The following is a 228,537-nucleotide window of genomic DNA, read 5'->3' as shown; positions in this document are numbered from 1 at the left end:
AGCGTCGAAAAGCGGCGCTGGATTTTCCTTGAACGCAGTGATCCCGTCGGCATCAAGCACCAGCGCCCGGTTGCAGAGCATCAGGGCGTATTGCCGCGCCCTCTCCAGATCGCCAAATCCCGGACCGAGCACGAAGGCGCTGATGCGCTTGTCGGCAAGCCAATGCGACAGAGCGGCGGCATCGTCGATCTCCTTCAGCATCACGGCTGTCAAATGCGCGGCATTGGCCGCGAGCGCCGCAGAGATCGATGCAATTGTCACCAGTCCGGCGCCCGCCGTCAGTGCGGCCGCAGCCGACAGCCGCGCCGCGCCGGTTGACAGCGGTCCGCCCGAGAAGACGGCGAGATGGCCGCGCGTGAATTTGTGGGCCGACGGATCAAGCGCATGCGTATGGCCGGCCCAGAGATGCGGGCCGTTTTCGCAAAGCCTGCTAGTATGGCTTTTAAGCAAACGTTCGGGGATACCGATGTCGAACACGTCCAGGCTGCCGCAAAGCGAGCGCCCCGGCAAAAGCAGATGCCCCGGCTTTCGCGCCATGAAGGTAACGGTATGGCTGGCTCGAAAACTCTCGCCCAGCACCTGTCCGGTGCGGCCGTCAAGACCGGACGGCAGGTCAATGGCGATAACGGGAATCTGCGCTTGCGTGACAGCCTGCATCACCAAGGCGGCATCTCCTGGGACAGCACGGGACAGGCCCGCGCCGAACACGGCGTCGATGACGACATCTCCGGTTTTTGGCCGGTAGGACTGCAGAGCTTCCACACGATACACCCACTGCGCATGGGCACGGGCTGCATCGCCCTTGAGAGACACGGTATCCCCCAAAGCGTGAACGGCGACCTTTGCGCCGCTTCGCTGCAACGCCGCAGCCGCGATATAACCATCGCCGCCATTGTTGCCAGGCCCGCACAAAACGACAAACCGAAGCGCCTGCGGATAAAGCCGCAATGCTGCAGCGGAAACGGCCAGACCCGCCGATGTCATCAGCCTGAAACTGTCGATCCCCGAATGTGCGGCCTCGCTGTCGATCGCGGACATTTCCGCAGGGGTGATGATGGATACGGTAGGGTTAGGGAGCATGCCTCAAAATGCCCGTAAGTCGGGGAACCGACAAGCGTAAAACGTAGCCTTATTTTGTATGTTTTTTAGGCATTTGCATAGAATTCGCACTGACCGATGGCGTCTATCGCAGCACCGCCCGACACGTGTTGAGGACAAAGCCCCTTAACGCAGAAAAATTCATAAAAAATAGGCAAATGGCGCTGTTTATTCCGGAGAAAGGGATATGATCATCGAAGCTGCGGGTGTTTCACCCAAAACAGCATCGCATTTGCCACATCTGGCATGTAAAATGCATACTGAGGGTGAGCGGGCATAAGCCTGCCATAACGGGAGAAGCGGAGAGACATTTTCTCATGAAAAAGATCGAAGCGATCATAAAGCCTTTCAAGCTGGACGAAGTGAAGGAAGCCCTTCAGGAAGTTGGCCTGCAGGGGATCACCGTCACCGAAGCCAAGGGCTTTGGACGCCAGAAGGGTCACACGGAACTGTATCGTGGGGCGGAATACGTTGTTGATTTTCTCCCGAAGGTGAAAGTTGAAGTCGTACTGGCTGACGAAAACGCGGAGGCCGTGATCGAGGCCATACGGAATGCCGCCCAGACCGGACGGATTGGCGACGGAAAGATCTTCGTCTCCAATATCGAGGAGGTCATCCGCATCCGTACCGGTGAGACCGGCATCGACGCCATCTAATCCGCCTGACCGTTCGGTTCAGGCCCTACCTCGTCATCTCAAAAGAGGGACTTCAAAAAATGACGACTGCAAATGATATCCTCAAGCAAATCAAGGATAACGACGTCAAGTTCGTTGACTTGCGCTTTACCGACCCGAAGGGCAAGCTGCATCACCTGACGATGGACGTCGGCTGTGTCGATGAAGACATGTTCGCTGACGGCGTCATGTTCGACGGCTCGTCGATCGGCGGCTGGAAGGCCATCAACGAGTCCGACATGGTGCTGATGCCGGATACGGCGACCGTGCACATGGATCCTTTCTTTGCGCAGTCCACCATGGTTATCGTCTGCGACATTCTCGATCCGGTCTCCGGCGAAGCCTATAACCGCGACCCGCGCGGCATCGCCAAGAAGGCCGAGGCCTATCTCAAGGCGTCCGGCATCGGCGATACCGTCTTTGTTGGTCCGGAACCGGAATTCTTCGTGTTCGACGACGTCAAGTACAAGGCGGATCCCTACAATACCGGCTTCAAGCTCGATTCGTCGGAACTGCCGTCGAACGACGACACCGATTACGAGACCGGCAACCTCGGTCATCGTCCACGCGTCAAGGGCGGCTATTTTCCAGTTCCCCCGATCGACAGCTGCCAGGACATGCGTTCCGAAATGCTGACGGTCCTGACCGAAATGGGCGTCACCGTCGAAAAGCAGCACCACGAAGTGGCCGCCGCCCAGCACGAGCTCGGTGTCCGGTTCGATACCCTGGTCCGCAATGCCGACAAGGTGCAGATCTACAAATATGTCGTCCACCAGGTCGCAAACGCCTACGGCAAGACGGCAACCTTCATGCCGAAGCCGATTTTCGGCGATAACGGTTCGGGCATGCACGTCCATATGTCGATCTGGAAGGACAGCAAGCCGACCTTCGCAGGCGACGAATATGCCGGCCTGTCGGAAAGCTGCCTTTACTTCATCGGCGGCATCATCAAGCACGCAAAATCAATCAACGCCTTTTCCAACCCGACGACGAATTCCTACAAGCGCCTCGTCCCGGGTTATGAGGCACCGGTTCTGCTGGCTTACTCGGCTCGCAACCGTTCGGCTTCGTGCCGCATTCCGTTCGGCACGGGTCCGAAATCGAAGCGCGTCGAAGTCCGCTTCCCTGATCCGCTGGCAAACCCCTATCTCGCTTTCGGCGCCATGCTGATGGCTGGCCTCGACGGCATCAAGAACAAGATCCATCCCGGCAAGGCCATGGACAAGGATCTCTACGACCTGCCGCCGAAGGAACTGAAGAAGATACCGACCGTCTGCGGTTCGTTGCGCGAAGCGCTGGAAAGCCTCGACAGGGACCGAAAGTACCTGACCGCCGGCGGCGTGTTCGACGACGACCAGATCGATTCCTATATCGAACTGAAGATGGTCGAGGTCATGCGCTACGAAATGACCCCGCATCCGGTCGAATTCGACATGTACTACTCGGCCTAACAGCCTTCGGACCCGTCATTGGCGGGTCCGCCTCAAACAAAAGGCCGGCTTTCCCGCGAAAGCCGGCCTTTTGTTTGCAGGATAGGGTGGGGTCGCTCTACTTCTTCTTCAGCCGTTCTTTCAGCAGATTGAGATATTCCTCGTTGCCGTCCGGTTGCTCGCTTGCGGCCGCTGGCGCCGTGCATGCCGGCTTGTAGTCAAGCGCCATGCCGGCCTTGACGCAGACGCCGACCTGCCATCCGGGAGGCAGTGCTGTGAGATCGACCTCCTTCCATTTCGGATGACCGCTTGCCTGCAGCTTGTCGAGATTGTTGAGGATGAGGCTTGAAAACTCCGAGACGGCCTTGCAGCTTTCCCGCTGGTAAGCGTTGCGCTTGATGTCATAGTCATAGGTCATCATCACCGCCTTGACGGCGATCAGATCCACGGGCTCCTTCTGGAACGTATAAGTGCCGGTCTCGATCCGCGAAGGCGTGTAGGTTGCCAGGAGCGGTGCTTCGGTGATCGGCACGAGATGGAATTTCGAACCGTCGATCGGATTGTTCTTGAACAGCGCTGCAGGCGCTCCCGCGACGTAAAAGAAGGCATCGATCTCGCCCGCGAGAAGTTTTGGCAGGGCTGCATCCGGATTGAGTGGTACCCGTTCCCCGGTCTTTACCTGAAGGATGTCGAGGATCAGCGACGAAGTCAGGAAGGTGCCACTGTCCTTGACGCCGACGGCAACCTTCTTGCCTGCAAGATCTCCCATGTCCTTGATGTCGGAGCGGCCGAGAACGTGGATTTCTTCGTTATAGAGCGGAAACATGATGCGTACGCCGCGCACGGCCTGCTGCACTTCCGGATCGTCGGCCTCGAATGTTTTCAGATATTCGAGCACATCGCTCTGAACGATGCCGAACTGGGTATTCTTGCTGTTGCGGACGCCGACGAAATTCTCCAGAGAACCCGCAGATTCCTTGACGTTGAGTGTCAGGCCACACGTCTTGCCGAGGGCTGCAACATCCCGCCCGATCTGGATATAGGTGCCTTGCGGCCCCCCGGTCATGATGTTCTTTTCGAACTCGGCTGCCGATACCGGATTGAGCGCAAGCGCCGTCAGCATCGTCGCGGCCATGAAAGCCTTTCGGAACATCGTGTTTTCTCCCCATATGGCATCGGCCAGGCAGGCGGATACCGGTTGTCAGCAATCGCTCTTGAAATCGCGCATCAGGTTACGCATCAGGATCAGCGGTACCTTGTCAAAGACGCTTTCAAGCGCATCGGTGACACAAGCCCCTGACGCCAGCTGGTCCTTCAGCCGCTGTTTCTTCTCATCATCCAGAAAACCGACGCCGCGCGTCTTGCCGATAATATTGTCCACCATCAGCCGGTCACGCGGCACCAGTCCTGCGCCCGGGCCAGTCTGGCCAGTTTCGGTTACCGGCTTGTCGATCACAGGTGTATCGGATTGCGTTTCCGGTGCAATTCTAGCTGCGGCTTGGGCCTGATCCTCAAGCTGCTTCTGCAGCGTCTCAACTTTGCGGCGTTCTTCGCCGAGGCTTTGTTCCAGCGTCTTGATCTGCACGTCACGGGCGAGATCGAGCGCTGATTTGAAGGTCGCAGGCTCTTTCCCGGCTTCAGTGACCTTCTGCTCCAGCGCTTTTTGCGCCGCCGCCGCGTCGGCCGTGGCCTTATCGAGAGCCACCTTCAAGCTGGTTATCTGCTTGCTCAGGGTAAGCTTTTCGCCGCCAAGATTTTGCGCCTGCGTTCGGGCATCGGCGGAATCGGTCTTGGCCGTGCTCAGCTGATCGTTGAGCCCGGCAATCGTTGCCGTCAAATCATCGGTGGCTGCTTTCGCCGCAGATTTTTCGTTCGAAAGCAGCTTTTCAAGCGCTGAAATATCGGCGTCGCGCTTGTCAAGAAGCCGGTTGAGCTTGGGAATTTCATTAAGCTTCAGTTCGGCATAGTCCTTTTCCAGTTCCTCGGCCCAGTTCCCGGAATTCTTTTTGAATTTGACGAGATCACTGGTCGCCTTGTCCTTTTCCACCGTGACCTTGGCAAGTTCTGCTGTCAGCGAAGCAGTCTTGGATGTCAAAGCGGCAATGTCCGTCTGCATCGCCTGCCGGGCAAACCAGAAATAGCCGCCGGCCCCGATCAGCGCCAGGCAGAGCACGGCCGGCAGCAACAGACCGGACGAGTTGCGGCCGCGCGTCACTTGCTGGTCCCTACCCCATTGATTGCTCATGCCATATCCGCCATCGAAGAACTCCTCATATGGGAGGTACGACGATTTTCCCGGAGAGGCAAGCAACGGCGTACAGCAACTCTGTCTCTGCCGATCCGCGCTGTTGAGCGCCCATCTCCTGCCGGAGCTTCACACTTGATGTTTGAGGAAAAACCACCACATACTACTGCGAAAGGAACCTATCATGATGAAACAAAGAGACGCAAAATTTCAGATTGGACAGGTTGTTCGCCATCGCGTGTTTCCATTCCGCGGCGTCATATTCGACGTCGATCCGGAATATGCAAACACCGAGGAATGGTGGAATTCAATTCCCGCTGAAGTCCGCCCGACCAGGGACCAGCCGTTTTACCATCTGCTCGCCGAGAATGAGGAAACGGAATATGTCGCCTATGTCTCCGAACAGAACCTCATTTCGGACGAAAGCGGCAAGCCAGTGCGCCATTCGCAGGTGAACGCCTTCTTCGATCCGGAAACTGTCGGGCAGTACAAGCCGAAAGCGGTTGTTCAACACTGAGATCCGTCAGCAATAACGGCCTTAGCCTGAAATGCAAAAAGCCGCCGCGAGATGATCGCGGCGGCTTTTTGTTGATGAAACAGGCAATCAGTTAGCCTTGGCAGCCTTCTGGGCTTCTTCAAGCTTCTTGCGCGCATCTTCGGCCTTCTTCTGCATTTCTTCCTGCAGCAGGCGCTGGCGCTCTTCGAGCTTGGACTGTTCGATCGGCTCGCCGTCGAAGACGCCGGTGAAGCCACCGAGCGAGATCTTGATCGGGTTCGGCGCCCGCTGGAAGTTAACCGAGGTGAACACCACTTCGCTGCCCTTTTTCAGGCTGGCAAGAACGGCATCGCTAAGCGGCACTTCGGCAACGCACTTGTCCGGCATGCAGATGGCGTAGTCGAGCTTGGAGCCTTTGCCACCGTCGATCTGCATCTGGATGCCTGGCGGAATGAGGCGTGCCGACGGAACCGAAACCTGCAGGACCTTGCGGTTGACCTTGCCCTGAACACTGATCAGGCCGATTGCGGTAATCAACTGACCGTTGCTGGCCGTCAACAGGTTCTGCACGATGCAGACATCGTTGTCTTCCTGCTTGGTGCAGACCTTGAACCAACCCTGGGGCGGACGGCCGGCACCAGAGGCCTGCTGTGCAAACGACGCGGCCGGCATCGCGGCAACAGCAACTGCGCCGGCGAATGCCGACAAAGCAGCCTTTTTGGTAAAGTTCGACTTGAAGATCATAATGATACCCGTCTCCTGAATTCCGGTGTCTGAGCAGTCTAAAGACGCTCGTGATCAATGGTCAGCTGCCCGCTCTCCTGTTGGGCAAATGAGGCAATTGCATGACCCTCGTCTCCGGGAACACCTGTTACAGGGAGCGGCGACGGATATCCAGCCTCCCCGCCATTTTTTTGCGTTCCGTTGTTGGGTCAGCATTTGCTTTTAAAGTATCGGTTGGTTGGAAATGCTGGTCAACGTGTTAATTTGCCGTGATTCACGAGACGACGACAGCAGGAGGCGGGCTTTGCGCGCATTGTTTTTGGGTTTGATTTCGGTGCTGGTTACGCTTGGCACGGGTGCGACTGCGCAGGCAGAGCCGGTTCACGGCATCGCCATGCATGGCCAACCCGCCCTGCCCGCCGATTTCAAATACTTCCCCTACGTCAAGCCGGACGTCAAGAAGGGCGGCCGGGTCTCCTATGGCGTGGTCGGCACTTTCGACAGTCTTAACCCGTTCATCTTGAAGAGCATGCGCACAACGGCCCGTGGCATGCTCGATCCGGAATATGGCAATCTCGTCTATGATTCGCTGATGCAGCGTTCGCGCGACGAAGCCTTTTCGCTCTATGGCCTGCTGGCCGATACGGTCGAATGGGACGACGACCGCACATTTATCCAGTTCAACCTCAATCCGAAGGCCAAATGGGCCGATGGTCAGCCGGTGACACCGGAGGATGTGATCTTCACGTTCGAACTGCTTCGCGACAAGGGCCGCGTTCCGTTCAGCACGCGGCTGGCAAAGGTCGACAAGGTAGAAAAAATCGGCGACCGCAGTGTCCGCTTTACATTCAACGATAAAGCCGACCGCGAATTCCCGCTTTTGCTCGCCATGACGCCGATCCTGCCGAAGCACGCGACCGATGTGGCGACGTTCGATCAGACATCGCTTAAATTCCCGCTCGGCTCGGGCCCCTATCGTGTTGCCGAGGTGAGACCCGGAGAACGGATCGTTTACAAGCGCAATCCCGACTACTGGGCGAAGGATCTGCCGACAAAGGTCGGTTTCGACAATTACGACGAGATTTCCGTCGAGTATTTTCTGCAGGACAATTCTTTGTTCGAAGCCTTCAAAAAGGGTGAGATCGATGTCTACCCGGAAGGCAGCCCTACGAAATGGTCGCGCAGTTACAATTTCCCGGCCGTCCAGTCCGGCAAGGTGATCAAGGAGACGTTCACGCCGAAGACGCCGTCAGGCATGCTCGGTTTCGTCTTCAACACGCGACGGCCGATGTTCGAGAACCCGAAGTTGCGTCAGGGGCTGGCGCTGGTCTTTGATTTCGAATGGGCAAACAAGAACCTCTTTGACGGTGCTTACACTCGCACGCAGAGCTTCTGGCAGAATTCGGGTCTTTCCTATCTCGGTGTTGCCGCCGATGGCCGCGAGCTTGGAATACTCGGCGACATCAGGAACCGCATCAATCCTTCGGTCCTGGACGGAAGTTACCGCCTGCCCGTCACCGATGCCTCGGGACGCGACCGCAATGTGCTGCGCGAAGCCGTGACGCTGCTGCGCGAAGCCGGTTACGGCATCAAGGACGGCAAGATGCTCAGCGCGCAGGGCATACCGCTCGCCTTCGAGATCATGACCCAGAACGAGGGCCAGGAAAAACTGGCGTTGACCTATCAGCGCTCGCTGGCAGCGCTTGGGATTGCCGCGTCAGTGCGCACTGTCGATGATTCGCAGTACCAACAGCGCACCCAGTCATTCGACTACGACATCATCATGAAATCGTTCCCGTCCTCCCTTTCACCGGGTATCGAGCAGATTACCTATTGGGGATCGCAATCGCGCGATCAGCAAGGCAGCTCAAATTTTGCCGGAGTCGCCGACAAGGATGTCGATACGCTTGTCGATCACATCCTGCGTGCCGTCAGCGTCGAAGACTTCACAGCCGCCGTTCGGGCGCATGATCGCCTGCTCGTCTCCAATTTCTATCTCGTGCCGCTGTATCACGTCGCCTCGCAATGGGTTGCGCGTGAAAAACGCATCGGCCGCCCGAGTGTCGTGCCGCTCTATGGCTATCAGCTGCCGGTATGGTTTGATGAAACTGTGCAGTAACCCGGAATTGGCGGCGGTATACTTTTGGTAACGCATTGAAAGCGCAAACCGGGACGCCTATGTCGCTGATCAACGATTTTCAGCGCAAGGAGCAAGCGCCATGAACCATGTCAATATCGATGTCGTCTCCGATGTCGTCTGCCCCTGGTGCTATCTCGGCAAGACGAGGCTCGATCAGGCGATCGCCAATGTGGCCGGCGATATCCTCGTCACCGTCAACTGGCGGCCGTATCAGCTCAACCCGGACCTGCCGCCGGAGGGTGTTGATCATAAGGCCCATCTCGCCGCGAAGCTCGGCGGCCAGGAGGCTGTCGATCGTGCACACAAGGTGCTGGCCGGCCTTGGCGAGCAGGAGGGCATCGCCTTTGATTTCGATGCCGTCACCATCAGCCCCAACACGCTCGATGCGCATCGGCTGATCCGGTGGGCCTTGACCGAAGGTGGTGACACACAGAGCGAGGTCGCCTCGCTTCTGTTCAAGGCGAATTTCGAAGAGGGTCGCAATATCGGCGATCACGCTGTGCTGCTGGACATTGCGACTGAGGCCGGTCTCGACCGCACCGTCATTGCGGCTCTGCTTGCTTCGGATGCGGACAAGGACGCGGTTTCCGAAGAAATCGACATGGCGCGCGGCATGGGCGTCACCGGCGTTCCCTGCTTCATCGTCGACAGCAAATATGCCGTCATGGGTGCCCAGTCGGTCGAGGTGCTGGAGGATGCCCTGCGCGATATCGCCAAGATGAAGGACACGTCGCAGATCAATTGACCCCGCATCATCCAGTCGTTGCAACAGGCCGCGCAAATCCTGCGCGGCTTTCGTTCGCATTCAAGTCTTTGCCAGTCCCGCCAGCTGCGTCATGACGACGGCAGCACCCGCCAGCCGCTTTTCCGGTGTCGGGAAATCGCGCTGGAAGAAGATGCTGTGATCCGGGCGGATCTTGGCCATGATGCCCTGCTTGGCGATATAACCGACCAGTGCGCCCGGATTGGGAAATTCGCGGTTGCGGAACTGCACCACGACGCCCTTCGGGCCTGCGTCGAGCTTTTCGACATTGGCGGTTCGGCAGAGCGACTTGATATAGACGATCTTCAACAGGTGCTGGACTTCGAGCGGAAGCGGACCGAAGCGGTCGATCAGCTCGGCACCAAAGGCGTCGATATCGCCCAGTTCGGTGATCTCGCCCAGACGACGGTAAAGCCCGAGGCGCAGATGCAGGTCCGGCACATAATCGTCGGGGATCATCACCGGGGTACCAACGGAAATCTGCGGCGACCAGCCGCTGTCGGCGATCTCCTCGTCGCCCTTGAGCTCGGCAACCGCCTCTTCCAACATCTGCTGGTAGAGCTCGAAGCCGACCTCCTTGATATGACCCGACTGCTCGTCGCCGAGCAGATTGCCGGCGCCACGGATATCGAGGTCGTGGCTCGCCAGCTGGAAGCCGGCGCCCAGCGTGTCGAGCGATTGCAGCACCTTGAGGCGGCGTTCGGCCATGCCGGTCAGCGTCCGGTTGACCGGCAGCGTAAACAGCGCAAAAGCGCGGACCTTGGAACGGCCGACCCGGCCCCTGAGCTGATAGAGCTGCGCCAGGCCGAACATGTCGGCGCGGTGCACGATCAGCGTGTTGGCCGTGGGCACGTCGAGGCCGGATTCGACGATCGTCGTCGACAGCAGAACATCGTAGCGGCCTTCATAGAAGGCATTCATGATGTCTTCGAGTTCTGTCGCCGGCATCTGGCCGTGGGCGACCGCAACCTTGAGTTCCGGCACATCGGATCTGAGGAAATCGTGGATTTCAGAGAGGTCGGCCAGACGCGGGCAGACATAGAAACTCTGGCCGCCGCGATAGTGCTCGCGCATCAAGGTTTCGCGGATGACAAGCGCGTCGAAGGGCGAGATGAACGTGCGCACCGCCATGCGATCGACCGGCGCCGTGGTGATCAGCGACAGTTCGCGAACACCCGTCAGCGCCAGTTGCAGCGTGCGCGGGATCGGCGTTGCCGACAGCGTCAGGACGTGCACGTCGGATTTCAGCTCTTTCAGCCGCTCCTTGTGCTTCACGCCGAAATGCTGTTCCTCGTCGATGATCAACAGGCCGAGATTGGCAAAGTTGATCGAGGTACCGAGCAGAGCATGCGTACCGACGACGATATCGGTCTTGCCTTCGGCGACTTCCTTCTTGGTCAGCGCCAGTTCCTTGGAGCCGACCAGACGCGACGCCTGGGCGATGCGCACCGGCAGCCCGCGAAACCGCTCTGTGAACGACTTGAAATGCTGTCGGGCGAGCAGCGTGGTCGGCACGACCACGGCCACCTGAACACCGTTCATCGCGGCGATGAAGGCGGCGCGCAGCGCCACTTCCGTCTTGCCGAACCCGACGTCGCCGCAGACGAGCCGGTCCATCGGACGGCCGGCGCCCAGATCGTCCCGGACGGCTTCGATCGACGTCATCTGGTCTTCGGTCTCGTCATAGGGGAAACGCGCCGCGAACTCGTCGTAGAGGCCTTCCGGCGTCGTCAGCACCGGCGCATGACGCGTCAGGCGTTCGGCGGCGATGCGGATCAGACCGCCGGCCATATCCAGCAGGCGCTTTTTAAGCTTGGCCTTGCGCGCCTGCCAGGCGACGCCGCCGAGCTTGTCGAGCACGGCATCGCTGCCCTCCGAGCCATAGCGCGACAGAAGCTCGATGTTTTCCACCGGGAGAAACAGCTTTGCCTCATCGGCATAGACCAGCTCAAGGCAGGCATGTGGCGCACCGGCGGCCTCGATGGTGCGCAGGCCGATAAACCGGCCGATACCGTGCTCGGCATGGACGACAATGCTGCCTTCGTCGAGCCCAGCGACTTCCGCGATGAAATCGGCGCCGCGCTTGCGGCGTTTGGAGCGGCGGACCATGCGATCGCCGAGAATGTCCTGTTCGCCGATGACGACGAGATTGCCGGTTTCAAAGCCGCTTTCGAGGCTCAGCACGGCAGACGCCGCCTCTCCGGGTTTCAGGCTATTGAGCTCAGACAGCGCCTTGATCGGCTTGATATTGGCAAGGCCGTGTTCGACCAGCACCTGCAGCAGACGATCAAGCGATCCTTCTGACCACGCAGAGATCAGCACCTTGGCGCCCTTGGCACGGCGGTCGGCGATATATTTGACGGCCAGATCGAAGACATTGACGCGTTCGGCGTCGCTGGTCGCTTCCGTCGCATTTTTTGCCCAGCGCACACCCAGGCGCGCATCGACGGCGATGACCTGGCGCGCCTCGCCCTCGTGTTCGCTGAACGGCGAAAGGCGGACGGCATTGCGCGACACCAGAGCGGCATTGAACGCTTCGGCGCTCAGATACAGCATCTCCGGCGGCACCGGCTTGTAGGGCGTGCCCTGCGAAATCTGCGACTTACCTGGCGAAACAGACGACTGGCGGGCCTCGTAATAGTCCTGAACCAGCTTGGAGCGTTCGGCTGCGGCTTCACGAACCACATGGTCGGTGACGATATGGAAGCCGGCAAGATAATCGAACACGGTGTCGAGCCTGCCGTAAAACAGCGGCAGCCAGTGTTCCATGCCCGCATATCGCCGGCCTTCGGAGACCGCCAGATAAAGCGCATCGTCACGGGTCGCCGCGCCGAACATCGACAGATATTGCGTGCGAAAATGGCTGATCGTTTCCGGTGTCAACGACACTTCGCTCATTGGGTTGAGATCGAGCGAGCGGGCCTGTCCGGTGGTCCGCTGGCTGGCTGGGTCGAACGACCGGATGCTTTCGAGCGTATCGCCGAAGAAATCGAGGCGGACGGGTTCCTCGCTACCGGGAACGAAAACATCGAGAATGCCGCCGCGCACCGCATATTCACCAACTTCGCGAACGGTGGCGACGCGTTCGAAGCCATTGCGGCCGAGCCGGGCTGCGATATCGTCCATCCTGATGCTGGCACCCGGGCGCGCTGAAAATGCGAGATTTTCGATGATATCCTGCGGTGCCATTTTCTGCAGCGCGGCGTTGACGGTGACGAGCACGATGGCCGGATGCGGCTTTTTCGCATGCGCAATCAGACCGCTCAGTGTTGCCAGGCGCCGTGCCGATGTGTCGGCACTGGGCGATACGCGGTCATAGGGCAGGCAATCCCAACCCGGCAGCGTCAACACCGGAATATCGGGTGCTGCAAAGCCCAGCATCTGTTCGACATCGGCGATGCGCTGACCATCCGAGAGAATATAGGCGACCGGACCGTTGGCGCGGGCAAGCTCCGCAAGAATCAGCGGCTCGACCCCGGCCGGAACCGGGCCGATGGTCAACTCGCGGGTGGCGCGCGCAACGTTCTTGGGATCAAAACCGGCAATCATCAGGCGTTTTTGTCCTTATGGTCAAACAGTACGTCAAAATCAGGCCGATAGGATACGATCCGATTGAACAAGGGCGTGCGATAACGCTCCGGTACTGGCTGCGATCCAAGCACCCACTTGAGCAGATCGGTGTCTTCTTCACCCATGATCGTTTCGAGCTCGTCAAGATCGGTCTCCGCCAGATCAGCAAGCTCGTTATCGGCGAACTGCCCAAAAACCAGATCCATCTCGCGAACACCACGGTGCCAGGCGCGGAAAAGAATCCGTTTGCGGCGCGGATCGAGATCGGCGCTTGTGCGGGTGATGCCGGTCATGAGAAGTCCTTCCTGCCGCCGCGTCGCTAAAGGCGGCGTTTCGCTATGGCTCTATAAACGCTGAAAAGAGTATTGTCAGCCTTGCCAAAGACCTAATCCTCGTTTCAGTCTGCCCCGCATGCGCCCTGCCCTTCTCGACCCTCTTTTTGCCCCGCTCAACTCGCTTCCCGGCATCGGCCCGAAAGCGGGCGAACTTTATGCACGGCTGCTTGGCCGCGACAGCATCGACGATTGCCGGGTGATCGACCTCGTCTTTCACGCGCCGCATTCGCTGATCGACCGGCGCCACCAGCCGGGCATCGCGCGCGCGCCGCAGGGCGTCATCGTCACCATCACCGGCCGGGTCGACCGGCACCAGCCGCCACCGCCGCGCACCAGCCAGCCCTACCGCGTCTTCCTGCACGATGACACCGGCGAACTGGCGCTGACCTTCTTCCGGGTCAAGGGGAACTGGCTGGAAAAGGCGCTGCCGGTGGACGAGACCGTGACGGTCAGCGGCAAGGTCGATTGGTTCAACGGCCGTCCGTCGATGGTGCATCCCGATTATATGGTGCGGGCAACGGAGGCCGAAAACCTGCCGCTGGTCGAGCCGATCTACCCGCTGACGGCCGGTCTTTCGGCGCGCATCCTGCGCAAGGCGGTCGAAGCGGCCCTGCCCCGCATTCCGGAGTTTCCCGAATGGATCGAAGAAGCTTTGATGCAGAAGCAGGGTTTTCAGTCCGCACGCGACTGTTTCCTGGCTCTGCACGACCCGCGCGACGAAACCGATCTCGATCCGCAGGCGCCTGCCCGCCGGCGGCTTGCCTATGACGAATTGCTTGCCGGGCAGCTCTCGCTGTCGCTGGTGCGCCAAAGGCTGCGCAAGGTGGCCGGGATACCGGTGCACGCGACGGGAAAGCTGAGCAGGCCGGTCCTTGCCGCCCTGCCGTTTTCGCTGACCGGCAGCCAAACGGCTGCCATCGACGAAGTGCTGAAGGATATGGCCGGTACCGAGCGGATGCTGCGGCTGCTACAGGGCGATGTCGGCTCGGGAAAGACGGCAGTGGCGCTGATGTCGATTCTGGCGGCCGTCGAGGCAGGCGGTCAGGCAGTCCTGATGGCGCCGACGGAAATTCTTGCCCGCCAGCATTTCGCGACCTTGTCGAAGATGGCAGCACCGGCCGGCGTCACTATCGATGTGCTGACCGGCCGCACCAAGGGCCGCGAGCGCGACGCCATCCTGGAACGCATCGCGTCCGGCGAAACACAGATCGTCATCGGAACCCATGCGCTGTTCCAGGATACCGTTGTCTACAATAATCTCCTGCTGGCAGTCGTCGATGAGCAGCACCGTTTCGGTGTGCATCAGCGCCTGCGTCTGACGGCCAAGGGAATTTCCCCTCATATGCTGGTCATGACCGCGACGCCGATCCCGCGCACGCTGGTTCTGGCGGCATTCGGCGATATGGACGTTTCCAAACTCACAGAGAAACCGGCCGGCCGCAAACCGATCCAGACGGTGACGGTATCGACCGAACGCACCGGGGAAATCGTCGCGCGGCTTCGTACCGCGCTTGCCGAGGGCAAGAAAGCCTATTGGATCTGCCCGCTGGTCGAGGAATCGGAAGCTTCTGACCTGATGGCAGCCGACGAACGCTTCCAGAGCCTCGACAAGCAGTTCGGACCGAATGTCGGCCTGGTGCACGGGCGCATGAGCGGCGCGGAAAAAGACGCGGTGATGCTCGCCTTCAAGAATGGCGACATCCGCCTTCTGGTCGCCACCACCGTCGTCGAGGTCGGGGTCGATGTGCCGGACGCGACGATCATGGTGATCGAGCATGCGGAGCGGTTCGGGCTGGCGCAACTGCACCAACTGCGGGGGCGCGTCGGGCGGGGCGATGAGGCCTCGACCTGCATCCTGCTCTACAAGGGACCGCTTAGTGAAAACGGCCGGGCGCGGCTGTCGATCCTGCGGGATACTGAAGACGGCTTCCTGATCGCTGAAGAGGACCTTAAACTGCGCGGTGAAGGCGAATTGCTGGGCACACGCCAGTCCGGAACGCCCGGCTTCCGCATAGCCAGCCTCGAGGCACACGGCGACCTGCTAGAGATCGCCCGCAAGGATGCGGCCTATGTGATCGAGCGCGATCCGGACCTGACGACCAAGCGGGGCGAGGCTCTACGAACCCTGCTCTATCTGCATCGCCGCGATGAAGCGATCCGGTTTCTCAGGGCCGGCTAAGCGTCTTGCCGCGTTTGGCGGGCGCTGTCTCCTGCGTGACGGCGAGAGTTTTCGGCAGATAGTCGGGCGAAACCAGACCACCGGAAAGAAGCAGCTTGGCGGCGTCCTCCGGGCTCATGTCGAGCGGCACAATTTTTTCACGCTGTACGAAAATCAGAAAGCCGGCGGTTGGCACCGGGGTCGGCGGCAGGAAGACGGCAACCATATCCAGGCCACGCTCGCTGAATTTAGCGGCGAGTTCGCCCTTGGCATCCGTGGCGATGAATACCAGGGCCCAGAGGCCGGGACTCGGATACTCGATCAACCCCGCCTTCTTGAACGAATTCGACTGATCCTGAAGCACCGTCTGAAAAATCTGTTTCAGGCCCTTGTAGATCGGGCGCACCAGCGGCGTGCGGACAAGCAGCGACTCGCCAAAGCCGACAACACTGCGGCCGATCAGGTTCGCCGTGAAAAAGCCGACCAGCGTGATCAGCATCAGCGCCGTCAACAGGCCAAAACCGGGCACCGGATAGGGCAGGAAATTGTCGGGGTTGTAGTCGAACGGCAGATAGGGTTTGACCCAGCTGTCGGCCCAGAGGATGAACGACCAGGTGATCCAGGCGGTGATGGCCAGCGGCGCACAGATGATCAGGCCGGTCAGGAAGTAATTCCTCAACCGCGTGGCAAAAAACCCACGTGCCGGTTTGTCTGTCATGCTGCTCCGTCTTGTCTGTCGCCGTCAGCGTAAAATGCCGCGTTATAGCTTACTGTGCCGGACGCCGGATTGGACGACAAGGGCTGCATCAAAAAATATTGCGGCGCACAATCTGGGTAGATCAACCGGGCATCGTTCTGAAACCCGAATTTGCGATAGAGCTCGGGATCGCCCACCACAACGCATCCGGCTGCTGCCTGCTCCCTGAGCACTTCCAGCCCTTTGCCGATCAGGGCGCTGCCGATGCCCCGCCCCTGGAATGCCGGCAGGATCGATACCGGGCCAAGCCCATACCAATCCTTCGAACCGTCTGACTGTTCGACAGGTGAAAAAGCGATATGGCCGACCACATCGCCATTCACTTCAGCAACCAGCGAAAGACTGAGCGCACCCGCCTGCCGCAAACGGTCGATGATCAGGTGTTCTGTCTGATCGCTGTGCGGATGATCCTTGAAGGCGGCGATCGTCACAGTGCGGATCGCTGCGATATCAGCGGGATTTTCCGGACGTATGATCACTCGACGGTGACCGATTTGGCCAGATTGCGGGGCTGATCGACGTCAGTGCCCATGAACACGGCCGTATGGTATGCGAGCAGCTGGATCGGCAGCGAGAAGATCATCGGCGCAATGATCTCATCGACATTCGGCAACACGATCGTGCTCATCGTCGCGAGCTTGGAGGCAGCCGCACCCTTCTCGTCGGTGATGAAGATGATGCGGCCACCGCGGGCGGCGACTTCCTGCATGTTCGACACCGTCTTTTCGAAGAAGCGATCATGCGGCGCGATGACGATGACCGGCATGTTCTCGTCGATCAAGGCGATCGGACCATGCTTCAATTCACCGGCAGCATAACCTTCCGCATGGATATAGGAGATCTCCTTCAGCTTCAGCGCGCCTTCCATGGCCAGCGGATAGCTGGTGCCGCGGCCGAGATAGAGCACGTCCTTGCATTTCGACAATTCGCGCGCCAGACTTTCGATCGTCGGCTGGATGCTGTTGAGCACCTTGCCCATGATGCGGGGCATTTCGGCGAGGCTGCGAACCAGAACCTTTTCCTCGGCCTCAGAAACGGTGCCGCGTGCACGTCCGGCGCCGATCGCAAGAGCAGCCAGCACCGACAGCTGGCAGGTGAAGGCCTTGGTCGAGGCGACGCCGATTTCAGGGCCGGCCATGATCGGGAAGATCGCGTCGGATTCGCGCGCGATGGTGGATTCCTTGACGTTGACGACGGCGCCGATTTTCAGGCCGTTTTCCTTGCAATAGCGCAACGATGCCAGCGTGTCGGCGGTCTCGCCGGATTGCGAGATGAACAGGGCTGCCGATGGCGGCGACAGCGGGATGTCCCGGTAGCGGAATTCGGATGCGACATCGATTTCGACCGGCAGGCGGGCGTAGCGTTCGAACCAGTATTTGCCGACGAGGCCGGCGAGATAGGCGGTGCCGCAGGCGGAGATGGCAAGGCTCGGTACCTTGGCGAAATCGATCGCTGCGGCAATCGGATTGACCGTATTATCGATGAAATCGACGTAATGGCCGAGCGCGTGCGAAATCACTTCCGGCTGTTCGTAGATTTCCTTTTCCATAAAATGGCGGTGATTGCCCTTGTCGACCATATAGGCGGCCGCAACCGAAATCTGGCGCGGCCTGGACACCGGTTTACCGTCGTGATCGAGGATTTCGATGCTGTTTGCGGTCAGCACCGCCCAGTCGCCGTCAATCAGATAGGTGATTTCGTTGGTGAATGGCGATAGCGCGATGGCGTCGGAGCCGAGGAACATTTCGCCCTTGCCGAAACCGACTGCAAGCGGCGGGCCGCTGCGGGCCGCCATGATCGTGTCCGGCGCATCCTGGAAGATGACGGCTAGCGCATAAGCACCGGTAACCCGGCGCAGCATCGCCTGCATCGCGTCCCGGTGGTTCATCCCGTCGCGGATCAGCTTGGCCAGCAGTTGCGCGACGACCTCTGTGTCGGTCTGGGTCTTGAACGTTGCCCCTTCAGCCGAAAGCTCGTCCTTCAGCTCGGAAAAATTCTCGATGATGCCGTTATGGACGACGGCGACGCCATCGGTGAAGTGCGGATGGGCGTTGTTTTCGGTCGGAGCGCCATGCGTCGCCCAGCGGGTATGGGCAATGCCCGTCTGGCCCGCCAGCGGCTCGCCGCGCAGCTTGGTTTCCAGATTGACCAGCTTGCCTTCAGCGCGGCGGCGTTCAAGCACGCCGTCGTGGATGGTGGCAACCCCGGCAGAATCATAACCGCGATATTCGAGCCGCTTCAGCGCATCGACAAGCCGCTCGGAGACAGGCTGGTTTCCAACGATACCGACGATGCCGCACATATTTTATTCTCCGCAATTTCTTTGCAAGGCCGGCGCTGAAACAACCTGCACCGGTCGATAGTAGGCTTTCAATGCCGCTTTGGTATCGAATTTCAAAAAATGCGCAATCGGCCGGAAATTCACTTTCGATTTCAAGCTTTAACCGCAGCGGACGGCGGTCTATTTCTTCTGTTTCACAGCCTTTTCGGCTTGATACCGTTCACGCAGGATTTTCGCCCGTCCCGGCTTGACCTCCTGACGTGCCCGGCCGAAAGCCACGGCGTCCGCTGGTACATCCTGCGTCACCACGCTGCCTGAAGCAACAAGTGCTCCATCGCCGATGGAAACCGGCGCAACGAGCGACGAGTTCGAACCGATAAAGGCGTTGGCGCCGATGCGGGTGATATGCTTGTTGACGCCATCGTAGTTGCAGGTGATCGTGCCTGCACCGATATTGGTTTTTTCGCCGACAAAGGCGTCGCCGATATAGGTGAGATGATTGACCTTGGCTCCGGCGCCGATCTCGGCCTTCTTCACTTCGCAGAAATTGCCGACCTTGGATTCTGGTCCCAGGTTGGCGCCCGGCCGCAGGCGGGCATAGGGGCCGACGGTTGCCTCTGCGCCGACATGCGCGCCCTCGAGATGCGAAAAAGCGTGGATGACCGCACCGCTTTCAATGGTGACGCCGGGGCCGAAAACCACGTTCGGCTCGATCAGGACATCCTGGGCAATCTGCGTATCGAAAGCCAGAAAAACGGTTTCCGGCGCAATCATCGACACACCGGAGACCATCAACTCGTGGCGGCGGCGCTTTTGCCAAATTGCCTCGATCATCGCCAGTTCGGCGCGGTTGTTGCAGCCGGTCAACTCCGTCTCCGGCGCCTCGACGGCGATTGCCTTGCCGCCTTCAGCGCGAACGATCTCGACAATATCCGTCAGATAATATTCGCCCTTCGCATTGGCATTGCCAATCTTGCCGAGCAGTTCCAGCGCCTTGGGGCCGTTGATCGCCATCAGGCCACCATTGCAATAGGTGATCTTCTTTTCTTCCTCAGTTGCGTCCTTCTGCTCACGGATGGCCACAAGCGCACCGTTCTCGACAAGCAATCTCCCGTACCCCGTCGGATCGGCGGTTTGAAAGCCGATGACGACGACATCGTTGCCGTCGGCCAGCCCCTGCCGCGCGGCGAGCAGCGGCACTGCGGTGATCAGCGGCGTATCGCCGAAGACGACCAAAATATCGTCATAGCCCTTGGCGATGGCATCCTTTGCCGCAAGAACGGCATGGCCGGTACCGAGGCGTTCGGTCTGTAGAAATGCCGACATGTCGATGTCGTTGCGGGCAGCGGCGGATTGAACCGCTTCGGCATCACGGCCAAGAACAAGCGCTACGGAGGAGATCGAAGCATTTACCAGCGAGTCCACTACATGCGCGATCATCGGCCGGCCAGCAACCGGGTGCAGCACCTTCGACATGGACGACTTCATCCGGGTGCTTTCTCCCGCGGCCAAGATAATCGCCAGGCATGTGCGCTTCATTCACGTTCTCCCGCTTTGGTGGCAGCCGGTTCTGAAAACCGGCGCGATTCTGCCCGCTACATAACAGGAAGATATTGCACGGAACATAATCCGCGCGCGAGCCGCCATGTTAACCCGGATAAAACCCGATCCTGCGATAAAAATGAAGGGCCGCCTTGATGGTTGTCATGCCGGGGGAGTGATATCGACGATGCATGGTTCGACCGAGACGGTGCTTTCCGGCGGGCACAACGGCCTTATGCGGGCGCTCGCACGCCACCCCATGATCATTCTGGCTTTGGCCGTCGCATGTATGCCGCTGGCACTGGTTGCGACCGTGACCATGCCGATCGGTCCGATGTATTGGGACCATTACATCTATCTCGACGCAGCAAATCGTATTTTCGACGGTCAAATACCCTCCGTCGATTTTTTCGCCCCGGTGGGTGGCCTTGGCTACTACCTCTTCGCCGGATGGCTTTATCTTTTCCCCAATGGCCACCCTCTGCTTCTCTCCAGCTGGTCGTTGATGACGCTGACGGCACCGTTGATGGCGCTGGTCATCGTCGACGTGCAGAAACGCTCGATGGCAACTGCTTATGGGCTGCTGCTGCCATTCCTGTTCTTTTCACTGCTGCCTTTCAACACCGGCGATTTCTACCCCTATCCGGGCTCCGATGGCTTCGGCGTCTACAATCGCCAAGTCTGTCAATTGCTGTATGTGCTCGCAGCCGGGCTGGTTTTTGTGCGCGGATGGAAGACGCTGGCTGCAGTGACGGCGCTTGCCATGCTTGCTCTGCTCTTCATCAAGGTCACCGGTATGGTCGGAGGTCTTGTCCTTTGCCTGATGGCTTTTCTCGCCGGACGCCTGCCCCTTCGCGCAGCTGTTGCCGGCGGAAGCGTCTTCCTCGCAGCGGCCGGGCTTCTGGAAGTCACATCCGGGGCTGTTTCGGCCTATGCGACCGACATCCTGTCGCTGGTCGTCATCAACGACAGCAGCCTGTTGCCGCGGCTTTTGCAAGCCGCTTCGATCAATTTCGGTGTGATCCTGGCGTGCTGCCTGCTCGGCCTCGTCTTGGTCGTCAGTGAGTTGCCCGTATTTCGGGCGGCACTCCGCGACTTCATCGGAAAACCCGGCTTTTCGGCATTCGGCAGGATTGCGGATCAATCTTTTCTCTGGATGGCGGGTTTCATCGCTGCCGGTCTGCTGTTTGAAAGCCAGAATACCGGTAGCCAGGCGTTCATCTTCCTGTGGCCGCTGCTGCTTGCCATCCTCATCGAAAATTATCGCCGCAAGGGATCGTCGGCAGGCTTTGCCGCCGTGGCGATCCTTGTTTGCAGCGCGGCCATTCCTCCGGTCGTTATCGTCACGCAAAAAGCAGCACGCGCGTTTATCGGCAGCGTCAACAACACGCCGCTTGAACAGGATAACCTCAAGAGCATGGGCGCCGTCGGTATTCGTTCCATTTTGAGCCAGCGGGCGCAGCGCCTGCAAACCAACTACGTGGCTTACCGTCCAGCCTACCAGGCATTGGCCGAAGCCGGCGAGTTGCCGTCATTCCTGCTCTACAGCGACTTCGAATTTCAGTCGCAGTGGCTGAAGAATGCCGATGAGGTGATTTCGGCAATCGAGACGTTCGAAACCGCCAACAAGGTGCGTTTCGAGACGATCATGACAATCGACTTCATCAATCCCTTCCCCTGGTTGATGGATCGCCATGCGCCGAAACACATCGCCATCGGTGCCGACCCCTACCGGGCCGTGCCGCTGCTCGATGCGCAGGTCAAACAGGCTGTGGACGCCGTCGATCTTGCACTTTACCCGACATGCCCGCCGACGGCCGCACGCCTGGCGCTGCTCAACCTTTATCAGCCTGTGCTTGCCGAGGGCCATCGCCGCATAACGCTGACACCATGTTTCGATGCTTTTGTGCGTACCGGGATCACCACAGTCCCTTGAGGTCAGTGCGGCATCCGCAGCCGGCTTTCCGTCAACAGGCCGCTCTCATCGAGAATCGGATGCGCGACGGATACGATATGGGCGTTGATGCGCTTCAGATCGCGCAGGATGTCGAGATGCAGCGAACTCGTCTGGAGGCTATCCGCACGCCCATCGCGCAGCCGCTCGAGGTGGCGCTCGGACGAGCGTTTCTCCATGTGGCGGACATCGACTTTCACCTCCATCAGGTGGCGCGCGAGATCGGCATCTCGGGTCACGAAAATGGTCTGGGCAATCCGCAGGTTGTCGATGGTGAGATTAAACAGCGTCGTCAGTTCCTGATAGCCGTCCTCGGAGAATTTAAGGCCATTGTCGATCTTCTTCCTGACCTCTTCCGTCAGGCCCTTCTCGATGATGTCGCCGATATGTTCGAGGTTGATGGCATAGTCGATAATGACGATCGAGCGGCGGCCGTTGTCGTCGCTCAGACCGCCGCGTCCAAGCCGTGACAGATAGATTTTGACTTCCTGCTGCAGCAGATCGACCTGCTTTTCCAGCTTTCCGATGTCCTGCAATTGAATACGATCGTTGCTGTTGAACGCATTCATCGCCGCGATCAGCATCTTCTCGATCAGGTCGCCGACCCGCAGCACTTCCCGGGTTGCGCCGGAGAGCGCGATGACCGGTGTCGTCAGCGCGCGGTCGTCGAGATAGAGCGGGCCCGTCTCGGCCTTCGGTTCATCGGGAATTAGCCGCAGCATGGCGGCTGACAGCACCGATGAGAATGGCCAAGCGAGAATGGCGAGCGCGACGTTGAAGATCAGGTGGATATCGACCGGCAGCTTTTCCGGCGACAGCGGCAGAGTCTGCAGGAAAGCGGCCGCAGGTGCTGCCACCGACAGGGCGATCAGGCAGCCGATGGTGCGAACGATAAGATTGCCTGCCGTGACCCGTTTGGCCGAAGCCGAGGCCGACAATGTCGCCATCACAGGCGGGATCGCACCACCCAGATTGGCGCCCAGCACGAGCGCGATCGTCAGACCGGATGACAGGATACCGGCACCTGCTAGCGACAGGATGAGAACAACCACGGCAAGACTGGAGGACGAGACGAAGGCAAGTGCGGCCGCGAAGATCATGGCGACAGGCCAGGCGCTGTCGAGCATGGTGAGGAAGCTGCCGAGCGCCGGCGACTGGCGCATCGGCTCCGTCGCTAGCCCGAGCAAATGCAACGACAGCAGCATCAGGCCGATACCGACCAGGGCCGTGCCTGCACCCTGCTTCGCACTGGATCGCCCTGCCCGGACCAGCATGACGCCTCCAAGAATGAGCAATGGCGACAGCCAGTCGATGCCGGTTGCGACGATCCAGGCGGTAACGGCGGTTCCGACATTCGCCCCAAGCAGCACGATTTGTGCCATGCGTGCACGAACCAGTCCCTTTTCCACAAAGGACGCAATCATCAAAGCAGTGGCGGTCGAGCTTTGAAGAGCGACGGTTGCGACGAACCCGCCCACAAACGAACGCACCGGCCCGCTGGTGCCTTGCGCCAATCCGGTCCGCAGCTTGATGCCGAAAGCGCGTGTCGCACCGTCCTTGACCTGGGACAAGCCGAACAGCAGCAACGCGACCGCCCCGAACAGATTGACCATGACGATGATGGATTCCATGTCTGCACTCCGGCTTTCCCGCCAGGATTGCTGCGCATCAAGCGAGTCGGCATAGTCTGGCGGGTCGATGCTATCATTTTCGGGGATGTTATGGCCCGCTCCGCCACTGATAGTGACAGATATTTTTAGATTGCCGGCTAATATTTCCGACATGTTTCGGTCTTCGAACGGCACGGCCCCGGATGGCGTGCGCTTCGGTCCGCAAAGCTACTGGCGCGACATCGGCAACAAATCTGCGGACAGCAGATACCCTTTGCCGACGCGCCACCGATTTCCTCGACTTTTTGCGCGGTTAAACCCTTCAATTCCGCCACGGATTGCTCTAAGGAACGACACCGGCTGCCATCCGGCGGTCCCGAAATTGCGACGAGGTATGCAGTCCCATGCTTGAATTCCTGAGAAAAGGCGCCCAGACTTGGGTTGTCAAAGGGCTCTTGGCCCTTCTTGTTCTTTCCTTCGGTGTCTGGGGTGTGTCCACGTCTCTGGTAACGGCAACGGCTGATGCGGTTGTGACCGTCGGCGACGTCAAAGTGTCGCCGAGCGATTTTCGCCTTGCCTACGAGCGCCAGCTTGCCCAGCTTTCCCGGCAGTTTGGTACGCGGCTGAGCCGCGAACAAGCCAAGGCTTTTGGTGTCGAAGCGCAGGTCTACTCGCAGCTCGTCGCCGGCGCGACACTTGACCAGTTGTCCGAGAACATGAACCTCGGCCTCTCGCAGGACCGCCTCGCCTCGCTGATCAGCGAAGACCCCGCGTTCAAGGGCGTCAACGGCCAGTTCGACCGTGGGACCTTCTCGAGCGTGCTCCGCAATGCGGGCTTGCGCGAACAGGATTACATCAACAACCGCAGCCAGGTTGCCGTACGCTCGCAGATCGTCGAAGCACTGTCGGACGGCTATACGCCGCCCAAGGTGCTCAGCGACGCGCTGCGCCAGTACCGCAACGAGACCCGCACGCTCGACTACCTGCTTTTGTCGAATGCCAATGTCGATCCGGTCAAGGCCCCCTCGGACGAGGTTCTCAAGCCCTGGTTCGAAACCCACAAGGCCGAATACCGCGCGCCGGAATTCCGCAAGATCAGCTATGTAAAGCTGGAACCAGCCGATATCGCCGACCCGGCCTCTGTCACCGAAGATGAAGTGCGGGCCGATTACGACAAGCGCAAGGACAGCTTCAGCACGCCGGAAACACGCACCGTCGAACAGCTTTCCTTCCCCTCGCGCGCGGAGGCTGACGCGGCGGCAGTCAAGCTTTCCACCGGCACGACCTTCGACGCTCTGGTCACCGCTTCCGGCAAGACCGCAAGCGACGTGCTGCTCGGTGATTTCACCCGCGACCGGATGCCTGATGCCAAGCTGGGCGACGCCGCTTTTGCGCTCGTGGCCGATGGTCAGACGACTCCGGTCATCGACGGCGCCTTCGGTGCCGTCATCCTGCGTGTCACGAACATCAAGCCGCAAACCGTTCGGGCCTATGACGAGGTCAAGGACGAGCTGCGCAAGGAATTGGCGCTGACCAATGCCGCCAACGAAATCATGGGTATCCACGACAAATTCGAGGATGCCCGCGTTTCCGGAGCCTCGATGAAGGAGGCTGCCGAACAGACCAACCTCAAGCTTTCCGTCCTGAACGCGGTCGATGCACGCGGCAACGATGCGAACGGCGATGAGATTGCCGGCATCCCGGAGGCAAAGACCCTGCTTGAAGAAGCCTTCAAGGCTGAAGTCGGCGGAGAAACGCTGCCGGTCAATCTCGGCCGCGACGGCTACGTCTGGTTCGATGTCGATGAAGTGACCCCGGCGCGTGACCGCACGCTGGACGAAGCCCGCGAAAAGGTGGTGGCCGACTGGACAGCCGAACAGCAGCGCAAAGAACTGGCCGCCAAGGCTGTCGAGCTGAAGGCCCGGGTCGAAAAAGGCGAGACACTGGCAGCCATCGCCACAGAACTCGGTATTGCCGTCGAAACCAAAACTGGACTTCGCCGCTCGGCGGAAGATGCAGCGCTTAGCCCTGCGGCAGTTGCTGCAGCATTCGGCGGTGCGAACGGCCTGGTTGCCAACGCACCCGGCATCGGCGGCGAAGGCCAGATTCTTTTGAAGGTCACCGAAGTCGATAACGACAATCCGGGCGATGCGCTCGACAACGACGACCGGCAGATCAATGCCATCGCCCAGGCCAGCGGCGACGACATTCTCGATCAGATGGTCAGCGAGTTGCAGAAGGGCTACGGTGTTACGATCAACCAGCAGCTTGCCGAGCTCGCTCTGTCGCAGCAGCGGTAACGCAAAAAGGGATCAGCATGCCGGACTTGAAGCCTTTCGTCGCCAAGGCCGCAGCGGGTGAAGCGCTGAACCGCGATGATGCCCGCGCAGCCTTCGAAATCATCATGTCCGGCGAAGCCACCCCTTCCCAGATTGGCGGCTTCCTGATGGCGCTGCGCGTCCGCGGCGAAACCGTCGATGAAATCGTCGGTGCCGTCGGCGCCATGCGGGCGCGCATGCTGACGGTCAAAGCTCCAGCCGACGCTATCGACATTGTCGGAACGGGTGGTGACGGTGCCGGAACATACAACATCTCGACGCTGGCGGCGCTGATCGTCGCCGGTGCCGGTGTTCCGGTTGCCAAGCACGGCAACCGCGCGCTCAGTTCCAAGTCGGGCACGGCCGATGCGCTCTCCTGCCTTGGCGTCAAGCTCGATATCGGACCGGACGCTATCGCACAGTGTATTTCGGAAGCCGGTCTCGGCTTCATGTTTGCCCAGCAGCACCATTCGGCGATGCGCCATGTCGGACCAACCCGCGTCGAACTGGGGACAAGGACGATCTTCAACCTGCTTGGACCGCTGTCGAACCCGGCTGGCGTGACACAGCAGCTTGTCGGTGTCTATTCGCCGCATTGGGTGGTGCCGGTCGCCGAAGTGTTGCGTGACCTCGGCTCGAAAAGCGTCTGGGTCGTGCATGGCGAGGGTTTGGACGAGATCACCACGACCGGCGTCACGCAGGTGGCGGCGCTCGACAACGGCGCTATCCGTACATTCGAACTGACGCCGTCCGATTTCGGCCTGGAAACCGTCCCGCTTGCCGACCTCAAGGGCGGCGACGGTGCCCATAATGCCGTCGCGCTCAAGGGCGTTCTACAGGGTGACGCGACACCTTATCGCGATATTTCGCTTGCCAATGCCGCCGCTTCGCTGGTGATCGCGGGACGCGCCGGTGATCTTCGCGAGGGCATGGAACTTGCCCGCAAGTCGCTGACGAGCGGCGCTGCCGATGCGACGCTTGAGCGGCTCATCCGCGTTTCGAACGCGGTTTAAGGAGACCACCGATGGCCGATATTCTGCAGAAGATCGAAATCTACAAGCGCGAGGAAATCGCCGCTGCAAAATCGCGCGTCGGCCTCGCCGATCTGAAGGCTATGGCTGCCGGGCAGGAAGCGCCGCGCGGGTTTCTGAACGCCCTGAAAGCCAAGCAGGTGGAAGGTCAGTTCGGGCTGATTGCCGAAATCAAGAAGGCCAGCCCTTCCAAGGGATTGATCCGCCCGGATTTCGATCCGCCGCTCTTGGCTAAGGCCTATGAAGCCGGGGGGGCTGCCTGCCTGTCCGTGTTGACCGACGGCCCGAGTTTTCAGGGTGCGCCGGAATTCCTGACGGCGGCGCGCAATGCCTGTTTGCTTCCGGCACTGCGCAAGGATTTCATGTTCGAGACCTATCAGGTCCACGAAGCCCGTGCCTGGGGTGCCGATTGCATTCTACTGATCATGGCCTCGCTCGATGACAGCGACGCGCAGAGGCTCGAGGACGAGGCGTTCTTGCTCGGCATGGATGTTCTGGTTGAAGTGCACGACGAGGAAGAACTGGAACGGGCGCTGAAACTGAGTTCGCCGCTGCTTGGCATCAACAACCGCAATCTGAAGACCTTCGAGGTCGATATCGCGCTTTCGGAAAAGCTGGCACCGCTGGTTCCGGTTGACCGGTTCCTCGTCGGCGAAAGCGGCATTTTCACCCACGAAGATTGTCTGCGGCTGGCAAAGAGCGGCATTTCGACATTCCTCGTCGGCGAAAGCCTGATGCGCAAGGATGACGTGATGGCTGCGACCCGCACCCTTTTGACCGGTTCCGCCACCCCCCTGGCGGCGGAATGATGAACACGCCTTCCCTCACCCATATCGGGGCCGATGGCCAGGCGCATATGGTCGATGTCGGAGACAAGGCAGAGACCGTACGGATCGCCGTTGCAGAGGGTTTTGTGCGCATGCGGCCGGAGACGCTCGAACTTATTCTCAGCGGCAATGCCAAGAAGGGCGATGTGCTTGCCACCGCGCGGCTCGCCGGCATCATGGCCGCCAAGCAGACGGCCAACCTCATCCCGCTCTGCCACCCGCTGATGCTGTCGAAAGTGTCCGTGGAAATCACCGCCGATCAGACATTGCCCGGACTGAGGATCGAGGCGACGGCCAAACTTACCGGGCGCACCGGCGTCGAGATGGAAGCCCTGACCGCTGCCAGCGTTACCTGTCTGACGATCTACGACATGGCCAAGGCGGCCGACCGGGAGATGGAAATCGGCGGTATCCGGCTTGCCCGGAAATCAGGCGGACGGTCTGGCGACTATGTCCGCACGGAAAGTCCGGACTGATGGCATTGCTCCCGGTTTCAGATGCGCTCGACCGGCTGCTGGCAATCTCGGCGCCGATAACCGGCTCGGATGTGATTGGCCTTCACGAGGCGATGGGACGGGTTCTCGCAACCGATGTCGCCGCTCTCGTCACTCATCCCGCCTTCGACAATTCGGCGATGGATGGCTATGCCGGCCGGCACGAGGATTTTGCCCAAGTTGGCACCGAACTTGTCGTCATCGGCGAATCAGCGGCTGGGCGTGGTTTTTCCGGCCATGTCGGCCCCGGCCAGGTGGTGCGCATTTTTACCGGTGCGCCAGTTCCAGCCGGCGCCGATACCGTTCTGATCCAGGAAGACGCCAATACACTGCCGGACGGCCGTATCCGCACCACCTTTGCCCCGGCGCAAGGCCGGCATATCCGTCCCAAGGGGCAGGATTTCGCGATAGGCGATATCGTTTTGCGCACGGGCGAAATGCTTGATTCCGGCCGATTGACGGTCGCGGCGGCGATGAACCATCCGCGTTTGCCGGTGTTCAAGCGCCCGAAAGTAGCCATCCTTGCCACCGGCGACGAATTGCTGCCGCCCGGTAGCGTGCCGGGTCCCGGCCAGATCATTGCCTCGAACACCTATGGCGTCGCCGCCATCGCCCGCGACAATGGAGCCGAAGTCATCGATCTCGGGATTGTGCGTGACGACAATGCGCTCATTGCTGCGGCAGTCGCAAAAGCGCAGGCCGCAGGCGCGGATGTGCTGGTAACGCTGGGTGGCGCCTCCGTCGGCGATCATGACCTCGTCCAGCCGGCACTGGTGGAAAGCGGCATGGTGCTGGATTTCTGGCAGATCGCCATGCGTCCTGGAAAACCGCTGATGGTGGGTACCCTTGACGGCATGACCGTGCTCGGCTTGCCCGGAAACCCGGTTTCCAGCCTCGTTTGCGCGCTGCTGTTTCTGGAGCCGTTGTTGCGCCATCTTGGCTCCCTGCCACCGCGTGATCGCAGCGGCCAGGCAAAAACAGTGACCGCGCTTCCCGCCAACGACAAGCGTCAGGACTATGTTCGGGCACGCTTGACCAGGGGCGCCGATGGCGTTCTGCGGGCAGAAACCTTCTTGCGGCAGGATTCTTCGATGATGCAGGTCTTTGCCCAGTCTGATTGCCTGATCATCCGGCCGCCGCATGCGTCTGCAGTGGACGCCGGTGCTGTCTGCGATGTGATGATTCTTCGCTAATTAGCCGTCTAATTGATCATTTTCCTCTTCCCAAAATACAATGCAGGACTATTTAACTGCGGGAAAAGGCAGCCCTTGTTGGAAGGAAATAAAGTTGAATCGCAATGCGCTCTATATGCTTATCGGAGGTCTCGTCGTTTTGGTGGTGGGATTGGGCGTCTATATCTACGACAAGGAATCCAAGCCTGACGGCGTGGAAGTAAAAATCGGCGAAGGCGGCATTTCGATCGAGGAAAATTGAGCGGACGCGGCTGTGAAGGCGTTAACTGTTTATTAACCAAAGCAGCTGAGTATTGGGTGCAGTTGACCTGACTACGGATGTACTAGCAGGCCAAACACAAACGAGTTGGCAAAAGGTCGGGCGTTCCCCGGCCTTTTTGTTTTTCAAACGATCGGCAAGTTTCAGTGCGCGGCGCGCGAGACAAGAATCTTGTCGATACGGCGGCCATCCATGTCGATGACTTCGAAACGATAGCCATAGGCTTCGGTTACGTCACCCTCCTCTGGGTTCTTGCGCAACTGCTGCACCAGGAAGCCGGAAATGGTTTCATAACTGCCATCGGAATCAATTTCATCGATACCGATCGTCAGGTGGATTTCGTCAATCGGGGTCCGGCCGTCGACCAGATAGGATCCGTCATCACGCTGGCGGATCAGCGCATGTTCGATATCGTCATAATTCGACGGCAGCACTCCGACGATCGCTTCCAGGATGTCGGCGACGGTGATGATGCCTTCGATACTGCCGTACTCATCGACGATCATTGCCATGTTTATATGCGAGGCTTTGAACGCCTCTAGCGCTTTCAAGCAGGACGCCGTTTCCGGCAAGGTGTGGATATCCTTGACGAAGTTGCGGATCTGAAAGCCCGATTTGGGCGGCGCATTGAGGATTTCCTTGACCTGGACGGCGCCGAGCACCTCGCCCGTCGCATCCATCACCGGATAACGGGAATGGGCCGACTGCTCGACCTTGGCGCGGATGGTTTCCAGGGTGTCGTTGACGTCGATGAAGCTCACCTCGGTGCGGTGCGTCATGATCGATTTGACGTTGCGATCGCCAAGCCGGATGATCCGGCGCAGCATTTCATGCTCCGACTTCTCGATGGCGCCGCTTTCGACGCCTTCGGCCATGATCGCCTGGACTTCTTCTTCCGTGACGTGGTCACTATCGCTGGAAACGCCGAATATCCGCATGAACAGTGATGCCGACATCTCGAACAGGTAGACGACGGGGGCAGACAGGCGCGACAGAAACGACATCGGGCCGGCGACGAACATCGCCACGCCTTCGGAGTTCTTCAGCGCAAGCTGCTTGGGAATAAGTTCGCCGATCACCACGGAGAGATAGGTGATGAGGGTGACGACCAGCGCGACGGCAACTGTGCTGCCGTAAGGGTTGATCCAGGTGATCGTGTCGAGCGTCGGGGCCAGCTTGTCGGCGATAGTGGCGCCCCCATAGGCACCGGCGAGCGTTCCAACAAGGGTGATGCCGACCTGAACGGTAGAGAGGAATTTACCCGGATCTTCGGCCAGCCGTAGCGCCAGTTCGGCGCGGCTATTGCCCTGTTTTGCCATCTGCCGCAGCAGCGGCCGGCTTGCCGACACAATTGCCATTTCCGAAAGCGCGAAAAACGCATTGATCAAAAGAAGAACGAAAATAACAATCAGTTCGGACATAACCCTCGGACACCGTTGATGGGAGATACGCGCATCGGAGGCGACGCGCGTCAGTTGCAGCCCTATCAAATAGGCGGAAGACGCAGTTGCAGCAAGGCAGCAACTGCAGAATTACGGTTCTTTTGGCTTTGGTCCCGCTTTATCGACGACCAACTGCTCCGGCCGTTCCGGTCCCACCCCGAAACAAGCGGCGGAATTACCGGGTTGGCGCGGTCACTTCCATGGGCTCGTTGAGCGCCACCCGAACGCGCTCGCGCCCGACGCGGATGACGTTCTGCATCGCTGCCCTTGCCCCCGCCTCGTCGCGCCGGCTGATCTGCTCGACGATTTTGATATGCGAACGTGACACCTCGTCAATGCCTTCGCGGCCCGATGCGGGCGAACTCAGCTTGAAGATGCCGACCAGCGCTGCCTCGATCAGGCTGCCGACGGTGCGCATGAACGGGTTTCCCGAGGCCTCGACCACCGCGAGATGAAACCGCAGGTCGGCCATGGCCAGCGTTTCGGCGGTGTGTTCGGGATCCCCCATCGCAACCGCCAGCCGCATCATGCCGCTGATCTCGGCCTCCGTCGCGTTGACGGCGGCAAGGGCTGCGGCGTGGGGTTCGAATGCCAAGCGGATCTCGCTGAGGTGATAGAGGAATTCTTCATCGACACCTCGATGGAAATGCCATGTCAGAACGTCGCTGTCGAACAGGTTCCATTGGTTCTTGGCCGTCACCCGCGTACCGATCCGGGCACGTGGCACGATCAGTCCTTTTGCCGCCAGCGTCTTCATCGCCTCGCGCAACACCGTCCGCGACACCTTGAAACGCATCGCCAGTTCGGGATCGCCGGGTAGAATGGAGCCCACGGGAAACTCGCCCGACACAATGGCCTTGCCCAGTTCATCCACCACCTGTGCGTGGCTCGTGCGCGTTCGCGCACCGGTCAGGACGGTTTCGAGCAAACCCTTACGCAAGCAACTCCCCCCTCAGGAATACCTTTTGTTTTGGCGCGATAAAAACAGGATGGCCTTTTGCATCAATATGAATGCAAACAGCAAAGCACCGATCAGAATTTTCGTCCACCAACTCGACAGCGAACCGTCGAAGGTGATGTAAGTCTGAATCAATCCCTGGATCAAAACGCCGACGAGTGTTCCTCCAACAAACCCGGCACCTCCTGTCAGAAGCGTTCCTCCAATCACCACTGCGGCAATCGCATCCAGCTCGACACCAACGGTTGCGAGCGAGTAGCCGGCTGACGTGTATAGGGAATAAACGATTCCGGAAAGCCCGGCGAGAAAGCCCGAAAGTCCATAAATCATAATCGTCGTGCGGCCGACCGGAACGCCCATCAAGGCTGACGTCTGGGCGCCGCCGCCCAGCGCATAGACATTGGTGCCGAAGCGGGTTCGCTGGGCAATGAGTATGCCGGCGGCAAAGACCAGCAGCATCAGTCCGCCGATCAGAGAGATGCGGCCTCCGCCCGGAAGCTTGTAGTAAAACGTCTTCATCGTCGCGTAGAACGGATGCTTGATCGGAATGGAATCGATCGACAGAACAAACGCCATGCCCCGCGCGAGAAACATGCCGGCCAGCGTCACGATGAAGGCGGGCATCTCAAGATAGTGAATGATCGCCCCCATGACCGCGCCGAACGCCGTGGTGATCAAAAGCACCAGCACGAAGGCTGTGAGCGGGTGGATCCCGGTATTTTGCATCAGGACAGCCAGGAAGATGCCGGTGAAGGCGATCACCGAGCCGATCGACAGGTCGATGCCGCCCGACAGGATGACGAAGGTCATGCCGACCGCAGCGATGCCCAGAAAGGCATTGTCGGTCAACAGATTGCCAATCACCCGGGTCGACAGGATGTTCGGATACTGCGCGGCACACGCCGCATAGGAAACGACGAAGATGACGATGGTTGCGATCAGCGGGAGATATTTCTGGTTCATCGGACGGACTGCTCTGCGGTCTCTCTGCGGATGGATTTTCGGCTGAGGAACGTCAGTCCGGCCTGCACCCGAGGCGACTGGATGACGAGGATGATGACGATGATCGCAGCCTTGATGATCAGGTTGAATTCCGGCGGAAAGCCCGACGACAGGATGCCGGTATTGACCGCTTGGATGATCATCGCCCCGATCAGCGAGGCAACGATGCTGAACCGGCCGCCGAGCAGCGACGTGCCGCCGACGACGACGGCGAGAATGGCGTCGAGCTCCAGCCAGAGCCCGGCATTGTTGGCATCGGCGCCCCTGATGTCGGCCGTGACGATCAGGCCGGCGATGGCCGCACAGAGCCCCGACAGCATGTAAGCCGCCATCAACAGCAACGGCGTCTGGATGCCGGACAGGGTGCTGGCGCGGCGGTTGATGCCGACAGCCTCGATCAGCATTCCGAGCGCCGTGCGCCGCACCAGCAGTGCGACGGCGATGCCGAATACAAGCCAGATGATGACCGGCATGGGCAGACCGAAGAACGAACCGCTGCCGATGAAGATCAGGCCGGGATCGTTGAAGGTCAGGATCGCGCCTTCCGTCACCAACTGGGCGATACCGCGTCCGGCCACCATCAGCACCAGCGTGGCGATGATCGGCTGAATATTGAGGACGGAAACGAGAAAACCGTTCCAGACACCGCAGATCAGGCCGGTCCCCACTGCCAATAGCAGAGTGACGACAAGCGGGTCGCCACGCACGCTGGATGCCGCGGCGACAGCGCCACAGATGGCCATGACCGCACCGACCGAGAGATCAATGCCCTTGGTGGCAATCACAACCGTCATCCCGACGGCCAGAAGAGCGACCGGCGCACCGCGATTGAGAATATCGATCAGGCTCCCATAGAGCCGCCCATTCTGGATTTCGATCGAGAAAAAATCCGGAAAGACCAGCCGGATCAGCATCAGGATCATCGCCAGTGCGATGAATTGCGGAAGCAGACGCCGGCCGAGGCGTTTTGCGTTGTCGATCATTGTGCGCCTCCTGCAGCCGTTGCCGCAGCAATGGCATTGACGATATGTTCGGTGGTGATCTCACTGCCGGTCAGCTCAGCGACATGAGCGCGGTCGCGAAGGACGATAATCCTCGAACTGTAAGCGACGAGTTCCTCAAGCTCGGAGGAAATGACAATAAGCGACATGCCCTGCGCGCAGAGTTCACCAATCAGCCGGATGATTTCCGCGTGGGCGCCGACATCGATGCCGCGTGTCGGTTCATCCAGAATGAGAAATTGCGGATTGGTCGCCAGCCAACGCGCCAGAATGGCTTTCTGCTGATTGCCACCGGAGAGCAGCCTGATCGGCTTTTCCCGGTCGCTGGTGCGAATGTCCAAAGCCTTGATGTAGCGATCGGCCAAGGCGTTCTGCTCGGATGCAGACAGCGGCCTTGCCCAGCCGCGCCGCGCCTGCAAGGCCAGAGCGATGTTTTCGCGCACGGACAGTTCGCCGATGATACCGTCCAGCTTGCGATCTTCCGGGCAGAACCCGAACCCTTCGGCAATGGCGGCGCGCGGCGACGACAGATCAGCGGTCTTGCCGCCGATATCGGCACTGCCGCTATCGGCCTTGTGCACGCCAAACATCAATTCCGCAGTTTCGGTGCGGCCGGAGCCGAGAAGACCGGCAATCCCGATGACCTCGCCTTTGCGGACGTCCAGATCGAAGGGCTTGATCTTGCCGATCTTGCCATATTTGGAAAACCGGAAATGAACGGGGCCGCTCGCGGTTTCTGCGCCACCGGCTGCCTTTTCGACGGACTGAAGCTCATGACCAAGCATCATCGTCACGAGCTCCCGGCGCGGCAGGGAAGCGGTCGCGCGCGTTCCGACCAGCTGGCCGTTGCGCAGTACGGTGATACGGTCCGATATATCGTAGACCTGTTCCAGAAAATGGGTGATGAAGACAATCCCGAGCCCCCTCGCCTTCAGGTCGCGGACGATGCGAAACAGCATCTCCACTTCCTGCGCATCGAGACTGGCGGTCGGCTCATCGAGGATCAGTACCTTGCCGGAGAGATCGACGGCGCGGGCGATCGCCACCACTTGCTGGATGGCGACGGAATAGCTTTCCAGTGCTGCGGAGACGTTGATGTCGATGCCGTATTGCGCAAGCAGCGCGCTGGCCCGTCTTTTCATCTCGCCGTTCTGAATGAGACCGAATCGGCAACGCTGGCGGCCGAGAAAGAGGTTCTCCGCAACGCTCAGATTTCCGAGCAGATTGACCTCCTGGTAGACGGTGCCGATCCCCAGCTTCTGGGCATCGAGCGTGTCGCGCGGGTTGATCTCGGAACCATCAAGGGTCAAGAGACCGGAATCGCGGCGGTAGGCACCCGTCATGCACTTGATCAATGTTGATTTTCCGGCGCCGTTTTCACCCAGTAACGCATGCACTTCGCCGCGCCGCAGCGAGAAATCGACCTTGTTGAGGGCGATGGCACCCGGAAAGGTTTTCACGACCCCGGCGGCGACAAGGATATCGTTTGTGCTGTTCTGCATGAGACCGATACTTCAAGGAAATTAGGTCACCCGTAGCTTACGGATTTCCGCCAATCATGTCAGCATCCCTCGCAAGGCACGGATATGGCCGTGGCGAAGTGTGGATGCTTGGCTGAACGATGGGGAGAACGATTTGCCGGCATCGCCTTCCGGCCGACATCTGCGGTCAATGACAACAGCTGCAGCCTGGAGACGATGCCGGCAATCAATCAGTAGCCGAGGCCCTTCTTTTCTTCGTAGACCTTCTGCGGATCATCAGCCTGAGTGTAGAGCTTCGATTCCGTTTGGATCCACTTGGCCGGCTTGGTGCCGTCCTTCAGGAACGCGTCGAGTGCGTCCAGTGCAGGACCCGCCATGTTCGGCGTCAGTTCGACCGTGGCGTTGGCTTCGCCGGCTGCCATAGCCTGGAAGATGTCCGGAACGGCATCGATCGAGACGACGAGGATATCCGTACCCGGCTTCAGGCCGGCTTCCTTGATCGCCTGAATGGCGCCGACGGCCATGTCGTCATTGTGGGCGTAGAGCGCGCAAATATTCTTGCCGCCGTCTTCCGCCTTCAAGAAGCTTTCCATGACTTCCTTGCCCTTGGTACGGGTAAAGTCGCCGGTCTGGCTGCGGATGATCTTCAGGTTGTCGTGGCCCTTCAGTGCCTCCTCAAAACCCTTCTTCCGGTCGATAGCCGGCGAAGAACCCGTGGTACCCTGCAGTTCGACGACGTTGCATTGCTTGCCGCCGACCTTGTCCACCAGGAACTTGCCGGCCACATTGCCTTCGTGAACGAGGTCGGACGTGACGGCGGTCAGGTAGAGGTCCTTGGACGAATCGACCGTACGGTCGAGAAGAATGACCGGAATTTCGGCATCCTTGGCTTCCGTCAGAACTTCATCCCAGCCGGTCGCAACAACCGGTGCGATCAAAATGGCATCAACGCCCTGGGCGATGAACGACCGCAGCGCCTTGATCTGATTTTCCTGTTTCTGCTGCGCATCGGCAAATTTCAGGTCGATGCCGCGCTTCTCCGCCTGTTGCTTGGTCAGCGTGGTTTCAGCCGCGCGCCAGCCGGATTCGGAGCCGATCTGCGAAAAGCCGATCGTCAGGTCGGCGGCAGAGGCCGAGCCGAACATGCAGGCAGCCAGAACCGTGGCACAGCTAAGTGCAGTCTTGATTTTCATGATTTCCTCCCAAAAAGCTGCTCCTCAGCAGCCCAGCTAAAAAATCATACTATATGATTTATGTAAACAGTCTTTCGCGCTCCTTGTACAAATTTCGAAGGCTGAAATCGAAAAAGGGTGGCCTTGCGGCCACCCTTCTTGATTGCACCGATGAATGCCGAGATTACTTCGGCAATTTGTCGTCGACGCCTTCGACGTAGAAGTTCATGCCGAGCAATGTGCCGTCATCCGAGGATGCACCAGCTGCAAGCCATTCTGAACCGTCCTGCTTCTTCAGCGGGCCGGTGAAAGGCTTCAGCTCGCCCGATTCGATCTTCTTCTGCGTTGCTTCCGCCAGAGCCTTCACGTCGTCCGGCATGTTGGTGTAGGGCGCCATGGTGAGGATGCCGTCCTTCAGGCCGTCCCAGCTCGACGACGTCTCCCATTTGCCATCCAGAAACAGCTGGGTGCGCTTGATGTAATAGGCGCCCCAGGTATCAACGATCGCGGTCAGCTGTGTTTCCGGGCCGGCCTTGATCATGTCGGAGGCCTGGCCGAAGGCCTTGATGCCGCGCTCCGCCGCAACCTGCATCGGCGCAGTCGTATCGGTGTGTTGCGTCAACACGTCAACGCCCTGATCGATCAACGCCTTGGCAGCGTCGGCTTCCTTGCCTGGGTCGAACCAGGTGTTTGCCCATACGACCTTGATCTTGAAGTCGGGGTTGATCGAACGCGCGCCGGTGACGAAGGCGTTGATGCCCATCACCACTTCCGGGATCGGGAAGGAGGCGATGTAGCCGGCAACACCCTTTTGCGAGATTTTTGCGGCGATCTGGCCCTGAATGTAGCGGCCTTCGTAGAAGCGGCTATTGTAAGTAGCAAGGTTCGGGCCCGACTTGTAGCCGGTCGCATGCTCGAACTTGACGTCCGGGAACTTTGCAGCAACCTTGACGGTCGCGTCCATGAAGCCGAACGATGTCGTGTAGATCAGGCCGCAGCCCGACCGCGCCAGGCGCTCGATGGCGCGCTCGGCATCCGGACCTTCGGGAACGTTTTCGAGGAACTGGGTTTCGATCTTGTCGGCCAGCGCCTTTTCAAGCTCCAAACGGCCGATGTCATGCGCCTGTGTCCAGCCACCGTCGGTCTTCGAGCCGACATAGACGAAGCAGACCTTTGCCTTACCGGCGGCGGAGGCGCCAGCGGAAAATCCGATGACCGCTGCGGTCGTTGCGAGTGCGAAAAGTAATTTTTTCATGTTGACCCCTGTAGGTTTGGTTTGCGTTGTTGTTCTTGTTACCTGTCCGGCACAAAGGACTTGCCGAGCGATGCTGGCGTATTGATCAACGTCGTGCGTCGATTGTGCGAGATGAGAATGAGTACGATAATTGTCGCCAGATAGGGAAGAGCAGAAAGAAACTGCGAGGGAATGTCGATACCGCGCGCCTGGACATAGAGCTGGCTGATCGATACGGCACCGAACAGGTAACCGCCGGCAATGATCCGCCAAGGCCGCCAGGAGGCAAACACCACCAGCGCCAGCGCAATCCACCCACGCCCGGCCGACATGTTCTCCGCCCATTGCGGCGTGTAGACCAGAGACAGCTGCGCCCCTGCCAGCCCGGCGCAGGCACCACCGAACATCACGGCCAGGTAGCGCGTGCGAATGACGTTGATGCCGAGCGCATGCGCCGACGCGTGGCTGTCACCAACGGAGCGGAGCTTCAAGCCGGCGCGGCTTTTGAACAGAAACCAGTTCACGCCGGCGACCAGCGCGATCGACAGATAGAAAATGAGATCCTGCTTGAATAGAACAGCGCCCAGAAATGGAATATCCGACAGGACCGGAAAGACGATCTGCGGCAGCTTGATGCCGGATTGTCCGAGATAGGGCTCGGCGATCATGCTGGAAACGCCAAGCCCGAGGATGGTCAAGGCCAATCCCGTCGCCACCTGATTGGCAACGAGCGTCAACGTCAGAAAGCCGAACAGCAGCGAAAACAATGCCCCCGATGCGATGCCTGCGAGAATGCCGACATAGGGAGATCCGGTTAACTGCGTGGCGATGAAGGCGCAGGCGGCCCCCATGATGATCATGCCCTCGACGCCGAGATTGAGGACGCCGGAACGCTCGGTGACGAGTTCGCCGATTGCCGCCAGAACAAGCGGTGTTGCCGCCGTAATGACCGTCAGAAGGATGGCTTCATAGATACTCATCAGCGCGCACCCTCGCCGGTCGTGTCGTTCAGATCGTACCACATCATCCGAATCTTATAGTGGATGAGCGTGTCGCAGGAGAGCACGAAGAACAGCAGCAGCCCCTGAAATACCCGGATCGGCTTGTCGGAAATCTGCAGGGACACCTGCACCGCCTCGCCGCCGAGATAGGTCAGTGCCAGCACGAGCCCGGCAACGACGATCCCGAGCGGATTGAGCCGCCCGAGAAAGGCGACGATGATGGCGGTGAAACCATAACCGGGCGAAATAACCGGGCGCAGCTGCTGGATCGCGCCGCTGACCTCGGCAATGCCGGCAAGACCCGCCAGTGCACCGGATAGCAGCATCGAAAACCAGATCATCTTGCGCGACGAGAAGCCGGCGAAACGCCCTGCCCGCTGGGATTGGCCAAGCACGGTAATCTCGAAGCCTTTCAGCGTGTAGCGCATCATGAACCAAATCAGGATCGCCGCGATGATCGCAAAACCAAACCCCCAATGCGCCCGTCCCGACGCGATCATTTCCGGCAGGATGGCCGTTGCGTCGAAGGTCCGGGTTTCCGGGAAATTCATGCCGCCCGGATTGCGCCAGGGGCCGCGCACCAGCCAGTCGAGGAACAGCTGCGCGACATAGACAAGCATCAGGCTGGTGAGGATTTCATTGGTATTCAGATGCGCCTTGAGGAAGGCCGGAATACCGGCAAACAATGCGCCGCCCAGCATGCCGAGCAGCATCATCAACGGCAGAACCAGCGGCGATTGCCATTCATAGAACACCACGGGCAGGATCGATCCGGCGATCGCCCCCATGATGAACTGGCCTTCGGCGCCGATATTCCAGTTGTTCGAGCGATAGCAGACCGACAGGCCGACAGCGATGAGGATAAGCGGAGCTGCCTTGATCGCCAGTTCGTGCAACGACCAGACTTCCGTCAACGGCTCGATGAAGAAGCTGTAGAGCGCTGCGAACGGATCCTTGCCGAGCATCATGAACATGATGCCGCCGAAGAACAGCGTCAGGCCGAGCGCGATGAACGGCGACAGGATGGAAAACAGCTTGGAGACGTCGGGACGCCGTTCCAGTTCAATGCGCATGCGCCGTCTCCGCAGTCTCGGTCTTGCCATACATGCCGCCCATCAACAGTCCGATTTTTTCACGCGAAAGGTCCGATGCCGGATAGATATCGGACAGCTTTCCTTCGCTGATCACGGCGATTTCCGTCGCCACTTCGAAAATTTCATCAAGGTCTTGGCTGATGACCAAAACGGCCGAACCGGATTTGGCAAGATCGACCAGCGCCTGGCGGATGCGGCTGGCGGCCCCGGCATCGACACCCCAGGTCGGCTGGTTGACGATCAGCACTGTCGGCTGGCGGTCGAGTTCGCGGCCGACGATGAATTTCTGCAGATTGCCGCCCGATAGCGATCCGGCCGGCGGGTTTTCGCCGCTCTTGCGCACGTCCATCGCCGCAGAAATGCGCTTTGCCGCCATTTTCACCGCCTCCTGGCGGATCAGCCCGAGCGGGCCGCCGCCGAGAAAGGCACGCCGGTCGGACTGGCTGCGGGCAAGGATGAGATTGTCGGAGAGCGACAGTGCCGAAACGGCGGCATGTCCGTGACGCTCTTCGGGCACGAAACCGGCGCCCATCAGCCGGCGGGCATTGATACCGCGGGTACCGACCGGCTTATCGGAAATCAGAATGACATCATCGGTGGCGACCGGATATTCGCCGGACAAGGCATCGAACAATTCGCCTTGCCCATTGCCCGCAACGCCGGCGATTGCCAGCACTTCACCGGCATGCACCTTGAGACAGATATTCTTCAGGGAAACCGCGAACGGCGTTCTTGCCGTCGCCGACAGATGACGGGCCTCGAGCTTCACCGGTCCTTTGGCGTTCGTGCCTTCGGCACTGACATGCGCGACATCGCTGCCGACCATCATGCGGGCCAGCGACGACGGGGTCTCCTGGCGCGGATCGCAGGCGCCTGTCACCTTGCCGTGGCGCAGAACAGTGGCGCGGTCGCAGATGCGCTGCACCTCTTCCAGCCGGTGGCTGATGTAAAGAACAGACCGCCCCTCGGCTTTCAGCTTGTTCAGCGTTTCGAACAGCCGGTCGGCTTCCTGCGGCGTCAGTACCGAGGTCGGTTCGTCGAGAATGATCAGCTTCGGATTTTGCAGCAATGCGCGGACGATTTCGATGCGCTGGCGCTCGCCCACGGACAGGTCGGCGACATGCGCATGCGGATCGAGCGGCAGGCCATAGGCATGCGACAGATCGGACGCCTCCTTGGCGATCCTTGCCAGCGACACGCCGGGGTCCATCGAAAGAGCAATGTTTTCAGCGACTGTCAGCGCCTCAAACAGCGAAAAATGCTGAAACACCATGCCGATGCCCAGCTTGCGGGCGGCACTGGGGCTGGTGATGCGCACCGGCTGTCCCTGCCACACGATCTGGCCGCTGGTGGGCGCCAGCACGCCGAACAGCATCTTCACCAGCGTCGATTTTCCGGCGCCGTTTTCGCCGAGCAGCGCATGGATTTCGCCCGGCCTGATATCGAGATTGATTCCATCACAGGCAGCGAATGTGCCGAACAGTTTTGTCAGTTGGCCAACAGCCAGCAATAGACTGTTGGCGGGTTGTCCCTCAGCCGACACGCCGCCCCTCTTTTCTCATGCTCTGCTGCCTTGGCTGCCTCTCCGGCTTGTCTCAAGGAATCAGCAATGTTGTTCCGCTCGTTTTTCTTGCTTCCAGATCCGCATGCGCCTGGCTTGCATCTGCCAGTGCATACGTCTGGTTGATATTGATACGCACTTTGTTGCTTTGCACAACATCAAACAGGGAGTTTGCACACGCCTCGAGTGCCGGCCGTGTCGAAACATAGCTGAACAGGGTCGGCCGCGTCGCAAACAGCGAGCCTTTTTGGGCGAGGATGCCGATATTGACGCCTTCAACAGGACCCGACGAATTGCCGAAGCTGACCCAGAGACCACGCGGCTTGATGCAGTCAAGCGAGGCCGGATAGGTGTCCTTGCCGACCGAATCATAGACCACATCGACGCCCTTGCCGCCTGTGATCTCCTTGACCGCGCTGACAAAATTATCGGTACGGTAGTTGATGACATGGTCGTAGCCATGCGCCAGCGCCAGATCGATCTTGTCCTGCGAACCGGCCGTGCCGATCACGGTCGCGCCGAGCGCCTTGGCCCATTGCCCAGCGATCAGGCCGACGCCGCCGGCGGCTGCGTGAAACAGCAGCGTGGTTTCCGGGCCGACCTTGAAGGTCTGGTTGAGCAGGTACTGCGCCGTCATGCCTTTCAGCATCATCGCCGCCGCCGTTTCCAGCGTAATATCGTCCGGCACCTTCACCAGCTGCGAAATCTCGATATTGCGTTCGCTGGCATAGGCGCCGTCGGACGAGGCATAGGCCACGCGGTCACCGATTGCGAAGCTGCTGACATTGTCGCCGACCGCCGTGACGATGCCGGCACCCTCTTTGCCCGGAATGAAGGGAAGCCCTTCAGCCGACTTATAGAGACCGGTGCGGAAATAGACGTCGATGAAATTCACGCCGACAGCGACCTGACGGATCTGCACTTCGCCCGGGCCTGGCGCGGAAAGCGTCACACCTTCAATTTTGAGAACTTCCGGTCCGCCAAGCGCGCGCACCATGATGGCCTGTGCCATGAACCCTCCTCAATCCCGTCCAAGCCGGGGAAATATCTGCAACACAAAACCGATGACATAGAGATAGATGCCGGTGCCGACGACGCCGGCCACGACCCATGCGGGCGTATCGAAATGCAACAGCAGCGCATAGCCGCTGAGCACCGACCAGACGGTAAAGACGGCCAGGTTGAGCGGCCGCAGACGCTTGACGCGCACCGGGTGCAGGAAGCTGATCGGCATGAAGGTCAACACGACCGAAACGAAAACGACGATCGAGGCCGCCAGTTCGCTGGCATCGATGACGAACAGCGTGAAAACCACCATGTTCCAGACGACCGGGAAACCGGAGAAGAAATACTCGTCAGTCTTCATCCCCATGTCTGCGTAGTAGATCGCACTCGACATGACGATGGCACCCGCTGCAAAGAACGACCAGGGCTCGCCGATCATGCCGCTCTGATAGAGCGCGAAGGCCGGAAGCAGCACATAGGTGACGTAGTCGATGACGTTGTCGAGCGTATCGCCGGACCAATTGGGCAGGACTTCCTTGACCCGGACCTTGCGGGCGATCGGACCATCGATCCCATCGACGGCAAGGGCCAGGCCCAACCACCAGAACATATCGACGAATCGGTGTTCGGCTGCGGCAACAACGCCCAGAAAGGCCAAAAACGAGCCGGATGCGGTGAGAATATGAACGGAAAATGCGCGAATTTCCGCGTAGGGCACGCGCTTGTAGTTAAAAAACTTCATCGGCAGACGCACCCTGTCCTTACTCTGCGCTTTCCTTGGAAGCATGCTGAACCGGCTGTTTCAACGGCCACACTCCCGTCCCCGCATTGTCCAACGGGTGTTGGCGGTAATATGCACCGTTTGAGTTTGGCTGCCAGCAAAAATCTCTTGATGCCGCAAAAGCATGGCAATCAGCTGTGGACGCCACTGGCATCTGCGCCATTTCACCCCATTTCATTCGCAGCCGCCGACGGTTAAGATTAAGACCTCAACAGATACATGCACGGGAAGCGGACGCCATGGAGCACTTTGAAATCGCAGTCGTCGGTGCAGGGCTGGCCGGATCGCTGGCTGCGCTGGCGTTCGCCGACATGGGCCGCAGCGTCGTGCTGATCGCGCCGACGGCGGGAAAAGCCGATGGACGAACCACGGCGCTGATGGATCAATCGCTTGTGCTTGTGCGCAACCTTGGCATCTGGCAGGCGATTGCCCCATTGGCAGCGCCGCTTTCCAGCATGCGAATCATCGACGGGACGAACCGTCTGCTGCGTGCGCCGACCGTGACCTTTCATGCCGCCGAAGTCGGACTGGAGGCTTTCGGATACAATATTCCCAATGCGCCCTTCCTTGCCCTCCTCGAACACGAGGCATGCAAACGGCCATCCCTCACCCGCATTGCCGCCAGCCTGACCGGGGTCGAATTCGAAACGGAACGGGCAATCCTGAAACTCGACGACGGCCGCAGCATAACCGCCAGCCTTGTCGTCGGCGCCGATGGCCGCAAATCCGGTGTACGGGCATCAGCCGGGATCGAAGTCAGGAATTGGTCCTATCCGCAAAGCGCACTTGTTCTCAACTTTTCCCATCAGGTGGCCCACCAGAACGTTTCGACGGAATTCCACACGCCACACGGGCCCTTCACCCAGGTGCCGCTGCCCGGCGGCTTGCGATCCAGCCTTGTCTGGGTTCAGAAGCCGGAGGATACCGAAGCAACTTTGGCGCTTGCGCCTGACGCTCTGGCCTTGGCGGTGGAGCAGCGCATGCAGTCGATGCTGGGCAAAGTCACCATCGAAGGCGCACCCCAGTCGTTTCCGCTGTCCGGCATGGCCGCCAAATCCTTCGGCAAGGGCCGGGCGATCCTGATCGGCGAAGCCGCCCACGCCTTCCCGCCGATCGGCGCACAGGGGCTCAACCTCAGTCTGCGCGACATTATGGCCGCCATATCCCTGCTTGGGTCCGCGCCTATCCCCGATGATTTTGGCGCGCGCTACGACCGAAAGCGGCGGGCGGATATTTTCAGCCGCACCGTCAGCGTCGATCTGCTCAATCGCTCCCTGTTGTCCGATTTCCTGCCGGTGCAGATGCTGCGTGCCGCCGGACTGCAGGCCTTGGCCAGCGTCGCGCCGCTGCGCAATCTGATGATGCGCGAGGGGATCAATCCCGGCAGCGCCCTGCAATCCCTGCGCAGTACCTTACGGGAAAAGATCGGCCGGAAGAGCGCCTGAGCTGATCAGGTAGAGCAACATCGTCACCGTCGCCACCGAGAAAACGGTGGTGATCAGGATCGTTGCCGACGCCCGCTCCTGCCAGACGCCATATTGCTGGCCGATGACAAAGACATTGGTCGCCGTCGGTAATGCGGCCAGAAGCACGGCCGTCTGCACCCAGACCGGCTCGAAATTGCCGGCGAGCCCCATCACCAGATACATCAGCACCGGGTGCAGGATCAGCTTTGCCGGCACGATATAGCCGATCTCGGCAGGAATTCGTTTCAGCGGCCGCAGCGCGAGCGTCACGCCCATGGCAAACAGGGCGCAGGGAGCGGCGGCCTGCGCCAGATAATCGATCAGCCTCTGCACCGGCACCGGCGGTTGGAATGAGAAATATGCGGCGATTACGCCGGCGATCGTCGACAGGATGAATGGGTGCAACAGGATTTTCCTGGCGATCGCGAGTGCAAGCCGTCCGGGTGAGCTCTTCTCGTCACCAGCCAGCGCCATCATGGCCGGCGCGACCATGAAATGCAGAACGTTCTCGAAGCAGAAGATCAGGGCAACCGGTACCGCTGCCGGCTCTCCGAATGCCAGGAGCGCCAGTCCCGGCCCCATGTAACCGATATTGCCATAGGCGCCTGCCAGCCCTTGCACCGTCGATTCGGCCAGCGAATTTCGGCGTATCCAGTAACCAACGCCAAAAACCAGCGCGAAGACGGTATAGGTGGCACCGATCGAGGAAAGGACGAAGTCGAAACGGGTGAGCTGCTCGATCGGCGTCTTGGAGACCAGCTTGAAGAACAAAGCCGGCAGCGCCAGGTAGATGATGAAGATATTGAGCCAGCCCATGGCATCGCCGGCGCCCTCGCCTGCCGGATTTCGGGCGAGCTTCGCCGTCAGATAGCCGACGAAGATCAGGCCGAAGAACGGCAGTACCAAACCGGCTATTTCTGCCATCGCTTTGAAACCTCTGTTTGAGGTTCGTGCTTAGCCGATTTGCATCAGGACTGGAAAGGTTTCCTGGAACCATATGGCCATCGAACTGATGAAGCCGAAAACGAAGGCAAGGCCGGCGAGAATCAGGAAAACCCCCATCAGCTTTTCCACCAGGCCAAGATGGCGGCGGAAGCGCGACAGGAGTTTCATGAAAGCGCCCGAAAACCCGGCAGCGATCCAGAACGGAATCGCCAGCCCCAGCGAATAGACAGCCAACAGCATGGCTCCGTCCGTCACCGTATCACGCGCAGCCGCAACACCGAGAATGGTGCCGAGCACCGGACCGATGCAGGGCGTCCAGCCAAAGGCAAAGGCGAGGCCCATGATATAGGCGCCCGACAGCGTCGCCGGCTTGCCATTTCCTTGGAAACGCGCCTCGCGCCCGAGGATGCCGATCCGGAACACGCCGAGGAAATGCAGGCCCATGATGATGATGACGATCCCGCCGATGCGCGACAAGATGTCGATATGCTGGCGCAGCACAAGGCCGATGCTGGATGCCCCTGCCCCAAGCGCCACGAACACGGTGGCAAAGCCGAGCGTGAACAGGAAGGCGGCACCAAACACCGCACGCCGGGTGCCGGTGGAGGCGACCTGCGTTTCGCCACCGCGAAACTGATCCACCGATATGCCCGCCATGTAACAGAGATAGGGCGGCACCAGCGGCAGAACGCAGGGCGAAAGAAAGGAGAGTGCGCCCGCCAGAACGGCGGTCCAGATGGAAATATCAGCGATGGACACCAGGTCAAAACTCCAGCCTGCAACAAGCCCGGCCGTCTTAGCGCCGAAGCCGGTGCCAAACCAATCACCTTTTGGCGATCTCCTTGGAAAACATCGTTTTTGCACTTTTGCCCGTTTTTTGGGTTGACCAAAACAAGCGCGCTGTGCATATGTCCGCCCACTTCCGCCGGTCATAACAGACCGGCTTTGGGAGAGCGTAGCTCAGTCGGTAGAGCAACTGACTTTTAATCAGTAGGTCCAGGGTTCGAATCCCTGCGCTCTCACCATAAAATATATAAAAATCAATAATTTAGCGGATATTTGGTGCAATCGTCATCCGATCGCAGATCCCAAAATTCCATTCGATTTCATCAGATTTCAGAACCACGTCGCTCCGTTGACATGAACCGTGCAGCTGCGGGGTCTACCCTTGTTTTTATTGTTCAGCCTGAGTGAGGAAGCCGGTGCCGCTGTCCGTGCATGTGCGGCGCATCCTGATGTGTTCGCCGGTGCTGATAGGGAGTTCGAGGGCATTGTTGCGCCGCAGTTACCGTAACGTACTCCCGCCGGGATCAGAATCGTGCTCTATTGCCCCCGTTCGATGCGGAGATCCCTAGATGCAGTTTTTCAATTCCCTTGCAGCCGCGTTTCTGGCAATCCTGTGCACGTCGACAACCGTGTTGGCTCAGGAACATGAGGACCTCAACGCTGCGAACAATCCGCTGACGCCGAAAATAACGATCAATTTTCAGGACTACTTTATTCCGGATTTCATCGATGTTCCGGAAGACAAGCATGCCAACCAGTTTCTCCTGCGCGGCCTCATTCCCTCGGATGCTTTCGGACTGCCGCAGCTGATACGCTTTACCTTGCCCATCGCAACCTCACCGGAGGTGCCGGACGGCTATGTGACGGGCATCGGCGATCTCACACTGATCGATCTGTTCGTGCTGCCAAAGGCAGGCGATATTACCTTTGCGGCAGGCCCGGTTCTGGTTATTCCGACCGCGAGCGAAGACGAGCTTGGCAGTGGAAAGTGGCAGGCTGGCGCTGCCGGCGTCATGGTGGCACCGCAGAGCTGGGGTCTTCTCGGCGGCCTTGTCACCTATCAGGCCTCGTTTGCCGGCAGTGATCTGCGCGACGATGTCAACCTTCTCACGCTGCAGCCGATCGTCAACGTTAACTTGGACAAGGGCTTTTACCTCCGCTCTTCGGCGACCTGGAACTTCAATATGGAAAGCGGGGCCAGCTACATCCCCGTCGGCCTGGGTGTGGGAAAGGTGTTCCAGCTCGACAAGGGCATCACGATGAACGCGTTCATCGAACCGCAATATACGGTCTGGCACGACGGCCCCGGTGCACCACGGTGGCAGATTTTCGCCGGCGTGAACTTCCAGTTTCCCGTCGGCAATCTGCGCTGACTGAACTGCGTCGAAACAGCAGTCTTAACCGGTATCCCATGCCCGCTTGCGGCGTCATTGAACGCCGTCCAAAGCCTCAAAACAAAAACAGCGTCACCCGCGAAGGCGACGCTGTTTTAGTTTGAACCATCGCGGCCAGATGCCTCATGCCGGTTCTGATTATCAAACAGTCTTGTCCGGGTCAGCCGCGGCGGTAATAGCCGGGCCGTTCCGGATTGTATTCCGGAGCTTCGCAGCGGGGATCGTTGCCGCAGCGGCGATCATCGCTCCGTCCATCCCGCTCGCGCCAGTCCGCGCGGCCCTCATCATTGCTGCGGTCGCGGCGACCGTATTCCCGGCCTTGCTGATCATCGGTGCGGTCACGCCAGCGCTCATTGCGGTTATAGCGCTCGGAGTATTCGCGCGGGCGCGAGTTGTAGCCGTTGCCTTGATAGGAAACGCTTTCGCTGACACACCCGGCAAGCAGCAGGGTCGAAACGCCGATGGCGGCCGCCAGAATCATGGTTTTCATTGTCGTTGATCTCTCCATTCAAGCGAGAGATATGGCGCCGCAAGGTTGTGGCAAGAGGCAATGGTGATGGCCGCCTGTTCTGTTTGCATACGCCTCCGATTTCGCGCCGGCTCTCAACAGATCATATAAGGCATGATGATGGTATTCCGTCACTGGCGGCCTCGGCGCAGTTTCATTGGATTGTCACCATATTGGCGTTTGAAGGCGCGCGAGAAAGACGAAAGGCTGTCGAAACCGCAGCGAAGAGCGATCTCGCGGATACTCAGTTGCGTATCGCTCACCAGCCGGTGCGCCGTCTGCAGCCGCAGCCGCAGATAGTAACGTCCGGGGCTGACCCCGAGCGACCGGGCAAACCGCATTTCGAGCTTGCGCTGCGACTGTCCGGCACGCAGCGCAAGCGCCGTGATCGACAATGGCCGCTCAAGCGTCCTTTCCATCAGGCGGATCGCCTGGGCAAGCTGCGGATCGAGCGCTTCCATTCGGCCAAGCGACACCAGCGGCTGTGCATCCGTCGCAGCATGCGTCTCGTCATAGACAAAGATGCTCGCCACATCGAGCGCGATAGATGAGCCGAACCGCTGCCGGATCAGGTGCAGCATCATGTCGAAGGTCGGCGATGCGCCCCCGGAGGTCCAGAATTTTCCATCCGTCACGAACCGGTCGGCGCGGACGGAAACATGCGGAAACGCCAGTGCGAAATCCTCCAGTTCCTCCCAATGTGCCGTTGCAGAGCGCCCATTGACGAGCCCGCAACGTGCCAGGAGCCAGCAACCGGATTCGATGCCGGCGACGGTGGAAAAATGCCGGGCGGCGGCCTGCAGGCCGGCGATGAACGGTTTTTGCGCATGTCGGTCCAGATTGAAACCGCCGATGATCAACAGGCAATCACCCTGCTCACGCGCCGAAAACATCCCATCTACTGCAATGAGGACACCGCATGTCAGAAGAACCGGTTCGCCATCCGGAGACAGGATTTTCCAGTCGAATAGAATTTTACCGGCCACCCTATTGGCAGCACGCATCGGATCCAGCACCGAGGCCAGCGACATGATCGACGATTCGGGCAGGACGATAATCACAACCTGAACGGCGCAATCAGAATTCTTGAGCAGCGACATCCGGGAAATGTCAAATTTTCTGCGCTTTATGTCAAATGGATTGGGATCACTCAGGCATGATGTGGAGGTAAGACCTCCCGTTCGCAGCCTTTGACAGGCCAGCGAATGTCTGGGCATTCCCCCTACCGATCCTTACCGGACGGGTCGAACGGCAGAGATGCCTTCGGCCCGTTTTTTTCCGAAAACATCAGTAAAGACGCGATGCTTCTCTATTCCGGCAGTTGTTTGACGGGAAACATGGCTGCAAAAACTCCTCTCTGCAGCGTCAAGGCTCGTCCTAAAACATATTTCAAGAGGTCACCCGGCCACGTTTCGATACCTTACCTTCCCGCAACTGTATCGACAGCGACAGGTGGAAGGAACGAAACTGAACAACCGCGCGTTACACCGGCTCAACAGAATCATATATGGAAGGAAAGTCACATGCTGCGCGCTGGTCTCCTATGGTTCATGGGTGTTCCCCTCATCGCCGTCATCCTGATTTGGATGCTGTGGTTATGATGACCAATCCACCTGTCCAGACCCCCATCCCGGCACCAGGCGGCCAATCGGATTACCGCAATTTCATGGTGCGGGAATTGCTGATCTGGCTCGTCGGGGTGCCCGTGCCGATTGCCGCCATCATCGGCTTCTTCGTGCTGTAGCACGCGTATTGTGGCAAGCATGCCAACCGCTTGACCTGCTACCGGCCTTTATCGATGAAGATGAGAGGTCTCGGCGTGCGGCTCAAATTCAGCCGCTCAGAAGCCCGCCGTCTCTCAATTCTTGAACACGAAGGCGGTCTGGCGCCGATGACGAGATCGCGGGGAATTAGCTCTCGATGGGATGTTCCGCTGATCCCTAATCCACAAGCGCTTAGATAGACGGGAATGCGCGCGTCAGCGCGGCTTTTCCGCCTTGTCCCGGGTCATGCCCTTGTCAGCCAGATTCTGCTCATAGGCCGCAAACAGCGTCTCGCCGGTGGCACACAGTTCGCGCAGATAATTCCAGGTGAAGATGCCGGTATCGTGGCCGTCGTCGAAGCCGATGCGCACGGCATAGTTTCCGGTCGGCGTCATCGAGATGATCGAGACATTGCGCTTGCCGGGCACGGTCAGGCCCTGCCCCGGTCCATGGCCCTGGACTTCTGCCGAAGGCGACAGGACGCGCAGCATTTCCGCCGAAAGATCGAAGGACGTGCTGTCGTTGAAGGCAACCATCAGCCGGTGGCGGTCCTTCGACACGCGCAGTTCGGTCGGCCATATATCGCTCATGCCATGCGGTCTCCATTGATGCATGGGAGCACTAGCGCAATTTCCCGCCGGATGGAATTGTTTGCGCCCGGGTGTGCACCCCCCGATCATAAGAAAGTGTTTCGCGCCGGTTTTCTCATGGTTTTGACCGCTTTCGCCTTGACGCAGCCGGTTTTGGTCACGACATTGAAGGAACAGGGAGAATAGTCTTGAATACCGTTACCATCGACAGGATCGGCGCGCACAAGTTGGTCGATGCCAAAACACCGATGATCGACCCGTTCGGGCGGGCTGTCACCTATCTCAGGGTTTCGGTGACGGATCGCTGTGACTTCCGCTGCACCTATTGCATGGCGGAGAACATGACTTTTCTGCCCAAGAAGGATCTTTTGACGCTGGAGGAGCTGAACCGGCTTTGTTCCGCCTTCATCGCCAAGGGCGTGCGGAAACTGCGGCTGACCGGCGGCGAGCCCTTGGTGCGCAAGAACGTCATGTTCCTGGTGCGCGAACTCGGCAAGCACGTCCATGCTGGCAATCTCGACGAATTGACGCTGACCACCAACGGCTCGCAGCTGTCGAAATTCGCCGCCGAGCTTGCAGATTGCGGGGTGCGCCGCATCAACGTCTCGCTTGATACGCTTGACCCCGAAAAATTCAGGCAGATCACCCGCTGGGGGGAATTATCGAAGGTCATGGAAGGCATCGATGCCGCGCAGGCAGCCGGCATTCATGTCAAGATCAATGCCGTCGCGCTCAAAGGCTTCAACGACGCCGAAATCCCCGCCATGATGCGCTGGGCGCATGGACGCGGCATGGACCTGACGCTGATCGAAACCATGCCGATGGGCGAGATCGACGAGGACCGTACCGACCACTATATGCCGCTCTCGGAGATGCGCGACACTCTGGCTGAACAGTTCACCTTTGCGGACATCCCCTACAAGACCGGCGGCCCGGCGCGTTATCTGCAGGTTGCGGAAACCGGCGGCAGGCTCGGCCTGATCACCCCGATGACCCATAACTTCTGCGAGAGCTGCAATCGTGTGCGCCTCACCTGCACCGGCACGCTCTACATGTGCCTCGGCCAGAACGACGCCGCCGACCTGCGCACCGCGCTGCGCGCCTCCGACGACGACGCCTACCTGTCCACCGTTATCGACGAGGCCATCACTCGCAAGCCCAAGGGCCACGACTTCATCATCGACCGCACCCGCAACAAGCCCGCGGTCGCTCGCCACATGAGCGTCACCGGGGGGTGATCTCCCGTAGATTGAAACACCGGGTGTCCGGCCTTTTGCTGCGGACGATCATATCGACCTACTGAAAAAAACGGACGCGGCTCATGCCGTGGCCGCCTCGCCGAGATACAAGCCGATCATCCGGACAAGCTGGTCTTTCACCTGTGGCTCAGCGAGCATCCCCCGCCGCGCAGCGTTGTGGATCACCCCGTCAATGGCATCGGAGATGATCAGCGCGACGGTGTGATTGGCGGCGTCCGTCTCGTGCGTCCGGTAGGACGCGACAGCTCTGGCGTAATAACCGAGATATTCCGTTTCGAATGCGCTGTGGGGATCCTTGGAAGCATGGAAGCTGGGTGCCTCGTCGATGAGCACCCGATGCAGCCCGGGGTGTATGCTGTGCGCCGCGATCATGTCACGAACGAGCCCCTCCACGAACAGCGCCACAGGCAGCCCCTCCTTCCAGGACTTCCGCATAACGGCGAGACAGTCATCGAGGTGACGGCGGCGGATGGCTTCGATCAAGGAAAGCTTGTCGGGAAAATACTGATACAGCGAGCCGATGCTGACCCCGGCGGCATCGGCCACCTTATTGGTGGTAAATTCGGCCCACCCCTGATCGCTCAGAATGCGAGCGCCTGCTTCAATGACCGCCTCGACGGTCGCCTTTGAGCGCGCCTGACGAGGCTCTTTGCGCATGACGGGCGGCAATTTCGCAATGCGAGTAGACAACGATATCCTCCTTGTTGAATATAAACACGTTACTCACATTCCGCGGAATTCAAAGGGATATCCGACCATGAGCGGCTGTTTTCTGACCCTGTATGGCTATCACGCATGGGCCAATGCCGATCTGTTCGGCAAGCTGGAAAAACTGGATCCGGACACACAAAAAACCGAACGTCATACGGCGATCCGGCTGATCAACCACTATTATGTGGTCGCTCAAATGTTCGCAGCGCATCTGACAGGCAAGACGCACGGCTACACCTCTGACAACACAGCCGACACCCCATCATTGAACGAGCTGCGGGCCGCCGTATCGGCGTCAGACCGGTGGTATCTGAACTATGTCCAGACAGTGCCTCCGCAACAGCTTTCAGACGCTATCCGGTTCGACTTCACCGATGGTGACAAGGGCTGCATGTCGAGGGCGGAAATGCTGACCCACGTCATCTTGCATGGCGGCTATCATCGCGGGGAAGTTGGCCGGATTCTCTCTCAGCTTTCCATCACCCCGCCGTGGGACACGTTTGCCGTCTATCTGCACCAGACCGAGCCGGCACGCAGACTTCACGAGAAGGAACCGCCGGTAACGGCATGGACATAATCGGCAAGCGCGCAAGCCTGTTTCTCACGTTTACTCGGTATCGAGCTTGCCGTCAAAGTCCGCCAACCTCAAGCCGCGTAACTTCTGCCATACCCCTGCACCCGGCCGCCCGAGACCGAGCGGCTGGTGCCGGTCTTGAAGCGTTCGATCTTCTCGTTGAGGATATCGACCTGATGGCGCAGGCCGTGGATTTCGGCGGTGTTTTCCTCGACCATGGCGGCATTCTGCTGGGTGATCAGTTCGACCTCGCGCACCGCCTGATTGACCTCGTTGAGGCCGCGATACTGGTCGGCGGCGGCCGATTCGATATTGCTCACCAGCTGGTGGATGGTCGAGATGTGGTCGTTGATGACGGTCAACGCCTTGCCGGTTTCCTGAACCAATTCGACACCGCCGCGCACCTGCACGGAGCTTTCCGAAATCAGCCCCTTGATCTCGCGAGCGGCCCCCGCACAGCGCTGAGCAAGCTCGCGCACTTCCTGTGCGACAACGGCAAAGCCGCGGCCGGCGTCGCCGGCACGAGCCGCTTCCACGCCAGCGTTCAGCGCCAGAAGATTGGTCTGGAAGGCGATCTCGTCGATGACGCCGATGATGGTCGAAATCTTGTCGGACGACTTGTTGATCGCCGCCATCGCGTCGATTGCCTTGGCAACGACTTCGCCGGAATGCTTGGCATAGCTGTGGGTCTGATCGACCGATACGGTGGTCTTGCGCGCGCTTTCGGCCGTCGAGCGGACGATCTCCGTCAATTGGCCAAGGGCACGCGAGCTTTCCTCCAGCGCTGCGGCCTGCTGTTCGGTCCGGCGGGCGAGATCATCTGCGGAGGTCGCAAGGTTACCGGTGCCGCTGGTGATTTCGTCGGTTACTGACCGGACATCGATCAGCGTCGCCCGCAGCGCCTCGACGGCGTTGTTATAGGTGCGGGCCATGACGATGTAATCTTCGGACAGATCTTCCGCCATGCCCTCCTCCAGATTGCCGTCGGCAAGCTTGGCGAGCACATCGGAGAGTGCCGTCAGCGCTTCCATCTGGTCGGCCTCGATGCGGGCGCGCTCCTGCCGGCGGCGGGCTTCGTCTTCGGCCGACAGCGTGCGGGCAGCTTCCGCTTCCTGTCCGAGACGGACGTTTTCGACGGCGTTGTCGCGAAAGACGGCAACCGAGCGCACCATGTCGCCGATCTCGTCGCCGCGGTTGCGGCCTTCGATGGCGACTTCGAGATCGCCATTGGCCAACCGGGTCATCGTCTCGGTCACCCGCTTCAACGGGCCGCGCAGCGTTTCGATCAGCATCAGGCCACCGACGATCGCCAGCAGCGTGCCGGCAACCATGGCGATGATCGAGACATCGGCGGAGCGTTGGCTGTCCTTCTTGCCGGCTTCCTGGGCACTGCTGACGAAATTCTCCAGCGTCTGGCTGGCGTCCGCCACAAGAGCTGCGGCTTCGGTCTTCGCCGCCTGCCAGCGGGCGCCGACATCGATCAGCTGGGCGGTGCCGGTATCGATCTGCTCGAGCGACGGTGCCAGCTTGCCGGCGAGATCGCGCAGTGCCGCGTTCTTTCCGCCGAGTTCCGACAGCTTCGTCACGCTCTCGCGTACGGCGGCGATATCGGTCATGACATTGTCGCGGCTCGCCGTATCGAGCTTGCGGTGCAGTTCGCTGATATGCAGGCGCGTGTCGTCGAGGCCCTTGAAGGTCTCGTTCATCAGGCCGATCAGCGTCTTCAGGGTTGAGATTTCGCTGTCCATGCCGACGAAGCGCTTGGCCGCCGTATCCGAATTGGTGACGGCTTCCTTGGCGAAATCGGACTCGTATTTCGAAAACTTGATCATTGCCGAGCTCAGCTGCGTCTTCTTGACGTCGTTCGGATCGCTGTTGGCCAGGATATCCTGGATGACCTTGGTATCGGCCTTCACTTCAGAGATTTTCTTCAAAACCTTGTCGGACGCGATCTTTTCGGCCTCGGCAATCTGCTTCAAAAGATGCGGCATCAGCGTCGTGGCCTGCTGGACCTTGGCATCCGGCGCGATCGCCATAGTGACTGGCAGGCGGAATTTCTTGATGCGTTCGGCAAGCCCTTGATAGGCGGCGGCATCGAACAACAGTGCTTTGGCGAAGGATTCCTTTTCGCCCGATTCCTTGCGCAGGATATCGATCTGCTTGAAGGCGGTATTGCCCTGGACCGTCATGTCTGCAAGCGCCGCGTCGAGCGATGCCGTGACAGTGTCGCGCTCGGTCTTGAGCGACCAGAGTTTGTCCTGCTGCCCGCGCATGGCTTGGCCAAGCGAAACGACCGATTCGATCTTTGCCTTGTCTTCGCCGGCGGTCAGCAGGTCATCCAGCGTGCGGATACCGTTTTCCTGTTCATCTATCCGGCTGGCAAGCGTCGCGCGTGTCTCTTCTGTGGGATTGTCGGAAAAATTCTGCAGCCCGCTGCGCAACGACTGGAAGTCGGAGAGATTGTTGATCGTTTCGCGCGTCACGGTCATGTGCCCATTCAACGTGCTTGCGGTGAAGTATCCGACAAGACCGATGCCGGCGATCAGCGCCACCAGGGGCACGACGAACAGCAAAACCTTGGTGACAATGCGCAGGCGCTGCAAAGAGCGATCGATCAGGGACATTCCGAACTCCAGATGTTGAGCAAATCGGACATTTCCGCCAGATTGCTCTCTGGTTGAGAACGAACGAACCGGGGCGCAGCCATGGCGCTTTCCGGAATGTCATCCGGTTGACACGAACGGAAATACTTGCCGTTACGTCAACCTTATTCGCATCATGCGAAGGGCAGCGGAATTCCGGCACGATAGGTGCCGAAACTTAATATTTCGCCAAAAATCCCGGGGTTTAATCTTGCGCTTTAAAAACCCGCAGGGCCGTAGTTCGCGGTTCTACGACACGGATAGAAATGGCTACTCTTGCTATTCTGCCGTCAATTCAGACAGATCAAGGATAGCAGTTGCATAAAAGAAATGCCGATGCTTTAGAGATAGGCAAAACCAGCAGCGCAGACTTCATCCCGCCGCATCGCTGATTCGTCAAAACCGGGGCAGTGATGAGAACGGACCTGTAAAAAGAATGCAACCTACCGCAAATTTCCGCGGCGCTATCTTCATGTGCCTGGCCATGGCGGGCTTCACCTGCAACGACGCCTTGATCAAATCCGTCACCGGCGTGATGAATGCGGGTCAGATCATGCTGGTGCGCGGCTTCTTCACATCGGTTCTGGTCCTGCTGCTCGCCCGCCATTTCGGCGCCATGCGTTCGTTCCGGCTGATTCTGTCGCCGGTCGTCGCCCTGCGAATCGCAGCCGAAGTCGGCGCCTCGATCTCCTACATCTATGCGCTCGGCCAGATCCCGCTCGCCAATGCCTCGGCGATCCTGCAGGCACTGCCGCTGGCCGTCACGCTGGGTGCGGCGCTGTTCCTCGGCGACCCCGTCGGCTGGCGACGGTGGCTGGCAATCCTCATCGGCTTTGCCGGCGTACTCATCATTTTGCGGCCCGGCCCCGACGGTTTCACCGCCGCAGCACTCAGTGTCGTTGTGTCCGTTGTCTTCGCAGCGATCCGCGATCTGTGCACCCGGCGGATCGATCCGGCCGTGCCATCGCTGTTCATCTCGGTCATTACCGCCATCGTCATCACCATGACTGGGGCGGTTCTGATCGTACCGCTCGGCGGCTGGCAACCGATGACGATAACCTCGATCGGAATTCTGGCGGGGGCCAGCCTGCTGCTGCTTGTCGGCTACCAGTGTATCGTGCTGGCCATGCGCAACGGCGAAATCGCTATTGTCGCCCCCTTCCGCTATACCAGCCTGATCTGGTCGATCAGCATCGGCATCCTGTTCTTTTCGGAAGAACCGGATGTCTGGATGGTCACCGGCGTGGCGATCATCATCGCGTCCGGGCTTTATACATTCGCCCGTGAAAACAAGCGGCGAATGGTCTTGGCGCAGCAATCCGAACCGGGTTCGCCGAAATGAGTGGGTTGAAGGCAGGATAGTTTGATGAGTGCACAGACAGGCCCCTCGGCAAATATCCCGCGAGGCGTCGTTCTCGCCGGCGGCCTGTCGTCGCGCATGGGCCAGGACAAGGCGGCGGTGATGCTTGGCGGCAAACCGCTTGTTCACCGGGTGATCGAGCGCCTCGCCCCGCAGACGGCCGGCCTCAGCGTCAACAGCAACACGAACACCAGTTTGAACCTTGCTCCCGCCATCGCCGTGTTTGGTGATACCGTTCCAGGCCAGGTCGGACCGATGGCCGGGGTGCTTTCGGGCATGCGCCATGCGGCAAGGCATTTTCCTGTCGCCAGCCACATTGCGACAGTTCCAACCGACACGCCGTTCTTTCCCTCCGACCTCGTTGCCCGTCTTCAGGCGGCGATCACAGAGCCCGGCCAGATCGCCGTCGCCTATACGGCCGGCATCATGCACCCCGTCTTCGCCCTTTGGCCGGTCGCCCTCGCCGATGAGCTCGAACAATGGCTGCGGACCGACGACAAGCGGCGGGTGCGCGGCTTCATAGAACGACATCCGGTAGCAAGGGTCGATTTTCCCATGATCGAAACGGTAGACGGACCGATCGACCCGTTCTTCAACATCAACACCCCGGCCGAGCTTGAAATGGCCGAACGCTGGCTGCCTTTTATCGAGGGAACTGAAAGATGAGACCGCCAGAAACCGCCGGCCCGAAAATCTTTGGAATCGCCGGCTGGAAGAATTCCGGCAAGACCGGTCTTGCCGTCCGTCTCGTCACCGAACTGACGCAGCGCGGCTACCGCGTCTCGACGGTCAAGCACGCCCATCATGATTTCGATATAGACAAGGTCGGCGCCGACAGTTTTCGCCATCGCGAGGCCGGCGCCCATGAAGTTACCATCGTATCAGGCACGCGCTATGCCATCATGCATGAATTGCGCGGCGCCCCTGAGCCGAGCTTTCCGGACATCCTCGCCCGCCTGGCGCCATGCGATCTGGTGTTGATCGAAGGCTACAAGCGCGAACCGATCCCGAAGATCGAGGCCCGGCGGCTGGAAGCGCAGAACCGCGAACCGCTCGCCCCGACCGATCCGTACATTGTCGCGATTGCCGCCGATCACCCGGTCGAAGACAGCGGGCTTGTTCTGTTTGATTTGAACGACACGACGGCGATCGCCGATTTCATCGAACGCATTACCGGGTTGGCAAAACAGCCGGGCTGACCTGCACAGTCAGTTGGTGGTTTCGTCGCTGCCATCTTCCGTCCCATCATTCAGCCGGACGAAAGCGTAACCCTTGGCCTTCAGGTCCAGGATACCCTTGACGACACCGGAACCGGCGGCATGGGTCGGCTGGTTGATATGGGCGATGATCACGTCACCATCCTTGGCAGACGCAAACCGCTTTGCCGCAGCCGCAGCACCCAGCAGTGAGCCGCCATCGCCGTTGACCGAATAACCGGCAATGCGAAATCCCATCTGCCGGATCTGCCCGATCGACGACAGGGTGTATTTCGCCGTTGCGCCGCGAAACCAGTGCGGCTGCAATCCCTGCCCGACGATCGCAGCCGCGCCACCCGCAACTTCCGTTTCGACCGCCTGCGGACTACCGGCAGCGGCAATGCCGTAGATCGACACCGGATGATCGACGGCTGGAACGTGCATTGCGCCGTGATTCTCGATCTCGAACAGATCCGGATGCGCCTTGAAGACGGCCATCGTTGCAGCATTGCGCTTCAGCCAGCGAGCCGTCACGAAGATGGTGGCGGGGATACGGTTGTCGATCAACGCCGCCAGAATCCGCGCGTCCGTCTTGCCGCTGCAGGCATCGAACGTCAGGGCAACGCGGGGTGCCGCCCCCTTCTCCTGGCTTTCAAGCCGCAGCTGCGGCTCCACCAGCCGCGTTGCGGCGAGTGAGGCTTGGCCGGTGGAAACGCAGATCAAAAGCGCGGCGAGGAGGGTTTTCATCAAAAACTCACAATGCGATCCGGCAGCAATACCGGAGGATAAGGAAAGACCATGCAAAACGGCCCGGCGCTTGCGCACCGGGCCGTCCTCCAGCGGCATCCCATCAGAGAGACCGGACTATGGCTATTTCTGGGCTACCGGACGGACCAGCGGTGTCACGCGACGGATTGTCACGCGGCGGTTCTGCTGTTCGGCGACCTGGGTTTTCACCTTCAGAAACCGTTCGCCATAGCCCTGCGTCACAAGGTTTTCCGGAGGAATTCCGTAGACATCGGTCAAAAGCTCGGCGACTGCTTCTGCGCGTTGATCGGAAAGAACCAGGTTGGGCTGATCCTTGCCGACGGCATCGGTATGGCCCTCGATCAGGAAGGTCTCGCCCTGGTCCTTTTGAAGCACTTCACTGATGGCGTTGGCCACCTTGCGCAGGGTCTTCGCCTGGGCAAGCGGCACTTCCGAACTGCCGGTGGCAAAGGTGATCGTATCCAGGTCGATGCGGCGAACTTTGTCGCGGAGACGGGCAGAATACTTCACCTCGTCAATCGAATAGACACGTTCAACCCGTTCGACCGGTGGCTCGGCCAGGAAGTCGTAGTAGTCGCGATCCGGCTCGCTCGATGTATCGATGATGTAATCGCGAACCGGAATGCTCAGGCGCATCGGCGGCAATTCGTAGCCGATGTCTCGGATGCGGGGCGGACGGTCCGCTTCCGGCTCCGGCGCATAGACCATCAGATACTCTTCGCCGTCGCGGTTGATGCGCGAGCGCTGGATGATGTCACCATAACGGTCATAAACCGTCACCAGCCGCGAGCCATTCGGACGGACGATCGTTTCGCGAACGCGGCCACGCGGGAGCTCCTCATAGAAGCTCTCTTCAGAGTCGCGGCGCAGACGCGGACGGTCGTCGTTGCGGATGATGATCTGATTGTCGACGCTGAGGACAGTGCGGTTGTCGATCTGCTGCTGCACAACGACATTGGTGACATTGTTCGTCACGGTATTGTTGGTAATCGTATTGTTGACGGTGTTGCTGGTCACATTGTTGTTGACCGTATTGTTCTCGACATTGGTAACACCGGGCATAACGAAGACCGGTGCCGCGTCAAGCTTCTGGCCTTCCTCGGTGATCCCAGCCTGAATGGCTTGTGATTCGACCTTAGTAATCTTCGCCTGGGCTTCGGCATCGTTGGTTGGAGCCACGACGCTTTCCTGCTCGGCGCGCTGGCTTTCACGCAGCTTCTTGCGTTCTTCGCGCGCCGTCTGGCCACCGGCATTGTCGGCATCCTTGTCGCTATCGAGGACGGCAGCGCCGCCTTCGATCGGCAGAACGATCGTATCATCCGTCTTGGCCGGATCGGCAGCGATTTCCTGCTTTTGTTCCGGGGTCGTCGTATCGACGATCTCGGGCACGACAACGGGCTGAGCCGGCGTCTCGGTGGTCTGTTGCGGCTGTTCGGCGGCAGGATCGGTCGGCGGCTGCTCTGCCGTTGCTGGCTGTTCCTGCGATACCGGCGGTTGCTCTGCCGTTACCGGCTGCTCCCGCGATACCGGCGGCTGCTGGCCCTCGACGGCCGGCTGCTCGGTAGTGGCAGGCTGTTGTGCGGTGGCCGGCTGCTCCTCAGCCGGAGCAGGCTGCTGCTCCTGCGCCTTCTGCGCGTCTTCAGCGGCCTTCTGTTCAGCGGCCTTCTGTTCATCAGCCAGGCGTTGCTGTTCTGCAGCAGCCGCGGCATCGTCAGCCGCCTTCTGATCCGTGGCCTGCTTGTCGGCGGCAGTCGCTGCGGCTGCGGCATCCTCAGCCGCTTTCTGATCGGCAGCCTGTTTGTCGGCGGCAGCTGCAGCTGCAGCGGCGGCATCGTCAACGGCCTTTTGCTCATTGGCCTGCTGTTCGGCTGCAGCCGCAGCGGCGGCATCCTCCGCGGCTTTCTGCTCCGCCGCCTGCTGTTCAGCGGCAGCGGCGGCCGTAGCATCTTCGGCAGCTTTCTGATCGGCTGCCTGTTGTGCAGCAGCCGCGGCTGCGGCATCCTCTGCAGCTTTTTGCTCGGCCGCCTGTTGTTCAGCAGCGGCAGCGGCATCTTCAGCAGCCTTCTGCTCGGCTGCCTGCTGTTCCTGCTGGCGCAACTGCTCGGCTTCCTGCGCAGCCTGTTGCTCGGCCTGTTGCTCGGCGGCAGCCCTTGCAGCTTCTTCGGCCTGCTGTTGCTGCAGCCGCAGCAGTTCCTCTTCGTTCGACTGTCCTTCGCCCTGCGGCGCTTCTTCTGCCTGTGCGACCTCGAACGAGGCAGCAAGGTTAGCCGCCAGCGCCGGATGCACAACGATCGAAGCCGCCAGCACGGGCATGGCGACAGTGGCGAAAAGTTTGGATCGGATGCTCATATAATTCCTCCTTTAGAGGTCCCGTTTTGTTGTTTTTCGACCGGAATCACGCCCGGTCCTCCACTTTCGTCTGTTTGGACAGATCGAAGCGGTGAAAAGAAGGCGCATTGGCCCAAATCAATGAGAGACGATTATAGAAACCTGCATTAACTCAGGATGAATGTTGCGTTCATCTTCGCCAGACATAGGCCTGCTTCCGCGTGGAACCAGTGTAAACGCATCAGGATGTGCAGACTTTTCATCAGGCAACCCATGCTTTCCTGTTGATTTTTTCAATTAAAGCGTAGGAATATCCCCCAGCCCGATCGCAACGACGGTCGGCGTACCGGCGGCCGTAAAGAACAAGAAACCGGCTGACCGCCAACAGAGAGGATCACAATGCGTATTTCCAGACGTCTCGCCATGGCCGCTTCGGCTGCCGTTTTCGCGCTGATGGCAGGCACTGCCATGGCCGATGGCGAAAAAATCGTCATCGGGACGGAAGGCGCCTACCCGCCCTTCAACAATCTTGAAGCCGACGGCACCCTGACGGGGTTTGATGTCGACATTGCCAAGGCGCTCTGCGTCGAGATGAAGGCAGAATGCACCTTCGTCACCCAGGATTGGGACGGCATCATTCCGGCTCTGGTTTCCAAGAAATTCGATGCCATCATTGCGTCGATGTCGATCACGCCGGAACGCTTGGAAAAGGTCGATTTCACCAACAAATATTACAATACGGGACCGGCCATCGTCGTTCCGAAGGATTCGCCGATCACCGAAGCGACGGAAGCCGGCCTTGCCGGCAAGTCGCTGGGCGCGCAGGCATCGACGACTCATTCAAATTATGGCGAGGCCTTCTTCAAGGAATCAGAACTCAAGCTCTATCCGACCCCGGACGAATACAAGCTTGACGTCGCCAACGGCCGCGTCGATGCCGTCATCGACGATGTCGTTGTCCTGACCTCCTGGCTGAAGACCGCAGACGGCGCCTGCTGCAAACTTCTGAAGGCCCTCAAGCCCGATCCGGTCATCAACGGCATCGGCGCCGGCATTGCTGTCCGCAAGGGCGATACGGCCTTGAAGGACAAGTTCAACACCGCCATCGCGGCGATCCGCGCCAACGGCAAGTACAAGGAAATCAACGACAAGTATTTTGAGTTCGACGTTTACGGCGATTAATCTTTACCTGTTGCTGAAATACGATGGCGGAAGGCTTGCCCTTCCGCCATTCTTGTCTGACACACAGAATAACAATAAGCGCACCAAGACGCCGTACCGGGGAAATTTGACGCATGCAGGCTGCTTTTGCTGCCCTCTCTTCCGCTGTCTCGTGGTTTGCCGGCATGATCGATCCGATGTGCGGCCCAATCGGCATCTTCCGGCTTTTTGCGGAAGACACGCTCTTGTCCTGCGGCGACACAGGTTGGGGCGACGAGATCGCCTACGGCTTCCTGATCACCGCCAGCTTGGCGATCTGCACCTTGCCTATCGGACTTTTCGCCGGTTTTTTTATCGCGCTAGCAAAGCAGTCCGAAGAAAAATCACTGCGGCTGGCCACCAACATCTACACCACGATCTTCCGCGGGCTGCCGGAGCTTCTAACGCTGTTCATTGTCTATTACGGCCTGCAGATCGTCGCGCAACGGGTGATGGCAGCGGTCGGTTACGAGGGGCCAGTTGAGATCAACGCCTTCATCGCCGGCATGGTCGCACTGGGCGTAGTCTTCTCGGCCTATTGTTCGGAAGTGCTGCTGTCCGCCTTCAAGGCCATTCCGCGTGGGCAATATGAAGCCGGCGACGCGCTCGGCCTTCACCGAGGCAAGACCATGCGGCTGATTATCCTGCCGCAGCTGGTGCGCATTGCCCTGCCCGGCCTTGGCAATCTCTGGATGGCGCTGTTGAAAGATACAGCGCTCGTTTCGGTCATCGGGTTGCCGGATATCCTGCGCCAGACGGGTATTGCCGCCCGAGTTACAAAAAATGCCTTCGAATTCTTCTCGATCGCCTGCCTGCTCTTCCTCATTCTGGCAATGCTCTCCTCGCTGGTGTTTTCCGCACTTGAGCGTTGGACCAAACGTTCGGAGACCGTCCGATGAGCCACGCTGAAACCATGCTCCCGGCACTGCCGGCACCGCCTGAAGCGCTGAAGCGCTACACGGTTTCCCGCCTGATCGGTCATGTCCTGCTCGGTGTGTGGCTCGCCGCATCCGTCGGCATTTTCATGTTCGCCGTCGATTCGTGGAGCCCGGAAAAATTCGCCAAATACGGCCCGAGTTTCCTGTCCGGTCTGCGCGTCACGCTGACGCTCGTCGCCATCTCAGTCGTGCTCGGCGGCATTCTCTCCCTGCCGATCGCCTATGGCCGGATGACCAAGAACAAGGTGCTCTCCTGGATCGCCTATGGCTACGTCTACTTCTTCCGTGGAACGCCGCTGATCACACAGCTCTTCCTCGTGTATTACGGCTTGGGCAGTTTCCGTCCCTACCTTGAGGCAGCCGGGCTGTGGTCGCTGTTCAAGGAGGCTTGGTTCTGTGCGCTCTTCACCTTCACGCTTAACACCGCCGCTTACCAGGCCGAGATCCTGCGCGGCGCAATCGAGAGTGTGCCACGCGGCCAGCACGAAGGGGCGGCGGCCCTTGGCCTTCCCAAGGCTGTCGCATTCTTCAAGATCATCCTGCCGCAGGCAATGATCGTCGCCCTTCGCCCTTACGGCAACGAGATCATCCTGATGATCAAGGGCTCGGCCATCGTTGCGATCGTCACCGTGTTCGACCTGATGGGTGAAACACGCCGCGCCTTTTCGCGTACCTATGATTTCCAGATGTATCTCTGGGCAGCCGTTCTCTACCTGATCATGGTCGAGATACTGCGCAATCTCTGGGCTTGGATCGAAACCCGGTTGACCCGCCACCTCAAACGCTGATCTGCGAACGAGTTTGGCAGCACTCGATGTGCCTTGCTGACAAACCTTTGTTTCTGAACGATATTTGTTTTCCTATGAGATATTGTTAATATCGCATTAAGCATTCGCGTGCTTCAATTGCAGGGACCATCATTGAACAAAATGAGGTCCGACATGACAAACGAAATGGAACTGCAGCTCAAAGGATACGGTCTGACAACGGCACAGATTCTCTACCGGATGCCCGATCATCCTGCCTTTCTGCAAACCTATATCTGGCAGCACTACGACCTGGCGCCGGAGTTTCCGGAAATGAAGAGTTTTCTAAAATTCTGGCAGGAAAAGCTGGAAGGTCCGCTGCATTCGGTACGCTACGTGCACCGCACGCTGATCTCGGCAACGGACTGGAGCGCGTTGAAGGGCGAGTTCATCATCAACTGATGCCTCGCCCCCACGCTTTGGAACTCACACCGACCGGGTGATGCCGCCATCGATGCGGATGTTCTGGCCGGTGATGTAACCGCCGCGGTCGGTCGCCAGAAGCGCCACCAGTTCGGCCACTTCCTGCGACGTGCCGTAGCGCCCCATCGGGATGCGCAGGCGCCGCTCCTCGGTCTCCGGCAGGCTGTCGATGAAGCCCGGCAGGACATTGTTCATGCGGATGTTGTCGGCAGCGTATTTGTCGGCAAACAGCTTGGTGAAGGCGGCAAGCCCCGCACGGAAGACGCCGGATGTCGGAAACAGCGGGTCGGGCTCGAAGGTGGCATAGGTCGAGATATTGACGATGCTACCGGATTTCTGCTCCAGCATGATCGGCGTCACCAGCCGGGTCGGGCGGACGACATTGAGGAAATACACGTCCATGCCCTTGTGCCAATCGTCATCGCTGAGATCAAGCACGGCCGCGCGGGGCCCGTGGCCGGCCGAATTGACCAGCGCATCCACACGGCCCCATTTGCCATAGGCCGCATCCACCAGCCGCTTCAAGTCGTCATTCGACTGGTTCGATCCGGTGACGCCGATACCGCCGAGTTCCTGCGCCAAGGCTTCACCCTTGCCGGACGAGGAGAGGATCGCGACGCGATATCCTTCCGCCGCCAGCCGCCGCGCCGAAACGGCACCCATGCCGGACCCGCCCGCAGTGATGATTGCAACCTTCTGATCCGTCATTATCGTCTCCCTCATGTCAATGAAGGCGCGATAAGACCAGCAGCGGGAAAAGATCACAATCAAGAAATCCTGTATATGCCATCAGCGCACCTGTTTTAAGGCCGCAAACCCACGGCCGCGCACCGCCAGCCTGCCCCGGCTGCCCGCGCGCCCTGATATTGCTGTGGCGGATGGAACGTGCTGCCACCATGCGGCGATGACCACGACATGAAATGGTGCTGACGCCGATGAAAGGCCGATGGCTGTCAGCCGCGGGTTCAGGCGACAGTTTCGCCACGGGGATTCTTGTTCCGCTTGCGGCCGGAAGACCATGATGTCGGGCGAAAGTTTTGTTGGCGACCCCTGCAGGGCTCGAACCTGCGACAACCTGCTTAGAAGGCAGGTGCTCTATCCAGCTGAGCTAAGGGGCCGCTTGAAGGAGGTGTCCCTCCTTGAACCGGCAATCCCGGATCAATGCGTCCAGGGCTGCGTGCGGCTAAACCGGAAATTATCGCTGTAGGACACGCTCTTGCGGGTTGGTTCCTTGGGCGCGATGACGCGGTACTCGATACCGTTGCGCTCGGCATAGGCAACAGCCTGTTCTGCCGTTTCGAATGTCAGCTTGACCTGCTGGCGCGTGTCGGCAGAGCTCGTATAGCCCATGATCGGGTCGATGGTGCGCGGCGTTTCCTGATCGAACTCAAGAACCCACAAATTCGTCTTGGCCTTGCCAGACTGCATGGCGGTTTTTGCGGGTCGATAGATTTTCGCGGACATCTTTTGGGCGGCTCCACCATGGTTCACTGCTGACGGCGGCGCAATGCGCTGCCGGTCTCTGCGCACTGCCATAGCGCAGAACGAATTAAAACGAAATGACCTTGCAGCGATATATCCGCCAATTTTGCCGCTTGTGCCATTTCGCCACGGAAAGCCGGCGCACCAAGCCGAGCACGTTGCACCGAAAAGCATGAGCTTCGTTCAATATTGATGCCGTAGAATTGGGAAAGTCGATGGTCGGAGTGGAGAGATTCGAACTCCCGACCCTCTGGTCCCAAACCAGATGCGCTACCAGGCTGCGCTACACTCCGTGACCCGTCGATGTCGGGGAAATACACGCTTCCCCCTGCCCCTGCAACACTTAAATTGAACAATTCCACAGACGCAGCGAAAGGAATCGATCCCGCAATCAAGGCTTCAAATCGGAGATGCGGGCGCTATCGACAATATCACCCGGCGCGATGCCGAGGCGGTTCACCGTTCCACCGTTCAGTTCGAGAACGAAAGCGACGGGAACGCGGGAATCGATGATCGATTCCGACAGCGGGACGGCATTCTCCCGAATCGTTTCGATCTTGCCATCCTTGGCGATGAACAGCATATCGAGCGGAAGATAGGTGTTCTTCATCCACATCATCACCTGCCGCGTCACGCCGAAATCAAACAGCATGCCGTGATCGCGGGCCATATGGCGGCGGTTCATCAGGCCTTGCGATCGTTGATCATTGTCCACCGCCAGCTCGACGGTGAATTTATGCACCTTGCCGCCGGTCGCAATGATCTGCAAAGGCGCAGTTTCGAAAGTGACGTCGGCAGCGGCGGCCGAAAAGGGTACAAGCCACAAAAAAAGCGCCACAAGGGCGCTTCCGGCGAGGCGCGGGAGATGCGCCGCGCTCATCAATGCGCCCTGCCCACCGGAGCCGGCACGTCAGGATGGATTTCCGCAGCCATCAGGCCCTTGTCCCCATCGCCGAAGCGCACCAGAACGGTCTGCCCGGGACGCAGCTCGGTAAGCCCGAAACGACGCAGCGTTTCCATATGGATGAAGATATCCTCGGTACCATCGCCCCGCGTCAGGAAGCCGAAGCCCTTGGTGCGGTTGAACCACTTGACCAGGCATCGCTCCAGCCCGCTGGTCGGCGTCACCTGAACATGGGTCTTGACCGGTGGAAGCTGGGAAGGATGGATTGCCGTCGACTGGTCCATGGAGAGGATGCGGAAAGCCTGATAACCCCGGTCGCGGCGTTGAATGAGGGCAACCACGCGAGACCCTTCCAGGACGGTCTGATAGCCGTCGCGGCGCAGGCATGTCACGTGAACGAGGACATCCTGCATGCCATTGTCCGGGATGATGAAACCAAACCCCTTGGCAACGTCGAACCATTTGATGACGCCGGTGATTTCAACCAGATCGAGTGCGTCGCTGGCAAAATCGTCATCCGGCGTGACGTCCTTCGCTGAAATTCTGTCCGCCATTGCCTGTCCAGCCCCTCGATTACGCGTCACATCATTACGGTTAACTGATTCTTGACGATCAGAATAACATCGTCCCGCCGCTTATGTGCAAGCCCCCGGATGAAATTTGCTGTCGAACCAAACTAGCCGTTGAGCCTTGCCTCAGGCTGGTTGTCGGCTAGATATAATCCATCTTCCGCAAAACAAGGATATACCAATGCGTTATCTGCACACGATGGTTCGCGTCACAGATCTGGACGCTTCGCTTCACTTCTGGTCCAAGCTGTTCGGCCTTGTCGAAATTCGCCGCTACGAGAATGAAAAAGGCCGGTTTACCCTGGTTTTCCTCGCCGCACCCGGTGATCTCGATCATGCCAAGACCGCGTTATCGCCTTGCCTGGAACTCACCTACAACTGGGACACCGAGGATTATACCGGCGGCCGCAATTTTGGCCACCTCGCCTACGAGGTTGATGACATCTATGCGACCTGCCAGCATCTGATGGACAACGGCGTCACCATCAACCGGCCGCCGCGCGATGGCCACATGGCCTTCGTTCGTTCGCCGGACGGCATTTCCATCGAAATCCTGCAGAAGGGCGAGAACCTCGCGCCGCAGGAACCCTGGGCTTCGATGGGCAACACCGGCGCCTGGTAAGCTCCGCACAATGCGATCGGGCGATATCTGGTACGGCTTTTCAGCGCCGGTGGTGGCTGAGCTCCAACAATCGCCTGCGTCAGCGCAGGTTTACAAATAACCGGACGTTCTTTAATGTTTGAACGAAACGTTATTGGGATGCAGGTGCAAAATGCGTCGCGCTGGCGAGCACCCTTTCCCGGTTGAACCGGTCAAACCGCATTGGAGGACGCGTGGCAATCCCTGAAAAGGGGCTACGCCGATTGTGCGGTTTGTCACGTCTGATGAAAGGCCATGACGGCAAATGCCGTCCGGCCCGCATAGAGTGGGGATCCAACGTTGCGTCCTATTTTGCAGAAAGCGGCGATGATTCGCGGCCTTGGCTGCTTCCTTGCGCTGAGTGTTTCGGCGATGATATTGTCGGGTTGCGTCACCGCCGCAAAGGACACGGCGGACGCAGCATCGGCTGCAGACGCGGTGGTCCCGGAAATCGCCGGCGCGGCCCAAGCGGCGCCCGGTTCCCATGAGGATCAGCAGGTCTCTGCCGTTGGCGTCAATGGGCAGGAACAGGCTGGAGCCCAGGCAACCGCGATGATGCCTGCACCCAACAACGGCCAGCCGTCATCACTGACAATGCAGAGCACCGGCCTCAACGCCACGTCGAACAGCATCTTTGCGGTTCAAAGGCCGAACCCGGTGCCGGTTCGGGGGCACGCGACGGTCTCAGGCACGGCGCCGCTGCCGGCCGGCCAGGCAACCGGCGTCAATCCGGCGACAAATAGTCTTTTCAACAGCGGCCAGCCGGCAGCCAACCAGCTGCCATTGCCGCTCGAAGGCGCGAGCAATGCCGATAGCGCGGCGGCCGCGCAACAGGTGGCAAGTGCCGAAATCGGCACGGACGGCACGCCGCTGCCCGTTGCCGTGCCGATTCCTTCAAGCGGGGACAGCTTGCGCGGCGGTGATACCCAGCAGTCTGCCGCCGTTCAAACCGCGTCCACGCAAGGTCTCAACAGCGCGACGGCAGTGGTACCCGGTTCGGGAAATGACCAGAATAAACCGGAAGAAGCGGAAAAAACCCTGACGCTTGCCGGTCTTTTTGCTGCCAAACGCAAGAACCGGAGCCAGTTCGACAAAGACCGGTTCGCCAAGACGCCGGCGAAAAAGTCACTTTCAAGCGACCTGAAACCGCAACAGATTGCTGCGCTCGGTTTCACCGCCCTGCCCGGCGTGCGCACAACGTCGATGTTTGCCACCGTCGATGATTCGCAACCGGGGCACGACGACGATAGCGCTACCGTCGAGATGGCATCGCTGCCGGGCCTTGCCCGTCTCGCACCGAACGGGCTCTGGCTGCAAACGGAGAAAGTTGAAACGGGCTGTTTCCAACCGGAACTGTTGCAGGTCCTCAAGGTCGTGGAAACCCATTACGGCCGCAAGATCATGGTGACATCAGGCCTGCGGGACCTGAAACACAATGCAAGCGCCGGCGGAAGCAAGCATTCGCTGCACACGACCTGCCAGGCCGCCGACATTCAGGTGCCAGGCGTCAGCAAATGGGAGCTTGCCGAATATCTACGCACCATTCCGGGCCGCGGCGGGGTCGGAACCTACTGTCACACGGAATCGGTTCATATCGACACCGGAGAGTCCCGTGACTGGAATTGGCGTTGCCGCCGCCGCAAGGGCTGAACGCAACCAGCTGTTTTAATTGATTAATTCATCAAAAAACTGAAAACAGCGCTTTACCGGAACTTTTTTACAGGAAAATGAACTTTGCCGCTTGCGGTATTCAAAACCCCTGACTATAAGACGCCCACACAACGGCTGCGCCCTTCGTCTATCGGTTAGGACACCAGATTTTCATTCTGGGAAGAGGGGTTCGACTCCCCTAGGGCGTACCATTGTGAACCTCCTCGACAGCAAAAATATGCCCCATTCGCCCGCGAAAACGCTTCGGCGCCGGCCGGTTTGAGCGACATAAACTCCCTTTGTTTTACTGCTGTTTTTACTGCGAAAAATCCTTGAAAAAACGTGATTTAGCGCTTGCAGCATTCGGCATGTCTGACTATAAGACGCCCACACCACTGATGCGCCCTTCGTCTATCGGTTAGGACACCAGATTTTCATTCTGGGAAGAGGGGTTCGACTCCCCTAGGGCGTACCATGGTTCCCCAATTTCCCGACATTCAACCATAGACGTGAGACGCCGTTAGCGGACGCTCAGAACGCCTTTGCTGCGTCGATGACCCGCAACTGCACGCGGCGCGTTCCCTGCCACATGTCCGCCGATATCGACGCTGCCACATGCAGCGACATGCCACGTTCAGACAGCAACAGGTCACCCAGCGGCGTCTCCAGCGCGCGGAATGCGATGCCTTCGATCCTTGAGCCATCCTGGCCTTCCAGCGTCACCTTCACATGGTTGACGCCAACCTGGCGCGAATCGCGCAAGCGATGCGCCGGCAGTGCAAAGATCGGCTGCGGATGCCCTGCCCCATACGGGCCTGCCTGCTCAAGCTGGTCGATCAGCGCCAGATTGGCACCGGCAGCACCCAAAGCGCCATCGATCTTCAGCGTTTCGGCCGAGACGAGGTCCTTGACGATATTCTGGGCCTTTTCGTCGAAGAAATGCCGCAGCTTGCCGAGATTGGCGCGCTCGACAGTCAAGCCTGCCGCCATCGCATGACCGCCGCCCTTGATCAGCAGGCCGTTATCAACAGCCGCGCGAACGATCTTGCCGATATCGAAGCCGCTGATAGAGCGCCCCGATCCCGTTCCCTTGCCGTTGGCATCGAACGAGATCGCAAAAGCTGGACGGCGAAACTTTTCCTTCAGGCGCGCAGCCAAAAGGCCGACAATGCCGGGATGCCAGTTCTCGCGAGCCGTGACGATGATCGAGGCCGATTCGCCGGTGCCGTATTCTGCCAGCGCTTCGGCTTCCGCCTCGGCCAGCATGGCGACTTCCATCACCTGGCGCTCGCGGTTGAGTTCGTCGAGTTTTGCGGCAATCTCTTCGGCAGCGCCTTCATCCTCCAGCGTAAGCAGGCGGCTACCAAGTGCGGCATCGCCGATACGTCCGCCCGCATTGATTCGCGGGCCGATCAGGAAGCCGAAATGATAGGGTGTGACCGGCCCGCCAAGGCCTGCCTTGCGAAACAGCGCCGACAGGCCCGGGTTCTGCATATGCCGCGCGGCGACCAGTCCCTTGACGACATAGGCTCTGTTCAGGCCCTTGAGCGGCACGACGTCGCAGATGGTTGCCAGCGCCACGATGTCCAACAAAGAGAGCAGATCGAACGAGGCCACGCGTTTGTCGCCGACTTCGCGCAACAGGCGCACGGCATTGACCAGAACAAGGAAGACGACACCAGCCGCGCAGAGATGCCCCTGCCCCGACAGATCATCCTCGCGGTTGGGATTGACCAGCGCTACGCATGGCGGCAGTTCCGCGCCGACCTGATGGTGGTCGATGACGACGACATCGATGCCGCGCGCTTCGGCGGCAGCCAGCGATTCGTGGCTGGTCGAGCCGCAATCGACCGTGACGATCAAGCGGGCGCCATTGTCGATCAGTTGATTGATGGCCGTGGGGTTGGGGCCGTAGCCTTCGAAAATACGGTCTGGAATATAGATTTCCGCATCGACGCCGAAATGACGCAGGAACCGGAACATCAGCGCCGAAGACGCTGCCCCATCAACATCGTAGTCGCCGAAGATGGCGACCTTTTCGCGCGTCTCGATCGCGGTGATGATGCGGGCTGCGGCCTTGTTGCAATCGGTCAGCGTATCGGGATCCGGCATCAGCGAGCGAATGGTCGGATCGAGGAATGCCACCGCATCGTCCATCGTCACGCCGCGCCCGGCCAGCACACGGGCGATGAGATCGGAAAAGCCGTGAACCTGGCTGATCGCCAGCGCGCGATTCTGCCCGGCCTGATCCAGCCGCGACACCCAGCGCTGGCCGGTGACCGAACGCTCCACATTGAGAAACGCCCGCTGGACGGGATCTGGCACATCACTCATCGTACACCCATGACTTTTGACCGTTCGTACGCGGGTTTTGCATCAGGCGCAAACCGCAACGAAAACGGCCCCACCCGGAGATAAGCCGGATGGGGCCGCAAGACATTCATCTGCGATTTCGGATCAAGCCGTCTTCGGCCGTTCGATCCGGATGACCTGCGGTTCGCCGACCAGATAGCCCTCGCCCTTGATCGAGGCGACGGCCTTGCGGACCGAATCCTCGGTCGTTGCATGGGTGACAAGAATGATCGTCTGCGGACCGTCGGTATCGACAGGCTGCTTGGAATGCTGGACGATCGATTCCAGCGAAATCCGGTTTTCCGCCATGCGCGTTGCAATGCTTGCGAACACGCCGGTCTTGTCGAGAACCTTCAGGCGAATGAAATATCCGCCCTCATGGCTCTGGATCTGCGCCTGCTTGTAAGGCAGGAGCGCGGTGACCGGACGGCCAAACGCCGGCACATGCTGTGCGCCGGGACGGCTCTTGGCAATGTCGGCGATGTCGCCAAGCACTGCGGATGCCGTCGCATTGCCGCCGGCGCCAGGACCGACCATCAGCAATTCGCCGAGAATGTCGGATTCGATTGCCACCGCATTGGTGACGCCATCGACCTGCGCAATCACCGAATCGAGCGGCACCATGGTCGGATGCACGCGCTGCTCGATACCGCTGTCGGTGCGCTGGGCAACGCCGAGCAGCTTGATGCGGTAGCCGAGATCGGCGGCCGCATGGATATCGTCGATCGAGATATTGGTGATGCCTTCGAGATAGATATCATCGGCAGCGATTGCCGTTCCGAAGGCAAGGCTGGTGAGGATCGACAGCTTATGCGCCGTATCGTTGCCCTCGATGTCGAAGGCCGGATCGGCTTCGGCATAACCCAGGCGCTGCGCCTCTTTCAGGCAGGCCTCGAACGACAGGCCTTCCTTTTCCATCTTGGTCAGGATGTAGTTGCAGGTGCCGTTCATGATGCCGTAGACACGCGAAATCGTGTTGCCCGTCAGCGATTCTCTCAGCGCCTTGATCACCGGAATGCCACCGGCGACCGCAGCTTCATAGTTCAACAGCGCGCCATGCTCTTCAGCCAGACCGGCCAGTGCAATGCCGTGGGAGGCCAGCAGCGCCTTGTTGGCAGTGATCACATGCACGCCGCGCGACAGGGCAGCCTTGACGGCGGTGAGCGCCGGTTCGCCAGCACCGCCCATCAATTCGACGAACACGTCGATATCGGCGGTCTGGGCTAGCGAAAGCGCATCCTCATGCCAGTCGATGGCGGAAATATCGACACCGCGATCGCGGTTCCGGTCACGTGCGGTGACAGCGGTAATGTCGATGGCCCGGCCGCATGTCGTCGCCAGCGCCTCGTGACGCTCCTGGAGGATGCGCACGAGCGAGGCACCAACAGTTCCCAAGCCCGCAATGCCGATTTTAAGGGCATCTGCCATACAATATTTCCTAACATATCGAGAGCGCTCCGCCTGAAACGGCGGAGCAGATTGAGGGGTACCGGAAAAATCCGGTGCCTCAGCGGTGAGCGTTCAGCGAGATGACGTTGTGCAACGTATCGTCGGCTGTCGAGAGAAACTTCTTGAGGCTACGGGCGGCCTGACGAATCCGGTGTTCGTTTTCGACCAGCGCGATGCGGATATAGTCATCGCCCTGCTCACCGAACCCGATGCCTGGGGCCACGGCGATATCGGCCTTTTCGACCAGAAGCTTGGAGAATTCCAGCGAACCGAGATGACGGAACTTTTCCGGAATCTTTGCCCAGGCAAACATCGTGGCAGCGGGCGGCGGCACGTCCCAGCCGGCCTTGCCGAAGCTTTCGACCAGCACGTCGCGGCGGCGCTTGTAGATGTTGCGGACTTCGGCAATATCCGAGCCATCGCTGTTCAGCGCATGGGTCGCCGCCACCTGGATCGGTGTGAAGGCACCGTAATCGAGGTAGGACTTGACCCGCGTCAGGGCGGCGATCAGGCGTTCGTTGCCGACGGCAAAGCCCATGCGCCAGCCGGGCATGGAGAATGTCTTCGACATCGAGGTGAATTCGACCGTGTTGTCCATCGCGCCTGGAACTTCCAGAACGGACGGCGGCATCACGCCGTCGAAATAGATTTCCGAATAGGCCAGATCCGACAGGATGACGATGTCATGCTTCTTGGCGAAGGCGACGACTTCCTTGTAGAAATCCAGCGTTGCCACATGCGCCGTCGGGTTGGACGGATAGTTGATGACCAACGCGATGGGCTTCGGGATCGAATGGCGGATCGCCCGCTCCAGCGGCGGGAAGAACGTGTCATCCGGCTCGACCGAAATCGAACGGATGACGCCGCCGGTCATCAGGAAGCCGAAGGCATGGATCGGATAGGTCGGGTTCGGGCACAGGATCACGTCGCCAGGCGCGGTGATCGCCTGCGCCATATTGGCGAAGCCTTCCTTGGAACCGAGCGTCGCCACAACCTGGGTATCGGGATTAAGCTTGACGCCGAAACGGCGGGCATAATAGGCGGCCTGCGCGCGGCGAAGGCCCGGAATGCCCTTGGAAGACGAATAGCGGTGGGTGCGCGGGTCCTGAACGACCTCGCACAGCTTGTCCACCACGGATTGCGGTGTCGGAAGGTCCGGATTGCCCATGCCGAGGTCGATGATATCAGCTCCACCCGCTCGCGCGCTGGCTTTCAAACGGTTGACCTGTTCGAAAACGTAAGGCGGCAGACGCCGGACTTTGTGAAACTCTTCCATTTCTAAACCTCGTCTTGCGCCGTCCCCGTGCAGGATTCATGCGTGCAAGGAAACGCGCGCGGTGCAATCAGGCCCACGCGGCCATGAAACGCTTTGCGTCCAAATCAGCCGAAACGCAAGCGCTATTTCTGTATCTGCTTCAGCGTATCGGCACCGTGATTGGCGGCCAGCTGCTGCAGCTCCTTCAGGCGGCGCTGATATTCCGCTTCGGAGATTTTTCCCGACGAGCGGGCAGCCCCAAGCGCCGTCAGCCGCGCCGATTGGCTTGCAGCCTCTTCATTGCTCATCTGGGGGCCGGCAGCCGGCAGTTTTCCTTCGATGACGGGATAAACATCCGTGGGAATGGGTTTGGCCATGGTGGCGGAATAGATCGACGGCTGCTCTTCGACTTTTGCCGAGCTGCACGCGGCAAGAGCAAGCACCAAACCTGCCATTCCAAAGGCCGTCACCATCCGCGTCATCACTGCTTTCCCCGACTTCGTCATCTCGCCCCTGCCCGGCACTTTGGTTGAACTCTAACCGAAACCGGCGGACAGCCAATGTGCCCCGAGTCCAACATGCGCTGGCACTTGTAATCATTTTAAGGCAGAATGTAAAAAGACAAAACAAACAAACATCTGTGGAGGAAACTGGGTGGCAGAAGACAGGAAGGCCGAGGGCCAGACCGGCGCCAGCACGGATGGTTTTCCCGGTTTCGACCCGAAATCCGTCGATCCCTACATCGTCAAGGACCCTGAAGCCTTTACGATCAATCTCGCCCGCACGGTCGAGCAGCTCGGCAAGGCGGCGTCCGCCTGGCTTGCGCCCCGCGAAAGCGGCGAGAAGATCGACATGGCCGCCGATCCGATGGTCGACATGGTCAAGACCCTCTCCAAAGTCTCCGAATATTGGATCTCCGATCCCAGGCGCACGCTTGAAGCCCAGACCTACCTGATGGGCAGCTTCTTCTCGATGTGGACCCGCACGCTGCAAAGAATGGGCGGCGAGACGGTCAGCGATCCCGACGACGTACCCCGCAATGACAAGCGGTTTTCCGATGCCGACTGGGTCGCCAATCCGTTCTTCGATTTCCTGCGCCAGGCCTATTTCATCACGTCCAATTGGGCGGACAAGATGGTGCGCGACGCCGAAGGCCTCGACGACCACACCAAACACAAGGCCGCCTTCTATGTGCGGCAGATTTCCAGCGCATTGTCGCCGGCCAATTTTGTCACCACAAACCCCCAGCTTTACCGGGAGACCGTCGCCTCCAGTGGCGCCAATCTGGTCAAGGGCATGCAGATGCTGGCCGAGGACATCGTTGCCGGCAAGGGCGACCTGAAACTGCGCCAGACCGATGTCAGCAAGTTTGCGGTCGGCGAGAACATCGCGATCACGCCCGGCAAGGTGATTGCCCAGAGCGACGTCTGCCAGGTGCTGCAATATGATGCCGCGACGGAAACGGTGCTGAAGCGGCCGCTTCTGATCTGCCCGCCATGGATCAACAAGTTCTACGTTCTCGACCTCAACCCGCAAAAATCCTTCATCAAATGGGCGGTGGATCAGGGCCACACCGTCTTCGTCATCTCCTGGGTCAATCCGGATGAACGCCACGCCGGCAAGGATTGGGAATCCTATGCCCGCGAAGGCATCGGCTTTGCGCTCGACACCATCCGTCAGGCGACCGGCGAAGAAGAGGTGAATGCGATCGGCTATTGCGTCGGCGGCACCTTGCTTGCCGCTACGCTTGCCTTGCATGCGCAGGAAGGCGACACGCGCATCCGCTCTGCCACCCTGTTTACCACCCAGGTCGATTTCACCCATGCCGGTGACCTCAAGGTGTTTGCCGACGAGGCGCAGATAGCCCAGATGGAAGAAAAGATGAAGGAGACCGGCTATCTCGATGGCTCGAAGATGGCGATGGCCTTCAACATGCTGCGGGCGTCGGATCTCATCTGGCCATATTTCGTCAACAACTACCTGAAAGGCCAGGAACCCTCGGCCTTCGACCTGCTTTACTGGAATTCCGATTCGACCCGGATGCCCGCGGCCAACCATTCCTTCTATCTGCGCAATTGTTATCTGCAGAACAACTTGACCAAGGGCACGATGGTGCTGGCGGGCAAGACGATCTCGCTCGGTGACGTCAAAATCCCGATCTACAATCTCGCCACCAAGGAAGATCATATCGCCCCGGCAAAATCGGTGTTCGTCGGCAGCCAGTTCTTTGGCGGCGATGTCACTTATGTCATGTCAGGTTCAGGCCATATCGCTGGCGTCGTCAATCCGCCGGACAAGGGAAAATACCAGTTCTGGACCGGCGGCCCGGCTACGGGCGATTTCGACGACTGGGTCAAGACGGCCAGTGAAACGCCGGGGTCCTGGTGGCCTCATTGGCAGTCCTGGATCGAAGCGCTCGACGGCGATCGCGTCCCGGCACGAAAGACGGGCGGCAAACTCAACTCTCTGGAAGAAGCGCCGGGCTCCTATGTCCGGGCACGCGCCTGATCAAACAACGGACACCGACACTTCATGCTCTTCGACAGGCCACTGGTGCCCGCCGTCCTCATTCAGCGCTACAAACGCTTTCTCTTTGATGCCGTACTTGAGGATGGGCGCGCCATCACCGGCTCCTGTCCCAATACCGGATCGATGCGCGGGCTGACGACGCCCGGCTCACGCATCTGGCTTTCCGAGCACGACAGTCCGACACGCAAATATCAGCACATGTTCGAAATGGTCGAGGTCGGCGGCACCGTCGTCGGTATCAATACCGGCTTGCCAAACAGGTTGGCGGAAGAGGCCATCAAGGCGGGACAGGTTGGCGACCTTCATCTCTATTCGACGCTCCAGCGTGAGCAGAAATATGGCCGCAATTCCCGCATAGACATGCTGCTCAGCGATCCCGAACGCGGCCGTGCCTATGTCGAGGTCAAGAACGTGCATTTCAGCCGCACACCCGGCTTGGCCGAATTTCCAGACAGCCCGACGGCACGCGGTGCAAAACATCTGGAAGAACTCGGCGACATGGTCGAGGCGGGCCATCGCGGCATCATGCTCTACCTGATCCAGCGGGACGACTGCGCCACGTTCAGCATATGCCGCGATCTCGACCCGTTTTATGCAAAGGCTTTTCGGCGGGCGATGCAGCGCGGGGTTGAGACTTTCGCCGTCAAATGCCGGGTTTCGCCGCAGCAAATTGCGCCTGGCGGGCTGATCCCGATAGACGAACCCGCCTGTGCTGATCTATGACATTGATCAAAGACAACTGAAAGTATTGTAATGGTCACCTATATCGAGGCAGCGTCAGCGCCCTACAAGAATACCGGCGTTATCCGCCTCTATACGCCCGAGGATTTTGCCGGGATCAAGCGCGCCTGCCAGATCACGGCACGCTGCCTCGACGAACTGGCAAGCCGCGTCAAACCGGGCGTAACCACCGACGAGATCGACCGTTTCGTGTTCGATTTCGGGATGGATCACGGTGCCCTGCCCGCGACACTCAACTATCGCGGCTACACCAAGTCGTCCTGCACATCGATCAACCACGTCGTCTGCCATGGCATTCCCAACGAGAAGCCGTTGCGCGAAGGTGATGTCGTTAATATCGACGTCACTTACATTATCGACGGCTGGCACGGCGATTCCAGCCGGATGTATCCGGTCGGCGAAATCAAGCGCGCCGCTCAGCGTCTGCTCGAAGTCACCCATGAATGCCTGATGCGCGGTATCGCCGCCGTCAAGCCCGGCGCGCGCACCGGTGCCATCGGCGAAGCCATCCAGACCTTTGCCGAAGCCGAACGCTGTTCGGTGGTGCGCGATTTCTGCGGCCACGGCGTCGGCCGCCTATTTCATGATGCGCCGAACATCCTGCACTATGGCCGCGCCAATGAAGGCCCGGAAATGCGCGAAGGCATGATCTTCACCATCGAGCCGATGATCAATCTGGGGCGCCCGCATGTAAAGGTTCTGGCCGATGGCTGGACCGCCGTCACCCGCGACCGGTCGCTGTCGGCGCAATACGAACACGCCGTGGGCGTTACCGCCACCGGCTGCGAGATTTTCACTCTATCGCCTGGCGGTCTCGACCGTCCGGGCCTGCCGGCATAAGGTTTGCGATGACAAAGCTCCCTTTTTCTTCCGAAGGCGATCACTAGCAACTGGCTGATGAACGGGGCTTTTTCGCCGAACAGCAACCCAAACGCTCCAGCCTTGGCATGCCCACCGTTCAACAGGACGATGCACACTATCATGGCCATCGCGACCGGTTGAGAACGCGCTACAAAGACCATGGCGACACGGCGCTGGCCGACTATGAAATCCTCGAGCTGCTGCTGTTCCGGCTGATCCCGCGCCGCGATACCAAACCGATCGCCAAGGCGTTGCTTGAACGCTTCGGAACGCTCGCCGGTGTGTTCGGCGCCTCGCCTGTCTTGCTGCAGGAGGTGAAGGGCATCGGCGAGGCCGTGGCCTTCGATCTGAAGCTGATCTCGACCGTTGCCCACCGGACACTGAAGAGCGAGCTCAAGGGCAAGCAGGTCCTGGCCTCCTGGTCATCGGTGATCGACTATTGCCATGCCGCCATGGCGCACGAGACCCGCGAGCAGTTCCGCATTCTCTTCCTCGACAAGCGCAACGCGTTGATCGCAGACGAGGTGCAGCAGACCGGAACAGTCGATCACACGCCGGTCTATCCGCGCGAAGTGGTCAAGCGGGCGCTCGAACTGTCCGCGACGGCCCTTATTCTCGTGCACAACCATCCATCCGGTGATCCGACCCCTTCCCGGGCTGATATCGAAATGACCAAGATGATCGTCGATACGGCAAAACCGCTGGGGATCACCGTCCATGATCACATCATCATCGGCAAGGATGGTCATGCCAGCCTCAAGGGGCTACGGCTGATTTGATCTTTGTGGTTTACAGCCACTTCGCCCGCCGGAACATGCGGTAGAGCATGCTGCAGACGATGACGATGAGCGCCAGAACAACAAAATATCCATACTTGAACTTCAGTTCGGGCATGTCGTCGAAATTCATCCCGTAGATACCCGCAATCGCCGTCGGTACAGCGAGGATCGCGGCCCAGGATGCGAGCTTTCGGGAAATTTCGGTCTGTTCCGACTGACCGATCATCAAGCTGGCTTCGAAGGTAAAGGCCAGCACCTCGCGCAACGTGTCGATATCCTCCTGTACCCGCCGGACATGATCGGTTACATCACGGAACAGCGCGTGCAACGTTGCGTCCATGCCGGGCAGATCGAGATGCTCATGGCGCCGGCAGACATCGACAAGCGGCACGACGGCATTGCGCAGGCGCAGCAGGCTTCGACGCAGGAAATAGAGGCGTTCGATATCCTTCTTGTTCAGCCGGTCGCGCAGAACCCGTTCTTCCAGTTCCTCCACTTCCGTATGGATGCCTTCAACGACGGGCATGTAGTTGTCGACGATGAAATCGAGAATGGAATAGAGGATGTAGTTCTCGCCATGGGCCAATGCGGCAGGCGACGCCTCGCAGCGTTGCCGGACAAGGTTGTAGGATGTTGACGGTCCGTGGCGGACTGAGACGACATAGCCGCGGCCGACAAACAGATGCGTTTCACCAAAGACGATCTCCTCGCCCATCATGTGCGCCGTGCGGGCGACGACGAAGATGGCATCGCCGTAGATTTCCAGTTTCGGGCGCTGATGGGCATGGCCGGCATCTTCTATGGCCAGTTCATGCAGACCGAACTCGGCTTGGACCTCACGCAACAGGGCCTCATCCGGCTCATGCAGGCCGATCCAGACCACCGCCTTGTCGCGGCCTTTCCATTCGTGTGCGTCCTTGATCTCGATATCGAGGATGCGCTGACCATGTTCGTAAACGGCAGCCGCAACGACACCGGGACGGCTGCGCGGTTTTGCAGGCGGCGCCCTGAGTGCGTCAAGCGACGCGGCGGTCTCGCTTTCCTGCCGACCCTCAGCATCCTGCAAAGCCATGACAAATCCTCCGCCCCAAACCGCAGTCAGTCTCACCTGTCGCTGAAAGCGCGTTCCTCGCCGCAAACAGCGGATTGCCCGATACAATATAATCGCTTTTCATAAAATAAGCATCGGTAAGCCTGGGCCTGTTCCCAAGGCTTTATTAAACTGTAAGATTGACGATATAGACGCTTGCGGGCGACATTTGCCGCAACGCACAATGATTCTCCTCCATCATCGGAAACGCGTCATGAACCAGTACGATCTCGTGGTTGTCGGCAGTGGACCTGCAGGGCGCAGAGCCGCAATCCAGGCCGCCAAGCTGAGCAAGAAGGTTCTTGTCATCGAACAGGGAAAGCGTGTCGGCGGCGTCTCGGTGCATACCGGAACCATCCCCTCCAAAACCCTTCGCGAAACCGCACTCAATCTCACCGGCTGGCGCGAGCGCGGCTTTTACGGGCGGGCCTACCGGGTCAAGGAAGAAATCAGCGCCGAGGATCTTCGCCGCCGCCTGTTGATCACCCTTGATCACGAGGTCGAGGTGCTGGAACACCAGTTCGCCCGCAACCGCGTTCAGCATATCCGCGGCAAGGCCAGCTTCATCGACCCGCAGACAATGCAGATCCTCAAGGAAGACGGCGAGATCATCCAGGTTTCCGCCACCAGCATCCTGCTTGCGGTCGGCACGAAGCCGTTTCGCCCGGACTACATACCCTTCGACGGAAAGACGGTGCTCGATAGCGACGAGCTGCTTGAAATCCAGGACCTGCCCCGCTCCATGGCCGTGATCGGTGCCGGCGTTATCGGCATCGAATATGCGACGATTTTCAGTGCACTGGATACGCAGGTCACGTTGATCGATCCGAAATCCACCATGCTCGATTTCATCGACAAGGAAATCGTCGAGGACTTCACCTATCAGCTGCGCGACCGCAACATGAAGCTGCATCTCGGCCAGAAGGCCGAAAAGGTGGAGCGGATGGCGGACGGCAAATGCTCGATCAAGCTTGATAGCGGCCGCGTCATCATCTGCGAAATGGTGCTGTTTGCCGCCGGCCGCATGGGGGCCACCGATTCGCTCAATCTGGAGGCCGCTGGTCTTCAGGCCGACAATCGTGGCCGCCTCAGCGTCAACCCGGAGACGTTCCAGACATCGGTTCCGAACATCTATGCCGCCGGCGACGTCGTCGGCTTCCCGAGCCTTGCCTCCACCTCGATGGAACAGGGCCGCATCGCAGCCCGCGTTGCGGTCGGTGCGATCGCCAAGGAACCGCCGAAATTCTTCCCCTACGGCATCTATGCTGTCCCGGAAATTTCGACCTGCGGCCTGACGGAGGAAGAGGTCAAGGAGCGCGGTATTCCCTATGAATGCGGCATCGCGCGTTTTCGCGAAACATCGCGCGGCCACATCATGGGACTGGATTCCGGGCTCTTGAAGCTGATCTTCTCGCTGAAGACCCGGCGCCTGCTCGGGGTCCACATCGTCGGCGAAGGTGCGACCGAACTCGTCCATATCGGCCAGGCGGTGCTCAACCTAAAGGGCACCGTCGAATATTTCGTCGAGAATACCTTCAACTACCCGACGCTGGCCGAAGCCTACAAGATTGCCGGCCTTGATGCCGGTAACCGGATGGGTGAGGTTTCCCCGAAAATATAGGCGGCGTGAGGGCGCTTGGCACGTTGCGGATATTGCGGCCGACGCGGCTTTCAAGAACGATGAGACAGGGAGATGGCGGCTCGTGGCCAACTCCAGCATGCTGCCGGCGCCTCAGCGGCTGAACATGCCCGCCCAACCGACACTTCGTCACAATCTGATGTTCCCGGTCCCGGCTTACGTTCCGGCAAACTCATTGCTGAAACCTGCTGTTACAGAAATTTTCAACGCGTCCTGATCCCGCCCACCGGTATTGGCTGGATGGGTTAGGTTAAGCCAGAATAATCTCCCTGCCCAGCAAATGGAAAAAGCCGCCCCTCTCGGGACGGCTTTTTCAAATCATGCAACGATGCGCGAGCTTATTCGGCGCTGTCGTCGGCAGCCTTCTTCTTGGCCGGAGCCTTCTTCTTCGGTGCAGCGGCTTCTTCGCCTTCCGCAGCGTCAGCCTTGGCAACCTTCTTCTTCGAAGCGGCCTTCTTCGTATCCGAAGTGCCTTCCTCGTCGTCAGCCATCAGTTCTTCCTTGCTGACGGTCTTGTCGGTGACCTTCACTTCGGAGAGCAGGTGATCGACGACCTTTTCTTCGAAGATTGGGGCGCGCAGCGAGGCGGCAGCACCCGGGGTCTTCTGGAAGTAATCGATGATCTGCTTTTCCTGGCCGGGGAACTGGCGAAGCTGTTCGAACAGCGAACGCTGCATTTCTTCGTCGGTTACCGTGACGCCGGCCTTTTCGCCGATTTCCGAGAGAACCAGACCGAGGCGGACGCGGCGTTCAGCCAGCTTGCGGTATTCGCCGCGCGCTTCTTCTTCCGTGGTGTCTTCGTCGGCGAAGGTCTTGCCGGCCTGTTCCAGGTCGGTGTTGATCTGGCGCCAGATATTGTCGAATTCGGCGTCAACGAGGCGCTGCGGCGTGTCGAACTGGTAGAGTTCGTCGAGCTGGTCGAGGATCTGACGCTTGACCTTCTGGCGGGTCATCGAGCCGTACTGGCTTTCGATCTGGCCGCGAACGACTTCCTTCAGCTTGTCAGCCGATTCGAGGCCGAGCTTGGTAGCGAGGTCGTCGTTGATTTCAACTTCAGCAGCGGCAGCGACGTCCTTGACGGTGATGTCGAAAGTGGCGTCCTTACCAGCAAGGTTTGCAGCCGGGTATTCGGCCGGGAACGTCACGTTGATGACCTTCTCGTCGCCAGCCTTCAGGCCAACGAGCTGTTCTTCAAAGCCCGGGATGAACCGGTTGGAACCGAGAACCAGCTCAGCGTCTTCGTCCTTGCCGCCGTCGAAGGCTTCGCCGTCAACCTTGCCGAGGTAATCGATGGTGACGCGGTCGCCGTTGGCGGCCTTGCCCTTCTTGGTTTCATACGTGCGGGCATTTTCAGCGATCTTGAGGATCTGCTCGGTCACTTCGGCTTCGTCGATATCAACGACTTCGCGGGTCACCTTGATGCCGCTGACGTCCTTGAGTTCGATCGCCGGGATAATTTCGTAAGCGACTGTGAATTCGAAATCTGCTTCGGCGCTGAGGATCTTGTCCGCTTCGGCTTCGTCCTCGGTCATCGCGATTTCCGGCTGCGTCGCAGACTTTTCGCCGCGCTCGGACAGGATTTCGGTCGGCTTTTCGCGAACGAGTTCATTGACGAGCTCAGCCATGATCGACTTGCCGTACATCTTCTTCAGATGTGCGAAAGGCACCTTGCCCGGACGGAAGCCGTTGATACGGACCTTGTCCTTGGTTTCGGCGAGACGCTCGTTCATACGAGCTTCCATGTCCTTGGCCGGGATAACGACCTTGAGTTCGCGCTTCAGCCCTTCAGCGAGCGTTTCGATAACCTGCATGTTCAAACCTTCATTTCACGTTGACAGGGCTCTGTCGGTGTTTTTGTACACGAGCACTTGAGCCGATCCATTTGCCGGGAGTGGCTTTACGCAAATCAGTCACCGTTTTGCAAGCAAAATGGCGCCGTCCTCTCGATCGACGCCAAGGCAAGCCCTGGACGTCCCATTATTCTGGTGCGGGTAGAGAGACTTGAACTCCCACGCCTTGCGGCACCAGAACCTAAATCTGGCGTGTCTACCAATTTCACCATACCCGCGTTCAGAAAACCGCAGCGCCTGCTCGCATCGGCACAGAAAAGTCTTCGGCGACAACGCCTGTGACCAGCCTGCACCGGGTTCAGGGCGTTCCCGAGCGCGGCGTCTCTATATCACCCGTTTCCAAGGGATCAAAGGAAAAATGGGGATCGACGGAAAAATGCGGCTTTTGTCGTGTTCCTGTCACCTGCCGGCCAAGAAACCGCTTCTCGCCGTCAATAAAGCGGCTCCTCATACAGCGGCTTGCCATCGACAGCGATCAGACGGATCTGCATTCGTCCGTCGTCATCGACCCGGGCGGTCACCGACAGTGCGCTGGCATTGCGCGCCTCCTCCAGAACCTTGCCCTCGCCTTCCGGCACGTAATAACGCTCTATGCCATAATCGACATTCAGCGAAGCCTGCTGGCTATCCGACGCCGGATAGAAGTAGAACGGTGCACTGCGGGCAATGACACTGCCCTCTCTTGGCGCAAGAGCACCGAAGGATGCTTCCGCAACACCCCAAAAACCGTCCGGCTGTTTTTCCAGACGCACGGAGAGCTGTGCATCGGTTGCCTCGGTGGGAAAACCGCCCGTTACCTTGTCGGCCGGAATGGTCGAGATATCGTAGGATAGAATGACATAGTCGCCGCGCAACAGGTCGCGCGGATCGACGGGGACGGTCTTCAGCACCACATCGACACCGTTGCGCAGGATCGAGGCCCGGCTTTCGATCATGTAGCCGAGGAAAGCAGTCTGCAGCACAGCGACCAGGATTGCAGCGAACAAGGGCCTCATCAACGGATTGTTGCTCATGCTGCGCTCCCTTCCACCGTGGTTTTGGACGATAGCCGTTTTTCCAGCCGGATAACGAGCCAGGCGATCAAGGCGACGACGCCCCCGGCGATCAGGAAGAAGCTGGATGTGCCGAGGATACTGCCCAATGTCTCGGAGGCCAGATACAGGGTCTCTGCCGCAAAAACCGCATAGCCGAGAAATCGGACAGCGCCGTTCAGCCGGCCGGCGATGGCAATGCCGCCCAATGCCACCGCAAGCGTCGTTGCACCGATCGCGATCTCCTGGCCAAGACCATCGACCTCCGTATGCAACGCGGCCAGCCCCATCACGGCAAGCGCGAAGCTATAGAACGCCGGTGCGGCTCCCGCATCACGAGCAAAACGATAGAGCGGCGACAGGGGAAGGCTCGCCACTAGGAACGCCACGAGGCCGGCCCCGAACAGAAGACCCGCGACCCAAACCTCCGGCAGCTCGATGTAAAGCCATCCGAGCCAGGCCAGGCCGAGAAGATATGCAAGATGCCGGGCAATGCCGGCATTGGTATAACGCACCAAGGCGATAACGATGACGATCAGCATCGGCACCAGGTAGATATAGCCGTTCCCCTCGAAGGACGTATCATTATCGATCACCAGCTCTCCGAAAACAGCCCAGGCCAGAAAACCGCAGAGCACCGCAAGCGCGGCAGAGCGAAAGGCGACCGCCGCGACGCAGGCTGCCGCGAACCAGACGAGCAGCGCATCCGTCGCATCGCCCGACAGGTGATACATCTGCCCCACCAGCGCGATCCCACCGCCAAACGTCATAGTCGCCAGCACCAGCAGCGCGGTACCCATTGCCTTGAGCCCGCGGCCAAGGCAGGCGGCACCTGTGAGATAAAAGACCCAGATGAGGGCAACGATACCGGCGACGCGCAGGAGGCGTGGGATCGCTTCCCAATTGGCCGCAACCAGCAGCAGGATAGCCGCCGACAGCAGGATGGCAGCCAGAACCAAAAGCACCCTGCCAGCACTGAAGACGGTTTCGCGGGCATCGTATTCGCCGAGCATCGCCTTTGCGGCTGCGGGGTCCAGCATCCCCTTGGAAACCCATGTGTTGAAGTCTTTTTCGATCCGCCCCCGGTACATGACCGATCTCCTTGCATGCGCTTGTTGCGCAACACATATCATAGGCATCGGCAATTCCTAGAGCAGCAGCGCTTGTGCAGGGGTAACCGTAGGCCGGTAAATTCCTTTCGAATCAAAAGCTCCGCTCGCCGCTGCGCAGGTCACCGCATCCTTTCCAGTACCGTTTAAGGGAAATTGCGAAGGGTGATCATCGTTAACGAAGCATGAAGGTTTGCATGCGATCATTCCTCATCCAAGAGACCGAAGGCGAACAGTTAACGTCATGCATAATCTGCATATCATCCATGATAATATTGCACTGCACAAATGACAGGTCCGCAGCTATATTGAACTCAAGAAGACGGAACGAGATCAGCGAAAGCGATCGGGGCCGTCAGCGGCAAGGCCAGCCGTTTCCGCTCAGAAGTGGAAAAGGCCAGCGGACCGAAAGGTTCGCTTCATAGAATTCGGACTGGCGCACTCCTCCTCCCAGCGCCATTCCGATCCGATGGGCAACACTCCTCCTCCCAGTTGCTCATCCCCTTAAATGACGCCCGCTGGATCTCCTCCCCCAGCGGGCGTTATTCGTTTCACCTCTTCAGAAAAACCTATGTTTTCTGGGCTTTGTTGAGCGCCGGGTTGGCACTTGCTGAAAATTTGATCGGGCCGCGCATTGGAATGTCGCCAGCTATGCACCTTCCACATGGGTGCCATTCGGCATTGTCGCTACACATTCTTACTAGCAGCAATTATCTTGAATGCAGCTTCAGGGCAGCGCACTCCTCCTCCCAGCGCGCCCTGATGGGATCGGCAACACTCCTCCTCCCAGTTGTCGATCAGAACAAGCAACGCCCGTCGGACCTCCTCCCCTGACGGGCGTTGTTTTTTGTTAAAACTCTCGTTTGAAAATCAGGCCGCCCTTATCCAAGTCTGTCGCGTTCGCACAGAATTTGGTCAGGCGATGTCAATCGTGACCTTGAGGCGTGCAAGAAGCGCATGGGTGCGATGCAGCATTGTCTCTGTAATTTCAGCGCCGAACGGCCTATATTCCAACCATCAGATGAGGGCCAGCACGGTGCTGGCAAACCTAGAAAGGACCAGCATTATGAACATCGCTCGCTCGTTCAACAATTGGCGCAAGTATCGTCAGACCTGCAACGAACTCGGCCGCATGACCGACCGCGAACTGAACGACCTCGGCATCGGCCGTGGCGACATCCAGTACGTTGCCCGCCAGGCAGTCAAGTAAGTCTCGCAACCGGCCGGTTCTCCGGCCAGGTGTGCAGCGACCAAACGCCCTCCGGCTCAAACCGGCGGGCGTTTTTTTTCGTCCAGATTCCGCCTGCAGGGTTTGAACGGCCTGACGGACCATCGCAGCGCCCAGTCACAGATCAACCACAGCTTTCGACGCAGTGCAGCATATCTGCGAATGCCTATTTTCGTTGCAGCGGCATGCTTACCGCGCCTAGCCGCGCAATCTGGCTCGCAGCTCGTACCGCCACATAATTTCGCCACAAAAAACACACCTAAAAAACAAATGGTTAAATGGATCCAGGTTTCGCTGGCCGCACCGTTAACCTATGGCTTCTTTTTCATCAGCCTCCCAAAATGCTCAGCGAAACAGCATCGCATTGCACAAACGCATAGCAGATGCATTTTCTTTGCACTCCATCTTTTCCGGCGAAAGGCGTACAAGGATGTCAACGAAGCAGGCAATCACTGCACTGCTCATTTGTATGTCTCAAGGAAAAGATCATGAACCCGATTCGTATCGCAAAAAGCTGGATCAACTACCGCCGCACCGTTGCTGAACTTGGCAACCTGTCCAACCACGCCCTGACGGACATCGGTATCACCCGCTTCGACATCCGCAATATCGCTTCGCGTTCCTTCCGTTAATCGGACCAGTCCGTTGACCGGGCCGGGAATGTCGAGGAACTAAAAACGGCACCATGGAGTGCCGTTTTTGATTCCGGGCTTTGCAAAATCAACAGCACGGAACCGGTTTCCTTCCTGCCCGCCTTGCTCTAATAAACGGCGCATGACAGATACATCTTCGCACTCCCCCATCCACGTTATCGGCGGTGGCCTCGCAGGCTCAGAAGCCGCTTGGCAGATCGCCGAGGCAGGCATTCCGGTTATTCTCCACGAGATGCGCGGCGTCCGTGGCACGGATGCTCACAAGACCGACGGCCTTGCCGAACTGGTCTGTTCCAACTCCTTCCGCTCCGATGACGCCACCAGCAATGCAGTCGGCGTCCTGCACGCAGAGATGCGGCTTGCCGGTTCGCTGATCATGTCCTGCGCCGACAGGAACCAGGTTCCGGCCGGTGGAGCGCTTGCGGTTGATCGCGACGGCTTTTCGGACGCGGTGACTGCGGCAATCGACGCCCATCCGCTGATCACCGTCGTGCGCGAGGAAGTCAGCGGTCTGCCGCCAAAGGAATGGGATCTGGCTGTTATCGCCACCGGCCCGTTGACGGCGCCTTCGCTTGCAACGGCGATCCAGGCGGAAACCGGCGCCGATGCGCTGGCCTTCTTCGATGCAATCGCGCCGATCATCCATACCGAGAGCATCGATATGGACATCTGCTGGTTCCAGTCCCGTTACGACAAGGTCGGACCGGGCGGCACAGGCAAGGACTATATCAATTGCCCGATGGACGAGGCTCAGTACAATGCCTTTGTCGATGCGCTGATCGCCGGCGACAAGACCGGCTTCAAGGAATGGGAAGGCACACCCTATTTCGACGGTTGCCTGCCGATCGAGGTGATGGCAGAGCGCGGCCGCGAAACCCTGCGGCATGGCCCGATGAAGCCGATGGGCCTCACCAACGCCCATAACCCGACCGTCAAGGCCTATGCCGTCGTGCAACTGCGCCAGGACAATGCGCTTGGCACGCTCTACAACATGGTCGGATTCCAGACAAAACTGAAATATGGCGCCCAGGCGGAATTGATCCGGATGATTCCCGGGCTGGAAAAAGCCGAGTTTGCCCGCCTCGGCGGCCTGCACCGCAACACTTATATCAATTCACCGGTGCTGCTCGACAGGTCGCTGACGCTGAAGTCACGGCCGGGACTGCGATTCGCCGGCCAGATCACCGGCTGCGAAGGCTATGTCGAAAGCGCCAGCATCGGCCTGCTTGCCGGCCGTTTTGCTGCTGCAGAGCGCAGGGGCCAATCCCTGCCGCTTCCTCCGGAGACCACCGCCTTCGGCTCGCTGCTCAACCACATTACCGGTGGCCATATCGTTTCGGATGACGAACCGGGCAAACGCTCGTTCCAGCCGATGAACATAAATTTCGGCCTGTTCCCGCTGCTGGAGCCGGGGGCGATCGTCAAGCCCGAAGGCGTCAAGCGCTTTCGCGGCAAGGACAAGACGGTGATGAAGAAACAACTGGTGGCGCAGCGGGCGCTCGACGATTGCGCAGCCTGGCTGAAGATGATCCAATCCGCCTAAAGAGCCGCAAGTTCCGATTGCGGCTTGAAACTGCCGAGCAGCCAGAGGGAAACCTCGGCTGCTATTTCCGGGCTTGCAAACTCATAGACGCCGTCGAGATAGGAAAAATCGGTGAAGTGCACCTTCAGGCCGCGTCCGCTGTCGGCGTTGCCGACGTTGACCTTGCCGGCTTCGATCAGATGGCAGACGAAATGCGTGCCATGTGCTGCCATGAAACCAGCCTTGCCATCATGCAGGCGGACGAAATAGGCTTTCTCATCGGCCGTCGCGTGAATGGCCCGGATCGCTTCGTCAGGAAAGGCCCGTCCAAAATCAAGGATCGCCACACCGGCATCCGGTTCACGCCGGTCACTTTCGGCACGCGCCTTCATCCGCATGTAGAAAAAACCTGCGAGCACAATGCAGATGATGACGATCGGCCAACCCATAGCGCCGGTTCCTCTTCACACCGTTCAAAACGATACCACGGATGCGACCCTAAACGGCGAACCTTGCGCCAATGTGCCCGTCATCGCGCAACAGCGTTGACGAAGATGAAAGACGCCGCCTGCGTTTCACCATCTGCCGCTGCGTGCGGCCTTCCACATCCACCACTGCCGGCGCCATTGCGGCGGCACGATCGAATGCTCGAAAAGTTTCGCCCCTGCCCGTTCGGCGCGATCAAACACCGGCTCTGCCAGCGCCAGCGCGGTGAATGCGTAGCGATTCGCAGGCGAAATGGAACCGGCCGCTGCCCGGGCCTTGGCAAGGTGCTCGCGGCCAAGACCGGCAAATGCACGGATTGCCAGGGTTACGGACTGTCCGTTCTCGCCGGACAGGAAACTGTCGCGGTCAAGCCCGGTCGCGGCCAGAAGTTCGCCCGGAAAATAGACCTGCCCGCGCCGTCGATGCAGCGGCAGGAGCAGAAGAAGACCGGCAATCGCCTGGGCGACACCGGCATGGCCGGCGGCCGACGCCGAGTTTTGCGCCTCTGCGGGATCGAGAATCAGGCTTGCCAGCTGAATAAGCGCCGACGCGGTTTCACCGGCATAGCCTTCGAGCGACGCCCGGCTTTCCATCGGATCGTCATAAAGATCGAAGATACGCGCATCGATCATGTTCTGCAGCACCGGAACCGGCAGATTGTGGCTTTTCACGCAGGCAAGCAGCGCCTCGGCCAGCGGGTTGCCCTCGCCGCTTGCACCGGTTGGGTCATCGAGCACATCGCGCCACCATTGCAGCCGGATTTCACCGGGCAGCGGCTCGCGCACGAGATCGCGCACACGGGCAATCTCCGCATGGAACGCATAGAGTGCCGAGAGCGGACCGCGCCTGTCCTGCGGCGACAGGAGGCAGGCGAGATAACGATCGCGGTCGCTGTCGCGCAACGCAGCCAGGCTGAAGTCGTAGACGGGCTGCTGAAGAATGGCAGTGTTTTCTGGCATATTTATCGGTCAGACGACAATGAAGGCGGCGGCGACGGCGCGTTCTTCGGCAAGCATGATGTTGTAGGTTCGGATGGCTGCACCCGTACTCATCGGATCGGATGAAATCCCGTGTTCCTTGAACACCGCCTTCAAGGCAGCCGGTAATGGCCTGATATCCTTGCCCGTCCCCACAAGAAGAACCTCGATATCAGCCGCCTCTTCCAAAACCCTCTGGAAATTGTCGGCTGTCAGCGGATCGCCTTCCACCATCTCCCAGCCATAGATGCCCGAAGGCAGCATCAGCAGCGAGCCGCGATGGGACATTTCGGCAAAGCGGAAGCCGCCATTGCCGTAACTGTCGATCGGCGCCCGGCCCGGAAAATGAGCTTTCCGGATTTCGATGGGTTTTCGCATGTTATTGCGCTCCCCCGGCCGGTTGCACAGCAATGCCGTCGGTTTTTTCAGCATCGCCGGGGGTTCCGTGCCGCAGCTTGAACAGGATGAGCACCGGACCCGCAACATAGATCGACGAGAACGTGCCGACAGCCACACCGAACAGCATCACGAACGCAAAGGACTGGATCGCCTCGCCGCCGAACAGGCACAAGGCTGCCAGCGCCAGCATCGTCGTGGCACCGGTGAGCACGGTGCGCGACAAGGTCTGGTTGATCGACGTGTCCAGCAGGATCGGCAAAGGCATGCGCGGATATCGCCTGAGATTTTCGCGAACGCGGTCATAGACGACAACGGTATCGTTGAGCGAATAACCGACGATGGTCAAAAGGGCTGCGATACTCGTGAGGTTGAATTCCATCCCGGTCACGACAAACAGGCCGATGGTCAAAAGCACGTCATGCAGCGTTGCGACGATGGCGCCTGCAGCAAACTGCCACTCGAACCGGACCCAGATGTAGATCAGGATCGCCAGCAGCGAAGCCAGCACGCCGATGGTGGCCGCCGTGGTCAGGTCGCCGGAAACCGACGGCCCGACGACTTCGACGCGGCGGAACTCGTATTGATCCTCAAGCTCGCCCCGGATCATGATCACCGATGTCTGCTCGGCATTCTCGCCGCCATCACGCGAATGCACCCGGACCACCACATCCTGCGGCGAACCGAACGGCTTTACCGTGACGTCACCGATGTTGAGTTCGTAGAGGCGGCCGCGAATATCCTCGATATCGGCATCGCCCTCGCGGGCTTTCAGCTCGATCACCGAGCCGCCGGAAAAATCGATGCCGAGATTGATGCCGAGCGCGCCGAACAACAGCATGCTGACGACGGACAAAAGCGCGGTTAGCGAGAAAACATAGTTGCGGATCGCCATGAACCGGAGTGCGGCACCATCAAATATGCCGGTGCGAATGCCGTCCGGCAAAGCCGTCGGCCGGCGGCGCGAGACCCAGATTTCCAGCATGACCCTGGTCAGGGTAAAGGCGGTGAACAGCGTGGTGACGATACCGATGGCAAGCGTCACGGCAAAGCCACGGACAGAACCCGTTCCGAGGAAGAGGAGGATGATCGCGGCAATCAGGGTGGTGATATTGGCATCGACGATGGCAGCAAAGGCGCGTGAGAAACCATATTGCAAGGCTTCGCGCACCGAACGGCCCTGGCGTACCTCTTCACGGATGCGTTCGTAGATCAAGACGTTCGAATCGACCGCCATGCCGATGGTCAGCACGATCCCGGCAATGCCCGGCAGCGTCAATGGGAGCCCGGTGGCGGTCAGAACGGCGATGATCATGACGGCGTTGAGAGCAACGGCAAGGCTCGCCACTGCGCCGAACAGCCCGTAAAAACCGATCATGAAGGCGATGACGAGCACGGCGCCGATTGCGCCGGCCGTCACGATCGAATGAATGGAATCGGCGCCGCGCCCCGCTCCGATCGACCGTTCCTCGACAACGGTCAGCGGCGCCGGCAGGGCTCCGGCGCGCAACAACAACGCCAGATCGTCTGCGCCTTCCGGGCTCATGTCCGCGACAAGCTGGACGGTTCCGTCGGTAATCGCCTTGCGCACCAGGGGCGTGGCAATCACCGCTCCGTCCAGAACGATGGCGAGCGTCGTGCCGGAATTATCGGTCGTCGCCTGAGCAACCCGCGTGGTGCCTTCGGCTCCAAGCCGCAGGTTGACGACGGGATTGCCGGACTGCGCGTTGATCGCCGATTGGGCATCGACGATATCGGCGTTGTCGATGATGGGCTGGCGGCGCAACAGGTAGCCGATCGGCGGGTCGTCGGCAGAATAGAGGATTTCGGAATTGAGCGGCGGCTGGCCGTTGACCGCATCCTGGACCGGCATCGACATATCGATGCTGCGAAACGACAATGTTCCGGCCTGACCGAGGATGTACTTGATCTGCTCGGGATCATAACGCCCGGGGATCTGGACAATGATCCGGTCGCCACCCTGCCTGCGGATCTTTGGCTGCAGGGAGCCGAGCTCCGTCAGGCGGCGATGCAGAACCGTGATCGCGCTGTCGAGTGTGGCAGAAATCCTGTGGTTGATGCCGTCATCCGTGACGGCGATAGACAAGCTGCCATCGGAGGAGTTCCCGACCGTAACCTCGCTGAAGTCGGTCTTCGTCAGGCCGGTGGCCTTGACGGGATCGCTCAGAGGCTTCAAGGCCGCCCGCGCAGCATCGGCCTGGGCTGGGTCGCGAAGGCGAAGCTGGATCGCCTGGCCGGTGCCGGATAGGCCGGAATAGCCGATGCCGGCAGCGCGAAGGCGCGTGCCGACATCATTGATAACAGCCTGAAGGCGGGTCTTGACGACATCTTCCCGTTCGACCTTCAGCGTGATCTGCGATCCGCCCTGAAGGTCGAGGCCGAGCATCATCTGCTTCTTCGGAAGCCAGTTCGGCAGCGTATCCAGCTTGGCGGTCGATACTGCGTTCGGCAGGGCGACCAGAATGCTGAACAGCACGACGAGCCAGACGATGATGGTTTTCCAGCGGGAAAAATACGGCATGAAGCTCTCAAAGGTAATGTCGTTACAAGGTGACCAGTGTGCCCGGCCTCCCCCGCAAGCTTATTCCTTGACAGGTTCGCCCTTCACCCGGACTTCGGATACACCACTGCGTACCACACGAATCTTCACGCCGTCAGCTATTTCGACTTCGAGTTCACTGTCATCGACGACCTTCGTCACCTTGCCGAGAATTCCACCACCGGTGACGACCTGATCGCCGCGACGGATGTTCTTCAGCAGTTCCTCGCGGCGCTTCATGTTGGCGCGCTGCGGACGGATGATCAGGAAGTACATCACGACGAAGATCAGCAGGAACGGCAGGATGGACATGAGAATATCAGCGCCGCCGGCGCTTGCGCCGGGTGCCGTCTGGGCGAATGCCTCGGTAATGAACATCAATCACTCCTTGAATGCAGTTTGGCGGACGGATGCCCGCGTTTCGGATCGCCGGAATATAGGAAAGGCTGATTTGAATGCAACAACAGACCAACCGGCTTCTGCCTTCAGCCTCATACATGAAATCGGCCCGAGGAGAAGCTCTTTCTACCGGATTTCACGCCTTTTACCGTTAGATCAGCCATGCTACCGGACAGGTTGGCCCCACAGCCAAAATCCTAGTCATCATCGGGGAAGCTCTCATGCAGGACACAAAAATAGACCTTCTGATTGCCGAAATGCGCAAGCTGTCGGCTGCCATCGAGCGGATCGCCGGTCCAGCCCCTGCCGTCAACGACTGGGATGCGGCTGAATGCTTCGTCTGGTCGCCCCAGCGCCTGCATCTCCAACCGGTGAGCAAGCCGAACCGCGTCGAACTCAAGCTGATCCAGAGCGTCGACCATGTCCGCGATATCCTGTTCGACAATACGCTTCGGTTTGCGCAAGGCTTTCCGGCCAACAACGTGCTGCTCTGGGGGGCGCGCGGAATGGGCAAATCCTCCCTGGTCAAGGCGGTTCACGCCAGCGTTTCTGCAGATGCCGGCATCCGCCTGAAACTGGTCGAGGTGCACCGCGAGGATATCGCCACGCTGCCGACCCTGATGGAAATCCTGAAAGCTGCCCCTGTTCCGGTCATCGTCTTCTGCGACGACCTCTCGTTCGATCACGACGACACGTCCTACAAATCGCTGAAAGCCGTGCTCGACGGCGGCATCGAGGGGCGGCCGGCAAATGTGCTGCTTTATGCAACATCCAACCGGCGCCACCTTTTACCGCGTCACATGATGGAAAACGAGCAATCGACGGCGATCAATCCGTCCGAAGCAGTCGAAGAAAAGGTCTCGCTGTCCGATCGCTTCGGGCTCTGGCTCGGGTTCTACAAATGCAGCCAGGACGACTATCTGGCGATGATCGACGGTTATGCCGCGCATTTCGGCTTGGAGGCCGACCCCAAGCAGCTTCACGCCGACGCACTGGAATGGAGCACGACGCGCGGCGCGCGCTCCGGCCGTGTCGCCTGGCAATTCATCCAGGACCTCGCGGGCCGCTCGCAAAAGAAAATCGATCTGGTCTGAACGCAAAAGAAAAGCCCCGAAACGGGGCTTTTCTTTTAATGATCGATGGGAGCCCCGGACTATTCCAGGAACGTCGTCGGGTTGACTGCGCTGGCGTTCTTGCGCACCTCGAAGTGTACCTGCGGCTGCGTTGCCGTGCCGCTCATGCCGGATGCTGCCAGCGTCTGGCCCCGCTGGATCTTCTGGCCGCGCTGAACCTTCAGTTCCGAAGCGTTGCCGTAGACCGTGACCGTGCCGTCGTCATGGCGAACCAGAACGGCATTGCCGAGTTCCTTGAGGCTGCTGCCGGAATAGATGACCACACCGTTTTCGGCGGCCTTGATCGGCGTGCCCTCAGGAACCGAGATGTTGATGCCGTCGTTGCGGTTGCCTTCGACATTGGCGCCGTATCCGGCAATCACTGCACCGCGAACCGGCCAGCGATACTTGCTGATGCCTGTGGCTTTCGGCGACGCCTCAGTCGTGTCTTCTTTCGATGCGACTTCCGTCACCGACTGCTTGGCGACCGGCGCCGTATATTCGGCCGGCTTCGTGCCGTCTGCCTTGGCAATCTTCGCGTCGGCCTTCTTCGGAACAGAAGCCGTGACGACCTGATCTGCACCCGAAGCATTGCCGCCCGGAATTTTCAACGTCTGGCCGATGCGGATTGCAGCACTGGTCAGGCCGTTTTCCTTGCGTAGTGCATCGACCGACACGCCGTTTGCCTTGGCAATCCGGTTGATGGAATCACCTGCCTTGACTGTGTAGGCCCCGCCCTGACCGTTACCATCGCCGGAAACCGGCTGCTTACCGGCAGCCATATCGGTGCGGTTGACGCCCTTTTCACGGGACTGGGACTGGCCGGGCAGGATTGCCACGTCGCGGCTGTCCGGCTGGACCGGAACATTCTTCTGCTTGTCGACATCGAGGCTGGCCGCCGCGTCCGATGCGGATGCCTTGGCGGCGCTGCCGGCAACGCCGAAGGTCGGGATCAGAATGCGCTGGCCCGGCTCCGCCTGGGATGAAGACGTCAAGCCGTTAGCCTTGAGAATTTCCTTCTCCGGCACGCCAAACCGCTTGGAGAGCGTAGCGACCGTATCGCCCTGACGCAGCAGGACGGCAGGCGCATTCGTTGTAGACCAGCCACCCTTGGATGTCGTCGCCGTCGTGATCGGATCAGCATTGAGATTCCGGCCAGCCTTTGCGGTTTCACGCGCCGCCGGGAATGGCTGGGAGAGCGAGGTGTCGCGGGCCTTTGCCGTAGGATCAGCAAGGACTCCGCGCTGAACGTTGATCGGCGTCGAAGCTTCCCGGGCACGAGAGACCGGCGCCGATGCCGTATTGACCGGATCCGGGAAAGGCTGACTGACCGCCTCTTGGCGATTGACCTGCCCCACTGGGGCCGCCGCCAGACCTCCACCCTGCACATCACTGCGCGGAATTGGGACATTGCTGCCGGATATCGAGCTGGTCGTTAGATTATCGGACTTCGAAAAAAGCCCGCCAAAGCGGCTTGCATCGGAGCTGCATCCTGTCGCTACACTTGCCAGCAATAACGCTGCAAGCAAGCGAACAGCGGATTTTCCCACACTCGACGAAACTCTAATACGCATGACACTTTACCCACTTGGAACACAACTCGGTGTGAAATGATTAAAACGCATTAGAGTTACCGCACGGTTAAAACCGATATTAGCTTCTACTTTTTTTGATGAATTGATAACCATGATGATTATGGCACGCCATATCGAATGGCAGATCCTGGCCAGGACAGGCCGAAACGCAGGCCCGCAAGCGCGCCGTCTCGATTTGTCAAAGCCCTTGGCCTTGACCGGGACGTGATGGCTTCAAGGCAAAAAACCGCAAATTACGATTTTAAGGGGGCGTTTTGGCTTAGAAATTTTCGCGATAGAACTGTTCTATTCCGGACACAAGGCTGCGTGTCTGCGTGACATCCTCGTAACTGATAGTCCCGGTATCCCAGCCGAACATATCGCCGGTTATCATTCCGCCGCCGTCCCTCGGTCCGGTCAACTCCGACTGTACCTTGTCGGCGTCCAGCAGGACGCTGACGAGCGTTTGGAATGTCGATCCGCCGGCTATGCCGCTTTCGTCGCTGTAAGCGACGGAGCGAGCCCCCGCGATGGCCGCATCCCTGGTGCCGAAATAGCGAAGGCTGTTCTGATCTTCCGGACGCAAGTTGTCGTAGTACTCGATGAAGGCGCGGTAATAGGCCTTGTGGTCACCAGTCTCGCCATATTTTCCGAAAGCTTGATATTCGCGGGCGGCGAGTTGCGGTGAAAGCGTGTTGCTCCATTCGTCTTTTGTCAGTGCCGGGTATTTTTCCTGCACCCGCTTGGTTCGGCCAAGGAATAGAAGAGCTTCGGCGGACAGCGAAACACGCGAGGACGGATCGTAGCCGCCCGCCGGCAATGCGGGCGCGGCGCCGTCTTCCCGGGCGCCAGAAGCACCTTGTGCTGCAGCCCGGCCGGCAAGATTGTTCAGGCCGTCACCGGCGGCTGCCGAGGTCAGTCTGTTTGCGATGTGCATCTGCCGTCTCCTGCGTTTTGGCGCCTGGAATGGAACTGACACATACGTTTCCGGTCAGAGGTCAGCTCGTCTGCATGTTCGGTTAGGCCCCGAGGCTTGCGTCAAACTGACCAAAATTAACGGAAAATTAACATTTTGTTTTCGCAACAATAAATCCCTTAACAAGCAAAATGGAATGCACGCAGGCGCGCTTCACGACCGCAACAAACGACGGAATCAGTGCTCGCACATAACGATTCTCGGGTCCCACCCGAAAAATCGTGCTGTGAAAAAAGAACGTTTCGGAACTCAGAGAAAGGACGCGACCTGCGCAACGAACGGCAGATAAGGCGCCTCGAAGAGATCTTCCCGGTCAAACCGGCTGCCGGTGCGCGTCAACCGGACGATACGGCATTCGGTTTCGCTCATCATGATCGGTACGATGAGAACGCCACCCGAGACGAGGTGATCGGAAAACACCCGCGGCAAGCTGGAGAATGCGGTGGTTACCAGGATGCGGTCGAAGGTTCCCTCGCCCGTCGGCCCGATACTTCCATCCGCCTGGCGCACGATCACGTTGCGGATACCGGCCTTTTCGAGGTTTCGCTGGGCGCCGGTCGCAAGCGTCTTGTAACGCTCGATCGTCAGCACCCGCTCGGCCATCCGTCCCATCACGCCGGCGGTAAACCCGCTGCCGGTACCAACTTCAAGGACGCGCTGCCCCGCCTTGATATTCAGACAGTGCAAAAGCCGCACGGCAAAATCGAACCCTTCCATGAAGGCGCCGCATTCCAGCGGAACGAGCCGGGAAGAATAGGCATTTTCCTGATATTGCGGCGGAGTGAAAATGGACCGTGGCGTCTGCTCGACAGCGTTGAGCAGCTCCTTGTTGGAGATGCCCTCGGCCCGCAGGCGCAACACCAAGGCGGCAAACCCCTCCTGCTCGACGACGCGCGGGCTCAATCGCCCTCTCCATCGAGAAGCGCGCGGGCAACACGATCCTGTACGGCATAATCGGTCAGGTCGAGCTTCAACGGGGTCACGGAAATCTTGTGCTCGCGGATCGCATGGATATCGGTTCCAGCCCTGAAATCACCGAAGCGCTCGCCGAAACGAAGCCAGTAGTATGGATGGCCTCGCCCATCGGAGCGCTCGTCGATCGACAGGCCGAAATCAAGCTTGCCCTGGCAGGTGACCTCGGTACCGGTCACCGCATCAGCCGAACAGTTGGGGAAATTCAGGTTGAGGAAGGTCCCGTCCGGCAGATCGAGCGGTATCAGCTTCTTCAGCAGTTTTGGCGCATGGGTTTCCACGACGTCCCACGGCACGATGCCGCCATCCGCATGACGAAAAGCCTGGCTCAGCGCAAACGAGCGGATGCCCTGCAGCGTGCCTTCGATGGCGCCGGCGATCGTGCCGGAATAGGTGACGTCATCGGCCATGTTGGCGCCGACATTGACCCCGGACAAAATCAGGTCCGGCTTGATATCGAGAACCTTGCGCACGCCCATGATGACGCAATCGGTCGGCGTGCCGCGCAGGGCAAAGTGCTTTTCCGAAATCTGCCGCAGCCGCAACGGTTCCGACAAGGTCAGGGAATGCGCAAGGCCGCTCTGGTCTGTTTCCGGCGCCACCACCCAGACATCGTCGGAAATCGTCCGGGCGATCCGTTCGAGCACGGCAAGGCCTTCGGCGTGGATGCCATCGTCATTTGTCAGCAGAATTCGCATCTCAACCCCTGCCGCAAGACGCGGCTCAACCGGCCTTTTCGATCTTCGTGAGGCCGCCCATATAGGGCAACAATACGTCCGGGATGGTTACCGAACCGTCTTCATTCAGATAGTTTTCGATGACGGCGATCAGCGCGCGGCCGACAGCGGTACCAGAGCCGTTCAGCGTATGAACGAACTTCAGGGCCTTGTCGTCCTTAACCCGGTAGCGGGTGTTCATCCGCCGCGCCTGGAAATCGCCGCAGACCGAGCAGGATGAAATTTCGCGATAGGCATCCTGCCCCGGCAGCCAGACTTCCAGATCGTAGGTCTTGCGGGCGCCAAAACCCATGTCGCCGGTGCAGAGCGTCATGACGCGGTAGTGCAGGCCGAGGCGCTTCAAGACTTCTTCTGCACAGGCCGTCATACGCTCATGCTCATCGATCGAGCTTTCCGCATCGGTAATCGAAACGAGTTCGACCTTGTTGAACTGATGCTGGCGCAGCATGCCCCGAGTGTCGCGGCCAGCGGACCCGGCCTCCGAGCGGAAGCAAGGCGTCAAAGCCGTAAAGCGCAACGGCAAAGTATCGGCGTCGAGGATCTGTTCGCGCACCATATTGGTGAGCGGCACTTCGGCGGTTGGAATGAGCCAGCGGCCATCCGTGGTCTTGAACAGATCCTCGGAGAATTTTGGCAACTGTCCCGTGCCGTACATGGCTTCGTCACGCGTCATCAGCGGCGGCTGGACTTCGAGATAGCCGTGTTCGCTTGTGTGCAGGTCGAGCATGAACTGCCCGAGCGCCCGCTCAAGACGCGCCAGCTGACCCTTGACGATGGTGAAGCGCGAACCGGCGATTTTGGCGGCACCCTCGAAATCGAGCCAGCCAAGCTCTTCGCCGATTTCAAAATGTTCCTTCGGCTTGTGATTCCAGCCCGGTTTCTGGCCATGGCTGTGCTTGACCACGTTGCCATGCTCATCGCTGCCGACCGGAACATCGTCGAGCGGAATGTTGGGAATGCTGGACAGCGCCTCGATGAGAGCGGCATCGGTCAGCCGGTTTTCCTCTTCCAGCGCCGGCATCGTGGTCTTCAACTCGGCCACTTCCGCCTTCAGCTTGTCGGCAAGCTCGCTGTTCTTCTGCGCCATCGCAGCACCGATCTCCTTGGAGGCGGCATTGCGGCGCGACTGCATGTCCTGCAGCGACTGAACGAGGGAACGACGCTTTTCATCGAGCGAAATCAGTGCAGCCGACAAGGGCTCGGCGCCGCGCTTTGCCAGTGCGGCGTCCAGGGTTTCGGCATTGTCCCTAATCCATTTGATATCAAGCATGGTCGTTCAGGTCCTGATCGGTCTTGGTAAAAACTGAGACCCGAACGCGTCGGCGGATACGGCTCGCGTATCAGCCGACGTTTTCTTCCGCCTCGGCAACCGCGCGCGCAGCAGCGTCGCGCGCCCGTTGCCGCTCGATGAGTCGGGCCGTGTAGATGGAAATCTCGTAGAGAAGGATGGCTGGCAGAGCAAGGCCGATCTGGGACACCGGATCCGGCGGCGTCAGGATGGCTGCAGCGATAAAAGCGATGACAATCGCGTATTTCCGCTTTGCCTTCAGGCCGTCCGCCGTCACGAACCCAACGCGCGCAAGCAATGTGGTGATGACCGGCAGCTGGAACACCAGGCCGAACGCGAAGATCAGCGACATGATCAGGCTCAGATATTCAGACACCTTGGGCAGAAGCTGGATCGACACCTGCCCTTCGCCGCCATCCTGCTGCATGGCCAGGAAGAACCACATGACCATCGGCGTGAAGAAGAAATAGACCAGACACCCGCCCAGGATGAACAGCAGCGGCGAGGCAATCAGAAACGGCAGGAAAGCCGCCCGCTCGTTTTTATAGAGCCCCGGCGCCACGAACTTGTAGACCTGCGAGGCGATCACCGGAAACGCGATCACCAGCGCGCTGAACATCGCCACCTTGATCTGGGTGAAGAAAAACTCCTGCGGCGCGGTGTAGATCAACTCAACCGAACCGTGATTGAGACCAGCCCAGTCCACGGCCCATTTGAAAGGCTGGACCAGAATGTTGAAAATACCCTTGGCAAAATAGAAGCAGACAAGAAACGCCACGAAAAACGCCCCGACAGCCCACATCAGGCGCGCGCGCAATTCGATCAGATGCGCCATCAGCGGCTGGGGCTTGTCTTCGATATCGCCGCTCATGCGTCACCTTTTTTCTTCGTGGTCTTTGCAGCCGGTTTGCTGACGGCCGGCTTCACATCACCGGAATAGACCACTTTCGCCTTTTTCGCCGGCGCCTTTGCAACTGGCAAAACAGCGACTTCGGCTACCACCGTCTTCGGCTTGGCAACGCGCTTGGCCTTCGGTTTTTCGGCCTCGGCGGCACGGTCCATCTGCTTGGCTGCGGATGCGATAGCGGCAGCGGCAACCGGATCGACCTTGGGCTGGTCGGAAGGCACGGCGGCCTCTGCAGAAACAGTGGCCGGAGGCACGGTGTCCTGCGCCTTTGCTGTTGAATCAGCGGCGGTCGCCTTTTGCAAATCGGCCTTTATATCGTTGCCCATCTGCCTGAGCGGGTTCATCGCCTCGCGGATGGTGTGGGCCGGGTTGAGCTTTTGTGCGTCGCTCAGCGTCTTTCGCACGTCGTCGAGGTCCGCTTCCTTGAGAGCTTCGTCGAATTGCTGGCGGAAATCGTTTGCCATGCCGCGCATCTTCGTCATCATCTTGCCGAAGGTTCGCAACATTGGCGGCAGATCCTTCGGACCAACCACGATGATCAGAACGATGGCGATAACGACAAGCTCGGTCCAGCCGACATCAAGCATTCTCAGGAACTCCACAAAACCGAAGGCGACAGGGCCTGCCCGGACAGGTCAGGCCCTGAACAAAATGCATGATCAGCGGACTTCGTCGGATTTGTGTTCGACCGTCTTGCCGTCGACGCGCTTGTCGGCGGTCGCCGTCGTCTCGTCTTCGGTCATGCCCTTCTTGAAGCTCTTGATGCCCTTGGCAACGTCGCCCATCAGTTCCGGAATCTTGCCGCGGCCGAACAGAAGCAGAACGACGACCAGAACGATCAGCCAATGCCAGATACTAAACGAACCCATATTCTTACTCCCTTGAAGCCTGTAACCCCGATTTAAGATGTTCAACCATCTTTTTCAAACAGCAATCCGTTTCGCTGGTTAGCGGAAAGGCGCCCGTCGCGCAATCCTTACACCGAGACTGCGGCGGAGATACAGCCAACTGTATGACTAACCGGACTTTCCAGCGCATTGTTCACGAGGACGTGACCAGATAAGCCAGCGAATGGAGAGGATAAAGACGTGGCCCTAATCGCCGTCTCCGCCCGTCGGCGGCAGGAGGCCGAGCTCTTCCAGGTCGAGCTGGGTAATCGGATCTTCGTCCTCGCCAAAACCGTCGTCGCCCAGCGGTACCGGGATCTGGAAATTGGCCGGAATGCGGCCGGACAGCAGTCCTGCCCCCTTCAATTCCTCAAGGCCCGGAAGGTCACGCAGCTCCTCCAGCCCGAAATGATCGAGGAATTCCCGCGTGCTGCCGAATGTCACGGGCCTGCCGGGCGTGCGCCGGCGGCCGCGAAAACGAATCCAGCCGGCCTCCATCAGCACGTCGAGCGTGCCCTTGGAGGTCTGGACACCGCGAATATCCTCGATTTCAGCCCGCGTCACCGGCTGATGGTAGGCAATGATTGCCAGCACTTCGAGGGCCGCACGCGACAGTTTGCGCACCTCGTTTTCATCGGTCTGCACAACGAAGGAGAGATCGGCTGCGGTGCGGAACGCCCAGTAATCGGCAACCTGCACCAGATTGACACCCCGCCCGGCATATATGGATTTCAACCGCATCATGATGCGCCGGACGTCTGCCCCCTGTGGCAGGCGTGCCGCAATATAGCCCTCGGAGACTGGCTGGGCCGAGGCGAAAACCAGTGCCTCGGCGATCCGCTCGGCCTCCAGTTCAATCCGTGGGTCAATCCGGAATGTGGTTGTCTCTGCGCCGTCCTCTTCCTCGTTCATCCCCGGCAGGCGCTCTTGCGGATCAATCACGCCCCGCCTCCATATCCGCCAACACATCGGCGGTGAGTGGATTTGGTCCCTGGCGAAGGTAGATCGGCGCAAATGCGCCGTCCTGGCGGATTTCGAGACGCCCCTCCCGCACCATTTCCAGCGAAGCGGCAAAGGAACTGGCAATCGCCGTGGCGCGTTCCTTCGGGCTCGTCATGTAGCGCAGCAGAAAATGATCAAGCGCCGTCCAGTCGACCATATCGCCGATCAACCGGGCAAGCAGAAGCCGCGCGTCGGCAAGTGACCAGACCTGCCGCTTCTCGATCGTCACCTGCATCACCGCCTCGCGCTGGCGCAACGACGCATAGGCATGGAGCAGATCGTAGAGCGAGGCCTCGAAGGCGGATTTCTTTTCGACCGGAATATGTTCTGGCGCGCCACGGGCAAACACGTCACGGCCAAGCCGGTTGCGGTTGATCAGCCGGGTGGCCGCCTCGCGCATGGCTTCGAGACGCTTGAGGCGGAAGGCCAGCGCAGACGCCATCTCCTCGCCCGACGGCCCCTCGTCCTTTGCCTGCTGGGGGATCAGCAGGCGGGATTTCAGGAACGCGAGCCAAGCGGCCATCACCAGATAATCTGCCGCAAGTTCAAGCCGGATGCTGCGGGCACGCTCGATGAAGGCGATATACTGTTCGGCCAGCGCCAACACGGAAATACGGGAAAGGTCCACGCGCTGATTGCGGGCAAGATGCAGGAGAAGGTCGAGCGGACCTTCGAAACCGGCTATATCGACGACCAGCTCTTCCTCGTGCAGGCCGCGATCGGAGGGCTCATCCTGCCACAGCGGGTCCATCGGCGCCCGTGTCGTCGGTTTCTTCTGCATGTCGCCGGCGTTGCTCACGATTACCCTGCCCCTGGAATCAGTTCATGCGATAGTCCGCATGCCGTTAAACTCGTCGCGCAACGCCGCCTCGTCCGAAGCGTCGGGCTTGGCAAAACCAGCCTCAACAGCCTTCACACGGCGCAGCCTGTCTCCGGAAATGACCGGTACGGCCCGCGCTACCTGATGCATTTCATCCATGATGCCATGGCAATGCAACACCAGATCAAGCCCTGCTGCAATAATGCCGCGCGCCCGCGCCTCGATATCGCCCGCCAGCGCATTCATCGAGACGTCGTCCGACATCAAAAGACCATCGAAACCGATATGGCCGCGAATGACGTCTTGCACCACCTTGGCCGATGTCGTTGCCGGATTGTCCGGATCGATGGCAGTGAAAACGATATGAGCCGACATGCCCATCAGTTCGTCCTTCAATGCCACGAAAGGCAGAAAGTCGCTTTTGGCCAGTTCGTCGAAGGAAATATCGACCACCGGCAGCTTGTGATGTGAATCGACGAACGCCCGCCCGTGCCCCGGCATGTGCTTCATTACCGGCAGCATGCCGCCGGCCTTCAGACCTGCAGCTGCCGCAGCGCCGATTTCCGCAACAGCGCGCGGGTCGTAGCCATAGGCACGGTTGCCGATAACGTCGCTGCTGCCCTCGATCGGCACGTCCAGCACCGGCAGACAATCGATATTGATGCCGAACCGCATCAGGTCAAACGCATGCAGGCGCGACATCAGCCAGGCGGCGCGCAAACCCTGTTCGCGATCGCGGCGGTAGATTTCGCCGATGGCCGCTCCGTTTGGATACTGCTGCACGATCGGTGGGCGGATGCGCTGGACGCGGCCGCCTTCCTGGTCGATCAGCACCGGAGCATTGGGATTGCCGATACTGTCGCGCAAGGACGCCGTCAGATCGGCGATCTGGTTAGCTTCGCCGATATTGCGTCCGAACAGGATGAAGCCCCACGGACGCTCGTCCGCAAAGAATGCCTTTTCGTCCGGGGTGATGGTCAGGCCTTTGCAGCCTGAAATGAATGCTTTTGATTCGGTCATACCGCATGATAGCCGCAGCGCTCGGCAAGGCGAAAGCCGGTTTCTCGTCTTGCCTCACCATTCCCAGCTGTTGCGGCAAGGTCCGGACATGCAAAAGGCGCGGCCGTTGGGCCGCGCCTTCAAAAGCTTGATGGCTGGACGAGATTATCGCGTCACAAGGCAGCTGCCGCCGGCGCTCTTGTACTGCGCGCACATCGCGTTGGCGGCGTCGCGGGAGCCGGCCGGAATACGAACCCGGTAATAGGTTCCCTTGCCCGCAATCTCAGCCTTCTTGATATCGACACCCTTGCCGCCGATGACACTGCCGAACTTACCGGAGAGCGTCTTGTAGGACGTCTGGGCTTCGGCTTCAGACGGCAGCGATGCGATCTGGATCACATAAGTACCGGGCGCAATCGAGGCAGTCTCCACCGGTTTCACTTCGGCAGCTGGCTGCGTTGCAGCGATGTCGGACTTGAACGTGTCGACAACCTTCTGTTCAGCAACCGGGCGCGTCTGCGGTACTGGATTGGCCTCGGCAACATCCGTCGTCTTGACGGCGCGGACCGGGGCGGTTTCATCGACCGTTACGGCGGCAGCTTCGGCAAGCGCACTCTTCTGCCCCTGCTCGTCAAGCTGTTCCACCACCGGTTGCGATTTCGGCGTGGAGGCCGTCTCAATCGGCTTGGTCAAGGTCGTCGTCTTCACGACATTGACCTGGGGATCGCCGTTATTGGCGGCAACATTCGTCTCCGGCTCCGGCTCAGCCACCGGCTCCTCGCGGGCGACCAGCGTACCGTCCGGCTTGACGATCATCGTGCGAACCTTGCGCGGCGACACCGCAGGCGACTGTTCCGCATCGGCTGCCGCACTGTCCGCTGTCTGTCCATCCGGCAACAGCCGGGTACTACCGTCTTCATCCACCGGGATCACGCCGGGAAGGTCGTCATCGGCACCTTCATTTGGCAGATTTTCCGGCGTCAGCGTCCGCTGAACCACATCCATCGGCTCTTCTGTGGAAGAAACCAGCGTACCTTGCTGAGGCGTGGTGTCCTGCGCACCGGCAACACGGTCGTAAACGGCCTTGTCCTGGTTCGGAACGGTTTTCCCGCCCTTTTCAACTGGCACCATCTTTACCGGCGACTTGTCCGCCAGGATGATTTTCGGCTCGCCGCCGGATAGCGCCGAACCGGTACCGCCCATGAAGGCATAGACGCCGACGCCGCCAAAAATCGCCAGCCCGGCAACGGTCGCTGCCAACAGCGCCAGGCGCCGCCGGCCCGAACCGCGGCGCTCGTAATCGTAATCGTTGCTGGCGGCATAGCCGGAGCCGACGGCAAGGCGGTCCGAAGACGGATCATTGTTCTGTGGCTGGTTGAGCGACCGGCGGAAGTCCTCTTCCATGGCTTTTTCAAACTCGTCGAAATCCTCTTCGACGCGAGCACCGGACGACTGAACAGGCGCAGCAGGCTGCGCTGCGCTGGCGCTGTGATCGCCGCTCTGTGCATTGCGGCCAGGTGCGGCAAAAAGCTGGGCCATTTCAGCATCGATGTCGAGATCGTAATCCGGGTGATGAGCAGCCGGACGTTCCTGCTCGACAACAGGCAAGTGCGGAACGTTGAGATCGGCAATCGCCGTCAGGCTTTCTTCCGTTTCTGAAATCATCGACGGATCGAACGCCAAGGCGCTTTCCGGCTCCTCGCGAACCTCTTCAACGGCCTCCGGAATGTAGCGTTCAGGTGCGGCTACAGGAATAATCGGCACGGCGGCTACCGGTTCGGCGGCCGCGATGCCAATCTCTTCCACTGCCGGCTCAAACTCCGAAGGGTCGATATCCAAGTTGATATCTATATCGGAAAGATCCAGTTCGAACGTATCGAGATCGAAATCCGGCTCCGCGTTGACGGGCGGCTTCAAGGCGGCGGCAGCTTCGATCACCACCGGATCGGCGGCCAACGCCGCCGGTTGATAAGCGGCCTCGGCGACAGCCGCCGTCACCGGCGCAGCCACGACGGCAGCAGCCAGCGGCGTCGCATACGCCTTTTGCGACGATGGCCCGCCATTGGTAGCGACGGGCGTCGCACGGCTGAACGTCGGCGTAAACGGATAGTTGACCTTGCGGGCGGCGTCGGCCGGAGTGGCGGCCTTCACCTCCGCTTTTGACGGAACCGGAAAGCGCTCGATATCGGCCAGAAGCGCATCGATGCCATTTGCATTCTCTGGCGAGATAACGATGTCGCCAGATACGGGCGCCGGCTCGTCTTGCCATTCTGGCAATTCGGACTGCATCGAAGCTTCGGGCTCGATGACAGGCTGTGCGCTTACGGATGGGGAGTAATCTACAGGCTCGGGAGCAACCGGGCTTTCGAACACGGGGGATGCAACACTTGGCTGAGCCACGCCTGCAAAGGCCGGCGCAGAAAAATCCTGTTCCGGCCCAAGGTGGGAGGTCGGCACCGGATGTGTTTCGACTTGCGCCGCTTCGACCTGCGCATCGTCGTAGCTGATCGAAAGTTCGAGCTCGCGCTCCAGATCCGCGCCGTCAACCGGCTCGCTCCATTGCTCGACTGCCCAGCCGTTATCCGCTTCCGGAATAGTGCCGGCTACCGGCGCCTCAGGCTCCTGTGACCATGAACTTGCCAGAGAATTCTCGGGCGCACTCACCTCGAACGCAACGTCCTGCTGCGAAACCGGCTCGACGAAAACTGGCTGTTCGGCGGCAACCGGCTCGATGCTTTCGGCTGACGTCACCGCGTCAACAACCGGCGCGGCCATTTCTACAGCTTGGGGCTCGACGACAGACTGCTCTGCAGCATACGCATCGGCAGCATGATATTCTTCGGCAAGCGGCGCGAAGGACACCGGCTCCTCGAGGTAGACCGGCCCGGGAGCATGAACTGCGGGAGCAACCTGCGGCGCATCGTAGACATCGAATTCGCGCAGGAGCTCGTCTTCGAGATCGAGAACCGGCTCGGTGAACACAGGCTCCCTGCTCACCATCTCGCGATGGCGTTCGAGTTCCTGCAGCTGCTGGACCGCAGGCCGATTGTCGTAGCCGACAATGCGGGCAAGTTCTGCCAACGGATCATCGTCCGCCAAAACGCCGAAATCCGCAGTACCGCTTCGTGCCAATTGTTTGTCTGCCATACGCTCCACTCACAACTACTAGCCAGTCATTGCCAGTGCATTGTGGGTAAATGGTGACAATACTATCGCATCTCATCCGGTGCAGCGGTACCTGTAATAGACAGGCCCGATTTCAACACCGAGGCGACAGCACGCACCAGCCCAAGTCTGGCAATAGTCAATTCTCCATTTTTATCGTTAACAAAACGTAATTCTGGAGACTCTTTACCTTTATTCCAGTGCGCGTGGAAGGCGCTGGCAAGATCGTAAAGGTAAAATGCGATCCGATGAGGCTCCTGGGACAGTGCCGCGGCCTCGATAATACGCGGATATTCTGCCAGTTTGGCAACCAGCTGAAGCTCGTTCGAATCAGAGATGTTGCCGTCGATGGCACCAGCGAGATCGACGGTTGCGAAATCGATATCCGGAAACGCCGCGCTCGCCTGGCGAAATACCGACATGCAGCGCGCATGGGCGTACTGCACATAAAAGACTGGATTATCCTTCGACTGTTCTGTCACCTTGGCAAAGTCGAAGTCCAGCGGCTCAGAACTCTTGCGGTAGATCATCATGAAGCGCACCGAATCGCGGCCGACCTCTTCAACGACATCCCGCAGCGTGACGAAATCACCCGACCGCTTCGACATCTTCACGGGTTCGCCATCGCGGGAGAGCTTGACCAACTGGCACAGCAATACCGTCAGTTTCGAAGCGCCGCCGGATACAGCCCGCGCCACAGCCTCCAGCCGCTTGACGTAGCCGCCATGGTCAGCGCCGAGAACATAGATCATCTCGTTGAAGCCGCGATCGAACTTATCCTTGAAATAGGCAACGTCGGCAGCGAAATAAGTATAGGAACCGTCCGACTTGATCAGCGGCCGGTCGATATCGTCGCCAACTTCGGTCGAGCGGAACAGCGTCTGCTCGCGGTCTTCCCAATCTTCTGGCAACTGCCCCTTCGGTGGCGGCAACGTACCCTTGTAGACGTGGCCCTTGAAGGTCAGGTCGTTGATGGCGTTACGAATGCGCGTTGCACCGTCCGCATGTAGCGTGCGTTCGGAGAAGAATACGTCATGGTGCACGTTGAGAGCAGCCAGGTCCTCGCGGATCATCACCATCATCGCAGCGATGGTACGCTCCTTGACGAGCGGCATCCACTTGTCTTCGGGCATGATCCGCAGGCTTGAGCCGTATTCAGCGACCAGCGCCTCTCCGACCGGCACGAGATAATCGCCAGGGTAGAGCCCCGCCGGAATCTCGCCGATCTTTTCGCCCAGTGCCTCGCGATAGCGCAGAAAGGCAGAGCGGGCGAGCGTGTCGATCTGCGAGCCGGCATCGTTGATGTAATATTCCTTTGTCACCTCGTAACCGGCGAACTCAAGCAGGTTGGCAAGCGTATCGCCGACAACGGCGCCGCGGCAATGGCCAACATGCATCGGGCCGGTCGGGTTGGCCGAGACATATTCGACATTGACTTTGCGGCCGGCCCCAACAGCACTCTTGCCGTATTCGGTGCCTTCAGCGACCATCACGGTCAGCAGCTTTTGCCAGTAAGCGACCGAAAGCTTGACGTTGATGAAGCCAGGGCCAGCGACAGAAACGCCAATGACTTCCGGGTCTTCCTGCAGCTTGGCGACGATCTGGTCAGCCAGTGCGCGCGGATTGGTGCCGAGCGGCTTGGCCAGCACCATTGCGGCGTTGGTCGCAACATCGCCATGGCTGGCATCGCGTGGCGATTCCACGCTGATTCGGCTGAAATCCAGCGATGATCGGTTTTCACGCACGATATCAAGCGCTTCCAGAACGTTTTTAATTCTTGATCCGAAGTCAGTGAAAAGATTCATAACACCCATCCGCTCAGCTTCGCCCGAAGGCGCAAGGCCGCGTTCCTATCGTTCACATCACCGGCAGCCCGATATGCTTGATGCTGCCGCCAACCGGCGCGGTGACTACCGCAAATCAGGGGTATGGTCAAACAAACGCCTGTGCACGGAAATTGCGTAAGTATCGGTCATCCCGGCCAGGTAGTCGCCGACATGGCGGGCCTTGGCCGGTTCCGCCATACCCGGGATCTGGTCAATCCAGTAGTGTTTCTGCATCTCACGCGGATCGGCCATGAAGGCCTTGTAGAGATCGGTGACGATCAGCGCAGCGTCCTTGCGCACCCGCATGACATCGGGATGGCGGTATATCCGCGTCATCAGCATTGTCTTGATCTGCTTGTCCGTTTCCGCCATGGCCTGCGAGAAGGTCGCAATCACCCTGCCGGCATTGCGCACGTCGGCAGCACTTTGTGGGCGAATATCCTTGAGATTGTCCTGCGCAACGGTGATCACGTCCTCGACCATCGCAGTAATCTGCCGGCGCATGATTTCATGGGTGAAGCGGCTGGCTTCCAGCCCTGGATAACGATCGCCGACCTCGCGCATCAGCCCGGCGAGAAACGGTATCTCCTCCAGCATCTCGAACGTGAGGTAACCCGAGCGCAGCCCATCATCGATATCGTGGGTGTTGTAGGCGATATCGTCGGCAATCGCGGCGACCTGAGCCTCTAGGCTGGCAAAACTGGCGAGTTCCAGATCGTGCAGCGCGCAATAGTCGAGAATGGGCTGAGGTACCGGACCGCGCGTCCCCTCGCCGTTCGCGGCCACCAGCGGGCCGTTGTGCTTGACCAACCCTTCCAGGCTATCCCATGTCAAATTGAGGCCATCGAACTCGGCATAGCGGCGCTCCAGTTTCGTGACGATCCGCAGCGACTGCGCATTGTGGTCGAACCCGCCATAGGGCGCGAGCATCTCATGCAGCGCATCCTCGCCGGTATGACCAAACGGGGTGTGTCCGAAATCATGAACCAAGGCGACGCCTTCGGCGAGATCTTCGTCCAGCCGCATGGCTCTGGCCAGCGCGCGGGCGATCTGCGCCACCTCGATCGTGTGGGTCAGCCGGGTGCGATAGTGATCGCCATCCGCAGCGATGAAGACCTGGGTCTTGTGCTTCAGCCGGCGGAAAGCCGTCGTGTGAACAATGCGGTCGCGGTCGCGCTGGAAATCGGAGCGCGTCGGGCTGCCGGCTTCAGGATACAGCCGGCCGCGGCTGGCCCATGGATCCGAGGCAAAAATCGCGCGTTCACCGGCACCGAAACCAAGCGCATGTCTATCCAATGTCATTTCCCGTTCAGCATCCCATTGACGCGGTATTAAAGCCTTCATACCTATAGTAGGCGCTGCAGGAAAGCACCGAGTGGAAATCGCTCGTGACCTTGTATAAAAACAAGGATTTGCCGCGCAACTGGCCCTTCCCGTCCGTCGGCACAACTTAGACAACGGGTGACGTAAACAGCGAATCTCTCCGGTTCTTGACCCCGGTAGGAGGTAGATATGACTATAGATACCGTAACTCTCTCGGACTCGGCGGCAAAACGCATTGCCGTGATCCTGAAATCGGATGCCGAGAAAAAGGCCATGCGCGTTTCCGTCGAAGGCGGCGGATGTTCCGGCTTTTCCTACAAGTTCGACCTGGTCGGCGATGCCGACGACGACGACCTTATCCTCGAAAAGGGCGAGGCCAAAGTTCTGATCGACAGCATGTCGCTGGTCTATATGAGCGGCTCCGAAATCGATTTCGTCGATAACCTGCTCGGCCAGTCGTTTCAGATCAAGAATCCGAACGCGGTTGCAAGCTGCGGATGCGGCACCAGCTTCTCGGTCTGACGGCCAGATCTTGCCCTAGAGATAGGGCGACCCCAGCCAGAATATCTTGTTGAGCAAGCGTGTCGTAAACGGCTTGGCGCGCAGACCGGCCAGCGTCACAGGCTGGGCGTTGCTCAAAACGGCCTGTAGTCTGTGCCCGACGGCGCCAGCAAATCCGGCATCCAGCACCTCCAGATCGATCTCGAAATTGAGCCGCAGCGAGCGTGGATCGAGATTGGAAGAGCCGACATAGGCCCAGCGGTCATCGACCGTCATCAGCTTGGAGTGATTGAAGGCACCCGTGGAACGCCAGATGCGGCAGCCGCCCCTCAAGGTCTGGTCGAACTGCGCCGTCATCGCCCGATCCACCAGCACAAGGTTGTTGACGGCAGGCACGATGATATCGACCTCGACCCCGCGCATCGCCGCTGTCACAAGCGCGCTGATCAGTTCCCGGTCAGGCAGGAAATAGGGCGACATGATACGGATGTTGCGCCTGGCGACGGAAAAGGCCCCCATCATCATCTTGTGATTGGATTCGTTGGCACGGTCCGGTCCGGAGGGTACGGCCCGTATCAGCACGGTGGGTTTCTGCAACGGCGGCGCCACCGAGATTTTCCACGCTGGCCCATCCAGCGCTTCGCGGCTGGAAAACCGCCAGTCTTCGGACGCCACCTGGAAAAGGTCGGCGACGACCGGACCCGACACGCGAAAATGCGTGTCGCGCGCCTGCCCTTCTCCGGCAAACTCGCCGGTAAAACCCGAGCGGATGTTCATGCCCCCGGTAAAGGCGACCGAGCCATCGACGACGAGGATCTTCCGGTGAGTCCGCAGGTTGGCATAGGGCAACCGCAGCCCCATGATGATGTTGCCGTTGAAGACTTTGACGGTGACGCCGCCTTGCTGCAGGTAACCGACAATGCTTGGCACCGAGTAGCGCGCACCGACGGCATCGATGAGCACCCGAACGGCGACACCGCGTTTGGCAGCCGCGATCAAGGCATCGGCGAATCGTAATCCGATCGGATCGCGATCGAAAATATAGGTTTCGAGAAGGATGGAGCGCGCCGCGCCACCGATCTGCTCCAGCATCATTGGATAGGCGATATCGCCGCCTTCCAGCATCGTGATGCCGTTGCCGCCGCACATGCGATGCCGGCTGACACGATCCCCGAGCAGTTTCATCGCGCCGAATCGCTGCCCGAACCGCTCGGCAACCAGCGCGCTGGAAATATCGAACTTGCCCATGGCGTCCGGTCCGCGCTCGCGGAACAGCGACCGCTGCTGTCCGATCGACGAGCGGCGGATGCGGTTGATGCCGGCAACCGCGTAGATCAACGCACCGATGATCGGCGATAGCAGGATGACGCCAACCCAGCCAAGGGCCGAGCGCACCTCGTCCTTGGTCATCGTTGCGTGAATGGCAGCCGGCACGCCAAGGATAATGGAAAGCGCCGCGAGGATGTGCGGCCAGTAGGTTGTGAGCAAATCGATCATGCACGGACTATAACGGGCCGGGATCAGGAAGCAATTCGGGGGCACTCTACACGTCTTTCTGCCGCATCGGGTTTGTGAAAAAGCTGCACTGGCGCTAAAAGCAGAACTGGCGCCTGCGCCGTCAGCCGAAAGGACGTCATCCGTATGAAAATCGTTACCTGGAACATTAACGGCGTTCGGGCCCGCATCCACGTCCTCGTGGCCTGGCTGAAAGAATCGCAGCCCGATATCGTTTGCCTCCAGGAAATCAAGACGATGGACGAAGGCTTTCCACGCGCCGAGATCGAAGCGCTTGGCTACCATGTCGAGACGCATGGCCAAAAAGGCTTCAACGGCGTCGCCATCCTGTCGAAGCTCAAGCCGGACGAAATCAACCGCGGCCTGCCGGGCGACGATACGGACGAGCAGTCCCGGTTCATCGAAGGGGTATTTTCCGTCAAGGGCGGCGCAATCCGCGTCTGCTCGCTCTATCTGCCCAACGGCAATCCGGTCGAAACGGAAAAATTTCCCTATAAACTATCCTGGATGGAGCGGCTGAACGCCTTTGCGCAAAGCCGGCTCGCGCTGGAAGAGCCGCTGATTCTCGCTGGCGACTACAACGTCATTGCCGAGCCGCACGATTGCTGGGACGTCAAGGTCTGGCAGAACGATGCACTTTACCAGCCGCGTAGCCGTCAGGCGTTCCGCCGGCTCGAAAATCTGGGATTTGCCGACGCCGTCCGTTCAACAACAGATGCTGCGCCGCTCTATACGTTCTGGGATTACCAGGCCGGTTGCTGGCCAAAGAACTTTGGGATCCGTATCGATCACCTGATGCTGTCGCCGGAAGCGGCGGACAGATTGATCTCGACAGATATCGAGAAGCACGTGCGCGCTTGGGAAAAGCCATCCGATCACGTTCCGGTGGCGGCGCAATTCAATTTTGCTGCTTGAAAAGGGCTGACGCCTTTAAGGCTCAATCGCTGTCGCTGTCGAGATGAATGCTGTGCGACATGGCGACGGCCTTGCGGCGATCGTCTTCGGCAGCAATCGAGAAGGCCTGCTCCTGCAGGGCTTGCAGCCAGGGCCTTTCCTTGGGGGTACACTGGTCAAGTGCTGCGGTCATGTAGGCCAGCCCACGCGCCGTCTGGCCTTCCTGGAAGATCACATTGCCGAAAACACCCATGGCACCGGCGTGACCGTTCTTGCGGGCACGGTTAAGCCATTTCTTCGCCTGCTGAACATTGACGCTGCCGCCGTCGCCGGACAGAAGCATCTTCGCAAGCTGGAACTGTGCCTCGGGAACACCGAAGGTGGACGCGGCCTGAAAATAAAGCTGGCGCGCCTGGCTGAGATCGCTTTTGACGGGGCTGTCGGGAATGCCGCGACGATAATAACCGGCCAGCGAAATCAGCGCATTGACAAAGTATCCGGTGTCCTCGGAACCCGGCTCGACGCCCTTCTCGGCAATCTCGTTATAGATCTTGAAGGCTTCGAGGTCGTTTTCAGCCACGCCGTCGCCATAGGCATACATATTGGCAAGTGCCCAGCGGGAGCCCGTATGGCCCTTTTCGGCAGCATAGCGGTAAGCTTCGACTGCCTCGTCCTTGCGGCCATTCTTGTAGGCGGAAAAACCGAACTTGAAGAGGGCGAAAGGTCCCGATTCCTTGGTGATTCCGGCGTTGGGATCGAACGCATAGGCCATGCGGTGCTCAGCGGCCAGCGTGAGCGCTACACTCAGAACAAGAAACGTCAACGACCGGTAAGCGCGTATCAGCATGATAGTCTATTTCTTCCGTTCAAACCCAAGATCCGGTCCACAAAAGTTCCCAATAAGCCCCTGCCGAAAGCGCCGCACAGACTGGCATCTCCAAGACAGTACCCAGCGTTTCCGGCAAGAGTGCGGCCCATCCCGGCCGCACCATACGTCTCACAGATACCTACCCTGCCAAACAGCCAATAAAAGCTGCTTCGAAGTTTCGTAACATCATGGGAGACATGGATTTTTTCGAAAACGCGATGACTCATCTACCCTCAAACGCCGCATGCTCAAAACCTACCGGCGCATTTGTCAAGTCCATCGGTGCTCCCAGTTTGTGGCGGGAAATAGACACAATCGCCAGCCAGCAGGCTGTCACAGAGTATAGAAAGAATGTGTTGCTGAATCGTCACAAAACGTGATGCCGGAAGCACAGAATTGTCCGTGAGCGCCATTGAAATTAATGGTCACGAAACCCGGGTTAGAGACGCGCTCTGCGGTCCATTCCGCGCAGATGCAAACGCATGGGCGCTGAAGTCAGGGACACATCTTTCTTCACGAATGCCAGCGCATACCAAAATGGCCCGATGCGAGCATCGAGCCATTGTTTTACTCTGTTTCCAACGATCAGAACTTGACCTTCAGCGAGGTCGAAATGGCGGTCACGATATCATTGCCAAAATCGTATTTCACATCTTCACCGACGGAGCTACCGCTGGTGAGAAGGCCGACTGCGCCCGCGAGACGCAATTCGACGTTTTCGGTCGGCGAATAGGATACGCCGGTTCCAAGCGTCCAACTGTCAGTCTGGTTGCCGTAGCCATGGCTGGTACCACGGTCCCAGGTCAGGCTGGCCGCGCCGCTCCACTGATCGTTGAACTTGTGACCAACACCGCCGGTCACTGTCCAACCGTCGCGATAGAGAAGAACAAGGCTGGTTGGAAGGTTGCGCGGATCAACGGTGCTGTTCGGAGTGACCTGAATGACCTGCAGTTGGCTCCAGTCGGTCCACTTGACCGATCCGAAGACGAGCCAACCTGGGGCTACACCGGATTGAACCTTGAGTTCCAGAGAGTCCGGCATCGACGCGAAGCTGGATACGTCGTACTTCGTGCCCGGAACGGTGCCGATAACTGCGCCGCCAGCGTTGCGGACCGGCAATCTAACTCCGGTGAGATCGACTGTACCGCCCAGATCGTCGAGATCCACCGCACTGTTGTAAACGAGGCTCGCCCGAAATGCATATTCGGGGATTTCATAGGCTGCGCCAGCGCGCCAACCCCAGCCGCTCCCATCCAAATCCAATCGGCCAACGCCGTCAAACCCTGGAGCCACGAAAGGGCTGACAAAGCGTTCCTTGAAACCGCCAACTTCCTGGTAAAAGCCACCACCGATTATGCGGAACTGCCCTTTGCCCGCATCCCATTTATAGGAGCAGGTGGCCGCGTAGTTGTCGCTCTCGATCTTGGTTTCAATATTGTCGTTGGCACCCGCCCAGCTTGAGCCCGGGTTGGTATGCGCACCCCATGGCTGCGAATAGTCTGCCATGCAGTCGATGCTGTCGCCGAAACCGGCCTTCACGCCGATGCGCGGCACCCAATACCCTTCAGTTTCACCAACACCATTGGTCTGACCGCCGCCAACACCATTGGAACCAAGGCCGTTCGCCGGATTGACGTCCACCACATTATCAAGCTCGCGTTGCGGATTGACGTATGTGGCCGCGGCCTCAGCGGCATAGGTCGATGGATCGAACAGCAGGTCAATATTGTAGCCGCCGCGCTCGAGACCGCCGGCACTTGCGGCCGTGCTCGTCAAAAGTACAGCAACCGCCGCCGTGATCGTCGCCTTGATTTTCGTGTGGATCATCCGTTTCCCCCCTGAACACAGATCATTGGCCGACGCGAACGCCGACCTGTCGAAAAGAACTATCGACTGCGAATGGCGAATGGCAAATACCTAGATTTCGCAATTGGACACATCAGCGCAACAAAAATTTACGTAAGAAAATCCAGATTCGCGTGAAAATGAGAAGATGGGGTAAATAATTTTACCTTTGCATCAAGAAATCGCCGAAAAAGGAATAATCCTCCATAAATCACCGCAACTGTAACTTCGACACAACAATGCCATTTTTTGGCCCCCAGGCGCGGCGTGGAAGACATGAGCAGACGCAGAGGGCACGTTTTCGGGCGTCAGAGGCTCTGCGGCACGGAAAAATAGAATCAATAAAACAGAAAAAGGCGGCCGAAACCGCCTTTTATGATCATTTTCAAATATATATCAGTGGCATAAGCATGCTGAACAGCATGCTTCCCCGTAGCTGCTTCACCCTCAAACGGCGTCAGCGACCGTCGCCAACGCGACGGCGAGAGATGCCTTCTGGCCATCGAGTTCAGCCAGGCGTTCACGCTCGGCATCGACCACATCCGGGCGGGCGTTGGAGACGAACTTCTCGTTCGACAGCTTGCCGAGGATGCGCTCGCGCTCCTGCTCGACCTTGCCGATCGCCTTTTCCAGCCGCAGCTTTTCAGCCGACAGATCGACCAGGCTGCCGAGGGGAAGGCACACCGTTGCCTCGCCAACGACGATCTGCGCGCTCCCCTTCGGCGCAGCCGCCGCAAGATCGATCGCATCGACACGCGCCAATCGGCGGATCGCCGCGGCATGGCGTTCCAGGCGTTCCTTTGTCACCATGCTGGCTTCAACGACAACCAGGGGCGCGATCGCAGCCGGCGGAACATTCATTTCCGAACGGACAGACCGGATGCCCGACACCAGGTCGATCAGCCAGTTGATCTCACCGGCAGCAGCGTCATCGGCATAAGATGCGGCCGGCCAGTCTGCGTGGCAGAGCAGGCCGTCGCGTGCCGTGCCTTCGCCTGCGGTCTGGGCCCAAAGCTCTTCCGTCATGAAGGGCATGAACGGATGCAGGAGCTTGTAGGTCTCATCGAGGATATAGGCAACGCAGGCCCGCGATTCGGCCTTTGCGGCCTCATCATCGCCGCCGAAAACGGGCTTCAGCAGTTCCAGATACCAGTCGCAGACCTGGTTCCAGACGAACCGGTACAGGCTGCCCGCAGCTTCATTGAAACGGTAGTTCTCGATCGCCTCGGTGACGTCGCGGATCGTGCGCGACAGCTCGGTGAGTATCCAGCGGTTGATCGTCAGCGAAGATGTTTCGGGCACGAATTTCGGATCGTTGGCGACACCGTTCATGCCAGCAAAGCGCGTGGCGTTCCAGAGCTTGGTACCGAAATTGCGGTAGCCGGCGATACGGGCCGGATCGAGTTTCACGTCTCGCCCCTGCGCCGCCATGATCGCCAGCGTGAAGCGCAGCGAATCGGCGCCATACTCGTCGATCAGGTCGAGCGGATCGATGACGTTGCCCTTGGACTTCGACATCTTCGCGCCGTTCTTGTCGCGAACCAAGGCGTGAATATAGACGGTGTGGAAGGGTTCCACCGGATTTCCGGCATCGTCCTTCATGAAGTGCAGGCCCATCTGCATCATCCGGACAACCCAGAACGGGATGATGTCAAACCCGGTCACCAGAACATTCGTCGGATAATATCTTTCCAGCTCCGGCGTCTTGTCGGGCCAGCCCAGCGTCGAGAATGGCCAGAGGGCCGAAGAAAACCACGTGTCGAGAACATCTTCGTCGCGCGTCAAAATTTCGCCCGGCCGGAAGTTCTCCAGCAGATCCTCGACATAGGCCTTCATTGGCCCTTCATGCGAGAGATAATGCTGAATGGCCGCATGCAGCGCTTCTTCTTCACTCTTCTCGACGAAAACCTGGCCATCCGGGCCATACCAAGCCGGTATCTGGTGTCCCCACCAAAGCTGCCGGGAAATGCACCAAGGCTCGATGTTTTCCAGCCACTGGAAATAGGTCTTTTCCCAGCTCTTCGGAACGAACTGCGTGCGGCCCTGCCGAACCGAGGCAATGGCCGGCTTGGCCAGCGTCTTGTTGTCGACCCACCATTGTTCTGTCAAACGAGGCTCGATCGGTACACCGCCGCGGTCGCCGTGCGGAACCGTATGCTGGTGCGGCTCGATCTTGTCGAGAAGGCCACGCTCCTCGAACATCGTGACGATCGCCTTGCGCGCAGCAAAGCGCTCGACGCCATCGAGCGCCGAGACAACGGCCTCCAGCTCGTCGGTGGCCGGCAGGCCTTCGAGAAAATCCTCGTTGCCGGCAAGCGTCAAATGGCCCTCGATCGTCAGGATGTTGACCTGGCGGAGATGACGGCGCTTGCCGACCTCGAAGTCGTTGAAGTCGTGGGCCGGCGTCATCTTGACGGCGCCGGTTCCGGCCGTCGGATCAGGATATTCGTCGGCGACGATCGGGATGAGACGGCCGACCAGCGGCAGAACGACATGCTTGCCGACGATCGCCTTGTAGCGCTCGTCGTCGGGGTGAACGGCAATGCCGGTATCGCCCAGCATGGTTTCCGGCCGGGTCGTCGCCACGACCAGATAGTCGCGCGTTTCCCATTCCGTCGCCTTGCCGTCCTCGTCGAAGGCGATGGGGTGCTGATAGGTGACGCCGTCTTCCAGCGGATAGCGCAGATGCCAGAGACTGCCTTTCATCTCGACCTGCTCGACTTCCATATCGGAGATCGCGGTCAACAGCTTCGGGTCCCAGTTGACCAGCCGCTTGTCCTTGTAGATCAGGCCGTCCTTGTAGAGCGAGACGAAGACTTCGAGGACGGCTTTCGAAAGCCCCTCGTCCATGGTGAACCGTTCGCGCGACCAGTCGCAGGAGGCGCCGAGACGTTTGAGCTGATTGAAGATCAGACCACCGGATTCGGCTTTCCACTCCCAGACCTTGTCTATGAAGGCCTCACGGCCCATCTCGCGGCGGTGCAACTGCTGTTCCATCAGCTTGCGCTCGACGACCATCTGCGTGGCGATGCCGGCATGGTCCATGCCGGGCTGCCAGAGCACGTCCTTGCCGCGCATGCGCTCGAAGCGGACCATGATGTCCTGCAGCGTATTGTTCAGCGCGTGGCCCATATGCAGGGAGCCCGTGACGTTTGGCGGCGGGATGACCACGCAGAAGCTCTCGGCGCCCGGTTTTGCCCCTGCACCTGCACGGAAGGCGTCCTCGTCATCCCAAATCTTGGCGATGCGCGGTTCGACAGCGGCGGAATCATAGGTTTTTTCAAGCATTTTGGAGCCAAACTTGCTGATTGATATCGGTGGTTTGTAAATCTGAACGGGGCATTGCTGTCAACAATAACAGCAAAAAAGCCGCCAGTGTGATTGCTGGCGGCTTTGCAGGGAAGAAATGCGTGGTCTAACGCCTCGGACCGCGCGCAACGCGCTCGATTTCCTCGCGCACGAGCCGCTCGACGAGCGTCGGCAGGTTGTCGTCGAGCCATTCGTGCAGCATCGGGCGCAGCATGTCTTCGGCGATTTCATCGAACGAACGGCGGGAGCTGCTATCGACAGCGAGGGCCAGATCGCCAAAGGAGCGCGCGACCTGTTCGCCGACGGCAGGCGAAACAAGCGCCGCAACATCCTTTTCCGTCACGATGGACAGCGGCTGGCGCAGCGCAGGCGCCTGTTCAAAAGGAACGGCAACGGGTTCAACCGCTTCATTGCGCACTTCGGGAGCAACAATCGGCTGAACCACGGAAACCGTGGGTGCCGCTGCCGTCTCCGGCTTGCTCTCAGCCTGCAAAGGCAAGGACGATGGTGCCATACGTGATGTGACCATCGGATTATCGGATTTGGCACGGGGCGCGGCAGGCTGGTTTTCCGGCTCGCGAAACGGTGCCGAATGCCGCTCAGAGGCTGCCCGAACGCGCGCGGCGACATCGGCAAGCGACATTGGCGGCGCGGCTACAGCTGGTTTTGCGTTGACGTCTTCAAACGCACGCACCGGGGGTTCGGCGGGGGTAGAATGCTTTTGCTCCTCGTCTTCGAACTCTTTTGCAAGAACCTCGTCGTCGATCGTCAGGTGAATGTCTTCGGCGGCTTCGTCCTCGTCATAGCCGCGATAGGCATTGTCCGGAGCCGGGCCGAGATCGTTGGCGGGGAAACCGGGAATGCCGGGCTCGTTGCTTTCGATGATCTTTCGAATGGACGCCAGAATTTCGTCCATCGAAGGTTCACGCGCTACATTGGGCTGTGCCATCATTATCCCCGTTTCTGCGGTCGCGCTTGATCGAAACATTGCCGCGCAGTCAGTGGCCGGACTGTATGCGAGTTCGGCGCCGAACAAAACGCTGCGAATCATCTAGTTGGAATCTTGCACAGATTTGTTGGCGGCGTCACCTATCACATGGCGGCAGCAAAAAGCCGCCCGGGCAGCATGCGCGGACGGCTCTGAAAATAGGCTGACATCAGGCGTTGCGGTCAGCGACCATCGACGGTTCTCAATCCGAACCATTTGTCTTTGACGGCTTCGTAATGTTCTTCGGCACGGTACTCGACAACCTGAAGATTCTGGCTCTGGATTGTCAGACGGCCCATGGCGGCAAGCAGCGAATAGCTGGCAACGACGGCATTGCGTTGCGATGTCACGAGGCTCTCTTCGGCAACCAGCACGCTCTGCTGCGCGTCGAGCACGTCAAGCGTCGTGCGCTGGCCAACCTTGCGTTCCTCTATGACCCCCGCCAAGGCTTGGTTTGCCGCGCCGACCTGGGACTTGTTGGCGGCAGTCGTGGCAAGGGCTGCCTCAAATTGCGCATGGGCGGTGATAATCGTCTGCTGAACTTCGGCGCGAGCCGAATCGACCAGAATGCGCTGCTGGCCCATCCGTTCCTTGGCCTGGCGGATCTGCCCGTATTCGGCACCACCCTGATAGAGCGGAACTTCAAGCCTGGCGGTGATGGAGGCGTTCGCGGAGTCGCTGCCATTATCACGATCGGTCGTGTTGCGTGACACTGATCCCTGCACCACCACACCTGGCAGCATTGTCCCTTCGGCAGACTTCACCCGGTATCCGGCGGCATCGACATTGTACTGCGCGGCGGCAATGGACGGATGATCGCGCAAACCTGCGGCAACAGCCTGATCAAGGCTTTTCGGAAGTGCTTTCGATGCCGGTGCTGGTTGCTTTATACCCTTTGGCACATCGCCGACGATCTGCACGTAGACGGCCTCGCTCTGTTTCAATTGCGCTACGGCATTGACGAGAATAGCCTGGGCTCCTGCCAGTTCCGCTTCGGCCTGGCTAACGTCGGTGCGGGTCCCCTCACCGACGTCCAGCCGTGACTTCGCGGCACTCAACTGCTCCCTGAGAAAGGCCAGGTTCTGCTTGCGAATCGACACGATGCGTTGATCGCGGGCGATGTTGGCATAGGATTGCGCCGCCGCCAAAAGGATGGAAATCTCATTTGCCTTCAACGTTTCGCGACTTGAAAATACCGTGGATTCTGCAGCCCGAACGTTGTTCAGGGTTTGAAAGCCATCGAAAATCTGTTGGGTAATGGTGATCCCGGCAGATCCGTCGGTAAAGTCTTGGTTGATAAGCGGAGTTCCGGGTCGAAAGCTCTCCTCACCCAGCCGTGTCGCTGATCCGGTCGCGGTAGCCGAGATTTGCGGACGGTAACCGGACTTGGCGATCGGCACACCTTCGTCTGTGGCGCGAAGCCCGGCACGCGCGGCATTCAAATCCGGGTTGTTCTGATAGGCCTTTGCCATTGCGGCTGAAATGGTTTCCGCAAGAACGGTATGCGGCACAAGCCACAAGGCGGAGGAAAAGGCGGCCGCCACAGCCGTTTTACGAAAAATCGACACTAAACTCACTCCAAAATAAAGGCCGGCAGGGCACATCCTATTTGCGAGAACGTGACGCTCCAGCTGTGCCGGATTTGCTTGTCACGCCTTGTCCCGTCGCGATATCGAGGAAAAATGGTCAAAGTGTCGCCTTTTTACGATCCTCATATTATTTTTAACTAATATTTAATTATAGGATTGGCAAATCGTATTTTCGCCAATCCCATGCCCACGATCAGATGTCGTGTCGTTCACTCGCAGGACGGCGTATTAAAATACAAATTCCCGCGTCAGGCGGAAACCCGGCAGCGGCTTGACGGCTGTATTGAACGCCAGGCGTTCCGAGGTCCTGCCGTTTTCACGCAGGAAGAGCTGCGCCCTCGACGCGTTGCCGAGGCCGACCACGGCAACCAGACGGCCGCCATCATTCAACTGGGTCAGCAGCGATTCCGGTATCGTTTCGACGGCACCGTGAACAAAGATCACGTCATATGGTGCACCCGCTGCATGGCCCTTTTCAAGATCGCCGCTGACCACCGAAACATTCGCGTGACCAAGGCGGCCCAAAGTTGCCGACGCCTCCGACACAAGGGCGGCATCACTTTCAAGCGCCACGACCGAGGCTGCAAGTTCCGACAGGATTGCCGACGCATACCCGGTTCCGCAGCCGATCTCGAGAACCTTGTCATCCTTGGAAATTGCCGCCAGCTGAAACAGCTTTGCCAAAGGCGACGGTTCCATCAGGTACCGCCGACCGCCGGCAGCGTCTGCCGACAACTCTATATCGCTATCGATATAGGCGAGCGGCTTCAGTGCAGCAGGCACGAATTCTTCTCTGGGTACTGACAGGAATGCCGCGAGAACGGCGTGCGATGTCACATCCGTGGTGCGGATCTGATTATCGACCATCTTGATGCGTGCTGCTTCGAAATTCATCTTGCCTGCCTTTGTGATCCGGATCGTCTTCCGGCGTGTGCGCGCTTTTTGGCTTGCGCAGATAAAACAACCCGGTGGCGCTTCAGCTGTCCGGGCAGGGCAAGCTCATAAATCCGCGCATCTACCGTTTCAAGCTATGGAATGCAGTTCTTGCAAAAAAGCAAGCTTCACAACAGCCGGTTCGCATATTCTGCCCTTCCCGTGGGCAAGAAATTTGGGCAGATTCGCAGCATCGACGCGAATCACCGGAAGTGGAGATCGATAAAGTGGCAGGACGTTTCAAACAGCCAAATCATTTCACGTCCCAGCTTCTCCTTCTATCGGCCAGCGCGTTGGTTTCCGTCTCAAGCTTGAGCAGCGCAGTGGCGGCTGAAACGATTTTCGACGAACTGCGCTTTGGTGCCAGTGCGTCGCTTAGCAACGGCAACTCTTCTGAGCCCGGCATCTTCCCGTCCGCCACCATCTTCTTCGATCCGTTGTCGAGCGGCACTGCGACGACATGGCAGCAGACAATTCTGGAACCAAGGATCTATCTTGGCGCCTCGGTTGGTACCGGCGATGGAGTGGATCAGATCTTTGGCGGCTTCAGCTGGACCGCCGACATCACCAGCCGCCTGTTCGTTGAACTTGGGCTTGGCGGAACCGTTCACAATGGCAAGCTGGACGGCAGCAACGGCAAGGGCCCGGATCTCGGGTGCCGCCTGCTCTTTCGCGAACAGATCGCGCTCGGTTATCGCGTCACGGACAATTGGCAAATCCTCGCGACAGCCGACCATTCGTCGCATGCCAATCTCTGCGATGGGCCGAACGATGGCCTCAGCCATGCCGGCCTTGCCATCGGCTACAAGTTCTAACCTGACTTGATCGTACCTGAGCTGCCGGCATCAGCCGGCCGGCGCGGCTTCAAGGCCAACCAATCCGATCTTGGTGTATCCGGCCCGTTGGATGAGGTTCATGACCGTCATCAGCTCACCGTAATCGACGGCCTTGTCAGCCCGCAGAAGAATGCGGGTTTCCACATTCCCCTCAGTCATGCCGTTGAGTTCGGCGACGAAACCGTCGCGATCGATTTCATTGTTCCCAAGCGCCAGGGAAAGATCCGCCTTGAGGGTGACGAAAACCGGCTTGTCTTCACGTTTCACCGGAGCAGCTGCCGATTGCGGCAGATCGACCTTCATATCGACGGTGGCAAGCGGCGCCGCCACCATGAAGATGATCAGGAGAACGAGCATGACGTCGATGAAAGGTGTGACGTTGATCTCGCTGTTTTCTTCGAGGTCGCCACTGCCTTCGCTGATTTTGCTGGCCATGTCTTATCCGATCCGCGCGATGCCGGCTTCCGAATGCACATGGCTTTCGGCCTTGCGCGGCGCCAGGCGGCGTGCCTGACGGAAATCGAGATCGCGGCTGACGAGGCGTTCGACCGCAGCCGAAGCATCGGCAAGGATGAGACGGTAGCCGCCGATCGAGCGGGCGAAATAGTTGTAGATCACGACGGCGGGAATTGCAGCGACAAGGCCGATGGCCGTTGCCAGCAGTGCCTCTGCGATGCCCGGCGCGACGATCGCCAGGTTGGTCGTCTGCGCCTTGCTGATGCCGATGAACGAATTCATTATGCCCCAGACAGTCCCGAACAGACCGACGAACGGAGAGATCGAGCCGATCGTAGCGAGAATACCGGTGCCACTGGCAATGCGCTTGCCGGCACCGGCCTCGATGCGGGAGAGCTGCGAGGAGACGCGCTCCTTAACCCCTTGAGTCGAGACCAGATCTAGTATGGCCTCCGACTTCGACAGTTCATCGCTGGCGGCCGCGATCATATCTGCAGCCGGTCCCTTTTTCACCGTGGGCGTCTCGCGCATGTCCCGCAGCACCACCGCATCGGACAAGGCACGCAGCGCCCGCTTGGCACTGCGCTTGGCGGCAGCAAGCTCGAAAGACTTGGCAAACAGGATTGCCCAGGTCGCAACCGACGCCAGGGCCAAAGCCGCCATGACAGCTTTGACGACAATATCGGCAGCCATGAACATGCCGAGCGGCGAAAGATCATGCGGCAGGACCGGGTTGGGCGCGGTCGCTTCGGCAATGTCCGGTACGGTCCCGTCCGCAGACACTGCCTGATCGTTCAACGGCGCCGCCGGCGTCGCTTCATTGGCAGGCGTGACCGGCAATACGCCAGCTTGCGGCGTAACCTGAACCGGCTGCTGTGTTTCATTGACCGTGGCAGCCGGGGCTTCCTGCGCGCGAAGCGCTCCGGCATTCGAGAACGCCAGCAGCACGGCCGCCAGCATCATCCATTTCGGCATTGCACGGTTCGGCATGACCTATCCCTACCTCGTCTTTGCCCGCCGACCCCTTGGGAGGATAAGATGGCGGGACCATGTAAATCCATCGTTTGACGGCCGGCGCCGAACGCGCCTGCATCAATTGCGGCTTCATATGACATACTATGGCTGAAAGACAAGTATTTGTGGAGTGCTTTAATCAAGAATAAACAATCTTGCAAAAATCGACGTCAGTCCGAGCAAGCCGACGGGGTAGAACGTTCATTCATTCGCTTCCCTAGCGTCGAACAGCCCTGTTCGCCAATCATAAGTCCGGTGTTGTGCCCATGGCCGCTGCAAATGCTCCTGCGCAAACACCACCCTCATGTCCGCACGATCGGCCGCATTGTCCACAGAGCGGGGGCTGGCGCCATAAATCTCGACCGCCCCCGTGCGGCGCAAACTGTGGCCGCTCAGCAACAGCGCTCCGGAGCGGCAGGTGCGAAACCGCAGCCGAACCGGCGTCACGACGATATCAGCCTCTTCGCAGGCGATGCCGATGAAACGCGCATCGTCAACGGTGACGATACGCCAGCCTTGCTGCGCCATCGCTGCACACCACTGCTTTGCAACGCAGACAAAACGTCCGGGTACCGCGTCCGCCAAAAGCCTGCGGATGACCGCGCGTGCCGCACCCGTGTCGATTGGAGGCTTTGTTTTCCTTGCGTCGGCCGCTTGTCCACCGCTTGATGCTGGTTCAACGGCGTCCCTGATCGCCAGTTCAGGCCGTTGCTGCGGCTGTCGATGATCCTTGAGGCGCAGAGCGCGCTGCCATTGGGAAAATACAAAATCCGGAGGCTTGGTCCGGTTACTGGCTGCCTCCGCTTGCCTGATCATGGCCACCAGGCGACCATCTTCGGCGATCACGATATCCGGGCGAACAACCGCACTTGTCGAGGTCACCACAAGACCGGCGGCGATGATCAAGAGGCCGGATGCGGCGAGCCATGTCCGGAACAGGCAGGCCAAAACACCACCGGCGGCAATCAGCATGAAGGCGTGATCCGGAATGCGGCCGGTTGTCACCTCGCCGCCCCAGGAGGACACCATCCGCGCAATGGATATCATCCACTCGAGCCCCTGCCCCATGACCAGCAAGGGGTAACGATCAAGACCGAACGGCATCAACAGCATGGCCAGCAAACCAAAGGGCATGACGAAAATGCTGATGATCGGCATGGCCAGCACATTGCCGATCAAACCGTAGGCCGCCAGCCTGTGAAAATGGCCTGCCGAATAAATCATCGTCGACAGGCCGCCGATCACCGAACTGAGCAGCAGGCCGGCGAAAAAGCCGCCGACTGCTTTCAATGGACCGATGCTGCGGCTTTTTGAATGAATGTCGCGGCCCGGCCGGTCGCGCCAATGGGCATAGCCTGCAACCAGAGCCAGCGTTGCCGCAAACGACATCTGGAAGCCCGGCCCCGTCACGGCCGATGGTGTAGTGACCAGGATGATCAACGCCGACAGTGCCACATTGCGCAGGCTGATCGACGGCCTGTCGAAGAACACGGCGATCAGCATGATGGAGATCATGATCCAGGATCGCACCGCCGAAACAGCGCCGCCCGAGATGAGGATATAGGCAGACACCATCACAAGCGCCCCGGCGGCAGCGAGTTTCTTGATCGGAAAACGATGGGCCAGCCCGGGCACAAGGCTCAGCAGCGTGCGCGCACCGATCAGGAAGGTTCCGGCGGCCAGAACCATGTTCAATCCGGAGATCGCCAGCACATGCGCAAGTCCCGCCTGGCGCAGCGCCTCGATCGTCGGCCGGCCGATGGCCCGTTCCTCGGCCGTGACCAGCGCTGCCGCTATTGCTCCGGCGTCGCCCCCGATCGTACCGCGAATACGCGTGCCGACGGCCTCCCGCCAGCGGGCGATCGTTTCGCCGATATCAGCACGCCAAGCGGCAATCCCGTTTCTGTCCAAGTCTTCGACGTCTGAAACAGCCTGCGGTTTTCCGTAGAAATAGCCAACAGCGCCAATACCCTTGAAATAACTGTCGAAGGCGAAATCATTGAGGCCGGGAAGGGCAGCCCCGGACGGCGGCGATAACCGCGCCCTGCCCTTGATCCCGCCGCCGATCCCGACGGGCGTTTCGCGGCTGCGGGACAAAAGCGTGACCTTGGCTGGCGGGCGTTTCAGTTCCGGCTCCGAGGTCTGGCTGACAGCGACGGTATATCGCCAATAGCCGCGATCCGTGGTTTCCCGCGCGGTGACGGTACCCCGCACCCATGTCGTCACCGGCGTGTCGAGCACTACGGTTTGCAGACGCGCGGTCTCCCATGCGGCAAGCCCCATGCCCGCGGTCAACAAAGCGGCAATGAACATGCCCGTGCGCAAAAGAGCCGGACGGTGGCGAAGCGCAAGAGCGGCCATGCCGAAAACGCACATCAGCAGTGCAAGTTTGAGATGGCCCGGCGTCTGCGGGAGCCGAAACCACACAATCGAGCCTAGACCAAGGAAGACAGGAACGAACAGCAAGGCGTGCCCGAAGGCCACTTCCTCCAATGCAGCCCGTTTCAGCTCAGCATGCCAGTGAACGGCTCGCAATCTCTTGCGCGTCGATGTAAAATCGCCGAGGTGACTGCGCCAGGCCCGGTTTTCCGGCTGTTTCGTCGCAATGTCAGGAAGGGACGAAACGCTCGCAAAGGCGTGGAGATGCCCTCTGTCGGGCTGCACACCCGGTGCCCCCCCTGGCTCCTGCCCCTGTGTCATGGATGCCGTTCCGCCCGCCCACGTCTCGCCACATTCTGCAACCCGAACGAACGAAATGCAACCGATGAGATTGGTGCACAAAAAACATGCAGAACTTTTCCACGCGGTGGAAGCCAACCAGTCTTCGAACGATTATGTCATTGGACATATAGCCCGAACGTGTAATTATTGCGTCGCCATATGCCTATTTTTGCATCGCACAATTTGCCTTTGGTTCAACTTGGCAGCCGTGAGTAAATCGGATAGCACATGGTCGGCGTTAATATCTGCGGCATAATTGTGTGCCAATTTGCTGCAAACGGAGGATCACCATGACAGGAAAAAGCGCAGTCGTAACCGTGGACGACAAAACGGTGGAATTGCCGGTACGATCGGGGTCGATCGGTCCGGATGTGGTCGATATCGGCACGCTCTACAAGCAGACCGGCCAGTTCACCTACGATCCCGGCTTCACATCGACCGCATCATGCGAATCCAAGATCACCTATATCGATGGCGACCAGGGTATCCTCCTGCATCGCGGTTATCCAATCGAACAGCTCGCCGAGCACGGCGATTTTCTCGAAGTCTGCTACCTGCTCCTTTACGGCGAACTGCCGACAGCAGCCCAGAAGAAGGATTTCGACTATCGCGTCACGCATCACACCATGGTGCACGAGCAGATGTCGCGCTTCTTCACCGGCTTCCGCCGCGATGCCCACCCGATGGCCGTGATGTGCGGCTGTGTCGGCGCACTGTCCGCCTTCTATCACGATTCCACGGACATCACCGATCCGCACCAGCGCATGGTCGCAAGCCTGCGCATGATCGCCAAGATGCCGACGCTCGCCGCGATGGCCTACAAGTACCATATCGGCCAGCCCTTCGTTTATCCGAAGAACGACCTCGACTACGCATCGAACTTCCTGCGCATGTGCTTTGCCGTTCCCTGCGAGGAATACACCGTCAATCCGGTGCTTTCGCGCGCCATGGACCGGATCTTCATCCTGCATGCCGACCACGAGCAGAACGCCTCGACCTCGACCGTTCGCCTTGCCGGTTCGTCAGGTGCCAATCCGTTTGCCTGTATCGCCGCCGGCATTGCCTGCCTTTGGGGTCCGGCCCATGGCGGCGCAAACGAAGCCGCGCTCAACATGCTGGCCGAAATCGGCACGGTCGATCGTATTCCGGAATTCGTTGCCCGCGCCAAGGACAAGAACGATCCGTTCCGTCTGATGGGCTTTGGTCACCGGGTCTACAAAAACTACGATCCGCGCGCCAAGATCATGCAGAAGACCACGCACGAAGTGCTGGCCGAACTCGGCCACAAGGACGATCCGCTGCTGGAAGTGGCAATGGAGCTTGAGCGCATCGCGCTGACGGACAGCTACTTCATCGAGAAGAAGCTCTATCCGAACATCGACTTCTACTCCGGCATCACGCTGAAGGCGCTCGGCTTCCCGACGACCATGTTCACGGTCCTGTTCGCGCTCGCCCGTACGGTCGGCTGGATCGCCCAGTGGAACGAGATGATCGAAGATCCGGAACAGCGTATCGGCCGTCCGCGCCAGCTCTACATCGGCGAACCGGAACGCGACTACGTCCCGGTTTCCAAGCGCTAAGCCAAGGAAATACCCATTGAAAAAGCCCGGTCAGAAATGGCCGGGCTTGTTTGTATTCAAAACATCAAGAACGATGCGGGCGGCTGTCTCGCCCGGCGGTTTCTCCGTCTTCATGCGTTGCCAGACGGTGCTGTATCCAGCGAGCATGGCGGCGCGCTCCGGTGTATTGCCGGTCAGTCGCTCTATCCAGCGCGACAGCGCTCCGGCGCGAATGGCCTCGTTCAGATATTCCGGCACGAGGGCATAATCCGCCACCAGATTGGGAATGGCTGCCGTCCAGATCTTGATGCGCTTGTGCATCAGGCGGATGATCCAGTCGGCCTTGTAGGTCGAGACGACGGGGATCCCGGCGAGGGCAAGCTCCAGGATCACCGTGCCGGACGCCGCAACGGCTGCATCGGCCTCAGCGAAAGCCTTCCATTTGGCGGCGGCTCCAACTGTGATTTCCGGCTTTACCGGCCAAGACGCGGTTATCTCGCGCACGAGCTTTTCCTGCCGTGGAACTGTGGGGAGCAGGAACCGCATATGCGGATGACGGCTGCGCAATTCCTCCGCAGTCTCGCCGAACGCCGGCAACAGACGGCTGATTTCGCTGCCGCGAGACCCCGGCAGAAGCAGGCATGTTGCCGAATCCAGGCTGACGCTTGCAGCACGCTTGTCAATTTGCCGTTGCCGCACCGCCAGGACATTGGCGTCCATTGCCAGCCGATGTCCGACATAGGTCGTCGGCGGACCGCCGAGCCGTTGCATCACCTCCGGCTCGAAAGGAAGTACGGCGAGAACGTGATCGACATAAGCAAGCATCTTGACGGCGCGTTCGGACTTCCAGGCCCAGACGCTCGGGCAGACGTAGTTGACGATCGGCAAATCCGGTAAAGCCTTGCGCACGCGGCGCGCGACGCGGTGGGTGAAATCAGGGCTGTCGATGATGACAAGGATATCCGGCTTGGCCGCGATAATGGCACTCGCCGTCTGGCGGATACGCAGGATCAGTTTCGGCAAGCGGGCAAGAACCTGCGAGATCCCCATGATCGACAGCTCGGAATAGTCGAACAGCGAATTCAGGCCCTCAGCCTCCAGCCCCTCGCCGCCAACGCCAAGCAGCGAAAGATCGCCCTTCACCAGCGGGCGCAACGCCTTGACGAGATCGGCGCCAAGCAGATCACCGGACACTTCGCCTGCGATGACAGCGAGCTTCAGACCGCTTGTGCTCATTTCCCGCCTCGCAAGAGGGCGCGGTCCACTCCCGTGATGAAGAGACCAGCCTCGTTGGCCAGCGCAATCATCTCCTCCCGATCAAGAACGAGCGCCCGGCCAGCTTCAACCGCGATACCGGCAAGCCCGGCCGCCTGTGCACCCTTGATCGTCGATGGACCGACCGAAGGAAGATCGGCGCGCAAATCCTGTTGCGGCTTGCAGAGCTTGACCAGCACGCCGCGACGGCGGCTGGAGATGCGTCCGTCGGCCTTGAGCCGCGCGACCCGCTCCAGCATCGCATCGGTTCCCTCCGGCCCCTCGAGGGCCACGACACGGCCACCGACAGCAACGGCGCCCTGCCCGACGTCCAAATGGCCAAGGGCGATGGCAGCAGCTTCGGCGGCCTCGATATCTGCCTGATCTTCCGCACCCGGTGCGCGGGCGCCCAGCGTGCCGATCTCGGCCAGAAGTTCCGGGACGATGTCCTGCACGCCGATAACGCGTGCGCCGTTGGTTTCGATCAGTTCGATCGCCATTTTCAAAACCGCGTCATCGCCCCCGGACAGGAGCGTGCGCAGAACACTGGGTATCTTTACCAGGCTTTTCATCGTCGGCTTGATGTCGCGCCAGTCCGGCCGGCGGCGCACGGCGCCCGACATGACAACACGGCCAATGCCAGCGTCGCGAAAGACGCCGCTGATTGCCTTGAAATTACCGATCCCGAGTGTCGTGTTATCGAAGGACGACCAGTCCCGATCCGACTCGTTGGCAAGTGCGATGATGAATGGATTTTCGCCGTGCGTGCGTGCAGCTTCGGCAACATGCAGCGGCAGCAAACCGCTGCCGGCAATGATGGCCAGCCGGTCTTTGATCTCTGGCCGGCTGTGCATGCTCATCTGCCTCAGCCCTTGCTGCCCCGTGTCGGGGACGACAGCGCCCGGTCGCTCTCGGCCGCGATGAAATCGAGGATTTCCAGCGCCGGCGGGCAATCAAGGTAGTCGTTACGGATTGCCGCGGCATTGACGCGGATTGATTCCGGCCCTTCGAAAATCTGCTTATAGGCACGCCGTACGGCGTGGATAACCGGTTTTTCAATGCCGGAGCGGCTCATGCCGACGACATTCAGGCCGCCAAGCAAGCCCGGATTACCATTGAGCATACCGTAGGGAATGAGATCATAGGAAACGGCGGAGAGGCCGCCGACAAAGGCATGGCGGCCGATGCGGGTAAACTGATGAACGGCCGAGCCGCCGCCGAGGATGGCGCGATCGCCCACCGTGACATGGCCCGCGAGCATGACATTGTTCGACAGGATGATATTGTTGCCAAGACGGCAGTCGTGGGCGACATGCGCATAGGCGAGGAAGAGGTTGTTGTCTCCGATTATCGTCGCACCGCCATGTTCGACGGTGCCCGTATTCATCGTCACGCCCTCACGAATGGTGCAGTTTTCCCCGATCACCAATGTCGTATCGACGGCGCTGTGATGCACACTCTGCGAATCGCCGCCGATCACCGCAGACGGGAAAATCTTCGATCCCTTGCCGACCGTGGTGCGGCCGAGCACGACCACATGGCTGATCAATTCGACATTGTCTGCGAGCGTCACCTTAGGGCCAACGTGACAGAATGGCCCGACAACGACGTTGTCGCCGATCACCGCTCCGTCTTCGATGACCGAGAGCGGATGGATCTTCGCAGTAGAGGCAATCATGTTCAGGCATTTTCCTTGCTGATGATCATCGCGCCGATATCAGCTTCTGCGACAAGTTGCCCGTCAACTTTTGCATCACAATGAAATTTCCAGATATTGCCGCGCTGCTTCTGCTTGACGACATGAAACTCGACCCGGTCGCCCGGAATGACCGGTTTGCGAAATCGGGCATTGTCGATAGTCATGAAATAGACGAGGTTGCTGCCGCCGCCATTCTTGCGGGCGCAGATCGCGCCAGCCGTCTGGGCCATGCCCTCGATCAAGAGAACGCCCGGCATGATCGGTTGTTCGGGGAAATGTCCGGTGAAGTGCGGCTCGTTGGCCGTGACGTTCTTGATGCCGATCGCCGAATTGTCGCCATCGATCTCGATGATCTTATCGACCAGCAGGAACGGATAGCGATGGGGCAGAAGTTTCAGGATTTCCCTGATGTCAGCCGTACCGAGAACGGTTGTTCCAGCTTCACTCATCTTTGCCTCCTGATTTCTTCTGCCTGTTGTGCGCGCGCGCCGTGATCTCTGCAATCTCACGCAGGAAGTCGCGCATGGGACGCGCTGGAATGCCGCCATAACGTTCGCCGGCCGGCACATCCGACGCGACACCGCTCATGGCGCCGATCTGGGCCCTGTCACCGATGGTAATATGTCCGTTGATCGCCGCAGCCCCGCCGATCATCACCCCGTCGCCGATACGCGTGCTGCCGGCAATACCGACCTGGGCCGCGATGCCGCAATGACGGCCAACGCGAACATTGTGGCCAAGCTGGACGAGATTATCGATCTTGGTGCCTTCGCCGACGACCGTATCGTCCATTGCACCACGGTCGATCGTCGTGCCGGCACCGATCTCGACCCTGTCCTGCAGGATGACGCGGCCGATCTGGACGATCTTGATCATGCCACCCTTCGGTCCCGGCGCGTTGCCGAAGCCGTCCTGGCCGATCCGCGCGCCGGGGTGGATGATGACTTCGTTGCCGACCAGCGCGTACATGATGCTGGCTCCGGCCGAAATCGTGCAGTCCCGGCCAATGCGCACGCCTGGGCCGATGACGGCGCCAGCGGCAATCCGCGTACCCGTGCCGATATGCGCACCGGCGCCGACAACTGCGGTCGCCTCGATATCGACATCGTCCTCGATCTGTGCCGATGGATCGATAAAAGCTGCGGGAGATATTCCGCCAGGCCCCGACAGGTTTTGCTCAGGGCGCACGGCCTGCGGATGGAGGATTGCACCGGCAAGGGCGAAAGCCGTGTGGGGATAGCGGGTCAAAAGAACGGGGATATGCGGCGGGACGATCGCGGCGATCGTATCGTCGCAAATGATCGCGCCTGCTTTCGATGTGTCAAACTCATCGCGAAAGCGCCGCTGCAGCATGTAGCAGACATCGAACTCGCCAGCCCGATAGGTCGGCGCTACGGACCGGACAAGCCGGTCGCCCAACTCTGGGGTCTGTAGCGTCGCACCAATCTGATCCGCCAGATCGCTCAGGCGGATCCCATCATGTGGTGGGAAGAACCAATTGTTTTCCATGGCCAACACTCCAGAACAGTTTTGGCAGGCAGTTCTGGACTGCAGGGATCAGAAGGACGACGAGATACCGAACTTGAGGTTCTGTACGCGGTCGAAATCTTCCTTCGCGATCGGGAACGCATAATCGACGCGCAGCGGACCGAAGGGCGACGCCCAGATCAGCCCCAGACCGACGGATGCACGCAGCGAACTGTTGGTGCCCTGGATCTGGTCGTCAGCCGTCGTGTCGACTTCATTACCATACAGCGTGCCTGCATCTGCAAAGATCGCCCCGCGGAAACCGGCATCGCGCGAAACGAACGGCAGCGGGAACGTCGCTTCGGCCGAAGCGGTGAAGTAGGTCGTGCCGCCGATGGAGTCGCCGTACTTGCCGCTGCGCGGACCGACACCGTTACGCTCGAAGCCGCGAATGTCGTTCTGGCCCAACTGGAACTGGTCAAAGACTTCCATCTTGCCGCCCGTGTTGAACACATGCCCTGCGCCGGCAGCAAGCGATGCAATGATGTCGGCATCGTCGTTGACGGTGTAGTACCACTTGGCCTTACCGGTCAGCTTGTAGAAATCGGAAGTACCGCCGAGGCCAGCATATTCCTGCGTTGCCGAAGCGAGAATGCCCTCATGTGGCAAAGTCGAGTCGTCGAGCGAATTGTAGGTCAGCGTCTGCGAGATCGACGAGCGGGTCCAAGTGCTGCCATTGATCGCATTGATGTATGGCGACGACAGATCCTGCCCTGCACCCACGGCAGTATTGCCATGATAATCCATCTGCGTCAGGTTGTAACGGAACGTCGTCGATATGCGCTCGGTGATCGGCGCCGTTACGCGCAGGCTGAAGCCCTTGTCTTCGTAGCTATAGTTGTCGTCGTCATAGTCGTTTTCGTTCTGGAAGATATCGAAACCGGCAGCCAGACGATAGCCGAGGAAATAGGGCTCCGTGAACGATACGTTATACGTACGGCTGTCCTGACCGCGACCCGCAGCAAGACGGATGTACTGGCCACGGCCAAGGAAGTTCTTTTCCTCGATCGAGGCTTCCAGCAGGAAGCCGCCGCCGCTACCGGCCGAATAGCCGGCACCGATACCAAACGAACCGGTTGACTGGTCCTGCACATCGACGATCACGACGACGCGATCGGACGCACTGCCAGGCTGGGTCGAGATATTGACGGTCGAGAAGTAACCCAAGGCATCCAAGCGGCGCTTGGCCGTCGTGATCATTTCCTGGTTGAACGCATCGCCTTCGCTCATGTCGAATTCGCGACGGATGACATAGTCACGTGTGCGGGTGTTGCCGCGGATTTCGATACGCTCGATATAGGCGCGCTCGCCCTGATCGACGAGATAATCAACAGCGATCGTGCGATTGCCGAAATCGCGGTTGCCGCGCGGCGTTACGCGAGCGAACGGATAGCCTTGCGACGCGACACGTTTTGAAATCGCGGAAATGCTGTCCTGAACGTCCTTAGCCTTGTAGATCGTGCCTTCAGAGGTCCGGACGAGACCCTTCAGTTCCTCGGCATTGACGCCTTCGACGGTCGATTCAACATTGACCGTTCCGAAGTCGTAGCGCTCACCTTCTTCGACGGTGATCGTGACCGTGTATTCGTTGGTGGCCTCATCCAGCACTGCGTCCGAGGACACGACGCGGAAGTCGGCATAACCGCGGTTATAGTAGAACTGACGCAGCAGCTCTTCGTCCGCGCGAAGCTTGTCGGCGTTGTAAACGTCCTTGCGATTCAGGAAGGAGAATATCCCCGATTCCTTCGTCGAGATCACAGCTTCGAGGCGGCCATTGCTATAGGCATTATTGCCGACAAAATTGATTGCGGTGATCTTGGTGCGGTCACCCTCGTTGATCACGAAGGCGAGATTGACGCGGCCTTCCGCGATCGGAACGACCTGCGTTGTCACCGTCACATCTTCACGGCCGATGCCGGCATAGGCATCCTTGATGGCCTGGATATCAGATTCAGCAGTCGCTTCGCTGTACGGACCGAGCGAACGCGTGCGCACGACCGCCTGCAGCTTGTCGTCCTTGATCTTGCGGTTGCCGTTGAAAACGACCTGGTTGACCAGCTGGTTCTCGCTCACGGTGACGACGAGCGTGCCACCGGAGACATTGATGCTGACATCGGAGAAGTAACCCGTCGAATACAGACGCTTTACGGAAGAATCGATGTCGCCGTTGCTGAAGCTTTTGCCGGGAACGATCGTGATGTTTGCACGCACCGTTTCGGGGCTGACGCGGGTTGCGCCGCGAACTTCGACCCGGTTGATCGTTGCAGCTTCAGCGACCGTCGCACTTGCAAGCGTTACGATGCCAGACCCCGTTGCGACCATACTTGCAGACAGCGCAACCGCCGACACCGCGTTCAAAAATTTTGAACCAGCTTTCATAAATCTTACCTTCTTCCCAATGCCCCGCAGCGAACTCGTACCGACTCCGGTCACGGCTGCCGTTTTAACCGCTTTTCATATACAAGCAAGCCAGCTCGTTAATTTCTGTTTACTTCAATTGAAACCGTGTCCTAACGGCCACTACAGAATTGCTTTATCGTAAACAATTCCTTTCGATCAACCTGTTGAACTTCCAACAAAGCCGATCACCCCCCTTGCGCCCGCACCATCGCCACAGGCCTTAAATACTAGCCTAAGAGCGAACTTATGTCGTTCCATGTGGCAAACACCATCAGCATCAGCACCATGGCAAAACCGATCCGAAACGCGACGTCTTGTGTGCGTGGTCCGACCGGTTTCCCACGAACGGCTTCCACCGCATAAAACATCAGATGGCCGCCATCAAGTACGGGAACCGGCATTAGGTTAAGAAGTCCAATGGAAACTGACAGAACCGCCGCCAGCTGCAGAACGGCAGCGACGCCGATCGTCGCCATCTGGCCGGACGCCTGGGCGACGCGGATAGGGCCCCCCAGCTGATCGGCCTTCATCCGGCCGGTCACCAGGTTCGCCAGGTAGTTGAACGTGCCGGTGACGATGTGCCAGCTTTCGACAGCACCCTGCCCCACGGCTTCAATCGGACCAAAGGTTTCAAGGCGGAAATTTCCGGTTTCCTGATTCGTCAGGATGCCGATGATGCCGAGTTCCATCTTGTTGCCGAACTGGTCGGTGATTTCGGTGCGCTGGGGCACCATCGGGAGATCCAGCAATTCGCCCTTGCGCTTGATCTGAATTGTGATCGGCGTTTCCGGGCGGATGCTGACATAGCGGCGCACATCGTCAAATGTCGTGACGTGCGTGCCGTCGATCGCCACAAGCAGATCACCGGGCAATACGCCTGCCTTGGCGGCAGCGCTGTTTTCCTTGACTTCCGCCACGACCGGATCGGCAATCGGCTTGCCGTAGACCGTAAACAGCACAGCGAAGATCGCAATCGCCAGAATGAAATTGGCAATCGGCCCTGCAGCAACCGTGGCAGCACGCTTCCAGAGCCTGGCACCGAGGAATGTCCGGTCGCGATCCTCGGCTGAATATTGGTCCAGCTTGCTATAATCAGGGACGCTGGCCGCATCCTCGTCGCCGAAGAACTTCACATAGCCGCCAAGCGGGACGGCACAGAATTTCCAGCGCGTTCCCTGCTTGTCGGTATAGCCGAACAGCTCGGGGCCGAAACCGACGGAAAAAGCCAGGATACGGATGCCGGACCAGCGGCCGACAAGATAGTGTCCCATTTCGTGCACGAAGACGAGCAGCGTCAGCACCAGCAGGAACGGCACGATGTAGCCGACAATCAGTTGAAGCGTATCGGCCAGGTAAGCCATAAGGTCCTCGATCAGGTATGCGGGCGTTTTACGGCGCCAGCAGGATTGCCCCCAGGGGCACATTCTGTCCACCGGTGGACACGACTTGCACCAAAGCAATCAAAAGCGCGGCAAAACAGGCAAAAACAAGTCCGTCAACCCGGTCCATGACGCCGCCGTGCCCGGGAATAAGCTTGCTCGAATCCTTCACGCCAAACCGGCGCTTAATATAGGATTCAAAGAGATCGCCAATCTGGCTGGATACCGAGAGCGCCAGCGCCAGAAGCGGAATGCGTGCATCGTTGAGCGAAAAATAGCTCATGAACACCGCAACGCCCGCGATCACCCCGCAAATCGTGCCGCCGACCGCACCGGACCAGGTTTTTCCGGGTGAAATGCGGGGCGCGAGCTTCGGGCCGCCGATCGCCCGGCCGGTAAAGTAGGCAAGGATATCTGTCGCCCAGACCACGGCAAAGATGAAAACCATGGCGATCAGGCCGATATCGCCCTCGCCGCGGATAGCCGAGAGGGAAATACCGGTCAGCCCGGCATAGACAATACCGCCAGGCAGCCACCAGCTACCGCCGCGCACAAACACCCAGACCGCTGCCATGGCCGCACATGCGGCCAGGACGAGCAGGGTAACATGAGCGCCATCAAACAGAATGAGACCGGAAATGACCGCCTGTGACAGCCAACCGAAAGCGTTGCCCTGGAAATCACGCTCGGCAAGCCGGGTGATCGTCGACCATTCGTAATAGACCAGAACGGCTATGGCGACGGACAGAAGTTCGAATACCGTGCCGCCGGCCCAGGTCGCACCGAGGGTGATTGCAGCAAGGATGATACCGGAGATGATGCGCAGTCTCAGTTCGCTCTGCATCAGGAACCAACCGCAAGCGTTGGCTGCGACAGGCCACCGAACCGGCGTTCCCGCCCGGCATAGGTCTTCAGGGCATTGAGGAAGACTTCGCGGTCGAAGTCAGGCCATAGTTCCGGGACAAACAACAATTCGGAATAGGCGGCCTGCCAAAGCAGGAAGTTCGACAACCGCTCCTCGCCGCTGGTGCGCAAAACCAGATCGGGGTCCGGGATACCCGCCGTATCGAGCTTGCTGGCAATGCGCTCCGGCGTGATCTGGTCGGCCGTCAATCGCCCCTGGGCGACGTCAACCGCCAGAGCTTGCATGGCGCGGGTCATTTCATCGCGAGAACCGTAGTTGAAGGCGATAACCAGTGTGATACCCGTATTGTTGCGCGTCGTATCCTCTGCCTCCAGAAGCAGAGGCAAGATATCGCCGCGAAGATTGTTCTTGTCGCCGATCACCCGGATGCGGACATTCTGCTGATGCAGGTTCGCCAGGTCGCGCCGGATGAAAGCTTTGAGCAGTCCCATCAAGTCGGACACTTCGGCTTCCGGCCTGCTCCAGTTCTCAGATGAGAAGGCAAAAAGCGTCAGATACCGGATACCGACCTCGCCTGCGGTGCGGACCGCCTCGCGCACGGCTTCCACGCCTTTCCGATGTCCCATCGTCCGCGGCAGTCCGCGCGAATTGGCCCAGCGTCCGTTGCCATCCATGATGATGGCAACGTGCGTGGGGACATTTCTCAGCAATGGGTTTGACATCGGTGGCCCGAAAAACAGAGACTCGGAAAAAGGCAGACTAGACCTGCATGATTTCCTTTTCCTTATCGCCGAGCAAGCGGTCGATGTCGGAAATCATCTCATCTGTCATTTTCTGGACCTTTTCGGACTGGCTCCGGCTGACATCCTGACCGATATCGCCATCCTTTTCGGCTTTTTTCAGACTGTCCATGCCGTCGCGGCGGACGTTGCGCACCGCGACCTTGGCTTTTTCGCTATAGTCGTGCGCGACCTTCACCAATGACTTGCGGCGCTCTTCGTTGAGTTCCGGCAATGGAATGCGCAGATTTTGACCATCAACGATCGGATTGAGGCCGAGATTGGATTCACGGATGGCGCGATCGACGGCGTTGACCATCGACTTGTCCCAGATCGAAACACCGAGCATGCGGGATTCGGGAACAGTGATGTTGGCAACCTGGTTCAGCGGTACACGCGAACCGTATGCCTCGACCATGACCGGATCGAGAACGTTGGCCGATGCCCGGCCGGTGCGCAGCGAGGCGATATCGCTCTTGAACGCGGCAATGGCGCCATCCATGCGGCGCTTCAGGTCATTTAGGTCAATACCTTCACTCATGGATCAAACTCCCGTTTATCGCGGCGGTCTTGCGACCGCCCTTAACTGCTCAATTGTCGGTTACGATGGTTGCCCGGCCGCCGCCGGTCAAGATTTCCGCGAACCCGCCCTTCTCGTGGATCGAGAAGACGATGATCGGAATGCTGTTTTCGCGCGCCAGTGCGACGGCGGCGATATCCATCACGGCGAGGCCCTTCTGCAGGACTTCGCTATGCGTCAGGCGGTCGAAGCGGGTGGCCGTCGGATCCTTCTTCGGATCGGCGGTATAGATGCCGTCAACCTGCGTGCCCTTGAAGATCGCTTCCGCCCCCATCTCGGCGGCCCGCAGGGCGGCTGCCGAATCGGTGGTGAAGAACGGATTGCCGGTGCCGCCGGCAAAAATCACGACGCGCCCCTGGGATAAATGGAACAGCGTGGCGCGCTGCGAAAAACTCTCACAGATTTCCGGCATGGCGATAGCCGAGAGTACGACGGTGTCGACATCGAGTTTGCGCAGCGAGGTCGCCAGTGCCAGTGCGTTGATGATGGTCGCCAGCATGCCCATATGGTCGCCGGTGACCCGGTCGCCGCCCTTGGAGGCAACCGCGACGCCGCGAAAAATGTTTCCGCCGCCAACGACGACGCCGACTTCGACACCCATGGCGCGGGCTTCTGCAATGTCCGAGGCAATCCGGTCAGCCACCGCGACATCGATCCCGAACCCCTGGTTGCCCATAAGCGCTTCGCCCGAAGCTTTCAGCAGCACACGTTTATAGAGAGGCTCGGCCGACATCGTCACTCCTGTCCAAGAAAGCACACATGCGAGATGGTGCATAAAACTGGTCCGTTCACCCCAGCGCGGCCGATATCATCCGGATGTTCCCCGAAGGAGCCTGCGCCAATGTGATGATGATGCCGGATACACGAAGGGCACCGCGTTGTCACGCGATGCCCCGGATGTTTCCCAACAAGGATGGCGGTTTTCCCAATCAGGATGAAGAAATCAACCCTTGGCGACAGCTGCAACTTCAGCTGCGAAGTCGGTTTCTTCCTTTTCGACGCCTTCGCCGAGAAGCAGGCGGGCCATGCCGACAACTTCGATCGGTGCGCCAACAGTCTTTTCAGCTTCCTTGACGGCAGCTTCGACAGTCAGGTCGGGGTTCATGACGAAAGCCTGCGACAGAAGGGCGACTTCTTCGAAGAATTTGCGCATGCGGCCATCAACCATCTTTTCGATGATCGCATCCGGCTTGCCGGATTCGCGGGCCTGTTCGATGAAGATGTTGCGCTCGCGCTCGGCGACGGCTGCATCGACTTCCGTCGAGCGGATGGCCAGCGGGTTGGTCGCAGCAATATGCATGGCAACCTGGCGGCCGATGGCGTTCAGGGCATCCTTGTCGCCGGTCGACTTCAGCGCGACGAGAACGCCGAGCTTGCCGAGGCCGTCAGCAACGGAATTGTGGATGTAGGTGGCAACAACACCCTCTTCGACCGACAGCAGGGCCGAACGGCGCAGAGCCATGTTCTCGCCGATGGTTGCGATCGCGTCGGTGATGCTTTCAGCGACCGACTTGCCGGTTACCGGATAGTTGGTTGCGCTGATGGTTTCGACAGAACCGTCGGTGCCGACAGCAACAGCTGCGACGCCACGAACGAGGTCCTGGAAGGCATCATTGCGCGCAACGAAATCGGTTTCCGAGTTCAGTTCGATGACGACGGCCTTGGTGCCGCTGCTGGCGATACCGATCAAGCCTTCGGCAGCTGCACGGCCCGACTTCTTGTCGGCCTTGGCGATGCCCTTGGCGCGCAGCCAGTCGATCGCGGCTTCCATGTCGCCATTGGTTTCGCCGAGTGCCTTCTTACAATCCATCATGCCTGCGCCGGTCTTTTCGCGCAGTTCCTTCACCATTGCTGCAGTAATAGTGCTCATCTTTTTTGCCTCTTCGTTTGTTCGGCTGGCGCGCTGCCAGAAAGCCGGCGCGATACCAGGAGGATGTGGCAGGGCATGACCCCTGAATGTGACATCGTGATGAAAGGGTTCATCGCGGTGGTGGGCATCGTTGAGACCGGCACCCGATGGGCTGGTCCGATGCAAAAGAACAAGGCCGTTCACTTTTTCAGTCGTAAACGGCCTTATCCTGATCGTGTCTAAAGGAACGGCGGGATGAACCGCCGCCCCGCCCTATCAGGCTTCAGCGGCTTCTTCGAGAGCCGGCTCAAGCGGCAGATCGGAGGAAGCGCCGAGGTCGCGGCCCGACGAGCTCTGCTGACGGGCAATGCCGTCAAGCGCTGCACGCGAGATCAGATCGCAATAGAGCGAGATCGCACGCGAAGCGTCGTCGTTGCCGGGGATCGGGAAGTCGATACGGTCCGGATCGCAGTTCGAATCGATGATCGCGACAACCGGGATGCCGAGACGCTTTGCTTCGTCGATGGCAATCGATTCCTTGTTGGTATCGATGATGAACATCAGGTCCGGAACGCCGCCCATATCGCGGATACCGCCGAGTGCGCGGTTCAGCTTTTCGCGTTCGCGCTCGAGGTTGAGGCGTTCCTTCTTGGTGAAGCCGGACGCTTCCGAGTTCAGGATTTCGTCGAGCTTGCGCAGGCGCTGGATCGAGTTCGAAATCGTCTTCCAGTTGGTCATCATGCCGCCGAGCCAGCGGGCATTGACGTAGTACTGGGCCGAACGCTTGGCAGCGTCAGCGATGATTTCGGATGCCTGGCGCTTGGTGCCGACGAACAGAACGCGGCCGCCCTTGGCAACCGTGTCGCTGACAACCTGCAGCGCGCGCGACAGCAACGGAACGGTCTGCGCGAGGTCGATGATGTGAACGTTCGAACGATCGCCGAAGATGTACGGCTTCATTTTCGGGTTCCAGCGGTGAGTCTGGTGACCGAAGTGAACGCCAGCTTCCAGAAGCTGACGCATGCTAAAATCGGGCAATGCCATGCCTTTTTCTCCTTTTCCGGTTGAACCTCCGCAAGGCAAACAGCACTCTCTTCGAGAGTACCACCGGGTGGAACTGCCCGGATTTCTCCCGGACGGTCCCAAACCTTACGTGTGGAATGCGCTGCCCTTACCCCCTGCCAGCCGATAAATCAAGGGCGAACTCGGAAAATAGCGGCAGGCCGGTCGCTCGGACCTATTTGCACTTTTCCTGCTTGAAGACTTCCAGATCGGCGAGTTTGCCCGTCAGGACGAAATCGCCATAGTCCATGGTGAGGTCGCGGGTGATGCCGTTTTCATAGAGCTTGAACTCCATGCGGTAGATCGGCACGGCGTCTCCGGTGGCATTGTCGTTGAAATAGGAAATGGTCACCGGCCAGTAGGGTTTTGCGGCCATGGCGGCTGCCTTGTCGGCGTCGGCGTCGCCAGCAGCAGCCTTCTGCGGCTTGCCGATCATGGTGGTGGTGATCAGCGTCTTGTCGCCGGCGTCGGAGCCGTCGAAGATCCGCGATTCAAACAGCGTCTCGCCCTTCTTTGCCCGGTCGATGACGTCGAGCATATGCTCGGTCGGAAACAGGCCCTGCGCGAGATCGACCTGGCGCTTGTCCGGAGACGTCAGATCAACCGTCAGGCCCTGCTTGGCCTCATGGGCCGAGCCGCGCACTTCCTTGTCGAGCTTTTCGTCGGTGAAGGAACGTGTCAAAAAGCGGAAATTTCCGTTCTTCAGGTCCTCGTAGGTCGTCGTCTGCTGGTCGGTCAGCTTGACCTCGTCGCCCGTATCGACCTTGGTGACGAACCGGAAACTGACGGTATAGCCTTCGCAGGCCGAGCCATTGAATTCATAGACCATCCGCCCATACATACCGGAAATTCCAGAGCGCTCCGATGCGTCCTTCAATTCCAGATCATAGACCGCGCGGTGAGGCACCAGGATGTTGGCTGACGCAGCGGAAGCCCCGCCGACCGTCACACCCGATAAACACGCCCATGCCAGAATGACAGAGGCAAAGCCTGAACGAAACATCCGTTTCCTCCTGTTGGATTCGCTGATGATGCTATAAGAACACATCGGGCAAAAGCGAGGCATCACTGTTCGCGATGCGGTATTTTACCACTTCATGAAACATGCTGTGCATGCAGCATTTGACGACAAAACACAACAATGACCGGAGTTATCCATGTCTGCAGATATTGAAGCACGCATCACGGAACTGGGAATCACATTGCCACAGGCTGCAGCGCCCGCCGCCAATTATGTTCCCTTCGTCATCAGCGGATCGCACCTTTATATCTCCGGCCAGCTCCCGATGGAAAACGGCAAGGTGGCAGTCACCGGCCATCTCGGCGACGGCATCGATGTCGCCACCGGCCAGCGTGCTGCCGAACTCTGCGCCATCAATATTCTTGCCCAGGCCAAGGCAGCGCTGGGCGGCGATCTCTCGCGCATTCGCCGCATCGTCAAGCTCAACGGCTTCATCGCCTCCAAGCCGACCTTCATCGAGCAGCATCTGGTCATGAACGGTGCCTCCAACCTGATCGCCAAGGTCCTCGGCGATGCCGGCATTCATGCGCGCGCCGCTGTCGGCATGGCCGCCCTGCCCTTCAATGCCGCCGTCGAAATCGACGCCGTAATCGAAATCGCCTGAGCGGAACGATATCCATGAAAGATCTGTCCTGGCTGACGGCGCAACCGGTCGCTCATCGCGGCTATCACGACATGAACCATGCGATCTGGGAAAATACGCTTTCGGCGTTTTCCCGGGCGGCGGAAAACGGCTTCGCCATCGAATGCGACCTGCAATACACCGCCGACAGCGTGCCGGTGGTTTTTCACGATGACGACATGCAGCGGCTTTGCGGCATCAAGGGCGACATCCGCGAAAAGACCGCTGGCGAACTCGGGCTCATCGCCATCGGCGGCACCGCCGACAAGATCTCGACGCTCGGACAGCTTTTGAGGCTGGTCAAGGGCCGGGTGCCGATCGTGCTCGAACTGAAAGGCCGCAAGGGCGACGACGAGGGCTTTGCCGACGCGGTGCTGGAGGCGCTGGAAAGCTATGACGGCCCTATTGCCCTGATGAGTTTCGACCATTGGCTGCTGAAAGATCTCAAAGCCCAGGACCCGCCCTACCCGATCGGCCTCACAGCCGGCGGCAACCAGCCGGAGCAGTTCCTCGTTCACGAAGACGCGATGCAGCTCGGGCTTGATTTCATTTCCTATTTCTACGGGGATTTGCCAAACTCGTTCATCAGCAAGGAACGTTCGCTCGGCCGGCCGATCCTGACCTGGACCGTGCGCGATCAGGCCGGCGTCGATCACACCTATGCTCACGCCGATCAGATGACATTCGAGGGTTTCGATCCCAAGGAAAGGCTTATCGCTTAAAGAATGACCGGTGACGTCAAAATCCGCGTCGAGACATCCTTTCAGGATATTTCGAAGGACAGCTGGGACGGATTGTCAGGCGCCGCCAAGGGGCAACCCGGCGGCCTCTACAATCCGTTCATTTCGCATGCCTATCTGTCATCTCTGGAAGAATCCGGCTCGGCGACTGCCGATACCGGCTGGCTCGGCCAGCATCTGCTGATGGAAGACGGCCATGGCGGCCTGGCGGGCGGGCTGATCTGCTATCTGAAAAATCACAGCCAAGGCGAATACGTCTTCGATCACGGCTGGGCCGACGCTCTGGAACGGGCGGGTGGGCGCTATTATCCGAAACTGCAATGCTCGGTTCCCTTCACACCGGCAACCGGGCCACGGCTACTGACCGCCACGACGGCCGATGCCGGTGTCGTTCGCAGTTCGCTTGCCGCCGGTCTCCAGGAACTTACCCGCCGCCACAATGTCTCGTCGGCGCATGTGACGTTCCTGCCTGAGGAAGAAATTCCGACGGTCGAACAGGCCGGTTTCCTGCATCGGACCGACCAGCAGTTCCATTTCCTCAACCACGGCTATGCATCGCACAATGACTTCCTCGAAACGCTGGCTTCGCGCAAACGCAAGGCGTTGAAGAAGGAGCGCCGTGCCGCACTCGAAGGCGGTATCAGCATCGACTGGCTGACCGGCAGGGACCTGACCGAAAGCATCTGGGACCAGTTTTTCTCCTTCTACATGGACACCGGCAGCCGCAAATGGGGCCGCCCCTATCTGACGCGCAAATTCTATTCGCTGATCGGCGAACGCATGGCCGATGACATCCTGCTGGTCATGGCCAGGCGCAACGGAAAATACATCGCCGGGGCCATCAATTTCATCGGCAGCGATGCGCTTTATGGCCGTCACTGGGGCGCGGTCGAAGACCACCCCTTCCTGCATTTCGAGGTGTGCTACCATCAGGCCATCGATTTTGCCATCGCCAAGGGATTGCAGCGTGTCGAGGCGGGCGCCCAAGGCGAACACAAGCTGGCGCGCGGATATCTGCCGGCGACCACCCATTCGGCGCATTTCATCGCCCATCCCGGACTAAAACGCGCCGTTGCCGATTATCTCGAACGCGAACGGCAGGAGGTCGAGCAGATGAGCGATATCCTGGCCGAGCACAGCCCGTTCCGCAAAGGCGAGCGGCAAGAGACCGACGATTGAACAGGATTTTGAGGAGAGATCCAGATGACCAGCGCCGCCTATGACAGCAACAATATCTTCGCCAAGATCCTGCGCGGCGAAATTCCCGCCCACAAGGTCTATGAGGATGACAACGTCCTTGCCTTCATGGACGTCATGCCGCAGGCGCAAGGTCATGTCCTGGTCGTTCCGAAGGCCGCTTCCCGCAATATTCTCGACGCGGATCCAGCGACACTCAGCGCGCTCATTGCTACCGTACAGACCGTGGCGATCGCCACCCAGGAGGCCTTCGACGCCGATGGTGTGACGATCATGCAGTTCAACGAGGCGCCGGCAGGACAATCGGTCTTTCACCTGCACTTCCACGTCATTCCGCGTCACGAGGGCGTGCCCCTGCGGCCGCATTCCGGCAAGATGGAAGATGGGACCGTGCTTGCGGCGAATGCGGAGAGGATCAGGGACGCGCTCTGATGGCAGCGTCAGACAGCCTGCGGTTCACTGATCTTGTGATAGGCGTTGCTCAACCTGCGCATTGTCATGCTTGATAGCGCGTAGGCGATCGCAAACACGCCGACGCCACCGATCATATCGATCAGGTGATGGCCGCCTTGCACGAGAATTGCCAGTGCCATGAAAGCATTGAGGCAAAAGATCACTGGCATCAAAATGAGATGGCGCGGCACGAAACAGACCGACATGCATGCCATTACGGTATGGAATGATGGGAAACCAATCAAACCAAGGACGTTCTTCGGAGAGAGATAATCTATCCCATCGCGGCTTAGGACCAGCAGCGCATCGCCATACGCCGGGGTAACAGCGATCGGAAATGCCTCCAGTACCGACTGCGGTAGATCGTGAAAGCTCTTGGCGCCAAAATTGGGGAACAGCGCCCAGATCACAATTGCCAAAAGCGCTCCAATGACCCCAGTCAGCAAAAAGCGGTGCAACTCTTGGGCCCGTCCCATGAAGCCCAAAACGAGAATAATGACTAAAAGCTGTGGCAGCGAGGTGAAATAGACCTGATACAGAAACGTCCCGAACCATGGGTAATTCGACACCCAGATCAACAACATTGGCCAATGATATCCCATCGCCGCATCGACCTGCATCAAAAAATCGTCGATCGGCGCGAATGTATTGGGAAGAAACATGTAATTGAATATCGAGCCGACAATTGTGAACAGGACAAACAGTCCGGCCGCGATAAGAGCCAATGCCAATCTGCCCTCATTCCGGATGACACGATAATATTGCCCGGCTGCCACCAGAAACAGGCCGATCCCAACCATGCTGGCATAGCCTAAGACATCGACCGGGATGTTCTTCACATAGAGAAGGACGGCATCCAACGCCGCCAGGACAAAAAGAATTCGAACGACGAACCATTCTCCCGGCAAAAAACGCATCTGCTGCTCCTTTGATATCGAGCAACACATACGCCTTGGCATTTAAGATTCGGCTAAGCGGAGCTGCGCTTGCCGAGCTTTTTAAAATCCCAATGCCCACAAACCAATCGCCAGCACACCAATCGCCGTGGCGATGCCGACGGCCGGTTTCTGGCGGCTGATGAAGAAGGCGGCCGCACCCGCCGCGATCGATCCCAACCGCAGCCAGAGTGGCGACTGCTCAAGAATGCCGGTCGGATAGAGGATTAGCTTGGCGATGACGGCTGCCACCAAGGCTGTTGCAACCGCCCTCACCCAATTGAGGACTTCGGAATCCTCGCGCAGACGATTACCGGCGAGAACGCCGAGCCAGCGCCAGATATCCGTTGCAAGCCATCCGGCAATTGCGATGAAAACATAGGCCCACCAGCCTTCAAGCACGGTCATGCCCCAACCTCCCCGCGCTTGCGCCAATTGCGTTCTGCCAGCCAAGCCAATGTTCCACCACCGACACCGGCCAGCAGAATATCGAATTCCGGCGCAAGCCAGTAGAAGAACGGCCCAGCCACAAGACCGACGATCATTGCTACATAGATGACCGGATGACGCGCGGAGCTCCAGATCGACACCAGGAAATAGACCGGCGTCAGGAAAAACAGGCAGCCGGCGACAATCGGCGGAAACTCTGCAACGAACTGGTAAACGGCGGCCACCAGAAGCATGTTGACCAGAACAAGCGTGATACCGAAACCGGCGAAAAACGTGACGCGATGTTCGCGCGGCACCGCCTGCACCTTTTCCATGGCAAACACCCAAGCCGTGATCGCGACAAAATGCGAGAGGACCAGCAGCAGCCAAGTGGGCGTTTTTTCGGTGCGGATTTCAGGGACGAGCGCTGCGACCATCGGCATCAGCCGGATGGACGACAGCGTCACCGCGACAAAGGCGGTGAGCAAATTGGCACCGCCAAGGATCGAGCTGACAAGGATGACCTTGGCCGGCAAGGCCCAGACGACGCCCGTCATGAACACGACCTGCTCGACAGGGATACCGGCCTGGGCGGTAAAGGCGCAAAAGCCGACAAACGACAGCATCAGGATGATTGCCGGCAGGCTGAAAATTCCCCGCATGCCCGCCACGAACCATGTCCGCCCCGAGCCGTTCGTCTGGCCATCGTCCATCAAAACATCCGTCTGTTCATTGCCACAAAAAAACGGTGCCAGACAATCAAGTCCGGCACCGTGTCTCTATTGGGGATGCGTCATTTCTTGCGCGGCACCTTCGGCACCGTGCTGCCCTTGCGGGGCGGCTCGGCCGCCTTGGCACTGATCGGTTCGTCAGCCTTGGTTGCCTTGGCTGCCTTCTTCGGCTTGGCGGGCGCGTCAGGCTCAGCGCCGACGCTTTCCAGTTCCTTCGGCTTGGCTGCCTTCGACGCCTTTTTTACGGGGGTCACCACCTCCGCCTTCGGCTTGATCCGCGCCGTCTCCGGCACGTAGTCGAGCAACACGCCCTTGGCGCCATCCGGCTTGGTCCCGACTGTCACCTTGACGACGCCACCCTTCTTCAGCTTGCCGAAGAGGATTTCGTCAGCCAGCGGCTTCTTGATGTGTTCCTGGATGACACGTGCCAGCGGCCGGGCACCCATCTTTTCATCATAGCCCTTGTCGGACAGCCAGGCGATGGCTTCCGGCTGCAGGTCGAAGGTGACGTTGCGTTCGGCCAGCTGGGTTTCCAGCTGCATGACGAACTTCTGCACCACCTGGTGGATGACCGGCGTCGGCAGCGAAGCGAACGGAATGACCGCATCGAGACGGTTGCGGAATTCCGGCGTGAACAGCCGGTTCAGCGCCTCCACATCGTCACCTTCGCGCTTGGCAGAGCCAAAGCCGAAGGCAGCCTTTGCCATCTCCGACGCACCCGCATTGGTCGTCATGATCAGGATGACGTTGCGGAAGTCGATCTTCTTGCCGTTATGGTCGGTCAGTGAGCCGTGATCCATGACCTGCAACAGGATGTTGAACAGGTCCGGATGCGCCTTTTCGATTTCGTCGAGCAGCAACACAGAATGCGGATGCTGATCGATGCCATCGGTCAAGAGGCCACCCTGATCGAACCCGACATAGCCGGGAGGTGCCCCGAGCAGACGCGAGACGGTATGGCGCTCCATATATTCCGACATGTCGAAGCGGATCAGTTCGACGCCGAGCGACGCCGCCAGTTGCTTGGCAACCTCCGTCTTGCCGACACCGGTCGGGCCCGAAAAGACGTAGGAGCCGATCGGCTTGTTGGGTTCGCGCAAGCCGGCACGGGCCAGCTTGATCGCCGACGCAAGCGCCTCGATTGCCAGGTCCTGGCCGTAAACGACAGAGCGCAATTCCTTTTCCAGATTGGCGAGAACGGCCTCGTCGTCCTTGGAAACGGATTTCGGCGGAATGCGGGCCATCGTTGCGATCGTCGCTTCGATTTCCTTTTCGGTGATCAGCTTGCGCCGCTTGCTGACGGGCAGCAGCATCTGGGCCGCACCGGTTTCGTCGATCACGTCGATCGCCTTGTCCGGCAGCTTGCGGTCGTTGATGTAGCGGGCAGACAGTTCGACAGCCGACTTGATCGCCTCGTTCGAGTATTTCAGCTTGTGATAGTTCTCGAAATAGGGTTTCAGGCCCTTCATGATCTCGATGGCATCGTCGATGGTCGGTTCGCTGACGTCGATCTTCTGGAACCGGCGCACGAGCGCGCGATCCTTTTCGAAGAACTGGCGGTATTCTTTGTAGGTGGTCGAACCGATGCAGCGGATTGCACCCGAGGACAAAGCCGGCTTCAGCAGGTTGGACGCATCCATGGCGCCGCCGGACGTTGCACCGGCACCGATGACGGTGTGGATCTCGTCGATGAACAGCACGGCACCCGGATATTCTTCCAGTTCCTTGACAACCTGCTTCAGACGCTCTTCGAAGTCACCACGATAGCGGGTGCCTGCGAGCAGCGTACCCATGTCGAGCGAAAAGATCGTCGCGTCCTGCAACGCTTCGGGCACCTTCTTCTCGACGATGCGCTTGGCCAGACCTTCGGCGATCGCCGTCTTGCCGACGCCGGGGTCGCCCACGTAAAGCGGGTTGTTCTTGGAGCGGCGGCAGAGAATTTGAATGGTCCGGTTGACCTCGGCATGGCGGCCGATCAGCGGATCGATCTTGCCGACCTTGGCCTTCTCGTTGAGATTGACGCAATAGGCCGTCAGCGCATCCTGCTGCTTCTTCGGGCCGCTTTCATCATGTTCGCGTGATGCCTTCTGTTCGGATTCCGGCTCATCGGCGCCGCGTGGCGGGCGCGCCTCGGATGCGCCAGGGCGCTTGCCGATACCATGAGAGATGAAATTGACGGCGTCGTAGCGCGTCATTTCCTGTTCCTGCAGGAAATAGGCCGCATGGCTCTCGCGTTCGGCAAAGATCGCAACAAGCACGTTGGCGCCGGTGACTTCCTCGCGCCCGGACGACTGGACATGGATGACCGCACGCTGGATGACGCGCTGGAAACCGGCCGTCGGCTTGGAATCCTCGTCGTAGCCCGTGACCAGATTGCCCAGTTCATTATCGACATAGTCGGAGACGGTCTTGCGCAATGCGTCGAGATTGACGTTGCATGCCCCCATGACCGCCGCTGCATCGGCATCGTCGATCAATGCCAACAGGAGGTGCTCCAGGGTCGCATATTCGTGATGGCGCTCATTGGCCAGCGTCAGAGCCTGGTGCAGGGCTTTTTCAAGGCTTGTTGAAAATGTTGGCACGTCAGTTCCTCATTTCTTTTCCATGACGCATTGCAGCGGATGCTGATGCTCGCGGGCAAAATCCATCACCTGCGTCACTTTGGTTTCGGCAACTTCGTAGGTGAAAACACCGCATTCACCCACGCCGTGATTGTGAACATGCAGCATGATCAGAGTTGCCGCTTCGCGATCCTTCTGGAAAAAACGCTCCAGAATATGAATCACGAATTCCATAGGCGTATAGTCGTCGTTCAGAAGCAGGACGCGATAAAGGCTCGGCTTCTTGGTCTTCGGCTGTGTCCGAGTGATGACGGACGTGCCACGGCTGGCCTTGCCCCCATCCCCGTCGCTGTCTGCTTGCATCCGGACCGGCATGGCGATCATTCTACTTCATTCCCTTGTCCAGCCGCAAATGCTTGGGAGAAATTCGCGGCCTGTTCGTGACACTTAATCTAGTGGTTCTTTTTTAGATTTTAAGGCTGTTCGTCTGCACTGCAATCACATTTGCGTCGTGAAGCACAAGATTGACCAACTTTCTTCGGGCCGCCTATCGCCAATGTCGCGCATAGACAACAAAAAACCGGCTGCGGGGCGTGCAGCCGGTTTTTCAGGGATAAAGGGCGTGATGGCGCCTTAAGCGGCGACGGCGGCCTTTACAGCGGCCGTGGCCTTGGCAACCGGCGCTTCGTAAGGCTTGTAGGTGTCCTTGGCGAGATCGACATACATTTCGCCAATCTTGGTGGCTCCGGCGACATAGCCTTCGTATGCGGTCTTCACGTAGCTGGTCTGCAGCTCGAAAGCGGCTTCGACGCTCTTGACGGTGCTGATCTTCTCGATGTGGGCAACGCTGTCCTCGAACGCCTTCTTGGAGTAGTCGGCAGCTTCTGTGGCGATTGCCTGGAAAGCCTTCGTCAACGACGCATAGCTTTTCAGCAACGTATCCATGTTCTCTTTGCTTTTCTTATTCGCATCTTCGAAATTGAACATCAGGCTGCTCCTTTTGTGACGCTCGTAATCACAATATTTTATGTGCACTGCACCATAAAGTCAATGTATACGTGCACCGCAATAAAACGCTTTGATTGCAACAGCTTGATGAAAGACGAGTAAATCTGACCGTTTACTGTCAAAAAATAATCAAAAAGTATGATTTTATCAAAAAACCCGGCCTGAATATCAGGGCCGGGTCAAATTCACGTGCTCAACCGAAGATGGCGTTTACAGGTCGATATCGAGAATTGCCATCGAGAAGCTGTAGGACAGCTCTCCATCTTCCTCATCGCGAAAGATCACGCCCAGAAACTCGTCGCCCAGGTAAACCTCGGCAGATTCATCCTTTTTCGGCCGCGCCTTGATGACTATTGCCTGGTTGAAAGTACGCTTGAAATAAGCTTCGAGCTTTTTGATTTCTTCGGGCTTCAAGTCTTTTCTCCATGACGGTTGATTTGCGCCGCTTTTCGCACAGCGGCTCAATCGATGTAAACCCCTGGCTGGCCGCCAAGTGGCCAGTCGCCGGTTCAGATCTCGAAGGAAACCAGCAGTTGATCCATCGAACGGGACGGTTCAGAGCAGCCGGCCTCACCGACGACTCGGGCGGGAACACCGGCGACCGTGGTCTTGGACGGAACTTCCTTGAGAACGACGGACCCTGCGGCCACTCTTGAGCAATTTCCGATGTGAATATTGCCGAGAATTTTTGCGCCGGCGCCGATCAACACGCCATTGCCGATCTTCGGATGACGGTCGCTGCCCTCCTTGCCGGTGCCGCCGAGCGTCACACCATGCAGAATGGAGACGTTATCGCCGATGACAGCCGTTTCGCCAACGACAAGCCCTGTCGCGTGATCAAGGAAAATGCCCTTGCCGATACGCGCCGCCGGATTGATGTCAGTCTGGAAAACAGACGAGGAACGGCTTTGCAGATAGAGCGCAAAATCGCGGCGCCCCCGGTTCATCAGCCAATGCGCCAGGCGATGGGTCTGGATGGCATGGAACCCCTTGAAATAAAGGATTGCCTCAAGAAAACGCGTGCAGGCCGGATCACGGTCGTAAACGGCCTGAATATCGACGCGCAGGATGCTGCCCCATTCCGGCCAGTCCTCAAGCATTTCCGAAAATGTCTGACGCAGGAGATTGGCCTGAAGGTCGGGATGATCGAGCCGCTCGCAAATCCGGTAGATGACGCTGTCTTCCAGCGAACGCTGATTGATGATGGTGGAATAGAGGAAAGCCGCAAGCAAGGGATCCTGCTGGGCAGCGATCCGTGCTTCCTCCTGCAGACTATCCCAGATCGGATCCATGATCTTCACGGTTTCGGTCGGGCGTATGTCAGTCCTGGCGACCATCGCCACTCTCCTTCGTAGTCCGTCTATGCGTCAGGTATAGGCCAAATCGCACTGGATATAAATGGCCGCCCCGAAATAGACGCTCAAAACGCTTATGCAGCGCTACGCTTGCCCGACCTTGGCCCAAAACTCAAGCGCCGCCTTCTTGAAGACCCTGTCGCCGACCGCAAGCATGTGGTCACGGCCGGGAATATCCAGCGCCACGGCATCGGGGATCAGGGCGGCCAGTTCCTGCGGCGAGCCGGCAATATCATCCTTGGTTCCGACGGCGATCAACACCGGCACATCGATGCGGCCCATATCTTCGACAGTGAGCAGGTCGCGCGAGGTCGAGATACAGGCGGCCAGCGCCTTGCGGTCGCTTTTCGTCTGGTCGGCAAAAGCGCGAAACATCCGTCCCCGCTCATGGGTGACCACATCGAGAGACGGCGCGTTCAGCGCGTCGGCAATCGGATCCCAGTCGCCGACGCCGGTCACCATGCCGATACCAAGCCCACCGAGAACGAGCGAGCGCACGCGGTTCGGATGCGCCAGCGTCAGGAAAGTCGAAATGCGGGCGCCCATCGAATAGCCCATCACATGGGCTTCGGCGATGCCGAGGTGATCGAGCAGCGCCACCGCATCGCCAGCCATCGCCGCGGGATGATAGACGCTCGGATCATGCGGCTTGTCGCTGGCGCCATGGCCGCGATTGTCGAGTGCTATGACCCGGTATCCGGCATCGCCCAGCGTCTTCAACCAACCCGGATAGACCCAGTTCACATTGGCGCTGGAAGCGAACCCATGGATCAGCAGGACCGGATCGCCGGACTGATCGCCTTCGTCGAAATAGGCGATCGACAGGCCATCATGGGTAAAGGTGGAAAAGGCGGGCGGATTGAGATCCATGGCAAGCGTCCTGTTTTGAGCGAACCTATGACACGGGCAGCCCCGGGAAAACCCCGGCCCGCCAAAAAACCCACAGGCGCGGCATCTTTGCCGCTACACTTTTGACGCAAAGCTTTCTATGGTGCGGCCAAATTCGACACTTCTTCTACACGACGGAGCATGACATGGCCGGGCACGGTATTCCCCACTTTCAAAACGATGGCGGCCACGCGGTGATCGAGGTCGGCGTCAAGGAATTCATGTGCACGGGCGCATCCGTGCCCTTCGATCATCCGCACATCTATATCGACATGGGCGACGACAACGAAAAAGTCTGTTCCTACTGCTCGACGCTGTACCGGTACAATGCCAAGCTCCATGCGGATCAGACGGTCCCGGACGGCTGCACGTTCAATGCAAAGGCGGCCTGAGCGGCAAACGCTCCCGGCATGAACAGGCACCAGCCCGTTGCGATCGCCGGTGCCGGCATTGCCGGCCTGACGGCAGCCCTCAGTTTTGCCCGCAAAGGTATTTCCACTGAGATTTTCGAGCGGACGGCCGTCCTCAGCGAGGCTGGCGCCGGGCTGCAGCTGTCGCCCAATGCGACACGTATCCTGACGACGCTCGGGCTTCTCCCACAACTGCAAAACGTGTGGAGCGAACCGCAGGCAGTGACGCTCGTCAGCGGCATATCGCTGAAAACGATCGCATCCGTGCCATCCGGCGCATTCGCGCGCAATCGCTGGCGCGCGCCCTACGGTGTTCTCCACAGAGCCGACCTGCAGAAGACGCTGCTTGATGCCGTCAGCGCCAATCCGCTGTGCCGCCTTCATCTCGGCACGGAGATCGATGATGGCGACCAATACGATTTTACGAGCATGATCGGCAGCGAACCGCGCCTTTTGGTTGGAGCCGATGGAGTCTGGTCCAAAGTCAGGAAGCGGATAGAAGGTGCTGGAAAGGCGAGATTTTCGGGAAATATAGCCTGGCGCTTCACGCGCGGTGAGGCTGAGGCTCCGGCTTTTTTCGACACAACCAAAGTCACCGCCTTTCTTGGCAGCGGCTCGCACCTTGTCGTCTACCCCCTGCAGCGCGCGCGCAGTTTCAACGTGGTGGCTATTACGAGCGGCGCCGATCCCGGAGAACCATGGGACAACACCCTGCCCAAGCAGGAAAACCGGCAGCGACTGTTCGAAGCCTTTTCCGGATGGCACCCTCAGATTGTCCAGATGCTGCGGCACGTTATTGAGCCGACGATCTGGCCACTCTACGAAGTGAATGACGGCGCCTGGAATCAGGGCGACGATATTGTTCTGATCGGCGACGCAGCCCATGCGATGATGCCGTTTGCCGCGCAGGGTGCCGCAATGGCGATCGAGGATGCGTTTGAGCTTGCGTCCTTCGTGGCCGATGGAAAGCCGCTGAGCGCCTTTGCCGATCACCGCAAAAGCCGTGTGGCGCGCGTCCGCTCCCGTGGCACTTTCAATCGTTTTGCCTATCACGCCCGTGGCCCGGTGCGGCTCGGGCGTGATCTGGTGCTGTCGCTTCGGCGGCCGGAAAGCCTGGCCGCCGATTTCGACTGGCTCTACGGATACGAGCCGAAGGACTGACGATCAGACGGCCTTTGCCGCCGCAAACCCGGCTTCGATATCCTTGCGCAGGTCCGCCACATCCTCTAGCCCGATCTGCAACCGGATGACCGGACCTTCCGTCGGTGCCTTGCTGACTTTGCGGTCGGAAAGACCGACATGGACGGCCAGGCTCTCAAAGCCACCCCAGGACCAGCCGAGCCCGAAGATCGACAATGCGTCCAGGAAGGCATGCGCCTTTGCCTTGAACTGTTCCGGACCGTGGGCCTTCAGAACGAATGAGAAGATGCCGCTTGACCCGGTAAAATCGCGCTTCCACAGATCGTGGCCGGGAAAGCTTGGCAGCGCCGGGTGCAGCACACGGGCGACATCGTCGCGCTCTTCCAGCCAGCGGGCAATGTTGAGCGTACTTTCCTGATGGCGCTCGAGACGGATGCCCATCGTGCGCAGACCGCGCAAAATCTGATAACTGTCATCGGGTGCGCCGCACAGACCAAGGGCCCCATGCGCCTCCAGCAATGGCTCCCAATGGGCAGCATTGGCCGAGACGGTGCCCATCAGAATATCGGAATGACCGGACGGGTATTTGGTCGCCGCGTGGATCGAGATGTCAACGCCGTGATCCAACGGCTTGAAATAGAGCGGTGTCGCCCAGGTATTGTCCATCGTCACCACGCAACCGTGGCGATGCGCGACAGCAGAGATGGCGCGGATATCCTGCATTTCGAATGTGTTGGAGCCGGGTGCTTCGGTGTGAACGAGCTTGGTGTTCGGCTTGATCAGGTTTTCGATGCCAGCGCCGACCATCGGGTCGTAGTACTCGACAGTGACGCCAAGCCTCTTCAGCATCGTGTCACAGAAATGCCGGGTCGGGAAATAGACCGAATCAACGATCAGCGCATGATCGCCGGCCGACAGAAAGGCTAGGAACGGCACGGCGACGGCGGCGAGGCCCGATGGCACGAGGACGGTGCCTGCCGAGCCTTCCAGCGCATCGATGGCTTCGCACAACGCATCGGTGGTCGGCGTTCCGCGCGTCCCATAGGTATATTTCTGCGACTTTGTTTCCATAGCTTTTGCATTTGGAAACAATACCGTAGACGCGTGCACCACAGGCGGATTGACGAAACCATGAAAGTCGGAGGGAGAGTTGCCGATATGCGACAGCCGGGTGTTCACGCCGGCGCCGGCAAGGAAATCATTCTTTTCAGTCATGGGATAGCGTCCGCTTGTAAAACTTCATGTCCGCAGACTTTTCGGCCCGCAGACCCGGGGGGTCAAGGGACTTCCGTTGCGGCACTCCGGCACGGGGGTGGAAAACCCAGTTTCTGGCAATTTTTTGAACAGAAAAGTGCACCAAACGATCAAAAGCTGCTTAAACATGCGGCTCAGTCAACGATTCTGGGAGACCAGCCCGGAAAATCGGCAACGCGTCTTGACCCTGCGCGGTTTTGAGCATGAGATAGACGGTACTCGCGCCAGGAGGGTGGCGGGGGCCGTCGCTGCATCCAAGCGCAGCTGTGCGGGACAAGAACAAAGACAACAGAAAAAGGTTCTAAAATGGCTAGAAGAATTCTGACAGCGCTTATAGGCGCTGCCGTCATGGGGATTGGCGCCCAGGCCGCATCGGCAACGACACTCGGCGACGTTAAGGCGAAGGGGTTCCTTCAATGCGGCGTCAACACCGGCCTGACCGGCTTTGCCTCCCCGGATGCGTCCGGCAATTGGAGCGGCTTCGACGTCGATTATTGCAAGGCAATTGCCGCTGCCATCTTCGGCGACGCGACCAAGGTGAAATACACCCCGACATCCGCCAAGGACCGCTTCCCGGCTTTGCAGTCCGGCGAAGTGGACGTATTGGCCCGTAACACCACCTGGACAATCAACCGCGATACAGCACTCGGCTTCAACTTCCGCGCCGTCAACTATTATGACGGCCAGGGTTTCATGGTGCGCAAGTCGCTGAACGTGAAGTCGGCGCTTGAACTGTCCGGCGCTGCCGTCTGCGTCCAGACCGGCACGACGACCGAACTGAACCTTGCCGACTACTTCAAGGCCAATAACCTGCAGTACAACCCGGTGGTCTTCGAAAAGCTCGAAGAAGTGAACGCTGCCTATGACGCCGGCCGCTGCGACGTTTACACGACCGACCAGTCGGGCCTGTACTCACTGCGTCTGACGCTGGCTGCTCCGGATGATCACATCATCCTGCCGGAAATCATTTCCAAGGAGCCGCTTGGACCGGCCGTCCGTCAGGGCGACGACCAGTGGTTTGACATTGTCAGCTGGGTTCACTACGCGCTTGTCGGTGCTGAAGACTTCGGCATCACTTCGGCCAATGTCGAGGAAATGAAGAAGTCGACGAACCCGGACATCCAGCGCTTCCTTGGCGTTGAGGCGGACACCAAGATCGGTACCGACCTCGGCCTCGAAAACGATTGGGCCGTCAAGATCATCAAGGCCGTCGGCAATTACGGCGAAGTGTTCGACCGCAATATCGGTACAGGCAGCCCGTTGAAGATCGAACGCGGCCTGAACGCGCTGTGGAGCAAGGGCGGCATCCAGTACGCACCGCCGGTGCGCTAAGACCATACGACAATCGGGAAAGCGGTTTCGGCCGCTTTCCCTCCCAAAAATAAGAATCGCTCGAAACAGGGCGATCAGGGGATTATGAGGCTCTGCATGACGATCGACGCCACGATTCCGCCCGGCAAGGACAAGCCGACCGGCTCAATTTTAAACGACCCCAAAGTTCGCGGTATCATCTACCAAGCCGTGACTCTGCTGTTGCTGATTGCTTTCATCTACTGGGTCGCCATGAACACCAGTGAAAACCTGAAGCGGGCCAACATCGCCTCCGGTTACGGCTTTCTCAACGGACGTGCCGGCTTTGATGTCGGCCAGTCGCTGATCGCGTATTCCAGTGACTCGACCTATGGCCGCGCGCTTGTGGTGGGCTTCTTCAACACCATCCTGGTCGCCGTTGCCGGCATCATCACCGCGACAATCATCGGCTTTCTGGTCGGTATCGGCCGGCTGTCGAAGAACTGGCTGATTGCCAAGCTGTCGATGGTCTATGTCGAAATATTCCGCAACATACCACCGCTCCTGGTGATTTTCTTCTGGTATTCGGGGGTTCTGGCAGTTCTGCCGCAGCCCAAGGAATCGCTTGCGCTGCCACTGGATATGTACATCAACAATCGTGGACTGGCCTTCCCGCGGCCGGTCTTCGACAGCGGTTCGCAGTTCATTCTTCTCGCCTTTGTCATCGCGGTCGTCGGCAGCTTTCTCTTTACCCGATATGCAAATAGGAAGCAGATGGAGACCGGGGAACGCCTGCCTGTGCTTTGGACGGTGCTTGGCCTGCTGATCGGCCTGCCCTTGCTCACCTATTTCGCAACCGGCATGCCGATTTCCTTCGATGTACCGGTCGCCGGCAAGTTCAACCTGACCGGCGGGTCCGTCATCGGCCCGGAATTCCTGTCGCTGTTCCTGGCGCTGTCGTTCTATACGGCATCCTTTATCGCCGAAATAGTCCGCGCCGGCATTCGCGGCGTCAGCCACGGCCAATCGGAAGCAGCGCATGCGCTCGGCATCCGGCCCGGCCTCACCACCCGTCTCGTCGTCGTGCCTCAGGCCATGCGGATCATCATTCCGCCGCTGACCAGCCAATATCTCAACCTGACGAAAAACTCGTCTCTCGCCATCGCCATTGGTTATTCGGACCTGGTATCGACCGGCGGGACAATCCTCAACCAGACCGGTCAGGCGATCGAAATCGTCAGTATCTGGATCGTCGTCTATCTGACGCTCAGCCTGTCGACATCAGCGATCATGAACTGGTTCAACGCCAAGATGGCACTGGTGGAGAGATAAGATCATGAACACACATCAGACCAACTTCGTCCGCACCAGCATGCTCGAACAATCGACACCGCCGGTGCTGGAGAAAGGCTATATCGCCTGGATCCGTAAAAACCTCCTAGCCACGCCGTTGGACGCGGTGCTGACGATCATCGCCATCCTCGCACTTGCCGCATTTCTGCCGCCTGCGATCAAATGGCTGTTCATCGACGCTTCCTGGACAGGCGGCGGGCGTGGCGTTTGCGCAACGGCCGCTCAAGGCGGCTCGCAGCCGGAAGGCTGGAGTGGCGCCTGCTGGGCGTTTGTCGGCGCAAAATTCGACGTGTTCATGTTTGGACGTTATCCGATCGATGAACGCTGGCGGCCAATGCTGGTCGGCGCCCTGTTCATAGCACTTCTGGTCCCCATCCTGATCCCGAGGATTCCGCACAAGGGCCTCAACGCCATCCTGCTGTTCGGCGTTCTGCCCGTCCTGTCATTCTTTATCCTGATCGGTGGCGTTCTGGGCCTTCCCTATGTGGAAACTCCGCTCTGGGGCGGCCTGATGGTCACGCTGATCCTGTCCTTCGTCGGTATTGCGGTGTCTCTGCCGCTTGGCATCGTGCTGGCGCTCGGCCGGCGATCGACGATGCCGGTCATCCGCCTGCTCTGCACCGTCTTCATCGAGATCGTCCGCGGTATTCCGCTGATCACCGTGCTGTTCATGGCCAGCGTCATGCTGCCCTTGTTCCTGCCGCAGGGCATGACGGTCGACAAGTTCCTGAGGGCCGTGATCGGTGTCTCGCTGTTTGCCTCCGCCTATATGGCCGAAGTGGTGCGCGGCGGCCTGCAGGCCATTCCCAAGGGACAGGCGGAAGGTGCCGATTCTCTGGGCTTGAGCTACTGGCAGAAGATGCGGCTGATCATTCTGCCGCAAGCGCTGAAGCTGGTCATTCCCGGCATCGTCAACACATTCATCGGCCTGTTCAAGGACACGTCGCTGGTATCGATCATCGGCATGTTCGATCTGCTCGGCATCGTCCGGCAGAACTTCTCGGACGCCAACTGGGCATCGCCGGTGACGCCGCTGTCGGGTCTCGTGTTTGCCGGATTCACTTTCTGGCTTTTCTGCTTCGGCATGTCGCGCTATTCAGGGTTCATGGAACGAAAGCTCGACAAGGGCCACAAACGATAACGAGTGAGGGGAAATACAATGGCAGCTGAAGCCAAACCGCTAAAAATCGAAGTGTCGTCCACGGACGTCGCCGTCGAAATCGTCGGCATGAACAAGTGGTATGGAGACTTCCACGTTCTGCGCGATATCAATCTGAAGGTCATGCGCGGCGAGCGTATCGTTGTTGCCGGTCCGTCGGGTTCCGGCAAGTCGACGATGATCCGCTGCATCAACCGTCTGGAAGAGCACCAGAAGGGCAAGATCGCCGTTGACGGCATCGAACTGACCAACGACCTGAAGAAGATCGACGAGGTGCGCCGCGAAGTCGGCATGGTCTTCCAGCACTTCAATCTCTTCCCGCATCTGACCATCCTGGAAAACTGCACGCTCGCTCCGATCTGGGTTCGCAAGATGCCGAAGAAGCAGGCCGAGGAAGTGGCCATGCACTTCCTCAAGCGCGTCAAGATTCCAGAACAGGCCCACAAATATCCGGGACAGCTCTCCGGCGGTCAGCAGCAGCGCGTGGCAATCGCCCGTTCGCTGTGCATGAACCCGCGCGTCATGCTGTTCGATGAGCCGACATCGGCGCTCGACCCGGAAATGATCAAGGAAGTGCTCGACACCATGGTCGGCCTTGCCGAAGAAGGCATGACGATGATTTGCGTCACCCATGAAATGGGCTTTGCCCGCCAGGTCGCCAATCGCGTCATCTTCATGGACCAGGGCCAGATCGTCGAACAGAACGAGCCGGCTGCATTCTTCGACAACCCGCAGCACGAGCGTACCAAGCTGTTCCTCAGCCAGATCCTGCACTGAGGCAGAGTGGTCTCCACCTTTGAATCAGAAAGGCCCGCGGCATTGAACTGCGGGCCTTTCTGATTTCTAAGCCCGCTCGCGCGACGATTATTCGACAGTATATTTCAACGTTCCCAACGACCAACGCACGCCGCGATTTTCGGCATCGCCGGTCCAGGTTTTCTGGAGCCTAGCAATAATCCCGCTGATAGACTGGCGGGCATCGAGTTCGGCATTCAGGCCCTGCGCCGAGGGTGCAACGTCTTTCAAGTCCACCGCATCCCCAACGACGATGGCAACCAGCATGTTGTCACCGCTGCCATCAGCCTCGAAATCGAGGCCGTAATAGTCGTCCGGTATGGTCAATGTCGAACCGGCCGACAGCGGCGTGATTTTCTGCGCCATATCGTTCGGGAAAATCTGCGTCGCCATGCCTTCGCCGTTCACATCGAGAAGGACGAGATTGCCGTCATATTGGCTGGTGACCGATATCGTGAAAACCTGACCTTTCTTCAGCTTCGGGCCGGTATCCAGCGAAATCGTGACCTCGCTACTATCGGCCTTGCCGAGGACGTCTCCGATCGCCGTGACGGGATTGGCATCGACATAGGCCGGTGCCACGCCCGTTTCGATCTTCACCTTCTGATAAACCGGCTCTGGCTTGTTCACAGGTTGATCCGCCGACGTCTGCTCCGCCTTGTATGGCTCCGGCTTAGCTATGCTTGTGCCAAGCGCCTCCGGCACGCTTTCCAGCTGCGGATCGAGATTGTCGCAGCCTTCCAGCGTCGAACAATAGTCTTTCGATTTCCGGGTTACATATTCGAAAAGCTCGGCATTGCTGACGAGACCGTTGCCATTGGCGTCGGATTCCTTTGGTGTGTAGCCGGCTATGTAAGCCGAGGAAAAAACGCCGTGCCGCTCCTCGATCGGCAGGCGGACATCGTCCCACGCCACCTGGTAGGCTGCAGCGGCACTCCAGGCCGTCAGGCCGCCGGCTGTCAACTGCGCCGGTTTATCGACGACACCCAGATCGATACGCAATCCCCGGGTTGCCGGCTGCTTGGGCGTCTTGGCAAAGGGGCGCGGCAGATAGCGCGCACCATTCAAGCCTGACACCGCCTGCGGCGATAATGACCGCGAGATCGTGCCCGAATGACAGGCATCGATCACCAGCGTCACCGCCCTGCCCTTCAACTTCGTGAGCACCGCTTCAAGATCGTCATCGAGGATGACGTTCATCCAGTCGTCGTCGCCGGCCCTGATGTCATAGGTCGAAATGGCCTCGTCCATGCCGTCCTCCTCATCGCCACTGACATCCTTGACCTGCAGACCGTGCCCGGAGAAATAGAGATAGATCCGGTCGCCCGGCGCGGTTCCGGCCACCAGCCATTCGTCCATCGAGGATAGCATCGCCTCCCGGGTGGCCTTTTCCTCAGTCAGGACCCGGATTCCTTCAGGTTTGAATTGCAGCGTCCCCGTCAGAAGCGCCTGAATTGCCTTCACATCGTTCTTCGGGCCATGCAGAAACATGTCTTCCGGCAGGTTTTCGTAGGTGCCGATACCGATCACCAGCGCCCGGTCTTCCGCCCTTGCCGCGCCCAGTGATGCCAGGCAACAGAGCGTGGCGATGGCAGTGGTTCGCAAAGCGGTCATCACAGTTTTTCCCGGGTATAGAGCGGCTGGATCGCCACGCTCGTATCGGAGCCGTCGATGCGGGTGGACAGAAGCTGCAACACGGCCGCCGCATCGACGCTTTTGCTGGCCAAGGCCGCGCCAATCGCATCGATGGGTTCATTGGTGGCAATCGCGATCAGATGATCGGCGCCGAAGGGTTCGACGACCTGCAGATTGCTGAGTTTGAACTCGGCACTCGCCGTTCCCTCGGACTGGACGTCCAGTAGCTGCACCTGGCCGGTATTGGCAAGATTGAACACCACCATGTTCTTGTAGCCTGACGCTGGGGCATCGAAGGAAATCTTGTCGCCAGCGGCATAGATGTCCTTCTGCGGCGTCAAGGAGACGGTGCCGGGGTTCTGGCTTGCCATCACTTTCAGAAAATCGAGCAGAATGAACTTGTTGACAACCGCTTGGATCATGCCGGCGTCGATATGCTCGCCGGCAACATCACCATTCGGCGTGTAGAAGATGCCGCTGGCGGCATCCCAGCGATAAGGTACGCCCGTTCCACCGGTATTGTCCGGCACGGTTTCCGAGCCATCGACAGACAGCGCCAGCTTGCCATCCCAGCCGGTTTCGCGAACGGATTGATAGGTTTTCTGCGCGCCCGGCTTGGCGGCGACAGCCGCGCTCCGGGTCAGCGGCATGACCACCTCGTCCTCGGACCGCGGCAGTTGCGGGGTAAAATTCGGGACCTGCAACGCCTCGGACTGGTTCTTCACATTGGCAAAGACATAATCCTCCAGCTCCACCCGCGACAAGCGGCCGTCACCATTGCGATCCGCCGATCCCTCCACGGCACGGGCAAAACTCCAACTCAAGGCACCGCGCGGCTCGCCGTCAATGATGACCTCGGGCGACGGCTGGCTTTCCAGCGAAGCGGCAAGCACCGTCACGTTGCGGAACTGCGCTTCCTTCACTTCAGCCCCCGACACCGCCTCTTCCGACGGCGGCGGCAGCTTGACCGTGACGGCCTGGGCAAGACGTGTCTTGCCGGAAAAGGACCGGCTCATGCCGCCGGAATGGCAACTGTCGGAGACAAACAGAACCTGCACCCCCTTGGCCTCGGCTTCGGAAAACCAGGCGTTCAACTCGTTATCGACGATGATCTCGTGATCGGTTTCCACAGCCCGGCTGCGGTCGAAGCCCGGCAATTGCAGGAACTCGTCGAGCCCATCGGCCTCATCACCGGCAACGAGCTCCGGCATCTGGGCACCGTGTCCTGCATAGGTGAAAATGATCGTATCGCCCTTGCCGGCGCTACCGACAAAGCCGGTCCAGGCCGCGCGGATATCGTCCTTGCGGGCGGCCGCATCGAAGAACGCTGTTATCTGATCGACGCCCGCCCGCCGCAGGGCGCTTTCCACGTCCTTGGCATCCTTGACGGCGCCATCCAGACTGATTTCGTAGGGATAGGCATCGATGCCGACGACCAGAGCAAAGGTCTTGGCCGATGCGGCAGCGAGCGGCGCTGCGGAAATCAGAAGAGCAAGAGCCAGGCGGCGCAGCATCATTCAGTTCTCCACATCGACGTCGACGCGCCGGTTCATCTGGTTCAGCGTCTCCTCGTCATAGGCGCTGGCATCGTCCGCCCTGAACGGCTCGTCCTCACCCTTGCCAACCGTTTTCCATTGGCCTGCGTAGCCTTCGGCTACGAGATACTCGGCCAGAGCATCGGCGCGTTCGAGCGAAAGTATCCGATTGGCCTCAGCCGTGCCGACCGGATCCGTATGACCAGTCAGGGTAATCGTCTTTGGTTTGACCGATTTCAGGCACTCGGACAGGTCCCTGGCCGAATCCAACCCCTCCGGGGTGAACTCGGCGGTACCGAAGACGTAGCGTACCGGCGTCGATTTTTTCTTCAATGACACGCCGCGATAGCTGATCTTGCAGGCGCCGCGCACGGTGAGCTTCACCGGCTTGGGTGCGGCAAGCCGCATCTCGGTCGCCATATGATCGAGCCGCACGATATAGGCTTCGTCCGGTGCCATCCACTGAGGCGTCAGCACCGCGTTGGCGGCATCCTCCAGTGCCAGCTGGTAGTACCGCGCCGCTGCCTCATAATTCCGGCGGTCACGGTTGATATCACCGAGCGCGTCAAAAACCTGCCAGGGTGCCGAATTGCTGGTGCGGATCGTCTCGAGCTCCTGCTCGAAATCCGCCAGATTGGCACCCTGCCCGACGGCGCCGACGATCCGGTTGAAGGATGAAAGTGCCGCGACGCGATCGATCATCGCCTTGTCATCAGCCGTGCAGCCGGGCTTCGGCCTACCGGCAATCTGTTTTGCCAACGCCTCATTTCCGGCATTGGTGGCCTCAGCGACCTGCGCCAGTGCATCGCACGCAGCCGAAGCCGTTCCCGCAAGGAAAAATGCCAGCAGCGATGCCCCGGCCAAAACCTTCAACGCCATCACATTGCCTTCCCATGCCATTCCAAAATAATGCTTACACAGGCCCGCGACATCTGGCAGCCGGCCTCTTCGCTATTGTCTGATCTCGAATGTCACGACCTGCAGGCCGCTGGCTCCGTTATCGTCCTCCGCCTTCTTGGCCAGATTGATCGCCAATCCACGCGTCGGTGGCAGATGCGATTGCGCCACCAGTTGGCGCGCCCGCTCGACCGAGAGTTTCTGGTCTCCGAGCCCGCCTTCGCGGCAATAGGCGATCATCGTTTCGGCAGGTGCCGGCGTATCGAAAGTCAAATTACCGGTGCCGGGTTGCGGGATCTGCCGCTTTTCACCCGCCTGCAGTGTCGTGTTGCCGATCATTTCGTCCGGAATGACCTCGACATTGCCGGTCTCCTCGACATAGAGGATCTGCAGTTCGCAAGCCTTGTTGGAGCTCAGCTCGAACGACAATTGATCGCCGACCTTCGCCGTGGTCGTCGCGACATGCAGCGCCAGTTCAAGCTTGTTGTAGTCGGCGGCCTGTTCCTGGCGGTAGGCAGGGGTTGCGGCTGCGACTGTCGCAGGCTTGACGTAATCCTGCTGCGCCGTTTGACCGGCCACATCCGGGCTCTGGCTGGCCGCCACCACATGCACCGCAGTCGTATCGAGCGGCTTCAACTGCATCAAGGGATGCAGCAGCAGCGGAAACTGCTGCTCGACTTCGGCGCGCGGAATGGTTCCCCCGGCTTCCAGCGTCGTCACCCAGTCGATACCAAGCCGCAAGGTATCGACGTCTTCCACCCGCTTGATGGCGGAAGACAGCTGGGCCGGCGTCATGTCGAATTCCGCCGCCAGCGCGTCGAAATCGAGCTCGTCCTCATACTTGTCGCCAAAATAGGTGACGAGTTCGGCATTGCCCGGTGCTTGCATGCTCTGGGCGCTGCCATCCGGCGTCGGTTCGGTCACACCGAGCTTGACCAAAGCTTCGACAAACCGCTGCCGGTCCTTGTTATAGGCCGCGTCAAGCTCTTCCTGCGGTACATACATGTCGAGCAGGATGGCCTGCTGATCCTTGTTGAACAGCGTCGATGTCTGGATGTGTTCGCGCAGCTGGTCGCGCTTCGACAGGATGCCATTGGCATGGCAATCGAAGCACGAGCGGGCGTTGATGATCTCGACGCCCTTGCCGATCGGCCGCTTGCGGAACGACACGATCGTCGTCGGTCCGACATCCAGCTGCTTGCCCGCCGCTGTCGACAGGTAATAGCCCTGCAGCCCGTTCGGCAGCGAGAAGATCATTTCGCCGCCATCATGTTCAAACGCCGTCAGCCCGGCATCGAACGGCTCCAGTTCCTTTGGTCCCTGCGGAAACCGTTTCAACACCTGACGGCCGACATCGCCGCCGAAATCGTAGGATTTCCAATAATAACCGCCGAACGGCATCTCATGACGCTCCAGCATGCGGTTATGATCGGAAACACCGGACGAGCCGTCGGCAAACCCCGCACGCAGCACCTGGCGGCGGCGGATATTGTCGTCGACATTGATCTGGAACCGCTGTTCCAGTTCGCGGATATCGGTCGGCAGCTTCATCAGCTGGTTGTAGATCTTCGGCTTGGCCGCATTGGCCATGAACCAGTCGATACGCATGATCGGCAGGACGGTGTCGGTTTCCTTGGTCAGCGCCAGAAGCGACGCATCGTTGCCGGGATCGACACCGTAGAAATATTGCGAAATCAGGAAATTATAGTCGTCCGCCGACCATTGCAGATCGCGCAGATCGACCCGGACCATCAGTCCGTTGGTACCTTCCACTTCCTGTGGCAAGACCAGTTTCGGACCGTAGGAGAGCGAGTTCAAGAGCTTTTTGAAGCCGGCGGCCAAAACGTCCATGCGCTTCATGAAGGTCTTGTCCTCCTCGCAGCCCATCATGCCATTGTATTGGTTGCGGTAAGAGAAATAGCGCATGTATTGGCGGTCGAGATCGTTGACCTTGGAAATGTCCTTCAACCCGGCCTCGATGAAATCGCGATAGGACAGCATGGGACGCGTGCGTTCGGGTTTGCTGGCCGCAGTCTGCGGCAGGTCCGATTGCTTGAGCGAATTGATCCAGTCCTCGAGGCTCTTCACCTCTTCAGCAGTCGGGCGCTTGCCAAGCGGCATGCGGCCGCTGGTCACCGAGGTGAACAAGCGGGACTTGGCGGCATCGCCCGGAACCACGAAGGCGGCGTCGGCCGCAATCGTGCTGAGGTCACCGGCCGGATAGGACCCTTGCGAGCTTTCGCCCGGGCCATGACAGTTGCGGCAATATTTGCCGATGAAGGCATCTGCCTGCGTTGCCACAGCCGCATTGTCACCGGCAAGTGCGGATGCCGGCGTGCCTTCCTTGCAGACCGCCGTTGCCGACTGCGCCACCGGCTGCGGCGGCTTGACCTCCCGGTCGGACAGGAAAGCATAGATCGCCGTACGGTCCTTCTCGGTCAGGGCCGACAGTCCGCGGGCGATCTCACGCATCACCGGATCGGTCAGGGGTGCACCCGAGAGCTTCTTGCCTTCGTCGATCAGGCCGACGGTAAACACGTCTGGCGACGCAAGACCGGCCATCCGCGCCTTGGAAATATCCGGCGCAACCGCGCCTGTCAGGCCCTTCTCGCCGGTATAGGCGTTGTCCATATCGAGACCGTAGGTCGTCGTGCGCGGCGTGTGGCAATCGCCGCAGCCGCCGACGTTTTCGACAAGGTAGCGTCCGCGCTCCATCTGCGTTTCTTCGCGCGACTGATATTCCGGCACATTGAAATGACTGCGTTTCCACAGCGTAATCGTCGTCTGGCGACTGTAGGGAAAGGCGATCTCGTGTTCCTGCGACACGGCATCCGACGCGATCAGCGTGTCGATATAGGCCTTGATGTCGAGCACATCCTCCGGCTTCATGCCACCGTAGGACGTGTAGGGCATGACCGGATAGAGGTTGTTGCCCTCACGATCGATCCCCTGCATCACCGCATTGAGAAACTGGGCATTGGTCCAGCCGCCGATGCCATTGGCATGGGGCGAGATGTTCGGTGCATAGAATTTGCCGATCGCCGTATCCATCTCAAGTCCGCCGGACAGGACCTCGGTATTCCTGACCGATCCGTGGCAGGCGCCGCAGCCGGATGCGTTGAACAAATATTTGCCGTTGTCGGTATCCGCTTTGTAGGTCGCATAGGCATCGTCAGCAAAGGCATCGCGGGCCGATGCCGCGGCCGGACACTGGGTCAATACCAGAACGGTCGCTGCCACCGCCAGGACGGACCGCGGCAGGCTCAGGCTAGGGATGATTTTCCCAAACAATTGATCGAACATGCGCATGGCTTGTTCTCCTTGCTTTCTCAAACGACAAATAGGCAATGCGTTACCGGAACTCGAACTGCTCGAACTCGACCCGTTTGGGTTTCTTGCCGAGGTCCTTCAGTCCCTTTTCAATGGCTTTTCTCAACAATGGCGGACCACAGAACCATAGGTCTGCACCGGTGGGATCGACAGCGCTCGATGCCGCGAGCTTTGCCGCGTCGAGCCGTCCGTCGGTTTTGGAATCATGCAAAGTGAAACTGAAATTCGATAGCTTTTCCGCTTGCGTTTCGAACGTGTCGAGGCCGATGGCCTCGCTGCGATCGCGTACGCAATAGACAAGGTGAATATCCTGGCCTTCATCACCCTTCAGGCGCCCCGCCATCGCCAGAAACGGCGTGACACCAATGCCGCCAGCCAGCCATATCTGTTTCTTGCCGCCCCGGCGATGGTTGAAATGACCATAGCCGCCCTCGAGCTTCAGGCGGTCGCCGATAGCGATGCCATCGCGGAGCGCTTTGGTATAATCGCCCAGAGGCTTGATCGCGAAGCGGACGACGCCATCGTCATCCATGCCGGCAATCGTAAAGGGATGCGGTTCGCGCAGGCCCGGCTTGTTGACCCGGAAAAACCCGAACTGGCCAGGTTTGGCGCGCAACGGCCGCCGTACAGCCCGGGCCGAAATAATCGTCGCTCCTTCGTGGCGCGTCACGTCGAAGACCTCGTAGGTCCGGGTGCGCAACCAGGGGAAAAGCTGGGTGTAGATATAGCTCAGCGTCCCGATCATCGCGAAAATGTTGAGATAGGTCGCCAGCATCGCGGTGCCGTCATAGGGCCGCTTGATGAACGTCTGGTGGAAGGCGACCATGATGAACAGCAAGCCGATGAACCGGTGCGTCAGGCGCCAGAAATGGTAGGGTATCTCGATCTTGGTTTTCGGGATGATCTTGACGATGCTGAGCACCAGCAGCCCCACGAGAGCATAGAAGGCGTATTCCCCCGCCTGAGCCGCCAGCTTGTTCAGCCCACCGGTCAGCGACAGGCCCTTGAAATCCGGTGTGATGAAATAATGTACGAGGATCAGCACGAGGACCGTGATGCCGACCCTGCGATGCGTCTGGTAAATCCGGTCGAGCCCGCCGAAAAGGCGCTCGACGAACGGCGGGCGGGTTGCCATGAACAGTGCCAGCGCCATGCCGGTAAAAGCCATCGACGACGCCATCAGAGAAAACGTGGTGCCCGCATTGGTGTGACTGACCGCGGGGATGGCCAGAAGCCCCGCAAATCCCATCAGCGACCATACCAGAACAGCACCCGCGCTCACGCAATATCCCCCACCATTCCGCAGCAGCGGAGCCCCGAAGGCAAGACTGGCAAGGCCCTGAAGCTTCGTCAACTGCTATTGTAGAACATACGATTTTGCGCCGGGCTTTATTCGCCGCATCCGGGCTTCCGCGGTTGCGGAAATCTCGCCCGGAATGGACCGGCGAAACTCCGCCCCGCTATCTCGGTTCAGACTCCAGCTCGATTTCATGATATATCAGGCTGCTTGCCATCTGTTTCGAACTGTGCCAATCTCTGATATATCAGGACCTGGAAAATATGGCGGGATCTTCATCGCGGGCACATCTGGCTTATCTGGTGCTGGAAAGCCTCATTGTTACGCTCAAGCTAAAGCCGGGATCGCTGGTCACGGAAAAGCAGTTGATCGATCTCACCGGTCACGGGCGCACGCCGGTGCGCGAGGCGATCCAAAAGCTGGAATGGCAAGGCCTGATCACGGTACGCGCGCGCGTTGGCCTGCAGATTACGCTGATCAAGCCGGACGATCATGCGAATGTCATGCAGGTGCGGCGTAAGCTGGAGCCGCTCGCTGCCGCGCTTGTGGCCAAGCACGCCAATGCCGAGGCGCGGGCATCGATGATCGAATGCGCGCAGACGATGACGGCCTGCTCGATCAATGCGGATATGGAAGGGTTTCTGGCTGCCGATAAGGCCGTCGACGAAATCATGGAGTCCGCCTGCCCCAACATCTTCCTCACATCAACGCTGGCCCCGCTGCAAACCCATGCCCGCCGGCTCTGGTTCAGCGCCGCCTCGACGCAGCGCATGGACCGGGCCGTCGATCTGCATGTCAAGGTCATCCGCGCCATTCATCAGACCGATCCGAAGGCTGCGGCGATCGCCATGGAAAATCTGATGGACTATCTGGGCGAAGTATAAACGCCCTGCCCTGCAGACTTTATTGCCAACAAAAAAGGCGGCTCGCACGCCGCCCTTTTCACACGTTTATCGAAACGTCGGCTCTAGCCAACGAAGGCGCGTTCGATGACAAACTCGCCCGGCTTGTTGTTGGCACCTTCGTGCAACCCGGCCGCTTCGAGAATTTCCTTGGTTTCCTTCAGCATCTCGGTCGAGCCGCAGATCATGCCGCGATCGACGGCCGGATCGAACGCCGGCAGGCCGAGGTCGGAAAACATCTTGCCGTCGCGCATCAGGTTGGTGATGCGGCCCTTGAACGGATAATCCTCGCGGGTGACCGTCGCATAGTGGCGCAGCTTGTCGCCGACCAGTTCGGAAAGGAACTCGTGGTTGCGGATTTCCTCGATCAGGTCAAAACCGTATTTCAGCTCGGCCACATCGCGGGTCGTGTGGGTGAGGATGACCTCCTCGAACTTCTCGAAGGTTTCCGGATCGCGGATCAGGCTGGCAAACGGTGCGATGCCGGTCCCGGTCGAAAACATATAGAGGCGCTTGCCGGGCGTCAGTGCGTCAAGCACCAGCGTGCCGGTCGGCTTCTTGCGCATCAGCACCTGATCACCGGGCTTGATGCTCTGCAGATGCGAGGTCAGCGGGCCATCCGGCACCTTGATCGAGAAGAATTCAAGCTCTTCGTCCCAGGCCGGGCTTGCGATCGAATAGGCGCGATAAATCGGCTTGCCATCGACCATCAGGCCGATCATGGCAAATTCACCCGAGCGGAACCGGAATTCGGTCGGACGCGTCATTCGGAAGCTGAACAGCCGGTCCGTGTAATGCGTGACCTTCGTTACCGTTTCAGCGAACACGCCCGCAGGCACGGTTGCGGCAAATTCTTCGATCTTGGCAGGAGCATTCATTTCGGCGACAGGTCCTGTAATGATGAGTAATCTTTTCAGGTATCAGCAGATAGTCCAACAGGCGCTGGTTTGGAAGCAATTCCGTTCCAATTATAGCGCCTTTTGCAGATTGATGCGTGCTTCAGTATGTCGCGGCTTCAGGAAACCCGGCGCCAGCTGTAGGATTTCGCATCCGCCGACGGTTTTGCCGTCGGCTGATAGTGATTATCGATTCCCGGCAGCCGGCCTTCGGACAGACGCTTCAGAGCCGTTTCATTGCTGACGGCGAAACTATCGACACCACAGCGCAGCATCAGCGGCACCTGGTCGATCAGCACATCGCCCACAGCGCGGATTTCCTTGCCGTAGTGAAGACGAACGCGCAGCAGCGACGCATGGCTGAACGCCCGGCCGTCGTTGAACGCCGGGAAAGCCACCGCAATCAGCGACACCTGCTCCAGAAACGGCTGCAATCGCGTCACGTCGTCGGCGGGGTTGATCAAAACGCCGAGCCCGCTGTCACCGGACGATGCTTTTTCAATGAAGGCATCGATCCCGAGAATGGCTTTCTCGTTCGAGCCGGCCTTGGTTTCATCGGTTTCGACGACCCATGGATCGTCGGTCACGAAGCCGGTTTCTTTCCAGATCTGTGTCATATGCTTGTCCTTGAACCTCAGGCCGCTTCCTGGGCATTGCCGCCGTAGAGCGCATCCTTGAAAGGCTGTGGCCCAACCCGGCGATAGGCGTCGAGGAAGATTTCCGACGCATCCTTGCGCAGACCGAGATAGGTGTTGACGATCGTCTCGATCGCGTCCGTGACCTTTTCGGGCTCGAACCCGCGGCCGATGATCTCGCCGATCGAGGTGTTCTCGTCGCCGGAACCGCCCAGCGTGATCTGGTAGAGCTCGGCGCCCTTCTTTTCCACACCCAACAGGCCGATATGGCCGACATGATGGTGACCGCAGGCATTGATGCAGCCGGAAATCTTGATCTTCAGTTCGCCGATCTCAGCCTGCCGCTCCGGATTGCCGAAGCGCGTCGAGATTTCCTGCGAAAGCGGGATCGAGCGCGCATTGGCCAGCGCGCAGTAATCCAAGCCGGGACAGGCAATGATATCGGTGATCAGACCGGCATTGGCAGTGGCAAGCCCGATCGAAACCAGACCGCGATAAAGCGCTTCCAGATCGGCCAGCGCCACATGCGGCAGGATGATGTTCTGCTCATGGCTGATGCGGATCTCGTCGAAGGCGTATTCCTGTGCCAGATCGGCAATCGCATCCATCTGGCTATCGCTGGCATCGCCCGGAATGCCGCCAATCGGCTTCAGCGATACCGTCACCATGCCATAGTCCGGATGCTTGTGCGGCTGGACGTTTTGCTGCACCCAGCGGGCAAATTCCGGATCGGTCTTCTTCCACCCGGCCAGATTGACCCAGCCTTCAGGACGATCGTTCAGCGGCGGCAGCGTGAAATAGCCGGTGATCGCCTGGATATCGGCGTCGGGCAGTTTCAGCTCGGTGTTTTTCAGCTGCAGGAATTCCTGCTCGACCTGCCCGGTGAGATTTTCCACACCGGTTTCGTGCACGAGGATCTTGATGCGCGCCTTGTACTTGTTGTCGCGGCGGCCGTGCAGGTTATACACGCGCATGACCGCGGTCGTGTAGGACAACAGATCCTCTTCCGGCAGGAAGTCGCGGATCTTCTTGGCGATCATCGGCGTGCGCCCCTGCCCGCCGCCGACATAGACGGCAAAGCCGATCTCGCCCTTGTCGTTCTTCTTCAGATGAAGCCCGATGTCATGGACCTGAATGGCCGCACGGTCACGCTCGGCGCCGGTGACGGCGATCTTGAACTTGCGCGGCAGGAAAGAAAATTCCGGGTGAACGGACGACCACTGACGCAGGATTTCGGCATAAGGACGCGGATCGGCGACTTCGTCGGCAGCGGCACCGGCAAAATGGTCGGCGGTGACGTTGCGAATACAGTTGCCCGATGTCTGGATGGCATGCATCTCGACCGAGGCGAGCTCCGCCAGGATATCCGGCGTGTCCGAGAGTTTCGGCCAGTTGTACTGGATGTTCTGGCGCGTGGTGAAATGACCATAACCGCGATCGTACTTGCGGGCGATATGGGCAAGCATGCGCATCTGGTTGCTGTTCAGCGTGCCATAGGGAATGGCGACGCGCAGCATGTAGGCGTGAAGCTGGAGATAGACGCCATTCATCAGCCGCAGCGGCTTGAAGGCATCTTCGGCAAGCTCGCCAGACAGGCGGCGTGTCACCTGATCGCGAAACTGGGCCACACGGTCGGCAACAAAGGCATGGTCGAATTCGTCGTAACGGTACATCGGTCTTCTTTTCCTTAAGCCGCGTGCACGGGGCCGGTCAGGCCCTTGTATCCAGGCGCATAATCGATCGTCGGGCCCTCGGCGCGAACGCGCTCGCGCAGACGCAAGGGCCGCAGCACGCCGTCCACTTCTTCAATATCAATGACATTCACGTCAACCACCTTGTTGTCGGCAAAGGCGGCCTTGCCGGTCGCTTCGAGAGCGGTGACGGCTTCGGCATGGCGGGCGACAAACGCATCCTGCAGCGATTCCACCCAATGACCCGAGGCATCGAGCCAGACGGAAATGCCGTCGGACAGGCGGTTTGCGGTCAATACCTTGTCGGCCATGTCAGTTCCTCACTTCATCAGTCTGTTTGTGCGGCACGCCTATGCGAGCGGCAGCGCCGGTCGTCTTGCTCTTGACCAGCGGCTTCCCTTTCACAAGTGGTTGGGAACGCTCGAAATTCGCGCCGGCGACCGCATCTCCGATGATCACCATCACCGGGCCATCCAGCTCGTCGCGATATTGCAGGTCCGGCAGATCCTTGAGCGTCCCATGCAACAGCTTGCGCTCGGCGCGGCTGGCATTTTCCACCACCGCAACCGTGGTCTCAGCCGGCAAGCCGGCCTCCATGAGGCGGGCGGCAACGGACGCGGCAACGGTGCGGCCCATATAGACGGCAATGGTGGCGCCGGAAATGGCAAGACGCGCCCAATCCGGCAAAACATCTCCGGTCAGGTCGTGACCGGTGGTGAAGATCAGCGAGGATGCGACCCCGCGCAGCGTCAGCGGCAATTCGAAATCGGCCGCAGCGGCAAAAGCGGAGGTTATGCCGGGCACGATCTCATAAGTGATACCAGCCTCGCGCAGAGCAGCCATTTCCTCACCGGCGCGGCCATAGACCAGCGGATCGCCCGATTTCAGCCGCACGACGCGCTTGCCGTCCTGGCCGAGCCGTATCAGTAACTGGTTGATCTCGTCCTGCGATTTCGAATGGCAGCCCTTGCGCTTGCCGACCGACAGGCGTTCGGCGTCACGGCGGCCCATATCGACGATCGCCTGCGGCACCAGCGCATCATAGACGATGACATCGGCTTCCATCATCACGCGCTGGGCGCGCAAGGTCAAAAGGTCCTCGGCACCCGGACCGGCGCCGACCAGCCAGACATGACCGGGAACACGGTCGACCGACTGCAGCAGCCGCGATGCCTCGCGGCGGGCTTCGGCCACGTTTCCGAGCGATACCTGATCTGCGACCGGGCCTGAAAAGAACCGGCGCCAGAACACGCGGCGGGAAACACCGCGCGGCAAAACACGGTCGGCGGTATCGCGATAAGCCTGCGCCAGCGATGCAAGCGCACCAAGAGACGGGGAAAGCAGCTGATCGATCTGCGCACGGATCATCTGGGCGAGCACGGGGCCTGCGCCCTCCGTGCCGATGGCGACGGCGACAGGCGCGCGATTGACCAGTGCGGGCGTCAGGAAATCGCAGAATTCAGGTTGATCGACCGCATTGGCAGGGATTTTCTGGGCGCGGGCTGCCGCAACAATCAGGCGATCCTGCGCGGCGTCGCCGGTGGCGGCAAACACCAGCGTTGCGCCATCGACCTGACCTGCCTCGAAGGGCTTCTTCACCAGTTCGACCGCGTTGGTTGACAGGAAAACGGCAAAGCCGGCTTCCGGCTCATCCGCATAGGCAACAATTCTGGCCTGCGTGTTCAAAAGCAGCCGGACCTTGGCGAAAGCCTCGTCGCCATTGCCAAAAACCGCCACACATTTCTGCGCAACGCGGAAGAAGGCCGGAAAGACGGTCAGTTGCTCGGTCATAACGTGGGAATCTGATCCTGTTACAGGTTCTGTGGAATATCTCTTTTATACAGTGAAAATTGAAGAAACAGAAATTCCGATGCCTTTGCGGGCGGATATTCTTTTGCTCGACTTCAGCATAAATTGAGCAAATATCACCGGCCAGGGGCCTGTTGCAACAGTCTACCGGAGCGGCGACGCGGCATTGCCTATTCCAGCCGATATCCGTTAAATGCCACCATTGCCAAAGTCTGGAGCCCTCTGCTGATGAAGAATTCTGCCCTTGCAGACCGCCTGCTGACCGTCATCGAAACGGATATCCTTCCCCTGACGGAGAAAGGCGTGGCTGACGGCAACAAGATTTTCGGGGCGGCGATCCTGCGCAAATCGGATCTGTCGCTGGTGATCGCCGAAACCAACAACGAGACGGAAAATCCGCTCTGGCATGGCGAAGTGCATACGCTGAAGCGCTTTTACGAGCGCGCGGAAAAACCCGACACCAAAGAGCTGATCTTCCTCTCGACCCATGAGCCCTGTTCGATGTGCCTGTCGGCGATCACCTGGGCCGGCTTCGACAATTTCTATTATCTGTTCAGCCACGAGGATTCGCGCGACGCCTTCTCCATCCCGCATGACCTGAAAATCCTCAAAGAGGTCTTCCGGCTCGACCCCGGCGGTTATGCCAAGACCAACGCCTTCTGGCGGTCGTCCTCGATTGCCGATCTGGTAGCGACATCGGATGAAGCCGGAAAAGCAGCCCTTCGGGCACAGGACCAGCGCATCCGCGCAAGATATCAGTCGCTGTCGGACAGCTACCAGTCCGGCAAAGACGACAACGCCATTCCGCTGAACTGAGCCCCATGCAGCCCTCCAAGGACATCACCCGCCTGCTCGACATTATGGAAGCCCTGCGCCAGCCGGAGACCGGCTGCCCCTGGGACATCGTCCAGACCTTCGAGACCATCAAGCCCTATACGTTGGAAGAAGCCTATGAGGTTGCCGACGCCATCGAGCGCGCCGACATGGACGATCTCTGCGACGAGCTCGGCGATCTGCTGCTGCAGGTGGTTTTTCATGCCCGCATGGCTGAAGAAGCCGGCAATTTCGCCTTTGGCGATGTGGTCGAGGCGATCACCCGAAAAATGATCCGCCGTCATCCGCACGTGTTTGCCCGGTCCGATGTAAACACGCCCCAGGCCGTTAAACTGCAATGGGACGAAATCAAGCAGGCGGAAAAAGCCGAACGCCTTGAACGGCGGGCAAAGCGTGGCCTGCCGGATGATGTCAACAAAGGACATCTCGGCTCCGTTCAGCGCAGTTTTCCGGCTCTGGTCGAGGCGCTGAAACTGCAGGAACGGGCAGCCAAGGTCGGCTTCGACTGGTCTTCGCCCGAACCGATCCTTGACAAGATCGAGGAAGAGATAGCCGAACTGCGGGAGGCCCTTGCATCGAACGACAAGGCAAAGGTAGCGGACGAACTCGGCGACCTGATCTTCGCCGTCGTCAATATCGGCCGCCATGTCGGGGCTGACCCGGAGATGGCGTTGCGTGGCACCAACACCAAATTCCGGCGCCGTTTCGCGCATATCGAGACGGAACTGGAGACGGCTGGAGAAACGCTGGAGGAAGCCACGCTGGAGCGGATGGAAGATCTCTGGCAGGCCGCCAAGGCAATCGAGCGGCAGCTGAGTTAACTGTCCGTGCGCAAGTCAGCTCTGAGGCTCTGAAATCGGGGAGGCCTACCCCCCCTCTGTCACTGCGTGACATCTCCCCCTCAAGGGGGGAGATCATTCTTTCCTCACCAGCCTGAATGTCAGGCAGGCGCAATAGATGCGGCCAATCTCCCCCGCTTGTGGGGGAGATGTCGGCGTCGCCGACAGAGGGGGGTAGCCTCCTCGATCCCGTTAATAAACTACCAGTCCTGCGCCGCCGCCTTCGGGCCATTTCCGAGACGACGATCCAGCTCTTCAGATTCGCTTGGCGTCATGCGCAGATCAAGGCTGACGGAACCGTCTTCCAGGTCTTCCCGGCCATCGACCATCGTATGTTCGTAAACCCACGACAGCAGCTGCAGCTTGTTGGCTGGCAGCACGACATTGCATTCCATCAGGACGCCGGACAGGCGCTTGTTGATCTCCTCGAGAAGATGATCGACGCCTTCGCCGGTGACAGCGGAAACAGCAACCGTGTTTTCGCTGTTTTCGGCCTTCTGGACGAGGCTTTCATGGGCTTCGGAATCCAGCAGGTCGATCTTGTTCCAGATCTCGATGATGCGCTCGGAGCGCGCCTTCTCGTCGATGCCGAGGTCTTCAAGAATACGCACGACATCCTGCGCCTGTACCTGATTGTCCGGATCAGCGAGATCACGGACATGCAGGATCAGGTCGGCTTCCAGCACCTCTTCCAGCGTCGCGCGGAAGGCGGCAACCAGATGGGTCGGCAGGTCGGAGATAAACCCGACGGTATCCGACAGCATGACCATGCGGCCATGCGGCAGCTTCATCCGGCGCAACGTCGGATCGAGCGTTGCAAACAGCATGTCTTCGGCGAGAACGCCGGCGCCGGTGATGCGGTTGAACAATGTCGATTTGCCGGCATTGGTATAGCCGACGAGGGCCACGATCGGATGCGGCACCTTCTTGCGCTTGGCGCGGTGAAGCTGACGGGTGCGACGCACCTGCTCCAGCTCCTTCTCGAGCTTGACGATCTTTTCCTGCAACAGGCGGCGGTCGGCTTCGATCTGGGTTTCGCCCGGACCACCCATGAAGCCGGCACCACCGCGCTGGCGTTCCAAGTGGGTCCAGCTGCGAACCAGACGGCCCTTCTGGTAGTTCAGATGCGCAAGCTCGACCTGCAGCGTACCTTCCTTGGTGGAAGCGCGGCGGCCGAAAATTTCGAGAATGAGACCGGTCCGGTCGATGACCTTGCAGTTCCATTCCTTTTCCAGGTTGCGTTGCTGAACCGGGGTCAGCGGATGATCGATGATGACGAGCCCGGCATTGTGCTCGCTGAGCAGATGGCCGATCTCCTCGATCTTGCCGCTGCCGAGCAGCGTGCCCGGTTTCGGCTGGGCGACAGGCACGATCATGCCGTGCACGACTTCGAGATCGATGGCGAGCGCGAGCCCGATCGTCTCTTCCAGCCGGCTTTCGTCGCTGCGCGTCGAAGTCGCGGCAATGATGTCTGCATTCTGTCTGCCGGTCTTTTTCAGGACCGGGACGATGACGACAGCGCGCATATCATCACGCAGCTTTTCAAGCTCCGGGATGATCGACGCCGATTTTGTATCACGTTTGGTAATGTGTCTTGTATCCCGTCAGGATGCAGATTCTTCGCTCTCGAACATCTGCATCGGCTGGCCCGGCATGATTGTCGAGATTGCGTGCTTGTATACGAGCTGCGAATGCCCGTCACGCCGCAAAAGCACACAGAAGTTGTCAAAAGACGTGACAACGCCCGTCAGTTTCACACCATTGATAAGAAAAATTGTCAGAGATATCTTCTGCTTGCGGACCGTGTTGAGAAAAAGATCCTGCAAGTTCTGAGAACGTTCCGCCATAGCGCCGCTTCTTTCTTATTGTCCGGTCCGATTTAACCGGTTGATTATACGATCTGAATAGCCCGAACGCTGAAAAAACTGGTCTTTAAAGCGTCCCCCCGGATTTGGTATCAAATCGCGGTCTTTTCCGCAATGTCGAAAAAGGCTTCACGAATTTTCTGTGACACGCTGCCCGGATGGCCATTGGCGATGGTTTTACCGTTAACGGCAACGACCGGAAAACAGATACTTGTGGCTGCCGTGATGAAAACTTCGCGCGCCTCCAGCATGTCTTCGACGGAAAAGGCTTGTTCGACAATTTCCAGCCCAATCGCAGCGGTGACATCCTTCAGTGTCGTCCGGGTAATGCCGCGCAGGATGCCGTGCTCCGCATGACGGGTCCGCAACCGGCCGTCCCTGTCGACGATCCAGACATTGGTCGCCGCCCCTTCCTTCACCGTGCCGTCGGCATCGACAAAGATCGCCTCCTGGGCGCCCTGCTCCTTGGCGGCCTGGCGTGCCAGCACATTCGGCAGCAATCCGACGGACTTGATATCGACGCGGTCCCAGCGGTTTTCCGCAACGGTGATCGCACTGATGCCGGCGGCGTTCTTCCTGGCGATCACCGACGCATCGGTTCTTTTCGCGGTGACCACGATCGTTGACGGTGTATCGGCCGCAGGAAAGACATGGTCGCGCCGTGCCGCACCGCGCGTCACCTGCAGATAGAACATGCCGTTCCTGACCCGGTTACGGCGCACGACCTCGCGAATGACGAGGATGAGCGCCGCCCGCGTCATCGGCCAGGCCATCCGCAGCTCGCTCAGCGACCGGTCCAGCCGGTCGAGATGGCGGGTCAGATCGACGATGAAGCCGTGGCGGATCTCGCAGACTTCATAGACGCCGTCGGCGAGCTGGAAGCCGCGATCCTCGATATGAACGGCGGCTTCGGAGTGGCGCTGGTAGGCACCGTTGACATAGGCAATGCGCGACATGGACGACCTGGGTTATAAGGATAATGCTATTGTTAGACGCCGAGCGATTTCAGTTTGCGATGCAGCGCCGAGCGCTCCATGCCGACAAACTCGGCGGTACGGGAAATATTGCCGCCGAAACGGTTGATCTGGGCAATCAGGTAATCCCGCTCGAACATTTCACGCGCCTCCCGCAACGGCAGCGTCATGATGTGATGGTCGCCCTGCGTCGAAATCTTCGGCAGGCTATCACCGACCTCGCTCGGCAGCATGTCGGCCGATATCGCCGTATCGGGACCATCGCTGCGGGCGAGAATCATCAAGCGCTCGATATTGTTGCGCAACTGCCGGATATTGCCCGGCCAGCCGTGAGATTGAAGTACCGCCAAGGCATCATCGCCGATCTTGCGGGTGCGAATACCCGCCTGCTCGCTGATCTGGCGCATGAACATATCGACCAAAAACGGAATATCTTCTCGCCGTTCCGCCAGCGGCGGCACACGAACAGGAATGACGGCTAGGCGGTGATAGAGGTCCTCGCGAAAAGCGCCTTCGGCGATCTGGCTTTCGAGATTGTACGCTGTCGATGAAATGATGCGGACATCGACCTTGACGCGCTTGGAGCCCCCGACGCGCTCGAATTGCTGATCGACGAGGACGCGCAGGATCTTGTTCTGCGTCTCACGCGGCATTTCACCGACTTCGTCGAGATAGAGGATACCGCCATGGGCCTCTTCAAGCGCGCCGGTCTTGCGCGGCTGACCCGGGGTTCCCTCGGTGCCAAACAGCGCCATTTCCATGCGATCGGGGGTGATCGCCGCAGCATTCAGCGCCACGAACGGTCCGCCTGCCCGCGAGGACTTGCGGTGGATCATCCGGGCAACCAGTTCCTTGCCGGAGCCGGACGGGCCATGGATCATGATGCGGCTGTTGGTCGGCGCAACCTTTTCAATCGTCTGGCGCAGCTGCGACACGGCCACCGACGTTCCGATCAGTTCGACGGGATCGCCGGAGCGTTTCTTCAGCTCGGAAACTTCCCTCTTCAGCTTGGAGTTTTCCAACGCCCGCTCGGCAATGAGAATCAGCCGGTCCGCCTTGAACGGCTTTTCGATGAAGTCATAGGCGCCGCGCCGGATCGCCGAAACCGCGGTCTCGATATTGCCGTGCCCGGAAATCATCACCACCGGCAGGTCCGGATAGCGGCTCTTGATCTCGTCGAGCAACGCCAGGCCATCGAGACGGCTGCCCTGCATCCAGATATCCAGGAAAACGAGGCGCGGCACGCGATCGCTGATGGCGGCAAGCGCGCTGTCGCTGTCGAACGCTGTGCGGGTTTCGTGCCCCTCGTCGGACAGGATGCCGGAGACGATTTCACGAATGTCTTCTTCGTCGTCCACAACCAGAATGTCAGCGGCCATAGGAAGTATCCTTGTCTTGTCTGTCTTCGTTGCCGCTGCTCTGTCCAGCCCGCGGCAAAATGATGCGAATCATCGCGCCCTGGCCACGATCGAAATCGGCCGGCGCGTCATGCAGTTCCAACTGCCCACCGTGGTCCTCGATGATCTTCTTGACGATGGCGAGACCAAGGCCGGTGCCTTTTTCACGCATGGTCATATAGGGCTCGAGAATGCGATGGCGATTTTCGGTCGGCAGTCCCCGGCCATTGTCGATGATATCGATGACGAACTGGCCGGTCGTCTCATTCAAACGCGACCGCACCATTACCTTGCGATCGCCGCGAACAGCGTCCGCAGGCAGGGCCTCGATCGCCTCGACCGCGTTCTTGATGATGTTGCCGAAGGCCTGACCGAGCATGCGGCTGTCGAACGTCCCGTCGAGCGGTTCCTCGCCGAGGTCGCGAATGAAGGTCACATGGGTATTGCCCATCTCCCGCAGGAAGATCGCGTCCTTCAGGATATTACGGAGATCAGCCTTCTCCTTGGTCGGCTTCGGCATCCGCGCGAAACCGGAGAATTCATCGACCATACGGCCGATATCCTCGACCTGGCGAACGATCGTATCCGTACACTGATCAAATACCGCGCGGTCGTCCTGATTGATCTGCTTGCCATAGCGGCGCTTCAGCCGCTCGGCCGACAGTTGGATCGGCGTCAACGGGTTCTTGATTTCATGGGCGATGCGACGCGCCACATCGGCCCAGGCGGTCGAGCGCTGGGCGATGACGAGGTCGGTAATGTCATCGACGGTAATGACGTAGGAATCCTTGGCATCATGCGATTCCTCGCGCGTCACCTGAACATTCAGCGTCCGCTCGGTGCCGCCGCGCATGATGTTGATCTGCTTTCGGTAGTCGTTGCGATGGCGGCTGGCGGCCTCATTGAGGACCTGCTCGATCTCGGGCGCTACATCGGCAAGCCTTTCACCCACCAGTTCCAATGTCGTACGCGACAGGAAGTGCTCCGACGACGGATTGGCGATGGTGATGCGCCGGTCGTCCTCGACGCCGATCACCGCTGCCGTCACACCTGAGAGCACGGCCTCGATAAACCGTCGCCGATCGTCCATCTCATCCTTTGCCTCGAGGATCTGGTCGCGTTGCGTGCGGATTTCGGCGATCATCTTGTTGAACGTGCGCGACAGGCTGCCGACATCGCCGTCCACCGCATGCACCGGCACGATGACGTTCAGATTGCCGCTTGCGACGCTGTCGGCTGCGCCGATCAGAAGCCGGATCGGCCTGACGATCCGGTCAGCGACCGCGATAGCCGTCCAGATAGCAGCCAGAAGCACGATCAGCGCAAAACCGAGATAAAGCACCCCGAATGCCACCTGCAGCGATGTGCGGCCTGCCTCCAGGTTTTTGTATTCGGCGGTATTTTCCTCCATCAGCCGCATCGAGCGCATGACCTTCGGATCGACGCTGCGGACGGTGTAGAGATAGGCACCCTCGATATTGTCGATCGGGATAATCGCACCGACGAGATTGGTTACCCCTGGAGGAATAAGGGTCGGCTGCCCGGATACCGTGCTCAGCAGCGCATCCTTCGGAATGGCCGGCAGCGGCCGCTCCGTCGGGATATTGGCCTGGAGGATCGGCGAACCATCGCCACGCACGAGAAAGGCGCCGAGCATGCCGCGGCCGCGGGCCTGCCGCGTCATCAGTTCAATGAAGCCGGTGCGGTCGAGGCTGTAGAGCTGGCGGTTGCGCTCCAGGTCATTGGCCATGGAGACGGTCTGCCCCTGCAGATAGCTGGCATTTTCGAGCATATAGGCCTGCGCCACATCGAGCGAGGAACTGACGATCGACTGTGTGCGCAACGAAAACCATCGATCAAGACCGACGTCGAGCGTGATGCTGGCAAAAATTGCCACCAGAATGGCAGGCGTGATCGCGACGATCGAAAACAGCGCGACGATGCGCACATGCAGGCGGGCAGCCGCCCTGCCGCGGTTACGAGCCTTCAGCAGGCGCAGGATTTCCCGGCCGATCAGAAATAGCAATCCGATCACGAACAGCGCGTTGATCGCCGCCGAGCCGATGATGATATTGGTCTCCGGCTTGATAGGCGTCAGCCCGAGAAGAATCAGCAGCGATACGATCGCGCAAAACAAAGCCCCAGTCGCCAGCACAAGGCCCGGCAACGCGAAAGATGCGCGCCGGTCATGGCCGGCCACGGCAACGTCTTCTTTCACCAGTGGCACAATCAGCCCTTCGGCCATCAAAAAAGCATCCCCGTCCCGCCTCGCCTTCTATGGGAAAGCAGCGGACATATTACGCGCCGTGGTCAAGAAATGACCGCCATGACCCGATCGACTCACTGCTTGCAAAGGCAAAGAGGCCAGATCCGGCGGATGACGAGCGGAAAGACTCAGCCGTCACCCGTGTGCTTTCTAAGCAACATATTGTGGCGAAAATGCAACGGTTGTGGGTGCCGAGTCAAGCGCTGCGGGAGCTCCGGTAGACTGATACACCAAGTTCACGGATTTTCTTGCGCAAGGTGTTCCGGTTGAGGCCAAGCAGGTCGGCTGCCTTGATCTGGTTGCCGCGGGTTGCCGTCAAAGCAGCCAGTATGAGCGGATATTCCATTTCGGCCAGCACGCGGTCATAAAGGCCTGCCGGCGGCAACCCCTCGCCGAAACCGGCAAAATACTGCCGCATGTTCTCTTCCACAGCCTGCGAAATCGACATCGACCCGGAGCGGCTCGATGCCTTCTCGATCGGACTGTCGGGAATGTCGGAGCGCAATTCGCTTTCGATGATTTCACGGGTGATGACGTCCTGCGGATAGAGGGCCGTCAGGCGGCGCACGACGTTTTCGAGCTCGCGGACGTTACCGGGCCACGGATGCGCCTTCATCAGTTCCAGCGCTTCCTGATCAAAGCGCTTGACGTCGAGCCCTTCCTTTTCGGCCTGCTGGACGAAATGACGGACGAGATCGGGAATATCCTCGGCGCGATCGCGTAGCGGCGGCAAGCGTAGCGGCACGACGTTGAGGCGGTAATAGAGATCCTCGCGGAACAGGCCCTGGTTGATCGACTGCTTCAGATCCTTGTTGGTTGCCGCGACGATGCGAACATCCGAGCGGATCGGCGTGCGGCCGCCCACGGTGGTATATTCGCCCTGCTGCAGCACGCGCAGCAGACGCGTCTGCGCATCCATCGGCATGTCGCCGATTTCGTCGAGAAACAGCGTGCCGCCCTCGGCCTGTTCGAACCGGCCGGTCGAGCGGTTCTGCGCGCCGGTAAAGGCGCCCTTCTCGTGACCAAACAATTCCGATTCGATCAGGTCACGCGGGATCGCCGCCATGTTGATGGCGACGAAGGGGCCGTTGCGGCGCTTGCCGTAATCGTGCAGCGCCTTGGCGACCAATTCTTTGCCGGTGCCGGATTCGCCGGTGATCATCAGCGTCAGATCGGTCTGCATCAGCCGCGCCAGAACCCGGTAGATTTCCTGCATGGCGGCAGAGCGGCCAACCAGCGGCATACCATCCTGCGGGTCGTCTTCCAGCTTCACCGGCTTGCGCCTGGGCTCGGCCAGCGCCCGGCCGATGATGGCGATCAGTTCGGTCAGGTCAAAAGGTTTCGGCAAGTAATCGTAGGCACCTTTTTCCGAGGCCTTGATCGCCGTCATGAAGGTGTTCTGGGCGCTCATCACCAGCACCGGCAGATCCGGCCGCGCCTTCTTGATCCGCGGCAAAAGATCGAAGGCATTCTCGTCCGGCATGACCACGTCGGTCACGACAAGATCGCCGTCGCCAGCCGAGATCCACCGCCACAGCGTTGCTGCGTTCGAGGTGATGCGAACGTCGTAACCGGCGCGGCTGAGCGCCTGGTTGAGAACGGTACGGATGGCAGCGTCGTCGTCAGCGACGAGGATGGTGGCGCCAGTCATCGGGATTGTCCTTTTATGATGGTCAGTGGCTCGCTGTCTTCGGCCGTAGGCCCTTTCGAAGCGGGCATCAGAACGCGAAATGTCGTGCGGCTCGACTGGCTGTCGCATTCGACGATGCCCCCATGGCCACCAATGATCTTGGCGACGAGGGCAAGGCCGAGGCCGGAGCCATTGGTCTTGGTGGTGATGAACGGATCGAACAGATGCGGAACCAGATCGGAGGGCACGCCCGGCCCGTTGTCGTGGACGCAGAATTCGAGCGGCAGCGAAATCTTTTCCCGTGTTCCGGCAACCGACAGGCGGATACCCGGCCTGTAGGCCGTCGTCAGCATGATCTCGCCGTCCGGCTTGTCGGCAACCGCTTCCGCCGCGTTCTTGATCAGGTTGAGAAACACCTGGATCAGCTGATCGCGATTAGCATAGACCGGCGGCAAGGACGGGTCGTAATTTTCGGTGATCCGGATTTTCCGCGCAAAGCCAGCCTTGGCAATGGCCTTCACATGATCGAGCACCGAGTGGATATTGACCGGATGGCGATCGACTGGCCGCTCATCGGAAAACACTTCCATGCGATCGACCAGCGACACGATCCGGTCGGTCTCGTCGCAGATCAGCCGTGTCAGCGCCCTGTCCTCGTCATTGACGGATGTTTCCAGCAGCTGGGCGGCACCGCGGATACCCGACAGCGGGTTCTTGATCTCGTGGGCAAGCATCGAGGCAAGGCCGGTGACCGAGCGTGCCGCTGCCCTATGGGTCAGCTGCCGGTCGATCTTGTCGGCCATCGAGCGTTCCTGGAAGACGATCACGACGGACCCAGGCTCGGACAGGACCGGCGCCACATAGAGATCGACGAGCTTGTCGGCACCGAGCCGCGGCGAGCTTAGATCGACCCGGTATTCGTTGACAGCCGCACGCCGTTCGCGGACCTGCTCGATCAGCGTCAAAAGCGGGCTGCCGAACGGAATGAAGGCGCTGATGTCGTGGCGGGCGAGATGATTGGCGCTGGCGCCAAAGAATGCCTCCGCTTCCCAGTTGGCAAAGGCGACGAGACCGTTCTCATCGACGAGGATCACCGGATTCTGGATGGCGTTGAGAACCGCCATCGGCAGCGAATTGACCGCCCTCCGTTCCTCGTCGCCCATTTTCTCGGTCATGCCGCATCCTTTTGTTCGACGAGGCCAGCCCCGGCCGCAATGGCAGCCACAGCGCCGGACAGGGCGGTGGCCGCGTCAGTGGAGGTCATGATTGCCGCCTTCTCCTGCGCTGCGAGTTGCGGCGCAAACCGCCCAAGATACCAGCCGAGATGTTTGCGGGCATGGCGAAGGCCGATATCGGCTCCGTAGAAGTCCAGCATCATGCCGTAGTGCTCGGAAACGATATCCGCGATCCCTCGTGCATCCGGATGCCCGACCGCGCCGGCGAGCACGGCGGCATGCCAGGGGCGCCCCTGGCTGGAGCGACCGATCATCACTGCATCGGCGCCGGAGCGCCTGAGAATCTCGTTGGCATCGTCGCGTGTTGCCACATCGCCATTGGCGACCAGCGGTACGGAGATCACCTCGCGCACGGCGCGGATCGCATCCCAATCAGCAGTGCCGTTATAGAACTGCATGCGGGTGCGGCCGTGAATGGTGATCATCTGGACGCCAGCGTCTTGCGCCCGCTTGGCAATCAGTGGCGCGTTGATGGAGTTTTCGTCCCAGCCGAGCCGCATCTTCAACGTCACCGGAACATCAACCGCCTTCACCGTCGCCTCGATCAGCGACAGCGCGTGATCCGGATCGCGCATCAGCGCCGAGCCGGAATAACCGCCCGTCACCTTCTTGGCCGGGCAGCCCATATTAATGTCGATGACATCGGCGCCATTGTCGGCGGCGATCTTTGCCGCTTCCCCCATCCAGTACGCCTCGCGCCCGGCCAACTGAACCATATGCGGATCGATGCCAGAACTCTTCAGCCGCGACCAGCTTTCAGACGCATTGCCGACCAGTTCGCGGCTTGCTACCATTTCGGTCACGACGAGGCCGGCGCCGAACCGCCAGGCCAACTGCCGGAAGGGCAAGTCCGTCACGCCGGACATCGGCGCAAGCACGACGCGGTTCCTGAAGGAGAGCCGGCCAACCCGAAACGGGGATGACAAATCCGGTATCTGCAAATGATTATCTTTCGGGCACATCTTTATTCTGCACTATTTTTAGACATACTTGACGGGCTTGCCAAGCGATTTCAGAGCTCTACGACAAAATTCTCGGGACAACTGGTAAAGCCCACCCCTTCACGGTAAATCACCACTACGAATTGAAGCACCGCCTGCCGAGCCGGCATGCGCCTGGTGTTTGACGAAGACTGGAGCGAAAGACCTGCCCATACACTTGGTAGCGGGGCGGGCAGCGACCTATTTGCAGGAACCCATATAGAAGATGCGCGCAAAAGAACAGTTTTCCTGTGGTGTCGTCATTGTCGCTGCCGGCCGGGGTGAACGCGCCGGTTCGCTGCAGGATGGACCGAAGCAATACCGCACCATCGGCGGGCTGCCGGTTATGACCCATACGCTTGACGTTTTTGCGACATGGCCGAGGGAAAAGACGATCGTCGTCGTCATCCACCCCGATGATGAAGCTCTGTTCGTTGATGCACTCAGCCGTGTTTCCGGTGATACCTCGAATGTCACGTTTGTCCATGGCGGGCCGACGCGGCAGCTTTCGGTGCTGGCGGGACTGAAGGCGCTGGAACAGTCCGGCGTCACCCATCTGATGATCCATGATGCAGTCCGGCCGTTCATCGACCATGCGTTGCTCGAGCGCTGTGTCTCTGCACTGACCGAGGGTGCCGACGCCCTCCTGCCCGCCATTGCGGTTGCCGATACGTTGAAGCGTGGCTCTGCTGACGGAAAGGTTGTGGAGACGGTGCCGAGGGTGGGCCTTTACAGCGCCCAGACGCCCCAGTGCTTTCGCTTCGCATCGATCCTGGAAGCGCACATGAATGCCGCCGTCTCCGGCCGCTCGGATTTTACCGACGACGCCTCGATTGCCGAATGGGCCGGAATGCCGGTGACGCTGATCGAGGGATCGGTGGACAATGTAAAACTGACGATCAAACGGGATATCACCATGGCCGATGAAAAACTGAACCGGAACGCGCTTCCGGACGTGCGAACCGGCAATGGCTATGACGTGCATCAGCTGATCGACGGCGACGGCGTGACGCTCTGCGGTATCTTCATGCCGCATGACCAGACGCTGCTTGGCCACTCCGATGCCGACGTCGCCCTGCATGCCTTGACCGACGCTCTGCTCGCCACCTGCGGCGCCGGCGATATCGGTGATCATTTTCCACCGTCCGATCCACAGTGGAAGGGTGCCGCGTCGCGCATTTTTCTCGAACACGCGGCCAAGATCGTTCGGGACAATGGCGGCACAATCATGAATGCCGACGTTTCGCTGATTGCCGAGGCACCGAAGATCGGCCCGCACCGGCAGGCGATGCGCGAAAACCTTGCTGATATGCTCGGTATTTCGCTGGACCGCTGCTCGGTGAAGGCAACGACCAACGAGAAAATCGGCTTCATCGGCCGCCGCGAAGGTATTGCCGCAATCGCCACGGCGACGGTTGTCTATGCTGGAGGGATCAAATGAGTGGCTGGCCAAAGGATATCGAAGCCAAAGCAGGCATGTTGATCGCGGAATTTTCAAAACGTGGGCTGATGATCGCCACGGCTGAATCCTGCACCGGCGGCCTGATTACCGGTATCCTGACGGAAATTCCGGGCTCCTCATCGGTGGTCGATCGCGGCTTCGTCACCTATTCCAACGATGCGAAGATCCAGATGCTCGGCGTCCATACCGCAACACTTGAAACGCACGGCGCCGTATCGCGCCAGACGGCGATCGAAATGGTGCGCGGCGCGCTTGGCCATTCAAAGGCGGATGTGGCGGTTGCCGTGACCGGCGTTGCCGGTCCGGGCGGCGGATCGGACGAAAAGCCGGTCGGCCTTGTGCATCTGGCGGCAGCCAGCCGGAACGGCGCGGTGCATCACCGCGAGATGCGCTATGGCGACATCGGCCGCGACGCAGTCAGGATGGCAACGGTGCGCACGGCACTCGATATGCTGGAAGAGACGGCAGGAAGCTGAGTTTGTACTACGCCGTCGCGTAGATCGTGTCGGCGCGCTTCTCGAAAGCTTCGGAAAACATCCGGAATGCCCGGTCGAACATCGAGCCCATCAGGGCGCCGAGAATACGGCTCTTGAATTCGTAGTCGATGAAGAAGTTGACGGAACAGCCGCCCTCTCCCATCGCTTCGAAACTCCAGCGATTGTCGAGATACTTGAACGGTCCATCGATATATTTAACGTCGATGATGCGCTCTGCCTTGTTCAGCAGAACCTGCGTGGTGAACGTCTCGCGGATCGCCTTGTAGCCAACGGTCATATCCGCGACGAGCAGTTCCCTGCCGTCACGTTCCTTGCGCGAACGCACCGTCAGGGCCTCGCAAAGCGGCAGGAATTGCGGGTATTTTTCAACATCGGCAATGAGGTCGAACATCTGGTCGGGTGAATGCTTGACGGGGCGGCGGGTCTCGAATTGTGGCATGGCGTTTCAGATATTCAATGATGTGCGGAAAAACAAGATGGCATGCCGCCACACCTTATTGACCACATGAACCGGACGTCACGTCAGGCAGGGCCATTTTGCTGCGTGACGTTACGATAGGCGTTGATGACGGCTTGTGCTGAAATATCGGCTTGTGCTGCATCCGTCTGGTAATTGCTGAAGGAAAGCCGCATCACCTGTCTTTTCCGCCAAAGCGCCCCGGCGGCGAATGCGGTGCCGTCTTGCTGGAGACGTGCAATCGTCCGTCTGGTCGCGGTGTCGGCATCATCGGCGGACATGTCGGTGCCGAAGCGGACAATGACCTGGTTGAGAACGACGCTGTTGACAATCTCGATGCCGGGTTCTTTCGCCAGCCTTCCTGCAAAGACAAAGGCCGCCTCGCAGTTTCGGTCGATCAATGCGGCAATGCCGTCACGCCCAAGATGCTTGATCATCGACCAGGTTGGAAATCCCCGCGCCCGTCGCGACAGCTCGGGCACGTAATGCGATGGGTCGCGCTCGCCCTGCGCAACCAGCGGCAGATAGCTTGCGGCGATGGACATTGCACGGCGATGCGCCAGTTCGTCGCGCACGATCGCATAGCCGCAATCGTACGGCGTTTGCAGCCACTTGTGGCCATCGGTTGCCCAGCTGTCGGCCAAGCCGACGCCTGCCGTCAGGTTTCGTTTTTCCGGGGACGCTTGAGCCCATAGCCCGAACGCCCCATCGACATGAACCCAGGCGCCATGCGATTTTGCGATGGGAATGAGTTTGGCGAAATCGTCGCAGTCCCCGGTATTGATCTGCCCGGCCTGCAGGATCGCGACGGATGGGCCATCGATCGACCTGAACGCCTCGGCGAAGGCCTCGGGTACCATTCGCCCCTGATCGTCTGTCGCCACCCGCAAGACACGGTCATGGCCGAGCCCCAGAAACTGCAGGGCTGAAAATATCGTGGTATGCGCATCATCGCCGATGACGACCGTGATCTGCGGCGCGCCGAACAGGCCTTGGCTATCCGCATCCCAGCCGACTAAGCGCAGGACCGCACCGCGCGCGGCCGCAAGACAGGTGAAATTGGCCATCGTCGCGCCGGTGACGAAACCGACTGAACTGTCTCGCGGCAAGTCGAGCAGGTCCAGCAGCCAGCGTGCGCACACCGCTTCGACGGCAGCGGCCGATGGAGCAACCACGTGATTGCCGGTATTCTGCCCCCAGGCCGATGTCAGGAAATCGGCGGCGACGCCTACGGGATGAGATCCGCCCATGACCCAGCCAAAAAACCGCGGCCCCGTCGGCATGTGCAAACCGGGCTCGGCCTTGTCAACCAGCGTATCGAGCACATAGCCGGCCGACGATCCGTGTTCCGGCAGTTCCTCGGAAAATGCGGTGAAAGCTTGAGAGTAATCCCGTAGCGGCCGTTGTGGCCTGTCGCCGGGCGAGTGCCGGAATTGCGCCGCATAGGCGGCGGCCTTGAGGAAAAGTGCACCGACATCCATGCCCGTCTCCCGGGATTTGCTGCCCCACGCCTGGTCGAAGAATAGATGGAACTGTCGGCTGCTTCAAGGACCGCGAAGTTGTGCCTGCAGGCTTCTCGTGTCGGCATGCGACCGGACAATGAACACAGGCACTTCAGAACCGTAATCCGCCAGCTTCTGCTCGATCTCCGGGCTTTCCGTCTTCTCGAAATTCCAGATGTAGGACAGGAACTCGAGCGTCAGGCGCTCGGGGCAGTTCTCGGCCATTTCCGGTCGCGTCCTGCCGCGAAATCGCAGCCAGCGGCTGACGACGCCATAGAGCGAAACATGACGGCGCGGCCGCATCCAGATGACGAGATCGGTGCGCGGCAGACGCAGCGGCAAGGTGCCGGGGCTTGTGCCGTCCATGATCCACCGCGGCCGGGCCGCCGCCCGCTCGACGATCTCAAGCGCCTCGGCCCTCGGGCGCTGCGTCCATCCCGGCATCCAGAAAACGTCGCGGTCCATGGAGACATAGGGAAGCGTAAACAGCACGGAAAGCGTCTGCGCCAATGTGCTCTTTCCGCTACCGGAACAACCGATCACGAGAACACGATCGGCGGTGCGAAGGGCCGCTGCCGCCTGAACAACGTTCAAAAGCCTATCGGACATTTGCAAATTCCTGCACGCTTTCAGTCAGAGCATCGATGTCCCGCCGGCTCTTAAGCGTCAGCACCGGCATGTCCGGTGCGTGCCGGTCGAGCATATTGACGATCACGGGAGAAACGCGCTGTTCGAAATTCCAGATATAGGAAAGAAATTCACGATCAGGCAATTGTTCAGGGCAGCCCGGCGCCATATCAGGACGCACGCGGCCAAAGCTCGATGCAACGCGACAGACAAGCCCCCAGAGGCAAACCAGGCGCGGTAGGCGAACCCAGATGACCAGGTCCGTTCGTGGAAAGCGCAGGTCAAATGAGGATGGGCCGCTGCCGTCCATGATCCAGCGATCCTGCGCAACACTGGCCGCGATGAGCACCCCCTCTTCAACCTTCGGCCGCTTGACCCAGCCCGGCAACCAGAAAAAATCCCGGTCCATCGAGATGTAGGGCAGATTAAGTTTTGCAGAGAGTTTTCTCGAAAGCGTGCTCTTGCCGCCGCCGGAGCAGCCGACCACCAGGATGCGGCGCGCCGTCTGCAGGATAGGCAAAACATCCTCGATTTCCGGGATATAAGACGGCATGACGGCTCCCAACAGCGAAGCCGCGCACCATAGAGTTCAAATTCGGATTGGCAACGTCTGGATGATTACACGGCCACGGCCAAAAGCTTTTTCTCGCGGTTTGCCTTCAGCCGCGCAAAATCGTCGCCGGCATGGTGCGACGAGCGGGTCAGCGGGCTGGAGGCGACCATCAGGAAGCCCTTGGTATAGGCGACCGTCTCGTAGGACTTGAACTCTTCCGGCGTGACAAAGCTCATCACCTGATGATGCTTGCGGGTCGGCTGCAGGTATTGGCCGATGGTCAGGAAGTCGACATCGGCGGTTCTGAGGTCGTCCATCAGCTGCAGCACTTCGTTGCGCTCTTCGCCAAGGCCGACCATGATGCCCGACTTGGTGAACATCGTCGGATCGAGTTCCTTTACCCGCTGCAAAAGGCGGATCGAGTGAAAGTAGCGCGCGCCCGGACGCACCGTCAGATAGTTGCCGGGCACGGTTTCCATATTGTGATTGAAAACGTCGGGCTTGGCGGCAACGACGCGCTCCAGCGCGCCAGGCTTCTTCAGGAAGTCGGGCGTCAGGATTTCGATGGTCGTCAGCGGCGACGCGGCACGAATCGCCCAGATCACCTTTTCGAAATGCTCGGCGCCACCGTCAGCCAGATCGTCGCGGTCGACGGAGGTGATGACGACGTGGCTCAGGCCCATCTGCTTGACGGCCTTGGCGACGTTTTCCGGCTCGGCCATATCCAGCGCGTTCGGCTTGCCGGTGGAGACGTTGCAGAAGGCACAGGCGCGGGTGCAGATCTCGCCCATGATCATGAAGGTCGCGTGCTTCTTGTCCCAGCACTCGCCGATATTCGGGCATCCCGCCTCTTCACAGACCGTGACGAGCTTGTGCTCCTTCACGATCGATTTGGTTTCGGCATAGCCCTTCGAGGTCGGCGCGCGGACCCGGATCCATTCCGGCTTGCGCAGCATCTCGGTATCGGGCTTGTGGGCCTTTTCCGGATGACGGATACGCGGAGCGTTGGGATCGAGAGTGGTGCGGTCGAGGATCGTGACCATCAATGGCTTCCAATTTTGCTTCAAGCGCAACAGCGCGCCCGTCAGGGCCGGATAGAATGGCCCGCCTTTTCAGATGGAGGCGAGCCCTAGCACAATCAAGCGTTCAGCGCACGTCCGTAGGCATCGAGCACGCTTTCCTTCAGCGTCTCCGAAATCGTCGGATGCGGGAAGATCGTGTGCATCAGGTCTTCTTCGGTTGTCTCAAGGTTCATGGCGACGACGAAGCCCTGGATCAGTTCGGTGACCTCAGCGCCAACCAGATGCGCGCCGAGCAATTCGCCGGTCTTCTTGTCGAAGATGGTTTTCACCAAACCCTGATCTTCGCCAAGCGCGATCGCCTTGCCATTGGCAACGAACGGAAAACGTCCGACACGGATGTCGCGGCCTTCCGCTTTTGCCTTGGCTTCGGTCAGGCCAACCGAGGCGACCTGCGGGTTGCAATAGGTGCAGCCCGGGATTTTCAGCTTGTCCATCGGGTGCACATTCGGCAGGCCGGCGATCTTTTCGACGCAGATGACCGCCTCGTGCTCGGCCTTGTGGGCGAGCATCGGCGGGCCGGCGACGTCGCCGATCGCGTAAACGCCCGGCACGTTGGTCTTGCCGTAGCCGTCGATGACGATGCAGCCACGGTCGGTCTTGACGCCGAGCGCCTCCAGGCCGAGGTTTTCGATATTGCCCTGAACGCCGACAGCCGAGATCATCCGGTCGGCCGTGATCTTTTCGACCGAGCCGTCCTTCTTCTCAACATGGGCGGTGACAGAACTGGCTGATTTTTCGACCTTCGTCACCTTGGCATCGAGGATGATCTTCATGCCCTGCTTGTCGAACTGCTTCTTGGCGAAGGCGGAGATTTCCGCATCCTCGACCGGCATCACTTGGCTCATCAGTTCAACCACGGTCACATCGACGCCCATGGTGCGGTAGAACGAGGCGAACTCGATGCCGATGGCGCCGGAGCCCATGACCAGCAGCGATTTCGGCATTTCCTCCGGTTTCATCGCCTCGAAATAGGTCCAGATCAGCTTGCCATCCGGCTCGATGCCCGGCAGCGCGCGCGGACGGGCGCCGGTAGCGACGATGATGTGCTTGGCGGTATAGGTGCCCTCGCCCAGCGTGTTCTTCGGGATCGGTCCCTGCGGCTGGACGATCGCCTTGGTGGTCTTGGCAACGACGATCTCGTTCGGCTTGGTGAGCTTGGCCTCGCCCCAGATGATATCGACCTTGTTCTTCTTCATCAGGAAGGCGACGCCGCCGTTCATGCGCTCGGCAATGCCGCGCGAACGCTTGACGATCGCCTGCAGGTCCGGCGAGATCTTGCCTTCGAGCGTCAGGCCGTAGTTCTTGGCATGCTCGGCAAGGTGAAGCACTTCGGCGGAGCGCAGCAGCGCCTTGGTCGGAATGCAGCCCCAGTTGGAGCAGATGCCGGCCAGATGCTCGCGCTCGACCACGGCGACCTTCAGGCCCAGCTGTGCTGCGCGGATGGCCGCGATGTAGCCGCCGGGGCCGGAACCGATGACGATGACGTCGTAGGAATTTGCCATTCTTGTTTCCTGCCTCTTCCTTAGGTCATGTTCCGGGCCAAGAGGACCCATTCATGCCTTTTGCTATCTTCAAAGAGCGGCACGGCCGGAAGCCGCGCCTGCTCGGCAAATCCGTTGGCCGCATAAAGCGCCAGCGCCGTATCATTGTGGCTTTCGGTGATCAGGCTGACCTGCCCGCCCTTGGCCTTGTCGATCTCATGGGCAAGCAGCGCTCGTCCGATACCCTTGCCGCGATGGTGCCGGTAGACACCCAGGCTGTCGATGAACCGGCTGCCGATTACCAGAACCTGCAGGTCCAGCAACGGCTTGATCACCGGATGGGGTGCCACGATATCGCGAACATTCTCATCCAGGCCGTAACCGATCGATGCACCGGCAATCTCGCCGTCCCATTCGGCCAGCATTGCATCTTTCCAGGCGCCGGGCTCGTCGTCCATCCGCAATCGCGACCGCCCCTGCTCCATGGCGGTATCCTTGCTTCCGCGCATCACCGCGCCGTGCCAGAGCCAGGTTGCGAAACCATGCGAGGCGATGTCGACCAGTATGGCCAGATCAGCCGCATCCCGCCGTTCCGCCGCCCGTATATGCAGAGCCACGGTCATTCAGAGCCCGAGCATCATCCGGACCATCGGCTCAAGGCCGCGTCCGATAGCGCGCGTATTGTCCATATCCAGATGCACGCCATCGAGCGGCGTCGTCCGCGCCACCGAACCGGCATCGAAGAAGCCGCAGCCGAGTTCATCGGCAAGATCGGCATAGAGCGAGGCCATCATCGACGATTGCTCGACAGCACCTGCGAACATTGCCGCAAAATTTGCATTCGCGGTCTCGCAGATTGCCGGTGGCGCAACGATCAGAATTTCCGGGGCCTCGGCCTGCACGTCCGGCCAGCTGTGGTGCCAGACGAGCTTGACCAGCCTCTCGATGCCCTTGACCGCGCCAAAGGCGGTTCCGTGCACCAACGGCTTCATATCGTTGGTGCCGAGCAGAAAAATAACCAGATCGATCGGCGCATGGGTCTGCAGGAGCGTCGGCAGGATGCGCGCGCCATTGCGGTCACAGTCGGCGAGATGATCGTCATAGGCGGTCGTGCGGCCATTCAGGCCCTCGGCGATCACCTGCACGCCATTGCCAAGCGCTTTCTGCAGGACACTTGGCCAGCGGTCGTCCAACGCATGCCGGCCGCCCGTTTCCGCGTCATATCCCCAGGTCAGACTGTCACCGTAGCAGAGGACTGTTTTCATCGCGGCGCTCAAAGTTCCCCTCCCCCTTGCGGGGAGGGGTTAGGGGTGGGGGTGGCAAGAGCCGTGGCAATTCGTCGTAATACAGATGGCATATCAAGCATCACATCCTTGTTCATAACACGCATAACCCGAAAGTTCTGGCCAAGAAGATAGGCATCGCGCTCGCCATCACGTCGCCGTTGATCCACGTCGTTATGAACAGCTCCATCCACCTCAATGATCAGCCGTTCTCTCAGACAGACAAAATCCACAACATAACGGCCTATCGCCATTTGCCTGCGAAAATGCGTGCCCTGCGGTTCCGGAAACTCCCGGCGCAGCGCTTGCCAAAGATGGCGTTCCGCATCCGTCATTGTTCTGCGCAGTCGAGGAGCATTGAGCGCCGCGGCCTGGCTCGGCGGTCTTGGATTTTCCCGGTTCCATGCCATCTCAGACCCTTCACCCTTCCGCCAACACCCCCACCCGTCCGCTCACGCGGACACCCTCCCCGCAAGGGGGAGGGAAAGTTCACTTATACCAGCATGCCCATCGGGCTTTCGATGTAGCGCTTGAAGGCGCCGAGCAGTTCGGCTCCGAGCGCGCCATCGACGGCACGGTGGTCGGTCGACAGCGTCACGGTCATGACGGTGGCAACGACCATCTGGCCCTTCTTGACAATCACCCGCTCCTCGCCTGCCCCGATCGCAAGGATCGTCGCATGCGGAGGATTGACGACGGCGGCGAAGTTCTTGACGCCCATCATGCCCATGTTCGACACCGCAGTCGTGCCGCCCTGGAATTCCTCGGGCTTCAGCTTCCGGCTCTTGGCGCGGGCGCCGAGATCCTTCATCTCGTTGGAGATGGCCGACAGGCTCTTCAGTTCGGCACTGCGGACGATCGGCGTGATCAGGCCACCCGGGATCGACACGGCAACGCCGACATCAGTGTGCTTGTGCTTGACCATGTTGGTTTCGGTCCAGGACACATTGGCATCCGGAACGTCACGCAGTGCAAGCGCCAGCGCCTTGATGACCATGTCGTTGACCGAAAGCTTGTAAGCGGGCTTGCCGTCCTTTTCCGGGCTTGCAGCATTGAGCTGGGCACGAAGAGCAAGAAGGGCATCCAGTTCGCAATCGACGGAGACGTAGAAATGCGGAATGGTCTGCTTGGATTCCTGCAGGCGCTTGGCGATCACCTTGCGCATGCCGTCATGCGGCACGAGCTCGTAGGAGCCTTCGGCGAAGTTCTTCAGAACGGCTTCGTCCGACGCGCCCTTGGCAAGCGGAGCCGGAGCAGCGGCGGTTGCTGGAGCTGCGGCCGCAGGAACAGCCTTTGCGCCACCGCCGGCAACTGCGGTTTCCACGTCCTTCTTGATCACGCGGCCATGCGGACCGGTGCCGGAAACAGCCGAGATATCGATGCCTGCGTCCTTGGCCAAACGGCGGGCCAGCGGCGACGAGAAGGTCCGTGCACCGGATGATGCCGACGCCTGAGCGGCAACCGGGGCTGGAGCAGCGGCAGCAGCAGGTGCGGCCTCTGTCTTTGCCGGGGCTGCTTCAGCCTTTGCTTCGGCCTTTGCAGCCTCTGGCTTCGCAGCCGGTGCCGCGCCGCCGCCGGAAGCGGCAGCAGCAACGTCTTCACCGTCGGCAGCGAGGATGGCGATCAAGGCATTGACCTTGACGCCTTCGGTGCCGGCGGCAACCACAAGCTTGGCGACTGTGCCTTCATCGACGGCTTCGACTTCCATCGTCGCCTTGTCGGTCTCGATCTCGCAGAGAACGTCGCCGGCGGAGACCTTGTCGCCTTCCTTGACCAGCCACTTGGCGAGGTTGCCCTCTTCCATGGTCGGCGAAAGGGCTGGCATGGTGATGTTGATAGGCATCTCTTCACCCTCCCTTATTTGTAGCAGACGGTCTTTACCGCCTGGACGACTTCACCGACATTCGGCAGGGCCAGCTTTTCAAGGTTGGCGGCGTACGGCATCGGAACGTCCTTGCCGGCGATCGTCAGGATCGGCGCATCGAGATAATCGAAGGCCTGCTGCATGACGCGGGCGGCAATTTCGGTGCCGACGGAGGACTGCGGATAGCCTTCCTCGACGGTGACCAGACGGCCGGTCTTCTTGACGGATTCGATCACGGCCGGCAGATCCATCGGACGGATGGTGCGCAAGTCGATGATCTCGACGTCGATGCCTTCCTTCTCCAGTTCAGCCGCAGCTTTGACCGCATAGGTCATGCCGATACCGAAGGAAACGATGGTCGCATCCTTGCCGACGCGGTGAATACGCGCCTTGCCGATCGGCAGGACGAAATCGTCCATCTTCGGCACGTCGAAGGAGTGACCGTAGAGGATTTCGTTCTCGAGGAAGATCACCGGGTTCGGATCGCGGATCGCAGCCTTGAGCAAGCCCTTGGCGTCGGCTGCCGTGTAGGGCATGACGACCTTGAGGCCCGGAATATGGCTGTACCATGCCGCATAGCACTGCGAGTGCTGGGCGCCGACGCGTGCGGCCGCACCCGACGGACCACGGAACACCATCGGAGCGCCCATCTGGCCGCCAGACATGTAAAGGGTCTTTGCCGCCGAGTTGATGATCTGGTCGATTGCCTGCATGGCGAAGTTGAAGGTCATGAACTCGACGATCGGACGCAGACCCGTCATCGCAGCGCCGACGCCGATACCGGCAAAACCATGTTCGGTGATCGGCGTATCGACGACGCGGCGAGGACCGAACTCCTGCAGCAGGCCTTGGGTGATCTTGTAGGCGCCCTGGTATTCGGCGACTTCCTCACCCATGACGAAGACGTCTTCGCTGCGGCGCATTTCTTCGGCCATCGCATCGCGAAGCGCTTCGCGCACGGTGGTCGAGACCATTTCGGTACCGGCCGGAATATCCGGATCGGACGGAATGGCGGCCTTCGGCTGAGCCGGAACGGTTGCCGGGGCTTCGGGCTTGACCGGTGTTTCCGTTTTGGCAGGCTCTGCAGCAGCCACAGGCGCTGCAGCCTTGGGGGCAGCAACATCGCTGGCGCTCTCGCCGTCCTGCAGCAGGACCGCGATCGCGGTGTTGACCTTGACGCCTTCGGTGCCGGCGGCGATCAGGATCTTGCCGATGACTCCTTCGTCAACGGCTTCCACTTCCATGGTCGCCTTGTCTGTTTCGATTTCGGCGATCACGTCGCCGGAGGTGACCTTGTCACCCTCGTTTTTCAGCCACTTGCTGAGCGTGCCTTCTTCCATCGTCGGGGACAGAGCGGGCATCAGAATTTCGATAGGCATGATGTTTTCCTCGTCCCGGTCTTAAAGCAGAATATCGGTGTAGAGCTCGGATACATCCGGCTCCGGATCGGCCTGGGCAAAATCGGCGCTGTCGGCGACGATGTCGCGAACGTCCTTGTCGATCGCCTTCAGCTCGTCTTCGCTCGCCCAGCCGTTTTCCAGCAGGCGCACCCTTACTTTTTCGATCGGATCGTTCTCGGAGCGCATCTTCTGCACCTCGTCCTTCGAACGGTACTTGGCCGGGTCCGACATCGAGTGACCGCGATAGCGGTAGGTCTGCATCTCGAGGATCATCGGACCCTTGCCGGCGCGGCAATGCTCGACAGCCTCGTCTCCCGCAGCCTTGACCGCACGGACGTCCATGCCGTCAACTTGGTAGCCGGGGATACCGAGTGCCACGCCGCGCTGCGAGAAATCATGACCGGCAGAGGCGCGCGACACCGAGGTGCCCATGGCATAGCGGTTGTTCTCGACGATGTAGATCACCGGCAGGTTCCACAGAGCCGCCATGTTGAAGCTCTCGTAGACTTGGCCCTGGTTGGCAGCGCCGTCGCCAAAATAGGCAAGCGATACATTGTCGTTGCCGCGGTAACGGTTGGCAAAGGCCAGACCGGTGCCGAGCGAGACCTGCGCGCCGACAATGCCGTGGCCGCCGTAAAAATTCTTTTCCTTGGAGAACATGTGCATCGAGCCACCCTTGCCGCGGGAAAGCCCGCTGCGGCGGCCGGTCAGCTCGGCCATGACGCCACGCGCACTCATGCCGCAGGCGAGCATATGGCCGTGGTCACGATAGGCGGTGATCACCTGATCGCCTTCCTTCAGCGCCATCTGCATGCCGACGACGACAGCTTCCTGACCGATGTAGAGATGACAGAAACCGCCGATGAAGCCCATGCCATAGAGCTGGCCCGCCTTTTCCTCGAAACGGCGGATGAGGAGCATTTCGCGGTAGGCCTTCAGATCGGTATCGCGATCGAACTCGGCGATCGTGCCGTTTGTGAAGTCTTTTTTTGCTGGCTTGACAGCGGCCTTGCGACTGGAAACGGACGCGGATTTTCGCGGTGCCATTCAATCCTCCCTATGGTTGGCTTTTGTGGTACCATAGGGAAAGAATGCCAACACAGCAATGCCATATTTGCATGGCTTATATTCTCATCAACCAATTGATAAGATTATAGTATTTCAAATTAACCGGTTTTCGGTTAATGTGGCAACTCAGTGAAAAATAACGATTTCGTCGATGCGGGACATATTCAGGCCGAACCGTGCTTTTTCATCCAGCATGTCCCGCTCGAGCGAGCCATCGCTCAGCAGCGCGACTTCCTTTTCCAGCGTCTGACGCTTGGCAGTCAGCTCGTCGAGCCGCGCCTGACGCTCCAAGCGCTGCCGGTCGAATGTCTCCGTCGCCTTCAGCCCAAAATCTCCATGAATGGAATGATAGCCGAAATAGGAGAGAAACGCGACAGTGATGAGCGGCATCACAAACCGCCCCAGCTGCCGTTTTTTATGGTGTTTGGTCCACATAGATCATGCCCTGATACGCAATACCTAAACACGCTACCAGCCATTGATTAACCGACCGTTGACCATAAGACCGGCAACAAAAAACCCGCGTCCGTTTCCAGACGCAGGTTTCATCATTTCAAGGCGTTTGCGGATCAGCCGCGCAGGATCGAGCGGCCGGCATATTTCGCCTGCGGACCGAGCTGTTCCTCGATGCGGATCAGCTGGTTGTACTTGGCAAGCCGATCGGAGCGCGACAGCGAGCCGGTCTTGATCTGTCCGCAATTGGTGGCAACGGCGAGATCGGCGATGGTGGAATCCTCGGTTTCGCCAGAGCGGTGCGACATGACGGCGGTGTAGCCGGCCTTGTGTGCGGTCTCGACGGCATCAAGTGTTTCCGACAGCGAACCGATCTGGTTGACCTTAACGAGGATCGAGTTGGCAACGCCCATCTTGATACCATCGCGCAGACGCGAGGAGTTGGTGACGAACAGATCGTCGCCGACCAGCTGGCACTTTTTGCCGGCGAGATCGGTCAGCGTCTTCCAGCCTTCCCAATCGTCTTCAGCCATGCCGTCTTCGATCGAAGCGATCGGATATTTGGCGGCAAGCTCCGCCAGGTATTCGGCCATGGCGCCCGGCTCGAGTGTGCGGCCCTCGCCTTCCATGACGTACTTGCCGTCCTTGAAGAATTCGGTCGAGGCGCAATCGAGGCCGAGGAACATGTCTTCGCCCGGCTTGTAGCCAGCCTTTTCGATCGACTTCATGATGAAGTCGAGGGCTTCCGACGCACTGTTCAGGCCCGGGGCAAAGCCGCCTTCGTCGCCGACATTGGTGTTGTGGCCCTTGGCCGACAGTTCCTTCTTGAGAACATGGAAGACTTCCGCGCCCATGCGAACGGCGTCACGCAGGCGATCGGCGCCAACCGGAAGGATCATGAATTCCTGGAAGTCGATCGGGTTGTCGGCATGGGCGCCGCCGTTGATGATGTTCATCATCGGAACCGGCAGCAGGCGGGCGTTCGGGCCACCGACGTAGCGGAACAGCGGCAGGTTGGAGGCTTCCGCAGCGGCCTTGGCCACGGCGAGCGATACGCCGAGGATGGCGTTGGCGCCGAGACGCGACTTGTTGGCCGTGCCGTCCAGTTCGATCATCGTTGCGTCGATGTGGAGCTGGTCTTCGGCATCCATGCCGCCGATGGCCTCAAAGATCTCGCCGTTGACGGCTTCGACTGCCTTTTCGACACCCTTGCCATGATAACGCTTGCCGCCGTCACGCAGTTCGACGGCTTCATGCGCGCCGGTGGAAGCGCCCGAGGGAACTGCGGCGCGGCCAAAGCTGCCGTCTTCGAGATGGACGTCGACTTCGACGGTCGGGTTGCCCCGGCTGTCGAGAATTTCGCGGCCGATGATGTCGATGATTGCAGTCATGATCTCTTCCCTGCTTCAAACATGGTGGTGGAGGATGGCCCTGTCATAATTCATGGACCGGAAATTACAATGGCGGGGCCTGAGCAATCGCAGCCAGCGCCCGGCCTTCAAGAAAAATTCACAAAGCCCGCTATCAGCGTTTTGCCACGGCGTCGAATGCCAGCAGCGTCTCCAGGAGGCGCGGCATGTCCTTCAGGTAAACCATGTTCGGACCATCGGAAGGGGAATTGTCGGGATCCTCATGGGTCTCGATGAACACACCTGCGACACCGACGGCAACGGCTGCACGTGCCAAAGTCTCGACGAATTCGCGCTGGCCACCCGACGAAGCACCCTGCCCGCCCGGCTGCTGCACGGAATGGGTGGCGTCAAAGATCACCGGTGCACCAAGGCTTGCCATGATCGGCAGCGAACGCATGTCGGAAACCAGTGTGTTGTAGCCGAAGGACGCACCGCGTTCGCAAAGCAGCACGTTCGGATTGCCGCTTTCGGTGAACTTGGCGAGCACGTTCTTCATGTCCCAGGGAGCCAGGAACTGGCCCTTCTTGACGTTGATGACACGGCCGGTCTTGGCAGCGGCAACCAGAAGATCTGTCTGGCGCGAGAGGAAGGCCGGAATCTGCAGAATATCGACGGTCGGCGCCACTAGAGCACACTGTTCTTCCGTGTGGATGTCGGTGATGACCGGAAAACCGAATTCCTTCTTCAGATCGGCAAAGATTTCCATCGCCTTTTCCAGGCCGATGCCGCGCTTGCCGGAAATCGACGTGCGGTTGGCCTTGTCGAAAGAGGATTTGTAGACATAGCCAAGGCCGAGCGACTTGCAGAGCTCAGCCATCGTGCCGGCGATCATGAAGGCGTGGTCACGGCTTTCCATCTGACAGGGACCGGCGATCAGTGACAGTTTTTGGGTATTGGAAAATACCACCTGACTGGCGCTGCTGCCGGCAACGACATTTGCATTGGTCTGCATGATTATTCTCCGAATGCGAAGATGACACCCTGCCCCGCCGCTTCCGCAACGAGCAGGCGATTGTCTTTTCTGATGAAGGGCACCGCGTTGGCGTTAAGAAGATGTTCGGTCACGGCCAGATCGGCGACCTTGAAGACGACGGCGCGGCCACGAAGACCGCGCGAATGGCCTGTGGTCTTCCTGTCGAAAAATCCGGACATGCCGGCCTGATTGAGGACGGAAATCTTTACGCCGTTGCGCGTCTCGATATCCATGCCGAAGGAATGCGCCGAGACTTCGCGCTCATCGACCACCTCCTGCAGGATATACTGGAAATCGGTCGGGTTCGGTTCCGACAGAACCACCTCGGCCAAGCCCGTTACACCATTGGCATGGGTTTCCAGCGCGGCGCGGTCAGATGGCAGCGGCATGACGCGCTGACAGCTGAAAAAGAAGAAATCCGGCGAACGCAGATCGGCGGCAAACGACAGGCGAAAACTGCCGACAGCCTCGGAGCCATCGGGCAATTTCATCGGCCGCGAAAACTCGAGCATGTCGCCGGCCGAAATGCCTTTTTCCCGAAAACGGGCATGGTCGGCAACTGCATCGTCCGTGCTTAAGACGACAGCCGAAAAGCCGTCCTGTCCACGCCGGAACCGGTAGGCCTGATCGCGCGCAATGAAAACATTGCCGGCGAGCGCCGCCGCTTCGCATTCCTCACGCTGGGCGATGCCGATGGGCTCGAGATAGGTCTTATCGGAAAAGAACACGCAGGCGTTTTCAGTTCCGAAGGGATGGCGGGCATCTGCAGCGACGGTAAAACCCAGCTGCTGCAGCCGGTTGCGGGCAGTTGCGAGTTCACCGACCGGCAGGACCAGATGATCGAGCTGGCGGGACGTGCGAGGAGCAACGGTCATGAAATTCCTTGAGGCTCAGCGTTGGCAGGTGCTTTGCCCGTTTTATACGGCATTTTCAAGAAAATTTGGACCGGCGGGGAAAATGGACGGCGGCACTTGTCAAATGCCAAAGGCCCAGCGCTGGGTGCCGGGCCCTTGGCTGGATCGGTCAGAGGTTGCTCATGCCGCCGTCGATGATCAATTCGCTGCCAACCGTATAGGCCGCCTCATCGGAAGCGAGGAAAACCACGGCCTTGGCGATTTCGGAGGGATTGCCAAATCGTCCGGCCGGGATCTTCGCTGCCGCCATGGCTTCGGTATCTGTGGCCGACATGCCGAGCTTGCCGTAGAGCGGCGTTGCAACCGGACCGGGACTGATAGCGTTGACGCGAATGCCGCGACCGATCAGTTCACCGGACAGGGTTTTGGCAAAAGATAGCAAGGCAGCCTTGGTCAGCGCGTAGACGCTGGTGTTCGGCATGCCGATATGGGCATTGATCGACGTGTTGAGCACGATCGAGGCCGGATTGGCCAGAATCGGCAAGAGCGCCTGGATCAGGAAGAACGGACCTTTGACATTGATCGCGACGGAGCGATCGAAGGCCTCCTCGTCGAACGCTTCGATCGGCCTGAAATCGGCTGCACCCGCATTGACGAACAGGATGTCGAGATGGCCAAAGGCGGACTTCACTGCCTCGACGACAGCCTTTTGCCCGGCAACGTCGCCCGCATTGGCCTGAATGAAGAGAGCCTTGTCGCCAAGGACGGTGCGGGCCGTTTCGATGGTGGCCGGATTGGTGCCGGTGACCGCGACGCGGGCACCCTCGGCGATGAACTGGCGGGCCGTTTCAAGGCCGATGCCACTGGTACCGCCGGTGATCAGCGCTGTCTTGTTCTGCAAGCGTGACATGGTGAAATTCCTTCAGTTTGCCGTTCGGCCGATCGGGTTCAGGTGCGTGTAATCGAGGCGCCGCCATCGACAAGCGAAGCCGTACCGGTGACGAAAGCGGAATCATCGGATGCGAGATAAAGCACCGAGCGGGCGAGCTCTTCGGGCGAGGCAACCCGTTTCAAGGCATGCAGGTTGGTGATGAAGGACTGCGATTGCGCAGTGTTGTTCATCTCGCGATACATGTCGGTATCGACGGCGCCAGGCAGGATGGCATTGACGCGCACGCCCTGCGGACCGAATTCAGCGGCGAGTGCCTGGGTCAGGCCGATCAGGCCAGCTTTTGAGGCAGCGTAGGCAGCAACACCCGGGAAGGCGAAGCTATAGCCGACAAAGGTCGAGGTGAAGATTACCGAGCCTGCGCCATGCTTGACCATTTCGGCGATCTGGTGCTTGGCGCCAAGGAACGATCCAGTGAGGTTGATGGCGATGGCATCGTTCCAGCCCTGCTCGGAGACACCTGTGGAGGGACCGGCCTCGCCAAGCGTTCCGGCATTGTTGAAAGCGACATCGAGGCGGCCGTATGTTTCGACGGCAAGGGCGACGAGCGCCTTGGCATAATCTTCCGAGCGGACGTCACCGGCAAGCGCGACGGCGTCGCCGCCCGAAGCCTGGATCTCGGCAACCAGCGCGTCAAGCTCGCTCTGGCGGCGGGCGCCAACGACGAGCTTTGCCCCTTCGGCAGCGAACAGTTTTGCCGTGGCGCGGCCGATACCGGCGCTGGCACCGGTGACGATTGCGACTTTGTTGGATAGGCGTTCCATGATCTTTTCCTCTTTTGGCAGAGCGGTTGAGAGGCCGTGTGGCCATCTCTTCATGCCGTTTGCTTGAGGCGAATATGGCTTTATTCAAACGTTCTGATTAGTCTGCAAATCAAGGAACTCGTATCCGGAAAACCCGAACGATGATGAAGCTCGATGGTATTGCCAGTTTTGTCGCCGTTGCCGAAAGCGGCTCGATCAGCGAGGCGGCGCGGCGGCTTCGATTGTCGAAATCCGTCGTCAGCGAGCGGCTTGCCGAACTGGAGCGCAGCCTTGGTGCCGGCCTGCTTCATCGCACCACCCGCAAGCTCACTTTGACGGAAGATGGGACCGCTTTTCTTGAGCGCGCCAACCGCATTGTCCAGGAGATCGAGGCGGCGGCATCGGACATGGCCGAACGGCGCGGCACGATCTCCGGCCCTTTACGCATTTCCGCACCGGTCACATTCGGCCGCATGCATCTCGGCCCGGCGCTCTATCCCTTTCTGGCTGAACATCCCGATCTGCAATTGACGCTCGACCTCGACGACAGGCGTGTCGATGCGGCAGCCGACGGCTACGACGCCGTGGTGCGCAACGGGCCGATCGCCGATTCCCGGCTGATGGCTTGGCGGCTGGCGCCAAGCCGGCGCGTTCTTGTCGCCTCGCCCGCCTATCTCAGGGACAACGGTAGACCGGGGACCATCGAGGAACTCGAGCAGCATCGGGGCATCTTCTACACCAACCGCGGCGTTGCCGACTGGCGTTTTCCCAGCGTCGGCGGGACCGTCATCGTGCGTGGCAAGATGGGCCTTGGCCTCAACAATGGCGACATGTTGCGCGACGCCGCGATCGCCGGCCTCGGCATCGCGCTCATTCCGATGTTCATTGTGGGGGCAGAGGTTGCAGCGGGGGAGCTAGAGACGGTCGATATCGGCGTGCAGCCGGAGCTTGAATATATCCACATCGCGCATCCCGATGGGCGGCGGCCGTCCGTCAAGCTGCGGGCGCTGGCCGATCATCTGCGGGCCGCATTCGGCAGCCCACCCTATTGGGATCCGGCATTTTCAAGCTGAGGGATCCGGATCAGTTGCACGAGCGCAACTGCTTGGCATAGGCATTGGCGATGTTTGCCGAACGCTGGGCGGCTTTCTGCAGTTGCGCATTGCCGCGCCAGGCGCCTTTTCTAAAGCCGGCGTCGCCAAGGTAATATGCCAGATAGAGATTGTAGGCATCGTTGCGGGCGATGCCGTTCTTTCTGCTGTTCTTGTTGTGGTACCAGGCGACGAAATGAATGGCGTCGGAGAATTTCGTCCGCCGTGCCATCGGGTTGCCGGTCGATTGTTTGTATTCCGACCATGTGCCGTTCAGCGCCTGCGAGAAACCGTAGGCGGTGGATTGCCGTTTCCAGGGGATGAAGCCGAACAGTTTGGTGCGCGGCGGCCGGGCATTCGGGCGGAAACCGGATTCGGTGTAGATCGTCGCCATCAGGATATGCACGGGAACGCCATATTGGCGCTCGGCGTGGTTTGCAGCGCGCTGCCAATTGTTGAACCAGCCGTCACGCTGCTCGAAAATCGCGCAGGCGTTGCGGGTATCCCGGGGTGCACTCGCACAGCCGGCCAGCAGCAGAAGGGCGACGATAAACGCAATACGCATCGCTTGAGATCTCTCACTTTCAGAGAGATTACTAACCGGTAAACGTTAAAGAGACGTTTTTAGACAAATTGGCACGGCTTTTTCCCGGTTTTTCAAATGATCGCCGGCGGCAAAAAACCTAAAGTTTCAGCGCGTAAATCCGGCCTGACGTAACGTAACCCTCCGCCACCTCAAGCCGCACCGCACGAACCGGCTCGAAGCCTTCTATGCGCTTTGTCCCCGCCCAGCGGCCGTGATCGGCAAAGACCTCGATCGAGCCGGCATCGAGAAAAATCCGCAGGCTGAGAGGGTGGGCACCGCGCGCGATGTAGCGTGGCTCGGTCATCACGCCCGGCAGCGTGTAGAGGATCGACAATCCTTCCGCATCGAGCTGCAGGGCCAGATCGACATCCGGATGATCGAAATGCAGCATGAAGGATGCGCCGGGCCACGACAGTTCCAGCAGGATTTCGACCGCGCCCGTTTCCAGTCCGACCGTTTCGCCGCTGGCCAGTCTCGTCTCGTCGATCAGATCATGGCGCAGGCTCTCGACGGCTGCGACCGGCGGCGTCAGGATGGCGCCATCGGCAAGACGCAGGTTGCGCGGCAGTGTCATCGCAGTTGGAAAATCGATCGTGTGGGAAACATCCGCCCAATTGGCGAGCCAGCCGATGCCGACCGGCAAACCCTCATCGACAAAGGCCTGAAAGGCATAATTGTCGGTGCCGAAATCAAGCTCCTGCTCGAAATCCGTCCGGAAGCGGACCCCGTCGAAATGGCCGACCGCGATCAATGTCAGGTTCTTGCGGCCGGTATCGGCATGGGTGCTGTTCATCAGCCCGTAGATCAGCGCCCAATGGGTATCGGGGTCCTCCGCGGGACCGTCGAGCGGCAACAGGCACGGGCATTCGATCACAGCTGTGCCGAACCGTTCCTCCAGAAGCAACGTGCCGACGAAACGCCAGCCATCGGCGGCCGTCGGATCATCGGTTTCATAGAGAAGAATAACGCCACCCTGCTGGCTGAGGCTGCCGAGCACCATTTTCCACAGCCCGTCGGGGCCTTTGACCACATAGGGGTCGCGAAAGTCGAGCGTCAGGCCGAGACCCACCGGGCGGTTTGCAAGAATGATCTCGGCCTGGCTGGCAGTGATGATGTTGTGCGAGGTAGCGGTCAGCTGCACCTGGGTTTCAGGTGTGCGATCGATCACCTGTTCGGTGAAGAAGACGCGAATACCGCCCTCGTCGCCGATCGGGATGGCGGAACCGGAAAAGGCCCCGCCCCGCCGGTCCGGCCGGGCCGTCAGGTCTTCGGAGGGAAACAGGAAGATCGGCATGTGATGCCAGTGGATATAGTCTTCGGATACCGCATGGCCCCAGTGCATCGTGTTCCAGCGAAGGCCATGGGAATAGTGCTGATAGAACAGATGCGGGCGCCCGGCAAAACGGCCAAAGCCGTTTGGATCGTTCATCCAGCCGAAGGGCGGGCGGAAATGATAGCCGTGCGGCGCGGGCGCGGGCGCATTGGCAGCGCTGGTGTGCATCACGGTAATGCCCTTTTCCACCACCTCGGCCGCGTTGAAGAAATAGGCGACGGAGACTGCTGTGGTCGCCGTATCATAGACGCAGGAGAGCGCGCCGCCGCTGGTGGCGACGAAGGTGCGGAAGACATATTCCTCGGCATTGCTGACGGAGACCTCGCCAATCTTGTCACCGCCGAGCACAAACGCCATCGTCCCCGGCGCAGCCGGCGTCAATGCCTTCAGCCAGACATGCAGCGTCGCGCTGAGCGGGACGTCTGCCTGCAAGACTTTAAGTGTTTCCGTGGTCATAACGTCCGTCAATCTCGCGTTCCTCCTTCAGCGCAGAGCCGCCTTCCGAACGAGGAAACGATGCGCGCCTTTCTCAAAGCCATCCTTGCGACCTAGTGCCTGATCGCCGGATGTAAAGACGACGATCCGACGCGCAAGACGGCAAAAACATCCCCGCGCGGTGTTCGCCGTGGTTTTGAAAACATGCACTCAATCGGACGGGGCACTGGAAACCGCCTCTAATGAGTAAATATATTTGACGCCTTCCAGCGCCCCGTTTGGCGTTCTCTCGGGAGCTTTCCTCCCTACAGACCCCGACTGCGGATTCTCTGACCCGGGGCGATCGCCGCGACATAGGGTTCCGGTTCCGGCGTTAAGCTCACGGCTCCGGTACGTCACGCTTCTCGACCCGGCATGCGTGCCACACAGGCACACCCGCCCCAGAAGGACAGGGGGAATCCATTTTCCGGGGGCTCTCCTTCCGGTCCGCCTGACGTTCGCAGCCTCCTCATCGGAGACCACGAGGCTTTGCGTGGAGCGCCAGCCCTGCCTCGCCGCAAACGTCTTGCTGTGCATCCGTGACAGAACGCCATGATCATGGCACGGTTTTTTTGGGCGGGGATTTGCGGGGATGATTTTTTTGAGGTGGGGTGTTATTTTTGGAATTGGAGTAAGCGAGCGCCGTTTATCCGAGCCTCACCAGAAGGCCAGTGGCCAGGGACCGGAATGCCTCGACAGCCTTCGGCAGCACATCCTGCGGATCGTCACTGGCAGCGATCCAGAGAGCAGCATTGAGCGCTGCGCCACTGAGGAGGCGGGCGGCGGCTTCGGCATCGACCGGTTTGAGAATTCCTTGTGAAATCAAGCGCTCGACCGTTCGCCTGGTCGCCTGCAGACAACTGCTTTGGCTCGGCCATTGCGATGGATCACCCAACACTGCAGGTCCGTCGCGCAAAACGATGCGTTGCACTTCAGGATCAAGCGCCATCTCGATATAGGCCACGCCTTCGGCCAGCAGGCACTGCCAATCGTCTCCCGCCCCTGCCCCGATCTGTTGCGCGCGCGACGCCATTTCAGAATCAATCTGATCGACAACCGCCGCCAGAAGCCCGCGTTTATCCCCGAAATTGTGATAGAGCGCGCCCCGTGTCAGACCGACTTCAGCGGTCAAATCGTCCATTGACGCGGCCGAATATCCCTTTTCGGCAAAGGCCCTGCGTGCGGCCGCAATCAGCTTGACGCGGTTTTCTTCCATCTTCTCGAGGCGCCGGTTGGCCATCTTGCTCTCAAATTCATATACGGTTCGTATATTAAATTGACATGCGGGATGCATGCTGCTATTTCATATACGAACCGTATACCAAATCACGTGACCTGTGAAGCATAAAGCTCCGCTAACCTGATACGGCCCCCCCCGACAATTGCGAGAGATGAAAATGACCCAGCGCCAAGCAATCTTCCCCCCGAACAGACATGCTCTCTACGAGGCGCACGGCTATTCGGCTGCCATTCGATCCGGCGACCTCCTATTCGTGTCCGGGCAGGTCGGCAGCCGTGCCGATGGAACACCGGAACCCGATTTTGAACAGCAGGTCCGGCTGGCCTTCGAAAACCTTGAGGCCACGCTGGGCGCCGCCGGCTGCACGTTCGACGATATCGTGGATGTGACGTCGTTCCACACAGACCCCGAAAACCAGTTCCCAACCATCATGACCGTCAAGCAACAGGTTTTCAGCCAGCCGCCGTACCCGAACTGGACCGCAATCGGTGTCAATTGGCTCGCGGGCTTCGATTTCGAGATCAAGGTTATCGCGCGTATTCCAACCGACGCGTGATTTTTTCGCGGCAACCTAGCTGTCGCGCCAAACAGCAATTGATTGTAATCAGGACGTGTCTGTCGCAAATCGCCCGCAGAAGTTTGACTTTTGCGGGCGATTTTCGCAGCTACAAATGCTCGCCGGTCGAGGCCGGATTGAGCTCGCCATCCACCGAACAACCGCTCGACAGAGCCATTGCCTACCAATAAAGTTGTCAGAGTTTTCTTCGGTCGAGGGTACTTGCAATGGCGTCGGAGAGTGCGATTCCGGAACCCACTCTCATTCAATCGCTTCAGGCGTCCATCGCTCCGGCATTCGCCATGCATGCCGGCGTGATACTCGGCGTGTTTACCGCACTTGGCGACGCTACTCTCACGGGCGCTGAAGTGGCCCGTACTCTGAATGTCGATCCGCGCCGCCTCGAACGATTGCTTTACGCGCTGGTTTCGGCAGGTCTGCTGGAAATCCACGACACCGGTTTTTGCAATGGTCCGGAGGCGGCGACTTATCTTGTCCAGGGAAAACCCGGCTATATCGGCGAGGAGCACCAGCTTCTCGATGAACTCTGGCGCGCCGACCTGCTGACCGCCACATCCATTCGCGAGGAACGACCCGCCGCGAAACATGACTTCGCCACGTCCGATCCCGAGGCATCGCTGGCATTCTTCCGCGGAACGGCGCCGAGTGCATTGTCCTTCGGACGCCGGCTGGCGGACATGATCGACTTCGAAGGTGTGCACTCCGCCATCGACATCGGTGGCGGGCCAGGCCATTCCCTCATCGGACTGCGCGAGACCAAGCCGGACCTTCAGGTGACCCTGCTCGAACTGCCGGCGAGCATCATGCTTGCAAAGACACTCCTGGCAGACGAGCCATTGGCCAATGGAGTGCGATTCGAGGCCGGCAGCATCGTGAAGGCACCATCGAGCACCACCCACGACCTCGCCATTCTGAAGGCGGTAATCCAGGTGCTGTCGCGCGAGGACGCAGCCAAAACCATTCGCAACACCTATGCCAGTCTGAATTCAGCAGGAAGAATATTGATCAGCGGCGTCGGCATTCTCAACGATGACCGTGTGTCGCCGTCGGAGGCCGTCTTCTACGACTTGACCTTCATGAACCTGTACCCGGAAGGCGCGTCGTATACGCGACGCGAATACCGCGACTGGCTGTCGGAGGCGGGCTTCGTCGACATTGCATTCGATGCGATGCCATCGGGAAGCCAGTTGATCTCCGCAAGAAAACCATAGCTACAAACAAAAACCGCCCGCAACGGCTTGTTGCGAGCGGTTTAGGTATCCTGAACTCATGGTGAGTCAGCGGCTAACGCCGCATCTCGTCACACCAGACGGCTCTGCTCGACGGCCGCTTCGATGAAGCTGGCAAACAGCGGGTGCGGGTCGAGCGGGCGGCTTTTCAGTTCCGGGTGGTACTGGACGCCGATGAACCACGGGTGATCCGGGTATTCGACGGTTTCCGGCAGGACGCCGTCCGGCGACATGCCGGAGAATTCCAGGCCGCAGGCTTCCAGGCGATCCTTGTAATCGACATTGACCTCATAGCGGTGACGGTGTCGTTCGGAAATCTCGGTCGAGCCGTAGATATCGGCGATCTTGGTACCCTTCTTCAGGCTCGCCTTATAGGCGCCAAGACGCATGGTGCCGCCGAGATCGCCCGAGGCTGCGCGCTTCTCCAGCGCATTGCCCTTGACCCATTCGGTCATCAGGCCGACGACCGGCTCTTCGGTCTTGCCGAATTCGGTCGACGAGGCCTTTTCGATGCCGGCGAGATTGCGGGCGGCTTCGACCACCGCCATCTGCATGCCGAAGCAAATGCCGAAATAGGGCACCTTGCGCTCGCGGGCAAAGCGCACCGCCTGAATCTTGCCTTCGGAGCCGCGCTCGCCAAAACCGCCGGGAACGAGGATGCCGTTGACCTTTTCGAGATAAGGCGACGGGTCTTCCTTTTCGAAGACTTCCGACTCGATCCACTCGAGCTTGACCTTGATCCGGTTGGCGATGCCGCCGTGATACAGCGCCTCGATCAGCGACTTGTAGGCATCTTTCAGGCCGGTATATTTGCCGACGATGGCGATGGTCACCTCGCCTTCCGGGGTGCGGATGCGGTTGGCGACTTCAAGCCAGTTTTCGATGCGTGGCGCCGGTGCCGGCTCGATACCGAAAGCGGCGAGCACCTCGTTGTCGAGGCCTTCGCGGTGATAGGCGATCGGAACGTCATAGATCGACGCCACATCGAGCGCCTGGATGACGGCGGAGGGGCGGACGTTGCAGAACAGCGACAGCTTGCGGCGTTCGGCCTCCGGAATTTCACGGTCGGCACGCACAAGCAGGATATCGGGATGAATGCCGAGCGCCTGCAGTTCCTTGACGGAATGCTGGGTCGGCTTGGTCTTCAATTCGCCGGCAGCGGCAATATAGGGCATCAGCGTCAGGTGGAGATAGATCGCGGTGCCGCGCGGAAGATCGTTCTTCAGCTGGCGGATCGCCTCCATGAACGGCATCGCCTCGATATCGCCGACCGTGCCGCCGATTTCGCAGATGACGAAGTCGAAATCGTCATTGCCTTCGGTGACGAAATTCTTGATCTCGTTGGTGACGTGCGGAATGACCTGGACGGTGGCGCCGAGGTAATCGCCGCGGCGTTCCTTGTCGATGATGTTCTTGTAGATGCGGCCGGTGGTGATGTTGTCGGTCTTGGTCGCCGAGCGGCCGGTAAAGCGCTCGTAGTGACCGAGATCGAGGTCCGTCTCCGCGCCATCGTCGGTCACGAACACTTCGCCGTGCTGCGTCGGGCTCATGGTGCCCGGATCGACGTTGAGATAGGGGTCAAGTTTGCGAAGCCGCACCCGGTAGCCCCGGGCCTGCAGCAACGCTCCGAGAGCAGCTGCGGCTATCCCTTTGCCAAGGGAAGAAACCACGCCGCCAGTGATGAATACATATCGCGCCATGGGCTTCACCGGATACCGTTTCAAAAATGATTCCGCCACCGAAAAATTCATCTTTCAGAATTTTTCCGTTCAAAAGGTTCGGGTGGCAAAATTCAAACAAAAGAAAACCGGCGGAAGACTGGCTTCCGCCGGCGATTATATCTGCTTTGAGCCTTACTGGCCGCTTGGGACTTCCGAACCGGATGTCGCCGGCTTTGTTTCGGTCGTCGCAGGCGTCTGCGTTGCAGGCGTCTGTGTGGTCGCCGGCGTCTGTGTGGTGGTCGTCGCAGGCGTCTGGGTGTTGGCTCCGGACTGTGCCGGTGTCTGGGCAGGCGTCTGTGTCTGGGCAGGCGTCTCGCCAGCCGGCGGGGTCGTGCCGCCGCCAAGCGAATCAAGCACGCCCTTGCCGTTGTTGGTCGTGCCCGGGATACGATCGAGAACGTCGGTCGCGTTCGGCTGGTAACGGGCGAGAATGCCCATGCCGAGCGCCAGCACGAAGAACAGGGCAGCAAGGATGGCGGTGGTGCGGGTCAGCGCATTGGCCGTGCCGCGGGCGGACATGAAGCCCGAGCCGCCGCCGATGCCGAGGCCGCCGCCTTCGGAGCGCTGAATGAGCACGACGCCGATCAGCGCCAGCACAACCATGAGATAGATGACAAGCAATACGGTCTGCATTTTGTCCAGTCCTGCCTTAGATCACGTTCCGTCCGGCTTGAGAAAGCCAGAGAGCAGACACGCAATCGGGTGATCGTCCGGCATGGGAGACACATTGAAATTGCAACGCAAGTTTCAGCGTCCGCTCCACGCGGCAAAGATTAGTGTTGGCGGCTGCATATACCAAGCCACCGCGCATTAAAAGCCCCTGCCCGCCTTACCATGGACTTAATACCAGGGATCGGCGGGTAGAAACCCAAAGGACGGCTTATCGCCAGTCCGCCGGCATCATGCCGTCAAGTCTTCATACGCCCGGTAGATGGCGAGGAAATCGTCGGCTTTCAAGCTTGCGCCGCCGATCAAAGCGCCATCGACATTGGCAATGCCCATCAGTTCCCTGGCATTGCCCGGCTTGACCGAGCCACCGTAAAGGATGCGCATCTGCGCGCCGGCAGGGCCGAAACGTGCAACGAGCTCGGACCGCTGGAAAGCGTGGGCTTCCTCAACGTCGGCTGCCGTCGGCGTCAGGCCGGTGCCGATCGCCCAGACGGGCTCATAGGCGATGACGGTGTTTTCCGCGGTGGCGCTGTCCGGAATGGAACCCGCCAGCTGGCGCTTCAAGACGTACAGCGTCTGGCCAGCCTTGCGCTCGTCACCCGTCTCGCCGATGCAGATGATGGCGATGAGATCGGCGGCATAGGCAGCTTCGGCCTTGGCACGCACCAAAGCGTCGGTTTCCTTATGGTCGGTGCGGCGCTCGGAATGGCCGACGATCACGTGGGTGCCGAAGCAATCGGCGATCATTTCGGCGGAGATATCACCGGTATGGGCGCCCGAAACCTTTTCGTGGCAATCCTGCCCGCCGATCAAAAGCGGGCTGTCGTCGCAGAGCGCGGTTGCCACATAAAGCAGCGTCGCCGGCGGGCAGATCAGCGTTTCGACCTTTGCCGACAGGTTTCCCTTGACGCCTTCCGCCATCGCCTTGATCTGATCGAGCGACGCCCGCAGACCATTCATCTTCCAGTTTCCGGCAACCAGCGGCTTTACGTCGGGCGTCATGTCGTCTCCTTAAGGGTATTGTCCTTTAACCGGCAAAGGCCCTAGCAAAAAAGCCGGGCAAAGAAAAGCAGGCCGCTACGCTGCGGCCGGTTTACCCTGGGCTTGGTATCGAAACCGTGATGGCCGGACGGCTTGTTCGCATTCGGCGAAAGAGCGATGATTCGGCGGAGCTTTTGACAATCGGAGATCGATGATGCTGCGCAACGGCCCGGACGCGTTCGGATGGGTGACCATTCTCCTTCACTGGACGATTGCCCTTCTGATCGCCGGGCTCTTGGTCCTCGGCTATGTCATGACCCGGCCGGACATCGACCCGGTGCTGCAATTTAACCTCTTCCAATGGCACAAGTCCTTCGGGTTCACGGCCCTTGGTGTTTGCGTCATCCGGGTCCTTTGGTGGCTGGCGGGCAAACATCCGGCGGCGGTTGCCGGGCTCTCCGTCACGGAAAGACGTGCGAGCTTTCTCGTCCACATGCTGCTTCTTTGCCTGACGCTGGCAGTGCCGGTCACCGGCTGGGCGCTCGCGTCAGTCTCGACGCTGGATATTCCGAGCTTCTATTTCAATCTCGTCGTCATCCCGCATCTGCCGCTGGAGAAATCCGCCGTCGCTGAGGCCTTGTGGACAACGACCCATGCGGTTCTCGCCTATAGCCTGGCAGGGCTTGTGCTGATGCATGCAGGGGCTGCCTTCCACCATCACTTGATCCGCCACGATGCGGTGCTTGTCCGCATGCTGCGCAACAAGTGGCGGGACGGTTAGGAATATTTCCGCAGCATCGTGCGTCTTACGGAGCGCAAACCAGGCATCGGGAAGGACCGCATCAATGTCCGCACGTTTGACGACAATCACCGTTGCATTAACGGCGCTCGCAGGGTTGGCTCTGCAGGTATCTGCGTCCGAAGCCAAGGCGCCGACGCTGGATGACGCAGCCGGACGCTACGACATCGATGGGTCCTCGCAGATCAATTTCAAAGTCGGCCAGGTCGGCGGCGGTGGCATTTCCGGCAAGTTCACGAAATTTTCGGGCACATTCCAGCTGGACGGTGGCGACATCGGCAAGTCCGTGGTGGAATTTGCGCTCTATCCGGAAACCGTTCAGACCGGCGAACCGCGCATCGAGAATTTTCTGCGCTCCACCGCCGTGTTCGACACCGCGAACCATCCGAAAATCGTCTTCCGCTCGACGAAGATCACCCGAACCGGTGAAAACACCGCCGAAATCGAGGGCAATCTGACGGCCAAGGGCACGACCAGGACCGAACATTTTGACGCGACGCTGACCAAATGGAACCGGCGCGTTATCGGCTTTCGCATCCAGGGCGGCGTCTATCGCACCCGTTACGACATGTCGGTCGGAATACCGATCTACTCGAATATCGTTGAGTTCGACATGATGGTGAACGGGCAAAAACACTAGCCTTTGCCATTCTCGCATACCGCATTCTTACAAACCTGCACACTGTTCCGGCGGGAACATGTCGGCGGCCCGATCCAGAGCCATGATATATTGAAACCGTCACTCCCCGTTTGGGAATTGACGGCCTAAAAATGCACTCTTACTCTTCGCAGCCTTGCTCACTCTTCACTTGTTACATGGCCTGGAAATCCGGGGCGAATCTATGCGGTGTGCTTTCTTCAAATCTCTGGTTTTCGGTCTTAGCCTGCTTCCGGTCGCAGCGGGTGCGCAAGACGTCTTGACCACGGCGACGCCAGGTTTGCTGGTTCGCTCGCTCGACCCCGTGCTGGTGCAAAAGGAAAAGACCCGCGGCTTGAAGATCATCGGCGCCAAGGATCTGGAGAAGGTCAACAGCTATGGCGACAGGCTTGCGGCAACGGTCAATCTCGCGGTCAATTTTCATTTCGGCTCGGCCGAGCTGACACCGCAGGCAGAGCGCCTTCTCGACAATGTCGGCATGGCGCTGCAATCCAGCGACCTTGCATCCTATCGCTTCCTGATCGGCGGCCATACGGATGCGACCGGCACCGACGCCGAGAATCTCGACCTCAGCCGGGCGCGCGCTGCATCGACGACGCAATATCTGATGGCACATTACAAGATCGATCCAAGACGGCTGGTTTTGCGCGCGTTCGGCGAAACCGCCCTGCTCTTCCCAGCGGATCCCGAAGACGGGCGCAATCGCCGGGTCGAGATTTCGACGCTGAAACAATAACCAGCCGGACAGCCGGAATCAGAAAAGGCGCGGTGCATCGGCACCGCGCCCTTGTTTCATTTTTCTGCGGCAATCAGCCGATCTGGCTGCCGACGAAATCCTTGACGATGCGGATGATGCCGCGGCCAAGCAGCTCATCGAGCGCATCGACGAACTGGTCGACATGCTGACGTTCGCAGATAAGCGGCGGCTCGAGCCGGATGACGTTGCGATTGTATTCGGTGAAGGCAACCAGCGTGTCGTAGTCGCGCAGAAGCAGCGCCCCGATGAAGCCGGACAGCGAGCCCTTGAGCTTGTCGTCCAGCACGGCAACGACCGGGCGCAGGACCATCGGCAGGGTCTGGCTGAAATCCTGGAATTCCAGGCCGACCATCAACCCCTGGCCGCGAACATCCTTGATGATCTTCGGATATTTCGCCTTCAGCGCGTTCAACCGTTCGAGCAGGTATTCGCCCTGAACCGCAGCGTTTTCGATCAGGTCCTCGTCATACATGATGTTGAGGCCTTCGATCGCGGTGATGCATGCCTCGCCGATGCCGCCGAAGGTGGCATGGGCGTGGATCATCGCCGTCGCCTTGGTGCCATAGGCCTTCATGTAGACCTCGCGCCTCGCAATCATTGCTGCCATCGCGGACTTGCCGCCGCCGAGCGATTTCGCCAGCGCCGTCACATCCGGAACGACGCCGGCATGTTCGAAGGCAAAGAAACGGCCCGACCGGCCCATGCCGCACTGAACCTCGTCGGCAACCCAGATGACGCCATGCTTGTCGCAGAGCGCGCGCACTTCGCGCCAGAATTCCGGCGATGCCTGAACGATGCCGCCGCCGCCCTGGATGGTTTCGAGAACCAGGACACCGATGGTCGGATCGCGCTCGAAGGCACTACGAATGGCATCGATATCGCCGAACGGAACCTTGACGTTGTTGTCGAGCAGTTTGAATTCGCCGCGATAGAGCGGGCCGTCGGTGATCGACAGCACACCCTTGGTTTTGCCGTGGAAGGAATTTTCGGCATAGACGATGCGCGGACGCTTCGGGCCAGCCGCACGTTCGGCAACCTTGAGGGCTGCTTCCATGGCTTCCGAGCCGGAAGAGCCGAGGAAGACCATGTCGAGATCACCGGGCGCGATCGTCGCAAGGTTCTTGGCCAGCGCTGCCGCATATTGCGACAGGAAGGCAATCGCGATCTCGTGCCGGTTTTCGTCCTGGAATTTTTTGCGCGCCGAGAGGATGCGGGGATGGTTGTGGCCGAAGGCCAGCGAACCGAAACCGCCGAAGAAATCGAGAATCTTGCGGCCGTTCTGATCGGTGTAATACATGCCCTCGGCACTTTCGACTTTCACCTTGTTGAAACCGAGCAGCTTCATGAAATGAAGCTGGCCTGGGTTTAAGTGCTCCTTGAAGAAGGTCGTCATATCGGCAAGGCTCATGGCCTTGGCCTGTTCGACGGTGATGAGGTCCGGCTTCCTGATTGCGCCGGCAAGGGCGGATGCCTCGATAGCGACGTGTTGGGTTTTGTCGAGCATTGTCGTGATCCCCTGGTTCATTCGGCCGGTACGGCGGCTGTGTGTGCGAAAGCCTTGCCGGCCTTTTTGACGCGGTATTCATCGTAGGCTGCGATCAGCATGGCGCCGTCATTGTACTCAGCCTTCCAGCCCAGCTCCTTCTTCAGCTTGCCGGTTTCGCGGATGCACATCTCGTCGGCGATCAGATACTGTTCCGGATCCATGATCGGCATGTTGACGAAGTCGAAGGCTGCGAGCGTCGCCTTCACCGCGAAGGCCGGCGTCGGCACCAGGAACGATTTCGAGCCGGCATGGACGATCAGGTCGCCAAGCAGCTTCTTTACCGATGGCGGATTGTCGGAACCGAGATTATAGGCCTCGTTCGGCACGCCACCCTTCCAGGCAAGACGCGCTGCCTCGGCACAATCGAACACCGAGATGAACTGGTACGGGTTCTTGCCCGAACCGATCATAGGCACCGGCAGGTTGGCGTCGATCAGCTTGAACAGCTTTTCCAGAATGCCGAGACGGCCAGGCCCGATAATGAGGCGCGGGCGAAAAATCGAGATGTTCATGCCCTGCTTGCGCCATTCGGCCGCGAGCTGCTCGGTTGCCCATTTCGACTTGCCGTACTCACCCAGCGGCTTTGCCGGATGCGCCTCGGTCTGCGGCGACATGACGGTGTGGCCGTAGATCATGTCGGTGGTGAACTGCACCATCCGATTGGCGCCGGACTTTGCGGTCGCCTTCATGATGTTTTCGGCACCGTAATAATTGACCGGCCAGAAGAACTGCCAGCGCTTGGAGCGCACCTGCAATGGCGACAGCATCTTGGCCGCCATGTTGTAGACCATGTCGTCCGGGCCGATCTCGACCTTCATCACATCGTCGGCATTGGTGACGTCGCAATGGACGAAACGGGCACGGGCATAATGCGGCAGGTCGGATTTGGCGATGTCGGCAACGAGAACCTCTTCACCGTCCCGGACCAGACGTTCTGCGAGATGGCGGCCGACGAAGCCGTCACCGCCGAAAATGATATGTTTCATGATGCGCTCCCGATTTTTACTGTTTTTGCGCCCGCGGCTTCAAGCGATGGCTGGTCTTCATGCGAAGACATGCCGGCCCCGGACAGGCCGGATTGGGCAATGAGAATGGTTCCGACGCAGATGAAGCCGATGCCGGCGATGCGCCAGGCGTTCAGATCCTCATGGAAGACGAAATAGGCAAAGACGGCCACAGCCACATAGGCAAGGCTCAGAAATGGATAGGCGAAGGAGAGTTCCACCTTCGAAAGCACGTAGAGATGCGACACCATCGAAATGACGAAGGTGGCAAGTCCGGCAAAGACCCAGGGGTTGAAAACCACCTGGAAAATACGGGCAATGAAAGTATCCGCCGTGAAGGTCAACGGTCCAAGCGACAGCATGCCCTGTTTTAGCATGACCTGTGCTGCAGCATTGGTAATCACGGTGAAGAGAATGAATACAATATACTTCATGTCGATGTTCCCTGTTCCCCTCGCAACACCTACACGCAAGAGTCGTATATTCGGTGAAATTCGGGCGTTTATTTAATTCAAATTGTTCCTATTCTCATTTTGGCAAAGCCCATTCTCATTTCGGCAAAGAAAGGGCCGTCCGCTTCCAGAAGTTGGAAACCATGGCCGGATCGCGCAATGCTTCCAGCTGCCGCCAGCGCGGGAGCGACAAATCAAAGGTTTGCGGGCTCATCCGGGCATCCTTGTAGGGATTGATGGCGCCGCCGGCCTCGACAACCATGGCGTCCAGCCGGTTGAGAAGCTTAAGGGTCTCTTCACCCTGATTGGCGAAATCCAAAGTCAGCGTAAAACCGGGCCTTGGGAAGGATAAAAGCCCGCCGGAAGTCTGCTCGCCGAACTTCTTCAGCACGGTGAGGAAAGACGCGTGGCCAGCCTTGCGGGCAGTCTCCAGCAGCCGTGCCGTCAGCTCCGGGGCGTTCCCGGTGGGATAGACGCTCTGGTGCTGGTAGAGGCCCTTGGGACCATAGAGCCGGTTCCAGTTGCCGATGGCATCCAGCGGGTGGAAATAGCCTGGCCACTTGACCGTCTTGACCGTTTCGCCGCGCTTTTCCTTGCGGAAATACAGCTCGTTGAATGCCTTCAGCGTCACCGTGTTCAAGAGATTGAACGGCGGCGCAAAAGGCACCGATAATTTTCTTGCACGCGGCATGTCGGGAAATTCGCAGGACGCATCGGCATGATCGCCGGCCAGAAGAACGCCCCTGCCCGCCCGCTTGCCGGTCGCCAGCTGATCGATCCACGCGACGGAATATTCATGCTCGCCGTCGACTGTTTCGACCATGCCGAAATAGTCGGTGAGGCTGTCGAAGCGGATCGCATGCTGCTGGATATGGGCGGATGGTACCTTCATCAGCTGCAGGTCAACCGACAGGATCAATCCCGTCAGGCCCATGCCGGCGATGGTGGCAAAGAACAGTTCCCGGTTTTCCGTGGTCGAACACGTCAGCACGTCGCGGCTCGATCGCAGCAATGTCAGGCCCAGCACATGCTTGCCGAACGTCCCGCGCACGTGGTGGTTCTTGCCGTGGACATCGTTGGCGACAGCACCGGCAACGGTCACGGATGCGGTTCCCGGCGTCACCGGCAGGAAAAACCGGTGCGGGATCGCCGTTTCGAGGATGGAATGAAGCGTGACGCCGGCGTCGCAGGAAATGATCCCCGTTCCCGGATCAAAACCGAGGATACGGGTGCGCACCCGGCTCTCGATCAGCCTGCCCTGGTCGTTGTGGCAGCTGTCGCCATAGGACCGGCCGTTGCCGAAGGGCAGGAACGCGCCGGGTGCTGCATTTTCGCGCAGGTTCTCATAGGCATCGGGGGATACGGACTGGCGCTCGCGGCAATCGATCCGGCCCCAGCTGTCGAATTCGCGAGTGGTCATGGCGTTCCCATCGCGCCGGCGAGCACGAAGCCTGCGCCGATCGCCATGGTCACGAGGCTGCGCCAGTCGCGCATGATGAACACCACCGGATCCTCATGCAGCATGCCGCGGCGGGCCAGCATCCAGATGCGCAGCAACATGTAGAGGACAAGCGGGCAGAGCGGCCATAGCGCCCAGTCCAACGTGTACATCTCCTGCATTTCCTTGCTGTGGATATAGAGCGCCAGAACCAGCGCCGAGGCGAAGGCCGAGGAGACGCCGGCCTGCCCGACCATTTCGAAATCGACGGCCAGATAGCCGCGTCCAGGCACCTGGTTGCCGTCACGGCCGTCATATTCGTCGAGTTCGACATAACGCTTGACCAGCGCCAGGCTGAGGAAAAAGAAGATCGAGAACGACAAGAGCCAGAAGGAAAGCTCGGTGCCGGTGGCGGCAGCGCCGGCGATGATGCGAACCGTGTAGAGCCCTGCCAGCGTGAAGACATCGACCAGCAGCTTGCGTTTGAGCACAAACGTGTAGGCAGTGGTCGCCAAGGCATAGAAGCCGAGCACAAGCGCGAAATCGGAGGGCAGCACAGCCGTCAGCGACAGCGAGGCAAGGAGCAGGCACAGCGCCAGCATCAGCCCCATCGGCACCGACATCTGGCCGCTGGCCAGCGGCCGGTGGCGCTTCTTGGGGTGGCGCCGGTCGTTGGTGAGATCCGACAGGTCGTTGATCACGTAAACGGCCGAGGCAAGAAAACTGAAGGCGAAGAACGCCAGGATGACATTGACCACCGCATCCATGTGCAGAATGTCGTGGTTGAGGATCATCGGCACGCCGATCAACACATTCTTTGCCCATTGATGCACCCGGATCGATTTCAGGGCGGCGAAAGGTGCGGCGCTGCCGAGATCGAGCCGCTCGGCATCATGGGCCCGCCGCCATTTTTCGGCGGCGGCATCGGGTGCCACGACAATCGCCTTGCGCGCGGCATCAAACACCGGCACGTCATCGCGGCTGTTGCCCATATAGTCGAACCCGCCCTCGCCGAACTGTTCGATCAGTTTTTCCCGCTTGCGGCGGCTGGTGAGGTTGATGTCCGTGGTGCTGTGCAGGACGGAGGAAAAAGCGCCGGTATGAGCTGCGACCCCGAGCGCGACGCTTTCGGCGGCGCCGGTGACCAGAATGACTTGCCGGCCGGTTTCGCGTTCGCGTGCCAGGCGTTGAAGTACCGCCTCGCGATAGGGCCAGTCGGCCGCCTGACGTCCGGAGCGCGCAGCAACCTCGTATTTCAGCCGTGCCTTGCCCTTCGCCATCCAGACAAGGACTGCAAACACCATCAACGGATTGCGCAAGAGGATGATCGCCACGCCCTCCCAGAGCGTGTCGGCGGCAAGCAACGTGCCATCGAGATCGACGCACAGCGGAATATGCCGCGTTTCTGTCCGAGCATCCATAGATCAAACCCCGATAATATACCCCTGGGACAGTCCCATGATCAGGTTTCGAAAAAGCAAACAGCGCTCGCCTTAAAGTTTCAAACTACGGCGTTGGTTAACGAATCCCGGATATATTAGGAGCTTCAGTCAAGCCCGATCCAGTTTAACGCATCGCGCCAGTCCGTCATGCGAACGGGGGTGCCATGCGATCCGGTCTGGAACAGCACGAAGCGGCTGGGATAATTGGCTTTCTTCAACGACCGGTAGAACGCAATCTGATCGGCGGCTGCATAGACGCTGTCGTCGCTGCCGTGACTGAAGAAGATCGGCAGTTTCTTTTTGTAGGCGGCACTCTTGTTGAACGTGGGATCGGCAGGCCCCCCCATGATCATCATGCCCTTGAGGGCCGCAACCGCCTGGGGGTTTCGGGTGATGCCCCAGCAGATGAAGCTGCCCATCGAGGCACAGGCTAGCACCACCGGC

The 228,537-nt window shown here is 59.5% G+C and carries 206 protein-coding genes, 6 tRNA genes and 1 pseudogene (2 of these 213 only partly in view); 64 read left to right on the top strand and 149 right to left on the bottom strand.

Going from position 1 to position 228,537, the window contains the following annotated elements; genetic code table 11:
• On the bottom strand, positions 1 to 1,080 hold the 5' portion of the coding sequence (locus tag ACP7E6_RS13935) for an NAD(P)H-hydrate dehydratase (RefSeq protein WP_426230305.1). It extends 405 nt beyond the left edge of the window; the window shows 1,080 of its 1,485 coding nt (coding positions 1-1,080); its start codon is at positions 1,078 to 1,080; its stop codon lies beyond the left edge, outside the window.
• Between the two features lie 335 nt (positions 1,081 to 1,415).
• Between ACP7E6_RS13935 and ACP7E6_RS13930 the strand changes: the two genes are divergently transcribed.
• Entirely contained in the window at positions 1,416 to 1,754 is a 339-nt protein-coding gene (locus ACP7E6_RS13930) for a P-II family nitrogen regulator (protein ID WP_018324798.1), read from the top strand.
• Positions 1,755 to 1,813: 59 nt separating this feature from the next.
• Positions 1,814 to 3,223, top strand: coding sequence for a type I glutamate--ammonia ligase (gene glnA, locus ACP7E6_RS13925; protein ID WP_426230304.1), 1,410 nt, complete (start codon positions 1,814 to 1,816; stop codon positions 3,221 to 3,223).
• Positions 3,224 to 3,320: 97 nt separating this feature from the next.
• Here the strand turns inward: glnA and ACP7E6_RS13920 are convergent, their stop codons facing one another.
• Positions 3,321 to 4,355: a TAXI family TRAP transporter solute-binding subunit gene (locus tag ACP7E6_RS13920; protein WP_426230303.1), complete on the bottom strand. Its 1,035-nt coding sequence runs from the start codon at positions 4,353 to 4,355 to the stop codon at positions 3,321 to 3,323.
• Positions 4,356 to 4,403: 48 nt separating this feature from the next.
• A complete protein-coding gene (locus ACP7E6_RS13915; protein WP_426230302.1) occupies positions 4,404 to 5,447 on the bottom strand; it encodes a hypothetical protein in 1,044 nt (347 codons plus the stop codon).
• A gap of 187 nt (positions 5,448 to 5,634) precedes the next feature.
• Here ACP7E6_RS13915 and hspQ point away from each other — a divergent pair, with 187 nt between their 5' ends.
• The gene (hspQ, locus tag ACP7E6_RS13910) at positions 5,635 to 5,964 is read left to right on the top strand and encodes a heat shock protein HspQ (protein WP_113312585.1); all 330 of its coding nucleotides are present in this window, start codon (positions 5,635 to 5,637) and stop codon (positions 5,962 to 5,964) included.
• A gap of 87 nt (positions 5,965 to 6,051) precedes the next feature.
• Here the strand turns inward: hspQ and ACP7E6_RS13905 are convergent, their stop codons facing one another.
• On the bottom strand, positions 6,052 to 6,687 hold the full coding sequence (locus tag ACP7E6_RS13905) for an invasion associated locus B family protein (protein ID WP_426230301.1): 636 nt from the start codon (positions 6,685 to 6,687) through the stop codon (positions 6,052 to 6,054).
• A gap of 223 nt (positions 6,688 to 6,910) precedes the next feature.
• On the opposite strand from ACP7E6_RS13905, the gene ACP7E6_RS13900 reads away from it, so the two are divergent.
• A complete protein-coding gene (locus tag ACP7E6_RS13900; RefSeq protein WP_426230300.1) occupies positions 6,911 to 8,785 on the top strand; it encodes an extracellular solute-binding protein in 1,875 nt (624 codons plus the stop codon).
• 100 nt (positions 8,786 to 8,885) lie between these two features.
• A complete protein-coding gene (locus ACP7E6_RS13895) occupies positions 8,886 to 9,551 on the top strand; it encodes a DsbA family oxidoreductase (RefSeq protein WP_426230299.1) in 666 nt (221 codons plus the stop codon).
• A gap of 60 nt (positions 9,552 to 9,611) precedes the next feature.
• Here ACP7E6_RS13895 and mfd read toward each other — a convergent pair whose 3' ends face one another.
• Positions 9,612 to 13,118 carry a transcription-repair coupling factor gene (gene mfd / locus ACP7E6_RS13890; RefSeq protein WP_426230298.1) on the bottom strand — a complete coding sequence of 1,169 codons (3,507 nt, stop codon included), beginning with the start codon at positions 13,116 to 13,118 and terminating at the stop codon, positions 9,612 to 9,614.
• Positions 13,118 to 13,432, bottom strand: coding sequence for a succinate dehydrogenase assembly factor 2 (locus tag ACP7E6_RS13885; protein ID WP_113312551.1), 315 nt, complete (start codon positions 13,430 to 13,432; stop codon positions 13,118 to 13,120). The genes mfd and ACP7E6_RS13885 overlap by 1 nt, the downstream gene beginning before the upstream one ends.
• A gap of 118 nt (positions 13,433 to 13,550) precedes the next feature.
• Here ACP7E6_RS13885 and recG point away from each other — a divergent pair, with 118 nt between their 5' ends.
• On the top strand, positions 13,551 to 15,653 hold the full coding sequence (gene recG / locus ACP7E6_RS13880) for an ATP-dependent DNA helicase RecG (RefSeq protein WP_426230297.1): 2,103 nt from the start codon (positions 13,551 to 13,553) through the stop codon (positions 15,651 to 15,653).
• Here the strand turns inward: recG and ACP7E6_RS13875 are convergent.
• The 4 genes from ACP7E6_RS13875 to glmU form a co-directional block, all read right to left on the bottom strand.
• On the bottom strand, positions 15,640 to 16,350 hold the full coding sequence (locus ACP7E6_RS13875; RefSeq protein ID WP_426230296.1) for a DUF502 domain-containing protein: 711 nt from the start codon (positions 16,348 to 16,350) through the stop codon (positions 15,640 to 15,642). The genes recG and ACP7E6_RS13875 overlap by 14 nt on opposite strands.
• The gene (locus ACP7E6_RS13870; RefSeq protein WP_426230295.1) at positions 16,347 to 16,868 is read right to left on the bottom strand and encodes a GNAT family N-acetyltransferase; all 522 of its coding nucleotides are present in this window, start codon (positions 16,866 to 16,868) and stop codon (positions 16,347 to 16,349) included. The genes ACP7E6_RS13875 and ACP7E6_RS13870 overlap by 4 nt, the downstream gene beginning before the upstream one ends.
• Complete coding sequence (glmS, locus tag ACP7E6_RS13865) at positions 16,865 to 18,691, bottom strand: glutamine--fructose-6-phosphate transaminase (isomerizing) (RefSeq protein ID WP_426230294.1); 1,827 nt, start codon at positions 18,689 to 18,691, stop codon at positions 16,865 to 16,867. The genes ACP7E6_RS13870 and glmS overlap by 4 nt, the downstream gene beginning before the upstream one ends.
• Before the next feature lie 159 nt (positions 18,692 to 18,850).
• The gene (glmU, locus tag ACP7E6_RS13860; RefSeq protein ID WP_426230293.1) at positions 18,851 to 20,209 is read right to left on the bottom strand and encodes a bifunctional UDP-N-acetylglucosamine diphosphorylase/glucosamine-1-phosphate N-acetyltransferase GlmU; all 1,359 of its coding nucleotides are present in this window, start codon (positions 20,207 to 20,209) and stop codon (positions 18,851 to 18,853) included.
• A gap of 190 nt (positions 20,210 to 20,399) precedes the next feature.
• On the opposite strand from glmU, the gene ACP7E6_RS13855 reads away from it, so the two are divergent.
• Complete coding sequence (locus ACP7E6_RS13855) at positions 20,400 to 22,148, top strand: hypothetical protein (RefSeq protein WP_426230292.1); 1,749 nt, start codon at positions 20,400 to 20,402, stop codon at positions 22,146 to 22,148.
• 2 nt (positions 22,149 to 22,150) lie between these two features.
• On the opposite strand, the gene ACP7E6_RS13850 is transcribed toward ACP7E6_RS13855, so the two are convergent.
• Positions 22,151 to 23,797, bottom strand: a complete 1,647-nt coding sequence (locus tag ACP7E6_RS13850; RefSeq protein WP_426230291.1) for a Na/Pi cotransporter family protein — start codon at positions 23,795 to 23,797, stop codon at positions 22,151 to 22,153.
• A 383-nt stretch (positions 23,798 to 24,180) separates the two neighbouring features.
• Here ACP7E6_RS13850 and ACP7E6_RS13845 point away from each other — a divergent pair, with 383 nt between their 5' ends.
• The 6 genes from ACP7E6_RS13845 (at position 24,181) to ACP7E6_RS13820 (ending at position 29,880) form a co-directional block, all read left to right on the top strand.
• Positions 24,181 to 26,076: a SurA N-terminal domain-containing protein gene (locus ACP7E6_RS13845; protein ID WP_426230290.1), complete on the top strand. Its 1,896-nt coding sequence runs from the start codon at positions 24,181 to 24,183 to the stop codon at positions 26,074 to 26,076.
• A 17-nt stretch (positions 26,077 to 26,093) separates the two neighbouring features.
• Positions 26,094 to 27,107: an anthranilate phosphoribosyltransferase gene (trpD, locus tag ACP7E6_RS13840; protein ID WP_426230289.1), complete on the top strand. Its 1,014-nt coding sequence runs from the start codon at positions 26,094 to 26,096 to the stop codon at positions 27,105 to 27,107.
• An 11-nt stretch (positions 27,108 to 27,118) separates the two neighbouring features.
• Positions 27,119 to 27,934: an indole-3-glycerol phosphate synthase TrpC gene (trpC, locus tag ACP7E6_RS13835; protein WP_426230288.1), complete on the top strand. Its 816-nt coding sequence runs from the start codon at positions 27,119 to 27,121 to the stop codon at positions 27,932 to 27,934.
• The gene (gene moaC, locus ACP7E6_RS13830; protein WP_426230287.1) at positions 27,934 to 28,428 is read left to right on the top strand and encodes a cyclic pyranopterin monophosphate synthase MoaC; all 495 of its coding nucleotides are present in this window, start codon (positions 27,934 to 27,936) and stop codon (positions 28,426 to 28,428) included. The genes trpC and moaC overlap by 1 nt, the downstream gene beginning before the upstream one ends.
• Entirely contained in the window at positions 28,428 to 29,639 is a 1,212-nt protein-coding gene (glp, locus tag ACP7E6_RS13825) for a gephyrin-like molybdotransferase Glp (RefSeq protein WP_426230286.1), read from the top strand. Before moaC ends, glp begins: the two co-directional genes overlap by 1 nt.
• 94 nt (positions 29,640 to 29,733) lie before the next feature.
• Positions 29,734 to 29,880: a hypothetical protein gene (locus tag ACP7E6_RS13820; RefSeq protein WP_426230285.1), complete on the top strand. Its 147-nt coding sequence runs from the start codon at positions 29,734 to 29,736 to the stop codon at positions 29,878 to 29,880.
• A 161-nt stretch (positions 29,881 to 30,041) separates the two neighbouring features.
• Here ACP7E6_RS13820 and ACP7E6_RS13815 read toward each other — a convergent pair whose 3' ends face one another.
• From ACP7E6_RS13815 to pcsA, 12 genes are all read right to left on the bottom strand, one after another.
• On the bottom strand, positions 30,042 to 31,319 hold the full coding sequence (locus ACP7E6_RS13815; protein WP_426230284.1) for a hemolysin family protein: 1,278 nt from the start codon (positions 31,317 to 31,319) through the stop codon (positions 30,042 to 30,044).
• 196 nt (positions 31,320 to 31,515) lie between these two features.
• On the bottom strand, positions 31,516 to 32,280 hold the full coding sequence (locus ACP7E6_RS13810; protein WP_426230283.1) for a FadR/GntR family transcriptional regulator: 765 nt from the start codon (positions 32,278 to 32,280) through the stop codon (positions 31,516 to 31,518).
• A gap of 12 nt (positions 32,281 to 32,292) precedes the next feature.
• Positions 32,293 to 33,261, bottom strand: coding sequence for a galactofuranose ABC transporter, permease protein YjfF (gene yjfF, locus ACP7E6_RS13805; RefSeq protein ID WP_426230282.1), 969 nt, complete (start codon positions 33,259 to 33,261; stop codon positions 32,293 to 32,295).
• A complete protein-coding gene (locus ACP7E6_RS13800; RefSeq protein WP_426230281.1) occupies positions 33,258 to 34,283 on the bottom strand; it encodes an ABC transporter permease in 1,026 nt (341 codons plus the stop codon). Before ACP7E6_RS13800 ends, yjfF begins: the two co-directional genes overlap by 4 nt.
• Entirely contained in the window at positions 34,280 to 35,803 is a 1,524-nt protein-coding gene (gene ytfR, locus ACP7E6_RS13795; RefSeq protein ID WP_426230280.1) for a galactofuranose ABC transporter, ATP-binding protein YtfR, read from the bottom strand. The genes ACP7E6_RS13800 and ytfR overlap by 4 nt, the downstream gene beginning before the upstream one ends.
• Before the next feature lie 209 nt (positions 35,804 to 36,012).
• Entirely contained in the window at positions 36,013 to 36,975 is a 963-nt protein-coding gene (gene ytfQ / locus ACP7E6_RS13790; RefSeq protein WP_113243647.1) for a galactofuranose ABC transporter, galactofuranose-binding protein YtfQ, read from the bottom strand.
• A 163-nt stretch (positions 36,976 to 37,138) separates the two neighbouring features.
• Positions 37,139 to 38,209 (bottom strand): BMP family ABC transporter substrate-binding protein, encoded by a 1,071-nt coding sequence (locus ACP7E6_RS13785; protein WP_426230279.1) that lies wholly within the window; start codon positions 38,207 to 38,209, stop codon positions 37,139 to 37,141.
• A 38-nt stretch (positions 38,210 to 38,247) separates the two neighbouring features.
• A complete protein-coding gene (locus tag ACP7E6_RS13780) occupies positions 38,248 to 39,168 on the bottom strand; it encodes an ABC transporter permease (protein ID WP_426230278.1) in 921 nt (306 codons plus the stop codon).
• A complete protein-coding gene (locus ACP7E6_RS13775) occupies positions 39,168 to 40,262 on the bottom strand; it encodes an ABC transporter permease (RefSeq protein ID WP_426230277.1) in 1,095 nt (364 codons plus the stop codon). The genes ACP7E6_RS13780 and ACP7E6_RS13775 overlap by 1 nt, the downstream gene beginning before the upstream one ends.
• Positions 40,252 to 41,826, bottom strand: a complete 1,575-nt coding sequence (locus ACP7E6_RS13770) for an ABC transporter ATP-binding protein (RefSeq protein ID WP_426230276.1) — start codon at positions 41,824 to 41,826, stop codon at positions 40,252 to 40,254. Before ACP7E6_RS13770 ends, ACP7E6_RS13775 begins: the two co-directional genes overlap by 11 nt.
• 52 nt (positions 41,827 to 41,878) lie before the next feature.
• Complete coding sequence (locus ACP7E6_RS13765) at positions 41,879 to 42,856, bottom strand: quinone oxidoreductase family protein (RefSeq protein ID WP_426230275.1); 978 nt, start codon at positions 42,854 to 42,856, stop codon at positions 41,879 to 41,881.
• Between the two features lie 9 nt (positions 42,857 to 42,865).
• Complete coding sequence (gene pcsA, locus ACP7E6_RS13760; protein ID WP_426230274.1) at positions 42,866 to 43,591, bottom strand: phosphatidylcholine synthase; 726 nt, start codon at positions 43,589 to 43,591, stop codon at positions 42,866 to 42,868.
• Between the two features lie 278 nt (positions 43,592 to 43,869).
• On the opposite strand from pcsA, the gene ACP7E6_RS13755 reads away from it, so the two are divergent.
• Positions 43,870 to 45,075, top strand: coding sequence for a UbiH/UbiF family hydroxylase (locus ACP7E6_RS13755; RefSeq protein ID WP_426230273.1), 1,206 nt, complete (start codon positions 43,870 to 43,872; stop codon positions 45,073 to 45,075).
• On the opposite strand, the gene ACP7E6_RS13750 is transcribed toward ACP7E6_RS13755, so the two are convergent.
• Together ACP7E6_RS13750 and ACP7E6_RS13745 are read right to left on the bottom strand one after the other, a co-directional pair.
• A complete protein-coding gene (locus tag ACP7E6_RS13750; protein WP_426230272.1) occupies positions 45,043 to 46,020 on the bottom strand; it encodes an AEC family transporter in 978 nt (325 codons plus the stop codon). The genes ACP7E6_RS13755 and ACP7E6_RS13750 overlap by 33 nt on opposite strands.
• Before the next feature lie 30 nt (positions 46,021 to 46,050).
• On the bottom strand, positions 46,051 to 46,800 hold the full coding sequence (locus ACP7E6_RS13745) for a cytochrome c biogenesis CcdA family protein (RefSeq protein ID WP_426230271.1): 750 nt from the start codon (positions 46,798 to 46,800) through the stop codon (positions 46,051 to 46,053).
• Between the two features lie 190 nt (positions 46,801 to 46,990).
• On the opposite strand from ACP7E6_RS13745, the gene ACP7E6_RS13740 reads away from it, so the two are divergent.
• Positions 46,991 to 47,066: transfer RNA gene (locus ACP7E6_RS13740), tRNA-Lys, on the top strand.
• A gap of 330 nt (positions 47,067 to 47,396) precedes the next feature.
• Complete coding sequence (locus ACP7E6_RS13735) at positions 47,397 to 48,200, top strand: hypothetical protein (protein WP_426230270.1); 804 nt, start codon at positions 47,397 to 47,399, stop codon at positions 48,198 to 48,200.
• Between the two features lie 181 nt (positions 48,201 to 48,381).
• Here ACP7E6_RS13735 and ACP7E6_RS13730 read toward each other — a convergent pair whose 3' ends face one another.
• On the bottom strand, positions 48,382 to 48,711 hold the full coding sequence (locus ACP7E6_RS13730) for a hypothetical protein (protein ID WP_426230269.1): 330 nt from the start codon (positions 48,709 to 48,711) through the stop codon (positions 48,382 to 48,384).
• Positions 48,712 to 48,860: 149 nt separating this feature from the next.
• A complete protein-coding gene (locus ACP7E6_RS13725; protein WP_426230268.1) occupies positions 48,861 to 49,829 on the bottom strand; it encodes a GlxA family transcriptional regulator in 969 nt (322 codons plus the stop codon).
• Positions 49,830 to 50,326: 497 nt separating this feature from the next.
• On the opposite strand from ACP7E6_RS13725, the gene ACP7E6_RS13720 reads away from it, so the two are divergent.
• The gene (locus ACP7E6_RS13720) at positions 50,327 to 50,473 is read left to right on the top strand and encodes a hypothetical protein (RefSeq protein WP_426230267.1); all 147 of its coding nucleotides are present in this window, start codon (positions 50,327 to 50,329) and stop codon (positions 50,471 to 50,473) included.
• Positions 50,474 to 50,707: 234 nt separating this feature from the next.
• On the opposite strand, the gene ACP7E6_RS13715 is transcribed toward ACP7E6_RS13720, so the two are convergent.
• A complete protein-coding gene (locus ACP7E6_RS13715) occupies positions 50,708 to 51,082 on the bottom strand; it encodes a gamma-butyrobetaine hydroxylase-like domain-containing protein (RefSeq protein WP_426230266.1) in 375 nt (124 codons plus the stop codon).
• A 248-nt stretch (positions 51,083 to 51,330) separates the two neighbouring features.
• Here ACP7E6_RS13715 and moaA point away from each other — a divergent pair, with 248 nt between their 5' ends.
• Positions 51,331 to 52,320, top strand: a complete 990-nt coding sequence (gene moaA, locus ACP7E6_RS13710) for a GTP 3',8-cyclase MoaA (RefSeq protein ID WP_426230337.1) — start codon at positions 51,331 to 51,333, stop codon at positions 52,318 to 52,320.
• 81 nt (positions 52,321 to 52,401) lie between these two features.
• Here moaA and ACP7E6_RS13705 read toward each other — a convergent pair whose 3' ends face one another.
• Positions 52,402 to 53,031, bottom strand: a complete 630-nt coding sequence (locus ACP7E6_RS13705) for a TetR/AcrR family transcriptional regulator (protein ID WP_426230265.1) — start codon at positions 53,029 to 53,031, stop codon at positions 52,402 to 52,404.
• Between the two features lie 67 nt (positions 53,032 to 53,098).
• Between ACP7E6_RS13705 and ACP7E6_RS13700 the strand changes: the two genes are divergently transcribed.
• Positions 53,099 to 53,629: a DinB family protein gene (locus ACP7E6_RS13700; protein ID WP_426230264.1), complete on the top strand. Its 531-nt coding sequence runs from the start codon at positions 53,099 to 53,101 to the stop codon at positions 53,627 to 53,629.
• A 68-nt stretch (positions 53,630 to 53,697) separates the two neighbouring features.
• Here the strand turns inward: ACP7E6_RS13700 and ACP7E6_RS13695 are convergent, their stop codons facing one another.
• Positions 53,698 to 56,250, bottom strand: a complete 2,553-nt coding sequence (locus tag ACP7E6_RS13695) for a methyl-accepting chemotaxis protein (protein ID WP_426230263.1) — start codon at positions 56,248 to 56,250, stop codon at positions 53,698 to 53,700.
• Positions 56,251 to 56,704: 454 nt separating this feature from the next.
• Here ACP7E6_RS13695 and ACP7E6_RS13690 point away from each other — a divergent pair, with 454 nt between their 5' ends.
• Genes ACP7E6_RS13690 through mobB form a run of 3 tightly spaced genes read left to right on the top strand, consistent with a single transcriptional unit; the run spans position 56,705 to position 58,827 of the window.
• On the top strand, positions 56,705 to 57,610 hold the full coding sequence (locus ACP7E6_RS13690) for a DMT family transporter (RefSeq protein ID WP_426230262.1): 906 nt from the start codon (positions 56,705 to 56,707) through the stop codon (positions 57,608 to 57,610).
• Between the two features lie 24 nt (positions 57,611 to 57,634).
• On the top strand, positions 57,635 to 58,294 hold the full coding sequence (gene mobA, locus ACP7E6_RS13685) for a molybdenum cofactor guanylyltransferase MobA (protein ID WP_426230261.1): 660 nt from the start codon (positions 57,635 to 57,637) through the stop codon (positions 58,292 to 58,294).
• Positions 58,291 to 58,827: a molybdopterin-guanine dinucleotide biosynthesis protein B gene (gene mobB / locus ACP7E6_RS13680; protein WP_426230260.1), complete on the top strand. Its 537-nt coding sequence runs from the start codon at positions 58,291 to 58,293 to the stop codon at positions 58,825 to 58,827. The genes mobA and mobB overlap by 4 nt, the downstream gene beginning before the upstream one ends.
• A gap of 9 nt (positions 58,828 to 58,836) precedes the next feature.
• On the opposite strand, the gene ACP7E6_RS13675 is transcribed toward mobB, so the two are convergent.
• Together ACP7E6_RS13675 and ACP7E6_RS13670 are read right to left on the bottom strand one after the other, a co-directional pair.
• The gene (locus tag ACP7E6_RS13675) at positions 58,837 to 59,571 is read right to left on the bottom strand and encodes a polysaccharide deacetylase family protein (RefSeq protein WP_426230259.1); all 735 of its coding nucleotides are present in this window, start codon (positions 59,569 to 59,571) and stop codon (positions 58,837 to 58,839) included.
• Positions 59,572 to 59,694: 123 nt separating this feature from the next.
• Positions 59,695 to 61,941, bottom strand: coding sequence for an OmpA family protein (locus ACP7E6_RS13670; RefSeq protein WP_426230258.1), 2,247 nt, complete (start codon positions 61,939 to 61,941; stop codon positions 59,695 to 59,697).
• A gap of 378 nt (positions 61,942 to 62,319) precedes the next feature.
• On the opposite strand from ACP7E6_RS13670, the gene ACP7E6_RS13665 reads away from it, so the two are divergent.
• The 4 genes from ACP7E6_RS13665 to ACP7E6_RS13650 all read left to right on the top strand — a co-directional run bounded on the left by ACP7E6_RS13665 (position 62,320) and on the right by ACP7E6_RS13650 (position 65,266).
• Positions 62,320 to 63,102, top strand: a complete 783-nt coding sequence (locus tag ACP7E6_RS13665; protein ID WP_426230257.1) for an ABC transporter substrate-binding protein — start codon at positions 62,320 to 62,322, stop codon at positions 63,100 to 63,102.
• 113 nt (positions 63,103 to 63,215) lie between these two features.
• Entirely contained in the window at positions 63,216 to 64,019 is an 804-nt protein-coding gene (locus ACP7E6_RS13660; RefSeq protein ID WP_426230256.1) for an ABC transporter permease, read from the top strand.
• Positions 64,016 to 64,846: an ABC transporter permease gene (locus ACP7E6_RS13655; RefSeq protein WP_426230255.1), complete on the top strand. Its 831-nt coding sequence runs from the start codon at positions 64,016 to 64,018 to the stop codon at positions 64,844 to 64,846. The genes ACP7E6_RS13660 and ACP7E6_RS13655 overlap by 4 nt, the downstream gene beginning before the upstream one ends.
• A 153-nt stretch (positions 64,847 to 64,999) precedes the next feature.
• A complete protein-coding gene (locus ACP7E6_RS13650; protein WP_426230254.1) occupies positions 65,000 to 65,266 on the top strand; it encodes an usg protein in 267 nt (88 codons plus the stop codon).
• Positions 65,267 to 65,290: 24 nt separating this feature from the next.
• Here ACP7E6_RS13650 and ACP7E6_RS13645 read toward each other — a convergent pair whose 3' ends face one another.
• From ACP7E6_RS13645 to ACP7E6_RS13615, 7 genes are all read right to left on the bottom strand, one after another.
• Entirely contained in the window at positions 65,291 to 65,995 is a 705-nt protein-coding gene (locus ACP7E6_RS13645; protein WP_426230253.1) for an SDR family oxidoreductase, read from the bottom strand.
• A 16-nt stretch (positions 65,996 to 66,011) separates the two neighbouring features.
• Positions 66,012 to 66,272 carry a hypothetical protein gene (locus ACP7E6_RS13640; RefSeq protein WP_426230252.1) on the bottom strand — a complete coding sequence of 87 codons (261 nt, stop codon included), beginning with the start codon at positions 66,270 to 66,272 and terminating at the stop codon, positions 66,012 to 66,014.
• Between the two features lie 56 nt (positions 66,273 to 66,328).
• Positions 66,329 to 66,405, bottom strand: a tRNA-Arg gene (locus ACP7E6_RS13635).
• A 40-nt stretch (positions 66,406 to 66,445) separates the two neighbouring features.
• A complete protein-coding gene (locus ACP7E6_RS13630; RefSeq protein WP_113243634.1) occupies positions 66,446 to 66,751 on the bottom strand; it encodes an ETC complex I subunit in 306 nt (101 codons plus the stop codon).
• 234 nt (positions 66,752 to 66,985) lie between these two features.
• Positions 66,986 to 67,062: transfer RNA gene (locus ACP7E6_RS13625), tRNA-Pro, on the bottom strand.
• Positions 67,063 to 67,160: 98 nt separating this feature from the next.
• The gene (locus ACP7E6_RS13620; RefSeq protein ID WP_426230251.1) at positions 67,161 to 67,649 is read right to left on the bottom strand and encodes a DUF192 domain-containing protein; all 489 of its coding nucleotides are present in this window, start codon (positions 67,647 to 67,649) and stop codon (positions 67,161 to 67,163) included.
• Positions 67,649 to 68,227 carry a cold-shock protein gene (locus ACP7E6_RS13615; RefSeq protein WP_426230250.1) on the bottom strand — a complete coding sequence of 193 codons (579 nt, stop codon included), beginning with the start codon at positions 68,225 to 68,227 and terminating at the stop codon, positions 67,649 to 67,651. The genes ACP7E6_RS13620 and ACP7E6_RS13615 overlap by 1 nt, the downstream gene beginning before the upstream one ends.
• Positions 68,228 to 68,423: 196 nt before the next feature.
• On the opposite strand from ACP7E6_RS13615, the gene ACP7E6_RS13610 reads away from it, so the two are divergent.
• The 4 genes from ACP7E6_RS13610 to ACP7E6_RS13595 all read left to right on the top strand — a co-directional run bounded on the left by ACP7E6_RS13610 (position 68,424) and on the right by ACP7E6_RS13595 (position 71,007).
• Positions 68,424 to 68,864, top strand: a complete 441-nt coding sequence (locus ACP7E6_RS13610; RefSeq protein ID WP_426230249.1) for a VOC family protein — start codon at positions 68,424 to 68,426, stop codon at positions 68,862 to 68,864.
• A 318-nt stretch (positions 68,865 to 69,182) separates the two neighbouring features.
• Positions 69,183 to 70,532 (top strand): D-Ala-D-Ala carboxypeptidase family metallohydrolase, encoded by a 1,350-nt coding sequence (locus tag ACP7E6_RS13605; protein WP_426230248.1) that lies wholly within the window; start codon positions 69,183 to 69,185, stop codon positions 70,530 to 70,532.
• Positions 70,533 to 70,669: 137 nt separating this feature from the next.
• Positions 70,670 to 70,744: transfer RNA gene (locus tag ACP7E6_RS13600), tRNA-Glu, on the top strand.
• Between the two features lie 188 nt (positions 70,745 to 70,932).
• Positions 70,933 to 71,007 (top strand) — tRNA-Glu (locus ACP7E6_RS13595).
• Between the two features lie 56 nt (positions 71,008 to 71,063).
• Here ACP7E6_RS13595 and recJ read toward each other — a convergent pair.
• The 4 genes from recJ to ACP7E6_RS13575 all read right to left on the bottom strand — a co-directional run bounded on the left by recJ (position 71,064) and on the right by ACP7E6_RS13575 (position 76,070).
• Positions 71,064 to 72,866, bottom strand: coding sequence for a single-stranded-DNA-specific exonuclease RecJ (gene recJ, locus ACP7E6_RS13590; protein WP_426230247.1), 1,803 nt, complete (start codon positions 72,864 to 72,866; stop codon positions 71,064 to 71,066).
• Positions 72,867 to 72,989: 123 nt separating this feature from the next.
• Positions 72,990 to 74,312, bottom strand: a complete 1,323-nt coding sequence (locus ACP7E6_RS13585) for a homoserine dehydrogenase (RefSeq protein WP_426230246.1) — start codon at positions 74,310 to 74,312, stop codon at positions 72,990 to 72,992.
• A gap of 79 nt (positions 74,313 to 74,391) precedes the next feature.
• A complete protein-coding gene (locus tag ACP7E6_RS13580; protein ID WP_113315759.1) occupies positions 74,392 to 75,609 on the bottom strand; it encodes an LL-diaminopimelate aminotransferase in 1,218 nt (405 codons plus the stop codon).
• Between the two features lie 122 nt (positions 75,610 to 75,731).
• A complete protein-coding gene (locus tag ACP7E6_RS13575; RefSeq protein ID WP_426230245.1) occupies positions 75,732 to 76,070 on the bottom strand; it encodes an SHOCT domain-containing protein in 339 nt (112 codons plus the stop codon).
• A gap of 172 nt (positions 76,071 to 76,242) precedes the next feature.
• Between ACP7E6_RS13575 and phaC the strand changes: the two genes are divergently transcribed.
• The 4 genes and pseudogenes from phaC to radC form a co-directional block, all read left to right on the top strand.
• A complete protein-coding gene (gene phaC, locus ACP7E6_RS13570) occupies positions 76,243 to 78,096 on the top strand; it encodes a poly(3-hydroxyalkanoate) polymerase subunit PhaC (protein ID WP_426230244.1) in 1,854 nt (617 codons plus the stop codon).
• Between the two features lie 24 nt (positions 78,097 to 78,120).
• Positions 78,121 to 78,840, top strand: coding sequence for a DNA/RNA nuclease SfsA (gene sfsA / locus ACP7E6_RS13565; RefSeq protein WP_426230243.1), 720 nt, complete (start codon positions 78,121 to 78,123; stop codon positions 78,838 to 78,840).
• 30 nt (positions 78,841 to 78,870) lie between these two features.
• Positions 78,871 to 79,698, top strand: coding sequence for a type I methionyl aminopeptidase (map, locus tag ACP7E6_RS13560; protein ID WP_113315756.1), 828 nt, complete (start codon positions 78,871 to 78,873; stop codon positions 79,696 to 79,698).
• A 53-nt stretch (positions 79,699 to 79,751) separates the two neighbouring features.
• Positions 79,752 to 80,498: pseudogene (gene radC, locus ACP7E6_RS13555) on the top strand (RadC family protein); the annotation flags it as partial.
• A gap of 10 nt (positions 80,499 to 80,508) precedes the next feature.
• Here radC and ACP7E6_RS13550 read toward each other — a convergent pair.
• Entirely contained in the window at positions 80,509 to 81,570 is a 1,062-nt protein-coding gene (locus ACP7E6_RS13550; RefSeq protein WP_426230242.1) for a magnesium and cobalt transport protein CorA, read from the bottom strand.
• A gap of 232 nt (positions 81,571 to 81,802) precedes the next feature.
• Between ACP7E6_RS13550 and sthA the strand changes: the two genes are divergently transcribed.
• The gene (gene sthA / locus ACP7E6_RS13545) at positions 81,803 to 83,209 is read left to right on the top strand and encodes a Si-specific NAD(P)(+) transhydrogenase (RefSeq protein WP_426230241.1); all 1,407 of its coding nucleotides are present in this window, start codon (positions 81,803 to 81,805) and stop codon (positions 83,207 to 83,209) included.
• Positions 83,210 to 83,565: 356 nt separating this feature from the next.
• Here the strand turns inward: sthA and tig are convergent, their stop codons facing one another.
• The 4 genes from tig to ACP7E6_RS13525 all read right to left on the bottom strand — a co-directional run bounded on the left by tig (position 83,566) and on the right by ACP7E6_RS13525 (position 87,199).
• The gene (gene tig, locus ACP7E6_RS13540) at positions 83,566 to 85,038 is read right to left on the bottom strand and encodes a trigger factor (RefSeq protein ID WP_426230240.1); all 1,473 of its coding nucleotides are present in this window, start codon (positions 85,036 to 85,038) and stop codon (positions 83,566 to 83,568) included.
• 172 nt (positions 85,039 to 85,210) lie between these two features.
• Positions 85,211 to 85,295: transfer RNA gene (locus ACP7E6_RS13535), tRNA-Leu, on the bottom strand.
• 213 nt (positions 85,296 to 85,508) lie between these two features.
• A complete protein-coding gene (locus ACP7E6_RS13530) occupies positions 85,509 to 86,090 on the bottom strand; it encodes a GDYXXLXY domain-containing protein (RefSeq protein ID WP_426230239.1) in 582 nt (193 codons plus the stop codon).
• Positions 86,087 to 87,199: a DUF2157 domain-containing protein gene (locus tag ACP7E6_RS13525; protein WP_426230238.1), complete on the bottom strand. Its 1,113-nt coding sequence runs from the start codon at positions 87,197 to 87,199 to the stop codon at positions 86,087 to 86,089. Before ACP7E6_RS13525 ends, ACP7E6_RS13530 begins: the two co-directional genes overlap by 4 nt.
• A 1,084-nt stretch (positions 87,200 to 88,283) precedes the next feature.
• Here ACP7E6_RS13525 and ACP7E6_RS13520 point away from each other — a divergent pair.
• The 3 genes from ACP7E6_RS13520 (at position 88,284) to trmFO (ending at position 90,641) form a co-directional block, all read left to right on the top strand.
• The gene (locus tag ACP7E6_RS13520; RefSeq protein WP_018325257.1) at positions 88,284 to 88,427 is read left to right on the top strand and encodes a DUF1127 domain-containing protein; all 144 of its coding nucleotides are present in this window, start codon (positions 88,284 to 88,286) and stop codon (positions 88,425 to 88,427) included.
• 506 nt (positions 88,428 to 88,933) lie between these two features.
• A complete protein-coding gene (locus tag ACP7E6_RS13515) occupies positions 88,934 to 89,077 on the top strand; it encodes a DUF1127 domain-containing protein (protein WP_081927849.1) in 144 nt (47 codons plus the stop codon).
• 142 nt (positions 89,078 to 89,219) lie between these two features.
• On the top strand, positions 89,220 to 90,641 hold the full coding sequence (trmFO, locus tag ACP7E6_RS13510; protein WP_426230237.1) for a methylenetetrahydrofolate--tRNA-(uracil(54)-C(5))-methyltransferase (FADH(2)-oxidizing) TrmFO: 1,422 nt from the start codon (positions 89,220 to 89,222) through the stop codon (positions 90,639 to 90,641).
• On the opposite strand, the gene ACP7E6_RS13505 is transcribed toward trmFO, so the two are convergent.
• The 5 genes from ACP7E6_RS13505 to yajC form a co-directional block, all read right to left on the bottom strand.
• A complete protein-coding gene (locus ACP7E6_RS13505; RefSeq protein ID WP_426230236.1) occupies positions 90,638 to 91,069 on the bottom strand; it encodes a hypothetical protein in 432 nt (143 codons plus the stop codon). The two genes, trmFO and ACP7E6_RS13505, sit on opposite strands and share 4 nt — an antisense overlap.
• A 126-nt stretch (positions 91,070 to 91,195) precedes the next feature.
• Positions 91,196 to 92,065 carry a phytoene/squalene synthase family protein gene (locus tag ACP7E6_RS13500; RefSeq protein ID WP_426230235.1) on the bottom strand — a complete coding sequence of 290 codons (870 nt, stop codon included), beginning with the start codon at positions 92,063 to 92,065 and terminating at the stop codon, positions 91,196 to 91,198.
• 9 nt (positions 92,066 to 92,074) lie between these two features.
• Complete coding sequence (locus ACP7E6_RS13495; RefSeq protein ID WP_426230234.1) at positions 92,075 to 92,461, bottom strand: Mth938-like domain-containing protein; 387 nt, start codon at positions 92,459 to 92,461, stop codon at positions 92,075 to 92,077.
• Position 92,462: 1 nt separating this feature from the next.
• Positions 92,463 to 95,021 carry a protein translocase subunit SecDF gene (gene secDF, locus ACP7E6_RS13490; RefSeq protein WP_426230233.1) on the bottom strand — a complete coding sequence of 853 codons (2,559 nt, stop codon included), beginning with the start codon at positions 95,019 to 95,021 and terminating at the stop codon, positions 92,463 to 92,465.
• Positions 95,022 to 95,081: 60 nt separating this feature from the next.
• Positions 95,082 to 95,417, bottom strand: coding sequence for a preprotein translocase subunit YajC (gene yajC / locus ACP7E6_RS13485; protein WP_113243607.1), 336 nt, complete (start codon positions 95,415 to 95,417; stop codon positions 95,082 to 95,084).
• A 242-nt stretch (positions 95,418 to 95,659) separates the two neighbouring features.
• Here yajC and ACP7E6_RS13480 point away from each other — a divergent pair, with 242 nt between their 5' ends.
• Complete coding sequence (locus tag ACP7E6_RS13480; protein WP_426230232.1) at positions 95,660 to 96,532, top strand: ATP-binding protein; 873 nt, start codon at positions 95,660 to 95,662, stop codon at positions 96,530 to 96,532.
• A gap of 59 nt (positions 96,533 to 96,591) precedes the next feature.
• Here the strand turns inward: ACP7E6_RS13480 and ACP7E6_RS13475 are convergent, their stop codons facing one another.
• The 14 genes from ACP7E6_RS13475 to ACP7E6_RS13410 all read right to left on the bottom strand — a co-directional run bounded on the left by ACP7E6_RS13475 (position 96,592) and on the right by ACP7E6_RS13410 (position 113,005).
• Positions 96,592 to 98,124, bottom strand: a complete 1,533-nt coding sequence (locus tag ACP7E6_RS13475) for a peptidoglycan DD-metalloendopeptidase family protein (RefSeq protein ID WP_426230231.1) — start codon at positions 98,122 to 98,124, stop codon at positions 96,592 to 96,594.
• Between the two features lie 280 nt (positions 98,125 to 98,404).
• On the bottom strand, positions 98,405 to 99,061 hold the full coding sequence (locus ACP7E6_RS13470) for a biotin biosynthesis protein BioC (RefSeq protein ID WP_426230230.1): 657 nt from the start codon (positions 99,059 to 99,061) through the stop codon (positions 98,405 to 98,407).
• Between the two features lie 288 nt (positions 99,062 to 99,349).
• A complete protein-coding gene (locus tag ACP7E6_RS13465) occupies positions 99,350 to 100,003 on the bottom strand; it encodes a protein-L-isoaspartate(D-aspartate) O-methyltransferase (protein ID WP_426230229.1) in 654 nt (217 codons plus the stop codon).
• A complete protein-coding gene (gene surE / locus ACP7E6_RS13460; RefSeq protein WP_426230228.1) occupies positions 100,000 to 100,770 on the bottom strand; it encodes a 5'/3'-nucleotidase SurE in 771 nt (256 codons plus the stop codon). Before surE ends, ACP7E6_RS13465 begins: the two co-directional genes overlap by 4 nt.
• Positions 100,771 to 100,795: 25 nt before the next feature.
• The gene (serS, locus tag ACP7E6_RS13455; protein WP_426230227.1) at positions 100,796 to 102,079 is read right to left on the bottom strand and encodes a serine--tRNA ligase; all 1,284 of its coding nucleotides are present in this window, start codon (positions 102,077 to 102,079) and stop codon (positions 100,796 to 100,798) included.
• A 70-nt stretch (positions 102,080 to 102,149) separates the two neighbouring features.
• A complete protein-coding gene (tatC, locus tag ACP7E6_RS13450; RefSeq protein WP_426230226.1) occupies positions 102,150 to 102,968 on the bottom strand; it encodes a twin-arginine translocase subunit TatC in 819 nt (272 codons plus the stop codon).
• On the bottom strand, positions 102,965 to 103,591 hold the full coding sequence (tatB, locus tag ACP7E6_RS13445; RefSeq protein ID WP_426230225.1) for a Sec-independent protein translocase protein TatB: 627 nt from the start codon (positions 103,589 to 103,591) through the stop codon (positions 102,965 to 102,967). The genes tatC and tatB overlap by 4 nt, the downstream gene beginning before the upstream one ends.
• Before the next feature lie 72 nt (positions 103,592 to 103,663).
• On the bottom strand, positions 103,664 to 103,873 hold the full coding sequence (locus ACP7E6_RS13440; protein WP_426230224.1) for a twin-arginine translocase TatA/TatE family subunit: 210 nt from the start codon (positions 103,871 to 103,873) through the stop codon (positions 103,664 to 103,666).
• A gap of 225 nt (positions 103,874 to 104,098) precedes the next feature.
• Positions 104,099 to 104,803, bottom strand: coding sequence for an SMC-Scp complex subunit ScpB (gene scpB, locus ACP7E6_RS13435; RefSeq protein ID WP_426230336.1), 705 nt, complete (start codon positions 104,801 to 104,803; stop codon positions 104,099 to 104,101).
• A 22-nt stretch (positions 104,804 to 104,825) separates the two neighbouring features.
• Positions 104,826 to 105,674, bottom strand: coding sequence for a segregation and condensation protein A (locus ACP7E6_RS13430; RefSeq protein WP_426230335.1), 849 nt, complete (start codon positions 105,672 to 105,674; stop codon positions 104,826 to 104,828).
• A 42-nt stretch (positions 105,675 to 105,716) separates the two neighbouring features.
• Complete coding sequence (nagZ, locus tag ACP7E6_RS13425) at positions 105,717 to 106,733, bottom strand: beta-N-acetylhexosaminidase (RefSeq protein WP_426230223.1); 1,017 nt, start codon at positions 106,731 to 106,733, stop codon at positions 105,717 to 105,719.
• A gap of 144 nt (positions 106,734 to 106,877) precedes the next feature.
• Positions 106,878 to 109,859 (bottom strand): SPOR domain-containing protein, encoded by a 2,982-nt coding sequence (locus ACP7E6_RS13420; protein ID WP_426230222.1) that lies wholly within the window; start codon positions 109,857 to 109,859, stop codon positions 106,878 to 106,880.
• A 62-nt stretch (positions 109,860 to 109,921) separates the two neighbouring features.
• On the bottom strand, positions 109,922 to 111,682 hold the full coding sequence (gene argS, locus ACP7E6_RS13415; RefSeq protein ID WP_426230221.1) for an arginine--tRNA ligase: 1,761 nt from the start codon (positions 111,680 to 111,682) through the stop codon (positions 109,922 to 109,924).
• Positions 111,683 to 111,787: 105 nt separating this feature from the next.
• Entirely contained in the window at positions 111,788 to 113,005 is a 1,218-nt protein-coding gene (locus ACP7E6_RS13410; protein WP_426230220.1) for a deoxyguanosinetriphosphate triphosphohydrolase, read from the bottom strand.
• Between the two features lie 210 nt (positions 113,006 to 113,215).
• Here ACP7E6_RS13410 and erpA point away from each other — a divergent pair, with 210 nt between their 5' ends.
• Positions 113,216 to 113,548 carry an iron-sulfur cluster insertion protein ErpA gene (gene erpA / locus ACP7E6_RS13405; protein WP_113243592.1) on the top strand — a complete coding sequence of 111 codons (333 nt, stop codon included), beginning with the start codon at positions 113,216 to 113,218 and terminating at the stop codon, positions 113,546 to 113,548.
• 15 nt (positions 113,549 to 113,563) lie between these two features.
• On the opposite strand, the gene ACP7E6_RS13400 is transcribed toward erpA, so the two are convergent.
• Complete coding sequence (locus ACP7E6_RS13400; protein WP_426230219.1) at positions 113,564 to 115,024, bottom strand: phospholipase D-like domain-containing protein; 1,461 nt, start codon at positions 115,022 to 115,024, stop codon at positions 113,564 to 113,566.
• A 144-nt stretch (positions 115,025 to 115,168) separates the two neighbouring features.
• Here ACP7E6_RS13400 and xth point away from each other — a divergent pair, with 144 nt between their 5' ends.
• A complete protein-coding gene (gene xth, locus ACP7E6_RS13395; protein WP_426230218.1) occupies positions 115,169 to 115,957 on the top strand; it encodes an exodeoxyribonuclease III in 789 nt (262 codons plus the stop codon).
• 22 nt (positions 115,958 to 115,979) lie between these two features.
• Here the strand turns inward: xth and exoR are convergent, their stop codons facing one another.
• From exoR to ACP7E6_RS13365, 6 genes are all read right to left on the bottom strand, one after another.
• A complete protein-coding gene (exoR, locus tag ACP7E6_RS13390; protein WP_426230217.1) occupies positions 115,980 to 116,783 on the bottom strand; it encodes an exopolysaccharide production regulator ExoR in 804 nt (267 codons plus the stop codon).
• Positions 116,784 to 117,389: 606 nt separating this feature from the next.
• A complete protein-coding gene (locus ACP7E6_RS13385) occupies positions 117,390 to 118,631 on the bottom strand; it encodes an OmpP1/FadL family transporter (RefSeq protein ID WP_426230216.1) in 1,242 nt (413 codons plus the stop codon).
• Positions 118,632 to 119,096: 465 nt separating this feature from the next.
• The gene (locus ACP7E6_RS13380) at positions 119,097 to 121,937 is read right to left on the bottom strand and encodes a valine--tRNA ligase (RefSeq protein ID WP_426230215.1); all 2,841 of its coding nucleotides are present in this window, start codon (positions 121,935 to 121,937) and stop codon (positions 119,097 to 119,099) included.
• Between the two features lie 127 nt (positions 121,938 to 122,064).
• Complete coding sequence (locus ACP7E6_RS13375; protein WP_426230214.1) at positions 122,065 to 122,907, bottom strand: DUF2497 domain-containing protein; 843 nt, start codon at positions 122,905 to 122,907, stop codon at positions 122,065 to 122,067.
• 221 nt (positions 122,908 to 123,128) lie between these two features.
• A complete protein-coding gene (locus tag ACP7E6_RS13370) occupies positions 123,129 to 124,550 on the bottom strand; it encodes a TolC family outer membrane protein (RefSeq protein ID WP_426230213.1) in 1,422 nt (473 codons plus the stop codon).
• Between the two features lie 213 nt (positions 124,551 to 124,763).
• Positions 124,764 to 125,429 carry a protein-L-isoaspartate O-methyltransferase family protein gene (locus ACP7E6_RS13365; RefSeq protein WP_426230212.1) on the bottom strand — a complete coding sequence of 222 codons (666 nt, stop codon included), beginning with the start codon at positions 125,427 to 125,429 and terminating at the stop codon, positions 124,764 to 124,766.
• 266 nt (positions 125,430 to 125,695) lie between these two features.
• On the opposite strand from ACP7E6_RS13365, the gene ACP7E6_RS13360 reads away from it, so the two are divergent.
• Positions 125,696 to 126,283: an acyloxyacyl hydrolase gene (locus tag ACP7E6_RS13360; RefSeq protein WP_426230211.1), complete on the top strand. Its 588-nt coding sequence runs from the start codon at positions 125,696 to 125,698 to the stop codon at positions 126,281 to 126,283.
• A gap of 30 nt (positions 126,284 to 126,313) precedes the next feature.
• Here the strand turns inward: ACP7E6_RS13360 and exbD are convergent, their stop codons facing one another.
• From exbD to ACP7E6_RS13345, 3 genes are all read right to left on the bottom strand, one after another.
• Positions 126,314 to 126,739 carry a TonB system transport protein ExbD gene (exbD, locus tag ACP7E6_RS13355; RefSeq protein ID WP_426230210.1) on the bottom strand — a complete coding sequence of 142 codons (426 nt, stop codon included), beginning with the start codon at positions 126,737 to 126,739 and terminating at the stop codon, positions 126,314 to 126,316.
• Between the two features lie 3 nt (positions 126,740 to 126,742).
• Positions 126,743 to 127,750 (bottom strand): tonB-system energizer ExbB, encoded by a 1,008-nt coding sequence (gene exbB, locus ACP7E6_RS13350; protein WP_426230209.1) that lies wholly within the window; start codon positions 127,748 to 127,750, stop codon positions 126,743 to 126,745.
• A gap of 225 nt (positions 127,751 to 127,975) precedes the next feature.
• Entirely contained in the window at positions 127,976 to 130,474 is a 2,499-nt protein-coding gene (locus tag ACP7E6_RS13345) for a ComEC/Rec2 family competence protein (RefSeq protein ID WP_426230208.1), read from the bottom strand.
• A 311-nt stretch (positions 130,475 to 130,785) separates the two neighbouring features.
• Between ACP7E6_RS13345 and gltA the strand changes: the two genes are divergently transcribed.
• A complete protein-coding gene (gltA, locus tag ACP7E6_RS13340; protein WP_426230207.1) occupies positions 130,786 to 132,075 on the top strand; it encodes a citrate synthase in 1,290 nt (429 codons plus the stop codon).
• A gap of 30 nt (positions 132,076 to 132,105) precedes the next feature.
• Here the strand turns inward: gltA and lpxB are convergent, their stop codons facing one another.
• From lpxB to ACP7E6_RS13270, 14 genes are all read right to left on the bottom strand, one after another.
• Positions 132,106 to 133,290: a lipid-A-disaccharide synthase gene (gene lpxB, locus ACP7E6_RS13335; protein ID WP_426230206.1), complete on the bottom strand. Its 1,185-nt coding sequence runs from the start codon at positions 133,288 to 133,290 to the stop codon at positions 132,106 to 132,108.
• Positions 133,287 to 134,168 carry an LpxI family protein gene (locus ACP7E6_RS13330; protein WP_426230205.1) on the bottom strand — a complete coding sequence of 294 codons (882 nt, stop codon included), beginning with the start codon at positions 134,166 to 134,168 and terminating at the stop codon, positions 133,287 to 133,289. Before ACP7E6_RS13330 ends, lpxB begins: the two co-directional genes overlap by 4 nt.
• Before the next feature lie 5 nt (positions 134,169 to 134,173).
• Positions 134,174 to 134,986 carry an acyl-ACP--UDP-N-acetylglucosamine O-acyltransferase gene (lpxA, locus tag ACP7E6_RS13325; protein ID WP_426230204.1) on the bottom strand — a complete coding sequence of 271 codons (813 nt, stop codon included), beginning with the start codon at positions 134,984 to 134,986 and terminating at the stop codon, positions 134,174 to 134,176.
• A 2-nt stretch (positions 134,987 to 134,988) separates the two neighbouring features.
• On the bottom strand, positions 134,989 to 135,456 hold the full coding sequence (fabZ, locus tag ACP7E6_RS13320; protein ID WP_426230203.1) for a 3-hydroxyacyl-ACP dehydratase FabZ: 468 nt from the start codon (positions 135,454 to 135,456) through the stop codon (positions 134,989 to 134,991).
• Complete coding sequence (gene lpxD, locus ACP7E6_RS13315; RefSeq protein ID WP_426230202.1) at positions 135,449 to 136,516, bottom strand: UDP-3-O-(3-hydroxymyristoyl)glucosamine N-acyltransferase; 1,068 nt, start codon at positions 136,514 to 136,516, stop codon at positions 135,449 to 135,451. The genes fabZ and lpxD overlap by 8 nt, the downstream gene beginning before the upstream one ends.
• 48 nt (positions 136,517 to 136,564) lie before the next feature.
• Complete coding sequence (gene bamA / locus ACP7E6_RS13310; protein ID WP_426230201.1) at positions 136,565 to 138,913, bottom strand: outer membrane protein assembly factor BamA; 2,349 nt, start codon at positions 138,911 to 138,913, stop codon at positions 136,565 to 136,567.
• A 248-nt stretch (positions 138,914 to 139,161) separates the two neighbouring features.
• Positions 139,162 to 140,295, bottom strand: a complete 1,134-nt coding sequence (rseP, locus tag ACP7E6_RS13305) for an RIP metalloprotease RseP (RefSeq protein ID WP_426230200.1) — start codon at positions 140,293 to 140,295, stop codon at positions 139,162 to 139,164.
• Between the two features lie 28 nt (positions 140,296 to 140,323).
• Entirely contained in the window at positions 140,324 to 141,157 is an 834-nt protein-coding gene (locus tag ACP7E6_RS13300) for a phosphatidate cytidylyltransferase (protein ID WP_426230199.1), read from the bottom strand.
• Complete coding sequence (locus ACP7E6_RS13295) at positions 141,157 to 141,900, bottom strand: isoprenyl transferase (protein WP_426230198.1); 744 nt, start codon at positions 141,898 to 141,900, stop codon at positions 141,157 to 141,159. Before ACP7E6_RS13295 ends, ACP7E6_RS13300 begins: the two co-directional genes overlap by 1 nt.
• A 37-nt stretch (positions 141,901 to 141,937) precedes the next feature.
• Entirely contained in the window at positions 141,938 to 142,498 is a 561-nt protein-coding gene (frr, locus tag ACP7E6_RS13290; protein ID WP_426230197.1) for a ribosome recycling factor, read from the bottom strand.
• A 49-nt stretch (positions 142,499 to 142,547) separates the two neighbouring features.
• Positions 142,548 to 143,270 carry a UMP kinase gene (pyrH, locus tag ACP7E6_RS13285; RefSeq protein WP_037100954.1) on the bottom strand — a complete coding sequence of 241 codons (723 nt, stop codon included), beginning with the start codon at positions 143,268 to 143,270 and terminating at the stop codon, positions 142,548 to 142,550.
• Between the two features lie 210 nt (positions 143,271 to 143,480).
• A complete protein-coding gene (gene tsf / locus ACP7E6_RS13280; protein ID WP_426230196.1) occupies positions 143,481 to 144,407 on the bottom strand; it encodes a translation elongation factor Ts in 927 nt (308 codons plus the stop codon).
• A 255-nt stretch (positions 144,408 to 144,662) separates the two neighbouring features.
• Entirely contained in the window at positions 144,663 to 145,430 is a 768-nt protein-coding gene (rpsB, locus tag ACP7E6_RS13275; protein ID WP_264218918.1) for a 30S ribosomal protein S2, read from the bottom strand.
• Between the two features lie 193 nt (positions 145,431 to 145,623).
• Positions 145,624 to 146,451: a cell envelope integrity EipB family protein gene (locus ACP7E6_RS13270; RefSeq protein WP_426230195.1), complete on the bottom strand. Its 828-nt coding sequence runs from the start codon at positions 146,449 to 146,451 to the stop codon at positions 145,624 to 145,626.
• Positions 146,452 to 146,605: 154 nt separating this feature from the next.
• On the opposite strand from ACP7E6_RS13270, the gene ACP7E6_RS13265 reads away from it, so the two are divergent.
• The 4 genes from ACP7E6_RS13265 to ACP7E6_RS13250 are packed head-to-tail and all read left to right on the top strand — an operon-like array spanning position 146,606 to position 149,460.
• Complete coding sequence (locus tag ACP7E6_RS13265) at positions 146,606 to 147,073, top strand: RidA family protein (protein WP_426126181.1); 468 nt, start codon at positions 146,606 to 146,608, stop codon at positions 147,071 to 147,073.
• Positions 147,074 to 147,087: 14 nt separating this feature from the next.
• Entirely contained in the window at positions 147,088 to 147,813 is a 726-nt protein-coding gene (locus tag ACP7E6_RS13260; protein ID WP_426230194.1) for a glycerophosphodiester phosphodiesterase, read from the top strand.
• Positions 147,814 to 147,816: 3 nt separating this feature from the next.
• The gene (locus ACP7E6_RS13255; RefSeq protein ID WP_426230193.1) at positions 147,817 to 149,010 is read left to right on the top strand and encodes a GNAT family N-acetyltransferase; all 1,194 of its coding nucleotides are present in this window, start codon (positions 147,817 to 147,819) and stop codon (positions 149,008 to 149,010) included.
• A gap of 24 nt (positions 149,011 to 149,034) precedes the next feature.
• The gene (locus ACP7E6_RS13250) at positions 149,035 to 149,460 is read left to right on the top strand and encodes an HIT family protein (protein ID WP_426230192.1); all 426 of its coding nucleotides are present in this window, start codon (positions 149,035 to 149,037) and stop codon (positions 149,458 to 149,460) included.
• Positions 149,461 to 149,468: 8 nt separating this feature from the next.
• On the opposite strand, the gene ACP7E6_RS13245 is transcribed toward ACP7E6_RS13250, so the two are convergent.
• From ACP7E6_RS13245 to ACP7E6_RS13205, 9 genes are all read right to left on the bottom strand, one after another.
• Entirely contained in the window at positions 149,469 to 150,398 is a 930-nt protein-coding gene (locus tag ACP7E6_RS13245) for a phosphatase PAP2 family protein (protein ID WP_426230191.1), read from the bottom strand.
• Positions 150,399 to 150,479: 81 nt separating this feature from the next.
• On the bottom strand, positions 150,480 to 150,824 hold the full coding sequence (locus ACP7E6_RS13240) for an AzlD domain-containing protein (protein WP_426230190.1): 345 nt from the start codon (positions 150,822 to 150,824) through the stop codon (positions 150,480 to 150,482).
• Positions 150,821 to 151,558, bottom strand: coding sequence for an AzlC family ABC transporter permease (locus ACP7E6_RS13235; protein ID WP_426230189.1), 738 nt, complete (start codon positions 151,556 to 151,558; stop codon positions 150,821 to 150,823). The genes ACP7E6_RS13240 and ACP7E6_RS13235 overlap by 4 nt, the downstream gene beginning before the upstream one ends.
• An 80-nt stretch (positions 151,559 to 151,638) precedes the next feature.
• The gene (gene clpA, locus ACP7E6_RS13230) at positions 151,639 to 154,158 is read right to left on the bottom strand and encodes an ATP-dependent Clp protease ATP-binding subunit ClpA (protein ID WP_426230188.1); all 2,520 of its coding nucleotides are present in this window, start codon (positions 154,156 to 154,158) and stop codon (positions 151,639 to 151,641) included.
• A 9-nt stretch (positions 154,159 to 154,167) separates the two neighbouring features.
• Positions 154,168 to 154,521, bottom strand: a complete 354-nt coding sequence (gene clpS / locus ACP7E6_RS13225) for an ATP-dependent Clp protease adapter ClpS (protein WP_426230187.1) — start codon at positions 154,519 to 154,521, stop codon at positions 154,168 to 154,170.
• Positions 154,522 to 154,770: 249 nt separating this feature from the next.
• Positions 154,771 to 155,124, bottom strand: a complete 354-nt coding sequence (locus ACP7E6_RS13220; RefSeq protein ID WP_426230186.1) for a phasin family protein — start codon at positions 155,122 to 155,124, stop codon at positions 154,771 to 154,773.
• A 231-nt stretch (positions 155,125 to 155,355) separates the two neighbouring features.
• Positions 155,356 to 155,559, bottom strand: coding sequence for a DUF3126 family protein (locus tag ACP7E6_RS13215; RefSeq protein ID WP_426230185.1), 204 nt, complete (start codon positions 155,557 to 155,559; stop codon positions 155,356 to 155,358).
• A 95-nt stretch (positions 155,560 to 155,654) separates the two neighbouring features.
• Positions 155,655 to 156,482, bottom strand: coding sequence for a serine O-acetyltransferase (gene cysE, locus ACP7E6_RS13210; RefSeq protein ID WP_426126172.1), 828 nt, complete (start codon positions 156,480 to 156,482; stop codon positions 155,655 to 155,657).
• Positions 156,483 to 156,584: 102 nt separating this feature from the next.
• Positions 156,585 to 157,370, bottom strand: a complete 786-nt coding sequence (locus ACP7E6_RS13205) for an alpha/beta fold hydrolase (RefSeq protein WP_426230184.1) — start codon at positions 157,368 to 157,370, stop codon at positions 156,585 to 156,587.
• Between the two features lie 164 nt (positions 157,371 to 157,534).
• Between ACP7E6_RS13205 and ACP7E6_RS13200 the strand changes: the two genes are divergently transcribed.
• Entirely contained in the window at positions 157,535 to 157,780 is a 246-nt protein-coding gene (locus ACP7E6_RS13200; protein ID WP_037100916.1) for a zinc-finger domain-containing protein, read from the top strand.
• Positions 157,781 to 157,798: 18 nt separating this feature from the next.
• The gene (locus tag ACP7E6_RS13195; RefSeq protein ID WP_426230183.1) at positions 157,799 to 158,959 is read left to right on the top strand and encodes an FAD-dependent monooxygenase; all 1,161 of its coding nucleotides are present in this window, start codon (positions 157,799 to 157,801) and stop codon (positions 158,957 to 158,959) included.
• A gap of 3 nt (positions 158,960 to 158,962) precedes the next feature.
• Here the strand turns inward: ACP7E6_RS13195 and ACP7E6_RS13190 are convergent, their stop codons facing one another.
• A complete protein-coding gene (locus ACP7E6_RS13190) occupies positions 158,963 to 160,153 on the bottom strand; it encodes a cystathionine beta-lyase (RefSeq protein WP_426230182.1) in 1,191 nt (396 codons plus the stop codon).
• 345 nt (positions 160,154 to 160,498) lie between these two features.
• On the opposite strand from ACP7E6_RS13190, the gene ACP7E6_RS13185 reads away from it, so the two are divergent.
• The 4 genes from ACP7E6_RS13185 (at position 160,499) to ACP7E6_RS13170 (ending at position 164,771) form a co-directional block, all read left to right on the top strand.
• Positions 160,499 to 161,524, top strand: coding sequence for an amino acid ABC transporter substrate-binding protein (locus ACP7E6_RS13185; protein ID WP_426230181.1), 1,026 nt, complete (start codon positions 160,499 to 160,501; stop codon positions 161,522 to 161,524).
• Positions 161,525 to 161,620: 96 nt separating this feature from the next.
• A complete protein-coding gene (locus ACP7E6_RS13180; protein WP_426230180.1) occupies positions 161,621 to 162,814 on the top strand; it encodes an amino acid ABC transporter permease in 1,194 nt (397 codons plus the stop codon).
• Positions 162,815 to 162,818: 4 nt separating this feature from the next.
• Positions 162,819 to 163,976: an amino acid ABC transporter permease gene (locus ACP7E6_RS13175; protein WP_426230179.1), complete on the top strand. Its 1,158-nt coding sequence runs from the start codon at positions 162,819 to 162,821 to the stop codon at positions 163,974 to 163,976.
• 18 nt (positions 163,977 to 163,994) lie between these two features.
• Positions 163,995 to 164,771 carry an amino acid ABC transporter ATP-binding protein gene (locus ACP7E6_RS13170; protein WP_113243548.1) on the top strand — a complete coding sequence of 259 codons (777 nt, stop codon included), beginning with the start codon at positions 163,995 to 163,997 and terminating at the stop codon, positions 164,769 to 164,771.
• An 87-nt stretch (positions 164,772 to 164,858) separates the two neighbouring features.
• Here ACP7E6_RS13170 and ACP7E6_RS13165 read toward each other — a convergent pair whose 3' ends face one another.
• The 5 genes from ACP7E6_RS13165 to ACP7E6_RS13145 all read right to left on the bottom strand — a co-directional run bounded on the left by ACP7E6_RS13165 (position 164,859) and on the right by ACP7E6_RS13145 (position 173,468).
• Entirely contained in the window at positions 164,859 to 166,403 is a 1,545-nt protein-coding gene (locus ACP7E6_RS13165) for a caspase family protein (protein ID WP_426230178.1), read from the bottom strand.
• Positions 166,403 to 167,941, bottom strand: coding sequence for a caspase family protein (locus ACP7E6_RS13160; protein WP_426230177.1), 1,539 nt, complete (start codon positions 167,939 to 167,941; stop codon positions 166,403 to 166,405). Before ACP7E6_RS13160 ends, ACP7E6_RS13165 begins: the two co-directional genes overlap by 1 nt.
• Positions 167,942 to 168,838: an OmpA family protein gene (locus ACP7E6_RS13155; RefSeq protein WP_426230176.1), complete on the bottom strand. Its 897-nt coding sequence runs from the start codon at positions 168,836 to 168,838 to the stop codon at positions 167,942 to 167,944.
• Between the two features lie 72 nt (positions 168,839 to 168,910).
• Positions 168,911 to 172,165, bottom strand: coding sequence for a c-type cytochrome (locus ACP7E6_RS13150; RefSeq protein WP_426230175.1), 3,255 nt, complete (start codon positions 172,163 to 172,165; stop codon positions 168,911 to 168,913).
• Between the two features lie 43 nt (positions 172,166 to 172,208).
• Positions 172,209 to 173,468, bottom strand: a complete 1,260-nt coding sequence (locus tag ACP7E6_RS13145; RefSeq protein ID WP_426230174.1) for a ferredoxin reductase family protein — start codon at positions 173,466 to 173,468, stop codon at positions 172,209 to 172,211.
• 278 nt (positions 173,469 to 173,746) lie between these two features.
• On the opposite strand from ACP7E6_RS13145, the gene ACP7E6_RS13140 reads away from it, so the two are divergent.
• On the top strand, positions 173,747 to 174,367 hold the full coding sequence (locus tag ACP7E6_RS13140; protein WP_426230173.1) for a GntR family transcriptional regulator: 621 nt from the start codon (positions 173,747 to 173,749) through the stop codon (positions 174,365 to 174,367).
• Between the two features lie 83 nt (positions 174,368 to 174,450).
• On the opposite strand, the gene ACP7E6_RS13135 is transcribed toward ACP7E6_RS13140, so the two are convergent.
• From ACP7E6_RS13135 to cysG, 5 genes are all read right to left on the bottom strand, one after another.
• Positions 174,451 to 175,263, bottom strand: coding sequence for a ferredoxin--NADP reductase (locus ACP7E6_RS13135; protein WP_426230172.1), 813 nt, complete (start codon positions 175,261 to 175,263; stop codon positions 174,451 to 174,453).
• Between the two features lie 137 nt (positions 175,264 to 175,400).
• A complete protein-coding gene (locus ACP7E6_RS13130) occupies positions 175,401 to 175,898 on the bottom strand; it encodes a DUF934 domain-containing protein (RefSeq protein WP_426230171.1) in 498 nt (165 codons plus the stop codon).
• A gap of 17 nt (positions 175,899 to 175,915) precedes the next feature.
• Positions 175,916 to 177,589, bottom strand: a complete 1,674-nt coding sequence (locus tag ACP7E6_RS13125) for a nitrite/sulfite reductase (protein WP_426230170.1) — start codon at positions 177,587 to 177,589, stop codon at positions 175,916 to 175,918.
• 14 nt (positions 177,590 to 177,603) lie between these two features.
• A complete protein-coding gene (locus ACP7E6_RS13120) occupies positions 177,604 to 177,918 on the bottom strand; it encodes a DUF2849 domain-containing protein (RefSeq protein ID WP_426230169.1) in 315 nt (104 codons plus the stop codon).
• A 1-nt stretch (position 177,919) separates the two neighbouring features.
• Positions 177,920 to 179,398, bottom strand: a complete 1,479-nt coding sequence (gene cysG, locus ACP7E6_RS13115; protein ID WP_426230168.1) for a siroheme synthase CysG — start codon at positions 179,396 to 179,398, stop codon at positions 177,920 to 177,922.
• Between the two features lie 246 nt (positions 179,399 to 179,644).
• On the opposite strand from cysG, the gene ACP7E6_RS13110 reads away from it, so the two are divergent.
• A complete protein-coding gene (locus ACP7E6_RS13110; protein WP_426230167.1) occupies positions 179,645 to 180,232 on the top strand; it encodes a deaminase in 588 nt (195 codons plus the stop codon).
• Between the two features lie 5 nt (positions 180,233 to 180,237).
• Positions 180,238 to 181,071 carry a nucleoside triphosphate pyrophosphohydrolase gene (mazG, locus tag ACP7E6_RS13105; protein ID WP_426230166.1) on the top strand — a complete coding sequence of 278 codons (834 nt, stop codon included), beginning with the start codon at positions 180,238 to 180,240 and terminating at the stop codon, positions 181,069 to 181,071.
• A gap of 218 nt (positions 181,072 to 181,289) precedes the next feature.
• Here mazG and hflX read toward each other — a convergent pair whose 3' ends face one another.
• From hflX to dusB, 8 genes are all read right to left on the bottom strand, one after another.
• Positions 181,290 to 182,615 carry a GTPase HflX gene (gene hflX / locus ACP7E6_RS13100; RefSeq protein ID WP_426230165.1) on the bottom strand — a complete coding sequence of 442 codons (1,326 nt, stop codon included), beginning with the start codon at positions 182,613 to 182,615 and terminating at the stop codon, positions 181,290 to 181,292.
• Between the two features lie 78 nt (positions 182,616 to 182,693).
• A complete protein-coding gene (hfq, locus tag ACP7E6_RS13095) occupies positions 182,694 to 182,936 on the bottom strand; it encodes an RNA chaperone Hfq (RefSeq protein WP_018325164.1) in 243 nt (80 codons plus the stop codon).
• Between the two features lie 110 nt (positions 182,937 to 183,046).
• Positions 183,047 to 183,910 carry a D-amino-acid transaminase gene (locus ACP7E6_RS13090; protein WP_426230164.1) on the bottom strand — a complete coding sequence of 288 codons (864 nt, stop codon included), beginning with the start codon at positions 183,908 to 183,910 and terminating at the stop codon, positions 183,047 to 183,049.
• Between the two features lie 32 nt (positions 183,911 to 183,942).
• A complete protein-coding gene (locus tag ACP7E6_RS13085; protein ID WP_426230163.1) occupies positions 183,943 to 185,307 on the bottom strand; it encodes a sigma-54-dependent transcriptional regulator in 1,365 nt (454 codons plus the stop codon).
• Positions 185,297 to 187,570, bottom strand: a complete 2,274-nt coding sequence (locus ACP7E6_RS13080; protein WP_426230162.1) for an ATP-binding protein — start codon at positions 187,568 to 187,570, stop codon at positions 185,297 to 185,299. Before ACP7E6_RS13080 ends, ACP7E6_RS13085 begins: the two co-directional genes overlap by 11 nt.
• Before the next feature lie 217 nt (positions 187,571 to 187,787).
• On the bottom strand, positions 187,788 to 189,242 hold the full coding sequence (gene ntrC, locus ACP7E6_RS13075; protein ID WP_113315674.1) for a nitrogen regulation protein NR(I): 1,455 nt from the start codon (positions 189,240 to 189,242) through the stop codon (positions 187,788 to 187,790).
• Complete coding sequence (locus tag ACP7E6_RS13070) at positions 189,239 to 190,396, bottom strand: two-component system sensor histidine kinase NtrB (protein ID WP_426230161.1); 1,158 nt, start codon at positions 190,394 to 190,396, stop codon at positions 189,239 to 189,241. The genes ntrC and ACP7E6_RS13070 overlap by 4 nt, the downstream gene beginning before the upstream one ends.
• Positions 190,393 to 191,418 carry a tRNA dihydrouridine synthase DusB gene (gene dusB / locus ACP7E6_RS13065; RefSeq protein WP_426230160.1) on the bottom strand — a complete coding sequence of 342 codons (1,026 nt, stop codon included), beginning with the start codon at positions 191,416 to 191,418 and terminating at the stop codon, positions 190,393 to 190,395. Before dusB ends, ACP7E6_RS13070 begins: the two co-directional genes overlap by 4 nt.
• Positions 191,419 to 191,662: 244 nt before the next feature.
• On the opposite strand from dusB, the gene ACP7E6_RS13060 reads away from it, so the two are divergent.
• Both ACP7E6_RS13060 and ACP7E6_RS13055 read left to right on the top strand, forming a co-directional pair.
• Positions 191,663 to 192,877, top strand: coding sequence for a bifunctional 2-C-methyl-D-erythritol 4-phosphate cytidylyltransferase/2-C-methyl-D-erythritol 2,4-cyclodiphosphate synthase (locus ACP7E6_RS13060; RefSeq protein WP_426230159.1), 1,215 nt, complete (start codon positions 191,663 to 191,665; stop codon positions 192,875 to 192,877).
• On the top strand, positions 192,874 to 193,374 hold the full coding sequence (locus ACP7E6_RS13055) for a CinA family protein (RefSeq protein ID WP_426230158.1): 501 nt from the start codon (positions 192,874 to 192,876) through the stop codon (positions 193,372 to 193,374). Before ACP7E6_RS13060 ends, ACP7E6_RS13055 begins: the two co-directional genes overlap by 4 nt.
• 7 nt (positions 193,375 to 193,381) lie before the next feature.
• On the opposite strand, the gene ACP7E6_RS13050 is transcribed toward ACP7E6_RS13055, so the two are convergent.
• The 18 genes from ACP7E6_RS13050 to ACP7E6_RS12965 all read right to left on the bottom strand — a co-directional run bounded on the left by ACP7E6_RS13050 (position 193,382) and on the right by ACP7E6_RS12965 (position 210,117).
• A complete protein-coding gene (locus ACP7E6_RS13050; protein WP_426230157.1) occupies positions 193,382 to 193,834 on the bottom strand; it encodes a type II toxin-antitoxin system RatA family toxin in 453 nt (150 codons plus the stop codon).
• Between the two features lie 83 nt (positions 193,835 to 193,917).
• Positions 193,918 to 195,333, bottom strand: a complete 1,416-nt coding sequence (locus tag ACP7E6_RS13045; protein WP_426230156.1) for a pyridoxal phosphate-dependent decarboxylase family protein — start codon at positions 195,331 to 195,333, stop codon at positions 193,918 to 193,920.
• A gap of 63 nt (positions 195,334 to 195,396) precedes the next feature.
• Positions 195,397 to 195,963, bottom strand: coding sequence for an AAA family ATPase (locus tag ACP7E6_RS13040; RefSeq protein ID WP_426230155.1), 567 nt, complete (start codon positions 195,961 to 195,963; stop codon positions 195,397 to 195,399).
• Positions 195,953 to 196,534 (bottom strand): AAA family ATPase, encoded by a 582-nt coding sequence (locus ACP7E6_RS13035; RefSeq protein WP_426230154.1) that lies wholly within the window; start codon positions 196,532 to 196,534, stop codon positions 195,953 to 195,955. The genes ACP7E6_RS13040 and ACP7E6_RS13035 overlap by 11 nt, the downstream gene beginning before the upstream one ends.
• A 65-nt stretch (positions 196,535 to 196,599) precedes the next feature.
• Positions 196,600 to 197,577, bottom strand: a complete 978-nt coding sequence (gene lipA / locus ACP7E6_RS13030; protein WP_426230153.1) for a lipoyl synthase — start codon at positions 197,575 to 197,577, stop codon at positions 196,600 to 196,602.
• Between the two features lie 95 nt (positions 197,578 to 197,672).
• The gene (lpdA, locus tag ACP7E6_RS13025; RefSeq protein WP_426230152.1) at positions 197,673 to 199,118 is read right to left on the bottom strand and encodes a dihydrolipoyl dehydrogenase; all 1,446 of its coding nucleotides are present in this window, start codon (positions 199,116 to 199,118) and stop codon (positions 197,673 to 197,675) included.
• 20 nt (positions 199,119 to 199,138) lie between these two features.
• Entirely contained in the window at positions 199,139 to 199,720 is a 582-nt protein-coding gene (locus ACP7E6_RS13020) for a GNAT family N-acetyltransferase (RefSeq protein WP_426230151.1), read from the bottom strand.
• Positions 199,721 to 200,362 carry an SGNH/GDSL hydrolase family protein gene (locus ACP7E6_RS13015; protein ID WP_426230150.1) on the bottom strand — a complete coding sequence of 214 codons (642 nt, stop codon included), beginning with the start codon at positions 200,360 to 200,362 and terminating at the stop codon, positions 199,721 to 199,723.
• Positions 200,363 to 200,370: 8 nt separating this feature from the next.
• Positions 200,371 to 200,790, bottom strand: a complete 420-nt coding sequence (locus ACP7E6_RS13010) for an endonuclease domain-containing protein (protein WP_426230149.1) — start codon at positions 200,788 to 200,790, stop codon at positions 200,371 to 200,373.
• Between the two features lie 83 nt (positions 200,791 to 200,873).
• The gene (locus ACP7E6_RS13005) at positions 200,874 to 202,223 is read right to left on the bottom strand and encodes a pyruvate dehydrogenase complex dihydrolipoamide acetyltransferase (protein ID WP_426230148.1); all 1,350 of its coding nucleotides are present in this window, start codon (positions 202,221 to 202,223) and stop codon (positions 200,874 to 200,876) included.
• A gap of 14 nt (positions 202,224 to 202,237) precedes the next feature.
• Positions 202,238 to 203,623, bottom strand: coding sequence for a pyruvate dehydrogenase complex E1 component subunit beta (locus ACP7E6_RS13000; RefSeq protein WP_426230147.1), 1,386 nt, complete (start codon positions 203,621 to 203,623; stop codon positions 202,238 to 202,240).
• Positions 203,624 to 203,644: 21 nt separating this feature from the next.
• On the bottom strand, positions 203,645 to 204,691 hold the full coding sequence (pdhA, locus tag ACP7E6_RS12995) for a pyruvate dehydrogenase (acetyl-transferring) E1 component subunit alpha (RefSeq protein WP_426230146.1): 1,047 nt from the start codon (positions 204,689 to 204,691) through the stop codon (positions 203,645 to 203,647).
• Between the two features lie 147 nt (positions 204,692 to 204,838).
• Positions 204,839 to 205,147, bottom strand: coding sequence for an FtsB family cell division protein (locus ACP7E6_RS12990; protein WP_426230145.1), 309 nt, complete (start codon positions 205,145 to 205,147; stop codon positions 204,839 to 204,841).
• 134 nt (positions 205,148 to 205,281) lie between these two features.
• Positions 205,282 to 206,556: a phosphopyruvate hydratase gene (gene eno, locus ACP7E6_RS12985; protein WP_426230144.1), complete on the bottom strand. Its 1,275-nt coding sequence runs from the start codon at positions 206,554 to 206,556 to the stop codon at positions 205,282 to 205,284.
• A 133-nt stretch (positions 206,557 to 206,689) separates the two neighbouring features.
• Positions 206,690 to 207,532: a 3-deoxy-8-phosphooctulonate synthase gene (gene kdsA, locus ACP7E6_RS12980; RefSeq protein WP_426230334.1), complete on the bottom strand. Its 843-nt coding sequence runs from the start codon at positions 207,530 to 207,532 to the stop codon at positions 206,690 to 206,692.
• On the bottom strand, positions 207,532 to 208,425 hold the full coding sequence (locus ACP7E6_RS12975; protein WP_426230143.1) for a VOC family protein: 894 nt from the start codon (positions 208,423 to 208,425) through the stop codon (positions 207,532 to 207,534). Before ACP7E6_RS12975 ends, kdsA begins: the two co-directional genes overlap by 1 nt.
• 148 nt (positions 208,426 to 208,573) lie before the next feature.
• A complete protein-coding gene (locus ACP7E6_RS12970; protein ID WP_426230142.1) occupies positions 208,574 to 209,314 on the bottom strand; it encodes an SDR family oxidoreductase in 741 nt (246 codons plus the stop codon).
• A gap of 38 nt (positions 209,315 to 209,352) precedes the next feature.
• A complete protein-coding gene (locus ACP7E6_RS12965; RefSeq protein ID WP_426230141.1) occupies positions 209,353 to 210,117 on the bottom strand; it encodes an SDR family oxidoreductase in 765 nt (254 codons plus the stop codon).
• A 140-nt stretch (positions 210,118 to 210,257) separates the two neighbouring features.
• Between ACP7E6_RS12965 and ACP7E6_RS12960 the strand changes: the two genes are divergently transcribed.
• Positions 210,258 to 211,169 (top strand): LysR family transcriptional regulator, encoded by a 912-nt coding sequence (locus ACP7E6_RS12960; RefSeq protein ID WP_426230140.1) that lies wholly within the window; start codon positions 210,258 to 210,260, stop codon positions 211,167 to 211,169.
• Positions 211,170 to 211,179: 10 nt separating this feature from the next.
• On the opposite strand, the gene ACP7E6_RS12955 is transcribed toward ACP7E6_RS12960, so the two are convergent.
• The 3 genes from ACP7E6_RS12955 to ACP7E6_RS12945 form a co-directional block, all read right to left on the bottom strand.
• Positions 211,180 to 211,752, bottom strand: coding sequence for a transglycosylase SLT domain-containing protein (locus tag ACP7E6_RS12955; protein ID WP_426230139.1), 573 nt, complete (start codon positions 211,750 to 211,752; stop codon positions 211,180 to 211,182).
• Between the two features lie 118 nt (positions 211,753 to 211,870).
• A complete protein-coding gene (locus ACP7E6_RS12950) occupies positions 211,871 to 213,562 on the bottom strand; it encodes a GH32 C-terminal domain-containing protein (RefSeq protein WP_426230333.1) in 1,692 nt (563 codons plus the stop codon).
• A gap of 664 nt (positions 213,563 to 214,226) precedes the next feature.
• Positions 214,227 to 214,820, bottom strand: coding sequence for a TetR/AcrR family transcriptional regulator (locus tag ACP7E6_RS12945; protein WP_426230138.1), 594 nt, complete (start codon positions 214,818 to 214,820; stop codon positions 214,227 to 214,229).
• A 157-nt stretch (positions 214,821 to 214,977) separates the two neighbouring features.
• Here ACP7E6_RS12945 and ACP7E6_RS12940 point away from each other — a divergent pair, with 157 nt between their 5' ends.
• Both ACP7E6_RS12940 and ACP7E6_RS12935 read left to right on the top strand, forming a co-directional pair.
• Positions 214,978 to 215,376: a RidA family protein gene (locus ACP7E6_RS12940; protein ID WP_426230137.1), complete on the top strand. Its 399-nt coding sequence runs from the start codon at positions 214,978 to 214,980 to the stop codon at positions 215,374 to 215,376.
• Positions 215,377 to 215,603: 227 nt separating this feature from the next.
• Complete coding sequence (locus ACP7E6_RS12935) at positions 215,604 to 216,608, top strand: methyltransferase (protein WP_426230136.1); 1,005 nt, start codon at positions 215,604 to 215,606, stop codon at positions 216,606 to 216,608.
• An 89-nt stretch (positions 216,609 to 216,697) separates the two neighbouring features.
• On the opposite strand, the gene ACP7E6_RS12930 is transcribed toward ACP7E6_RS12935, so the two are convergent.
• From ACP7E6_RS12930 to tpiA, 3 genes are all read right to left on the bottom strand, one after another.
• The gene (locus tag ACP7E6_RS12930) at positions 216,698 to 218,326 is read right to left on the bottom strand and encodes a CTP synthase (protein ID WP_113318494.1); all 1,629 of its coding nucleotides are present in this window, start codon (positions 218,324 to 218,326) and stop codon (positions 216,698 to 216,700) included.
• 153 nt (positions 218,327 to 218,479) lie between these two features.
• Positions 218,480 to 218,980 carry a preprotein translocase subunit SecG gene (gene secG / locus ACP7E6_RS12925; protein ID WP_426230135.1) on the bottom strand — a complete coding sequence of 167 codons (501 nt, stop codon included), beginning with the start codon at positions 218,978 to 218,980 and terminating at the stop codon, positions 218,480 to 218,482.
• A 267-nt stretch (positions 218,981 to 219,247) separates the two neighbouring features.
• Positions 219,248 to 220,018 carry a triose-phosphate isomerase gene (tpiA, locus tag ACP7E6_RS12920; protein WP_426230134.1) on the bottom strand — a complete coding sequence of 257 codons (771 nt, stop codon included), beginning with the start codon at positions 220,016 to 220,018 and terminating at the stop codon, positions 219,248 to 219,250.
• Positions 220,019 to 220,211: 193 nt separating this feature from the next.
• On the opposite strand from tpiA, the gene ACP7E6_RS12915 reads away from it, so the two are divergent.
• From ACP7E6_RS12915 to ACP7E6_RS12905, 3 genes are all read left to right on the top strand, one after another.
• Positions 220,212 to 220,778: a cytochrome b gene (locus ACP7E6_RS12915; RefSeq protein WP_426230133.1), complete on the top strand. Its 567-nt coding sequence runs from the start codon at positions 220,212 to 220,214 to the stop codon at positions 220,776 to 220,778.
• A 64-nt stretch (positions 220,779 to 220,842) separates the two neighbouring features.
• Positions 220,843 to 221,436 carry a YceI family protein gene (locus ACP7E6_RS12910; RefSeq protein WP_426230132.1) on the top strand — a complete coding sequence of 198 codons (594 nt, stop codon included), beginning with the start codon at positions 220,843 to 220,845 and terminating at the stop codon, positions 221,434 to 221,436.
• A gap of 202 nt (positions 221,437 to 221,638) precedes the next feature.
• Positions 221,639 to 222,190, top strand: coding sequence for an OmpA family protein (locus ACP7E6_RS12905; protein ID WP_426230131.1), 552 nt, complete (start codon positions 221,639 to 221,641; stop codon positions 222,188 to 222,190).
• A 73-nt stretch (positions 222,191 to 222,263) separates the two neighbouring features.
• Here ACP7E6_RS12905 and ACP7E6_RS12900 read toward each other — a convergent pair whose 3' ends face one another.
• The 6 genes from ACP7E6_RS12900 to ACP7E6_RS12875 form a co-directional block, all read right to left on the bottom strand.
• The gene (locus ACP7E6_RS12900) at positions 222,264 to 223,715 is read right to left on the bottom strand and encodes an aspartate aminotransferase family protein (RefSeq protein ID WP_426230130.1); all 1,452 of its coding nucleotides are present in this window, start codon (positions 223,713 to 223,715) and stop codon (positions 222,264 to 222,266) included.
• Between the two features lie 17 nt (positions 223,716 to 223,732).
• Complete coding sequence (locus ACP7E6_RS12895) at positions 223,733 to 224,743, bottom strand: NAD-dependent epimerase/dehydratase family protein (protein ID WP_426230129.1); 1,011 nt, start codon at positions 224,741 to 224,743, stop codon at positions 223,733 to 223,735.
• Positions 224,740 to 225,195: a transporter gene (locus ACP7E6_RS12890; RefSeq protein ID WP_426230128.1), complete on the bottom strand. Its 456-nt coding sequence runs from the start codon at positions 225,193 to 225,195 to the stop codon at positions 224,740 to 224,742. Before ACP7E6_RS12890 ends, ACP7E6_RS12895 begins: the two co-directional genes overlap by 4 nt.
• A gap of 115 nt (positions 225,196 to 225,310) precedes the next feature.
• Positions 225,311 to 226,633, bottom strand: coding sequence for an FAD-binding protein (locus ACP7E6_RS12885; protein ID WP_426230127.1), 1,323 nt, complete (start codon positions 226,631 to 226,633; stop codon positions 225,311 to 225,313).
• Positions 226,630 to 228,072: a UbiA family prenyltransferase gene (locus ACP7E6_RS12880; RefSeq protein WP_426230126.1), complete on the bottom strand. Its 1,443-nt coding sequence runs from the start codon at positions 228,070 to 228,072 to the stop codon at positions 226,630 to 226,632. The genes ACP7E6_RS12885 and ACP7E6_RS12880 overlap by 4 nt, the downstream gene beginning before the upstream one ends.
• A gap of 125 nt (positions 228,073 to 228,197) precedes the next feature.
• Positions 228,198 to 228,537: the 3' portion of an alpha/beta hydrolase gene (locus ACP7E6_RS12875; protein WP_426230125.1), read on the bottom strand. Its footprint extends 545 nt past the window's final position; 340 of the gene's 885 nt are visible here — the last part of the coding sequence; the start codon falls outside the window, past its right edge — the gene reads right to left on this strand; its stop codon occupies positions 228,198 to 228,200.

It is taken from the genome of Pararhizobium sp. DWP3-4 (assembly GCF_049898205.1).
Lineage (GTDB): Bacteria > Pseudomonadota > Alphaproteobacteria > Rhizobiales > Rhizobiaceae > Pararhizobium.
Note: the sequence above shows the minus strand (reverse complement) of the source record. Positions and strands in the feature narration are given on the sequence as shown.

Excerpts from the sequence above, each read along its gene's own strand:
- ACP7E6_RS13930 (WP_018324798.1), top strand. The coding sequence starts at position 1,416 with ATGAAAAAGATCGAAGCGATCATAAAGCCTTTCAAGCTGGACGAAGTG.
- glnA (WP_426230304.1), top strand. The coding sequence starts at position 1,814 with ATGACGACTGCAAATGATATCCTCAAGCAAATCAAGGATAACGACGTC.
- ACP7E6_RS13920 (WP_426230303.1), bottom strand. The coding sequence starts at position 4,355 with ATGTTCCGAAAGGCTTTCATGGCCGCGACGATGCTGACGGCGCTTGCG.
- ACP7E6_RS13915 (WP_426230302.1), bottom strand. The coding sequence starts at position 5,447 with ATGAGCAATCAATGGGGTAGGGACCAGCAAGTGACGCGCGGCCGCAAC.
- hspQ (WP_113312585.1), top strand. The coding sequence starts at position 5,635 with ATGAAACAAAGAGACGCAAAATTTCAGATTGGACAGGTTGTTCGCCAT.
- ACP7E6_RS13905 (WP_426230301.1), bottom strand. The coding sequence starts at position 6,687 with ATGATCTTCAAGTCGAACTTTACCAAAAAGGCTGCTTTGTCGGCATTC.
- ACP7E6_RS13900 (WP_426230300.1), top strand. The coding sequence starts at position 6,911 with ATGCTGGTCAACGTGTTAATTTGCCGTGATTCACGAGACGACGACAGC.
- ACP7E6_RS13895 (WP_426230299.1), top strand. The coding sequence starts at position 8,886 with ATGAACCATGTCAATATCGATGTCGTCTCCGATGTCGTCTGCCCCTGG.
- mfd (WP_426230298.1), bottom strand. The coding sequence starts at position 13,118 with ATGATTGCCGGTTTTGATCCCAAGAACGTTGCGCGCGCCACCCGCGAG.
- ACP7E6_RS13885 (WP_113312551.1), bottom strand. The coding sequence starts at position 13,432 with ATGACCGGCATCACCCGCACAAGCGCCGATCTCGATCCGCGCCGCAAA.
- recG (WP_426230297.1), top strand. The coding sequence starts at position 13,551 with ATGCGCCCTGCCCTTCTCGACCCTCTTTTTGCCCCGCTCAACTCGCTT.
- ACP7E6_RS13875 (WP_426230296.1), bottom strand. The coding sequence starts at position 16,350 with ATGACAGACAAACCGGCACGTGGGTTTTTTGCCACGCGGTTGAGGAAT.
- glmS (WP_426230294.1), bottom strand. The coding sequence starts at position 18,691 with ATGTGCGGCATCGTCGGTATCGTTGGAAACCAGCCTGTCTCCGAGCGG.
- glmU (WP_426230293.1), bottom strand. The coding sequence starts at position 20,209 with ATGAAGCGCACATGCCTGGCGATTATCTTGGCCGCGGGAGAAAGCACC.
- ACP7E6_RS13855 (WP_426230292.1), top strand. The coding sequence starts at position 20,400 with ATGCATGGTTCGACCGAGACGGTGCTTTCCGGCGGGCACAACGGCCTT.
- ACP7E6_RS13850 (WP_426230291.1), bottom strand. The coding sequence starts at position 23,797 with ATGGAATCCATCATCGTCATGGTCAATCTGTTCGGGGCGGTCGCGTTG.
- ACP7E6_RS13845 (WP_426230290.1), top strand. The coding sequence starts at position 24,181 with ATGCTTGAATTCCTGAGAAAAGGCGCCCAGACTTGGGTTGTCAAAGGG.
- trpD (WP_426230289.1), top strand. The coding sequence starts at position 26,094 with ATGCCGGACTTGAAGCCTTTCGTCGCCAAGGCCGCAGCGGGTGAAGCG.
- trpC (WP_426230288.1), top strand. The coding sequence starts at position 27,119 with ATGGCCGATATTCTGCAGAAGATCGAAATCTACAAGCGCGAGGAAATC.
- moaC (WP_426230287.1), top strand. The coding sequence starts at position 27,934 with ATGAACACGCCTTCCCTCACCCATATCGGGGCCGATGGCCAGGCGCAT.
- glp (WP_426230286.1), top strand. The coding sequence starts at position 28,428 with ATGGCATTGCTCCCGGTTTCAGATGCGCTCGACCGGCTGCTGGCAATC.
- ACP7E6_RS13815 (WP_426230284.1), bottom strand. The coding sequence starts at position 31,319 with ATGTCCGAACTGATTGTTATTTTCGTTCTTCTTTTGATCAATGCGTTT.
- yjfF (WP_426230282.1), bottom strand. The coding sequence starts at position 33,261 with ATGAACCAGAAATATCTCCCGCTGATCGCAACCATCGTCATCTTCGTC.
- ACP7E6_RS13800 (WP_426230281.1), bottom strand. The coding sequence starts at position 34,283 with ATGATCGACAACGCAAAACGCCTCGGCCGGCGTCTGCTTCCGCAATTC.
- ytfR (WP_426230280.1), bottom strand. The coding sequence starts at position 35,803 with ATGCAGAACAGCACAAACGATATCCTTGTCGCCGCCGGGGTCGTGAAA.
- ytfQ (WP_113243647.1), bottom strand. The coding sequence starts at position 36,975 with ATGAAAATCAAGACTGCACTTAGCTGTGCCACGGTTCTGGCTGCCTGC.
- ACP7E6_RS13785 (WP_426230279.1), bottom strand. The coding sequence starts at position 38,209 with ATGAAAAAATTACTTTTCGCACTCGCAACGACCGCAGCGGTCATCGGA.
- ACP7E6_RS13780 (WP_426230278.1), bottom strand. The coding sequence starts at position 39,168 with ATGAGTATCTATGAAGCCATCCTTCTGACGGTCATTACGGCGGCAACA.
- ACP7E6_RS13775 (WP_426230277.1), bottom strand. The coding sequence starts at position 40,262 with ATGCGCATTGAACTGGAACGGCGTCCCGACGTCTCCAAGCTGTTTTCC.
- ACP7E6_RS13765 (WP_426230275.1), bottom strand. The coding sequence starts at position 42,856 with ATGGCACAGGCCATCATGGTGCGCGCGCTTGGCGGACCGGAAGTTCTC.
- pcsA (WP_426230274.1), bottom strand. The coding sequence starts at position 43,591 with ATGAAGTTTTTTAACTACAAGCGCGTGCCCTACGCGGAAATTCGCGCA.
- ACP7E6_RS13755 (WP_426230273.1), top strand. The coding sequence starts at position 43,870 with ATGGAGCACTTTGAAATCGCAGTCGTCGGTGCAGGGCTGGCCGGATCG.
- ACP7E6_RS13750 (WP_426230272.1), bottom strand. The coding sequence starts at position 46,020 with ATGGCAGAAATAGCCGGTTTGGTACTGCCGTTCTTCGGCCTGATCTTC.
- ACP7E6_RS13735 (WP_426230270.1), top strand. The coding sequence starts at position 47,397 with ATGCAGTTTTTCAATTCCCTTGCAGCCGCGTTTCTGGCAATCCTGTGC.
- ACP7E6_RS13730 (WP_426230269.1), bottom strand. The coding sequence starts at position 48,711 with ATGAAAACCATGATTCTGGCGGCCGCCATCGGCGTTTCGACCCTGCTG.
- ACP7E6_RS13725 (WP_426230268.1), bottom strand. The coding sequence starts at position 49,829 with ATGTCGCTGCTCAAGAATTCTGATTGCGCCGTTCAGGTTGTGATTATC.
- ACP7E6_RS13720 (WP_426230267.1), top strand. The coding sequence starts at position 50,327 with ATGATGACCAATCCACCTGTCCAGACCCCCATCCCGGCACCAGGCGGC.
- ACP7E6_RS13715 (WP_426230266.1), bottom strand. The coding sequence starts at position 51,082 with ATGAGCGATATATGGCCGACCGAACTGCGCGTGTCGAAGGACCGCCAC.
- moaA (WP_426230337.1), top strand. The coding sequence starts at position 51,331 with ATGATCGACCCGTTCGGGCGGGCTGTCACCTATCTCAGGGTTTCGGTG.
- ACP7E6_RS13700 (WP_426230264.1), top strand. The coding sequence starts at position 53,099 with ATGAGCGGCTGTTTTCTGACCCTGTATGGCTATCACGCATGGGCCAAT.
- ACP7E6_RS13695 (WP_426230263.1), bottom strand. The coding sequence starts at position 56,250 with ATGTCCCTGATCGATCGCTCTTTGCAGCGCCTGCGCATTGTCACCAAG.
- ACP7E6_RS13690 (WP_426230262.1), top strand. The coding sequence starts at position 56,705 with ATGCAACCTACCGCAAATTTCCGCGGCGCTATCTTCATGTGCCTGGCC.
- mobA (WP_426230261.1), top strand. The coding sequence starts at position 57,635 with ATGAGTGCACAGACAGGCCCCTCGGCAAATATCCCGCGAGGCGTCGTT.
- mobB (WP_426230260.1), top strand. The coding sequence starts at position 58,291 with ATGAGACCGCCAGAAACCGCCGGCCCGAAAATCTTTGGAATCGCCGGC.
- ACP7E6_RS13675 (WP_426230259.1), bottom strand. The coding sequence starts at position 59,571 with ATGAAAACCCTCCTCGCCGCGCTTTTGATCTGCGTTTCCACCGGCCAA.
- ACP7E6_RS13670 (WP_426230258.1), bottom strand. The coding sequence starts at position 61,941 with ATGAGCATCCGATCCAAACTTTTCGCCACTGTCGCCATGCCCGTGCTG.
- ACP7E6_RS13665 (WP_426230257.1), top strand. The coding sequence starts at position 62,320 with ATGCGTATTTCCAGACGTCTCGCCATGGCCGCTTCGGCTGCCGTTTTC.
- ACP7E6_RS13660 (WP_426230256.1), top strand. The coding sequence starts at position 63,216 with ATGCAGGCTGCTTTTGCTGCCCTCTCTTCCGCTGTCTCGTGGTTTGCC.
- ACP7E6_RS13655 (WP_426230255.1), top strand. The coding sequence starts at position 64,016 with ATGAGCCACGCTGAAACCATGCTCCCGGCACTGCCGGCACCGCCTGAA.
- ACP7E6_RS13650 (WP_426230254.1), top strand. The coding sequence starts at position 65,000 with ATGACAAACGAAATGGAACTGCAGCTCAAAGGATACGGTCTGACAACG.
- ACP7E6_RS13645 (WP_426230253.1), bottom strand. The coding sequence starts at position 65,995 with ATGACGGATCAGAAGGTTGCAATCATCACTGCGGGCGGGTCCGGCATG.
- ACP7E6_RS13630 (WP_113243634.1), bottom strand. The coding sequence starts at position 66,751 with ATGTCCGCGAAAATCTATCGACCCGCAAAAACCGCCATGCAGTCTGGC.
- ACP7E6_RS13620 (WP_426230251.1), bottom strand. The coding sequence starts at position 67,649 with ATGAGCGCGGCGCATCTCCCGCGCCTCGCCGGAAGCGCCCTTGTGGCG.
- ACP7E6_RS13615 (WP_426230250.1), bottom strand. The coding sequence starts at position 68,227 with ATGGCGGACAGAATTTCAGCGAAGGACGTCACGCCGGATGACGATTTT.
- ACP7E6_RS13610 (WP_426230249.1), top strand. The coding sequence starts at position 68,424 with ATGCGTTATCTGCACACGATGGTTCGCGTCACAGATCTGGACGCTTCG.
- recJ (WP_426230247.1), bottom strand. The coding sequence starts at position 72,866 with ATGAGTGATGTGCCAGATCCCGTCCAGCGGGCGTTTCTCAATGTGGAG.
- ACP7E6_RS13585 (WP_426230246.1), bottom strand. The coding sequence starts at position 74,312 with ATGGCAGATGCCCTTAAAATCGGCATTGCGGGCTTGGGAACTGTTGGT.
- ACP7E6_RS13580 (WP_113315759.1), bottom strand. The coding sequence starts at position 75,609 with ATGGAAGAGTTTCACAAAGTCCGGCGTCTGCCGCCTTACGTTTTCGAA.
- ACP7E6_RS13575 (WP_426230245.1), bottom strand. The coding sequence starts at position 76,070 with ATGACGCGGATGGTGACGGCCTTTGGAATGGCAGGTTTGGTGCTTGCT.
- sfsA (WP_426230243.1), top strand. The coding sequence starts at position 78,121 with ATGCTCTTCGACAGGCCACTGGTGCCCGCCGTCCTCATTCAGCGCTAC.
- map (WP_113315756.1), top strand. The coding sequence starts at position 78,871 with ATGGTCACCTATATCGAGGCAGCGTCAGCGCCCTACAAGAATACCGGC.
- ACP7E6_RS13550 (WP_426230242.1), bottom strand. The coding sequence starts at position 81,570 with ATGGCTTTGCAGGATGCTGAGGGTCGGCAGGAAAGCGAGACCGCCGCG.
- sthA (WP_426230241.1), top strand. The coding sequence starts at position 81,803 with ATGAACCAGTACGATCTCGTGGTTGTCGGCAGTGGACCTGCAGGGCGC.
- tig (WP_426230240.1), bottom strand. The coding sequence starts at position 85,038 with ATGCAGGTTATCGAAACGCTCGCTGAAGGGCTGAAGCGCGAACTCAAG.
- ACP7E6_RS13530 (WP_426230239.1), bottom strand. The coding sequence starts at position 86,090 with ATGAGCAACAATCCGTTGATGAGGCCCTTGTTCGCTGCAATCCTGGTC.
- ACP7E6_RS13525 (WP_426230238.1), bottom strand. The coding sequence starts at position 87,199 with ATGTACCGGGGGCGGATCGAAAAAGACTTCAACACATGGGTTTCCAAG.
- ACP7E6_RS13520 (WP_018325257.1), top strand. The coding sequence starts at position 88,284 with ATGAACATCGCTCGCTCGTTCAACAATTGGCGCAAGTATCGTCAGACC.
- ACP7E6_RS13515 (WP_081927849.1), top strand. The coding sequence starts at position 88,934 with ATGAACCCGATTCGTATCGCAAAAAGCTGGATCAACTACCGCCGCACC.
- trmFO (WP_426230237.1), top strand. The coding sequence starts at position 89,220 with ATGACAGATACATCTTCGCACTCCCCCATCCACGTTATCGGCGGTGGC.
- ACP7E6_RS13505 (WP_426230236.1), bottom strand. The coding sequence starts at position 91,069 with ATGGGTTGGCCGATCGTCATCATCTGCATTGTGCTCGCAGGTTTTTTC.
- ACP7E6_RS13500 (WP_426230235.1), bottom strand. The coding sequence starts at position 92,065 with ATGCCAGAAAACACTGCCATTCTTCAGCAGCCCGTCTACGACTTCAGC.
- ACP7E6_RS13495 (WP_426230234.1), bottom strand. The coding sequence starts at position 92,461 with ATGCGAAAACCCATCGAAATCCGGAAAGCTCATTTTCCGGGCCGGGCG.
- secDF (WP_426230233.1), bottom strand. The coding sequence starts at position 95,021 with ATGCCGTATTTTTCCCGCTGGAAAACCATCATCGTCTGGCTCGTCGTG.
- yajC (WP_113243607.1), bottom strand. The coding sequence starts at position 95,417 with ATGTTCATTACCGAGGCATTCGCCCAGACGGCACCCGGCGCAAGCGCC.
- ACP7E6_RS13480 (WP_426230232.1), top strand. The coding sequence starts at position 95,660 with ATGCAGGACACAAAAATAGACCTTCTGATTGCCGAAATGCGCAAGCTG.
- ACP7E6_RS13475 (WP_426230231.1), bottom strand. The coding sequence starts at position 98,124 with ATGCGTATTAGAGTTTCGTCGAGTGTGGGAAAATCCGCTGTTCGCTTG.
- ACP7E6_RS13470 (WP_426230230.1), bottom strand. The coding sequence starts at position 99,061 with ATGCACATCGCAAACAGACTGACCTCGGCAGCCGCCGGTGACGGCCTG.
- surE (WP_426230228.1), bottom strand. The coding sequence starts at position 100,770 with ATGCGAATTCTGCTGACAAATGACGATGGCATCCACGCCGAAGGCCTT.
- serS (WP_426230227.1), bottom strand. The coding sequence starts at position 102,079 with ATGCTTGATATCAAATGGATTAGGGACAATGCCGAAACCCTGGACGCC.
- tatC (WP_426230226.1), bottom strand. The coding sequence starts at position 102,968 with ATGAGCGGCGATATCGAAGACAAGCCCCAGCCGCTGATGGCGCATCTG.
- tatB (WP_426230225.1), bottom strand. The coding sequence starts at position 103,591 with ATGCTTGATGTCGGCTGGACCGAGCTTGTCGTTATCGCCATCGTTCTG.
- ACP7E6_RS13440 (WP_426230224.1), bottom strand. The coding sequence starts at position 103,873 with ATGGGTTCGTTTAGTATCTGGCATTGGCTGATCGTTCTGGTCGTCGTT.
- scpB (WP_426230336.1), bottom strand. The coding sequence starts at position 104,803 with ATGAACGAGGAAGAGGACGGCGCAGAGACAACCACATTCCGGATTGAC.
- ACP7E6_RS13430 (WP_426230335.1), bottom strand. The coding sequence starts at position 105,674 with ATGCAGAAGAAACCGACGACACGGGCGCCGATGGACCCGCTGTGGCAG.
- nagZ (WP_426230223.1), bottom strand. The coding sequence starts at position 106,733 with ATGACCGAATCAAAAGCATTCATTTCAGGCTGCAAAGGCCTGACCATC.
- ACP7E6_RS13420 (WP_426230222.1), bottom strand. The coding sequence starts at position 109,859 with ATGGCAGACAAACAATTGGCACGAAGCGGTACTGCGGATTTCGGCGTT.
- argS (WP_426230221.1), bottom strand. The coding sequence starts at position 111,682 with ATGAATCTTTTCACTGACTTCGGATCAAGAATTAAAAACGTTCTGGAA.
- ACP7E6_RS13410 (WP_426230220.1), bottom strand. The coding sequence starts at position 113,005 with ATGACATTGGATAGACATGCGCTTGGTTTCGGTGCCGGTGAACGCGCG.
- erpA (WP_113243592.1), top strand. The coding sequence starts at position 113,216 with ATGACTATAGATACCGTAACTCTCTCGGACTCGGCGGCAAAACGCATT.
- ACP7E6_RS13400 (WP_426230219.1), bottom strand. The coding sequence starts at position 115,024 with ATGATCGATTTGCTCACAACCTACTGGCCGCACATCCTCGCGGCGCTT.
- xth (WP_426230218.1), top strand. The coding sequence starts at position 115,169 with ATGAAAATCGTTACCTGGAACATTAACGGCGTTCGGGCCCGCATCCAC.
- exoR (WP_426230217.1), bottom strand. The coding sequence starts at position 116,783 with ATGCTGATACGCGCTTACCGGTCGTTGACGTTTCTTGTTCTGAGTGTA.
- ACP7E6_RS13385 (WP_426230216.1), bottom strand. The coding sequence starts at position 118,631 with ATGATCCACACGAAAATCAAGGCGACGATCACGGCGGCGGTTGCTGTA.
- ACP7E6_RS13380 (WP_426230215.1), bottom strand. The coding sequence starts at position 121,937 with ATGCTTGAAAAAACCTATGATTCCGCCGCTGTCGAACCGCGCATCGCC.
- ACP7E6_RS13375 (WP_426230214.1), bottom strand. The coding sequence starts at position 122,907 with ATGGCACAGCCCAATGTAGCGCGTGAACCTTCGATGGACGAAATTCTG.
- ACP7E6_RS13370 (WP_426230213.1), bottom strand. The coding sequence starts at position 124,550 with ATGTGCCCTGCCGGCCTTTATTTTGGAGTGAGTTTAGTGTCGATTTTT.
- ACP7E6_RS13365 (WP_426230212.1), bottom strand. The coding sequence starts at position 125,429 with ATGAATTTCGAAGCAGCACGCATCAAGATGGTCGATAATCAGATCCGC.
- exbD (WP_426230210.1), bottom strand. The coding sequence starts at position 126,739 with ATGGCCAGCAAAATCAGCGAAGGCAGTGGCGACCTCGAAGAAAACAGC.
- exbB (WP_426230209.1), bottom strand. The coding sequence starts at position 127,750 with ATGCCGAACCGTGCAATGCCGAAATGGATGATGCTGGCGGCCGTGCTG.
- ACP7E6_RS13345 (WP_426230208.1), bottom strand. The coding sequence starts at position 130,474 with ATGACACAGGGGCAGGAGCCAGGGGGGGCACCGGGTGTGCAGCCCGAC.
- gltA (WP_426230207.1), top strand. The coding sequence starts at position 130,786 with ATGACAGGAAAAAGCGCAGTCGTAACCGTGGACGACAAAACGGTGGAA.
- lpxB (WP_426230206.1), bottom strand. The coding sequence starts at position 133,290 with ATGAGCACAAGCGGTCTGAAGCTCGCTGTCATCGCAGGCGAAGTGTCC.
- ACP7E6_RS13330 (WP_426230205.1), bottom strand. The coding sequence starts at position 134,168 with ATGAGCATGCACAGCCGGCCAGAGATCAAAGACCGGCTGGCCATCATT.
- lpxA (WP_426230204.1), bottom strand. The coding sequence starts at position 134,986 with ATGATTGCCTCTACTGCGAAGATCCATCCGCTCTCGGTCATCGAAGAC.
- fabZ (WP_426230203.1), bottom strand. The coding sequence starts at position 135,456 with ATGAGTGAAGCTGGAACAACCGTTCTCGGTACGGCTGACATCAGGGAA.
- lpxD (WP_426230202.1), bottom strand. The coding sequence starts at position 136,516 with ATGGAAAACAATTGGTTCTTCCCACCACATGATGGGATCCGCCTGAGC.
- bamA (WP_426230201.1), bottom strand. The coding sequence starts at position 138,913 with ATGAAAGCTGGTTCAAAATTTTTGAACGCGGTGTCGGCGGTTGCGCTG.
- rseP (WP_426230200.1), bottom strand. The coding sequence starts at position 140,295 with ATGGCTTACCTGGCCGATACGCTTCAACTGATTGTCGGCTACATCGTG.
- ACP7E6_RS13300 (WP_426230199.1), bottom strand. The coding sequence starts at position 141,157 with ATGCAGAGCGAACTGAGACTGCGCATCATCTCCGGTATCATCCTTGCT.
- ACP7E6_RS13295 (WP_426230198.1), bottom strand. The coding sequence starts at position 141,900 with ATGTCAAACCCATTGCTGAGAAATGTCCCCACGCACGTTGCCATCATC.
- frr (WP_426230197.1), bottom strand. The coding sequence starts at position 142,498 with ATGAGTGAAGGTATTGACCTAAATGACCTGAAGCGCCGCATGGATGGC.
- pyrH (WP_037100954.1), bottom strand. The coding sequence starts at position 143,270 with ATGTCGGCCGAGCCTCTCTATAAACGTGTGCTGCTGAAAGCTTCGGGC.
- tsf (WP_426230196.1), bottom strand. The coding sequence starts at position 144,407 with ATGAGCACTATTACTGCAGCAATGGTGAAGGAACTGCGCGAAAAGACC.
- rpsB (WP_264218918.1), bottom strand. The coding sequence starts at position 145,430 with ATGGCATTGCCCGATTTTAGCATGCGTCAGCTTCTGGAAGCTGGCGTT.
- ACP7E6_RS13270 (WP_426230195.1), bottom strand. The coding sequence starts at position 146,451 with ATGTTTCGTTCAGGCTTTGCCTCTGTCATTCTGGCATGGGCGTGTTTA.
- ACP7E6_RS13265 (WP_426126181.1), top strand. The coding sequence starts at position 146,606 with ATGTCTGCAGATATTGAAGCACGCATCACGGAACTGGGAATCACATTG.
- ACP7E6_RS13260 (WP_426230194.1), top strand. The coding sequence starts at position 147,088 with ATGAAAGATCTGTCCTGGCTGACGGCGCAACCGGTCGCTCATCGCGGC.
- ACP7E6_RS13255 (WP_426230193.1), top strand. The coding sequence starts at position 147,817 with ATGACCGGTGACGTCAAAATCCGCGTCGAGACATCCTTTCAGGATATT.
- ACP7E6_RS13250 (WP_426230192.1), top strand. The coding sequence starts at position 149,035 with ATGACCAGCGCCGCCTATGACAGCAACAATATCTTCGCCAAGATCCTG.
- ACP7E6_RS13245 (WP_426230191.1), bottom strand. The coding sequence starts at position 150,398 with ATGCGTTTTTTGCCGGGAGAATGGTTCGTCGTTCGAATTCTTTTTGTC.
- ACP7E6_RS13240 (WP_426230190.1), bottom strand. The coding sequence starts at position 150,824 with ATGACCGTGCTTGAAGGCTGGTGGGCCTATGTTTTCATCGCAATTGCC.
- ACP7E6_RS13235 (WP_426230189.1), bottom strand. The coding sequence starts at position 151,558 with ATGGACGATGGCCAGACGAACGGCTCGGGGCGGACATGGTTCGTGGCG.
- clpS (WP_426230187.1), bottom strand. The coding sequence starts at position 154,521 with ATGATCGCCATGCCGGTCCGGATGCAAGCAGACAGCGACGGGGATGGG.
- ACP7E6_RS13220 (WP_426230186.1), bottom strand. The coding sequence starts at position 155,124 with ATGTTCAATTTCGAAGATGCGAATAAGAAAAGCAAAGAGAACATGGAT.
- cysE (WP_426126172.1), bottom strand. The coding sequence starts at position 156,482 with ATGGTCGCCAGGACTGACATACGCCCGACCGAAACCGTGAAGATCATG.
- ACP7E6_RS13205 (WP_426230184.1), bottom strand. The coding sequence starts at position 157,370 with ATGGATCTCAATCCGCCCGCCTTTTCCACCTTTACCCATGATGGCCTG.
- ACP7E6_RS13200 (WP_037100916.1), top strand. The coding sequence starts at position 157,535 with ATGGCCGGGCACGGTATTCCCCACTTTCAAAACGATGGCGGCCACGCG.
- ACP7E6_RS13195 (WP_426230183.1), top strand. The coding sequence starts at position 157,799 with ATGAACAGGCACCAGCCCGTTGCGATCGCCGGTGCCGGCATTGCCGGC.
- ACP7E6_RS13190 (WP_426230182.1), bottom strand. The coding sequence starts at position 160,153 with ATGACTGAAAAGAATGATTTCCTTGCCGGCGCCGGCGTGAACACCCGG.
- ACP7E6_RS13185 (WP_426230181.1), top strand. The coding sequence starts at position 160,499 with ATGGCTAGAAGAATTCTGACAGCGCTTATAGGCGCTGCCGTCATGGGG.
- ACP7E6_RS13180 (WP_426230180.1), top strand. The coding sequence starts at position 161,621 with ATGACGATCGACGCCACGATTCCGCCCGGCAAGGACAAGCCGACCGGC.
- ACP7E6_RS13175 (WP_426230179.1), top strand. The coding sequence starts at position 162,819 with ATGAACACACATCAGACCAACTTCGTCCGCACCAGCATGCTCGAACAA.
- ACP7E6_RS13170 (WP_113243548.1), top strand. The coding sequence starts at position 163,995 with ATGGCAGCTGAAGCCAAACCGCTAAAAATCGAAGTGTCGTCCACGGAC.
- ACP7E6_RS13165 (WP_426230178.1), bottom strand. The coding sequence starts at position 166,403 with ATGACCGCTTTGCGAACCACTGCCATCGCCACGCTCTGTTGCCTGGCA.
- ACP7E6_RS13160 (WP_426230177.1), bottom strand. The coding sequence starts at position 167,941 with ATGATGCTGCGCCGCCTGGCTCTTGCTCTTCTGATTTCCGCAGCGCCG.
- ACP7E6_RS13155 (WP_426230176.1), bottom strand. The coding sequence starts at position 168,838 with ATGGCGTTGAAGGTTTTGGCCGGGGCATCGCTGCTGGCATTTTTCCTT.
- ACP7E6_RS13150 (WP_426230175.1), bottom strand. The coding sequence starts at position 172,165 with ATGCGCATGTTCGATCAATTGTTTGGGAAAATCATCCCTAGCCTGAGC.
- ACP7E6_RS13140 (WP_426230173.1), top strand. The coding sequence starts at position 173,747 with ATGGCGGGATCTTCATCGCGGGCACATCTGGCTTATCTGGTGCTGGAA.
- ACP7E6_RS13135 (WP_426230172.1), bottom strand. The coding sequence starts at position 175,263 with ATGAATGCTCCTGCCAAGATCGAAGAATTTGCCGCAACCGTGCCTGCG.
- ACP7E6_RS13130 (WP_426230171.1), bottom strand. The coding sequence starts at position 175,898 with ATGACACAGATCTGGAAAGAAACCGGCTTCGTGACCGACGATCCATGG.
- ACP7E6_RS13125 (WP_426230170.1), bottom strand. The coding sequence starts at position 177,589 with ATGTACCGTTACGACGAATTCGACCATGCCTTTGTTGCCGACCGTGTG.
- ACP7E6_RS13120 (WP_426230169.1), bottom strand. The coding sequence starts at position 177,918 with ATGGCCGACAAGGTATTGACCGCAAACCGCCTGTCCGACGGCATTTCC.
- cysG (WP_426230168.1), bottom strand. The coding sequence starts at position 179,398 with ATGACCGAGCAACTGACCGTCTTTCCGGCCTTCTTCCGCGTTGCGCAG.
- ACP7E6_RS13110 (WP_426230167.1), top strand. The coding sequence starts at position 179,645 with ATGAAGAATTCTGCCCTTGCAGACCGCCTGCTGACCGTCATCGAAACG.
- mazG (WP_426230166.1), top strand. The coding sequence starts at position 180,238 with ATGCAGCCCTCCAAGGACATCACCCGCCTGCTCGACATTATGGAAGCC.
- hflX (WP_426230165.1), bottom strand. The coding sequence starts at position 182,615 with ATGCGCGCTGTCGTCATCGTCCCGGTCCTGAAAAAGACCGGCAGACAG.
- hfq (WP_018325164.1), bottom strand. The coding sequence starts at position 182,936 with ATGGCGGAACGTTCTCAGAACTTGCAGGATCTTTTTCTCAACACGGTC.
- ACP7E6_RS13090 (WP_426230164.1), bottom strand. The coding sequence starts at position 183,910 with ATGTCGCGCATTGCCTATGTCAACGGTGCCTACCAGCGCCACTCCGAA.
- ACP7E6_RS13085 (WP_426230163.1), bottom strand. The coding sequence starts at position 185,307 with ATGGCCGCTGACATTCTGGTTGTGGACGACGAAGAAGACATTCGTGAA.
- ACP7E6_RS13080 (WP_426230162.1), bottom strand. The coding sequence starts at position 187,570 with ATGGCCGAAGGGCTGATTGTGCCACTGGTGAAAGAAGACGTTGCCGTG.
- ntrC (WP_113315674.1), bottom strand. The coding sequence starts at position 189,242 with ATGACTGGCGCCACCATCCTCGTCGCTGACGACGACGCTGCCATCCGT.
- ACP7E6_RS13070 (WP_426230161.1), bottom strand. The coding sequence starts at position 190,396 with ATGACCGAGAAAATGGGCGACGAGGAACGGAGGGCGGTCAATTCGCTG.
- dusB (WP_426230160.1), bottom strand. The coding sequence starts at position 191,418 with ATGTGCCCGAAAGATAATCATTTGCAGATACCGGATTTGTCATCCCCG.
- ACP7E6_RS13060 (WP_426230159.1), top strand. The coding sequence starts at position 191,663 with ATGCGCGCAAAAGAACAGTTTTCCTGTGGTGTCGTCATTGTCGCTGCC.
- ACP7E6_RS13055 (WP_426230158.1), top strand. The coding sequence starts at position 192,874 with ATGAGTGGCTGGCCAAAGGATATCGAAGCCAAAGCAGGCATGTTGATC.
- ACP7E6_RS13050 (WP_426230157.1), bottom strand. The coding sequence starts at position 193,834 with ATGCCACAATTCGAGACCCGCCGCCCCGTCAAGCATTCACCCGACCAG.
- ACP7E6_RS13045 (WP_426230156.1), bottom strand. The coding sequence starts at position 195,333 with ATGGATGTCGGTGCACTTTTCCTCAAGGCCGCCGCCTATGCGGCGCAA.
- ACP7E6_RS13040 (WP_426230155.1), bottom strand. The coding sequence starts at position 195,963 with ATGTCCGATAGGCTTTTGAACGTTGTTCAGGCGGCAGCGGCCCTTCGC.
- ACP7E6_RS13035 (WP_426230154.1), bottom strand. The coding sequence starts at position 196,534 with ATGCCGTCTTATATCCCGGAAATCGAGGATGTTTTGCCTATCCTGCAG.
- lipA (WP_426230153.1), bottom strand. The coding sequence starts at position 197,577 with ATGGTCACGATCCTCGACCGCACCACTCTCGATCCCAACGCTCCGCGT.
- lpdA (WP_426230152.1), bottom strand. The coding sequence starts at position 199,118 with ATGGCAAATTCCTACGACGTCATCGTCATCGGTTCCGGCCCCGGCGGC.
- ACP7E6_RS13020 (WP_426230151.1), bottom strand. The coding sequence starts at position 199,720 with ATGACCGTGGCTCTGCATATACGGGCGGCGGAACGGCGGGATGCGGCT.
- ACP7E6_RS13015 (WP_426230150.1), bottom strand. The coding sequence starts at position 200,362 with ATGAAAACAGTCCTCTGCTACGGTGACAGTCTGACCTGGGGATATGAC.
- ACP7E6_RS13010 (WP_426230149.1), bottom strand. The coding sequence starts at position 200,790 with ATGGCATGGAACCGGGAAAATCCAAGACCGCCGAGCCAGGCCGCGGCG.
- ACP7E6_RS13005 (WP_426230148.1), bottom strand. The coding sequence starts at position 202,223 with ATGCCTATCAACATCACCATGCCAGCCCTTTCGCCGACCATGGAAGAG.
- ACP7E6_RS13000 (WP_426230147.1), bottom strand. The coding sequence starts at position 203,623 with ATGCCTATCGAAATTCTGATGCCCGCTCTGTCCCCGACGATGGAAGAA.
- pdhA (WP_426230146.1), bottom strand. The coding sequence starts at position 204,691 with ATGGCACCGCGAAAATCCGCGTCCGTTTCCAGTCGCAAGGCCGCTGTC.
- ACP7E6_RS12990 (WP_426230145.1), bottom strand. The coding sequence starts at position 205,147 with ATGTGGACCAAACACCATAAAAAACGGCAGCTGGGGCGGTTTGTGATG.
- eno (WP_426230144.1), bottom strand. The coding sequence starts at position 206,556 with ATGACTGCAATCATCGACATCATCGGCCGCGAAATTCTCGACAGCCGG.
- ACP7E6_RS12975 (WP_426230143.1), bottom strand. The coding sequence starts at position 208,425 with ATGACCGTTGCTCCTCGCACGTCCCGCCAGCTCGATCATCTGGTCCTG.
- ACP7E6_RS12970 (WP_426230142.1), bottom strand. The coding sequence starts at position 209,314 with ATGTCACGCTTGCAGAACAAGACAGCGCTGATCACCGGCGGTACCAGT.
- ACP7E6_RS12965 (WP_426230141.1), bottom strand. The coding sequence starts at position 210,117 with ATGGAACGCCTATCCAACAAAGTCGCAATCGTCACCGGTGCCAGCGCC.
- ACP7E6_RS12960 (WP_426230140.1), top strand. The coding sequence starts at position 210,258 with ATGATGAAGCTCGATGGTATTGCCAGTTTTGTCGCCGTTGCCGAAAGC.
- ACP7E6_RS12955 (WP_426230139.1), bottom strand. The coding sequence starts at position 211,752 with ATGCGTATTGCGTTTATCGTCGCCCTTCTGCTGCTGGCCGGCTGTGCG.
- ACP7E6_RS12950 (WP_426230333.1), bottom strand. The coding sequence starts at position 213,562 with ATGACCACGGAAACACTTAAAGTCTTGCAGGCAGACGTCCCGCTCAGC.
- ACP7E6_RS12945 (WP_426230138.1), bottom strand. The coding sequence starts at position 214,820 with ATGGCCAACCGGCGCCTCGAGAAGATGGAAGAAAACCGCGTCAAGCTG.
- ACP7E6_RS12940 (WP_426230137.1), top strand. The coding sequence starts at position 214,978 with ATGACCCAGCGCCAAGCAATCTTCCCCCCGAACAGACATGCTCTCTAC.
- ACP7E6_RS12935 (WP_426230136.1), top strand. The coding sequence starts at position 215,604 with ATGGCGTCGGAGAGTGCGATTCCGGAACCCACTCTCATTCAATCGCTT.
- ACP7E6_RS12930 (WP_113318494.1), bottom strand. The coding sequence starts at position 218,326 with ATGGCGCGATATGTATTCATCACTGGCGGCGTGGTTTCTTCCCTTGGC.
- secG (WP_426230135.1), bottom strand. The coding sequence starts at position 218,980 with ATGCAGACCGTATTGCTTGTCATCTATCTCATGGTTGTGCTGGCGCTG.
- tpiA (WP_426230134.1), bottom strand. The coding sequence starts at position 220,018 with ATGACGCCCGACGTAAAGCCGCTGGTTGCCGGAAACTGGAAGATGAAT.
- ACP7E6_RS12915 (WP_426230133.1), top strand. The coding sequence starts at position 220,212 with ATGCTGCGCAACGGCCCGGACGCGTTCGGATGGGTGACCATTCTCCTT.
- ACP7E6_RS12910 (WP_426230132.1), top strand. The coding sequence starts at position 220,843 with ATGTCCGCACGTTTGACGACAATCACCGTTGCATTAACGGCGCTCGCA.
- ACP7E6_RS12905 (WP_426230131.1), top strand. The coding sequence starts at position 221,639 with ATGCGGTGTGCTTTCTTCAAATCTCTGGTTTTCGGTCTTAGCCTGCTT.
- ACP7E6_RS12900 (WP_426230130.1), bottom strand. The coding sequence starts at position 223,715 with ATGCTCGACAAAACCCAACACGTCGCTATCGAGGCATCCGCCCTTGCC.
- ACP7E6_RS12895 (WP_426230129.1), bottom strand. The coding sequence starts at position 224,743 with ATGAAACATATCATTTTCGGCGGTGACGGCTTCGTCGGCCGCCATCTC.
- ACP7E6_RS12890 (WP_426230128.1), bottom strand. The coding sequence starts at position 225,195 with ATGAAGTATATTGTATTCATTCTCTTCACCGTGATTACCAATGCTGCA.
- ACP7E6_RS12885 (WP_426230127.1), bottom strand. The coding sequence starts at position 226,633 with ATGACCACTCGCGAATTCGACAGCTGGGGCCGGATCGATTGCCGCGAG.
- ACP7E6_RS12880 (WP_426230126.1), bottom strand. The coding sequence starts at position 228,072 with ATGGATGCTCGGACAGAAACGCGGCATATTCCGCTGTGCGTCGATCTC.